At 44.1% G+C, this 230,686-nt stretch carries 227 protein-coding genes, 4 tRNA genes, 12 pseudogenes and 4 riboswitches (2 of these 247 cut by a window edge); of the genes and pseudogenes, 78 read left to right on the forward strand and 165 right to left on the reverse strand.

Annotated elements, in window-relative coordinates; translation table 11 throughout:
- On the forward strand, positions 1–528 hold the 3' portion of the coding sequence (locus QF06_RS17780) for an MFS transporter (RefSeq protein WP_041850363.1). The gene continues 675 nt to the left of window position 1, outside the view; 528 of the gene's 1,203 nt are visible here — the last part of the coding sequence; its start codon lies off the left edge, out of view; its stop codon occupies positions 526–528.
- Here the strand turns inward: QF06_RS17780 and QF06_RS17785 are convergent.
- The 6 genes from QF06_RS17785 to sigY are packed head-to-tail and all read right to left on the reverse strand — an operon-like array spanning position 525 to position 3,429.
- On the reverse strand, positions 525–1,301 hold the full coding sequence (locus QF06_RS17785; protein WP_041850362.1) for an ABC transporter permease: 777 nt from the start codon (positions 1,299–1,301) through the stop codon (positions 525–527). The two genes, QF06_RS17780 and QF06_RS17785, sit on opposite strands and share 4 nt — an antisense overlap.
- Complete coding sequence (locus QF06_RS17790) at positions 1,298–2,185, reverse strand: ABC transporter ATP-binding protein (RefSeq protein WP_041850361.1); 888 nt, start codon at positions 2,183–2,185, stop codon at positions 1,298–1,300. Before QF06_RS17790 ends, QF06_RS17785 begins: the two co-directional genes overlap by 4 nt.
- 6 nt (positions 2,186–2,191) lie before the next feature.
- Positions 2,192–2,380: a sigma Y negative regulator YxlE gene (gene yxlE / locus QF06_RS17795; RefSeq protein ID WP_014481310.1), complete on the reverse strand. Its 189-nt coding sequence runs from the start codon at positions 2,378–2,380 to the stop codon at positions 2,192–2,194.
- Positions 2,377–2,583 carry a sigma Y negative regulator YxlD gene (gene yxlD, locus QF06_RS17800; protein ID WP_014481311.1) on the reverse strand — a complete coding sequence of 69 codons (207 nt, stop codon included), beginning with the start codon at positions 2,581–2,583 and terminating at the stop codon, positions 2,377–2,379. The genes yxlE and yxlD overlap by 4 nt, the downstream gene beginning before the upstream one ends.
- The gene (locus tag QF06_RS17805) at positions 2,580–2,900 is read right to left on the reverse strand and encodes a YxlC family protein (RefSeq protein WP_021480964.1); all 321 of its coding nucleotides are present in this window, start codon (positions 2,898–2,900) and stop codon (positions 2,580–2,582) included. Before QF06_RS17805 ends, yxlD begins: the two co-directional genes overlap by 4 nt.
- Entirely contained in the window at positions 2,893–3,429 is a 537-nt protein-coding gene (gene sigY, locus QF06_RS17810; protein WP_014481313.1) for an RNA polymerase sigma factor SigY, read from the reverse strand. Before sigY ends, QF06_RS17805 begins: the two co-directional genes overlap by 8 nt.
- A gap of 211 nt (positions 3,430–3,640) precedes the next feature.
- On the opposite strand from sigY, the gene QF06_RS17815 reads away from it, so the two are divergent.
- Positions 3,641–5,014 carry a cytosine permease gene (locus tag QF06_RS17815; RefSeq protein WP_032725108.1) on the forward strand — a complete coding sequence of 458 codons (1,374 nt, stop codon included), beginning with the start codon at positions 3,641–3,643 and terminating at the stop codon, positions 5,012–5,014.
- Between the two features lie 14 nt (positions 5,015–5,028).
- On the opposite strand, the gene QF06_RS17820 is transcribed toward QF06_RS17815, so the two are convergent.
- The 5 genes from QF06_RS17820 to cydA all read right to left on the reverse strand — a co-directional run bounded on the left by QF06_RS17820 (position 5,029) and on the right by cydA (position 11,781).
- A complete protein-coding gene (locus tag QF06_RS17820) occupies positions 5,029–5,859 on the reverse strand; it encodes an NAD(P)H-hydrate dehydratase (protein WP_003227282.1) in 831 nt (276 codons plus the stop codon).
- 85 nt (positions 5,860–5,944) lie between these two features.
- Positions 5,945–7,675 (reverse strand): thiol reductant ABC exporter subunit CydC, encoded by a 1,731-nt coding sequence (cydC, locus tag QF06_RS17825; RefSeq protein ID WP_043940233.1) that lies wholly within the window; start codon positions 7,673–7,675, stop codon positions 5,945–5,947.
- Positions 7,672–9,375 (reverse strand): thiol reductant ABC exporter subunit CydD, encoded by a 1,704-nt coding sequence (gene cydD / locus QF06_RS17830; protein ID WP_041850359.1) that lies wholly within the window; start codon positions 9,373–9,375, stop codon positions 7,672–7,674. The genes cydC and cydD overlap by 4 nt, the downstream gene beginning before the upstream one ends.
- The gene (gene cydB, locus QF06_RS17835; RefSeq protein WP_041850358.1) at positions 9,375–10,391 is read right to left on the reverse strand and encodes a cytochrome d ubiquinol oxidase subunit II; all 1,017 of its coding nucleotides are present in this window, start codon (positions 10,389–10,391) and stop codon (positions 9,375–9,377) included. The genes cydD and cydB overlap by 1 nt, the downstream gene beginning before the upstream one ends.
- On the reverse strand, positions 10,375–11,781 hold the full coding sequence (gene cydA, locus QF06_RS17840) for a cytochrome ubiquinol oxidase subunit I (protein WP_003243795.1): 1,407 nt from the start codon (positions 11,779–11,781) through the stop codon (positions 10,375–10,377). Before cydA ends, cydB begins: the two co-directional genes overlap by 17 nt.
- A gap of 553 nt (positions 11,782–12,334) precedes the next feature.
- On the opposite strand from cydA, the gene cimH reads away from it, so the two are divergent.
- From cimH to QF06_RS17855, 3 genes are all read left to right on the forward strand, one after another.
- Positions 12,335–13,687 (forward strand): citrate/malate transporter CimH, encoded by a 1,353-nt coding sequence (gene cimH, locus QF06_RS17845; RefSeq protein ID WP_041850357.1) that lies wholly within the window; start codon positions 12,335–12,337, stop codon positions 13,685–13,687.
- Positions 13,688–13,808: 121 nt separating this feature from the next.
- Positions 13,809–15,497, forward strand: a complete 1,689-nt coding sequence (locus QF06_RS17850) for a M56 family metallopeptidase (RefSeq protein WP_080332552.1) — start codon at positions 13,809–13,811, stop codon at positions 15,495–15,497.
- 57 nt (positions 15,498–15,554) lie between these two features.
- Complete coding sequence (locus tag QF06_RS17855; RefSeq protein ID WP_041850355.1) at positions 15,555–15,752, forward strand: hypothetical protein; 198 nt, start codon at positions 15,555–15,557, stop codon at positions 15,750–15,752.
- Between the two features lie 13 nt (positions 15,753–15,765).
- On the opposite strand, the gene QF06_RS17860 is transcribed toward QF06_RS17855, so the two are convergent.
- Positions 15,766–16,605, reverse strand: a complete 840-nt coding sequence (locus tag QF06_RS17860) for a polysaccharide deacetylase family protein (RefSeq protein WP_041850354.1) — start codon at positions 16,603–16,605, stop codon at positions 15,766–15,768.
- Positions 16,606–16,785: 180 nt separating this feature from the next.
- On the opposite strand from QF06_RS17860, the gene QF06_RS17865 reads away from it, so the two are divergent.
- On the forward strand, positions 16,786–17,151 hold the full coding sequence (locus tag QF06_RS17865) for an Ig-like domain-containing protein (RefSeq protein ID WP_038829091.1): 366 nt from the start codon (positions 16,786–16,788) through the stop codon (positions 17,149–17,151).
- Between the two features lie 44 nt (positions 17,152–17,195).
- Here the strand turns inward: QF06_RS17865 and QF06_RS21575 are convergent.
- The 3 genes and pseudogenes from QF06_RS21575 to QF06_RS17880 form a co-directional block, all read right to left on the reverse strand.
- A pseudogene (locus QF06_RS21575) lies at positions 17,196–17,479 on the reverse strand (hypothetical protein); the annotation flags it as partial.
- A gap of 52 nt (positions 17,480–17,531) precedes the next feature.
- On the reverse strand, positions 17,532–18,629 hold the full coding sequence (gene msmX / locus QF06_RS17875; protein WP_003242648.1) for a maltodextrin ABC transporter ATP-binding protein MsmX: 1,098 nt from the start codon (positions 18,627–18,629) through the stop codon (positions 17,532–17,534).
- A 120-nt stretch (positions 18,630–18,749) separates the two neighbouring features.
- Positions 18,750–19,643: a PucR family transcriptional regulator gene (locus tag QF06_RS17880; RefSeq protein WP_041850352.1), complete on the reverse strand. Its 894-nt coding sequence runs from the start codon at positions 19,641–19,643 to the stop codon at positions 18,750–18,752.
- 183 nt (positions 19,644–19,826) lie between these two features.
- On the opposite strand from QF06_RS17880, the gene QF06_RS17885 reads away from it, so the two are divergent.
- Positions 19,827–21,284, forward strand: coding sequence for an aldehyde dehydrogenase family protein (locus QF06_RS17885; RefSeq protein WP_041850351.1), 1,458 nt, complete (start codon positions 19,827–19,829; stop codon positions 21,282–21,284).
- Positions 21,285–21,325: 41 nt separating this feature from the next.
- Here the strand turns inward: QF06_RS17885 and QF06_RS17890 are convergent, their stop codons facing one another.
- Positions 21,326–22,162: a YitT family protein gene (locus tag QF06_RS17890; RefSeq protein ID WP_003242615.1), complete on the reverse strand. Its 837-nt coding sequence runs from the start codon at positions 22,160–22,162 to the stop codon at positions 21,326–21,328.
- 76 nt (positions 22,163–22,238) lie between these two features.
- Positions 22,239–22,341: riboswitch (guanidine-I (ykkC/yxkD leader) on the reverse strand.
- 388 nt (positions 22,342–22,729) lie between these two features.
- Here QF06_RS17890 and QF06_RS17895 point away from each other — a divergent pair.
- Complete coding sequence (locus tag QF06_RS17895) at positions 22,730–23,272, forward strand: DUF4352 domain-containing protein (protein WP_119123080.1); 543 nt, start codon at positions 22,730–22,732, stop codon at positions 23,270–23,272.
- A gap of 74 nt (positions 23,273–23,346) precedes the next feature.
- On the opposite strand, the gene galE is transcribed toward QF06_RS17895, so the two are convergent.
- Entirely contained in the window at positions 23,347–24,366 is a 1,020-nt protein-coding gene (galE, locus tag QF06_RS17900) for a UDP-glucose 4-epimerase GalE (RefSeq protein WP_041850350.1), read from the reverse strand.
- A 114-nt stretch (positions 24,367–24,480) separates the two neighbouring features.
- Positions 24,481–24,987, reverse strand: a complete 507-nt coding sequence (locus QF06_RS17905) for a YbhB/YbcL family Raf kinase inhibitor-like protein (protein WP_009968379.1) — start codon at positions 24,985–24,987, stop codon at positions 24,481–24,483.
- 129 nt (positions 24,988–25,116) lie between these two features.
- On the opposite strand from QF06_RS17905, the gene QF06_RS17910 reads away from it, so the two are divergent.
- From QF06_RS17910 to QF06_RS17945, 10 genes are all read left to right on the forward strand, one after another.
- A complete protein-coding gene (locus QF06_RS17910) occupies positions 25,117–25,992 on the forward strand; it encodes a LysR family transcriptional regulator (protein WP_041850349.1) in 876 nt (291 codons plus the stop codon).
- Positions 25,993–26,069: 77 nt separating this feature from the next.
- Positions 26,070–26,543 (forward strand): CcdC protein domain-containing protein, encoded by a 474-nt coding sequence (locus QF06_RS17915; protein ID WP_003243313.1) that lies wholly within the window; start codon positions 26,070–26,072, stop codon positions 26,541–26,543.
- A 17-nt stretch (positions 26,544–26,560) separates the two neighbouring features.
- Positions 26,561–27,781, forward strand: coding sequence for a two-component system sensor histidine kinase YxjM (gene yxjM / locus QF06_RS17920; RefSeq protein ID WP_041850348.1), 1,221 nt, complete (start codon positions 26,561–26,563; stop codon positions 27,779–27,781).
- Positions 27,768–28,424, forward strand: coding sequence for a two-component system response regulator YxJL (yxjL, locus tag QF06_RS17925; protein ID WP_041850347.1), 657 nt, complete (start codon positions 27,768–27,770; stop codon positions 28,422–28,424). The genes yxjM and yxjL overlap by 14 nt, the downstream gene beginning before the upstream one ends.
- A gap of 49 nt (positions 28,425–28,473) precedes the next feature.
- Entirely contained in the window at positions 28,474–29,706 is a 1,233-nt protein-coding gene (gene pepT / locus QF06_RS17930) for a peptidase T (RefSeq protein ID WP_038429865.1), read from the forward strand.
- A gap of 104 nt (positions 29,707–29,810) precedes the next feature.
- A complete protein-coding gene (locus tag QF06_RS22265; RefSeq protein WP_003227241.1) occupies positions 29,811–29,939 on the forward strand; it encodes a hypothetical protein in 129 nt (42 codons plus the stop codon).
- A gap of 289 nt (positions 29,940–30,228) precedes the next feature.
- Entirely contained in the window at positions 30,229–30,492 is a 264-nt protein-coding gene (locus QF06_RS21580; RefSeq protein ID WP_072173222.1) for a hypothetical protein, read from the forward strand.
- A 128-nt stretch (positions 30,493–30,620) separates the two neighbouring features.
- Positions 30,621–31,109, forward strand: a complete 489-nt coding sequence (locus QF06_RS17935; protein WP_041850346.1) for an LURP-one-related/scramblase family protein — start codon at positions 30,621–30,623, stop codon at positions 31,107–31,109.
- Between the two features lie 65 nt (positions 31,110–31,174).
- Positions 31,175–31,281, forward strand: a riboswitch (SAM riboswitch).
- Positions 31,282–31,363: 82 nt separating this feature from the next.
- Positions 31,364–32,497, forward strand: coding sequence for a 5-methyltetrahydropteroyltriglutamate--homocysteine S-methyltransferase (locus tag QF06_RS17940; RefSeq protein WP_043940234.1), 1,134 nt, complete (start codon positions 31,364–31,366; stop codon positions 32,495–32,497).
- A gap of 68 nt (positions 32,498–32,565) precedes the next feature.
- Positions 32,566–32,672, forward strand: a riboswitch (SAM riboswitch).
- 77 nt (positions 32,673–32,749) lie between these two features.
- Positions 32,750–33,886: a 5-methyltetrahydropteroyltriglutamate--homocysteine S-methyltransferase gene (locus tag QF06_RS17945; RefSeq protein ID WP_041850344.1), complete on the forward strand. Its 1,137-nt coding sequence runs from the start codon at positions 32,750–32,752 to the stop codon at positions 33,884–33,886.
- A gap of 51 nt (positions 33,887–33,937) precedes the next feature.
- On the opposite strand, the gene QF06_RS17950 is transcribed toward QF06_RS17945, so the two are convergent.
- The 5 genes from QF06_RS17950 to QF06_RS17970 all read right to left on the reverse strand — a co-directional run bounded on the left by QF06_RS17950 (position 33,938) and on the right by QF06_RS17970 (position 38,535).
- Entirely contained in the window at positions 33,938–34,711 is a 774-nt protein-coding gene (locus QF06_RS17950; protein ID WP_014481333.1) for a 3-hydroxybutyrate dehydrogenase, read from the reverse strand.
- Positions 34,712–34,727: 16 nt separating this feature from the next.
- Entirely contained in the window at positions 34,728–35,378 is a 651-nt protein-coding gene (locus tag QF06_RS17955; RefSeq protein WP_003243049.1) for a CoA transferase subunit B, read from the reverse strand.
- Positions 35,375–36,091: a CoA transferase subunit A gene (locus tag QF06_RS17960; RefSeq protein WP_041850343.1), complete on the reverse strand. Its 717-nt coding sequence runs from the start codon at positions 36,089–36,091 to the stop codon at positions 35,375–35,377. The genes QF06_RS17955 and QF06_RS17960 overlap by 4 nt, the downstream gene beginning before the upstream one ends.
- 23 nt (positions 36,092–36,114) lie before the next feature.
- Positions 36,115–37,533 carry a GntP family permease gene (locus QF06_RS17965; RefSeq protein ID WP_003243205.1) on the reverse strand — a complete coding sequence of 473 codons (1,419 nt, stop codon included), beginning with the start codon at positions 37,531–37,533 and terminating at the stop codon, positions 36,115–36,117.
- A gap of 153 nt (positions 37,534–37,686) precedes the next feature.
- A complete protein-coding gene (locus tag QF06_RS17970) occupies positions 37,687–38,535 on the reverse strand; it encodes a methyltransferase domain-containing protein (protein WP_041850342.1) in 849 nt (282 codons plus the stop codon).
- A gap of 385 nt (positions 38,536–38,920) precedes the next feature.
- Positions 38,921–39,022, forward strand: a riboswitch (purine riboswitch).
- A 127-nt stretch (positions 39,023–39,149) separates the two neighbouring features.
- Between QF06_RS17970 and QF06_RS17975 the strand changes: the two genes are divergently transcribed.
- Positions 39,150–40,343, forward strand: a complete 1,194-nt coding sequence (locus QF06_RS17975; RefSeq protein WP_003227216.1) for a NupC/NupG family nucleoside CNT transporter — start codon at positions 39,150–39,152, stop codon at positions 40,341–40,343.
- Positions 40,344–40,384: 41 nt separating this feature from the next.
- Here the strand turns inward: QF06_RS17975 and QF06_RS17980 are convergent, their stop codons facing one another.
- From QF06_RS17980 to QF06_RS17990, 3 genes and pseudogenes are all read right to left on the reverse strand, one after another.
- A complete protein-coding gene (locus tag QF06_RS17980) occupies positions 40,385–41,056 on the reverse strand; it encodes a DUF3298 and DUF4163 domain-containing protein (RefSeq protein WP_041850341.1) in 672 nt (223 codons plus the stop codon).
- 144 nt (positions 41,057–41,200) lie between these two features.
- Positions 41,201–41,492, reverse strand: a pseudogene (locus tag QF06_RS17985) (hypothetical protein).
- 49 nt (positions 41,493–41,541) lie between these two features.
- Positions 41,542–43,602 (reverse strand): catalase, encoded by a 2,061-nt coding sequence (locus QF06_RS17990; protein WP_041850340.1) that lies wholly within the window; start codon positions 43,600–43,602, stop codon positions 41,542–41,544.
- A gap of 200 nt (positions 43,603–43,802) precedes the next feature.
- Here QF06_RS17990 and citH point away from each other — a divergent pair, with 200 nt between their 5' ends.
- Positions 43,803–45,083 carry a citrate transporter CitH gene (gene citH / locus QF06_RS17995; protein ID WP_041850339.1) on the forward strand — a complete coding sequence of 427 codons (1,281 nt, stop codon included), beginning with the start codon at positions 43,803–43,805 and terminating at the stop codon, positions 45,081–45,083.
- A gap of 144 nt (positions 45,084–45,227) precedes the next feature.
- Here citH and bglS read toward each other — a convergent pair whose 3' ends face one another.
- The 3 genes from bglS to QF06_RS18010 form a co-directional block, all read right to left on the reverse strand.
- Positions 45,228–45,956: a beta-glucanase gene (bglS, locus tag QF06_RS18000; protein WP_021480986.1), complete on the reverse strand. Its 729-nt coding sequence runs from the start codon at positions 45,954–45,956 to the stop codon at positions 45,228–45,230.
- Between the two features lie 295 nt (positions 45,957–46,251).
- Complete coding sequence (gene licT / locus QF06_RS18005) at positions 46,252–47,085, reverse strand: transcriptional antiterminator LicT (protein ID WP_003242598.1); 834 nt, start codon at positions 47,083–47,085, stop codon at positions 46,252–46,254.
- A gap of 95 nt (positions 47,086–47,180) precedes the next feature.
- The gene (locus tag QF06_RS18010; RefSeq protein ID WP_010886641.1) at positions 47,181–47,861 is read right to left on the reverse strand and encodes a hypothetical protein; all 681 of its coding nucleotides are present in this window, start codon (positions 47,859–47,861) and stop codon (positions 47,181–47,183) included.
- A 206-nt stretch (positions 47,862–48,067) separates the two neighbouring features.
- On the opposite strand from QF06_RS18010, the gene QF06_RS18015 reads away from it, so the two are divergent.
- A complete protein-coding gene (locus QF06_RS18015; RefSeq protein ID WP_072175330.1) occupies positions 48,068–49,354 on the forward strand; it encodes an MFS transporter in 1,287 nt (428 codons plus the stop codon).
- An 18-nt stretch (positions 49,355–49,372) separates the two neighbouring features.
- Here QF06_RS18015 and dbpA read toward each other — a convergent pair whose 3' ends face one another.
- The 25 genes and pseudogenes from dbpA to QF06_RS22200 form a co-directional block, all read right to left on the reverse strand.
- Positions 49,373–50,812, reverse strand: a complete 1,440-nt coding sequence (dbpA, locus tag QF06_RS18020; protein ID WP_041850337.1) for an ATP-dependent RNA helicase DbpA — start codon at positions 50,810–50,812, stop codon at positions 49,373–49,375.
- A gap of 82 nt (positions 50,813–50,894) precedes the next feature.
- Entirely contained in the window at positions 50,895–52,043 is a 1,149-nt protein-coding gene (locus QF06_RS18025) for a rhamnogalacturonan acetylesterase (RefSeq protein ID WP_041850336.1), read from the reverse strand.
- A gap of 351 nt (positions 52,044–52,394) precedes the next feature.
- A pseudogene (locus QF06_RS22195) lies at positions 52,395–52,523 on the reverse strand (hypothetical protein); the annotation flags it as partial.
- Positions 52,524–52,542: 19 nt separating this feature from the next.
- The gene (locus QF06_RS18035; protein ID WP_014481350.1) at positions 52,543–52,995 is read right to left on the reverse strand and encodes a hypothetical protein; all 453 of its coding nucleotides are present in this window, start codon (positions 52,993–52,995) and stop codon (positions 52,543–52,545) included.
- Between the two features lie 15 nt (positions 52,996–53,010).
- Positions 53,011–53,307 carry a YxiJ family protein gene (locus QF06_RS18040; RefSeq protein ID WP_017697289.1) on the reverse strand — a complete coding sequence of 99 codons (297 nt, stop codon included), beginning with the start codon at positions 53,305–53,307 and terminating at the stop codon, positions 53,011–53,013.
- 26 nt (positions 53,308–53,333) lie between these two features.
- On the reverse strand, positions 53,334–53,822 hold the full coding sequence (locus QF06_RS18045; RefSeq protein ID WP_072175328.1) for a DUF2716 domain-containing protein: 489 nt from the start codon (positions 53,820–53,822) through the stop codon (positions 53,334–53,336).
- A 17-nt stretch (positions 53,823–53,839) separates the two neighbouring features.
- Positions 53,840–54,292 (reverse strand): hypothetical protein, encoded by a 453-nt coding sequence (locus QF06_RS21585; protein WP_072175368.1) that lies wholly within the window; start codon positions 54,290–54,292, stop codon positions 53,840–53,842.
- 72 nt (positions 54,293–54,364) lie between these two features.
- Positions 54,365–54,691, reverse strand: a pseudogene (locus QF06_RS21590) (DNA-binding protein); the annotation flags it as partial.
- Between the two features lie 75 nt (positions 54,692–54,766).
- Positions 54,767–55,153: a YxiG family protein gene (locus tag QF06_RS18055; protein WP_014481357.1), complete on the reverse strand. Its 387-nt coding sequence runs from the start codon at positions 55,151–55,153 to the stop codon at positions 54,767–54,769.
- Positions 55,154–55,633 (reverse strand): YxiG family protein, encoded by a 480-nt coding sequence (locus tag QF06_RS18060; protein ID WP_043940235.1) that lies wholly within the window; start codon positions 55,631–55,633, stop codon positions 55,154–55,156.
- A 182-nt stretch (positions 55,634–55,815) separates the two neighbouring features.
- A complete protein-coding gene (gene wapA, locus QF06_RS18065; RefSeq protein WP_041850335.1) occupies positions 55,816–62,847 on the reverse strand; it encodes a tRNA nuclease WapA in 7,032 nt (2,343 codons plus the stop codon).
- 164 nt (positions 62,848–63,011) lie between these two features.
- Positions 63,012–63,947: a DMT family transporter gene (locus tag QF06_RS18070; RefSeq protein ID WP_041850334.1), complete on the reverse strand. Its 936-nt coding sequence runs from the start codon at positions 63,945–63,947 to the stop codon at positions 63,012–63,014.
- Positions 63,948–64,098: 151 nt separating this feature from the next.
- The gene (locus QF06_RS18075; protein WP_003227162.1) at positions 64,099–64,545 is read right to left on the reverse strand and encodes a universal stress protein; all 447 of its coding nucleotides are present in this window, start codon (positions 64,543–64,545) and stop codon (positions 64,099–64,101) included.
- Positions 64,546–64,647: 102 nt separating this feature from the next.
- Entirely contained in the window at positions 64,648–66,057 is a 1,410-nt protein-coding gene (bglH, locus tag QF06_RS21945; protein ID WP_041850333.1) for an aryl-phospho-beta-d-glucosidase, read from the reverse strand.
- 21 nt (positions 66,058–66,078) lie between these two features.
- Positions 66,079–67,908: a PTS beta-glucoside transporter subunit IIABC gene (gene bglP / locus QF06_RS21950; RefSeq protein ID WP_041850332.1), complete on the reverse strand. Its 1,830-nt coding sequence runs from the start codon at positions 67,906–67,908 to the stop codon at positions 66,079–66,081.
- Positions 67,909–68,327: 419 nt separating this feature from the next.
- Positions 68,328–68,666, reverse strand: coding sequence for a hypothetical protein (locus QF06_RS18090; RefSeq protein ID WP_015250873.1), 339 nt, complete (start codon positions 68,664–68,666; stop codon positions 68,328–68,330).
- Between the two features lie 16 nt (positions 68,667–68,682).
- Positions 68,683–69,873: pseudogene (locus QF06_RS18095) on the reverse strand (polymorphic toxin type 50 domain-containing protein); the annotation flags it as partial.
- Positions 69,874–69,904: 31 nt separating this feature from the next.
- A complete protein-coding gene (locus QF06_RS18100; RefSeq protein ID WP_041850331.1) occupies positions 69,905–70,111 on the reverse strand; it encodes a hypothetical protein in 207 nt (68 codons plus the stop codon).
- Positions 70,112–70,390, reverse strand: a complete 279-nt coding sequence (locus tag QF06_RS18105) for a DUF4176 domain-containing protein (protein ID WP_041850330.1) — start codon at positions 70,388–70,390, stop codon at positions 70,112–70,114.
- Between the two features lie 12 nt (positions 70,391–70,402).
- A complete protein-coding gene (locus QF06_RS18110; RefSeq protein WP_041850329.1) occupies positions 70,403–70,651 on the reverse strand; it encodes a hypothetical protein in 249 nt (82 codons plus the stop codon).
- Positions 70,652–71,485: 834 nt separating this feature from the next.
- A pseudogene (locus tag QF06_RS18115) lies at positions 71,486–72,218 on the reverse strand (ribonuclease YeeF family protein); the annotation flags it as partial.
- A 19-nt stretch (positions 72,219–72,237) separates the two neighbouring features.
- Positions 72,238–72,507, reverse strand: coding sequence for a YwqI/YxiC family protein (locus tag QF06_RS18120; protein WP_003218942.1), 270 nt, complete (start codon positions 72,505–72,507; stop codon positions 72,238–72,240).
- 11 nt (positions 72,508–72,518) lie between these two features.
- A complete protein-coding gene (locus QF06_RS18125; RefSeq protein WP_003218945.1) occupies positions 72,519–72,884 on the reverse strand; it encodes a YwqH-like family protein in 366 nt (121 codons plus the stop codon).
- Between the two features lie 305 nt (positions 72,885–73,189).
- Positions 73,190–74,599 carry an arabinan endo-1,5-alpha-L-arabinosidase AbnB gene (abnB, locus tag QF06_RS18130; RefSeq protein WP_041850328.1) on the reverse strand — a complete coding sequence of 470 codons (1,410 nt, stop codon included), beginning with the start codon at positions 74,597–74,599 and terminating at the stop codon, positions 73,190–73,192.
- A 222-nt stretch (positions 74,600–74,821) separates the two neighbouring features.
- Positions 74,822–74,983, reverse strand: a complete 162-nt coding sequence (locus QF06_RS22200) for a hypothetical protein (RefSeq protein WP_021481008.1) — start codon at positions 74,981–74,983, stop codon at positions 74,822–74,824.
- A gap of 143 nt (positions 74,984–75,126) precedes the next feature.
- Here QF06_RS22200 and hutP point away from each other — a divergent pair, with 143 nt between their 5' ends.
- The 6 genes from hutP (at position 75,127) to QF06_RS18160 (ending at position 82,600) form a co-directional block, all read left to right on the forward strand.
- Entirely contained in the window at positions 75,127–75,573 is a 447-nt protein-coding gene (hutP, locus tag QF06_RS18135) for a histidine utilization transcription antiterminator HutP (RefSeq protein WP_003243875.1), read from the forward strand.
- Between the two features lie 112 nt (positions 75,574–75,685).
- Positions 75,686–77,212, forward strand: a complete 1,527-nt coding sequence (gene hutH / locus QF06_RS18140; protein WP_041850327.1) for a histidine ammonia-lyase — start codon at positions 75,686–75,688, stop codon at positions 77,210–77,212.
- Positions 77,209–78,867, forward strand: a complete 1,659-nt coding sequence (hutU, locus tag QF06_RS18145; protein WP_041850326.1) for a urocanate hydratase — start codon at positions 77,209–77,211, stop codon at positions 78,865–78,867. The genes hutH and hutU overlap by 4 nt, the downstream gene beginning before the upstream one ends.
- Before the next feature lie 12 nt (positions 78,868–78,879).
- Positions 78,880–80,145 carry an imidazolonepropionase gene (gene hutI / locus QF06_RS18150; RefSeq protein ID WP_041850325.1) on the forward strand — a complete coding sequence of 422 codons (1,266 nt, stop codon included), beginning with the start codon at positions 78,880–78,882 and terminating at the stop codon, positions 80,143–80,145.
- Complete coding sequence (gene hutG / locus QF06_RS18155) at positions 80,138–81,097, forward strand: formimidoylglutamase (RefSeq protein ID WP_043940237.1); 960 nt, start codon at positions 80,138–80,140, stop codon at positions 81,095–81,097. Before hutI ends, hutG begins: the two co-directional genes overlap by 8 nt.
- 75 nt (positions 81,098–81,172) lie before the next feature.
- Positions 81,173–82,600: an amino acid permease gene (locus QF06_RS18160; protein ID WP_032725050.1), complete on the forward strand. Its 1,428-nt coding sequence runs from the start codon at positions 81,173–81,175 to the stop codon at positions 82,598–82,600.
- Between the two features lie 42 nt (positions 82,601–82,642).
- On the opposite strand, the gene QF06_RS18165 is transcribed toward QF06_RS18160, so the two are convergent.
- From QF06_RS18165 to QF06_RS18245, 17 genes are all read right to left on the reverse strand, one after another.
- Entirely contained in the window at positions 82,643–83,944 is a 1,302-nt protein-coding gene (locus QF06_RS18165; protein ID WP_003227132.1) for a pyrimidine-nucleoside phosphorylase, read from the reverse strand.
- A 29-nt stretch (positions 83,945–83,973) separates the two neighbouring features.
- A complete protein-coding gene (gene nupC, locus QF06_RS18170; RefSeq protein ID WP_003227130.1) occupies positions 83,974–85,155 on the reverse strand; it encodes a nucleoside permease NupC in 1,182 nt (393 codons plus the stop codon).
- A gap of 80 nt (positions 85,156–85,235) precedes the next feature.
- The gene (gene deoC, locus QF06_RS18175) at positions 85,236–85,907 is read right to left on the reverse strand and encodes a deoxyribose-phosphate aldolase (RefSeq protein WP_003227127.1); all 672 of its coding nucleotides are present in this window, start codon (positions 85,905–85,907) and stop codon (positions 85,236–85,238) included.
- 105 nt (positions 85,908–86,012) lie between these two features.
- Entirely contained in the window at positions 86,013–86,954 is a 942-nt protein-coding gene (deoR, locus tag QF06_RS18180; RefSeq protein WP_003227124.1) for a DNA-binding transcriptional repressor DeoR, read from the reverse strand.
- Between the two features lie 132 nt (positions 86,955–87,086).
- Entirely contained in the window at positions 87,087–87,914 is an 828-nt protein-coding gene (locus QF06_RS18185) for a DUF1206 domain-containing protein (RefSeq protein WP_041850322.1), read from the reverse strand.
- A 72-nt stretch (positions 87,915–87,986) separates the two neighbouring features.
- Entirely contained in the window at positions 87,987–89,099 is a 1,113-nt protein-coding gene (eutH, locus tag QF06_RS18190) for an ethanolamine utilization protein EutH (protein ID WP_029318596.1), read from the reverse strand.
- A 69-nt stretch (positions 89,100–89,168) separates the two neighbouring features.
- On the reverse strand, positions 89,169–90,506 hold the full coding sequence (locus tag QF06_RS18195) for an MmgE/PrpD family protein (protein ID WP_029318595.1): 1,338 nt from the start codon (positions 90,504–90,506) through the stop codon (positions 89,169–89,171).
- Complete coding sequence (gene sndB / locus QF06_RS18200; RefSeq protein WP_041850321.1) at positions 90,503–91,645, reverse strand: N-acetyl-sulfur-metabolite deacetylase SndB; 1,143 nt, start codon at positions 91,643–91,645, stop codon at positions 90,503–90,505. The genes QF06_RS18195 and sndB overlap by 4 nt, the downstream gene beginning before the upstream one ends.
- A gap of 16 nt (positions 91,646–91,661) precedes the next feature.
- Complete coding sequence (locus QF06_RS18205; protein ID WP_003243284.1) at positions 91,662–92,411, reverse strand: amino acid ABC transporter ATP-binding protein; 750 nt, start codon at positions 92,409–92,411, stop codon at positions 91,662–91,664.
- A 12-nt stretch (positions 92,412–92,423) separates the two neighbouring features.
- Positions 92,424–93,098 carry an amino acid ABC transporter permease gene (locus tag QF06_RS18210; protein WP_003227111.1) on the reverse strand — a complete coding sequence of 225 codons (675 nt, stop codon included), beginning with the start codon at positions 93,096–93,098 and terminating at the stop codon, positions 92,424–92,426.
- A gap of 22 nt (positions 93,099–93,120) precedes the next feature.
- A complete protein-coding gene (locus tag QF06_RS18215; protein WP_041850320.1) occupies positions 93,121–93,915 on the reverse strand; it encodes an amino acid ABC transporter substrate-binding protein in 795 nt (264 codons plus the stop codon).
- Between the two features lie 24 nt (positions 93,916–93,939).
- Complete coding sequence (gene snaB / locus QF06_RS18220; RefSeq protein ID WP_003242734.1) at positions 93,940–94,437, reverse strand: sulfur-containing aminoacid acetyltransferase SnaB; 498 nt, start codon at positions 94,435–94,437, stop codon at positions 93,940–93,942.
- Positions 94,438–94,450: 13 nt separating this feature from the next.
- Entirely contained in the window at positions 94,451–95,776 is a 1,326-nt protein-coding gene (locus QF06_RS18225; protein ID WP_015715007.1) for an LLM class flavin-dependent oxidoreductase, read from the reverse strand.
- Positions 95,777–96,206: 430 nt separating this feature from the next.
- A complete protein-coding gene (yxeI, locus tag QF06_RS18230; RefSeq protein WP_041850319.1) occupies positions 96,207–97,193 on the reverse strand; it encodes a penicillin V amidase in 987 nt (328 codons plus the stop codon).
- Between the two features lie 154 nt (positions 97,194–97,347).
- Positions 97,348–98,160 (reverse strand): sugar-phosphatase, encoded by an 813-nt coding sequence (gene yidA / locus QF06_RS18235; protein ID WP_041850318.1) that lies wholly within the window; start codon positions 98,158–98,160, stop codon positions 97,348–97,350.
- A gap of 39 nt (positions 98,161–98,199) precedes the next feature.
- Complete coding sequence (locus tag QF06_RS18240; RefSeq protein ID WP_003242636.1) at positions 98,200–98,757, reverse strand: hypothetical protein; 558 nt, start codon at positions 98,755–98,757, stop codon at positions 98,200–98,202.
- Positions 98,738–99,172: a lipocalin family protein gene (locus tag QF06_RS18245; RefSeq protein ID WP_041850317.1), complete on the reverse strand. Its 435-nt coding sequence runs from the start codon at positions 99,170–99,172 to the stop codon at positions 98,738–98,740. The genes QF06_RS18240 and QF06_RS18245 overlap by 20 nt, the downstream gene beginning before the upstream one ends.
- A 90-nt stretch (positions 99,173–99,262) precedes the next feature.
- Between QF06_RS18245 and cotNE the strand changes: the two genes are divergently transcribed.
- Together cotNE and QF06_RS18255 are read left to right on the forward strand one after the other, a co-directional pair.
- Complete coding sequence (cotNE, locus tag QF06_RS18250; protein WP_003227093.1) at positions 99,263–99,628, forward strand: inner spore coat protein CotNE; 366 nt, start codon at positions 99,263–99,265, stop codon at positions 99,626–99,628.
- A gap of 246 nt (positions 99,629–99,874) precedes the next feature.
- Positions 99,875–100,228: a hypothetical protein gene (locus tag QF06_RS18255; protein ID WP_003236356.1), complete on the forward strand. Its 354-nt coding sequence runs from the start codon at positions 99,875–99,877 to the stop codon at positions 100,226–100,228.
- A 43-nt stretch (positions 100,229–100,271) separates the two neighbouring features.
- Here the strand turns inward: QF06_RS18255 and QF06_RS18260 are convergent, their stop codons facing one another.
- Entirely contained in the window at positions 100,272–100,670 is a 399-nt protein-coding gene (locus tag QF06_RS18260) for a hypothetical protein (RefSeq protein WP_003227087.1), read from the reverse strand.
- Between the two features lie 177 nt (positions 100,671–100,847).
- Here QF06_RS18260 and QF06_RS18265 point away from each other — a divergent pair, with 177 nt between their 5' ends.
- On the forward strand, positions 100,848–101,813 hold the full coding sequence (locus tag QF06_RS18265) for an iron-hydroxamate ABC transporter substrate-binding protein (protein WP_021481022.1): 966 nt from the start codon (positions 100,848–100,850) through the stop codon (positions 101,811–101,813).
- Positions 101,814–101,853: 40 nt separating this feature from the next.
- Here the strand turns inward: QF06_RS18265 and QF06_RS18270 are convergent, their stop codons facing one another.
- From QF06_RS18270 to iolA, 15 genes are all read right to left on the reverse strand, one after another.
- Complete coding sequence (locus QF06_RS18270) at positions 101,854–102,201, reverse strand: YxeA family protein (protein ID WP_021481023.1); 348 nt, start codon at positions 102,199–102,201, stop codon at positions 101,854–101,856.
- 13 nt (positions 102,202–102,214) lie between these two features.
- Entirely contained in the window at positions 102,215–104,083 is a 1,869-nt protein-coding gene (gene yxdM / locus QF06_RS18275; RefSeq protein ID WP_017696088.1) for an ABC transporter permease YxdM, read from the reverse strand.
- The gene (gene yxdL / locus QF06_RS18280) at positions 104,058–104,831 is read right to left on the reverse strand and encodes an ABC transporter ATP-binding protein YxdL (RefSeq protein WP_041850316.1); all 774 of its coding nucleotides are present in this window, start codon (positions 104,829–104,831) and stop codon (positions 104,058–104,060) included. The genes yxdM and yxdL overlap by 26 nt, the downstream gene beginning before the upstream one ends.
- A gap of 143 nt (positions 104,832–104,974) precedes the next feature.
- A complete protein-coding gene (gene yxdK / locus QF06_RS18285) occupies positions 104,975–105,952 on the reverse strand; it encodes a two-component system sensor histidine kinase YxdK (RefSeq protein WP_043940238.1) in 978 nt (325 codons plus the stop codon).
- Entirely contained in the window at positions 105,949–106,638 is a 690-nt protein-coding gene (yxdJ, locus tag QF06_RS18290; RefSeq protein ID WP_003243527.1) for a two-component system response regulator YxdJ, read from the reverse strand. The genes yxdK and yxdJ overlap by 4 nt, the downstream gene beginning before the upstream one ends.
- Before the next feature lie 107 nt (positions 106,639–106,745).
- On the reverse strand, positions 106,746–107,618 hold the full coding sequence (gene iolJ, locus QF06_RS18295) for a 6-phospho-5-dehydro-2-deoxy-D-gluconate aldolase (RefSeq protein ID WP_014478478.1): 873 nt from the start codon (positions 107,616–107,618) through the stop codon (positions 106,746–106,748).
- A gap of 20 nt (positions 107,619–107,638) precedes the next feature.
- Positions 107,639–108,475: a 2-keto-myo-inositol isomerase gene (gene iolI, locus QF06_RS18300; protein ID WP_015483926.1), complete on the reverse strand. Its 837-nt coding sequence runs from the start codon at positions 108,473–108,475 to the stop codon at positions 107,639–107,641.
- A gap of 85 nt (positions 108,476–108,560) precedes the next feature.
- Positions 108,561–109,430: a sugar phosphate isomerase/epimerase family protein gene (locus tag QF06_RS18305; RefSeq protein WP_015250852.1), complete on the reverse strand. Its 870-nt coding sequence runs from the start codon at positions 109,428–109,430 to the stop codon at positions 108,561–108,563.
- A gap of 19 nt (positions 109,431–109,449) precedes the next feature.
- A complete protein-coding gene (gene iolG, locus QF06_RS18310; RefSeq protein WP_003244482.1) occupies positions 109,450–110,484 on the reverse strand; it encodes a bifunctional inositol 2-dehydrogenase/D-chiro-inositol 1-dehydrogenase in 1,035 nt (344 codons plus the stop codon).
- A gap of 22 nt (positions 110,485–110,506) precedes the next feature.
- Entirely contained in the window at positions 110,507–111,823 is a 1,317-nt protein-coding gene (gene iolF, locus QF06_RS18315) for a myo-inositol transporter IolF (protein ID WP_029318585.1), read from the reverse strand.
- 14 nt (positions 111,824–111,837) lie between these two features.
- Positions 111,838–112,731, reverse strand: coding sequence for a myo-inosose-2 dehydratase (gene iolE / locus QF06_RS18320; protein WP_041850315.1), 894 nt, complete (start codon positions 112,729–112,731; stop codon positions 111,838–111,840).
- 15 nt (positions 112,732–112,746) lie between these two features.
- Positions 112,747–114,660 carry a 3D-(3,5/4)-trihydroxycyclohexane-1,2-dione acylhydrolase (decyclizing) gene (gene iolD, locus QF06_RS18325; RefSeq protein ID WP_003242642.1) on the reverse strand — a complete coding sequence of 638 codons (1,914 nt, stop codon included), beginning with the start codon at positions 114,658–114,660 and terminating at the stop codon, positions 112,747–112,749.
- 32 nt (positions 114,661–114,692) lie between these two features.
- On the reverse strand, positions 114,693–115,670 hold the full coding sequence (gene iolC, locus QF06_RS18330; protein WP_029726145.1) for a 5-dehydro-2-deoxygluconokinase: 978 nt from the start codon (positions 115,668–115,670) through the stop codon (positions 114,693–114,695).
- A gap of 23 nt (positions 115,671–115,693) precedes the next feature.
- Entirely contained in the window at positions 115,694–116,509 is an 816-nt protein-coding gene (iolB, locus tag QF06_RS18335; RefSeq protein WP_041850314.1) for a 5-deoxy-glucuronate isomerase, read from the reverse strand.
- Positions 116,510–116,583: 74 nt separating this feature from the next.
- Positions 116,584–118,047, reverse strand: a complete 1,464-nt coding sequence (gene iolA / locus QF06_RS18340) for a methylmalonate-semialdehyde dehydrogenase (protein ID WP_041850313.1) — start codon at positions 118,045–118,047, stop codon at positions 116,584–116,586.
- A 416-nt stretch (positions 118,048–118,463) separates the two neighbouring features.
- On the opposite strand from iolA, the gene iolR reads away from it, so the two are divergent.
- From iolR to QF06_RS18365, 5 genes are all read left to right on the forward strand, one after another.
- Positions 118,464–119,219 carry a myo-inositol utilization transcriptional regulator IolR gene (iolR, locus tag QF06_RS18345; protein WP_043940239.1) on the forward strand — a complete coding sequence of 252 codons (756 nt, stop codon included), beginning with the start codon at positions 118,464–118,466 and terminating at the stop codon, positions 119,217–119,219.
- Positions 119,220–119,272: 53 nt separating this feature from the next.
- On the forward strand, positions 119,273–120,205 hold the full coding sequence (locus QF06_RS18350; RefSeq protein WP_003227049.1) for an aldo/keto reductase: 933 nt from the start codon (positions 119,273–119,275) through the stop codon (positions 120,203–120,205).
- A gap of 261 nt (positions 120,206–120,466) precedes the next feature.
- Positions 120,467–121,117 (forward strand): hypothetical protein, encoded by a 651-nt coding sequence (locus QF06_RS18355; RefSeq protein WP_019712600.1) that lies wholly within the window; start codon positions 120,467–120,469, stop codon positions 121,115–121,117.
- Between the two features lie 3 nt (positions 121,118–121,120).
- On the forward strand, positions 121,121–121,429 hold the full coding sequence (locus QF06_RS18360; RefSeq protein WP_003227046.1) for a YxcD family protein: 309 nt from the start codon (positions 121,121–121,123) through the stop codon (positions 121,427–121,429).
- Positions 121,430–121,666: 237 nt separating this feature from the next.
- Positions 121,667–123,052 (forward strand): sugar porter family MFS transporter, encoded by a 1,386-nt coding sequence (locus QF06_RS18365; protein ID WP_033882801.1) that lies wholly within the window; start codon positions 121,667–121,669, stop codon positions 123,050–123,052.
- A 41-nt stretch (positions 123,053–123,093) separates the two neighbouring features.
- On the opposite strand, the gene htpG is transcribed toward QF06_RS18365, so the two are convergent.
- Both htpG and QF06_RS18375 read right to left on the reverse strand, forming a co-directional pair.
- Positions 123,094–124,974, reverse strand: coding sequence for a molecular chaperone HtpG (gene htpG / locus QF06_RS18370; protein ID WP_003243561.1), 1,881 nt, complete (start codon positions 124,972–124,974; stop codon positions 123,094–123,096).
- 167 nt (positions 124,975–125,141) lie between these two features.
- Positions 125,142–125,393: a hypothetical protein gene (locus QF06_RS18375; protein ID WP_003244458.1), complete on the reverse strand. Its 252-nt coding sequence runs from the start codon at positions 125,391–125,393 to the stop codon at positions 125,142–125,144.
- A gap of 116 nt (positions 125,394–125,509) precedes the next feature.
- On the opposite strand from QF06_RS18375, the gene QF06_RS18380 reads away from it, so the two are divergent.
- From QF06_RS18380 to QF06_RS18400, 5 genes are all read left to right on the forward strand, one after another.
- On the forward strand, positions 125,510–126,319 hold the full coding sequence (locus QF06_RS18380) for an SDR family oxidoreductase (protein WP_041850312.1): 810 nt from the start codon (positions 125,510–125,512) through the stop codon (positions 126,317–126,319).
- A 301-nt stretch (positions 126,320–126,620) separates the two neighbouring features.
- Complete coding sequence (locus QF06_RS18385; RefSeq protein WP_040081241.1) at positions 126,621–126,818, forward strand: Blp family class II bacteriocin; 198 nt, start codon at positions 126,621–126,623, stop codon at positions 126,816–126,818.
- Between the two features lie 23 nt (positions 126,819–126,841).
- Positions 126,842–127,087, forward strand: a complete 246-nt coding sequence (locus tag QF06_RS18390; protein ID WP_040081239.1) for a Blp family class II bacteriocin — start codon at positions 126,842–126,844, stop codon at positions 127,085–127,087.
- A gap of 81 nt (positions 127,088–127,168) precedes the next feature.
- The gene (locus tag QF06_RS18395) at positions 127,169–129,352 is read left to right on the forward strand and encodes a peptidase domain-containing ABC transporter (protein ID WP_041850311.1); all 2,184 of its coding nucleotides are present in this window, start codon (positions 127,169–127,171) and stop codon (positions 129,350–129,352) included.
- Positions 129,353–130,822 carry a beta-barrel domain-containing protein gene (locus tag QF06_RS18400; RefSeq protein ID WP_041850310.1) on the forward strand — a complete coding sequence of 490 codons (1,470 nt, stop codon included), beginning with the start codon at positions 129,353–129,355 and terminating at the stop codon, positions 130,820–130,822. It begins immediately after the preceding gene.
- 517 nt (positions 130,823–131,339) lie between these two features.
- Here the strand turns inward: QF06_RS18400 and QF06_RS18405 are convergent.
- Positions 131,340–132,482 (reverse strand): TetR/AcrR family transcriptional regulator, encoded by a 1,143-nt coding sequence (locus QF06_RS18405; RefSeq protein ID WP_041850309.1) that lies wholly within the window; start codon positions 132,480–132,482, stop codon positions 131,340–131,342.
- Positions 132,483–132,624: 142 nt separating this feature from the next.
- On the opposite strand from QF06_RS18405, the gene QF06_RS18410 reads away from it, so the two are divergent.
- Both QF06_RS18410 and QF06_RS18415 read left to right on the forward strand, forming a co-directional pair.
- The gene (locus tag QF06_RS18410; RefSeq protein WP_041850308.1) at positions 132,625–133,962 is read left to right on the forward strand and encodes an aldehyde dehydrogenase family protein; all 1,338 of its coding nucleotides are present in this window, start codon (positions 132,625–132,627) and stop codon (positions 133,960–133,962) included.
- A gap of 164 nt (positions 133,963–134,126) precedes the next feature.
- Entirely contained in the window at positions 134,127–134,594 is a 468-nt protein-coding gene (locus tag QF06_RS18415) for an RDD family protein (RefSeq protein WP_015715027.1), read from the forward strand.
- Between the two features lie 42 nt (positions 134,595–134,636).
- Here the strand turns inward: QF06_RS18415 and QF06_RS18420 are convergent, their stop codons facing one another.
- Together QF06_RS18420 and QF06_RS18425 are read right to left on the reverse strand one after the other, a co-directional pair.
- Positions 134,637–135,869: an outer membrane protein assembly factor BamB family protein gene (locus QF06_RS18420; RefSeq protein ID WP_043940240.1), complete on the reverse strand. Its 1,233-nt coding sequence runs from the start codon at positions 135,867–135,869 to the stop codon at positions 134,637–134,639.
- A 100-nt stretch (positions 135,870–135,969) separates the two neighbouring features.
- Entirely contained in the window at positions 135,970–136,395 is a 426-nt protein-coding gene (locus QF06_RS18425) for a DUF5391 family protein (protein WP_043940241.1), read from the reverse strand.
- A gap of 254 nt (positions 136,396–136,649) precedes the next feature.
- Between QF06_RS18425 and QF06_RS18430 the strand changes: the two genes are divergently transcribed.
- Positions 136,650–137,105, forward strand: coding sequence for an RDD family protein (locus QF06_RS18430; RefSeq protein ID WP_015250840.1), 456 nt, complete (start codon positions 136,650–136,652; stop codon positions 137,103–137,105).
- A 29-nt stretch (positions 137,106–137,134) separates the two neighbouring features.
- Here the strand turns inward: QF06_RS18430 and QF06_RS18435 are convergent, their stop codons facing one another.
- The 3 genes from QF06_RS18435 to yxaF form a co-directional block, all read right to left on the reverse strand.
- Positions 137,135–138,343 carry a DUF418 domain-containing protein gene (locus QF06_RS18435; protein ID WP_032725023.1) on the reverse strand — a complete coding sequence of 403 codons (1,209 nt, stop codon included), beginning with the start codon at positions 138,341–138,343 and terminating at the stop codon, positions 137,135–137,137.
- A 107-nt stretch (positions 138,344–138,450) separates the two neighbouring features.
- Positions 138,451–139,464 (reverse strand): quercetin 2,3-dioxygenase, encoded by a 1,014-nt coding sequence (gene qdoI / locus QF06_RS18440; RefSeq protein ID WP_043940242.1) that lies wholly within the window; start codon positions 139,462–139,464, stop codon positions 138,451–138,453.
- Positions 139,465–139,557: 93 nt separating this feature from the next.
- Positions 139,558–140,133 (reverse strand): transcriptional regulator YxaF, encoded by a 576-nt coding sequence (gene yxaF, locus QF06_RS18445; protein ID WP_041850302.1) that lies wholly within the window; start codon positions 140,131–140,133, stop codon positions 139,558–139,560.
- 130 nt (positions 140,134–140,263) lie between these two features.
- Between yxaF and QF06_RS18450 the strand changes: the two genes are divergently transcribed.
- Positions 140,264–141,334 carry an SDR family oxidoreductase gene (locus QF06_RS18450; protein ID WP_015715032.1) on the forward strand — a complete coding sequence of 357 codons (1,071 nt, stop codon included), beginning with the start codon at positions 140,264–140,266 and terminating at the stop codon, positions 141,332–141,334.
- A 56-nt stretch (positions 141,335–141,390) separates the two neighbouring features.
- Here the strand turns inward: QF06_RS18450 and QF06_RS18455 are convergent, their stop codons facing one another.
- A complete protein-coding gene (locus QF06_RS18455) occupies positions 141,391–141,822 on the reverse strand; it encodes a MarR family winged helix-turn-helix transcriptional regulator (RefSeq protein ID WP_003243994.1) in 432 nt (143 codons plus the stop codon).
- A gap of 226 nt (positions 141,823–142,048) precedes the next feature.
- On the opposite strand from QF06_RS18455, the gene QF06_RS18460 reads away from it, so the two are divergent.
- The gene (locus QF06_RS18460) at positions 142,049–142,453 is read left to right on the forward strand and encodes a CidA/LrgA family holin-like protein (protein WP_009968420.1); all 405 of its coding nucleotides are present in this window, start codon (positions 142,049–142,051) and stop codon (positions 142,451–142,453) included.
- Entirely contained in the window at positions 142,423–143,115 is a 693-nt protein-coding gene (locus QF06_RS18465; RefSeq protein ID WP_003227015.1) for an LrgB family protein, read from the forward strand. The genes QF06_RS18460 and QF06_RS18465 overlap by 31 nt, the downstream gene beginning before the upstream one ends.
- A gap of 39 nt (positions 143,116–143,154) precedes the next feature.
- Here the strand turns inward: QF06_RS18465 and QF06_RS18470 are convergent, their stop codons facing one another.
- Positions 143,155–144,186 carry a polysaccharide pyruvyl transferase family protein gene (locus QF06_RS18470; RefSeq protein WP_021481049.1) on the reverse strand — a complete coding sequence of 344 codons (1,032 nt, stop codon included), beginning with the start codon at positions 144,184–144,186 and terminating at the stop codon, positions 143,155–143,157.
- Between the two features lie 92 nt (positions 144,187–144,278).
- Positions 144,279–145,427: a glycerate kinase gene (locus QF06_RS18475; RefSeq protein ID WP_041850301.1), complete on the reverse strand. Its 1,149-nt coding sequence runs from the start codon at positions 145,425–145,427 to the stop codon at positions 144,279–144,281.
- A gap of 195 nt (positions 145,428–145,622) precedes the next feature.
- Between QF06_RS18475 and gntR the strand changes: the two genes are divergently transcribed.
- The 6 genes from gntR to ahpF all read left to right on the forward strand — a co-directional run bounded on the left by gntR (position 145,623) and on the right by ahpF (position 153,262).
- Positions 145,623–146,354, forward strand: a complete 732-nt coding sequence (gntR, locus tag QF06_RS18480) for a gluconate operon transcriptional repressor GntR (protein ID WP_003243132.1) — start codon at positions 145,623–145,625, stop codon at positions 146,352–146,354.
- Complete coding sequence (gntK, locus tag QF06_RS18485; RefSeq protein WP_015483939.1) at positions 146,347–147,888, forward strand: gluconokinase; 1,542 nt, start codon at positions 146,347–146,349, stop codon at positions 147,886–147,888. The genes gntR and gntK overlap by 8 nt, the downstream gene beginning before the upstream one ends.
- Before the next feature lie 28 nt (positions 147,889–147,916).
- Positions 147,917–149,263 (forward strand): gluconate permease GntP, encoded by a 1,347-nt coding sequence (gene gntP, locus QF06_RS18490; RefSeq protein ID WP_003243139.1) that lies wholly within the window; start codon positions 147,917–147,919, stop codon positions 149,261–149,263.
- Between the two features lie 22 nt (positions 149,264–149,285).
- Positions 149,286–150,692 (forward strand): decarboxylating NADP(+)-dependent phosphogluconate dehydrogenase, encoded by a 1,407-nt coding sequence (gnd, locus tag QF06_RS18495; protein WP_003243876.1) that lies wholly within the window; start codon positions 149,286–149,288, stop codon positions 150,690–150,692.
- Positions 150,693–151,155: 463 nt separating this feature from the next.
- Positions 151,156–151,719 carry an alkyl hydroperoxide reductase subunit C gene (gene ahpC / locus QF06_RS18500; RefSeq protein ID WP_003243686.1) on the forward strand — a complete coding sequence of 188 codons (564 nt, stop codon included), beginning with the start codon at positions 151,156–151,158 and terminating at the stop codon, positions 151,717–151,719.
- Between the two features lie 13 nt (positions 151,720–151,732).
- Positions 151,733–153,262: an alkyl hydroperoxide reductase subunit F gene (gene ahpF / locus QF06_RS18505; RefSeq protein ID WP_003243077.1), complete on the forward strand. Its 1,530-nt coding sequence runs from the start codon at positions 151,733–151,735 to the stop codon at positions 153,260–153,262.
- A 111-nt stretch (positions 153,263–153,373) separates the two neighbouring features.
- On the opposite strand, the gene QF06_RS18510 is transcribed toward ahpF, so the two are convergent.
- The 4 genes and pseudogenes from QF06_RS18510 to QF06_RS22210 all read right to left on the reverse strand — a co-directional run bounded on the left by QF06_RS18510 (position 153,374) and on the right by QF06_RS22210 (position 156,890).
- Entirely contained in the window at positions 153,374–154,726 is a 1,353-nt protein-coding gene (locus QF06_RS18510) for a polysaccharide pyruvyl transferase family protein (protein WP_015385145.1), read from the reverse strand.
- A 287-nt stretch (positions 154,727–155,013) separates the two neighbouring features.
- Positions 155,014–156,453 (reverse strand): annotated as a pseudogene (gene bglA / locus QF06_RS18515) (6-phospho-beta-glucosidase BglA).
- Positions 156,454–156,466: 13 nt separating this feature from the next.
- Positions 156,467–156,643 (reverse strand): PTS glucose transporter subunit IIA, encoded by a 177-nt coding sequence (locus QF06_RS22205; RefSeq protein ID WP_406627171.1) that lies wholly within the window; start codon positions 156,641–156,643, stop codon positions 156,467–156,469.
- A gap of 112 nt (positions 156,644–156,755) precedes the next feature.
- On the reverse strand, positions 156,756–156,890 hold the full coding sequence (locus tag QF06_RS22210; protein WP_082044611.1) for a PTS transporter subunit EIIB: 135 nt from the start codon (positions 156,888–156,890) through the stop codon (positions 156,756–156,758).
- A 157-nt stretch (positions 156,891–157,047) separates the two neighbouring features.
- Here QF06_RS22210 and QF06_RS18525 point away from each other — a divergent pair, with 157 nt between their 5' ends.
- Positions 157,048–157,758 (forward strand): GntR family transcriptional regulator, encoded by a 711-nt coding sequence (locus QF06_RS18525; protein ID WP_043940243.1) that lies wholly within the window; start codon positions 157,048–157,050, stop codon positions 157,756–157,758.
- 28 nt (positions 157,759–157,786) lie between these two features.
- Positions 157,787–157,945 (forward strand): hypothetical protein, encoded by a 159-nt coding sequence (locus QF06_RS21610; protein WP_009968424.1) that lies wholly within the window; start codon positions 157,787–157,789, stop codon positions 157,943–157,945.
- A 130-nt stretch (positions 157,946–158,075) separates the two neighbouring features.
- Here the strand turns inward: QF06_RS21610 and QF06_RS18535 are convergent, their stop codons facing one another.
- The 5 genes from QF06_RS18535 to QF06_RS18555 all read right to left on the reverse strand — a co-directional run bounded on the left by QF06_RS18535 (position 158,076) and on the right by QF06_RS18555 (position 161,503).
- A complete protein-coding gene (locus QF06_RS18535; RefSeq protein WP_014478516.1) occupies positions 158,076–158,798 on the reverse strand; it encodes a peptide ABC transporter permease in 723 nt (240 codons plus the stop codon).
- A 20-nt stretch (positions 158,799–158,818) separates the two neighbouring features.
- Positions 158,819–159,448 carry an ATP-binding cassette domain-containing protein gene (locus QF06_RS18540; protein WP_032722784.1) on the reverse strand — a complete coding sequence of 210 codons (630 nt, stop codon included), beginning with the start codon at positions 159,446–159,448 and terminating at the stop codon, positions 158,819–158,821.
- Between the two features lie 149 nt (positions 159,449–159,597).
- Positions 159,598–160,356: a zinc metalloprotease LiaK gene (gene liaK / locus QF06_RS18545; RefSeq protein ID WP_043940244.1), complete on the reverse strand. Its 759-nt coding sequence runs from the start codon at positions 160,354–160,356 to the stop codon at positions 159,598–159,600.
- Positions 160,337–161,296: a YydG family radical SAM peptide epimerase gene (locus tag QF06_RS18550; protein WP_043940245.1), complete on the reverse strand. Its 960-nt coding sequence runs from the start codon at positions 161,294–161,296 to the stop codon at positions 160,337–160,339. Before QF06_RS18550 ends, liaK begins: the two co-directional genes overlap by 20 nt.
- A 57-nt stretch (positions 161,297–161,353) precedes the next feature.
- A complete protein-coding gene (locus QF06_RS18555; RefSeq protein ID WP_003226979.1) occupies positions 161,354–161,503 on the reverse strand; it encodes an epipeptide YydF family RiPP in 150 nt (49 codons plus the stop codon).
- Between the two features lie 471 nt (positions 161,504–161,974).
- Here QF06_RS18555 and fbp point away from each other — a divergent pair, with 471 nt between their 5' ends.
- On the forward strand, positions 161,975–163,900 hold the full coding sequence (gene fbp / locus QF06_RS18560) for a fructose-1,6-bisphosphatase (protein WP_043940246.1): 1,926 nt from the start codon (positions 161,975–161,977) through the stop codon (positions 163,898–163,900).
- Positions 163,901–164,165: 265 nt separating this feature from the next.
- Here fbp and QF06_RS18565 read toward each other — a convergent pair whose 3' ends face one another.
- From QF06_RS18565 to QF06_RS21615, 3 genes are all read right to left on the reverse strand, one after another.
- Complete coding sequence (locus QF06_RS18565; RefSeq protein ID WP_032676938.1) at positions 164,166–166,031, reverse strand: hypothetical protein; 1,866 nt, start codon at positions 166,029–166,031, stop codon at positions 164,166–164,168.
- Between the two features lie 710 nt (positions 166,032–166,741).
- On the reverse strand, positions 166,742–167,221 hold the full coding sequence (rlmH, locus tag QF06_RS18570) for a 23S rRNA (pseudouridine(1915)-N(3))-methyltransferase RlmH (protein ID WP_003226975.1): 480 nt from the start codon (positions 167,219–167,221) through the stop codon (positions 166,742–166,744).
- Between the two features lie 80 nt (positions 167,222–167,301).
- Positions 167,302–167,472, reverse strand: a complete 171-nt coding sequence (locus QF06_RS21615; protein WP_003236479.1) for a CxxH/CxxC protein — start codon at positions 167,470–167,472, stop codon at positions 167,302–167,304.
- Positions 167,473–167,656: 184 nt separating this feature from the next.
- On the opposite strand from QF06_RS21615, the gene QF06_RS18575 reads away from it, so the two are divergent.
- Positions 167,657–168,070 carry a hypothetical protein gene (locus tag QF06_RS18575; RefSeq protein ID WP_043940247.1) on the forward strand — a complete coding sequence of 138 codons (414 nt, stop codon included), beginning with the start codon at positions 167,657–167,659 and terminating at the stop codon, positions 168,068–168,070.
- A gap of 33 nt (positions 168,071–168,103) precedes the next feature.
- Here the strand turns inward: QF06_RS18575 and fdhA are convergent, their stop codons facing one another.
- The 6 genes from fdhA to QF06_RS18605 all read right to left on the reverse strand — a co-directional run bounded on the left by fdhA (position 168,104) and on the right by QF06_RS18605 (position 172,454).
- Positions 168,104–169,330 carry a formaldehyde dehydrogenase, glutathione-independent gene (gene fdhA / locus QF06_RS18580; protein WP_082044612.1) on the reverse strand — a complete coding sequence of 409 codons (1,227 nt, stop codon included), beginning with the start codon at positions 169,328–169,330 and terminating at the stop codon, positions 168,104–168,106.
- 62 nt (positions 169,331–169,392) lie between these two features.
- A complete protein-coding gene (locus QF06_RS21620) occupies positions 169,393–169,563 on the reverse strand; it encodes a hypothetical protein (RefSeq protein ID WP_043940249.1) in 171 nt (56 codons plus the stop codon).
- A gap of 103 nt (positions 169,564–169,666) precedes the next feature.
- A complete protein-coding gene (locus tag QF06_RS18590) occupies positions 169,667–169,915 on the reverse strand; it encodes a DUF2651 family protein (RefSeq protein ID WP_043940250.1) in 249 nt (82 codons plus the stop codon).
- A 15-nt stretch (positions 169,916–169,930) separates the two neighbouring features.
- Positions 169,931–171,094 carry a hypothetical protein gene (locus QF06_RS18595; RefSeq protein ID WP_043940251.1) on the reverse strand — a complete coding sequence of 388 codons (1,164 nt, stop codon included), beginning with the start codon at positions 171,092–171,094 and terminating at the stop codon, positions 169,931–169,933.
- Between the two features lie 10 nt (positions 171,095–171,104).
- Positions 171,105–171,842 carry a hypothetical protein gene (locus QF06_RS18600; RefSeq protein ID WP_043940252.1) on the reverse strand — a complete coding sequence of 246 codons (738 nt, stop codon included), beginning with the start codon at positions 171,840–171,842 and terminating at the stop codon, positions 171,105–171,107.
- Between the two features lie 141 nt (positions 171,843–171,983).
- Positions 171,984–172,454, reverse strand: coding sequence for a GNAT family N-acetyltransferase (locus tag QF06_RS18605; protein ID WP_038828994.1), 471 nt, complete (start codon positions 172,452–172,454; stop codon positions 171,984–171,986).
- Positions 172,455–172,564: 110 nt separating this feature from the next.
- Between QF06_RS18605 and rapG the strand changes: the two genes are divergently transcribed.
- Both rapG and QF06_RS18615 read left to right on the forward strand, forming a co-directional pair.
- Positions 172,565–173,662 (forward strand): response regulator aspartate phosphatase RapG, encoded by a 1,098-nt coding sequence (gene rapG, locus QF06_RS18610; protein ID WP_017695778.1) that lies wholly within the window; start codon positions 172,565–172,567, stop codon positions 173,660–173,662.
- A complete protein-coding gene (locus tag QF06_RS18615) occupies positions 173,663–173,779 on the forward strand; it encodes a Phr family secreted Rap phosphatase inhibitor (RefSeq protein WP_003226961.1) in 117 nt (38 codons plus the stop codon). It begins immediately after the preceding gene.
- Between the two features lie 34 nt (positions 173,780–173,813).
- On the opposite strand, the gene rocF is transcribed toward QF06_RS18615, so the two are convergent.
- The 3 genes from rocF to rocD all read right to left on the reverse strand — a co-directional run bounded on the left by rocF (position 173,814) and on the right by rocD (position 177,608).
- On the reverse strand, positions 173,814–174,704 hold the full coding sequence (gene rocF / locus QF06_RS18620) for an arginase (protein WP_003226959.1): 891 nt from the start codon (positions 174,702–174,704) through the stop codon (positions 173,814–173,816).
- A 72-nt stretch (positions 174,705–174,776) separates the two neighbouring features.
- Positions 174,777–176,180, reverse strand: a complete 1,404-nt coding sequence (locus QF06_RS18625; protein WP_003242721.1) for an amino acid permease — start codon at positions 176,178–176,180, stop codon at positions 174,777–174,779.
- Positions 176,181–176,402: 222 nt separating this feature from the next.
- A complete protein-coding gene (gene rocD / locus QF06_RS18630) occupies positions 176,403–177,608 on the reverse strand; it encodes an ornithine aminotransferase (protein ID WP_041850283.1) in 1,206 nt (401 codons plus the stop codon).
- Between the two features lie 240 nt (positions 177,609–177,848).
- On the opposite strand from rocD, the gene rocR reads away from it, so the two are divergent.
- Positions 177,849–179,234 carry an arginine utilization regulatory protein RocR gene (gene rocR / locus QF06_RS18635; RefSeq protein ID WP_041850282.1) on the forward strand — a complete coding sequence of 462 codons (1,386 nt, stop codon included), beginning with the start codon at positions 177,849–177,851 and terminating at the stop codon, positions 179,232–179,234.
- Here the strand turns inward: rocR and QF06_RS21625 are convergent.
- From QF06_RS21625 to dnaB, 15 genes and pseudogenes are all read right to left on the reverse strand, one after another.
- Positions 179,216–179,368 (reverse strand): annotated as a pseudogene (locus QF06_RS21625) (ATP-binding protein); the annotation flags it as partial. The gene rocR and the pseudogene QF06_RS21625 sit on opposite strands and share 19 nt — an antisense overlap.
- 27 nt (positions 179,369–179,395) lie before the next feature.
- A pseudogene (locus QF06_RS21960) lies at positions 179,396–179,525 on the reverse strand (hypothetical protein).
- Between the two features lie 19 nt (positions 179,526–179,544).
- Entirely contained in the window at positions 179,545–180,747 is a 1,203-nt protein-coding gene (gene htrC / locus QF06_RS18640; protein ID WP_041850281.1) for a serine protease HtrC, read from the reverse strand.
- Positions 180,748–180,828: 81 nt separating this feature from the next.
- The gene (locus tag QF06_RS18645; RefSeq protein WP_003226939.1) at positions 180,829–181,623 is read right to left on the reverse strand and encodes an MBL fold metallo-hydrolase; all 795 of its coding nucleotides are present in this window, start codon (positions 181,621–181,623) and stop codon (positions 180,829–180,831) included.
- 21 nt (positions 181,624–181,644) lie between these two features.
- Complete coding sequence (walI, locus tag QF06_RS18650; protein ID WP_003244037.1) at positions 181,645–182,487, reverse strand: WalRK two-component regulatory system regulator WalI; 843 nt, start codon at positions 182,485–182,487, stop codon at positions 181,645–181,647.
- On the reverse strand, positions 182,474–183,841 hold the full coding sequence (walH, locus tag QF06_RS18655; protein WP_041850604.1) for a WalRK two-component regulatory system regulator WalH: 1,368 nt from the start codon (positions 183,839–183,841) through the stop codon (positions 182,474–182,476). The genes walI and walH overlap by 14 nt, the downstream gene beginning before the upstream one ends.
- Entirely contained in the window at positions 183,831–185,666 is a 1,836-nt protein-coding gene (gene walK, locus QF06_RS18660) for a cell wall metabolism sensor histidine kinase WalK (protein WP_009968432.1), read from the reverse strand. Before walK ends, walH begins: the two co-directional genes overlap by 11 nt.
- A 7-nt stretch (positions 185,667–185,673) precedes the next feature.
- Positions 185,674–186,381: a cell wall metabolism DNA-binding response regulator WalR gene (walR, locus tag QF06_RS18665; RefSeq protein WP_003244363.1), complete on the reverse strand. Its 708-nt coding sequence runs from the start codon at positions 186,379–186,381 to the stop codon at positions 185,674–185,676.
- Between the two features lie 383 nt (positions 186,382–186,764).
- Positions 186,765–186,837, reverse strand: a tRNA-Phe gene (locus tag QF06_RS18670).
- 35 nt (positions 186,838–186,872) lie between these two features.
- Positions 186,873–186,949: transfer RNA gene (locus QF06_RS18675), tRNA-Asp, on the reverse strand.
- Between the two features lie 81 nt (positions 186,950–187,030).
- A tRNA-Glu gene (locus tag QF06_RS18680) sits at positions 187,031–187,102 on the reverse strand.
- Between the two features lie 9 nt (positions 187,103–187,111).
- Positions 187,112–187,187 (reverse strand) — tRNA-Lys (locus tag QF06_RS18685).
- A 224-nt stretch (positions 187,188–187,411) separates the two neighbouring features.
- Positions 187,412–188,704, reverse strand: a complete 1,293-nt coding sequence (purA, locus tag QF06_RS18690; RefSeq protein ID WP_003226929.1) for an adenylosuccinate synthase — start codon at positions 188,702–188,704, stop codon at positions 187,412–187,414.
- A gap of 205 nt (positions 188,705–188,909) precedes the next feature.
- Positions 188,910–189,329: a VOC family protein gene (locus tag QF06_RS18695; protein WP_021481080.1), complete on the reverse strand. Its 420-nt coding sequence runs from the start codon at positions 189,327–189,329 to the stop codon at positions 188,910–188,912.
- Between the two features lie 120 nt (positions 189,330–189,449).
- Complete coding sequence (gene dnaB, locus QF06_RS18700; RefSeq protein WP_003226923.1) at positions 189,450–190,814, reverse strand: replicative DNA helicase; 1,365 nt, start codon at positions 190,812–190,814, stop codon at positions 189,450–189,452.
- Between the two features lie 169 nt (positions 190,815–190,983).
- On the opposite strand from dnaB, the gene QF06_RS18705 reads away from it, so the two are divergent.
- Complete coding sequence (locus tag QF06_RS18705; protein WP_003226922.1) at positions 190,984–191,184, forward strand: DUF2188 domain-containing protein; 201 nt, start codon at positions 190,984–190,986, stop codon at positions 191,182–191,184.
- 47 nt (positions 191,185–191,231) lie between these two features.
- Here the strand turns inward: QF06_RS18705 and QF06_RS18710 are convergent, their stop codons facing one another.
- On the reverse strand, positions 191,232–191,435 hold the full coding sequence (locus QF06_RS18710; protein WP_003244312.1) for a hypothetical protein: 204 nt from the start codon (positions 191,433–191,435) through the stop codon (positions 191,232–191,234).
- 120 nt (positions 191,436–191,555) lie between these two features.
- On the opposite strand from QF06_RS18710, the gene QF06_RS21630 reads away from it, so the two are divergent.
- The 3 genes from QF06_RS21630 (at position 191,556) to QF06_RS18720 (ending at position 195,134) form a co-directional block, all read left to right on the forward strand.
- Positions 191,556–191,696 (forward strand): YycC family protein, encoded by a 141-nt coding sequence (locus QF06_RS21630; RefSeq protein WP_003242786.1) that lies wholly within the window; start codon positions 191,556–191,558, stop codon positions 191,694–191,696.
- A 72-nt stretch (positions 191,697–191,768) separates the two neighbouring features.
- A complete protein-coding gene (locus QF06_RS18715; protein ID WP_003226917.1) occupies positions 191,769–192,977 on the forward strand; it encodes a CynX/NimT family MFS transporter in 1,209 nt (402 codons plus the stop codon).
- A 105-nt stretch (positions 192,978–193,082) separates the two neighbouring features.
- Positions 193,083–195,134: an ArnT family glycosyltransferase gene (locus QF06_RS18720; RefSeq protein WP_041850280.1), complete on the forward strand. Its 2,052-nt coding sequence runs from the start codon at positions 193,083–193,085 to the stop codon at positions 195,132–195,134.
- A 36-nt stretch (positions 195,135–195,170) separates the two neighbouring features.
- On the opposite strand, the gene rplI is transcribed toward QF06_RS18720, so the two are convergent.
- The 4 genes from rplI to QF06_RS21635 all read right to left on the reverse strand — a co-directional run bounded on the left by rplI (position 195,171) and on the right by QF06_RS21635 (position 198,938).
- Complete coding sequence (gene rplI, locus QF06_RS18725) at positions 195,171–195,620, reverse strand: 50S ribosomal protein L9 (protein ID WP_003226915.1); 450 nt, start codon at positions 195,618–195,620, stop codon at positions 195,171–195,173.
- Complete coding sequence (gene gdpP, locus QF06_RS18730; protein ID WP_003242517.1) at positions 195,617–197,596, reverse strand: cyclic-di-AMP phosphodiesterase GdpP; 1,980 nt, start codon at positions 197,594–197,596, stop codon at positions 195,617–195,619. The genes rplI and gdpP overlap by 4 nt, the downstream gene beginning before the upstream one ends.
- Before the next feature lie 36 nt (positions 197,597–197,632).
- The gene (locus tag QF06_RS18735) at positions 197,633–198,562 is read right to left on the reverse strand and encodes a YybS family protein (RefSeq protein WP_003243969.1); all 930 of its coding nucleotides are present in this window, start codon (positions 198,560–198,562) and stop codon (positions 197,633–197,635) included.
- 226 nt (positions 198,563–198,788) lie between these two features.
- Positions 198,789–198,938, reverse strand: coding sequence for a hypothetical protein (locus tag QF06_RS21635; protein ID WP_003226909.1), 150 nt, complete (start codon positions 198,936–198,938; stop codon positions 198,789–198,791).
- Positions 198,939–199,083: 145 nt separating this feature from the next.
- Here QF06_RS21635 and cotF point away from each other — a divergent pair, with 145 nt between their 5' ends.
- The gene (gene cotF, locus QF06_RS18745) at positions 199,084–199,566 is read left to right on the forward strand and encodes a spore coat protein CotF (RefSeq protein ID WP_003243364.1); all 483 of its coding nucleotides are present in this window, start codon (positions 199,084–199,086) and stop codon (positions 199,564–199,566) included.
- A gap of 29 nt (positions 199,567–199,595) precedes the next feature.
- On the opposite strand, the gene hypR is transcribed toward cotF, so the two are convergent.
- Positions 199,596–199,973 (reverse strand): transcriptional regulator HypR, encoded by a 378-nt coding sequence (gene hypR, locus QF06_RS18750; RefSeq protein WP_003242487.1) that lies wholly within the window; start codon positions 199,971–199,973, stop codon positions 199,596–199,598.
- A gap of 204 nt (positions 199,974–200,177) precedes the next feature.
- Here hypR and QF06_RS18755 point away from each other — a divergent pair, with 204 nt between their 5' ends.
- Positions 200,178–201,107 carry a manganese-dependent inorganic pyrophosphatase gene (locus tag QF06_RS18755; protein ID WP_003226902.1) on the forward strand — a complete coding sequence of 310 codons (930 nt, stop codon included), beginning with the start codon at positions 200,178–200,180 and terminating at the stop codon, positions 201,105–201,107.
- 31 nt (positions 201,108–201,138) lie between these two features.
- On the opposite strand, the gene QF06_RS18760 is transcribed toward QF06_RS18755, so the two are convergent.
- A complete protein-coding gene (locus QF06_RS18760) occupies positions 201,139–201,585 on the reverse strand; it encodes a DUF6376 family protein (RefSeq protein WP_043940253.1) in 447 nt (148 codons plus the stop codon).
- A gap of 11 nt (positions 201,586–201,596) precedes the next feature.
- Positions 201,597–201,917, reverse strand: coding sequence for a hypothetical protein (locus QF06_RS18765; protein ID WP_003226899.1), 321 nt, complete (start codon positions 201,915–201,917; stop codon positions 201,597–201,599).
- A gap of 100 nt (positions 201,918–202,017) precedes the next feature.
- On the opposite strand from QF06_RS18765, the gene QF06_RS18770 reads away from it, so the two are divergent.
- Positions 202,018–203,328, forward strand: a complete 1,311-nt coding sequence (locus QF06_RS18770; protein WP_014478548.1) for an MFS transporter — start codon at positions 202,018–202,020, stop codon at positions 203,326–203,328.
- A 159-nt stretch (positions 203,329–203,487) separates the two neighbouring features.
- Entirely contained in the window at positions 203,488–204,225 is a 738-nt protein-coding gene (locus QF06_RS18775; protein ID WP_043940254.1) for a MerR family transcriptional regulator, read from the forward strand.
- 37 nt (positions 204,226–204,262) lie between these two features.
- Here QF06_RS18775 and QF06_RS18780 read toward each other — a convergent pair whose 3' ends face one another.
- From QF06_RS18780 to QF06_RS18795, 5 genes and pseudogenes are all read right to left on the reverse strand, one after another.
- Positions 204,263–205,051, reverse strand: coding sequence for a hypothetical protein (locus QF06_RS18780; protein ID WP_043940255.1), 789 nt, complete (start codon positions 205,049–205,051; stop codon positions 204,263–204,265).
- Between the two features lie 67 nt (positions 205,052–205,118).
- A pseudogene (locus tag QF06_RS18785) lies at positions 205,119–205,506 on the reverse strand (YybH family protein).
- Between the two features lie 89 nt (positions 205,507–205,595).
- Positions 205,596–205,726: pseudogene (locus tag QF06_RS22215) on the reverse strand (LysR family transcriptional regulator); the annotation flags it as partial.
- Positions 205,727–205,733: 7 nt separating this feature from the next.
- Positions 205,734–206,396 carry an MBL fold metallo-hydrolase gene (locus QF06_RS18790; RefSeq protein WP_032724976.1) on the reverse strand — a complete coding sequence of 221 codons (663 nt, stop codon included), beginning with the start codon at positions 206,394–206,396 and terminating at the stop codon, positions 205,734–205,736.
- A 129-nt stretch (positions 206,397–206,525) separates the two neighbouring features.
- Positions 206,526–206,978 (reverse strand): MarR family transcriptional regulator, encoded by a 453-nt coding sequence (locus tag QF06_RS18795; RefSeq protein WP_003226875.1) that lies wholly within the window; start codon positions 206,976–206,978, stop codon positions 206,526–206,528.
- Between the two features lie 119 nt (positions 206,979–207,097).
- Between QF06_RS18795 and QF06_RS18800 the strand changes: the two genes are divergently transcribed.
- Complete coding sequence (locus tag QF06_RS18800; RefSeq protein WP_041850273.1) at positions 207,098–207,538, forward strand: GNAT family N-acetyltransferase; 441 nt, start codon at positions 207,098–207,100, stop codon at positions 207,536–207,538.
- 1 nt (position 207,539) lies between these two features.
- Positions 207,540–208,142, forward strand: a complete 603-nt coding sequence (locus QF06_RS18805) for a YczE/YyaS/YitT family protein (RefSeq protein ID WP_043940256.1) — start codon at positions 207,540–207,542, stop codon at positions 208,140–208,142.
- A 66-nt stretch (positions 208,143–208,208) separates the two neighbouring features.
- Here the strand turns inward: QF06_RS18805 and satA are convergent, their stop codons facing one another.
- Positions 208,209–208,730, reverse strand: coding sequence for a streptothricin N-acetyltransferase SatA (gene satA / locus QF06_RS18810; protein WP_043940257.1), 522 nt, complete (start codon positions 208,728–208,730; stop codon positions 208,209–208,211).
- Positions 208,731–209,109: 379 nt separating this feature from the next.
- Here satA and QF06_RS18815 point away from each other — a divergent pair, with 379 nt between their 5' ends.
- From QF06_RS18815 to QF06_RS21640, 3 genes and pseudogenes are all read left to right on the forward strand, one after another.
- Positions 209,110–209,466, forward strand: coding sequence for an MmcQ/YjbR family DNA-binding protein (locus tag QF06_RS18815; protein ID WP_043940258.1), 357 nt, complete (start codon positions 209,110–209,112; stop codon positions 209,464–209,466).
- 159 nt (positions 209,467–209,625) lie between these two features.
- A complete protein-coding gene (locus QF06_RS18820; RefSeq protein WP_021481097.1) occupies positions 209,626–210,192 on the forward strand; it encodes a dihydrofolate reductase family protein in 567 nt (188 codons plus the stop codon).
- Positions 210,193–210,433: 241 nt separating this feature from the next.
- Positions 210,434–210,614 (forward strand): annotated as a pseudogene (locus QF06_RS21640) (DUF255 domain-containing protein); the annotation flags it as partial.
- Positions 210,615–210,727: 113 nt separating this feature from the next.
- On the opposite strand, the gene QF06_RS18825 reads toward QF06_RS21640, so the two are convergent.
- Positions 210,728–210,928, reverse strand: coding sequence for a hypothetical protein (locus QF06_RS18825; RefSeq protein ID WP_021481098.1), 201 nt, complete (start codon positions 210,926–210,928; stop codon positions 210,728–210,730).
- Positions 210,929–211,267: 339 nt separating this feature from the next.
- Between QF06_RS18825 and QF06_RS18830 the strand changes: the two genes are divergently transcribed.
- The 3 genes from QF06_RS18830 to QF06_RS18840 all read left to right on the forward strand — a co-directional run bounded on the left by QF06_RS18830 (position 211,268) and on the right by QF06_RS18840 (position 214,739).
- The gene (locus tag QF06_RS18830; protein ID WP_041850269.1) at positions 211,268–211,684 is read left to right on the forward strand and encodes a MerR family transcriptional regulator; all 417 of its coding nucleotides are present in this window, start codon (positions 211,268–211,270) and stop codon (positions 211,682–211,684) included.
- Positions 211,681–212,598, forward strand: coding sequence for a DMT family transporter (locus tag QF06_RS18835; protein WP_041850268.1), 918 nt, complete (start codon positions 211,681–211,683; stop codon positions 212,596–212,598). The genes QF06_RS18830 and QF06_RS18835 overlap by 4 nt, the downstream gene beginning before the upstream one ends.
- A gap of 71 nt (positions 212,599–212,669) precedes the next feature.
- On the forward strand, positions 212,670–214,739 hold the full coding sequence (locus QF06_RS18840; protein ID WP_041850267.1) for a thioredoxin domain-containing protein: 2,070 nt from the start codon (positions 212,670–212,672) through the stop codon (positions 214,737–214,739).
- Here QF06_RS18840 and QF06_RS18845 read toward each other — a convergent pair.
- Positions 214,736–215,635 (reverse strand): CPBP family intramembrane glutamic endopeptidase, encoded by a 900-nt coding sequence (locus QF06_RS18845; protein ID WP_032724963.1) that lies wholly within the window; start codon positions 215,633–215,635, stop codon positions 214,736–214,738. The two genes, QF06_RS18840 and QF06_RS18845, sit on opposite strands and share 4 nt — an antisense overlap.
- 226 nt (positions 215,636–215,861) lie before the next feature.
- Between QF06_RS18845 and QF06_RS18850 the strand changes: the two genes are divergently transcribed.
- On the forward strand, positions 215,862–217,217 hold the full coding sequence (locus QF06_RS18850; RefSeq protein ID WP_041850266.1) for an MFS transporter: 1,356 nt from the start codon (positions 215,862–215,864) through the stop codon (positions 217,215–217,217).
- Positions 217,218–217,250: 33 nt separating this feature from the next.
- On the opposite strand, the gene QF06_RS18855 is transcribed toward QF06_RS18850, so the two are convergent.
- The 11 genes from QF06_RS18855 to QF06_RS18905 all read right to left on the reverse strand — a co-directional run bounded on the left by QF06_RS18855 (position 217,251) and on the right by QF06_RS18905 (position 225,912).
- Positions 217,251–217,805, reverse strand: coding sequence for a sugar O-acetyltransferase (locus tag QF06_RS18855; protein WP_015250785.1), 555 nt, complete (start codon positions 217,803–217,805; stop codon positions 217,251–217,253).
- A gap of 15 nt (positions 217,806–217,820) precedes the next feature.
- Positions 217,821–218,201, reverse strand: a complete 381-nt coding sequence (locus QF06_RS18860; protein WP_015715075.1) for a VOC family protein — start codon at positions 218,199–218,201, stop codon at positions 217,821–217,823.
- A 55-nt stretch (positions 218,202–218,256) separates the two neighbouring features.
- Positions 218,257–219,192, reverse strand: a complete 936-nt coding sequence (gene ccpB / locus QF06_RS18865) for a transcriptional regulator CcpB (protein WP_015715076.1) — start codon at positions 219,190–219,192, stop codon at positions 218,257–218,259.
- A gap of 59 nt (positions 219,193–219,251) precedes the next feature.
- Positions 219,252–220,010 (reverse strand): exodeoxyribonuclease III, encoded by a 759-nt coding sequence (gene xth / locus QF06_RS18870; RefSeq protein ID WP_015250782.1) that lies wholly within the window; start codon positions 220,008–220,010, stop codon positions 219,252–219,254.
- 64 nt (positions 220,011–220,074) lie between these two features.
- Complete coding sequence (gene rpsR / locus QF06_RS18875) at positions 220,075–220,314, reverse strand: 30S ribosomal protein S18 (protein ID WP_003219224.1); 240 nt, start codon at positions 220,312–220,314, stop codon at positions 220,075–220,077.
- Between the two features lie 43 nt (positions 220,315–220,357).
- The gene (ssbA, locus tag QF06_RS18880; RefSeq protein ID WP_003219228.1) at positions 220,358–220,876 is read right to left on the reverse strand and encodes a single-stranded DNA-binding protein SsbA; all 519 of its coding nucleotides are present in this window, start codon (positions 220,874–220,876) and stop codon (positions 220,358–220,360) included.
- Between the two features lie 40 nt (positions 220,877–220,916).
- Positions 220,917–221,204: a 30S ribosomal protein S6 gene (gene rpsF / locus QF06_RS18885; protein WP_003244064.1), complete on the reverse strand. Its 288-nt coding sequence runs from the start codon at positions 221,202–221,204 to the stop codon at positions 220,917–220,919.
- A gap of 110 nt (positions 221,205–221,314) precedes the next feature.
- Positions 221,315–222,415, reverse strand: coding sequence for a redox-regulated ATPase YchF (ychF, locus tag QF06_RS18890; RefSeq protein WP_003242727.1), 1,101 nt, complete (start codon positions 222,413–222,415; stop codon positions 221,315–221,317).
- Between the two features lie 126 nt (positions 222,416–222,541).
- Entirely contained in the window at positions 222,542–224,545 is a 2,004-nt protein-coding gene (locus QF06_RS18895) for a molybdopterin-dependent oxidoreductase (RefSeq protein WP_015715077.1), read from the reverse strand.
- Positions 224,546–224,595: 50 nt separating this feature from the next.
- Positions 224,596–224,802 carry a DUF951 domain-containing protein gene (locus QF06_RS18900; protein WP_003226838.1) on the reverse strand — a complete coding sequence of 69 codons (207 nt, stop codon included), beginning with the start codon at positions 224,800–224,802 and terminating at the stop codon, positions 224,596–224,598.
- A 93-nt stretch (positions 224,803–224,895) separates the two neighbouring features.
- Positions 224,896–225,912, reverse strand: a complete 1,017-nt coding sequence (locus tag QF06_RS18905) for a YkvI family membrane protein (protein WP_077670815.1) — start codon at positions 225,910–225,912, stop codon at positions 224,896–224,898.
- Between the two features lie 440 nt (positions 225,913–226,352).
- On the opposite strand from QF06_RS18905, the gene yyaC reads away from it, so the two are divergent.
- Positions 226,353–226,970: a spore protease YyaC gene (gene yyaC / locus QF06_RS18910; protein WP_003243890.1), complete on the forward strand. Its 618-nt coding sequence runs from the start codon at positions 226,353–226,355 to the stop codon at positions 226,968–226,970.
- 38 nt (positions 226,971–227,008) lie between these two features.
- Here yyaC and spo0J read toward each other — a convergent pair whose 3' ends face one another.
- Together spo0J and soj are read right to left on the reverse strand one after the other, a co-directional pair.
- Positions 227,009–227,857: a stage 0 sporulation protein Spo0J gene (gene spo0J / locus QF06_RS18915; protein ID WP_003226832.1), complete on the reverse strand. Its 849-nt coding sequence runs from the start codon at positions 227,855–227,857 to the stop codon at positions 227,009–227,011.
- Positions 227,850–228,611, reverse strand: a complete 762-nt coding sequence (gene soj / locus QF06_RS18920) for a sporulation initiation inhibitor protein Soj (RefSeq protein WP_003219244.1) — start codon at positions 228,609–228,611, stop codon at positions 227,850–227,852. Before soj ends, spo0J begins: the two co-directional genes overlap by 8 nt.
- 247 nt (positions 228,612–228,858) lie before the next feature.
- Here soj and QF06_RS18925 point away from each other — a divergent pair, with 247 nt between their 5' ends.
- Positions 228,859–229,299, forward strand: coding sequence for a PH domain-containing protein (locus tag QF06_RS18925; RefSeq protein WP_003244005.1), 441 nt, complete (start codon positions 228,859–228,861; stop codon positions 229,297–229,299).
- A gap of 50 nt (positions 229,300–229,349) precedes the next feature.
- Here the strand turns inward: QF06_RS18925 and noc are convergent, their stop codons facing one another.
- Together noc and rsmG are read right to left on the reverse strand one after the other, a co-directional pair.
- The gene (gene noc, locus QF06_RS18930; protein ID WP_003226829.1) at positions 229,350–230,201 is read right to left on the reverse strand and encodes a nucleoid occlusion protein; all 852 of its coding nucleotides are present in this window, start codon (positions 230,199–230,201) and stop codon (positions 229,350–229,352) included.
- 121 nt (positions 230,202–230,322) lie between these two features.
- A protein-coding gene (rsmG, locus tag QF06_RS18935) for a 16S rRNA (guanine(527)-N(7))-methyltransferase RsmG (protein WP_015250777.1) crosses the window boundary here: on the reverse strand, positions 230,323–230,686 show its 3' portion. 356 nt of this gene lie beyond the right edge of the window; only the last 364 of its 720 coding nucleotides appear in the window; its start codon lies off the right edge, out of view; it ends in the stop codon at positions 230,323–230,325.

Consider the following 230,686-nt stretch of genomic DNA (forward strand, 5'->3'; position numbering starts at 1 on the left):
CTGTCTATGACGGCCCATGCCGTATTATTTATCACAGTGTTTGGTTTTACGCCGCTTTACATGAATCAGCTCGGAATGGGCGACGCGGAGCTGCTTTGGGTGATGAGCGCCTTTTTCCTCCCACACGCAGCCGCCACATTAAGCTTTGTGTTTCTGCGATTTACAAGCCGTATCGCTTACTCCGTGATGCTCATTAGTTTCGCAGTCACCGGGGTCTGTCTGCTATACGTTCCTTTTTCAGCTGCATTGTTCACGGTTTGCATCACACACGCCTGTATCGGACTGGCGCTCGGCTTCGTTTTTCCTCTGCTGCTAAGCCATGTCATCGAAATCAGTTCTGCCCGATTAAAAATGTCCGTGATGGGGTTTTATCAATCATTTTATGCGCTAGGCATCTTCCTCGGGCCCCTTCTTGCCGGAAAAATCGCACAGCTTATCGGGCTTGCGGGAGTTTTTTATGGAGCCGGGTCTCTGGCATTTGCCGCCTTTTTTGTGATGCTCGCGCAAAAACGTAACATGATCAATTAATAGCTTTCATACCGCCGGAAGCGCCACACAGAAAACACGGCCAGAAGCATGATGCACAGAATGGAGAAAGTGAGTGACCATCCGAAAAAATCTGCCTGCTCTCCATGAAGAAGGATATGCTCCGCCTGCTTGCAAATCTCAGCTGGAAGCCACTTCGCACCATCTGGAAATAGTGAAACAGCAAAGGAAACGGCTGCTGTGAGCCCGATCCCGCAAGCCGCAGCTGCTCCGACAGACCGGAATATCGTACTTCCGGCAAGGCCGGCGGTCACAATAAATATCACCCAAAGCGCGTAAAGGCCAAGGCTTGCAGCAAAGCGGCTGAATGATGCGTCCTCAAACAGCAGCCGAACGTAATAATAAGCAAGCCCGTATCCAGCTGCAAACGACATAATGCCGATCACGCTTTGGATGAGCCATTTACTCACGATATAATGGGCTGCCGTCACAGGCCGCGACATAATCAGCGCTGTTACCCCTTGATTTCTTTCATTGGCTACACTGCCCATCACGCTAAAGATGACCAGAGCCATGCCAAGCGTGTTGAATTGAGAAAGCGTGCTGACCATCACTTCAGACCCGGAGGGCGTCGTAAAACTAATTTTCATGCCGTCAGGAAGGTTCCCTCCATGTGCGATGATTTCCGGCATATAATAAATGGTCAGCGGCTGTGTCAGCCCGACGATCATCATCGCAATCGGCAGCCAAATCAGCTTGCCGCTTTTCCATCCTTCCAGCCACTCCTTCTGCAATAGCGCCATCATCACCTTCATGCGTGCACCACCTTTAGATAGACGTCTTCTAGAGACTCCGTTTTCTGTTCAAATCGGGTGACGGTCAATCCCTTTCGGATACAGTCACTTAATAATGACCGGCCAGCGTGTATATCAGGCAGCTCGAAAACAGCTTGGGACGGATTTTTATAGACAATAGCTGAGACGTAAGGCTTCTCTTCAAGCCAGCCTTCCAGCTTCTCTTTCACTGAAAGGGTAAAAACGTTCGTTTGCTGCTGTTGTTTCAGCTCCTGTAACTCGCCTTTCCATGAAATTTCACCGTTTTTCATAATCACCACTTGATCACACACCTGCTCTGCATCGTGCAAAACATGTGTAGAAAACAGAACGGCCATATGCTTTTTCAGCTCCCGCATCATGTCCAGCACCTCGAACCGCCCTGTCGGATCAAGTGCAGACACCGGTTCATCCAATATCAAAAACTTCGGTTTATGGAGCAGTGCCTGTGCCAGACCGAGTCTTTGTTTCATGCCTCCTGAATAGCCCCCGATCCTTTTGTGCGCCGCTTCGTGCAAACCGACAAATTCCAGCATCTCACCGATTTCCTCTTGGCATTTTCTCTTCGAAAGGCCGGACAGTCTCCCCGCAAATGTCAAAAATTCATTTGCGGTCATCCACGAATAAAAAGCAGGATACTGCGGGAGGTACCCAATCAAACGCCGATCCAGCTTTTTCTCTCCTAACAGCTTTATGGTTCCAGAGGTTGGTGAAAGCAGTCCTGCCAGCATTTGCAGAGTCGTGGTTTTGCCGGCTCCATTAGGTCCTAATAGTGCGACACACTCATTTTTATTCACGTGAAAACTGACATTCTTTACAGCTTCATGGTGCCTGTACGATTTGCATAATGATTCAATAGACAGCATATCGGCTTACCTTTGCTTTCTGCCGACGGTAAAAAACAAAATCGGCCCGATAATATTGATACATACAATGATCGCAGCCCACATCCACTTTGGCCCGTTTGTCCGCTCTTCTTTTATACAGCTGATAAGGGCAAACACCGCCAAAGCCAGCTGTAATACAACCAGCGGCAAAATCATTTCCCAAGAAATATTCATTGCTTGATCCCCCTTTTCTTCCGATCTGGCCTAATGACAAAAAAGTAATAACAAATCAGAGGCATCGGTGCTGTAATCAGTCCGACAATTCCCCAAATCCATGCCATGCGATTTCGTTTTTTCGCATCAATAAATAAAAAGATTCCCTGCGCCAATACGATGAGATAAGCCGCAACCGTTATGACAATTTCTGTTTGTGTCATCTGCGTTTCACCTCGCATTCGCCGAGATGCCTTTTTTTCTCAGCCGCAATCAAAATCGGCAGCACCGCAAGCACACAAACCTGAAGCACAATAAACACAGCAGGAGCTTGAGTGAAAGCAAAGATTGCAGCACTCACAACCATCAGCGCACAAAATACAAATAAAATGATCTCTTGAAGAAGTTTTTTTCTGTATTCAGCTTTCATTTGTGACAGCTGGTGAAGCAGTTCTTTTTGAGTCGGTATAGAGGGATTGGCTGTTTGATCAATTTTTTTCCATTCTGACTTTAAATGATCAGGAAGCTTTTCTTTATTCATCGTCCCACTCCTTTCTGATTTGCTGGAGCCCTTTATGAACTCTGGACTTTACAGTGCCTTCTTTGATTTGAAGCATCATCCCGATTTCGGCGTAGGTATAGCCGTAGTAATGCCTTAATAAAACTGGTGTGCGCAGTTTAGGGTCCAGCTTTGAAAACAGATCGAGCGTTTCGCTCCACTCTGCCCCTTTCGCCGACACGTCCCACTTGATCTTGCGGATTGTTTCCTCCGTAACTGTCTGATTCCGTTTCCATTCTCTCTTTCTCTTTTTCTGGTGATCGAGATAGAGCCGCGATGCAATGGAGATCAGCCACGTGGAGAATTTTGAACGGCCCTGAAAGCTTCTTAAATGGATGTACCCTTTCAGAAAGGTTTCCTGAACAAGTTCCTCGCTGAGATCGGGGTGAAGGGAAAGCTTTAACAAGTATTTATATAAGAAAGAATAGTGATAGTGGAAAAGGGCTGTAAACGCCTCGTCGTTTCCCTCTTTCGCCTGCTGTATCAGCCGCTGTTCTTCTTGTGTATCCAATGACCATGATCCCCCCTTTTTTGTTTTTCTGCCTTATGAGACGACACCGGATTCAAAAGCGTTCATCTTTTTTACAATTCTTTTCAGCCATTGACAGATCAAGCTTCCCGGCCGTTTGGCTGCATATCCTTATTTGTAAACCCCCTCATAGTCTGTTAAGCTATGACTTTATGTCGATTTCAAAAAAACATCCAATATGGAGGACGATGCATTGAAAGTAGAAAGGCGAACGATTGAATATATTCCGAATGAAGAAAGACATGGTAAAGCGAAAGATTTATTTCCCGTATGGTTCGGGGCTAATATGCATATCACCACGTTAGTGACCGGCACGATTCCCGTTGCAATGGGACTTAATCTGTTTTGGAGTGTTGCCGCTATTATTTGCGGAACCTTAATCGGTGCCATATTTATGGCGTCTCATTCCGCGCAAGGCCCTCAGCTAGGCATCCCGCAAATGATTCAAAGCCGTGCCCAATTCGGCGTAATCGGAGCGATTCTTCCCCTCTTCTTAGTCATGTTTATCTACCTTGGTTTCTTCGCAAGCAGCACGATTCTGGCGGCCGGAACCTTAAGCAGCTTTGTTCCCATCCCGGGAACATGGAGCATTATAGGCTTAAGCGCCGTATGTTTTTTACTCACCATTTTCGGCCATGATTTGATTCACAAAATGCAAAAAATCCTTTCTTGGACCTCTTTTGCTGTATTTTTTGCTGCAACGATTCTCATTTTTCAATTGCCGATTCCGGCAGGCAGCTGGATTCCCGGAGCGATTGATCTGCCAATTTTCTTGGTGGCAGTCAGCGCTGTTGCGACGTGGCAGCTTGCCTACGCGCCGTATGTTGCCGATTATTCAAGATATCTGCCAGTTAAAACACCGGCTTCAAAAACATTTTGGTACAGCTATGCAGGTACATCTGTCAGCTCCATCTGGATGATGCTACTCGGCGCATTGCTGACAACCTCACTTCCTGACTTTACGGCAAACTCAGGCAGCCAGATTGTCCAATTGTTCGGTCCCTTCTCGTTTATTATGCTGATCATTGTGCTATTTGGGCAAATGGCAATCAATGTTTTTAACCTGTATGGGGCTTTCATGTCCACGACAACAACGCTGGAGCCGTTTCTGAAATTAAAAGTCACGCCCAAAGTCAGAATCATCATGATCCTGGGTGTCACGCTTGTCGGCACAGTCTTAAGCCTACTGGGACAGAGCAATTTTATGGAACTGTTTTTGAATTTTATCTTTTTCATCAGTTATTTCTTAATTCCGTGGACGGCAATCAATTTAGTCGATTACTACTTCGTCCGCCACGGAAAGTATCAAGTCAAAGCCATGTTCGACGTAAACGGGCCTTATGGAAAGGTCAATTGGATCACCACAATTGCGTTCGTTCTGTCTATCTTGCTGGAAATTCCGTTTATCAACACAAGCTTTTACATCGGACCGCTTGCCAAAATGTTTGGCGGCGGAGACATCGCATGGATTATCGGCTTGGCCGTGCCTTCTGTGCTTTACTATGCATTAATGAAACCGCGTCTGAAAAAACGGGCGGGGTATCAAGAAAAGCTGTCTTCTCTCTGAAGACAGCTTTTTTATCATTCAAATCGTTTCCACACGCGGGGCAGGATGTCAGATAGCTCATGAGCGAGCAACGTATGAGCGGAGTGCTCGTCCGTCCAGAGCTCGGCGCACGCACCATGCAAATAGACCGCGTTTAATATGGCGTGCTTTGGATCTTCATGGCAGCAGAGCATCCCCAATATCATGCCCGTCAGTGTGTCACCGGTTCCGCCCTTGGCGAGCGCCCCGTTTCCGGTTGGATTGAGCCAGCAGTCTCCATCAGGAAACGCGATGACGGTTTGGTTTCCTTTTAACACAATGACAGTCTGCAGCTGAGCCGCCCACTCCTTTGCATATTCCGCTCTTTTTTTCTGCAATTCGTTCACGGGCACCCCTGTCATTCGGGAAAACTCGCCCGGGTGCGGCGTGAGGATGACGGGGGCCTCCCGTTTCGGATATGTGCGCTTCGCCAGCGCTCCGGCATCCAAAATAACAGGACAATCAGCCGTAAGCACATGATCGACTGCCTGCTGTACGCTTTCCGTTTGCGGAAGGCCCGATCCGATGGCAATGGCTCGGTACGTCTCTTCAAGCTGAGCATCCGCCGCCTTTTTCCAGCCGTCACGCCAATAGGTCGCCTCGGGCAAAACAGGAACAATTAGCGGGATTACGCTTTCTGATGTACCGATGACAAGCTTGCCGAGACCGCTCCGCATGGCCCCAAGCCCTGCAAGCAGCGCTGCCCCCGGCATGTCGTCACTTCCAGCCAGCAGCAAAGCCGTACCGTACGTGCCTTTATGGCTCTCCGCATCTCTTTCAGGAAGCGTGGCCCTTACATGCTCTTCCGTCCAATATGGAACATTCATCTCTATCCCTCCTCTGCTTTCTTTTCCTATTTTTCCTGTCCCTTTTCTTTTTCAAACAAAAAAGACAGCCTTTTAGGGCTGTCTTCTATTTTACAGGAACATCAAGGTGATATAGACGGCGATATCGTTCGTTTGCCGCCAGCAGCTCCTCATGGGTTCCTTCCATTTCTGTTTTGCCGTTTTCGAGAAATACGATTTTATCAGCCGCTTCCACTCCCGCGAGATGGTGGGTAATCCATAAAATCGTTTTTCCTTTCAGCACCTCAAACACCGTTTCCATCAATTCACGTTCGGTAATAGGATCGAGGCCGACTGTTGGCTCATCGAGGATGATGATCGGTGTATCCTGCAGTAAAATCCTCGCAAGCGCGATCCGCTGGCGCTCTCCACCGGAAAAACGGATGCCCGTTTCCTGTACAGAGGTATGATATCCGTCAGGCAATGACTCAATGTAGTCATGCAGCTTGACCTGCTTTGCGGCGCGGCGCACATCCTCGTCGCTTGCTTCTCCGTTTCCGAGCCTGATGTTGTTCAAAATACTTGTATCAAACAGGTGCGGTTTTTGATTTAACACGGCCACCGCATCCGCAATCTGATCCTTTAACAGCGCTGTCTCCACTCCGTTTAACGTAACAGAACCGGAGTCCGGTTTCAAGGCGCCCTCGATTAATGCAAGCGATGTTGATTTCCCAGAGCCGCTTCGGCCGAGCAGCGCCATTTTTTCTCCTTGGCGCAGCGTAAAGGAAAAGTTGTCAAGCACTTGGCTGCTGTTATCATAAGAAAACGTCACATCACGAAAGGCCAAGGTGACATCTTGAAGATCGAGCATTTGAGCCCCTGATTCTGTTTGTGACGCCTCCGGCTGAGGAGCCACCTTGTTCATGCGTCTGATAGAATCCTGATAGCCCGGCACTTCGCCTAAGGCATCCGAAAGCGGCAAAAAGGCTTCCGTCAACGGAAACACCACTAGCACAAAAGCGGCAATCATTGTTTTAGCAAGCTCGCCGTCTGCTTGCTGTCCTGCCGTCCAAAACAGCATCAGCAAAATAAGGCCGGCGACAAGGCATTGCGCGGCAAAGTCCCGCCATCTCGTATAGCGTTGCTTTTTCCGTTCAAGCTCAAACCAATCATGTTCTTCTTTTTCATAGGCATCAATAAACGCATGCCGGCGTCCGCTGAACATCCAGTCGCTGACACCCATCACTGCATCTGTCAGACGGCTGTACAGCACATTCCGCCCGCTTTTCAGCTTCGCATTCTTCGCTCTCGTCACGAGCAAAGACACAACCGGAAACAATACAACAAGAACAAACAAATAAAGCGCAACAAGCAATATGGCAAACGGCCAAGAGAAGAAGCCAAGCGCTATCACTGACACAGCATACAGGAACAAGGCTGAGATCGCAGGAAAAATCGTTTTTAAGAAAGCATCCTGCAAATGCTCAATATCCTCAGACAAAATGCCGAGCATATCCCCCGTGCGAAAACGGGAACGCAGCATCAAAGCACCCGGCTCAAGCATATTGTAAAGGCGGACGCGCATGTCGGATACGATTTTCAAAATGATGTGATGCCCGACGAGCCGTTCCACATATCGCGACACAGAGCGCGCAATCCCAAAGGTGCGCACAGCGACAATAGGCACATAAATGAGCAGAATATTTTCCGGCCTTGTCGCCGCTTTAGAAATCAAAAACCCTGAGGTGAACATGAGAAAAGCAGCAGAAAAAATCGTCACCGCGCCCAAAAAGATAACCAGAACAAACAGGCGGGCATTTTGCTTGATATACGGCAAAATCCATTCTTCTTTCTTCATGCTCTTTCCCCCAGTTGTGCCTTCACGAGTTTGGTATACACACCGTTTTTCTCCAGCAGTTCATTGTGAGTCCCGATTTCCGCAACCCTGCCCCCGTCCAGCACGATAATTTCGTCCATATCGAGCATCCAGTGAAGGCGGTGAGTCGCGAGAAAGACAAGCTTATCCTCAAATAAATCCAGCATCGTTTCTTTTATTTCATATTCTGTTTCGATATCAAGATGGGCGGTCGGCTCATCCAGCAGCAGGATCGGACGGTTTCCCAAAAAGGCGCGGGCCAGCGCGACACGCTGTGCCTGGCCGCCGCTGAGCGCCCGGCCGCCTTCCCCGATCCGCCCCTCTAATCCTTCAGGAAGGCTATCCACCAGCTCCGCCAGTCCCGCCGCCGCAGCAGCACGGGCTGTATCCTCTGCCGAAGCGCTTGGGTGGTAGAAGCGAATGTTGTTCCCAAGCGTATCATCAAAAATGTACGGATGCTGGGGGATGTACAGAAGGTTCTTCTGCCAGCTGCCGTCCTGCAAATGGGACCGGCTTGTACCATTAACCTCAATCATCCCGCCATCCGGCTCCAAAAATCCGCCGAGAATATCAATTAATGTTGATTTTCCGGCGCCGCTTGCACCGATAATGCCGATTTTTTTCTTGCCCTTAAATGAGAGATGAATATCAGACACCGAACGGCCGACTGACACGCCTGACAGCTTCAGCTCATCCTGATCGGACCAATCCTCGAGCTGAAGCGGCGTCTCTTCTTTAAAACCTGGCTGCGACAAAATCTCTTGAATGGTTTTTCCTGCTTCCTGGCCGTTCAGCGTTGCATGATAATCATTCCCCACTTCCCGCACCGGCAAAAAATACTCAGGCGCCAGAATAAGCGCCGTTAAAGCGGGGCCAAGCAAAATATCGCCGTCAATAAGGCGCAGGCCCAGAAATACTGCGACTGTCGCCACCGACAGCATCGTGAAAAAATCGAGGGCGAATGATGACAAAAACGCCACCCGGAGTGTGCTCATCGTTGCCTTGCGATACCGCTCACTCACATAGAAAATATTTTTGCTGTGTGACTTGCTCAAACCTAGGAAACGCAATGTCTCCAGCCCGCGAAGAGAATCAACAAAATGATTGGAAAGTCTCTGATAGGATTTCCACTGACGATCCGCTTTTCTCTGCGCGACAAGGCCGAGGAGAATCATAAAGATGATCAGAATCGGCATAGCCGCCACTAAAATGATGGCTGATGTGCGATCCTGAAAAAACACATAAATGACAACCGCCGCAGGCACAATCGCCATGCTGACCATTTTCGGCAGAAACAGCTCCAGGTAGCGGCGGAACTGGCTGATGCCTTCCATCGCCAGCGTCACCATTTGCCCCGTCCCCTCTTTCTTTGCAAAGCGGGGGCCTAATCGGAACAGCTGATCAAGAAAACTTCTCCTCAAATCTGCTCCTGTCCGAGCGGCGTATTGATAGACGATTTTCTGTCGCGCCACCGTCACCCCGTGCCGGGCGATAAAAGCGATGAGGAAAAAGCTGATCACCGGAAAAAGAGAGGTAATGCCCTTCCCGTTGAACAGTCCGGTTACGGCCTCACTCAGCCACTCTGCCTGCATAATAATGGCAGCTGTCTGAATCAGCGTTAAACAAGTAATCACGGTGAGAATCCGCTTCATTCCTTTATATCGAAACAGGTCTTTTCCCATTAATAAGTCATAGGCTCCTTATGGCTGACGCGCTTCCGGAAGACATAATAGCTCCAGATCTGGCTGCCGATGACGAACGGCAGTAGCGTTAATGCTGCAATTGACATGACTTTAAGCGAATAATCTCCGGAAGAAGCGTTAGCTACTGTTAAATCGTATGTGCTATGAAGCGAGCTGACCATTACGCGGGGGAATAGGGAAATAAAGATCATTCCCACGGTCAGCGCCAGACCAGCGCCTGTCATCCCAAATGTCCAGCCGTCTTTTTTCTTGCGAATAAATACAGCCGCGAGCATAAAGCAGATGACAATCAAAACAGCGAGCGGAATGGTAATCTCGCCGCGGCGTGTAAACATGTCTGTCTGATACGCAGAAAGGGCCGCGAAGGCAAGAACCGCTACAAAAACAACACCCATTATCTTTTGCGCCATTTTCCGGGCGCGGTTTTGCAAATCACCAATCGTACGCAGCGTGATAAACATTAATCCATGCTGGAAGCAAAGAAGTGTTACCGTCACACCGCCAAGTATAGAATATACATTGATATAATCAGATACATGTGCGTGAATGTTCATGTCGGCATCAATCGGCATCCCGCGGAATAATGTCGTGAACAGCACACCAAGCACAAACGGAGGAATCAGACTGCCGAAGAAAACGACCCAGTCCCAAACCTTTACCCATTTTAAATGATCCACCTTGCCGCGGAACTCAAACGCGACCCCGCGGCCCATTAACGCAAGCAGCACTATGACAAACGGAATGTAATAACCGCTCAGCATCGTTGCATACCAGTTTGGGAATGCCGCGAAAATGGCGCCTGCGCCAGTCAAAAGCCAGACTTCATTCGCGTCCCAGAACGGCCCGATCGTGTTGATCAGCACTCTGCGTTCTAATTCATTATGGCCAAGAAAACGGGTCGCCATGCCGACCCCGAAATCAAAGCCTTCCAAAAAGAAGAATCCTACAAACAATACAGCAACGAGTATAAACCAAAGATCATGAAGAGATGCCATGGTATACCTCCTGACTAAATGGATCTGTTGATACAGGCACATCATGATGATTATCATGCTCCGCACCTTTTTTAATCTCACGGATAAACAAGAAGACAAGCAGCGCGCCCAGAATCATGTACATCACACCGAATGCGATGATTGAGAATAACAAGGAACCCGCTGTTACGTTAGGCGACACGGATTGAGCCGTTGTCATTAAACCCATAACCGTCCAAGGCTGACGTCCGATTTCTGTCATAATCCAGCCCGCGGAGTTCGCAAGAAACGGGAAGGAAATCAAAGCAATCATGATGCGCAAATACCATTTGCTGTTTTCTAGCTTTTTGCGGCGGTTTAACCAGAGGCCGCCTAATGCAGCAAGGATCATGACAACGCCTGCGCCAACCATGATACGGAAGCTCCAGAATGTCGTTTTCACTGGCGGAATGTAGTCGCCTTTTCCGTATATTTTTTCGTACTCAGCCTGAAGGGTTTTCATCCCTTTGACACTTCCGCTGAATTTCTGATAAGCCAAGTAGCTCAAGGCATAAGGAACTTTGATTTCATTTGAGCTTTTTTCATTTTTTGTATCGATCGTCGCAAAAGCGGTCCAAGCAGCAGGGTCACCGCTGTCTTCCCATAGGCCTTCACTGGCAGCCATTTTCATCGGCTGTGATTCCATCAAGTGCTCAGCCTGCATGTGTCCGCTAAGGCCGACGCCAAGACCGGCACAAAGGCCGACGATCATTGCGAGTTTAAAAGATTGCTTAAAGAACGGCACTTCTTTTTTCTTCAGCAGTTTAAAAGCACTCACTCCGGCAATAAAGAAAGCTCCAGTGGCAAGCGCACCGAAAATGACGTGCGGGAATTCAACCCAAAGCTGAGGGTTTGTAATCAACGCGCCAAAATCATTCATTTCCGCACGGCCGTTTTTGATCGTAAAGCCGACTGGCTCCTGCATAAAGGAGTTTGCTGTTAAAATCCAGAAAGATGACATGATCGTTCCGAATGATACGAGCCATATGCAGAGAGCGTGAATTTTCTTCGGCAGGCGGTCCCAGCCAAAAATCCATAATCCGATAAAAATAGACTCCATGAAAAACGCCAATAATGCTTCAATCGCAAGCGGCGCGCCAAATACATCTCCGACAAAACGGGAGTAATCAGACCAGTTCAGTCCAAACTGGAATTCTTGCAAAATCCCTGTTACAACACCGACTGCGAAATTTATTAAGAATAAGTGTCCCCAAAACTTTGCCATTTTGAGATACAGCTCATTTTTCTTTACAAGATAAAGAGTCTCCATCAACGCAACCATAAACACAAGCCCGATAGACATCGGCACAAACAAGAAGTGAAACAACGTTGTTGATGCAAATTGTATGCGGGCTAATACCAATTCACTCATGCTTTCTCCTCCATTTCCGGTTAAAACTGTAATTTGCTCACTACTTCACAAATAGAACCGAGACTTTGATCAGTAATTCACAAAATAGACGAAAAAAATATTGCTCAATATTTCACAAATGTGTCAAAAAGTCATCCAATATGATGCAAGATTGCCAGACTGACCAAATGACACAATCTCTGACTGGTTCATATTAAGTACTTTACAACGATTCATTTCAAAAATAAAGCCTAAAATACCTAAAAAGTCCCGCCCAATGTGACGGATTTTTGTCTATTTTGTTGCTTATTTATGTCGGCTGCTAGGATAAATGACCCTTTATTATCGTACATCAACACATCGTTCCTTGCGAACAAAATGCTTGCCCTGCACCAGCACTCGTTTCTCAGCACTCCGTCATAAACAGATTTTAGGCAGGATGCCTCTTTTCATTTGAACCGGCAAGTGGAGAAAAGTTGAATAGTAAATTTTTAATATATTAATAATTTCAATTTTTTAGTATACTTAACATAGTGAACAATTTCACTGCATCAAGAATAGGGGAGGTTTTTCAATGGGAGAGCTTCAAACACAAATGCAATTGCAAACGGATACAATTCACGAAGGGGTTCGAAAAGAGAATTGGTTTGCGAAAGCCATGAATATAAAAGTAGGCATCATACCGCTTCCTGTGTATGCCTTGCTGTTTATATTAATCACTGTTTTTGTTATGCATCACGATGTAAAAAGTGACATTTTGACATCCATTGCCGTCATGGCGTTTTTCGGGTTTACCTTTGCCCAAGTCGGCAAATCGATACCGATTGTGCGTTCTATTGGCGGCCCGGCCATCCTAGCTACTTTTATTCCGTCCGCTGTCGTGTACTATCACCTGCTGCCTAATGATATCGTCAAATCCACCACAGAATTTACAGAAAACTCAAACTTTCTATATTTGTTTATCGCCGGTATTGTCGTCGGAAGCATTCTCGGCATGAAAAGAGAAACACTCGTAAAAGCATTCATGAAAATTTTTATTCCGCTTATTGTCGGTTCTGTCACAGCCGCTATTGTCGGACTGGCTGTCGGGACATTGCTCGGACTCGGATTTCAGCATACCCTGCTGTACATTGTCATTCCGATTATGGCTGGAGGAGTCGGAGAAGGCGCTATCCCGCTGTCCATCGGATATTCTGACATCATGCCCATTTCTCAAGGGGAAGCGTTTGCACTTGTTCTGCCATCGATTATGCTGGGCAGCTTGTGCGCGATTATTCTAGCGGGATTGCTGAACCGCATCGGAAAGAAAAAACCGGAATGGACAGGCAACGGCAAAGTGGACCGTTCCGAAGAAGAGTCCCCTGCGCTGGAGGAATCTCAAAGCGGACAGCAAATGTTCAACCTTTCTTTATTTGCGTCAGGCGGTATCCTTGCTGTTTCTTTATACTTAGTCGGCATGCTCGCTCACGATTTTTTCGGTTTTCCGGCACCCGTTGCCATGCTGTTACTGGCTGTTCTAATAAAGCTGTTCAGATTGGTGCCTGCCTCAATTGAAAATGGCGCGTTTGGAGTGTCCCGCTTCTTTTCAACAGCTGTGACCTACCCGCTTCTCTTTGCGATTGGGGTATCCATGACTCCGTGGGACAAGCTTGTCGCCGCTTTTAACCTCAGCAATATTATCACGATTCTGTCTGTCGTTGTGACCATGATGGCCGTTGGCTTCTTCACTGGAAAATGGCTGAACATGTATCCGATTGAAACCGCCATAATCAATGCGTGTCATTCTGGGCAAGGCGGCACGGGTGACGTTGCCATTTTAAGCGCCGCTGAAAGGCTTGAGCTAATGCCTTTCGCCCAAGTGTCTACCCGCATCGGGGGCGCGATTACAGTATCCTTAACCTTATTGCTGCTGCACCAGTTTTATTGATCCCCGCAAGCAAGTTCTTCGTCAAACGAAAGAGCTTGCTTTTTTGCATGTCCATATTTTTGCAAGTTCCCGCCTCATGCTATAGTAATAGTTGGAAATACTAGATAGAAAGGAATATGGCATGCCTATGGGAACTCATCTATTTCTCTTTATGCTTCTCGGGCTGGGATTTTATTTGATATCAGCCCTGGCAGCAAAATTCATTCCGGCCGTAGACTTCTGGATTGATATTGTTCTTTGGGTCGGCGCTGCGGTTTACATCTTCTCTCATCTCTCATTCATGGACGGCATAGTCTCGATGGCGACAATGTTCTTCTGCTATTGGACCGCAATGGATCTCATTGTTTCAGAGCGTGCGGAAAAACCTTCGGGAGACTGGCAGGAAATCGAGCTGGCCAGAAACAAAACACGTCTCCTGTCAGACATTACGCTGACCGCCATTGTGTTTGCAGGGGCTGTTATTTTTTTCATCTATGGACCTGACACAAGCCCTCTCAAATATGTGATCCTTCTCGGCATGATCTCCGGCGGAGGGGCACTGGTGAAGCGTATACTGAATGTTTTCAGCGTAAAGGTTTTTTATTCAGCAGCCTTAGAAAAATTGCATATCAGCTCACACTATGAAACCCGTACATACCCGCTTTCCGATTTGAAGGACATTCAGCTTGAATCAACGGCTGATCTCTTAAAGCTCCATCCGCTTCTGACGATGTATTCATCACGTCTAGATTTAACAACAAGCTTTCAGCAAGTCATTAAACTGTCTCTTCCCGGCGAAACACTGTTTTTGACGGTGAAGGAACCGCAAAAATGGAAAACAATTCTCCAGGAGTACACAGATGCAGAAAACGATGTGGACAATGTAATTTCTGTTTTGCCGTTTTATCATAGAAAAAATGTGAAGCGGCTGCTCGGTAAGCTTTATTTTGCCGCCAGCGTAAGAGGGGTATCCGCTTACGCCTTATTGGTGCTCGCGTTATACGCATTACACGCCTCTCCATGGGTCATGGCTGTTGCCGTAATCCTGTATTGGGTATTCAACATGTATATGTCAGACCGTGTGTTGCGGGCGGCGATGGACGCCAAGCCTTGTCATCATCCGCATGTACAGGCAGCGGCCGATAAGATTTTCCGATCGGCCGGCATTTCCCATGTCCGCATATACGAAACGGAGAGTGATGATTACAACGGAATGGCAGCAGGCATGAATGTCGGGAGGTCAATGGTCATCCTGACAAGCGCCACACTAACACTTCCACAGCGTGTCATTGAAGGCATTCTGGCCCATGAGGCGATTCATATCAAAAAACGTGACGTTCTGTCATCACAGCTTTTGCGTTTTCTATATCTTGGAGCTGTCGTTGGGATTTTCCTCTTGTTTGAGCAGCATATCACCCATCCCGAGGCCCACAAAATTGCGCTTTGGGCTTTCATTATGGCAATCATTATCCTGTTCCAGCTCTATCAATCCTTTTGTTCACAATGGATGGAGGTGCGTGCTGACAATCTTGGCGCATCATTGCTGGAGGGCGGTTACAAACAAATGGCTGAAGCCTTGAAAATCTTGGCGGTTCGGCAGGATGAGGACATACAGAAACAAAGTGCCTACAGCTCTGAAGCAGGTGAAGACGAGCTTCAAATTGACTCTCTCACCCGTGATAAAAGCTGGTTTTTCAGATTGATTGATTTTCAGTTCGCTCCTCATCCCCCTATGTATTGGCGTGTCGGCACTTTATTGTCAAACAAAGGACGTGGGGTGCTAAAGCGCTGGCTCAGAGACCGCCTGAAAGAATCAATCACTTTGAAATGAAACCGGTCAGCGTTTCATCCGTATAACAGATATGGTGAAAAAAGGGAGTGACCAGAAGTGATAGTGATCTTATTGATAATAGCTATTATTGTTTTTCTTTCAGTCATTCAGCCGCAGTCATCGGATAATAAAAGCCGCCAGCAGGCGGACAGCGGGTATTTCGGTTATTCAGATCATAGCTCACACCATGATGGATGCAGCAGTGACGGAGGTTTCAGCGATTCCGGCTGTGGCGGCGGAGGGGGCGGCGATTAAACGCCGCCTTTTTTTATTTCATTGATTCGATGTACGCACCAAAAGCCGAGCCTGACATGCCTGGGGACACGCGCACACGATGGAGGGCATACATTCCCTGGTCTCTCGAAGCCGCGCCCGGTTCTGTCGTCACGCCCATTTGATAGCCTGTTTTTTCAGCGGCCTTCAGCGTCTCCTCATTGTAGCGCCCTACCGGATAGCTGATGATGGTGGTTTGCTGATGAAACATGTTGTCAAACAGCTTTTTCGAATCAGCCATCTCACTTTGCTGCTGTTGAGGCGTTAATCCGTTCAGTTCAAGGTGGTCAATCGTATGGCTTTCAATCGATATGCCGTGCTGTGCCATTTCCTTCATTTGTTCCTCTGTCAGATGGTGCTTATGTCCGATCGATTTGCCGATCATAAAAATCGTTGCCTTCATCCCGTACTTTTTCAGCACCGGATACGCATCTTGATAATTGTCGGTGTACCCGTCATCAAATGTGATCAGCACGCACTTCTCACTCGGTTTTTTATCCTGCGTCAGCATGAGATACGCCTCTTTCGGCGTTAATGTCTGATAGCCGTTATCATGAAGCCACTTCATATGCGCCTCGAATTCTTTCTTTGGCACACGGAGGCTGTTTCCTGAAGAAATGCTGTGGTACATCAAAATCGGCAGCTTTGCCGGTTTCTCTGTTTTGATCCATGCGGATGTATCGTCTTCTTTTTTCTGAACTTGTACTGCCTTTTCTTCCGGTTTCTTTTGTTCCGCTTTTGGCATCGGCTGCTCTGCATTCGCCTCTTGATCAGCGCAAGCCGCAAGCGCCAAACAGCTGCCCAAAAGAAAGATGCTTAAAAACAATCGTTTCATCGTTCTCCTGCTTTCTGTCTATTTCTTCCTCCTTTTTCATCGGTTTTTTGTTGGAATTTTCAAGTTAAAAAAGGTGATTTCGAAATGTTCACAAATATTTTACAAATATTTACAAGGTTAATCAATTATGTAAATCGAATAGTTTACTTGCAATAAAAAATATTATTAGGAGGAATTGAAATGAAAATGAAGAAAACGATTGTTTCCTTACTCTCCGTTTCAGCTGTCGCTTTATCAATCGGAGGTCAAGCTTCTGCTAAAGAAGTAACTCAGAATTCTGCAATGGTTCCAGAAAGTCAAAGTGTTCCTGTATCACTCTCTCCTATTGAAGCAAAATTAGCTGACTTTAACATACAGGTGGGTCATGCAAAACCACTACCAAGCCATTTATTGGGATCAGGATTTTCATATCATAGTGACAACAAAGCTGTTTTTACTGTAGATGCTTATGGGATCGTAACAGGCCAAAGTGTAGGTCAGGGAAAACTTACTGTTTTTAAAAATGGTTCACTTTATGGACAATTAAGTGTTTCAGTTTATCGATAATGCGAACAAAAAGAGAGTGGATAAGCCACTCTCTTTTAATACATTTAATAAAAACAACTCAAGAAAACTGATTTCAAACCAGCGAGGTTAACCTGGCCGAGTGCGGCGATTAAACCCGTGATCGGACTGCTGTCTTTGTACGCCTCAGGCATCATCGTTGTAGCAATCATCGCAATGATGCCCCGCCCGCAAATGCTGCAATCGCTGGTATCACTTCTTCAGAAGCGCCGTTGAGAAAGAAAAATCCTGACCATGAGGCAAGAATTGAAATCACGAGCACCGCGGCCCAAAGCAGCATTTTCATTCTTAAGTACCCGCCATTTTTAACCTTAAAGAGAACAAAAAAACCGGACATGTCCCCATGTCCGGTTTTTTTGTTCTTATCGAATTCTCACTTCTGTCTCACTGTCAAAGAAATGGCCTTTATTCATATCAAATGCAACCGTCAGTTCATCGCCCGATTGAATATCGAGGCGGGCGTCGATCCGCGCAATAAAGTCTTGGTTGTCGATCTGCGAATAAATCATGATTTCAGAACCGAGCAGCTCTGCAACATTGATTTTCGCCTTAATCGAAGAGTTCTTATATGATTCGACGACAATCAATTCATCATGGATATCCTCAGGACGGATGCCAAAGATGACCTCTTTACCGATGTAGCCTTTTTCACGCAGCACTTTCATTTTTCCTTCCGGGACGGTTAATGCCGCAGAACCGATTTTGATTAAGCCATCCGTGAGCTTCCCTTTGAAAAAGTTCATCGCTGGTGATCCGATAAACCCGCCGACAAAGACGTTTTCAGGGAACTCGTATACATCCTTCGGCGTCCCGATCTGCTGAATTTTCCCATCTTTCATGACTACGATCCGTGTCGCCATCGTCAGCGCTTCTGTCTGGTCATGTGTCACATAAATCGTTGTAGTCTGCAGTCTCTGGTGGAGCTTAATGATTTCCGCCCGCATTTGCACCCTCAGCTTCGCGTCCAGGTTTGACAAAGGCTCATCCATCAGGAACACCTTTGCATCCCGCACGATTGCCCGGCCCAGCGCGACCCGCTGTCTCTGTCCACCTGACAGCGCTTTCGGTTTACGGTGCAAATATTCCTCCAGCCCGAGAATTTTAGCCGCTTCCTCTACTCTTTTTTTGATTTCAGGCTTCGGCATTTTCCGAAGCTTGAGCCCGAACGCGATATTATCGTAGACCGTCATATGCGGATAGAGCGCGTAGTTTTGAAATACCATCGCGATATCCCTGTCCTTTGGCGCTACATCATTGACCCGTTTTCCTTCAATATAAAAATCGCCTTTCGAAATTTCTTCAAGTCCTGCGACCATTCGCAGCGTCGTTGATTTCCCGCAGCCGGACGGACCGACGAATACGATAAATTCCTTATCGGCAATATGAAGGTTAAAGTCATCAACCGCCGGTTCCTTTTGATCATAAAATTTATAAATGTGCTCCATCCGCAATTCAGCCATCTAACATCCCCCTTTATTATTGTAAACGCTTTCTTATATTGAGTGTAACAGCAATTCCCTCTCGCTAAAATGGGCAGCGTTCATAAAATCACCCAGCCATTTTTCGTGCATATTTCCAATTTATTCTGAACTTTCATTTTGCAGGCAGATAAAATAGGCAAGAAGCGCGCCTTTGTACGATTTGATATCTATCCCTGACCGCTCAATAAATTTATCAATCCGATATTGCAGGCTGTTGCGATGCAGATGCAGCTTTTTCGCTGTTAATGTGACGTTTGAGTTGTTTTCAATAAACAGCTTAATGGTCTTCCTTAGCTCAGCTTCACTTCCAAATAAAAGCTCAGCTTCTTCAGAGAGCAGCGTTTCCAGTTTTTCTTTTTCTGTTTCTAATAATAGAAAAGGAAAGATCATCTCAAAGGTCACACTCTGCACCTGAGGCAGCCGTTTTTCAGCAAACAGGAAATACGCCTGTTCACGAGCGAAATGTTTTCGCAGACACTCATCCGGCTCGTAAAATCTTCCGGCGTAAAAACGGACACTGAAGTAGAAATCACTTTCAAGAACCTTAGCGAGCGATTCCAGTTCGTCCTTCTCCGCCGTCGCTTCACTTTCCTGCTCGACAATCACGCCTCTGTCCTCATGGATCCACACAATCACAAAAGACACCGGCCAAAAATGGCGAACCGCTTCCGTAAAGGACGTCCTTTCTATTTTGCCGAATAAATGAAAGTGAACAAATCTCGTCCGTTTCTTTATATACGCCGGCAATTCCCCTCTGGAAAAAAGGAATGAAAACCACTTGTTTTCCTCAGGTGATTTCATAGACAGTTGATTGCCCTCATCCGCAGGCGTCAAAAATGACTGCAGCACCAATACTTCTTTTTCACTGATCTCTGTTTTCGGAATGGAGATATATCTCTGATTGCTCTCATCAAAAAAACATAGACAGCCTTCCCTTATGCAAAGCTCCTCAGACACAATCGAACCGGGATAAATAGCCAGCAGCGATTTCATAGAGTCTCCTCTCTTATGTAAGGATCTGTATATTCAGTATAAGGCGAAACACACATGTTCTCCACTAAAAAAGAGTATATCCGGTATAGATAGACGAGAAACTGAAAGGGAAACCTCATTCGTTTACATATTGGCTTCAGCGGAAATAGAAGAGGACATGCAGGACCAAAGGAGGGTCATCTTATGAGTTTCGAAACGTTAAACAAAAGTTTTATCAACGGAAAATGGACTGAGGGAGAAAGCGGACGTACGGAGGACATTTTGAATCCGTATGACCAGTCTGTGATCACAACAGCATCTTTGGCAACGGGCAAACAGCTGGAGGATGCGTTTGACATTGCACAGAAAGCCCAAAAAGAGTGGGCCAAGAGCACAACGGAAGACCGAAAAGCCGTCCTGCAAAAAGCGCGCGGCTATTTACAGGAAAACCGTGATGACATCATCATGATGATCGCCCGCGAAACTGGCGGAACGATTATTAAATCAACGATCGAGCTGGAACAAACGATTGCGATTTTAGATGAAGCCATGACGTATACTGGTGAATTAGGCGGCGTCAAAGAGGTGCCATCCGACATTGAAGGGAAAACCAATAAGATTTACCGCCTTCCGCTAGGTGTCATTTCATCGATTTCTCCATTTAATTTTCCAATGAATTTATCTATGAGATCCATTGCGCCCGCAATTGCGCTGGGTAACAGTGTTGTTCACAAGCCTGATATCCAAACTGCTATTTCCGGCGGGACCATCATTGCGAAAGCGTTTGAACACGCCGGTCTTCCTGCCGGTGTCCTTAACGTCATGCTGACGGATGTAAAGAAAATCGGGGACGGCATGCTCACCAATCCAATCCCGAGATTAATCAGCTTTACGGGATCAACCGCAGTCGGGCGCCACATCGGTGAAATCGCCGGTCGCGCCTTCAAACGAATGGCCCTTGAACTCGGCGGCAACAATCCATTTGCCGTTCTTTCAGATGCGGATGTCGATCGTGCTGTGGATGCCGCGATTTTCGGAAAATTTATTCACCAGGGACAAATCTGTATGATTATCAACAGGATCATCGTTCATCAAGATGTGTACGATGAGTTTGTAGAAAAGTTCACCGCCCGTGTCAAACAGCTTCCGTACGGCGATCAAACCGATCCGAAAACCGTTGTCGGCCCGCTGATCAACGAGCGCCAAATCGAGAAAGCGCTAGAGATCATTGAGCAGGCAAAGGCAGACGGCATTGAGCTTGCGGTTGAAGGAAAACGCGTCGGAAACGTGCTGACGCCGTACGTCTTTGTCGGTGCGGACAACAACAGCAAAATTGCCCAAACGGAGCTGTTTGCCCCAATCGCAACCATTATTAAAGCTGGCAGCGACCAGGAAGCGATTGACATGGCAAATGATACTGAATACGGCCTCAGCTCTGCGGTTTTCACTTCTGATTTAGAAAAAGGCGAAAAGTTCGCCCTGCAAATTGACAGCGGCATGACCCATGTCAACGACCAGTCCGTCAATGATTCGCCGAATATTGCCTTTGGCGGCAACAAAGCAAGCGGTGTCGGCCGTTTCGGCAATCCGTGGGTCGTCGAGGAATTTACCGTGACGAAATGGATTTCGATACAGAAGCAATACCGCAAATATCCGTTCTAAATGAAAAAATCCCTCTGTTTCAAGTACAGAGGGATTTTTCTTTATTTAGATATATCCACAAACCCTTCGCCAAACACATCGCGTACGTCATGTACGATCACAAACGCTTTTTTGTCGCAGCTTCTAATGATTTTTTTCAGCATAGACAGCTCCTGTTTGTTAATGACGATATACAAAATCTCTTTTGACTGGCCCGTATAATTTCCCTTCCCTGATAAAATCGTCACGCCCCGATCCATCAAGGTATTTACCTGCTCTGCAATCTCACTCTTATTTTCTGAAATGACCGTAATGGCTTTTTTCGTATTCAAACCTTCAATAATGAAGTCCATCACTTTGGTACCGATATACAGCATCACGATCGTAAACATCATTTTTTCTGCACCAATAATAAAATAAGAGCTGAATACTACGATTAAATCAAAAAACAAGAGTGCATAGCTGATATTCCAGTCTAAATATTTATTAGCAATTCTGGCCAGAATCGCGGAACCAGCCGTCGTCCCGCCGACCCGGATAATCATGCCGATCCCGACTCCGGCAAATACACCTGCGAAAATCGTATTAATGATCAATTCATCAGACGGAATGCTCCACCCATGTGTCAGATGAAGAAAAAGCGAATTTGCCGCAACCGCAATGATCGTATAAACCGTTGTTTTTCCATCAAGAAACTTGTAGCCGATTAAAAGCAAAAACGCATTTAAGATAAAGTTCGTGACACCAGGAGACCATTGAAACAGATAATACAAAATCAGCGTAATCCCAGTGACTCCGCCTTCCCCAAGATCATTGGGAATCGCAAATAAATTAACCGCAAGCGCGAAGAAAAAAGCGCCAATCACAAGCATAAGTACATCCAGCATTCTCTTTTTCATCACGAAAACACTCCTTTTCATTGTTCTGTTCTAGCAAATAAAAAAACCCAGGAGAACGCTCTCGAAAAAGAGCAGAAACTCCTGGGCTTTTATCCCACCGTGTCATAACAGCCAAGCTGCTATGTGTTTTCTCTCGGTCACAGTCCAATTTGCATTGCGGAACCCTAGAAAACCACTGTTTTTATCATATCCTTTTCACTTTCCAATATTAGCATTATAAGGGACGGTTCGAATTGGTTCAAGGGGTATTTGCGGAGTTTTCATCAGATAAGCTGGAAGAAAATACGATTTATCTATTAAAAAAGAACAGATATAACCGATAAGAAAAAAAGCATATATTTTACAAGCGAATGTAACTATAAATGATAATAATTATAAGAAATTCATAATTTTATATTGACTAAGAGAAATAATATAGGCATTATAGTACATATGTTTCGTACATTTTATTACATAGGAGGAAATATAATGGCAGGAAAACTAGTACCCTGTAAAGCTTGCGGTCAAGAAATTGCAAAGGGTGTAAAAAAATGTCCTAACTGCGGTAAGGATCAACGTAACTTTTTTATGCGACATAAAATCATTACGTTTATTCTCGCAGTTGTTGTCATCATTATTATCGGTAATATGATTGGCGGCGGAGGCGGCTCAGAAGCCACTTCCAAAACATCAAGCAGCAGCAAAGCAGAAACTGAAAAAACATACAATATCGGTGATACCGTAAAAACTGAAAAAACTGAAGTGACGGTTACGAAGGTAGAGGACAGGGATACTGTCGGTACTCAATATGTTGAAAAGAAAGCATCTGAGGGAGGTACAATTGTAGCTGTTCAATATACAATTAAAAACGTATCTAAAAAGCCGATTAGCTCTTTTTCAATTCCAACTGTTAAATTAGTTGATGCTGATGGTACTTCTTATGATTCTGATATTGATGCTTCTGTAAACTATGCAACTGAGACAAAAGTTGATAACTCTAAAATTTTGAGTGATCTAAATCCTAATATTAAAGTAACAGGTGTAAAAGCATTTGAAGTTGACAAGGAAGCTTATGCAAAAGGCACTTGGAAACTAAAATTCAGTAATGATGTTATTGTGAAAATCAAATAACAGCTAACAAGGGTGCCTGTTTAGGCACCCTTGTTCTTTAAAAAAGGCCTTCTCTATTGAGAAGGCCTCCATTCTTATTTCGCACTCTTATACCCATTCACATTAGAAGACTGCCATCTCCAGGAATCAGCACACATTTCCTCAAGGCCGCGTTTCGCTTCCCAGCCCAGTTCCCGCTTGGCTTTCGCAGGATCTGCAAAGCATGTGGCGATGTCTCCCGGACGGCGGTCCGCAAAACGGTACGGAACCTCTTTCCCTGACACTTTTTCAAAGGCTTTGACCATTTCCAGCACGCTGTAGCCTGTGCCTGTTCCAAGGTTGTATGCATCGGCTCCTGTAGAGTTCAATACTTTTTCCAGCGCCTTGACGTGGCCTTCTGCGAGATCAACGACGTGAATATAATCGCGTACGCCTGTCCCGTCTTTTGTCGGATAGTCATTTCCGAATACGCTTAATTGCTCGAGCTTCCCGACTGCTACCTGTGCCACATACGGCATAAGGTTATTTGGGATTCCGTTCGGGTCTTCACCGATCCGTCCGCTTGGATGCGCGCCGAACGGGTTAAAGTAACGAAGCAGCGCAACGCTCCACTCATTGTCGGCTGTATGCAAATCACGCAATATTTGTTCAAGCATGAGCTTCGTCTGCCCATAAGGATTTGTCGCGCCTAATGGAAAGTCTTCCGTAATCGGCGATGTTTCCGGAACGCCGTATACTGTCGCAGATGAACTGAATACGATTTTCTTGACGCCGTATTTCTCCATGGCCTCGCATAAAATAAACGTTCCTGTCAAATTGTTATGATAATATTTGAGGGGAATCGCCACAGATTCGCCGACTGCTTTTAACCCTGCAAAATGAATCACAGCTTCGATTTCATTTTCAGCAAAAACGGAATCTACCGCTTCCCGGTCCAATAAATCCGCTTCGTAGAACGTTAAATCTTTTCCTGTAATCTCCTTGACACGGTTCAGCGCTTCAGCTGAACTGTTGGACAGATTATCAAGAACAACAATCTCGTAGCCGCTGTTCAATAGTTCAACACATGTGTGGCTGCCAATGTAACCGGCACCGCCAGTAACAAGTATTGCCATGATGTAAACCCTCCTAAAAAATGACCTGTTTTCATTATATAGTGTTTAGAACCGGTCCACATCCATTTTTAAGAAGTTTAATCGTTTATTAATAGTTTTTTCATATTTTTTAGCTTAAACCCTTGCCAGCAATTCGATAGAGGTTTCAGCAAGAATGTGCTCTTTCATTTCTTGATAGAGCTCATTCAAGTAAAAGCCCGGCTGAAGATTCAGCTCAGCATCTAAAGCATAGACCGTCAATGTATACGCATGATCCTTGTCAGGCGGTGTCGGCCCGCAATACTGGTGAATCACCTTTGGATCGTTGCTTCCCGCAAGCGGTGAAGCAAAGCTGTTTTGCCCTTGTATCATCAAGTCCTGTCTTTCCTCACTCGCATGTTCAGGAAGCTCTCCGATGTAAGCCGGAATATTAGCCGCTGTCCAGTGAATCCAGCTGAATCCGCATACGGGAATGGCGTCATGATCGATGAAAGTAAGTGCGAGCGTCTTTGCTCCGGACGGGATGTCATCAAAATGAATTGGAAAGGATACAAATGGGTTTCCTTCTCTCTTATATTTTTCATCCGCGTATTTTGAATACTTGTCATGTAAATATGGATTTGCTTCTACGTATATGTTCATATGAATCCCTCTCTCTATTTTCTCGTTCTATAGGTATACTAAACGAATCGATGTATAATCAGTGATAAACAAATACGCATGTAAACGTAACAATTTGTTATGGATAACTTGCAGTGAAGGAGATATTTCATGGATTTAAAATGGCTGCAAACCTTTATTGCCGCAGCGGAATCAGAGAGCTTCAGGGAGGCGGCTGAGCATCTGTATCTCACACAGCCTGCCGTTTCTCAGCATATGAGGAAATTGGAAGATGAACTGGGCATGAGGTTGTTTTTGCATAGCGGAAGACGAGTCGTACTGACTGACGAAGGCAGGCTCTTTTTGCCTTATGCCAAAGAAATGATCCATGTTTACCAAGCTGGAAAGCAGAAAGTCAGTCAATGGAAACAGGGGTACAGCCGATCACTCACGCTGGCCGTACACCCCTACATTGCGTCCTATATCTTGCCTCGCTTTCTGCCAGCCTATATCCAAAAACATCCGCATGTCGAGCTTTCAACTCATGTGGCTGGATCTGACGCTATTAAACAAGCGGTGGAACACAATGAAGCTGATATTGGTTTGTCGCGGAAAGACCCGAACACCAACACTCTTTATTATCAGCATATATGCGAAGGTACGCTTTGTCTGGCGGCTCCTTTCCAAGAAAGCAGACCGGATGCTGCATCCGTCTTAACCCGCTATCGGCTGCTAACGCATGATCATCCGTCATATGGGGATGCCTTTTTAGATAACATCCGATCACATTACCCGTATCTTCAAATGATGGCTGTCGGGCAGACGGATACGGCTGTCCACATGATGAAAGCGGGAATGGGGGCATCTTTCCTCCCTACCTACATTATCAAACAGGAAGAAGCCGAAAAAAAGCTGATGGCTGTCAGCACGCCTGCACATCTAGAATTGCCTGCGTCCCAAACGTTTATGATGTGGAAAAGAAACAGCGAAGACATTCAGCATTTTCACGCCATGTTACATGACTTTATGCAGCGCGAACAAGTATAGAGCTGAAAAATCAATCTGCCGGTTGACGTTTTTCTTTCCTATTTTCGCTATGCTTAATGCAGAAAGGATTTGATGACATGGCGATGAGCCCTTATATTTTTATTGTATTGATTCTTATTATTTTATCGATGTATCGAGAAAGAACGGTAAAGCCCGGGAAGTTGCTGATCATTCCACTGTTGCTCTTATGGGGCGTATCTGCATCGTTTCAGCCGGCGTATTTTCATTCCGTATTACATGTGGCGATCAGCGGCATTTTATTACTGATCGGGCTGGCCTGCGGGTTTGGCATTGGGAAGATGGTAAATGTACGGATTCACCCGGAAACCGGAAAGGTCACTTCACGCGGCTCACTTGGGAGTGTTATCCTCATTCTAGTGATACTTTCTTTGCGCATGGCCGCGAGAACATGGCTGCCTGAGAGCAACGAGATGTTTATTGCCATTATTCATTCTATGTTCTTCGTTCCCCTCGGCACCATCACAGCCCGCAACATCATGCTTTACAAAGCATACAGACGACTGACCGCTGGCAAAGTATCCATTCAATAACCGAAAGAAGGACCAGCATGAACGGACAAACTCCGGCTCGGCACTACTACAAGAAGCTTGTGCCGAGCCTTATTCTCATTTTGAATTGCATACAATTTTTATCTCATCCAACTAAGGCTGATCCCATTTTGTTAGCATTTGTATTTGCGGTATACTTAGCATTCATTTGGATCATTCCCTATGTGGCATCCACTGCTGTTAGTTTGAGCATATTCATCGGACTCTGGCTCCTGACCGATTTCTTTTGGGCTGTTTCCGGCCAAGAGCAGGGTGCCGCCTATTTTTTGATTGTATTTTTAATGATATATGCCGCCTTTAGACTCCCTTCACGGCTATCCTTAATCTTCACAGCATGTTTAATTGGAGGCAACATATTACTCCTATCCTCACATGGAGGAAGCTTGAATACTATCATCAGCAACATCTCGATCATGATCGGACTCTACGTCTTCTTCTCCTCCATGCGCTTCAGGCGAGAAGCGAGAAAAGAGGCTGAGCGGAATCATGCTGAATTGGCAAAAATGCATGTGCAGCTGGAGCATGCTCATAAAGAACTCCAGAAAGCGCATGCAGAGCTGCAGGAGGCTTCTGTTCTTTCATTAAGGTACGCGGTCCTTGAGGAACGTACAAGAATCGCCCGCGACATTCATGACAGCATCGGTCACGAGCTGACTTCTGTGATTGTTCAGCTTCAATCTCTTCCCTATATACTCAAAAGCAGCAAGGAAGATTCAGAAAAAGTCATTCAAAATGTACTGAGTGTCGCCAGGGAATGTCTTCAAGAGGTACGGTCTGTCGTTCACCAAATGGGCCGTAGTGAATCGATGGTGGGGCTTACCGCTTTGCGGGGGCTCATTCATCAAGTGGAGGAACGGAGCGGCTTGCACGTTTCTTTAGATACTGCCGGACTGTCAGAAGAGTCTTGGCCTCCAAACGTGAGCGAAACGATCTACCGCATCTTGCAGGAAGCGCTGACCAATATCATTCGTCACGCTGACGCTTCTCATGCGGCGGCCGTCATTTCTAACGACAAGTCCCATCTCTATGTCACAATCACCGACGACGGACAATTCACCGGCAGCCTTACTTATGGATTTGGCCTGACAGGAATGAAAGAGCGCGCAGAAAAAGCAGGCGGTTCCCTTACTTTCAGTGCCGTACAGCCGAGCGGCCTGAAAATTGAGCTGTCATTGCCGCTCATGACAACGAATAAGGAGCAAAAAGATGAACAAAGATAACATACGCGTCGCGCTTGCCGATGATCAGCCGCTTGTGCGTGAAGGTTTCCGCTACGTCATCAACGCACAGACGGATATGACGGTTTCTGGTGAGGCCGGCGACGGTCACGATATTATAGCACTCGCAAAACAAACAAAACCCGATGTCATCCTCATGGATGTCCAGATGCCGCATTGCTCAGGCATCGAAGCGGCGAAAGACATCATGTCCGCACTTCCAGATACAAAGATTGTCATTTTAACGACCTTTGACACGGAGGAATACGTATTTGAAGGCATCCGTGCGGGCGCAGTCGGCTATCTGCTGAAGGATACACTTCCTGAAGAGTTGATAGATGCGATTCGCGCTGCGGCGAGAGGCGAGGCGATTTTCCGTACAGTCACAGCTGCTAAAATTATCAGTGAGACATTTCGGGCGAAGCAACAGCCCCATCCAGAAGAACTGGCAGAGCCGTTCACCAAAAGAGAGCTTGAGGTTCTTCAGCAAATGGCCTACGGACTGAGAAATGAGGATATTGCTGAAAAGCTTTTCGTCAGTGAAAGCACAGTGAAAACCCACGTGCACCGCATCCTGCAAAAATGCAATGCCCAAGACCGGACACAGGCAGTCGTTTTTGCCATTCGAAACGGTATTGTGCAATAGAAATCTCTCATCCCGCCATGCTAAAATAAGACAAAGGAGATGATTGGAAATGAAAGAAGAAATCATTGAACGGTTTACTACATATGTAAAAGTCGACACACAGTCCGATGAATCCGTTGACACTTGTCCTTCCACACCCGGCCAATTGACATTAGGAAACATGCTCGTTGATGAATTGAAGTCCATCGGCATGCAGGATGCAGCCATTGATGAAAACGGCTATGTCATGGCAACTCTTCCCTCCAACACTGAAAAAGACGTGCCGACAATCGGTTTTCTCGCTCACGTCGACACCGCTACAGACTTTACCGGCAAAAACGTGAATCCGCAAATCATCGAAAGCTATGATGGAAAAGACATCGTTCTTAACGAAAAGCTGCAGGTCACCCTGTCACCTGATCAATTTCCTGAGCTGTCCGGCTATAAGGGCCATACACTCATCACCACAGACGGCACCACCCTTCTCGGCGCAGACAATAAGGCCGGTATCGCTGAAATCATGACAGCCATGGATTACCTCATCAAACACCCTGAAATCAAGCACGGCACAATCAGAGTCGCCTTTACGCCTGATGAAGAAATCGGAAGAGGGCCGCACAAATTTGATGTGAAACGGTTCAATGCATCCTTTGCCTACACGGTTGACGGCGGGCCGCTCGGCGAGCTTGAATATGAAAGCTTCAATGCCGCTGCCGCAAAAATTACGATTAAAGGCAACAACGTACATCCCGGAACAGCTAAAGGAAAAATGATCAACTCTGCGAAAATTGCGATGAAGCTGAACAGCCTGCTGCCGGCAGACGAAGCGCCTGAATATACGGAAGGCTATGAAGGCTTCTACCACCTGCTGTCGATTCAAGGAGACGTAGAGGAAACAAAGCTCCACTACATTATCAGAGACTTTGACAAAGAGAATTTCCAAAACAGAAAAGAAACAATGAAGCGTGCCGTTGAAGAACTTCAAAACGAATACGGGCAAGACCGGATTCTGCTGGATATGAACGACCAATACTACAACATGAGAGAGAAAATTGAACCTGTCATCGAAATCGTCAACATTGCCAAGCAAGCGATGGAAAACCTCGGCATCGAACCGAAGATTTCCCCCATCCGCGGCGGCACCGACGGATCACAGCTGTCCTACATGGGGCTTCCGACGCCAAACATCTTTACAGGCGGGGAAAACTTCCACGGCAAATTTGAATACATCTCAGTTGACAACATGGTCAAAGCCGTAAATGTCATCGTTGAGATTGCAAAGCAGTTTGAAGCGCAAGCATAATGCCAAAAGCCAGTCCAAAAAAGGACTGGCTTTTTTGTGTGAAAATGAAACATTTTAAACGCGTCCTCCGTAAAACAAGTATCAACAAATGAGGAGGAAAAACAATGACAAAACATGCAATCGCTGCAAAGAGTCTCTTGAAAAAATGGATCATTTCCAGGCCGCTTAACATGCAAAAGAAATCCAGCCCATTTCAAAAAATTAGAAAAATGTTCAAACGCTTCTTCAAATAAAACATTCAAATCCCCTAAATACAATCCGTATTCACCCGTACCGCCCAAATGCTCCGTAATTTGGGTTTTTTGTGTTCAATTCCGCAAAATAGGGTATAAACCAAACAAGCAAGAATACAGCACCCAAAAACAGGCAATTCGAATTACTCAAACTTAGGTTAAAAGTTATATAAAGGAATTTATTTTATCGTCGATAGTAACTATAGAACCAATCATCAACAAGAGCAAACAGCGTGATTCAAGACTATTTTCAGGTCATCAGGTTATACTGTTTTAGAGGGACAGTTTCTTGTTATTTATTGATTTAGAATTTTTTGAATACTTTTTGACTTTTTATCCGTACAATAGAGAGTACCAAAACTTTTTTTGGGAGGTATGTAATATGATCCTATTTATTATCATCGCATTATGCGGCTATCTTCTTTTTTCTTTCAGCAAGGACAATCGCCGCAAACCGCAAAAGACAAGCCCTCTGCCAGCAGCCGCACCTCATCACAACAACCTAATCGACCTTGACGCCATCCGCCAAAAACGCCGGATGCATCTTTCCTAATTCTATATTTCAAACGAAAAGGCTGCTGAATCACGCAGCCTTTTAAAATTGTTTTGATTTAGAGCCTGAAACCTTTTCGCCACCTATCCGTAATTTCATACAAGGCAAACCCAAAGGAGACTTCAGCAATGATCGAGTTATTTATGAAACAAAAAATGTTCTCATTTAAAGATGCATTTCACATTTATGACCGGGATGAACAAGAGACATTCAAGGTGGAGGGGCGTTTTTTCTCGTTAGGAGACTCATTACAAATGACAGACTCATCTGGGAAAACGCTCGTTTCCATAGAACAAAAACTAATGTCTTTATTGCCGCGCTATGAGATTTCAATTGGCGGGAAAACAGTTTGTGAGGTAACGAAGAAAGTAACGTTTTTCAAACCGAAATTTGTGATTTCCGGGCTTAACTGGGAAATCGATGGTGATTTATGGAGGGATGAATTCCAGCTGACGGACGGGGAAAATGTCCGGATGTCAGTGAGCAAAAAGTGGCTCAGCTGGGGTGATTCCTATCACTTGCAGATTGCAAACGAGGAAGATGTTCTGATTTGCACTGCCATCGCTATCGTGCTTGATATGGTTTTATATAACGATGAAAATGAAAGTATTCTCTAAAAAACATTGACAATTGATCCAAAAGTAATAATATTAAGATAATTGAAATCTGAATATGAAGTTGTACCTTATCAAGAGAGGTGGAGGGACTGGCCCTATGATACCCAGCAACCGCTGTTTCAAACAGAATGGTGCTAAATCCTTAAGAACATTGCGTTCTTGCAGATGAGGCGGAGATTTGATCGTTCAAGCTCTTCCTTACACAAAGGAAGAGCTTTTTACATGCTCAATATTTCAGAAAAGAGGCGAATAACATGGCTCAACAAACGAATTTTGCAGGGCAAAAAACAGAAAAACAACGCAAAGCACCTTTCCGCGCCGATCATGTCGGCAGTTTGCTTCGTTCCGTTCCGGTAAAGCAAGCCCGGCAAAAAAAAGCGGCTGGTGAGATGACAGCAGAACAGCTTCGTGATATCGAAAATCAAGAGATCATCCGCATCGTGGAAAAACAAAAAGAAATCGGTCTCGATGTGGTAACAGACGGGGAATTCCGGCGTTCTTGGTGGCATTATGACTTCCTGGAAGGGCTTGACGGTGTGGAACCGTTCATCCCTGCTGAGGGGATTCAGTTCCATAACACAAAAACGAAAGCGCGCAGCATCAAAGTGACGGGAAAACTCGATTTTACGAGCCACCCAGCGCTTGCTGATTATCAATTTTTACATGAGATTGCCGGTAACGCGACGCCAAAATTGACCATTCCCAGCCCAAATATGCTGTTTTTTGGCGAAAAGGCGGATAAAGGGATTTATGACGATCAAGAGGAATACTTTCATGATCTGGCCCAAGCGTACAAAAAAGCAATCAAAGCCTTCTATGATGCTGGCTGCCGTTATCTCCAGCTCGATGATACGTCATGGTCTCTCTTCTTTGAGGAAAAAGGAAGAGAGGTTGTCCGGGCGCTCGGCGGTGATCCAGAAACATTGCCAGCCATATTTGCCAAAACAATTAACGATGCCGTGGCAGACCGGCCTGGCGATTTAACGATCACAATGCACATTTGCCGCGGCAACTTCCGCTCAACCTGGGCGGCATCAGGAGGGTACGACGCTGTAGCGGAAACGATTTTGGACGGCTTAAACCTTGACGGCCTTTTCTTGGAATACGATGATGACCGCTCCGGAAACTTTGATCCGCTCCGTTTTGTGAAGCGCAAGGATCTGCAAATTGTGCTCGGCTTGATCACATCGAAATACGGCGAGCTTGAAAATCCTGAGGATGTGAAACGCCGTATCAATGAAGCCGCGCGTTTTGTCAGCTTGGACCAGCTATGCCTGAGCCCGCAGTGCGGTTTCGCCTCTACAGAAGAAGGCAACCTTCTGACAGAGGAGCAGCAATGGGCAAAGCTTCGCCATGTCATCGACATTGCCAACGATGTGTGGAGATAATCTATCATTGACAGAAATAGAAAATGTGTGAATAATAGATACTATCAGAAAATTTCATAAAAAGGTTTTCCTTATCAAGAGAGGTGGAGGGACTGGCCCTGCGATACCCGGCAACCGCTGTTTAACAGAATGGTGCTAAATCCTTTAGAGCAATGATTGCTCTTGAAGATAAGGTTGAGATTGTCACGCAAGCTCTTCCTTATCCAAAGGAAGAGCTTTTTTATATTTGAATGGAAAGAAGGAATGGACAACATGTCACAACAAACAACACCCGCAGAACAAAAATCACTTCAAAGAAAAAAACCGCCGTTTCGCGCGGATCAAGTCGGAAGCCTGTTGAGATCTGAGCCCGTTAAAAAAGCGCGGCTGCAAAAAGCGGCCGGCGATATTACGGCTGAGCAGCTTCGCCAAATTGAAAACGATGAAATCATCCGCATTGTGGAAAAACAGAAGGAAACCGGCCTGAACGTCGTGACAGACGGTGAATTCCGCAGAGCGTGGTGGCACTTTGATTTCCTGGAAAACTTAGATGGCGTTGAGCCGTTTACTCCTGAGCAAGGCATTCAATTCCATAACGTACAGACAAAAGCACGCGGCATTAAAGTCACAGGCGATATCGACTTTTCAACTCACCCAATGCTTGAAGATTATTCATTTCTCCATAGCATTGCCGGTGACGCAACGCCAAAGATGACGATTCCAAGCCCGAATATGCTGTTTTTCCGCGGAAAACTGGAAAAGGATGCGTATAAAAAAGATTATCACCTTTTCCAGCATGATGTATCCAAAGCATATAAAAAAGCGATTCAAGCGTTTTATGACAGAGGCTGCCGCTACCTCCAGCTTGATGATACAGCGTGGGCCGTTTTCTTATCAGAAAAAGGCTTAAAACAAATCGAAGCGTTCGGAACAACGCCTGATGAGCTTCGCCAGCTGTTTGCGAAATCCATTAACGACGCGATTGCAGACCGCCCGGATGACTTGACGGTAACCATGCATATTTGCCGCGGCAACTTCCAGTCCACTTGGACAGCGGAAGGCGGCTATGACGCAGCAGCCGAAACCATTTTTGACGGCTTGAATCTTGACGGACTTTTCTTAGAGTATGATGATTCACGCTCAGGCGGATTTGAGCCGCTCCGTTACGTAAAACGGTCTGATCTTCAGCTTGTTCTTGGCTTAGTGACATCTAAATTCGGTGAGCTTGAAAATCCGGATGACGTGAAACGCCGTATCGAAGAAGCATCCCGTTATGTAAGCTTAGACCAGCTTTGCCTCAGCCCTCAATGCGGATTCGCTTCAACTGAGGAAGGCAATAAGCTGACTGAAGAACAGCAATGGGCGAAGCTCCGCCATGTGGTTGAGATCGCTAATGATGTTTGGAAATAAGCAAAGAAAAAACACACTTGATTCCCTAGCGGAGCAAGTGTGTTTTTTATGTCATTGTGCGGTGTAGCCCCCATCAAGGACGACAGCCTGCCCAGTGACGCCCTTCGCCTTCTCGCTTGCCAAAAACACGGCATAATCCGCAATTTCCTTGACGGAAAGCAGTCGCTTTTGCGGCACAAGCGGAAAAATGACTTGTTCAAGTACAGAGTCGTAAGGGACATTTCTAGTTTTCGATAGATCGCTAAGCTGATTGCGTACAAGCTGGGTATCGACATAACCCGGACAGAGCGCATTGACTGTTATGCCGTGGGGCGCGCCTTCCAGCGCCCCTACTTTTGTGAGTCCAATGACGCCGTGCTTGGCGCTATTATAAGCGGATTTCCCTGCAAAGCCGACTAATCCATTAACAGACGCGATATTAATGATTCTGCCAAACTGCTGTTTTTTCATGATCGGAAAAACATGCTTCATTGCAATAAAGGGGGCCGTCAGCATGACCTTGATCAGCTGTTCAAAGGTGTCTGTCGGAAACTCTTCAATCGGAGCGACGTGCTGAATACCGGCATTGTTCACCAGAATATCCAAGCGGCCGTATTGTTTTTGGATGACGTTCACCGTATCAGCAACTTGCGCTTCCTTTGTCACATCATACGGAATGGCCGCCGCGTCAAAGCCTTCTTCTGCAAGTTTGGAGGCTGCTTTTTCACATGCTTCCGGACGGAGGTCTGAAACGATGACGCTGGCACCTTCCCGGGCGAATTCTCTTGCCATTTCGAATCCGATTCCGCCGGCAGCCCCTGTCACCAAGGCGACTTGTTTTCTCATGTCAAACACCTTCCCATTAAGAATTGAGTACAGACTGGCTTACAGCGAAATCAGCTTCTGTTTTTTCATAAACCTCTTCAATTGTGACACCATCCTGAAGCTCCGTCAGTGTCATGCGGCCGTTCACAAAATCAAATACAGCCAAATCCGTAATCAGCCTGTGCACGACTTTCTGGCCTGTCAGCGGAAGGGAGCATGTTTTTTTCACCTTTGATTCACCATGCTTATTGACGTGCTCCATGATGACAACGATCCGTTTCGCCCCGTTGACGAGATCCATAGCGCCGCCCATCCCTTTTACCATTTTGCCCGGGATCATCCAATTGGCCAAATCACCCTGCTCCGAAACCTCCATTCCACCAAGAATAGCCAAATCGATATGCCCGCCTCTTATCATCGCGAATGACTCAGCGCTGTCAAAATAAGAGGCGCCCGTCACTTCAGTGATCGTTTCCTTTCCCGCATTGATCAAATCCGCGTCTTCCGTTCCTTCCAGAGGATAGGGGCCAATTCCGAGCAAGCCGTTTTCCGACTGAAGCATGACGTGAACGCCGTCGGGTATCTCATTTGCGACAAGCGTCGGCATTCCAATCCCGAGATTCACATTCATGCCGTCCTTGATTTCTTGTACAGCCCGTTTGACCATTCGTTTTCTCGCTTCCTTCACTTGGCCTCACCCTTTCCCGATGCTTGCTGAACTGTTCGTTTTTCAATCCGTTTTTCTTGGCTCGCGCCAAGCACGACATGCTGTACGTAAATTCCCGGCGTATGGATGTGATCTGGATCGAGCTCTCCTGCTTCCACGATTTCTTCCGCCTCGGCAATCGTGATCTTGCCTGCCATGGCGGCAATGGGATTGAAATTTCTCGCCGTTTTCCTAAAAACCAAATTGCCCATGGTGTCCGCTTTCCACGCTTTGACGATCGCCACATCGCCGGTAATGCCTCGCTCCAGCACATAAGTCCGGCCGCCGAATGTTTTATGTTCTTTTCCCTCGGCTATGGAGGTGCCGACGCCTGTCGCCGTATAAAATCCCGGTATGCCTGCACCGCCTGCACGAATTCTCTCAGCGAGCGTTCCTTGGGGAACAAGCTCGACCTCAAGCTCTCCGCTTAAAAACTGCCGCTCAAAAATTTTATTTTCACCGACATAGGAAGCAATCATTTTCTTGATTTGCTTGTTAGCCAGAAGCAAACCAAGCCCCCAGTCATCGACTCCGCAGTTATTGCTGACAACGGTTAAATCCTTTACTCCCTGATCTCTTATAGACAAAATGAGCTGTTCAGGGATGCCGCACAGCCCAAACCCTCCCGCGATCAGCATATCCCCATCATGAATCAGTTTCGCAGCTTCCTTGCTTGATGACAGCACTTTTCCCATATTGATGCTCCTTTCGTTTTCTTCTACACTAGACCAGTCAGGCTGTAAATCGCGATTACAGCAAATACGGCAGCCGTTTTAATGAGCGTGATCGCAAAAATATCGCGATAGGATTGCCGGTGTGTCAAACCCGTCACGGCCAGAAGCGTGATAACAGCGCCATTATGCGGCAGTGTGTCCATCCCGCCTGATGCCATTGAAATGACCCGATGCATCACCTCTGGCGGAATATTGTAAGCCTGAATCGCCTGTAAGTATTGTTCTGACATCGCGCTTAACGCAATGCCCATTCCTCCTGAAGCCGAGCCGGTGATTCCCGCCAGCGCAGTTGTCGTAACGGCGCCATTTACAAGCGGATCGGTAAAAGTATGTGAAATTCCGCTGCTCAGCTTATGAAACCCCGGCAGCGCGGCGATAATGCCGCCGAACCCGTACTCGGCACCCGTATTCATAGATGCCAGCAAGGCGCCGCCAATTCCTTCATTCAGCCCTTCCTTCAATTGGGCAAACACACTTCTCCAATCAAATAAAATCGTTGTGATGATGCCAATCACTAAAGCAATCTCCACCGACCAAATAGCAGCCGCTGAAGAAATATCAAGCCTGCCGAACTCCTTTAATCCTATGGAAGAAAAATCAAATCCATTCGGATACCACTTTGGCAGGTAAATGGTGAAATATTTATTCACTGCACCGACGAGAATAAGCGGGACAAAGGCAAGCGCGTGCCGAATCGGGCTTTTGTCCGGTTCAGCCGCGGACTCAATCGATTCAGGAGCAGGAGCATTCTGCGAATCAAAACCGCCATAGCCTTCGCCAGATGCCTGCGCTTTTTTCCGCCTTGATTCCAAATAGAGCATCCCAGCTGCCAGCACAATCACTGCGCCCATCAAGCCCAGCCAAGGGGCGGCATAAATGTCTGTTTTGAAAAACGACGTCGGAATGACATTTTGGATTTGCGGCGTTCCCGGAAGTGCGTCCATCGTAAACGTAAAAGCCCCTAAAGCAATCGTTCCCGGGATGAGGCGTTTTGGTATGTTTGCTTCTTGGAACATGTTTTTCGCAAAAGGATATACGGCAAATACGACAACAAACAGGCTGACACCGCTGTACGTCAAGACAGCACCCATCAGCACAATGGCAAGTATCGCTCTTTTTGCCCCGACAAGCCGGACAATTGTTTTCGCGATTGATGCCGCAAGCCCTGCCATTTCAACGACCTTTCCAAAAATGGCACCGAGCAAAAACACTGGGAAATACAGCTTAATAAAACCCGCCATCTTCTCCATAAAAATTGATGAAAAAAAAGGAAGCACATGGCTTGGATCTGTCAGCAGCACCGCGAATAACGCGCAAATCGGCGCAAACAATATGACAGAAAATCCCCGATACGCCGTAAACATCAGCAAACCTAACGCCAATAGAATGATGATCAGTTCCACACACACATCCCCCGTTTCCGCGAACTAGAAAGCGTTTACATAAACCTGTCCGCATCGGCTGTTTCCGTCCCCTTTCCATATGTACGAGAAGCGTGGGCCAACTATTCCGATTAAAAAAGGAAAGCTCCTTTTTTCGGAGCTTTCCTCTGCTATTCATTTCATTCCTATTAGGATATCAACATCAACCGTAATATCGGCTGATTTCATCTCTTTCAGGAGGCTGACTCGATCTTTCGGCGCCGACCAGGCAAGCGGCGTCATCTTGAGAAGCCAGTGGATCGCCTGCCTGTCAAGCGTTTTAACATAGCGCAGCCTGACAGGACGGCTGTGTGCTGCATTTGCTGCAAAACGCTCAACAGCTGCCGCATTGGAATACGTGCGCCTTGGTGAATCAGCATATAAAAATTGCCTTAATTCTATTAAATAATCGCTTCGCGGCACTACTTTTACGAGCATGCCATCATTCTTCAGCAGTCTATGAAACTCTGCATAATTGGACGGCGAAAAAATAGACAGAACAACATCAAATTGGCGATCATGAAAAGGAGCACGCGCCACATCGGCAACCGCCCACATCTGATCTTTGAATGCCTTAGAAGCTTTTAAGATCCCATCCTTCGAAAGATCTATGCCGGTTCCTATCGCTGCTTTCCCTGCATAATCAAACCCGCAAAGCGCATTCAAATGAGAACCCTCACCGCAACCGCTGTCCAGGATGGTGAATGCCTCATGACCAGATGTGGGATGACTGATGAGTTCTGCAATCGCATCATGGAGCGGGTCAAAAAAACCACATTCTCCAATCAGCCTGCTCCTCGCTTCAAAAAGCTCAGCACCGTAACTGGTTTTGACCGGCTTCGTCAGAAAGTTCACGTAGCCGTGCCGAGATAGATCAAATGTATGTCCTCGTTCTGTACAAATCAAGCTTTTCCCTGATGCCGCATCCATAGAAGAAACGCAGAGCGGGCATCGAAACATGCTGAAATCAACTGTTCGCTTCATGATAAAAACACCTCATTCATTCATTTTTAGATAAATGAAAAAGGCATAGACAAATAAACCTAGGCCTATCTCAAAAATTGGCCAGGTCTGGCAGTTTGTCTACACCTGTCATTATCTATAACGAATGAATTGGATAATCATGAAAAAAACTCCCTTTCTGCTGTATGGGTTTCCCGGTTTCCATCATACAACAAATCTCCAGGAGCTGGAACCTTATAGTGAAGAAAAATCAGTACTGACATGCTGGTATCCCGCCAACATCATATCAGCATAGCAATCCAGCATGTTTTTCCTTTATTTTCTCATTTTAGAATATAAATTTTATTATTGTGAAAATAGTTAAAAAGGTTGATTTTCAAAAAGTGAAAGGATAAAATACTGCTATCATCTTAGAAAAAGACATTCTTGTATATGATCAGTAATATGGTCTGATTGTTTCTACCTAGTAACCGTAAAAAACTAGACTACAAGAAAGTTTGAATAAATTTGAACGAGTTGAAAAGGACAAGTTCTTTTCTGTTTGCTCTTATTTTTCACACTTTCTGCACTTCCAGAATTTGTGAAGAATAAGAGCTTTTTTTGTTTCCATAATAACCCTCATAGGAGTTGCTATCATGTACTTTTTACTAAACCTTGTCGGTCTCATTGTGATTATGGCAGTTGTATTCCTATGTTCTCCGCAGAAAAAGAAAATCAAGTGGCGCCCGATCATTACGTTAATTGTTCTGGAATTGCTGATTACTTGGTTTATGCTGGGAACAAAAGTCGGAAGCTGGGCCATCGGTAAAATCGGTGATTTCTTCACTTGGCTGATTGCTTGCGCCAGTGACGGTATCGCGTTTGCCTTTCCGTCAGTGATGGCGAATGAAACAGTAGACTTTTTCTTTAGTGCGCTTCTTCCAATTATCTTTATCGTCACATTCTTTGATATTTTAACGTATTTCGGCATTTTGCCTTGGCTGATTGATAAAATCGGATGGGTGATTTCAAAGGCTTCCCGCTTGCCGAAATTAGAAAGCTTTTTCTCTATTCAAATGATGTTTCTTGGAAATACCGAAGCACTTGCGGTTATCCGCCAGCAGCTAACGGTTTTAAGCAACAACCGCCTGCTCACATTCGGCTTAATGAGCATGAGCAGCATCAGCGGCTCCATTATCGGATCTTATCTTTCAATGGTGCCTGCGACATACGTGTTTACCGCCATTCCTTTGAACTGCTTAAACGCGCTGATTATCGCAAACCTGCTGAATCCTGTTCACGTGCCGGAGGATGAAGATATCATCTATACACCGCCTAAAGAAGAGAAGAAAGACTTTTTCTCTACGATTTCTAACAGTATGCTTGTCGGCATGAACATGGTTATCGTTATTTTGGCAATGGTGATCGGATATGTCGCATTAACGTCAGCAGTTAATGGCATTCTTGGCGTTTTCGTACACGGCCTGACCATCCAGACGATTTTTGCTTATCTGTTCAGTCCGTTCGCATTCCTGCTTGGACTGCCAGTGCACGATGCGATGTATGTTGCTCAGCTGATGGGCATGAAATTAGCAACAAACGAGTTTGTTGCGATGCTTGACTTGAAAAACAATCTCAAATCCCTTCCGCCTCACACCGTTGCGGTGGCGACGACATTCCTGACGTCCTTTGCAAACTTCAGTACTGTCGGCATGATTTACGGCACGTACAATTCGATCCTTGACGGAGAAAAGTCAACGGTCATCGGGAGAAACGTGTGGAAACTGCTCGTCAGCGGAATTGCGGTATCTTTATTAAGTGCTGCGATTGTCGGCCTGTTTGTGTGGTAGAAACATTGAGCCATATCCCTTTTCGGATATGGCTCTTTTCATTATTGATAAATAGAGGCTGGCACCTGCACATCCCGGATTCCCGCTGCATAAGGCCCCAAGTCATACTGGCCGAAGACGATGGCGATCCCGTTTGCCGTAAAGTAAAACATTGTGTCTTTGTTTAGGGTTATATCCTCTTTCTTTACATCAGGGAAAAACAGCTCATCGTGTTTTTTGATATAGCTATATAGGTAATCTCTCGTTTTGCTGACTTTTGTTTTGGTGTTCAGAATCTGATCCAGCGTCACCCGCTTTTGTGCTTTCAAGTCATAGTTGAAGGACTGGACAGACGTTAAACCGTGGGCGCCGCCTGAATAGATATAATTGAGTGTTTGAATGCTGAGCTTGCCTGCCGCATTGTATTTGACGCTGAAGGATGTTTGATATTCCGTTTTAAAGCCCTGCTGTTCGCCTGCTTTTTTGTTTTTCAGGTATTCCTGATACGATTGTTCAATGTAGGCTTCCAGCTCTTGATTGATTTTCTTTTCAAACACGGCATTCCCGATGTGATGCACTTGTGGATACGTTAACTCCTTGATCTTTTTGTACGTATGAGTGCTGACAGTCGATGTTTTCGTTTGAACTGCTTTTAGAGATGGGGCCGCATATGCAACTACGGAAAAAAGCAAGACTGCAATCCCCGCGGCTTTCAGCATGTTATTCCATTTCATACGATCTCCTCCTTTGATGTCGTTGTTTAACATTCCCTTATTTAAGCAATACACACTTTTATAGACTGATTAAATTGAAAGAAGTTTCTAGGTCTAACAGCATGATTTTTCCAATAAAAAAAGAGACACAGGATGTCTCTTTTTTTACTGTTTGCGCCCAGAAATCGCTTCATGAACGGCCTGTGCCAAATCTGTATTTCCAAACATCTCTAATACCGCAATGACAGTCTGGTCCGGAATGTGCTCTGCTTCGTGTTTTGGCACGACCAGATCGTCCATGGTTTTTTTTCAAGCTTTCATTCAGCTTTTGCTGCGGATACGCTTTGGCGTACAGCTCCATCGGATCAAGATCATGGTTCACGCACCATTGGGCAAACACCAAAATCATCATATTTTCATCGCGTTCGTAAGCTTCAGCGAGCTGTTTTTCGTTCATTTGCCATGCTCCTTATGAAAAGTATCTTCCTTAAAGATACAGGAGCCGGTCAAATTCGTCTATCCCAATGGCGATGAGCAGCAATCGCATCGATAAATGCCTTGCTGAAAGCAGCGTAGTCAGGTTCTTCTTCAGCCGTTACGATGCCTGGTCCCTCTGTTGTCCCGACAGAGGATTGAAGAAGGTCAATTCCTTCATTTGCCGCACCGATCGCCTTGTAGTGATTGTAAGCTTCTCTGATAAACGCCATCGCTTGTTTGTTGTCTTTTAACTCCAGCCCTCCTGCGGCATAGACGGCATCATACAGAACAGAATCAACCGTCAGGAACGTGCCGCTGGCCTCAAGCTGCTGTCCGCTGCCGCTTGTCATATACCCCAGATTTTGGCTGATGATATCCACTGTGATTCCTTCTTGCTTTAAGGCTTCCAGCACTGTTTGCAGCTCTTTTTCATGAAATCCGTTTCCGGCGAGTACAGCGACTTTTCTTGTTGACGCGATTTTCACTGTACGGGCTTGGCTTAACGCAGGCGAAGTAAGAATTTCTTTAGATGCTTTACGCTTCGCGGGCGCCGCCACGCCTACTCCTTTGGCGATTTCTTCTGCTAAATCTGCATCGACATTGCTGAAAACATCAACGACCTGCCGCTGTACGTCCTTGCTTTTGACCTTCCCGACCTCGAAGCAGAAAGCAGAAATGATGTGCTGTTTCTCCACAGGAGACATGCTGTTCCAGAAAAGCTTCGCCTGTGAGTAATAATCGTTGAAGCTGTCGCTTCGCTGGCGGATTTTTTTGCCCTCGACTTTTTCCTGATAGTGGACGTAGCCGCCTTCTTCAGCTGTCGCAGGCGACGGATCATTGTTTTGCAGTGAGTTTTTATGATAAGCAACAGGCCCCTTATTGATCGTCATCCGATGATAACCGTCATATTGATTGTTATGGAATGGACATACCGGCCGGTTAATCGGAAGCTCATGGAAGTTCGGACCGCCAAGACGAATCAGCTGTGTATCCGTATAAGAGAAAAGCCGCCCCTGCAATAGCGGGTCATTTGTAAAATCGATGCCCGGCACGACATTTCCCGGGTGGAATGCGACCTGTTCTGTTTCCGCAAACACATTATCCTGGTTGCGGTTCAGCGTCATTTTCCCAATGATCTTCACCGGCACAAGCTCTTCCGGCCACAGCTTAGTCGGATCAAGAATATCAAAATCAAACTTGAATTCATCTTCCTCATCAATCATCTGCACGCCGAGCTCGTATTCAACCTTGCCGCCGTTTTCAATTGTTTCCCACAGGTCACGGCGATGGAAATCCGGATCTTTCCCGGCAATTTTCTGCGCTTCATCCCATACGAGAGAATGCACGCCGAGCACCGGCTTCCAATGAAATTTCACGAAACGTGCCTTTCCTTGTTCATTGACAAAACGGAACGTGTGAACGCCGAAGCCTTCCATCATTCTGTAGCTGCGCGGGATGCCTCTGTCTGACATCGTCCACATCACCATGTGAGCCGACTCAGGGTTATTGGCGACAAAATCCCAAAACGTATCGTGAGCAGTCGCGGCCTGAGGCATTTCATTGTGTGGCTCAGGCTTAAACGCGTGAACCAAATCCGGGAATTTGATCGCATCCTGAATGAAAAACACCGGAATGTTATTTCCCACAAGGTCATAGTTTCCTTCTTCAGTATAAAATTTTGTCGCAAAGCCTCTGGCATCCCGCACCGTGTCTGCGGAGCCTTTAGAACCCGCGACCGTAGAAAAACGGACAAATACCGGTGTCTTCACCGAAGGGTCCTGAAGAAATTTGGCCCGTGTATATTCCGTCATTGGTTCGTAAACCTGAAAAAAGCCATGCACGCCATACCCGCGCGCATGCACAACGCGCTCCGGAATCCTCTCATGGTCAAAGTGCGTCATTTTCTCCCGAAAGTGAAAATCCTCCATCAGCGTCGGACCGCGAACCCCGGCTTTTAACGAATGCTCATCCTCTGACACTCGCAAGCCTTGGTTTGTCGTCATTTTCTTCCCGCTGTTATCGGTCCTGTACTGCTCAAGCTGCTCGTCCTTTGAGTGTTCATTTACACGTTTGTTTTGGTCATCACTCATGTCTGCTCCCCCTTTTTAAAACGAAACATTCTACAGCACATTTACCCGTGGCGTTCTTCATATAAACTGCTAATCCGCTCATTAGGATTTTTGGTCTACATATAAATATGCGGTCATACACATTTGAAATAAGCCTTCTTCACAGAAAGAAAGGATGGAAGCGCTTACTAAAAAAGCTGTTGAATAGGGGAGGTCATATCATGCTTGCCATACTCGGTTTTGTGATGATGATTGTCTTTATGTACCTTATTATGTCTAACCGGCTTTCCGCTCTTATTGCTTTGATTGTCGTTCCTATTGTGTTCGCCCTGATCAGCGGATTTGGCAAAGATCTCGGCGAGATGATGATTCAGGGCGTTACAGACCTCGCCCCTACCGGTATCATGCTGTTATTCGCCATCCTGTATTTCGGCGTTATGATTGACTCAGGCCTGTTTGATCCTCTCATTGCCAAAATCTTATCGTTTGTCAAAGGAGATCCGTTAAAAATCGCCGTAGGCACAGCGGTTCTGACCATGACCATTTCGCTGGACGGAGATGGGACAACAACCTATATGATTACCATTGCAGCGATGCTGCCTCTCTACAAACGGCTCGGCATGAACCGTTTGGTGTTAGCGGGAATAGCGATGCTCGGTTCGGGGGTTATGAATATTATCCCGTGGGGCGGGCCGACTGCGAGGGTTTTGGCTTCCTTAAAATTGGACACGTCAGAGGTCTTCACGCCGCTGATTCCCGCTATGATCGCCGGCATTCTCTGGGTGATCGCCGTTGCTTATATCCTCGGAAAGAAAGAGCGGAAGCGGCTCGGCGTCATTTCGATTGATCACGCACCGTCTTCCGATCCGGAGGCCGCACCGCTCAAGCGTCCCGCTCTTCAATGGTTTAACCTGCTGCTGACTGTCGCTCTGATGGCCGCACTGATCACCAGCCTGCTGCCGCTCCCTGTTCTTTTTATGACTGCGTTCGCCGTCGCCTTGATGGTCAACTATCCAAATGTCAAAGAGCAGCAGAAACGAATCTCGGCGCATGCGGGTAATGCGTTAAACGTTGTCTCAATGGTGTTTGCTGCGGGCATATTCACAGGCATTCTCTCCGGCACAAAAATGGTGGATGCCATGGCGCATTCTCTCGTTTCACTCATCCCTGATGCCATGGGCCCGCACCTGCCGTTGATCACTGCGATCGTCAGCATGCCATTCACCTTTTTCATGTCGAATGACGCCTTTTACTTCGGTGTCCTTCCCATCATCGCCGAAGCCGCTTCCGCTTACGGAATAGACGCCGCTGAAATCGGAAGGGCCTCCTTGCTGGGGCAGCCTGTGCATCTGCTCAGCCCGCTTGTGCCTTCCACCTATTTATTGGTTGGAATGGCAGGCGTCAGCTTTGGCGACCATCAAAAATTCACTATTAAATGGGCCGTGGGAACAACGATTGTGATGACGATTGCCGCACTTTTGATTGGGATTATTTCTTTCTAAATGTATGAGCTTGATCGTAGCATTGAGTACAGAGGGGAGAAGATCAAATAGGATATTATGAGTGAATAGAAGATTCATGCCAACAACTCCTCATTACAATCATAAGAGCCTGCTATATTGCAGCAGGCTCTTTCACATTTGGCATTATTTTTTTGTATAGCGCACCCAGTCATAATGAGCGTATAGCGGATTTACACCATTGTAGGAGCCAAGCCATTCATCGACACCCGTGCCATTCCACAAGTTCATCATGATCTTTCCAGGTGTTGTCGGAATTTGGTTTGTTGCAGTATGTTTTAATTGCCCATCGACATACCATTTAATAGAGTTTGGCTGCCAATCGAATGCATACGTATGATAGGCATTGGCTGCATCAAACCCGAGATCAACAATCTTCTCATGGTTTCCTGCACCATTTGTATAATAGTTAAATTGAACCTTTGTTGTATCTTTTCCTAAAAATTCGATATCAATCTCATCCCAAGGAGTTCCATCTGTTGGACCTGTGTAAGTGAAGAACGATGAAACGATCCCTGTGTTTTTAGCTGGTTTCATTCTGACTTCATAAAGTCCATAGCCATATGTTTGAACAGAACGGTTTTCCCCGCAGTCAAACTTGTTATAAGATGGGCTTGTTAGCGCTAAACGCATTTCACCCAATGACGTCACTGATACGTTATTAGCCCGCCACGTGCAGTTGAACATATTTCCATTCGAATAACCATCTGCTTTTTGCCAAAAACCGGAGTTATAGCCGTTAAAAGGGTCAAAAAACGATCCACCTGTTTGAGCTGAGGCAGTAGAAGTGACTGCAAACAAACTCATAAACAATCCAGTGACAAGAAGCAGCAACACTCGTTTCAGATAAGGCATATTGGCATTCCCCTTTCAATGAAAGCGTTTTCTATGTTGATCTTACATGATTCTTTTAAAAGGGAACATCGGTCAAAATAATGATAATACCGAATCTTACTGACTTGAATCCTGTAACTATCATCATCTTCCCTCTGAAAAAAATAAAAACCTAAATTACCATCAGCACAGACAGAGATGATCCGCACTCATTGCAATTTAGGTTTTGCCTGCTTTATCAGTAACAATCCTACCATTTTCATATGTGAATGTAAGAAAAAGTGAACACAAGGAAACACAAATGTCAGCGCTCTCATTATGCTTGTTTAACTACCCTTTCTATGTGAATGGTTAAATACAGCAGCTCGTCACTTGTGAGCTTGTGCTCATACTCCCGCTCAATGTAGGTTTGGATTTTCTTCGTGCACTCATACGCGCGATGATACTTTTCTTTCACTGTATCCAGCAAAAAATCGTCCTGGCTTTCCATGTGAGTGCCGTTAAATAGACGCTGCGCGAAAAACTTTAAGTGGGTGACGAACCGATAATAGTGAAGCGATTCTTCGTTGAATTCAATCTTAAAATGGTATTTTACAATACTCAAAATCTCTTGCATGACTTTTGTAATGTTGATAATATTGGGCATCTCTTCATTCAGCTCGGCATTTACAATATGCAGAGCAATAAAGCCTGCTTCATCCTCTGGCAGAGACACACCAGTCTTGTTTTTTACCATAACCAACGCTTCTTTGCCGATCGCAAATTCGTCTTTGTAGAGCCGTTTTGTTTCCCACAGCAAGGCGTTTTTGATATCAAGCCCTTTCTGGTTGCGCTGGATGGCAAAGTTAATATGGTCGGTCAGCGACACATAGATGCTGTCGTTGAGCTTTTTGCCGAGCTGTAATTTTGCGTAGCTGATAATCTCTTCGGATACTTCCATACACTCGATCGGTATATCATACAAAAGGGTTTTGAACTTTTCTGATACATCCTTGTTATCGAGCGTGAACACTTTCTCAATGCGGGCTTCATCGACATCATCGCCGGACTTTTTCTGAAACGCGAGCCCCCTGCCCATGACGACCAATTCTTTCCCCTGTTCATTGACCACGCTGATCACATTATTGTTGATCACCTTCGCAATTTTCATGGCATGTCCCTCCAAATCTACTAAGAACAGACTATATCTTGATTGTACATTCTTTTTGTACTAGGTCAATATCATCAGGGAAAGACGGAAGCTGGTCAGTACAATTCACTCCGTACCTGCTGCCCGGGCTGTTTTTGAAGCAGCGCCTCCAGATGGCGTTCAAATGATGCCTTGTCAGCTTTCTGCTTTTTGACAATGCTGTTCATGATTTTAATGCTTTCAGCGCTGTATTGTGTATATTGTTTTTTCAGCTGATCCAGCTGCTGTCTTGTCTTCTTCGCGTTTTTCGGTGTGACTTGGTTGATGAGTTTGATCATACTGTCTGCGGTCTCAAAAAAACCGGCTCTATTTTCTGTCAGCTGCTGAATTTCGATGCGGCTCATATCTTGATTACGCGTTTTTTGAAGCAAGGCAACCGCCTCGCTGTTTTGTTTTTTGAGCGATTTGTTCTCAAGCTTAATCGATTCGAGATTCTCCTTCGCAATGTCTGCTTCTTCTTCAGTCATGCTGATTCGCACGAAGTATTCTGGATTGCCGATTCCATAATCAAATGCTTCGCTCACTTGTATCATGGAACTGAACACAATGGCCAGCTGCCTGTCGCTTGCGAGGGCTTGGAAATCCTGCTTTTTCTTACTGCTCATCGGTTTGGCTGCGGTTTGTTTTACTGTCTTTTGATCACAGTCTGCGAACATCTGAGCCTCACCTTCACTTTCGCATGCGCTCATCACAAGAACTGTGACCAGCAGGCTTATACACAAGCCTATTCGCCTCATGCTCTGTCTCCTCTCTGCTGAATCCCTTCTGGAAAATACCATAAAATATAGTTAAATGGTACCAGATGCACCTAACCCAAGCAATAAATCAAAAGTATGATTTGAAGCGAAAAAACATAAATATTTTGTAAAAATTGACGTTCATTCCATTCTTTTCAGGCCCATTTCTCGTACAATAGAAGTATCGTTACCGGAGAGGGGCTCTGATGATGAAACGTTTTACGAAACAAGAAAACAGCTGGGTATTATATGACTGGGCAAATTCTGCTTACTCAATTGTCGTGACCACCGCGGTATTTCCGTTATTTTATAAATCAGCAGCTGCGGAAAGCGGTGTCAGCGCCGCTCAATCGACTGCCTATCTGGGCTATACCATTGCGATTTCAACGTTTATTCTTGCGATGCTCGGGCCTATTTTAGGCACAATCGCCGACTATGAAGGGTGCAAGAAAAAGTTCTTCGGTTTCTTTGTGTCAGCCGGTGTCGCCAGCACCGCAATGCTGGCCTTTATCCCAAGTGAGCATTGGCTGCTATTGCTGCTGTTTTATACGATATCGGCTATCGGTTTTTCCGGAGCCAATGTGTTTTATGATGCCTTTCTCGTTGACGTCACGACTGAGAAGCGGATGAATCTCGTCTCGGCACGGGGTTTTGGCTTAGGATACATCGGAAGCACGATTCCATTTATCATCAGTATTGCTGTCATCCTGCTCGCGCAAGCAGAGACTATTCCAGTGTCTGTATCGGCCGCAAGCCAGCTGTCCTTTTTCATAACGGCTGCCTGGTGGGGGCTGTTCACCATCCCAATGATTAAACATGTCCATCAACGCTATTACATCAAAAGAGAACCTCATATTGTCATCAACAGCTTTAAGCGGCTCGGCCAGACGATGAAACGGATCAGGCAATACCGGGCACTTTTCCTCTTTTTGCTCGCTTATTTCTTTTATATCGACGGAGTCGGCACGATTATTACGATGTCGACATCCTATGGATCAGACTTAGGGATCGGTTCCTCAAGCCTCCTGATCATCCTATTTGTCACCCAGGTGGTCGCTGCGCCGTTTTCGATTATATACGGAAAACTGGCAGAACGCTTCACGGGGAAGACCATGCTGTACGTCGGGATCGTCATTTATATGATCGTTTGCGTGTATGCCTATTTTATGGAGACAACGCTTGATTTCTGGATACTGGCTATGCTTGTCGCCACCTCGCAGGGCGGTATTCAAGCCCTCAGCCGTTCCTATTTCGCCAAGCTTGTGCCAAAGCGCCACGCCAATGAATTCTTTGGCTTCTACAACATTTTTGGAAAATTCGCCTCAATTATGGGGCCGCTGCTCATTGCCGTTACCGCCCAGCTGACCGGTAAATCCTCGACTGCGGTGTTCAGCCTGATCATTTTGTTTGTGATTGGTATTGTGATTCTTGCCTTTGTTCCCGAGGAAACCAGCACAGATGTCAGCCAGCAGCAAAATGACCTGCCCCTTTAACTGGGAGCAGGTCATTCATCATTTATTCGCTTTATTCACCTTCAGCTGTTTCCCTTTGACGGTTGTGTTCTTCATCACTTTGAGAACATGAGGGCCTTTACCATTTAAAATCTCAACGTATGAGGCGTTATCCATGATCGTGATGATGCCGATGTCGTCAGCTGACACACCGTCAATTTTGGCAATCGTTCCTACAAAATCAACGGCTCTGATTTTCTTTTTCTTTCCGCCGTTAAAATACAGCTTCATAATGTCTTTATTCAACTCTTCGCTTTTGTCCTTTTTGCTTTCCGGACGGTCATTCAGTTTAGCTAGAAATTCTGGTTTCTTCCTTGCCACTTCCTCTTGAGAAGGGGCTTCTATTTTTTGGATTTCAAATCCGATATATTCTTCAATGTCGGCTAAAAACCGTTTTTCGAAGGCCGTGACAAACGAAATGGCCTTTCCTTTGTTCCCTGCGCGTCCCGTTCGGCCCGTGCGGTGGACATAGCTTTCTTTTTCAAGCGGCAGATCATAGTTGATGACAAGGGAGATATTTTCAATATCAATCCCGCGCGCGGCGACATCCGTTGCCACTAAGTAACGGTACTCGCCACGTTTAAATTCATTCATGACGTCGAATCGGTCTTCCTGAATCATTCCGCCGTGAATTTTATCGCATGGATATCCTAAGTCATCCAATTCATCGGTCAGCTGATTGACGTGCTCCTTCGTTCGGCAGAAAATGATGCAGCTGTCGGGATTCTCCGTCATCAGCACATCTTTCAGCAATGAAAACTTATTCTCTTCTCTTACTTGAATCACCGCATGTTCAATATTTCTTGTGGTTAGGCCGGCCGCTTTGACCTCGATATGCTCGGGGTTTTGCATATATTGACGGCTCAGCTTCTCGATATCCTGCGGAAGCGTCGCTGAAAACAGCATCGTCGTGCGCTCAGTCGGCAGATGCTTGATAATCGCCTCCACCTGCTCAATGAAGCCCATATTCAGCATCTCATCCGCTTCATCAATGACCAAATAAGAGAGACGATCCAACGGAAGCGTGCCTTTTTCGATATGATCCAGAACACGTCCCGGCGTGCCGACAACAATGTGGCTTTTTTGCTTAAGCTCAGCTTTTTGTTTATCAAAGGAGGATTTTCCAAATACGGCTGTCGCTTTGATTCGTTTAAATCGTCCGATGTTCGTGATATCTTCCTTTACTTGCACCGCAAGCTCACGGGTTGGAGTTAAAATAAGCGCCTGCGGCTTGTTTTCATCCCAATCCGCCAGCTCACAGAGAGGAATTCCGAACGAAGCCGTTTTCCCGCTTCCCGTCTGTGATTTGACGACAAGATCCTTTCGTTCAAGGGCAGCGGGGATCACGCTCTGCTGCACCTTGGTCGGTTCTCTATATCCTAGTCCTTCCAGTGCTCGTAAAATGTCATGACTGATTTGATAGTTTTTAAAATGACTCATGTATAAACTCCTGTCTCTTGCAGATGTTCTCATTATACTCTAATTGACGAAGGCGTATGTGTTTTGTCGAAAAAATGACGTGTTAAAAGCCATCGATTCCCTGGCGTTTTAGCTCTTGAACAGCCAATCGCGCCAGTGCGTCGGCCCCCGTGCGGTTCGGGTGCAGCGTATCTCCATCCATATAAAGCCCGAGTGTTCTTTCCGGACCGATCGATGTAAAGTATGCCGAGCTGAGGACATTTAAGTCAATGAGGTGTGTTTTTTCCTCTTCGGCCAAAGCTAAAATAGAAGCCCTGTACCATCTATTTACAGACGAATGGATGCCCTCAGAAGTAAAATCGGTCGCCCGGCCCTGGGGTGTTGATAGGATGACGTCCGCTCCTTTCGCTTTCACCTGACGAATCATATCACGCATCATCTCTTTAAATTCCGCTTCAGATTCATTATGCTTCGGATTTGTGTCATTAATGCCAAGCTGCAAGATAAAATAATCCCCCGGCTTGATGTACTTCAGGATCGCCTCAAGCTGTCCATCATTTCTGAACCCTCTCGCGATCTGCCCGCCAGACGCCATGTTTCTCACTTGAAAGGTATGTTTATCGATATAGTGAGGCAGCATCTGCCCCCAGCCCGCCTGCTTGCTGCTGTTGAGCGGATAATAATTGCACACCGTCGAGTCGCCGCCGACATAAATGGTTCGGTTCGTCACCGGCTGATCAGACAATTTCTTTATTTTCAAAGCGCTAAGCGTAAAAGCGGTGCCAGCTTTCCCCTCTGTCACCAGCAGATTCAGCTGCCCGTCGGTGACAGGAATTTGGAACGTATCCTCCGCGCCATCCCCTGTCATATTAATAACCTGAAACACGCCCTCCGCCGCCACACTGGCCCTTGCCGTATTGCCAAGCGTCGCCTTCACCTCATAAAGGCCATTCGGGAGATCCACATTAAACGTGTTATTGCTTTTCGTCCCATACGCTAAAAACTGAACCGCATCCCTCTTCACACCAGTCCCGGATGCCGCCACATCCCTCATATTCTCCGGTGTTTGAAAACCGTAGCCCTTTGACCGGTCATACCGATCAGACGCCCTGACACCAATATAACCAGGCTCCACCGAACCGCTTCCAAAGTCAAATTGATACACCTTTGGCTCCACTGCCTTCACACTCTCAATCCCGCCAAAACACAACATCAACATCATTACAAAAGCCGCTGCCATCCATTTTTTCATCAAGACTCCCCCTCTATGAAAACGCATACATTAATGCATACTCGGTGATTGTTTCTTTATGATGACTGAAGGGAGAAAAAAATGGCGTTGAGGAATAAAAATGAGGGGAGAGTCTCAAGAAGGGGAAAATTAGTGTGACTTCTTGTCACACTTGATCACATCCCAACCTCCGCAATAGAAGCTTATTTGGTTTTCTTCGTCATACACATAATAACGGAGTCTTTCCCATTGATCGTCAGTCGGTACAATCTCCAATGCAACAGAATCGATGGATTCAAGATCATCCAGCTTTGATGCACTAACGTCTTCAAACCGTAAATGAATGTCACAGGTTTGAGCTGATAGTTTTAATTCAAACACAGGAATATGTATATAACGATCATCTTCTTTCATATAGAACGAAAACTCGTTTAATGTAAATGGACCTGTATCCGCATCAGAAAGATGCTTTTTCAATTTCTCGTATTGTGTGATATTCAAACATGGATTCCTCCTCTTTTTAGTTACCGCCAACCATATAAATGTCAACAGCATCATATTCAAACCACATGATCCGTTCGCCTGAGTCTGTTAGGCATTGGAGCTTCCCATCGGAAAAATAGCTTTTATCCGGTTGAGGATCAGTGATCAGAAAAACATCGTCATTGATAGAAGCTAACAGAAAGAGAAAGCCTGCAATGTCCCGGTCTGCTTTCTGTAATACAGATTGAAAATGAAATTCTCGTTTCGCCAGCTTCGTCACCTTGTAAGCATAACCTTCAAAGTACTTGGATAGGTCTTCTATAAATGAACCAGTCGTTATCACCTGTATCATAATTCGCTCATAGGCAAGCCCTTGCCATACACGATAAAACGACTCTGCATCTTCAAGTTCACACGACATAACAATTTGGTCAGGCTTTAGATCGACCATATCTAAATTTCCGATACTGCTTATAGAGGTTATTTCCATAAAATCTTCCCCTTATCAGTTGGATAGCGCAACGCAAATCTCTTGTCTGACTTGTTCATACAAGAGAATGTGCTGATACAGATCTTTATCGTTTTTGATCATACCCGGAAGTATGTCAGGATAAAGCTCAAAAAAGCTTTTCTCCAACGTACGCCGCTGATGCCGGGGCATCCTTTTATTCGCCAGCACATAATCCAAACTGCCATCAACAAGCATAAAAAACTCATAGATTTCCGCTTCAAATTCGTACAGTTCATCAGGGTATGCCTTTTCTTCAAGCTCTTGCTGTCTTTTTCTCAGTTTTTCAAACATGCTGATCCCCTCCCTTCGCAACAATCTCATTTATCTTGAAACAAGATAGGCGGATCATGATCAATCGCCTCCAACAGCTCCTCACCAAACACTGTGATTGTACATTTCCACGGGTCTCCCAAAAGTCCCCAGGAGAAGTCCTGATGAAAAAAGAAATAATAGTCTCCATTTGGAAATACGGGAACAGGCCATTCGCCAAATTCATCCTGAGGCATTGTCTGATGAGGGCTAAAGATATATCCGACATGCTGCCAGTCTAATGCGTACATCACATCGTGTTTTCCAGTACATGATTGAAATGCTTTTAAAATCGAAGTCTCTAAATCATTCAGCACTCTGACCACATCATCATTACTGGCTTTACCGCTCATCCCGCTAGAAATATCAAACACTTGATATGGATCAGACGGGATGATGTGATGACATCTGCTTCCGGGTTTCCATTTTATGATCTTGTTCACTTCTGACCAGATGCGGTCTTGTTTTGTCTGACTTAAAGCGCGCCAATTCATCATAATCTCATCCCTACACCTTATTGGACATCCTGCTTATAAACACCAGATGAGGCCACTGCGTAAACAGCGTTACTTGTCAGTTTCAGCTGTTGAACGTCTAGGGCTTCACCGTTCGAGTCACAGCATGTTATCTCTTCCATCTCTTGACTCACATCGGCAGAAATCAAATAAAGAGACGACTCAAGCTCTTCACTGTAACAATTGAACGTCCCAACCAAAAAACCTTCTTCAGATATCGCAAGCTGATAAAATGCTTCTGAGTTCGGCTCTTTATCCGACAGAATCCATACCCGTCTCACGACCGTGTCGTCAAACGCGGCAATGACTGCATCTCCGTAATACAGCATATAAATCAAGCCGTTTTTTTCTGCAAGTCCATAACAATCATCTACAGCCGGCGCATCCATTTCTTCGAGCTTTCTATCAATGTGTATTTCCTTCTGCTGACCATCTAACGTAAAACACCACACACTATGGCCGTTGGGATTTTCATCATCATAAATGCCTTCATCATTTAAACCGACCCAAAGGTTTTGTTTCTCATCCAAAAGACAGCAGGAAACCCCTGAAGGCAAGTGAAAAGCACTTTTCACCCTTCCCTCTTCTGAAAAAACCTTTACCTTCGGCTCGTACGATTCGTAATAAACGAAGACATAGCCATCTGCACATTGTTGAAAGAGCAGGATATCACTGTATGAAATCTGCTCTTTCACTTTAAAAACCCGAATATCACCGGAAGGATCATAGATTGAGATGGTCACATCACCTTTCACACCTTTTCCAATGTAGACACGCCCCAGTGGATCAGCATGGAAAAAACAATCTTGGGTGTCCATGTTGATAATTTTATTCATTTTTAATTTTTTCATTTGTTATGCTCCTAGGTTTGAAATGGTGAGATAAGTCCTCTTACTCGTTTATTTACTTCATTATTACGATCACCTCTATGTTGAGGCATATATTTCAGTTGAATCAAAGAAAACCCTTTCAGTTTCAACTGCATAGACAGCTTGATTAATTCCAATCAAAACGTTTGCATTCGATTCATAATCTTCAATTAAAGGGTGATATAATGTTCCAATACCCTTCGGATAGTAAGAGAATGAATTCAAAATCCATTTTTCCCCATAAGCAACATCTTTTAAAGACGATTCCTTGCCGGCATAAAAAAATAATGATGATACATTCTTGAATAAAATACGATGCTGCTGCTTCTTTCCCTTCGTATCCATTTCTAAATAAAGAATAAATTCTTTTTTAAAGAACTGAAAATCTGTTTTTAATATGGTGAATTCCGAATCAATCAGATGCTTTTGTATTGGATTATTCACTTAAATCCTGCCTCCTTGAAAAAATTTCTTGATCCCAGCCACTATATTATTTTTTTGTTTTTTTTCAGTTTTTTCATAATCATTAAACGCTTGATATTCTTTAGAATCAAAGGATACACATTTAGATTCTATAGCAAGTAAAGTCCCGTTAATTTCTATAAGAAAATTAGCATTTAAGACTTGATTACCTAATATACCATTTTGTAGTTTTCCAATTCCTTCTTTGAAATAACTGATTTCTTCAAGGTACCAATTAGTATCAATGGGTATAGTTTTATCAAACTTGTTATGAACACTAAAATCGCAATAAATTCCACTTATATCCTTAAATGAAATTTCTTTTAAAGTGGCTTTTTCTTCTTCTTCATATAACTTAAGATAAAGAGTTAATCTATTCTCTAGGTATTCAAAATTAATATCGTACATAAAGCAATTAACATCGTGATTTATATAATCTATCCATTGCTCAATACTGTTCATGTTATAACATTCTCCTCACTTTAATTAAGTAAAATGTTTGTAAATGCAGATGGAAACTTAGACAAGATTCTTAAATAGAATCCACCTGAATAACCATCTGCATCTCTAACTATGTTAATTGCTATTATTAATCCCTAAATGATCTTTACATTTGATTTATAGATTTAATTATATTAATACTATTATCTTCTGTGTGACTTATTGCGCAAGCGTTTATTTATATTTCTATATGATGACCATCTTAACTTTATATGAGTCTCAGCAGGATTATTTGAGAAATGCCCTTTTGCATTTAAAGGACCTTTATTTCTAACTGACATTCTATAGTATGGTTTCTTTCGTTGACCAGAATTTTTCCCCATTAACCTTACTGTATGTTTTTTAGTAGTAACTACCCAACCTTTATTAGTTTTAGCCCTTTTAATCACACCTTTGTTTGCCTTTGCGACTTTTCTAGCATTCCAATACGTTTTAGATAATTTTCCAGCTTTAAATAGAGTACGCCCTACTCTTAGATAGTTTCCTCCGATTGCTCCGCCAGCAGCACCTAAGGCTACAGATCCAACTAATCTCCAACCTCTTGCTCCCTTTGCCTTGGCAGCTTTGTAAGAAGAGACTCCTCCAATTAAAGCACCTGCTACCATCCAAACCCAATGCCCATCCGGATCAACATTCATCACCGGGTTATTATTTCCATAAGCATACCCATTCTGATCCAATGAGTCGCCGTCGCTGCCCGGGTCTGGGTCGAGCGATAGGAACACGCCGTTTCTTGGCTCGTAGTAGCGGGCCATGAGGTAGTACAGGCCGGTTTCTTCGTCGTATTGGTAGCCTGCGTAGCGGTAACGGTTATCTTTCACTTCATCGCTTGCTTCGGTTTTTGTTGGATTTCCCCACGCATCGTATTGATATTTTGCAACCGTTTTTCCGGTGCTGTCTGAGATCGCGATGATGTCGCCGTGAGCGTTGTAGTGATAGAAATATTTCTTACCATTTTCTGTGTAGGATAACAGCTGGCCGCTGTCTCCGTACGTGTATGATTTTGTGACGTTGTTGTCCGCGTCTGTTTCATACAAGACGTTCAAGCTGTCTCCGTCGTAGAAGTAGTTCGTGACTTTTCCGTTGACGGTTTTTTGGATTCTGTTTCCTTTTTCGTCATACTTATATGTTGCGAATGGCTTGTCTTCGCCTTTTTTGGTAACGGCGGTCAGGTTATCTTCTGCATCCCACGTATATGTGAATTTGCCGTCGGATGTGCGGTTGCCGTTTTTATCGTAAGAGATGCTTTCATCATTGACTTTTGTCAGCTGGTTCATGATGTTGAAGGAAGCGTTCACCGTTTTGCTTGAGCCGTCTTTTATAGTTGTAACGGTTTTCCGGTTTCCGAATCCATCATATGTGTATTCAATAACAGTACCGTCTTCATGGGTTTCTTTGACAAGCTGATTCAGCTTCCCATACTCATATTGCACCTTGCCGCTTGCTGAGCTGTTTATCGTTGTGCGGTTGCCGTTGGCGTCGTATTCATAGCTTTCTGTCAGAATGCTTCCGCCATTTTTGTCGCCGATATGCAGCGAGCTTACAAGGTTTCTTTCGTCATATGAAAAACTTGTTCCGCCGCCGTTGCCCGTAATAAAGGTTTGGACGTTTCCATTTTCATCATAATCAAATGAATATGAAGATGTACTGTCTTTCATCTCAATCATTTGGTCCAGCTTGTTATACGTAAATTGATTCGTTCCTTTTTGGTCCCCATGAGTCCACGAGAAGGTTTTCAGCTTATCGGAGTCACTAGGGTATGTCCAAGTTTGGCTGCCGCCGCGGTCAGTCAATTCGGTTAAACGGTTTTTGTTGTCAAATGTCCGTTTCTTTGTGGTGTTCTGCTCTTTATTAACGACCGACGTTTCATTTCCATTTTTGTCATACGTGAAATTGTACTTTTCTGTACCGTTATACGACTTTGATTTCACCCGGTCTGTTCCATCATAAGAAAGAGATACTTCGTTGCCATTCGGTGAAATGGTTTTGGTCAGGTTGCTGTTGGCATCATATTCGCTTGCTAACACATTGCCCAGAGGATCAGTTGTTTTGACAAGCTTGCCCATCACATCATATTCGTATTTATAGGTTTGATCTGCTCCCGCCCGGATGGTTTTGCTTACCTCATTGCCTTCCTTATCATAGCTGTGAAGGATAGACGTGCCGTTAGAGAGCGTCATGTTTGTCAATTGGTCTGCCTGATCATACGTATAGGTTGTTTTTTCACCTTTTGCATCTGTTTCAGACGTTTTCTTACCAGTTTCATCGTAATCAGTTGAAGTAGAGTATCCTAGTTCATCTTCTTCCTTAGTCACATAGTTGCCATTACTGTCATACGTGCTTTTAGTCAGAAGGCTTCCTTCAATCAAACGGATATCATCAAACCAGACTGTGCCTGTCGCACTCTTTTGGAACAGAATACTAATATCTACTTTATTGATCGGCTTTGTTTTAGGGATGACGACAGCTGCCCGGTTCCATTCCTGTGTTCCAGAAGGGAATTTCGCATTGTAGACGCCTGTGCTGCCGTCAGCGTAAGTGACATTCGCCTGCAGAGAATAGTCTTTTTCATCTGTAAATTTGGCGCTGCTTGCTTTCGACATTCCTGACAGTGTGAGATAAACCGGTTTGTCATTTCCGCTTTGCCCTAAGACAACGGTTTGTTTTGTTACTGATCCGGCTTGGGACGCACTGGTCCGGGCAGCTTTTAATGATACATCATCATTAAAGCCTTCTTCAGAATCAACGGATGCCCCGCTTACATTCCAGCTTTCCGTTGCTGAGGTGAAACTGCTGTTTTGAACTGGGTTATAGCTTGACGATACTTCGCCTTTTTCCAGCTGGACTTCATCAAACCATGCTTTTCCTTTGCCATCTTTATCTTTATGATCGACTTCCATATACACAACAGCTTTTCCTGCATTCGCTGGAGTCGTAAAAGTGATTTGCCGTTTTGTCCAGTCATTTTTTCCGGCTAATGCACTGTATTCATTGTGAATCCATTGAATTCGTTTTTGATCTTTGTCTCGCAGATCAATGTTAAAGTAGGCTCTTGATTTCGCTAGATCCGTTTTGATTTTCCCGCTTAATGTATAGGTTGTATTCGGCTCCAGTTCAACTGTTTGAGTCGCTGAGGAATACCCGTGATCGGTTCCTGCAGACGTTGATTGGCTCAAGACTTCCAATGCCTTTGATCCAGAAAGAACTCCGCTTTTATCGGCGATGACTGAAATTTTGCCGCTGTCTTTAGAGGCAGTCAGATTCCAGCCGGATTTTTGCGCTTCAAAGCTTCCATCTTTCAAAATATTAGTTGAAGCTGATAAATCTTTGCTGGATTGAATCTGATTTCCGTATTTATCATAAACGGCTGCTGACGATGATTTTCCGCTCTGATCGGTTTCGGATACAGCATCCAGTCCGTCATAAGCAATATCCGTGACATTGCCCTCGGTATCCTTCATTTTTGTGACATCGTTGTTTTTGTTATATTCGTATGTCTCAGTTCCATATGCGTCTTTAACCGACGTAACGTTGCCATCTTTGTCATATTGATAGCTTTCCGTTGCTTTTCCGGTGCCCACGTCGTTTGGATCGACATCTTCTACGACATTGTTGCCTTCATATTTTGTATTCGTTGTAATTTTTAGCCCTTCAGCATCATCAATGACCTGAATCGGATTTCCCGCTTCATTATAGCCATACTGTACCTTCCGGCCATTTGGCTGTGTCATGAGAAGTGTCTTTTTATCAGCATCATAGCTGTAGACATATGTTTCTTTTTTAGCGTTGATCGCTTTTTCGAGACGGTGTCCGCTATACTGATATTCGGTAAAGACAGGCTTTGCTTCGGTACTGTTGGCTGAATACTGTTTGACAAGGCGTCCTTCGCCATCATAGTCATAGCTTGTAACAGTCCCGTCTGTATCTGTAACCTTCTTCAGCAAATCATTCTCATATGAGTAGGTGACTTTCTTATTCTTAGGTCCTGTGATGGAAGTCACATGGCCGTTTTCATCATAGGTAAATGTAAGCTTGCGGCCTGATGCATCTGTAATGGCGGTCAGTTGATTTTTGTCATTGTAAGTATAGACAGTTGCATTGTTGTGGCCATCCACTACTTTTTGGAGTTTGCCGCCTTTTTTATTGAAATAAGCATTGGTTTGATCCTTTGTTTTTAATATGAACTGATCAGCTGTTTCTGTTAATTCAAGATATACACCGGTCGGCGGCTGATACGTGCCATCGGCTTTTTTCGTGAATCGATGTGTCGTAGCGTCTTCATCGATATACATTGCCCCGCCATCCGTTGAGATGACAGATGTTTCTGCATCAGCATACCAGCCTTGTCCAAATAAGTGATCAGAGCTGTCAAGACTGTTGTAGGTTCTCGATAAGCCAAGTCCCGGACCGCGTCCGTCAATTGACAAATCTTCTTCATTCACAATGACATTGCCTGTCGCACCATTTAACTGGCCGCTTGGGATATCAATGATAGACCAGTATTCTTCTGTCCCAAGGAATTCTGCGCCTTCATGGAACGTTGGGTTAAAGGGCGCCGTTGGAATCGTTTCACCATTCGCATCATAGGCGACAAGCGTGAAAGAATAATTCTTCTTCCCTTTGTAATTCCCATTTGCATTGTTATAGACAGGTGATGGATCGAGGGCTAATTCCCCGCCTTTTCCATCTGTATGAAGCTTATAGCTTCCGGCTTTGATTTCCTCAGAAGTCGGCCAAATGTTTTTATTTTGGGTTGTCCAATGATCCGCGTCACCCACATCAAAGGACTGATATTCCTTACCGTTGTAAATGTTAACTTTATAGCCTTTCGCATTTTGAACCTTTTCCCATATCAAATTCACATAACCCGTTTGACTCGATTTTGTATTTGTATACAAATAGCCAGTTAAATTCTTTGGCCTAGCGATATCAGGAAGTGCCGGGTTAGCAGCCGGGGATGCAATGGCTTCGCCATCTTTGTTGTATGCGATAATTTTAAACGAGTAATTTTTTTTGGCTCCATCTCCCCCGGCGTTTTTATAGGTTGGTCCGGGATTGATCGGCAGCTCTGCTCCGCTTCCGTCCTTTAGGTGAAGAGCATATTTTCCCGCCTTGATTTCTGCACTTGTCGGCCAGATCTTTTTCCCTTTTGTGGTCCAAGACGTCTGATTTCCGAGATCAAGTGTCTCAAAGCCTTTCCCATTGAACACCTGAACCTTATAGCCGGTTGCACCAGATACAGCTTTCCAAGAAAGGTCGAAGTATCCTGTGGCATTCCCATTATTGTAGCCCTTTGCAGACGGTGCTTGTGCTTTTCCTACATTAGGGATAACGGGCTTTGCCGGTGCGGACATCGCTCCTTCACCTTGGTCAAATATCGCACTGACGCCAATCCAATAGTTTTTGCTTGTAGCATAGCTTCCGCCGGAATTCTTATAGACCGGGGATGGATCTAATGCCAATTCAGCTCCATCCTTGCCGTCCAGATGCAGTTTATATCTCTTGGAGGCAATTTCTGCGCTCGTAGGCCAGATTTTTTTACCTTTTGTGCTCCACGACGTGACGTTGCCTGCAGAAATCGCTTGATATTCCTTACCATTGTAAATCCATACTTTATATCCTTTTGCGCCTTCAACCTTTTTCCAGCTGATATCGAAATAACCAGTGGAATCGCCGTTGTGATAGGCTTTGATTGTAGGTGTGTTTCCCTTTGGAATGGTATACGTCACTTCAATATATGGTTTATTGGCGGAGTTCGCTGAAGAAATTAGTTTTTTCCAATATTCCTTGCCGTTTCCGTTTGTATGAAGCTTAAATCCATAGTTGGCCCCGCCGGAGTTCCATGACTTTACAGCAGCGGTCACATCATAACTCGCCCACTGTCCTTTATGGACGTCGGCTTTTCCGATATTTTTAGATGCCGGTTTGGTGTTCCATGTCACTTTTGCATTATCATAATTGCTGTTGACCGTATCCAGCCAAAGACCGGTTGCCTTTGTTCCATAATAGGAATGGGCTACGTATGTTTTTAATGTAGCTTTAGTGACAGTCATATTTTGAATTGGCTTTAGGTTGTTAAATTTCATGAACGCATAGTTTGTGCCTGTTGTTTTGTCATAATAGCCCGTTTTCAGTACATAGGCCTTTAAATTAGCATCCCATTTTTGTGAGGAGGCCGAATAGTTCGTCGTCGGGTAGGCACTCATGACAAACGTATCCGATGAAACAGATAAAGAAGTTGACGGGTCGATAGATACTGGATATACGCGTTCTGGGTCTTTCAGCCAGTTCTCGTCTGCCGTAAGATGAAGCAAATACCCTTCTTCATTCTTTTCCAGCTTATAGCTGACTTTGTCTGACCGTTCAACCTCGCCGGAAAGCTCATCTAGTTTTGAATCCGTCATAAAAGGCTTAGGCACAGAAAAAACAACTTTTCCTTTTTCATCAGAAAAATCAATGGATCCATCCTCTTGTTCTTTAGCCTGCAAATCGGTTTTTAACTGAAATGTAAATGTGTTGTATCCATTATACTGATGAAGGACTAAATCTTCTTTTATGTTTTCATTGAATGTGAAAGTCTGGAGATCAATATTCGGAAACACATCCGGATACACAATCTCATTACTGTCAGTCTTATAATCTGCTGAGGTATCTTTCGGAGTAAGTGAAGTTTTATTCGGGCCTTTCGCTTCTACAAGTGAATATGTAACCTTATGGTCATTATGCTCAAAAGTCGCGTAAAGCCCGTTCTTCATTTGCTTTTGAAAATCTGAATTCAAAATGGCGTTCTCTGTCTCGACTTGTTTGCTTGTCGACTCTTTTAACTCAGGAGAAATGTCTTCCCAGTCGGCATCAGGTGTTTCCTTTGTATGAATAGGATCAAGATATACTTGCTGTTTATAGACACCGTCACCTTCATAATAGAGTTTTGTATTTTCTGTTCTTTCAGAGGTGATCTCACCCTCTTTGTTTATATCTTTTGGATCAAAAGGTACAGCTTCCTCAGTTTGTTCTTTCTGAAGAGTTTCTTCTGGATCATCGGCAGCAATACGATTTCCATTCTCTTCTTCTGTGGTTTTTGCCAGTACATCTGCTGGCACTAATGAAATGATTAAAGCCAACACTAAAAATGCTGCTATGAACCTTTTAAAGTTTCGCCTCTTTCTTTTTTTCATTTTCTCTCTCCTTTTGTAATAAAAGTAATATTCACTCAATAATCTTAACTAGACTGAAATATTATTACAATATTTTTCTAGAAAATTTATCTTATTTTAAGGATTAACGAGAGTCTATTGACCTAAAATAAAAAAAGGCCGCATAGGCCTTTTTACTTTTTCCATTATTGCATTTGTTCAATATCCGTACCCTCAGCTGCCACATTCGCCTTCCCCTGCCTCCTGACAAGCGTCAAGGCCATGCCCGCAAAGATCATTACGATGCCAAGCGTTTGATAGAGGTCAGGGCGGAAGCCTGTGAAGACGGTATCGAGCACGATCGCGACAGCGGGGTCGAGAAATACAATGATTGAAATAAATTTCGTTGATAAAAATCGCAAACTGTCAAAAAACAACAAATATACAATACCCGTATGGATGATGCCGGTAGATACCACCATAATCCAGTTTCCCTGAGATAGGTCAGCAAAAGCACCAAAGTGAATAAACGGAATCAGGATGATAACCCCTAAACCCGTCTGCAAGAAGGTGGTCGTGTAAGGACTGAGATTGTGAATGCCTTTTCCCAATAAAGTGGTGAACGCATAAAACAGTGCGGCGAGAACTGCCCATATGATCCCTGATCCCATCAGCTGTGTCAATGAAGTGCTGCCGTTAATCCCGGAAATCAGCGCAGTTCCCAGAAAGCAGATGATAATGGAGCTGACGGAGATCACATTTAATTTCTCTCTGTAGAGGAAGCTCCCCAGAAGAAGAACAAGCACCGGCGCTAGATGATAAACGGAGATGGCAATTGTAACGGACGTTTCTTCAAAAGACTTAAATAAGAACACCCAGTTGAATACAAGAAAGAAACCGCACGCCCATGTTTGCAGCACGTCTCTCTTGCTCCATTTTTCAGTTTTATACTGGCCGGACGCCAGCCAGCAAAGACCTAAAAACAGCGTCGCGCAAAGGCAGCGGACAAAGACCAATTCAAATGACGGCAGATTGGTATGCTCTGAGAAAAAGCCGATGGAGCCGAAAATCACCATAGAGATGACCATTTTGATTACGGCTGTTGATTTTTGTTTTGACGATATGGAAAGATCCTGTTGCATCAAACGTATTCTACCTCCAGTACTGCATAGCATAAACTGTTTTTTATGAATTCAGAAATCTACACATAAAATTCCTCTTTTTTACATGTAGATATTATAACACTTCTATTCTAAATAAAAAAAAGCGCCCTTGGGCGCTTTTTTTACAAATCTATCGAACAATCAAAACCGGGCATGTTGATAATTGAGACACTTTATGGCTGACGCTTCCAAGCATCATTTCTTTCAGGCCGCTGATCCCCCGGCTGCCAACTACAATCAGGCTGACGCCTTTCTCTTTTGCGTGATTTAGTATCTCATGCGCCGGCTCGCCATTCGCGTAAATGGTTTCAGCTTGAACGCCTTTTTCGGCTGCTTTTTCTTTTGCATTCTCAAGGATTTTCAGGCCCTCTTTTTTAACCTCGTTCCTGATTTCATCAATAAAGTGTTCAGGCACATAGACAATTCCCGTCAGAGAAGAAGTCGTGACGACGGCTTCTCTCCCCACATGAAGAATGCTTAGTTCCGCTTGCTGCTCTTTTGCCAAATGCACTGCGGCATCAAGCGCTTTTGCACTCATGTCTGATCCGTCAATCGCAACTAACATTTTGTTAAACATGCTCTTCCCGCCTTTCGGACTGTGGGTGGTTCATCTTTCTCTTTTATTGTCCGCCTGCATTTCGTTATTGTCAATTGAAGCGCATGAGTTTTCAAAAATTTGTCAGAGACTCTCTCCGTTTGTGGCGATAACCTGCTGATACCAGTTGAAGCTTTTTTTCTTGATGCGGTTAAATGTTCCATTTCCTTCATTGTCCCTGTCCACATAAATGAAACCGTAGCGTTTTTTCATTTCCGCAGTAGATGCGCTGACAAGGTCAATTGGCCCCCATGATGTGTATCCGATTAATTCAACACCGTCCGCAATGGCTTCGCGCGTTTCAATTAAATGATCACGCAGATAGTTGATTCTGTAATCGTCCTGAATCGTGCCGTCCTCTTCAACCTTGTCTACAGCGCCAAGGCCGTTTTCAACGATGAACAGCGGCTTCTGATAACGGTCGTATAAGGTGTTGAGCGTGATGCGCAAGCCTTTCGGATCAATTTGCCAGCCCCATTCTGATGATTTGAGGTAAGGGTTTTTGACTCCGCCCAGCAGGTTGCCCCCTGATTTTGCAAGCTCTTCCGGATCTGTGCTCGCCGCCATCGACATGTAGTAGCTGAATCCAATATAATCCACAGTATGTTCTTTCATGAGCTCTTCATCGCCTTCAGCCATTTCAATTTCAATATTGTTTTCTGCCAGATAGCGTTTCATATATCCCGGGTATGCGCCTCTTGCCTGAACATCTGAGAAGAAAAGTGTTTTGCGCTCATTCTCCATTGCCGCGAAGACATCCTCCGGCTTAGAAGTCATCGGATAGGTTGTCGTTGCCGCTATCATACAGCCGATTTTCGAATCAGGAATGATGTCGTGACCCGCTTTGACAGCAAGAGCACTGGCCACAAATTGGTGGTGTGCCGCCTGGTACATCGCGTTTAATTTGTTTTCTCCTTCTTCAAAGACAAGACCGCCTCCGGTAAACGGCGCATGGAGCACCACGTTAATTTCATTGAACGTCATCCAATACTTCACTTTGTGTTGATAGCGTTTAAAAACCGTTTTGGCATAGCGTTCATAAAACTCTATGACTTTGCGATTCTTCCAGCCGCCATAATTTTTCACTAAACCGAGCGGCATTTCATAATGAGAGATGGTTACGACAGGCTCAATATGATGCTTTAACAGCTCATCAAACAGATCATCATAAAATCTGAGACCGTCTTCATTGGGCTCCTCTTCATCGCCATTCGGAAAAATTCTCGTCCACGCAATCGATGTGCGGAACGCCTTAAATCCCATTTCTGCAAATAAGGCGATATCCTCTTTATAACGATGATAAAAGTCAATCCCGTTGTGATACAGATTCAAGGAAGTCATTGATTCATCAAATGGAGACATGATCCCGTTCGGCGATACGTCAGCTGTCGAAAGCCCCTTACCACCCTCGTTATAAGCACCCTCCACTTGGTTGGCAGCAACTGCGCCGCCCCATAAAAATCCTTCTGGAAATCGTTTTGCATTTGAACTCATATTGATCACCCCATCAGTTTTTTAAGATAAAGCAAGCAGCGCTTCTTTTGGCTGCACTTTACCGATCTCTTTCACCGGCGAAAACGAATATTGGTCTGTGTTGGTCACAATCACCGGGGTAATGACGTCATATCCCGCGGCTTTGATTTGCTCCAGATCAAAGGACACGAGCGGATCTCCCGGTGCGACCTTGTCGCCTTCTTTGACGTGAGCCGTGAACCATTGTCCCTCCAGCTTTACCGTGTCCAATCCAATGTGTATGAGTATTTCAGCTCCCTGATCACTCGTAATGCCAATTGCGTGTTTTGTTTTAAAAACGGTGGTAACGCTTCCACGAACAGGCGACACAACTTCTCCTTCTTCAGGCTCAATGGCAAATCCTTTTCCCATGATCCCGGCAGAAAACACTCCATCTTTGACTTCACTTAAGGCTTTCACTTCTCCCTTAATCGGGCTGTGAATGATCTCTCTGCTGCCCTCATGCACTGCCGGCTGCTGGCTGCCGTCAGAAGGCACATCCTCGAATCCAAGCAAATACGCAGCTGCTGTTCCCGCCGCAAACGCAATCACAAGGCCGATCATCGCGTAAATAAACGTTGGGCCGATAAAGACAGGGATGCTCGGGAGACCTGCATTCCCCCCGACGATATAGGAAGCAACACCCGTCATGCCGTAAAACGCGCCACCGGCTGCACCGCCAATCAAAGCGGCCGCAAACGGCTTTTTCAATCGCATATTCACGCCGTACATCGCAGGTTCTGTAATCCCCATCAGCGCCGTGATGCTTGTGGTAAGCGCAAGTGATTTAAATTTTTTGTTTCTGGAGCGAAGGAAGACGGCAAATGATGCTCCCGCCTGCCCCATATTCGCCAAAAACATAGCCGGCAGTAAATAATCGTGGCCGTTTTGAGCGATATTGTTGATCATGATCGGCACAAAGGCATAGTGCATGCCCGTCATAATGATTAAAGAGAATGTACCCGCCAGCAAAATCATTGCCACAAGCCCTGCATGATCAAACAAATAATTGACCCCAGAAGACAAGTATTCTCCTAAAATAGCGCCAAGCGGACCGACTGTAATCAATGTCAGCGGCACGACAATCAATAGCGTGAATGTCGGAACCACAATCAATTTGAGAGACGCGTGTGTAAAACGGTCAATCCATTTTTCTACGTACGAAGCAATCCAAATCGCCAGCAAAATCGGGATGACCGTTGACGAATAAGTGGCAGCGGTTACAGGAAGCCCGATAAAGGAAATCGGTTTCCCCGCACCGAGCAGGGCTGTCAAATCCGGATGCAGAATCGCCGCCGCAATGGCTGCCGCTACGTACGGATTGCTTCCGAATTTTCTCGCCGCACTCATCGCTAGCAGGAGCGGCAGGAAGTAGAACGCGCCGTCACCGACAGCCGTTAAAATGACATGAACCTGGCTCTTCTCCGCCATCCAGCCAAACGTAACTGCCAGCGCAACAAGCCCTTTGATCATCCCCGCTCCCGCAATCGCAGGCAAAATCGGGGTAAACACACCAGAAATCACATCAAAGACCGCACTCAGCACATTCTTTTTCTGAGAGGATGAACCAGCGCTCTTTTCATCACTGAGATTGCTGTGCCGCACAATCGCCTGATACACCTTCGGCACATCGTTTCCGATAATGATTTGAAACTGCTCGCCGCTGATATTGGTGCCCATCACTCCAGGCAGCTGCTCCAGCTGACTGCGATCCGCCTTCGCGTTGTCATGAAGATTAAAACGCAGCCTCGTCATGCAGTGGATCACGCGCTGAACGTTTTCTTCACCGCCTACGAGTTGTAATATGTCCTTCGATAATTTATCATAATCCATGTGTATACCTCCTTTTTATGGGGGGACTGCTGGATGAAAGGTGGCCGCCTTTCACCAGCTTTTTTTGTATCAAATGCCGCATCACCTCCTAAAAGAGAATAAAAAAAACCTAAATGACACAGATTGCGAGAGTCTCCTCCTGCACCTGCACCATTTAGGTTTTGCCTGCTTTCACAGTAACAATCCTGACGGGTCGTTTTATTTGTTTGTAGGTATACTTTAGCACTAGATTTGCGGGATGTCAACGCTTTCATTTTTGGTGTTGACTAAGGTGATTGCTCAATAAGGACTATTTTTTATAACGGTAAGCCATTTTGTATATTTTGTTTTATTTTTCCGAAAATACTATCAAATATATCAGCTGACTTAATATAAAAGTAAAAAACCTTGAAAGGCATTAGCCCATCAAGGTATATGTTTTATTTTTGACTATCCCTTTTCCATATACTTTCTCCGTCAGTTAAAAAAACTGCACTTGGCGGATCATCATAAAGTGAAATTTCAACTAATGAACCTTTCTTTTGTATTAACCAATTATATAAACTACTTTCTTCACTAGTAGGATGAGCTAAAATATCATTTACTTGAAATGTAACTGCATAATATTCGATAAAATTCACATCATCGTCATCCAACCCATTGTCTGTTTCAAAGAGTGTGTCTGGTTCACCAATAATCTTTAATCCACTATCCCACTCTATTATCAAGTCACTATCTTTATACTCTTTTAACGCTTTTATTAAAGGATCATATTCCATGTATATCCTCCTCTTATTACTTCTTTAATGGTTCTGAAGGCACTATATGCGCTCCGTCTTTTCCGTAATGAATCATTCCTCTAGTAGTTTCAATGTATTCACCAGTATCACGATCATAGTATTTTCCAATTGGTTTACCAAAGTCTACTCTTTCTTTTTTACCGTTTGGTAGTAGTTGACCTTTTCCTGCAAACTTATCAAGCAATTCCTGTGCTGTTTTATTATCACCATAGAAAATACTCTTGTTTTTACCATTTGCTATTTCTTGTTTGTAATTTGGCGCATTAGGAATATGTTTCTCTTGAGCACCTGGCTTTACTTTAACTGGGAATCCATGTACTTCTCTGTAAGGTCCTTTAGGTACTGACTTCTTTCCATAAGAAGGTACACCATTACCCGTATCCTTAGCAACGTTTTTAACTTCCGCAGCCTTCTTAGCCTTTTTCCCATCATTAATAAGTTTATTAATATCTATTAACTTTTCTAACTTAGCTATTTTGGCAAATGGTACTGAGTTTATGGAGGCAACAACACGGTCTTTCCCAGTGACTTTTTCGCCTGATACCGGATCTCTGCCCGTGGCTGCTTTAAATAGATCATACACGCCGGTAAGTTCTACAGCTGTCTCTAAAATTTTCACATATCCATTCTCATCCACTTTAATGTCCGAAAGCGAGACGACAGGTTCAAGCTTCATGTCATTACCAGATATGTATACATTGTAAAGTGTATCATTATAAACGACTTGCTTAACCTCTGCATTTGAGAAATCAGTTTTTATATGTTCTCTATGTTCACTCGTATTATACACTTTACCATTGATAACGATGATATTTTTACTTACCTTTTTAGAATCACCCGTTTTGACAACTGAATCCACTTTAGACTTTTCATTCTCGGCTAATTTCTTCAACATCATCTCCATCGGAGAATCATCCGCCTGCTGCTTCATTTGCGGATTAATCGCGCCGAAGGTTTGGTTGATGTTTTCTTCTTCCTGTGATTTCAGGATAGAGCCGCTTTTGTAGCCTGTGATTTCAATTTTCGGACCGGTATACATGGTTTCGAGCTGGTCTATATATTTTTTCATCGTTTGAAAATCTGATTTTGCGGTTTCTAGTGCTTGAGTTTGCTGGCCGTCAAATTGAAAGAGCTTATTCAGGGTGTCTGAAATCAGTCGCTCAGCCTGTTCTGTTTTATAAAAAAACTCCAAAGACACTTCTTTGGAGGGGAAAAATTTATTTTCTATTGAGCATTTTATTTGTTACTATATAACCTAACACTAAACAAAAAATTATCATAATTAATCCAATTGCATACATTATTAATTTCTCTTTAATTGAAAATCCCTCTATTAATAAAATAGCAAGAGTCCATGTAAAAAGTAAAAATAGGGAGAAAAAAAACATGATTTTTTTTCTGAATTTCTTCCAGAATTCCTCCATCTATTTTTCCTCCTCTATAATTTCATTTAACTTATCTCTTAACAATTGGTCTTCATTATCAGTATATCCCTCATAAATTACCTTTTCTATCATTTCTTCATCAAAGAACACATTGAAGTTTTCACTAATGTTCCCTTCTGGATATGGGACTGCGACATAATCAAATTCCTTTCCACTGGAAGACTGTATCTGATGTCTACCGAAAACCATTACAAGTTTTTTCATATTTTTTAACTTTACTATAGTTCCTATTGGAAACCAATTTCTAATCCGACTCATTTCTATATACTCCTAAGGATTATTTTTTTTTAACTTTTTAAGCAGTATTTTTTTTCTAAAGATATAAATTCCTAATGGAAACAAAAAGAAAAATACACCATATGTAAAACCGGCAATAACATATAACTCTATATCGTTAACTTGATTTGTATTTGCTAACCAAATTGTCATTATGGTAAGAAATATACCAGCTATAGGGAAAACAATCTGCATTATCAATAATGCTTCATTTATTTTTCTTAATAAAAAGTCTTCATTCATCTTCCTTATCCTCATCCTCTATACCTGCCTTAAATGAAATTCCAACTCCATCAGCTATATAAACTTCAAAACCCTCGTTAGCCGAAGCGCCTAATCCTAAACTTCCTATAGAAAACCCTACACCGATGTACGGATTTTTATTTTCTATTCCAAACCATTCTTCTAAAGGCTCATAACCAAACCAATTTAGAGGGGACGCAGTTACTCCTACTTCAGATACGCTAGCCGATCCTCCTAGACCTCCTCCGGTATTCGAAACATTCGCCTCTACCCCTGCATGAAGTAATTTAAATTCAAGAGCAAGTGGCGATTTTTCATGGTTAATCACTGCATTAATACCATTAAGTTCAGCAGAACCGCCAATCATATCACCAGATAATAAAGTATTAAAAACATTAGAAAATCTCGGAATCGAAAATTCTGCACTTCCTCCCAAAGCAGTAAAATAAGTTTCTGATTTCTTAATTTTTTTAACTTTTTCTTTTTTGTTTTTATCCTTTATAGCCTTATTCGTATCAAAAAGGCTCATATCAATTTTTGTATTAACTAATTGTTCATCACTAATTTCAAAAAGTCCTGAAACATTTCCTGTTCCATAGAAACCAAGGATTCCGTTTCTTTCTTCTTTAATTTTAACACGATAGTCCATAAATTTTTTATATAAATCAAGGATATTTTCATCCCTGTTCCCAGCTATACCTTGGATTTCAGGACTGTTTATCGTTTCGTTATAATCACCTATGTCTCTTTTTGCAGTAAAAATTGTTGTTTGAATGTTGTTTGTGTTGCCTTTGTCTTTTTTTATATGACTAGCTTTGTTGCTAATTTTATCTTTTAGCTTCTCAATCATCATCTCCATCGGTGAATCATCCGACTGCTTCATTTGCGGGTTAATGGCGCCGAAGGTTTGGTTGATGTTTTCTTCCTCCTGCGATTTCAAGATGGAGCCGCTTTTGTAGCCTGTGATTTCAATTTTCGGACCGGTGTACATGGTTTCAAGCTGGTCTATATATTTTTTCATCGTTTGAAAATCTGATTTTGCGGTTTCTAGTGCTTGGGTTTGCTGGCCGTCAAATTGAAAGAGCTTATTCAGGGTGTCCGAAATCAGTCGCTCAGCCTGTTCTGTTTCCATCCGAAAAAAGGAATCATTGACTGTCGGCAGGCTGACGATGTGATCCATGGCTGATGTCTGGCGATTCACTGCGTCTGTGAGCTGTTCTGTCACTTCTCGTGCATGCTTGACCCCGTGTCTTGCATCGTGTGAGAGAAAAGCCTCTGCAATCATGCCATGGGAGTCAGATTCTACAGAGGAAATCGCATGCTGTGTTTGTTTCAGCACTTTTTTGTATTCGTCGATAAACATGCCAAAGAAAAGGAGAAAAGGCTTGTGGCACTCCTCGTAAAAGGTCCGGATGGCATCTCCGCCTTTTCCTTTCAGCGCATCCTTCATGCCTGCCAGATGCTCAACGCTTTTTTCCAGCTTCTCCAGCTGTTGCTTTTGCTTGTCCAGTTTCTCAATCGTATGCTGAATGCCCTCGTGAAGAGCGTGGACATCTAATGTTTTCAATCCCTTGTCCTCCCGCGCTTTATTTCATGGAAGATGATATGTTTTCGTCCGTTTCCTTCATGGCGTTTACCGCGCTTTCCGTTTGTGCGATATGCTTGGCCAAAACAGACGCATATGCTTCAGTGAGCTCTTTGATGTCCTTATTTAATTGCTCGATGGACTTCACAACATTCAAATGGTTTCTGCCTGAGAGATGGCCGGGCAAGGAGGACTTGAGTTCAGCTGAATTCTTGAGCTGAGAAAGCCCTTGCTTCACTGTGCCATACACCATTTTAATTTCCTGTGCCATTTGTGCTCACCTCACTTTTTATGTTTTTCCTTCTCTATTTCATGCTCTATCCTCGTAATTTGGCGTCTTATGGAATAGACATCGCCCTCTAATGAGTGGATTTTTCCTTCTATGCTTTCGATGATTCCGCTGACTTGATCGCTTTTGATTTGCTGATATGCTTTGTTCATTCCTTCACGAATATCTTCAAACCGCTGAGCATGTGTTCCTCTCCATGCCTCCCGGTTAAGATGAGGTCGGTGAATGAGATGCTGGGCCTCGGAGAATTCGTGTTTGATTTGCCTGATTTCGTGCAGCACTCGTTTTAATTGATGGATCTGTTCCTGCTTTTCATGTAAGTCGGCTTTTACCGAATGTAACAACATTTCACTATGCATGCCGCAACACCTCGTGTTTCTATCAAACTGTGTAAATTCTTTACAATACAGACTATTTTCATATTACATGATGGGTCATATTGGATAAATAGGTAAAAAGGATTGTCTTGAGGAACTTTATCCCGGTTCTAAATAGCTAAAAATTCAATTTCATAACTTTGTATGAGGGAGAATCATCATGATGGGGACTTTTCGTTTAGGTCTTGAACCCCGCTATCACTTCTGTTTTTTCTCTCGCTCAACCATTTCTTATAGTCAATAAAGCTCATAAAAAAGCGCCTTCTCTAGAAGGCGCCTTCTCCATCTTATTTAGATCCCCATACAGCCTCACCGCTGCCATTCAACACACTAAACGTCATGACGTTCTTCTCTCTCATCGAATCCCACTGGCGTAAAAATACCCCGTTATACTTCTTGCCTGCTAACGTGATATCGGCGGTATTTTTTCCGGTTTTCTTCCATGTTCCGGTCATTTCCCCGGAAATGGTGTGGTTTTTGTTGAGCTGGATGTTGATGGTTTGTTTGATGTCGGCTGAGATGTCTTTTCCGTGCTGGATAAGTTTGTATGTTCCTGTGATGTCTTTTTGTTTTACTTCTTTCAATGTTTCGCCCGCATAACGATATGGCGCTGCTACCGGCCAGCCGTCTTTGTTCATGAACAATTGGTGGACTCTGACTTCGTGTTCTTCACCCCTGCCCGGGAAGCGGGTGTGGAAGATTAAATAGGAACGCCCGGTTTTTTCGTCATAATATGCGGAGTTGTGGCCTGGTGAGACGTACCCGGTGCCTTTTTCATTTTCTGTTTCAAAAGTGTAACTGCCCATGAGTTTGACGCCGTATGGTTCGATGGAACGGTCGTCGAAGAATGTGCCTTCTTTGCCGCGGACATCAAGCATTGGATTGCCGTCTGCATCATAATAAGGGCCGTCTGGTTTCTTGGAGCGGGCCACACGGATGTTATAGCCGCCTGTTGCATCAAGACCGCCATATGATAGGTATAAGTAGTAGTATTGGGTGTCTGGATTGTAGAGAACATACGGGCCTTCGATTCTGCTATGGTTGCCGCCAAGCAGTTTTTTCCCGTATCCCTGTCCAGGAAGCGGGAAGCCCGTTTTCGGATTCATTTCAAGTATGAAAATGCCGCCTGAGTATGATCCATACACCATCCACAGCTTGCCGTCTTTATCAAAGAAGGTATGCGGGTCGACGACATTCGGATGTTTTGTTGCGTCATACGGTGTTCCATCGTTGCTTGTGCCTTCCATTCCTGATTTCAAAAAGATGCCTTTGTTTTTGTATGGCCCTTCGATGTTGTCAGCGACGGCAACCCCCATGGCGGACCTAGGCGAGTCGCCGCGGCAGGCGTTGTAGTACATGTAGTATTTGCCGTCCGCCAGCTGCGTGACGTCAGCCGCCCAAAGAGTATCGGATTGCGCCCATTCGAAGGTTTCTTTTAATTCTTTATAGACATTCGGGATAAGTGGGTTGTCGTTGCTTACGCTGTTGGTCAGCTGCTGCCATTGCATGAGGTCATTTGTTTTTGCTGAAGCGAGATGAGATCCAAAAACATAAAAGGTGCCATTTGTTTCAATGATGGAAGGATCATGAACGCTGACTTCTTTAAATACGGGTTTTTGAGCATTGGCGGAGTTTGGCAGGGTGAAGGCCATGATAAGAGCTGCAAGAAAACATACATGAAACAATCGGTTGAACATCTAAACAATTCGCCTCTCTTTTTTATTAAATTTTTAAGCGCTTACATTTCTCTATGAAGAAACACCGGCCTATTAAAACAGCCGAATGTTTTCATATTCAAACAGATAGGTGATTTCTCACTGTTCTCTTACATTGTCAGACTGATGTCTGTTTGGCACAGAACTGCTGCTTGCATACTCTCTATTCATAGTTCAACCCTTTTGCCGTTTCTCCTTCTTCAATTACTTCTGTTTCTTCATTTGCGTACGTAATGAACGCTTTGTCCGGTCTTGTAAAGTCGTCGACTTTTCTCCGGCAACTTCGCCTCTTTTTGGCATTTTACCTCTCATTGTCAGCAATATAACAGCGGCCGCTTGCACTTCTGTCTGGGTATTCGTGTGCAATGTGCTGCTTTCTGCGTCGCGCTATTACAATAGCAATCTAACTTGTTAAAGACTGTAAAAAACCTTTTGACTTCTGCTGCTGAACCAATTAATATAATACTCAGTTAATAGTTATCAGAATTTTTAGGAATTGAGTGATTCATATGACACTGCATAAAGAGCGTCGGATCGGCCGGCTGTCTGTTCTCCTGCTGCTGAATGAGGCGGAAGAGAGTACGCAGGTTGAGGAGCTGGAGCGAGACGGATGGAAGGTCTGTCTTGGCAAGGTAGGATCAATGGACGCGCATAAAGTAGTAGCCGCAATTGAAACCGCTTCCAAAAAGAGCGGTGTCATTCAATCTGAGGGTTATCGGGAGTCACATGCGCTTTATCATGCGACGATGGAGGCTTTGCATGGCGTGACCAGAGGTGAAATGCTGCTAGGATCGCTGCTTCGGACGGTGGGCTTGAGGTTTGCCGTTTTGAGGGGAAATCCTTATGAAAGTGAAGCAGAAGGCGATTGGATTGCTGTCTCACTTTACGGAACAATCGGGGCGCCGATTAAAGGTCTTGAGCACGAGACATTCGGTGTTGGAATTAATCACATATGAAACAGCCCATAGATCTTAGACGATAGGGGGCTATGCGTGAAAATAGATGTTCACAGCATAGCTCCTTTTTGTATGGGCGCTTTACCAAAGTAAAGAAAAAGGAGTTGGGCTTATGGTGACTTTAGACGGTTCTTCATTGACAACAGCCGACGTCGCTCGTGTGCTGTTTGATTTTGAGGAGGCAGCGGCTTCCGAGGAAAGTATGGAGCGCGTGAAAAAAAGCAGAGCAGCAGTGGAACGGATTGTACGCGACGAAAAGACAATCTACGGCATCAACACCGGATTTGGCAAATTCAGCGATGTCCTGATTCAAAAAGAAGACTCGGCGGCGCTGCAGCTGAATTTAATCCTTTCTCATGCCTGCGGAGTCGGCGACCCTTTTCCTGAGTGTGTTTCCAGGGCCATGCTGCTTTTGCGCGCCAATGCGCTGTTAAAAGGCTTTTCCGGTGTCCGCGCTGAGCTGATCGAACAGTTGCTTGCTTTTTTAAATAAACGCGTCCATCCTGTCATCCCTCAGCAGGGATCACTTGGCGCAAGCGGAGATCTGGCGCCGCTTTCCCACCTGGCGCTTGCGCTGATCGGGCAAGGAGAAGTCTTTTTTGAGGGGGAAAGAATGCCGGCAATGACAGGCTTGAAAAAAGCAGGTATTCAACCGGTAACGCTGACATCCAAGGAAGGGCTTGCCTTGATTAACGGGACTCAGGCCATGACTGCAATGGGGGTGGTCGCCTACATCGAAGCTGAGAAACTAGCCTATCAAACAGAGCGAATTGCCAGCTTAACGATTGAAGGCTTGCGGGGAATTATCGATGCATTTGACGAGGATATTCACTTAGCCCGCGGCTATCAGGAGCAGATTGATGTCGCAGAACGAATTCGCTTCTATCTTTCTGACAGCGGCCTGACAACCTCCCAGGGAGAACTGCGGGTCCAAGATGCCTATTCATTGCGCTGTATTCCGCAAGTACACGGTGCGACTTGGCAGACACTAGGCTATGTCAAAGAAAAATTAGAGATTGAAATGAACGCAGCTACAGACAATCCTCTCATTTTCAATGACGGTGACAAAGTGATTTCCGGCGGAAACTTTCACGGACAGCCGATCGCCTTTGCCATGGATTTTCTGAAAATCGCAATATCAGAGCTTGCGAATGTCGCAGAGCGCCGGATCGAACGACTTGTGAATCCGCAGCTGAATGACCTGCCGCCGTTCCTGAGCCCTCATCCCGGTCTGCAATCCGGTGCAATGATCATGCAGTACGCCGCGGCCTCACTCGTTTCTGAAAATAAAACACTGGCCCATCCGGCAAGTGTGGATTCCATTCCGTCATCCGCCAACCAAGAGGACCATGTCAGCATGGGAACCATCGCCGCTCGGCATGCTTATCAGGTGATCGCAAATACAAGGAGAGTCATTGCGATCGAAGCCATTTGCGCATTGCAGGCTGTTGAATACAGAGGCATAGAACATGCTGCGTCCTATACGAAACAGCTTTTTCAAGAAATGAGAAAAGTCGTGCCGTCCATTCAGCAGGATCGTGTTTTTTCCTATGACATTGAACGCTTGACTGACTGGCTGAAGAAGGAATCTTTAATACCTGACCATCAGAATAAAGAACTAAGGGGGATGAACATATGACTGATGTAAAAAAATCAATCCGTGCCAACAGAGGAACAGAGCTTGAATGCTTAGGGTGGGAGCAAGAGGCAGTGCTTCGGATGCTTCGAAACAACCTTGATCCAGAAGTCGCCGAGAAGCCGGAAGACCTCATCGTATATGGCGGGATCGGCAAAGCCGCACGGGATTGGGACGCTTTTCACGCCATTGAGCATTCCTTGAAAACATTAAAAAATGATGAAACATTGCTCGTGCAATCCGGAAAGCCCGTTGGCATGTTCCGTACACACCCGCAGGCCCCTCGCGTGCTCCTAGCAAATTCTGTTCTTGTTCCGAAGTGGGCAGACTGGGAGCATTTCCACGAACTTGAGAAAAAAGGGTTAATGATGTACGGACAGATGACGGCTGGCAGCTGGATTTACATTGGCTCACAAGGCATATTGCAAGGAACCTATGAAACCTTCGCTGAGCTGGCGCGACAGCACTTCGGGGGCAGCTTAAAAGGAACGTTGACGCTGACAGCGGGTCTCGGCGGAATGGGAGGCGCCCAGCCGCTGTCAGTCACGATGAATGAAGGCGTCGTGATTGCCGTCGAGGTTGACGAGAAACGCATCGACAAGCGGATCGAAACAAAATACTGCGATCGAAAAACAGCATCGATTGAGGAAGCCTTAGTTTGGGCTGATGAGGCAAAGCTGGCAGGAAAACCTTTGTCCATTGCACTTCTCGGAAACGCAGCTGAGGTGCATCACACACTTTTGAACCGAGGCGTCAAAATTGATATTGTGACAGATCAGACATCTGCCCATGACCCTTTAATCGGTTATGTTCCCGAGGGCTATTCCCTTGATGAAGCTGACCGTTTGCGTCAAGACACTCCAGAGCTTTACGTGCGCCTTGCGAAGCAAAGCATGAAAAAACATGTCGAAGCCATGCTGGCCTTTCAGCAAAAGGGCTCTATTGTATTTGACTACGGCAACAATATCCGGCAAGTCGCAAAGGATGAAGGGCTGGAGAATGCCTTCGATTTTCCGGGGTTTGTCCCTGCCTACATCCGCCCCTTATTCTGTGAAGGAAAAGGGCCGTTCCGCTGGGCGGCGCTTTCCGGAGATCCGGCAGATATTTACCGTACGGATGCGTTATTAAAAGAGCTGTTCCCGACAAATAAAGCCCTTCACCGCTGGATTGATATGGCACAGGAAAAAGTCACCTTCCAAGGCTTGCCGTCCCGTATCTGCTGGCTTGGATATGGAGAACGAAAAAAGATGGGCCTCGCCATTAACGAGCTGGTTAGAACCGGGGAGCTAAAAGCGCCTGTCGTTATTGGGAGAGATCATTTGGACTGCGGGTCTGTCGCCTCTCCAAACCGGGAAACAGAAGCGATGAAGGATGGAAGTGACGCTGTCGGTGATTGGGCTGTGCTAAATGCGCTTGTCAACACGGCGGCGGGTGCAAGCTGGGTTTCCTTCCACCATGGCGGCGGCGTCGGAATGGGCTATTCCCTTCATGCCGGCATGGTTGCAGTGGCCGATGGAAGTGAGCTGGCTGACGAGCGGCTCGCGCGGGTCTTAACGAGCGACCCAGGAATGGGCATTATCCGTCATGCGGATGCGGGTTATGAACGTGCCGTTGAAGTAGCGAAGGAACAGGACATTATCGTGCCGATGCAAAAATAAAGGAGTGATGACATGCCAAAGCAAATTGATACGATTCTCATCAACATCGGTCAGCTTTTGACGATGGAAAGCAGCGGTCCGCGGGCAGGCAAAAGCATGCAGGATCTTCATGTGATCGAAGACGCTGTTGTCGGCATCCATGAACAGAAAATTGTGTTCGCCGGACAAAAAGGGGCTGAAGCCGGTTACGAGGCAGACGAAATCATTGACTGTTCGGGACGCCTTGTAACGCCTGGCCTCGTTGATCCGCACACCCATCTTGTATTTGGCGGATCTCGTGAAAAGGAGATGAACCTTAAGCTTCAGGGCATTTCATATTTGGATATTCTGGCGCAGGGCGGCGGGATTCTGTCTACAGTCAAGGATACCAGGGCGGCTTCAGAAGAAGAGCTGCTGCAAAAAGCCCATTTTCATCTGCAAAGAATGCTGTCCTACGGCACAACCACAGCAGAAGTGAAAAGCGGCTACGGCTTGGAAAAAGAGACAGAGCTCAAACAGTTGCGTGTCGCAAAGAAACTGCATGAAAGCCAGCCTGTTGACCTTGTTTCCACATTTATGGGAGCCCATGCGATTCCTCCTGAATATCAAAACGATCCAGATGAATTTCTGGATCAAATGCTTTCCCTTTTGCCGGAAATCAAAGAGCAGGAGCTCGCCAGCTTTGCTGATATTTTTACAGAAACAGGCGTTTTTACAGTCAGCCAATCCCGCCGTTATTTACAAAAAACAGCTGAGGCAGGCTTCGGATTAAAAATACACGCAGATGAAATCGATCCGCTTGGAGGTGCTGAATTAGCAGGTGAGCTAAAGGCCGTCTCAGCCGACCATTTGGTAGGTGCATCGGACGAAGGCATAAAGAAATTGGCTGAGGCAGGAACGCTCGCCGTCCTCTTGCCGGGCACGACATTTTATCTTGGCAAAAGCACATACGCCAGGGCAAGAGCTATGATTGATGAAGGTGTATGTGTCAGCTTGGCAACGGATTTTAATCCTGGCAGCTCGCCGACTGAAAATATCCAGCTGATCATGTCGATTGCCGCGCTTCATCTGAAAATGACTGCAGAAGAAATATGGCATGCGGTCACAGTCAATGCCGCATATGCCATAGGGAAAGGTGAAGAAGCCGGTCAGCTCAAAGCTGGCCGCTCAGCTGATCTAGTCATTTGGCAAGCCTCGAACTATATGTATATTCCGTATCACTACGGGGTCAATCATGTACATCAAGTCATGAAAAATGGAACAATTGTTGTCAACAGGGAGGGAGCCATTCTTGGATAAGTACCCTTTTCTCAGAGAGGCCGGATCTTCGTTTAAAGACCGGGATGTCACAAAAATGAGCGACCTGATCGCAACATGGGACGGTCAGGACATTAAGGGACCGGCGTTGATAGGTGTCCCCCTATCAAAATCCTCCATCAGTCATTCAGGCGCTTCCTTTGCACCCGGAACAATACGCCAGGCTCTGAAACATTCATCAGCCTATTCTGCTGAGCTTGGAGAGCACGTCGTATCAGAGCTTCTATATGATCTGGGGGATATCGATATTCATGTCACTGATATCGTAAAGTCACATCATCACATTTTCCAAACCATGCACGCTCTGCTTTCGGATCATCCGGATTGGGTGCCGCTCATACTTGGGGGAGATAACTCGATCAGCTACTCCACAATAAAAGCGATAGCACAAACAAAAGGAACGACAGCGGTGATTCAATTTGATGCCCATCACGATGTTCGCAATACGGAGGACGGGGGGCCGACAAACGGCACCCCCTTCCGCCGCCTTTTGGATGAAGAGATTATTAAAGGTCAACATTTGATCCAGCTGGGTATCAGAGAATTCAGCAACAGCCAGGCCTATGAAGCATATGCAAAAAAACATAGCGTGAACATTCACACGATGGACATGATCCGGGAAAAAGGACTAATCCCAATGATAAAAGAGATTTTGCCTGTTGTTCAAGATAGTACAGATTTCATTTTTATATCTGTTGACATGGATGTCTTAGACCAGTCCCATGCACCCGGCTGTCCAGCGATTGGCCCGGGCGGCCTCTATACAGACGAATTGCTTGAAGCAGTCAAGTACATCGCACAACAGCCCAATATTGCCGGGATTGAAATTGTTGAAGTCGATCCTACCCTCGATTTTCGAGATATGACAAGCAGAGCTGCAGCTCATGTTCTGTTACACGCATTAAAAGGAATGAAACTCTCCCCATTCAAGTGATCTTCTGGCAGGTTGTATTTTGGGTATAGGAAACTCATCTGCCTAATGAATGGCAGTTAAAAGGAGGGCGAGACAGTGAATCTTCAGGAGAACAGCAGCCAACAGCTAAAACGCACAATGAAAAGCAGGCACCTATTTATGATCTCATTGGGAGGCGTCATAGGCACAGGACTTTTCCTCAGTACGGGCTATACGCTACATCAAGCCGGACCCGGCGGTACGATACTCGCTTATGTAATCGGCGGGTTGATGATGTACCTCGTCATGCAATGTCTCGGCGAATTGTCGGTTGCCATGCCGGTGACCGGCTCTTTTCAAAAATATGCTACAACATTTATCGGTCCATCTACCGGTTTTATGGTCGGCATCATGTACTGGATCAATTGGGTGGTGACGGTAGGCTCTGAGTTTACCGCATCCGGTATTCTCATGCAACGCTGGTTCCCTGACAGCAGTGTATGGATGTGGAGTGCGATTTTTGCAGCCCTTCTTTTTATATGCAACGCATTTTCAGTTAAGTTATTTGCAGAGACTGAATTTTGGTTTTCCAGCGTAAAGATTGTCACCATTATTTTATTTATCATTTTAGGAGGAGCCGCCATGTTTGGCCTGATCTCTTTAAACGGAACGGCGGATGCTCCTATGTTGTCAAACTTCACGGACCATGGCGGGCTGTTTCCGAATGGCTTTCTTGCCGTTTTTATCGCGATGATATCTGTGAGCTTCGCCTTTTCCGGTACAGAGTTAATCGGCGTTACAGCAGGAGAATCAGCAAATCCTCAAAAGGATATACCGCGATCCATCCGTAATGTCGCATGGAGAACCGTGATTTTTTTCATTGGCGCTGTCTTCATATTATCCGGATTAATTTCGTGGAAGGACGCAGGCGTGATTGAAAGCCCGTTTGTCGCCGTATTTGCGGAGATCGGAATCCCTTACGCTGCTGATATTATGAATTTCGTGATATTAACAGCCTTGCTGTCTGTCGCCAACTCAGGCTTATATGCTTCGACCCGTATGATGTGGTCGTTAGCAAATGAAAACATGATCAGCTCCCGTTTTAAGAAAGTGACCTCTAAAGGCATTCCTTTAAATGCCTTAATGATCAGTATGGCTGTATCTTGTTTATCTCTCGTTTCCAGTATCGTGGCCCCTGGAACTGTCTATGTGGTGATGGTCGCAATTGCTGGATTTGCAGGAGTCGTGGTCTGGATGAGCATTGCCTTGTCCCAACTCTTGTTTCGAAAGAGATTTTTGAAAAAAGGGGGGAATGTAAAAGATCTGACATTTCGCACGCCGCTTTATCCTCTTATGCCTATAGCCGCTCTCTTATTATGTTCTGCTTCTTGTATCGGTCTTGCTTTTGATCCCAATCAAAGAATCGCACTTTTCTGCGGAGTTCCTTGTATCATCCTTTGCTATCTCATCTACCATTTCAAAAGAAATGTTACAAAAGCGAAAAAAATCAGCCAAGAGGAATATCCAGCCGATCACATCCTATAATTAAAAAAGCACACCCCGCTCAGGATGGGATGTGCTTTATTTTTATTCAGTAATCAACGTATGAATCAGCTTCGGCGCCTTCGCTTCCGCGGCGATGCGGATGTTGTCATAGACTTTTGCGATGACTTCATCGACGTTTTCTCGGTTAGCGTAAAGCGTTACGAGCGGTTCCCCTTTTTCTACTTTGTCGCCGACCTTTTTGCGGAGCATGATGCCGACGGCTAAATCGATTTCGTCTTCTTTTGTGGCGCGGCCGGCACCTAACAGCATCGCCGCGACGCCGATTTCGTCCGCAACGATTTCAGAGACGACACCCGCTTCTTTGGCAGGCACATCAATTTGATATGCGGCTTGCGGAAGCTTAGACGGATCGTCAACAATTGAGCTGTCGCCGCCTTGGTTTTTCAGGAAATCCTTGAATTTCTCAAGCGCTTTTCCGTTTTTCATGACTTCTTCCAGCTTCGCTCTTGCTTCGTCCAATGTATCGGCTTTTTTCGCAAGCACAACCATCTGGCTGCCGAGCGTTAAGACAAGCTCATGAAGATCCTCAGGTCCCTCGCCTTTGAGTGTGTCGATCGCTTCTTTGACTTCAAGCGCATTTCCGATCGCAAAGCCGAGCGGCTGGGACATGTCTGAAATGACAGCCATTGTTTGACGGCCGACGTTATTTCCGATCCGTACCATCGCTTTGGCAAGTTCAGCTGCGTCTTCTTCTGTTTTCATGAAGGCGCCCGCACCCGTTTTTACGTCAAGCACGATGGCGTCCGCCCCGGCAGCGATTTTTTTGCTCATAATCGAGCTTGCAATGAGCGGAATGGAATTGACCGTTCCCGTTACATCACGAAGCGCGTACAGTTTTTTATCAGCCGGCGTTAAATTGCCGCTTTGGCCGATGACCGCAACCTTGTCGCGGTTCACAAGTTTAATAAATTCATCCTTCGTCAGTTCCACGTGGAAGCCATCGATTGCCTCTAACTTATCAATCGTGCCGCCCGTATGGCCGAGGCCGCGGCCGGACATCTTAGCAACTGGCACATCAAGAGCCGCAACAAGCGGAGCGAGAACGAGCGTTGTCGTGTCGCCGACGCCGCCGGTGGAGTGTTTATCCACTTTAATTCCTTCAATGGCAGAAAGATCAATCGTTTCACCGGAGTTCACCATAGCCATCGTCAAGTCCGCGCGTTCACGGTCACTCATATCCTGGAAGAAAATCGCCATAGCAAGCGCGCTTGCCTGATAATCAGGAATGCTTCCGTCTGTATAGCCGTTCACGAAAAATTGAATTTCTTCAGTGGTGAGTTCTTTTCCGTTTTGTTTTTTGATGATGATATCTACCATTCTCATGTTTGGTCACCGATCCTTTTCGATTAAGTTCAGTAAATCAAGCCCACAATTGCTGCTGATAAAAAGCTGACAAGCGTAGCACCGTATAATAATTTCAAGCCGAAACGAGCGACAACATTTCCTTGCTTTTCATTCAGTCCTTTTACGGCACCGGCAATGATTCCGATTGAGGAGAAGTTCGCAAATGACACAAGGAATACCGATACGATCGCTGTTGTACGGCCGCTGAAATGGAAACCGTTTTGCGTAAGCGACGTCATGGCGACAAATTCATTCGATACCATTTTTGTTGCCATAATGCTTCCCGCATTAACAGCTTCATTCCATGGGATACCCACAAGAAAAGCGAATGGAGCAAACACATATCCAAGAATGCCTTGGAACGAAATACCGAATACTGCATTAAAAATGCCATTGATCAAGGCGATAATCGCGACAAATCCAATCAGCATCGCAGCGACGACAACCGCCACTTTGAAACCGTCAAGGATGTATTCTCCGAGCACTTCGAAGAAGGATTGTTTTTCCTCTTCCTCAACACGAAGCATATCCTCTTCTTTTGCAACCTCGTACGGATTAATAATAGAAGCAATTATGAAACCGCCAAATAAGTTCAAGACCAGTGCTGTTACAACATATTCCGGTTTCAGCATTGTCATATACGCGCCGACAATCGACATTGACACAGTTGACATCGCAGATGCGCAAAGCGTGTACAAGCGCTGCTGATTTAAAAGACCGAGTTCTTTCTTCAAGGAGATAAATACTTCTGACTGCCCTAAAATCGCAGAAGCCACTGCGTTATACGATTCCAATCTTCCCATACCGTTTACCTTGCTGAGGGCAAGGCCAATATATCTAATAATAAACGGGAGGACTTTCCACTTTTGCAGAATCCCGATCAGAGCGGATATAAACACGATTGGCAAGAGAACATTCATAAAGAATGTCGTTTGGTCCGCATTCACCAAGCCGCCAAACACAAAGTTAATTCCCTCTGCCGCGTATTCAAGCAGGTAACCGAATCCTTTTGCAAATCCTCCCACGAGGAAATTCCCTATTCCGGTATTGAGGAGAATGTAGCCAAGAATAAATTGCAAAATGAGCATAACAACAATTGGGCGGATCTTAATTCTTTTTTTGCCGCTGCTCGCGATCCACGCGAGGCCTAAAAACACGAGTAAACCGATAATCCCAATCAAATACTTCATATGTGTTTCTCCTTTATTTGTATTCGCTTACAATTACTGTTTCCTCAGAAAACGGAAAGCAGTCTGCCTTCCGTCAGCTCTTAATAGTTGTCTCCGCCTGATGCATTTTCTCCTTTTACGATAGAAACGCCTGCGCTGGCGCCAATTCGGCTTGCTCCGGCCTCTACCATTGTGTCTACATCTTCTTTCGTTCTGACGCCGCCAGATGCTTTCACGCCGATATCAGGTCCTACTGTTTTGCGCATTAAGGCGATATCTTCCTTCGTTGCGCCGCCTGTAGAAAAGCCTGTTGATGTTTTTACGAAATCCGCTCCCGCAGACACCGCTAAACGGCATGCACGTTCTTTTTCTTCATCAGTCAGAAGGCACGTTTCGATAATGACTTTGACAAGCGCTTTTCCGGCTGCAGCTTCCACTACACCGCGGATATCAGCTTCCACCACATCGTCTTCCTTGTCTTTTAAAGCGGCAATATTAATGACCATATCCACTTCAGTGGCGCCTTTTGAAATGGCGTCTTTTGTCTCGAACGCTTTTGTTTCAGTTGTATTGGCACCGAGCGGGAAGCCGATGACCGTACAAACGTCGACTCCAGTTCCCTTAAGCTCTTTTGCAGCAAGCTCCACCCATGTCGGATTGACACATACTGAAGCAAATTTGTATGTTTTCGCTTCTTCAATTAGTTTTAGAATGTCCGCTTTTTGTGTATGCGGTTTCAAAGCTGTATGATCAATTATGTTGGCTAATGACATCCTTCGCACACTTCCTTTTTTGTTAAGATATTTTTTAGCATAACCGACTTTTGAACATATGTAAATTGGTAATTGAAATTTTGTTCAATGAAAGGTTTGAACGTGTCACAAATCATTAACAAGCGCCCTCGCGGTATGCTGGTCAATGATTAAAACGTTGGCATATTTTCCGGTTAATGCTCCGTGAATGGAAGATACTTTTCTGCTTCCGCCGGCAACTAAAATGGAGCGTTCCTTCAGTCTAAGGTCTTGAAGCTCAACACCGATGGTCCGGTCATTGATGGCGCTGCTGCAAATATTCCCTTTCGCATCAAAAAAGCGTGAACAAATATCCCCCACGGCCTGTTTTTTCAGCAGGGCTTTCTCTTCTTCGTTAAAATATCCGAGTCGGAACAACAGCGCTTCATCACGGACAGTCCCCACCGTGAAGAGAGCGATATTCGCCTGCTTTCCCATCTCGATGATCCGCTCAATATGACGGTCTTTCTCCACCATTCGCTTCACATCCGCATTATCAAACACGACGGGAAGCGGGAGATAGCGCGGCATCGTTTGAAAAGCCTCTGCAAACAGCTGAATCGTTTCAGCCGAATACGTGTTTACCCGGGAATGGCTGATGCCGCCTTTTAGCTGGACGACCTCGACGCCTTTTACCTGCTTCGGCTGCATGTTTTGCGCGATTTGATACATGGTGGTTCCCCAGCTGACGCCGACAATGTCGCCGTCTTTTACCGTTTCATGCATATATTCTGCACCATAGCGGCTTAGGTCATGTGTAATTCCTGCATAATCGGGTGTCGGGGAAAACACAACATGCGCCTCAAGGAGCCCGTATTTCTCTTCAAGTATGGAACCGAGCGCATCCAAATCCTCAAATGGGTCCATGACGCGAATCTGGACATACCCTTTTTCTTTCGCATATTGCAGCAGCCGGGAAACGGTTGGCCTTGAAATGTTGAGCTGCTCAGCAATTTGCTGCTGACTGTAGTCAGACTGATAGTAAAGCCTTGCCGCTTCTATGCTTAATTGTTGTTTTTCCCGATCCATTCTGCACCTCCCTGTGGATCAGTCCTGATAAAACTGCTTTTGATTTGCTTTTATTATACAGGCTGGCGCCGGCTTTCATCCACCTGATTTCTAAGAAACTGAAAAACGCTCTGGGCGCAACCTGCCCAGAGCTTATTTCTCCCAGGTCATATGCTGATAAATGCCTTTCATAATGGCGTACATTCCATATAGGATCAGGCCTAATGCCAATATAGACAGAATCAATTTGCCATGCGGCTGCTGCGCGAGTTCGGCGAGCGCACCGTCAAAGCCTCTTGTGTCGTCGGGATCAGCGGTCATGGCTGTCTTGATGAGAAAATAGCCGATGGCTGAGAAAATAATGGAGCGGGCGATATTGCCTGCGCGCCCGGTGTTTTTCGTGATGCATATCATCTGTTTGTTCATTTTTGATGTATCGAATTCTTTCATAAAAGCAGCCCGAACGCCTTTCATAAATTGAACAATCGCAAATACGATAAAACCCGCACCCGTAAGCCCTGTGAGCCATTGGCCGAATGGCTGCGCCAATACATAAGCGGACCACGTCTGTTCTGAAGTGCCGCCGTCCCCTTGGCCAAACACAAATCGCAAGGCATTCCAAGCGATGGATGTGTAAACGGCGGCACTGAAAAAGTTTCCTATTCTCCGTGACAGGCCTCGCCTGCTGTTTCCGTGCCCCTCTGTGTCCTTGATCGCGCTTAACACCATCCAGATCACATAGCCGATAAGGCCGATGCCTATTAAAAAAAGCAATAGTGACCCATACGGCATGCGTGATAGCGTTTGGAGCGCTCCGCTCGAATCTTTGGCGCGGCCTGCCCCGGCAGCCGTCATAAAAGCCAAAACCCCAAGCAGAATAAAAACGCCGCCGAATGCAAAATAACCAAGCCTCCCGAATCGTTTGATCCAAGGCTTGGTTTCCTGTTTTATTTTTGACATGTACCGGTCTTTCACCGCCATGTGTCCAACCCTCTTTCACAGAAATCTTTACTGTAACATTCCCGATTGGACAAAGTTGAAACAGCTTCTGCCTCAGCTATGGCTGGCTGAGATACGTTTTTGCTGTTTAGCTGATTGTGCAGGTGTCATCCAAGCAGCCGCTGCGGCAGCTGTGACTCCGCCTGCTAATTTCCCAATGATCATGGCCGCCGCCATTTCTTTTTTCATTCCAGCTACAAAACCGAGATGGCTGCCGAGTACAAAGGCGCCGCTGACCGCAAACGCGACATTGATGACCTTTCCTCTCGGCGTCATATTCTTTAATGAAGCCAGCATCGGGATATGATGCGCCAAAGAGGTCACTAATCCTGCTGTTGCTGTCTCATCTAAATGAAGGTGTTTCCCCAGGGCCTGAAGCGGTTTTTTAAAGGTTTTTGTAATAAAAGCCGTCATTGGAAACGCCCCTGCCAAGGCAATGGCGATGGTCCCTGTCGTTTGTATCCCTGTCTCGACATTCTCCATTCCCGGAATCAGCACAATGCCGGTCATCGTTTCAACTGAAACAGCTGCAAGCCCGATAATCGCAACCACACTGACCGCTTTCCCGAAGAGATGAAACAACTGAATCATTCTGTCGGTGTATCGCCATAACCCAAAAGCGATCACAGCAGATAACAGACTCGGGATCAGAAGATTTTTACCTATCATGCCGATGTCAAAGCCTGCGCATAATCCGCCGATTAAGCAACCGATCGGCACTGTGCACAGCCCGATTAATATGCCTTTCGCAAAATACGGATGATCCTCTTTTTCGATGATGCCAAGAGCGACGGGAATCGTGAAGACGATTGCCGGTCCCATCATTGTTCCTAAAAACACCCATGAAAACAGCCCGGCCTGCGGATCTTTCGCCATTTCTCCAGCCAGCGCATATCCTCCCATATCAATCGCCAAAATGGTGTTCGCAAAGGAAGAAGGGTCCGCGCCAATCGCCGTGTAAAACGGAGCAACAATGGGAATCAGGATTGCTGCCAGCACGGGCGCCAGCGACACAATTCCGATCATGGACAGCGCCAGCGGCCCCATAGCCTTAAAGCCGTCCGCAAACCGCTCGCCTAGCCCCCATCTGTTTCCCAAACAATAATCCGCCGCTCCCCATAGTAAAAAGGCAGCCAAAATGAATACAACCGCGTCATTCACCGTCATGGTTTTCTCCTTTTTCAAACGTATGATTGGTTTTATCATATCATCTGAAATCACCGAATAGAGTTGATCTTATTCAATATGAGCTAAAAATTCTTTTATATCGGCTTTTTCAACGGCTGTTATGATTCTCCGCGCTTTTTCTTGCGGGACCGTTAATGTCAATTTTTCTTTTATGTCTTCTTCAGACAGCTCATTTCCTGGCGCCCCTTTTGGGCAGTCCACACGCGCTTCGCAAATCCGGCCGTCTGATAAATAGGCCCGGACAATCGTGAAACGGCCTTTTGGAACGGCATGAGGAGCCGGCTGAATAGCATTGTCATATACGCGCTGAATTCGCCCCATTGTCGTTTGAACCCCGCTTGGGATCGGCTGGCTGCTGAAATGTTCAACGGTCAGGCCGTGTCCATGCAAAGCAAGAGCAATCACATATTCAACGCTGAAACGGCCTTCCTCTCCAGTTTTTGGAGATCTTTCCGTCAATGCAGCATCTCCGCCTGGCGGAAATATCACTTCAATACGTTCGGTATTGGCAGCAGAAATGGTTTCTTCGGAGATAAGCTGTCGTACCGCATCTGCTGCATGGTGTGCCGCGGAACAAAATGGATAGATTTTAAACCATAGACCCGGCTGCACAATTCTCCACGGTGCCCCCCAATCGTTTAGCAAAGTGTGTTGTGCTTTCTCAACGTCACCGTACAGACTGAAGAAACCAGTTTCTCCATCAAATGCCGTGCGGGACCCGCCAAATTCTGATTGGGCCAGCTTAACGGCCAGCAAGCCAGCCTGAGCCGCCAAACCGGCGTGCAGCGGTTTCATTTCTGTTCCAAATTGCACCCTCATCCCAGCAGATTGCGTAGCCGCAAAACCAATTGCTTTTTCCAGCTCTTCCTGAGTCAGCTCCTCAGCATAACCTACGGCGCAGGCAGCAGCGATGGCACCAAGCGTTCCTGTATTATGCCAGCCCTTTTCATAGTGGCGGCTGCCAATTGATTCTCCCAGCCGTGCCATCACTTCAACACCAACAATATAAGCGCCAAGAAGCCGCTCGTCATGTCCGCGAGCGGCAGATGCAATAAGGACCGGTACGATGACTGCACTGGGGTGTCCTCTTACATCGGAGTGGACATCATCAAAATCCAATGCATGGGCGATAAATCCATTCAGCATCGCGGATTGTAATGGCGCGGCCTTTTTGCCCTGTCCGATAATAGGAACAAGGGGCCGGCCTCCTTCATCCTCTATCAGACGGAGGAGCTTTTGAATTCCTTTATCTTCTCTTCCTGCGAATGAAGCGGCAGTAAAATCAAGTAATCCTTTTTTTGCTTCGCGAATCGCGTCAACTGAATGCTCAGGTTGTGATGTTCTCACAGCCGCTGCAAGACCTGCTGTCAGCCCTTGTTTGCTCATTTGATGGTCTCCAATACAATAACCGCCAGCTCCGCAAAGTATTGTGAGGCAACCGTAAGGGCATCTTCATCCAGTGTAAAGGCCGGATGATGCCACTCCTCCGTCCCGTTCGTTCCCATCCAGACAAAAAATCCCGGAATCTTCTCTTGATACAGAGCGAAGTCTTCTCCGCCCGGAGACTGCTCAGCGTGAACGGTTTGATAGCCAAGCCGTGCCGCAGCTTCGGATGCCGCATTCAAAAATGTGCCGTCATTCTGAACGGAAGGCAAATAAGGAAACCACTTGAATTCTGCTTGTGCCCCATAGCCCGCTGCAATTCCTTCAGCCACTCGTCTCATATGCTCTGGAACAGCCTGCCGCGCTTCTTTTTGAAAGGTTCGAACCGTCCCCTCCATTTCAGCTTGGTCTGGAATTACGTTCCACGAGGTGCCCGCCTGTACTCTTGTGATACTGACGACTGCGTTTTGCAGTGAGCTGATATTGCGGCTGACCACAGATTGCAGCCCGCTGATGATTTGTCCGGCTGTAGCGATTGGATCAATACTGTTATTCGGGATGCCGGCGTGTCCGCCTTTCCCTTTGATGACGATCTCAAACCGGTCAACACTTGCCATAAGCGGACCTTCCTTTACACCAATGGTTCCGACAGGCAGATCCGGCTTATTGTGCATGCCGAAAATCGCGGAAACGTCATCAAGTACACCAGCTTCTATGACCTTTCTTGCTCCTGCGGCAATTTCTTCGGCCGGCTGAAAGATAAAGCGGACTGTACCTTTCAGCTCGGCCTTTCTTTGATTCAGCAACATCGCTGTGCCAATAATAGAAGCAGTATGAAAATCGTGTCCACATGCATGCATTGTGCCATCAACCTTAGATGCAAATGGGAGATTCGTCTGTTCTTGGATCGGGAGCGCATCAATGTCCGCTCGTATTGCTATCACGGGGCCGTCTTCCCGTCCTTTGATTTCTGCAATCACACCAGTCTCCAATTGAGGAACATCAAGTATTTCGATTTGCTCCTCCTCAAGCCAGCGGCGGATTTTTTTCGTCGTTTCAATCTCTTGAAATGACAGTTCAGGATGTTCATGAAGATCACGCCGCATATTGATTAAACGGGTATGAAACGCTTTGTCGGCCATTGTTCTTCTCTCCTTCTTATATAAGCTCTGCAGGCTCTCCCACCTGCTTGATAAATCGTTTCGTCCGTTCGTTTTTCGGATGGTCAAACAATTCCTCTGGCGTTCCCTGCTCGATAATATGGCCGTCTGCCATAAAAATCACTTGATCAGCAACCTCTTTTGCAAACGCCATTTCGTGTGTAACAATGATCATCGTTGTTTGTTTTTCCGCAATGGACTTGATGACCTGAAGCACCCCTGTGACGAGCTCAGGGTCAAGCGCTGACGTTGGTTCATCCAGCAAAATCGCATGCGGATTGACCGCAAGCGCCCGCGCAATGCCGATTCGCTGCTGCTGGCCGCCGGACATTGTGATCGGATAGCTGTCAGCCTTATGCTCCAGACCGACTTGTTTCAGAATCTCCATTCCAATACGTTTCGCTTCGTCGCGTGGTTTATGTTGAGCCACGATTAAAGCTTCTGTAATGTTTTGCAGAGCCGTTTTATTTTTAAACAGATTGTAGTTTTGAAAGACCATGGCCGTTTGCTGGCGAAGCCGATGTGCTTCCTTGCGTGTAAACTTTTCCGCGTTCAGTTTGGCTTCTCCGATTTCAATAAGGCCTTGATCCGGACGCTCTAATAGATTTAAGCACCGGAGAAGCGTTGATTTTCCGGAACCGGACGGACCGATGATTGCCACCACTTCTCCGCGTTTCACTTCTAGATCGATTCCGTCGAGCACGACGAGATCTTTAAACGCTTTGCGAATATTTTTTACTGTTATCAACTGATTTCACCTCTAAGTCCGGTATGGCTTGCTCATGGCACGTTCAAACAAGTCCTGCAACATGCTGTAGATCATGGTAAGAACCCAATAGACGATCGCAACCGCCAAGTACGTCTCAAAATATTTGAGGTTTCCTGAAGCGTACATCTTCCCTTGGGCGAACATCTCCATGACCCCTAATGTAAAGGCCAGTGACGTTTCTTTCAGGAGCCCGATAAATGTATTGCCCGTTGCCGGGATCGCATTTCGGATCGCTTGCGGCAAAATAATCCGTCTGTATGCCTGAAATTTTGTCATACCGACAGACAGGCACGCCTCCAGCTGCCCGTCATCAACAGAATTGAGGGCAGCCCTGAAGATTTCTGCCAAATATGCTGCATTTTTTAAGCTTAACCCGATGATAGCGGCTGTGAGAGCTGTCATTTTGCTCATCTCTGGAAATAGCTGCGGCAGCCCGTAATAGATTAAGAACAGCTGCACCAGTGTCGGCACGCCTCGGAAAAAGGATATATACAGCTTTGACAGCTGATGAAGCACTGGAATTTTGTTCTTTGTAATGAGTGCGAGAATAAGTCCTCCGATAATGGCAAAAATCATAGCCGCTATGGCCATAAACAACGTGATCGGAAGGGCCTGAATTAAAGTCGGGAACGCTGATATCATGAATTCCCAATCAATCGTGTTCATTCTGGTGATTCACCGCCGTTTCTTAATGCTTCTGTTCTACTGTGATATCTTCATTAAAGTATTTTTCAGAGAGTTTTTTCAGTGTTCCGTCTTTACGCAATTCATCTAGCGCCTTATTGACTTTTTTGCGGAGCTTGTCGTGCGCATCGTCCTTGGCAAATGGGAATGCAACCTGTTCGTAAACAATCGGATCTCCTGCAAGCTTTAATGGCAAACCGGTCTTCTTGATTTGCGCGATCAATACAGTTCGGCTGTTGACATAAGCGTCTACACGTCCGTACGCAACATCCTTCAGCGTACCCTCTTGTGTTTCGTACGTTTTGATATTGATTTTTTTATCAGGATCTTTGCTTTCAAGGTTTTTCGCGTGGTTTGAACCGAGAACGGCTGCGACTGTCTTGCCTTTTAAATCGTCTACTGATTTGATGTCTGTATTGTCTTTTTTGACGACAATCTGTGTTCCCGCATAAGCGTATGGTTTCGTAAAGTTATACGTTTCCTTACGTTCGTCTGTCACAGCTACCTGGTTGGAAATGGTGTCAAGCTTGCCTGTTTGAAGCTCTCCCATCAGCCCGCTGAATTCAAGCAGCTTCCAGTCCAGTTTCATGTCAATTTTCTTAGCGACTGCTTCCATCACTTCCACGTCAAAACCTGTCAGCTTTCCGTTTTCTTTATAAGCAAATGGGTAACTTTGTCCTGTCGCACCGACATGAAGCACATTGTCAGCCTCTTTACTGCTGCTGTTTCCATTGCCGCAAGCTGAGAGCACCGCTAATAATGCAGCAACGACCAGCACTGTCCATTTTTTCATCTTCATTTGATTTTCCCGCCTTTTCTATTTTTATAGATCATGTCGCAATTGTTTTTTCATATAGACTGTGATATGCCCTTTTCCAAGGTCTTGTTCACCTGAGCGGACATATCCTTTTCGTTCGTACATCTCAATCAGCCACGGATGCTTATCCGCTGTTCCGAGTGAGACAAACGGAACCTTTAACGTATCGCGAAGGATTGTTTCCTCCAGCCATTGAAGCAGCTTTGTTCCGATTCCTTTTTTTCCGGTGTCGGGGTCCACAGCAAACCACCAGATATGCGGAACGCCATACGGTCCCGGCTGTTTTCCCCAAGGCATTCTCAAGGTGATGGTCGCGATGATCCGCCCGTCTTCTTCCATGACGTAGCAAGCATTTTCCCGAATATTTTTCAGCACCAAATCCAAATCCGCATGAGCGGCAGCAAAACGAATGCCGAGCTTTCGAATCGGTTCATAAGCCCGCAATGTCAGCTCGAGAAGCTGTTCGGCATCACGTTCAACTGCAAGGCGGTATCGTGGCTTCATCTAGCGTTCCTCCTTACTTTGCATAGCGGTTTACCGGCTTTTCCAAACCGAAATGCTCTCGTAATGTTGTGCCTTCATATTCTTTTCTGAACACGCCGCGCTCCTGTAAAATCGGAACCACTTGATCAACAAACACTTCAATTCCTTCTGGAAGAAGCGGAGGCATGATGTTAAACCCGTCACACGCTTTCGTATCCACCCATTCCTGCATCTTGTCGGCGAGCTGCTCCGGCGTGCCGACGAAGATATGGTGGCCTCTGGAGCCTGCAACGTATTTGTAAAGCTCTCGTATCGTCATATTGTCACGTTCAGCCATCTCCTGAACAAGCTTGAAGCGGCTCTTCACCGCATTGGAAGCTTCTGCGTCAAGCTTCGGCAGCGGCCCATCAAGCGGATATGCCGACAAATCAATTCCGCCTAAGTAATTTTGGAGAATTTGCAGACCGACAGATGGGATAATCAGATCTTGAAGCTCCTTGTATTTGGCTTGCGCTGCTTCTTCTGTATCGGCAATGATTGGGAAAATACCCGGCATGATGGCAATTTTTTCTGGATCACGTCCGAATTCCGCAGCCTGTTCTTTAATGGATTGATAAAATTCCTGAGCTGATTCCAGGTGGTTTTGTGCTGTGAAGATCACTTCTGCTGTTCTGGCAGCGAGCGCTTTTCCGTCTCCTGATGATCCTGCCTGGATAATGACAGGCTGGCCCTGCGGCGTTCTTGAAACGTTTAGAGGTCCGCGAACCGAGAAATATTCTCCTTTGTGGTTCAGCTCGTGCATTTTTTCTTTGTCAAAGAATTCACCCGTTTCTTTATTACGGATAAAAGCGTCCTCTTCCCATGAATCCCAAAGCCCCTTTACAACCTCGACAAATTCCTCTGCCCGCTGATAGCGCAAATGGTGTTCAAGGTGCTTTTCACCGCTGAAATTCAGCGCTGTTGATTCAATAGATGAAGTGACGACGTTCCATCCGGCACGGCCATTGGAGAGATGATCCAATGACGCAAACTGTCTGGCAATATGGAATGGCTCGCTGTATGTAGTGGAGGCTGTTGCTGTCAGTCCGATTTTTGATGTGACCTGCGCCAAAGCAGAGAGCAGGGTGAATGGCTCAAACCTTGTTAATACATTTGGATGTGATTTGCTGTCAATAGAAAGGCTGTCCGCTAAAAACAGCATATCCAGCTTGCCCCGCTCCGCTGTTTTCGCAAGCTCTTTAAAATAATCCAAATTCATGCTCGCATCTGACGGCGCGTCAGGGTGCCGCCAAGACGCAACATGATGGCCTGTACCTGCTAAAAATACCCCTAATTTGATTTGTTTCTTTTTGCTTGTCATGACGATACTCCTTTTATCATGTTTTTAGGCTGAATAATCCGAAAAATAAACTCCTATATTCCTAGTCGTTTAATATGAATAAATCAAAATGTACCTTTGTCTTGGACGTTTGTCAATGAGTTAAGATTAAATTTTTCTTTTTAAGCTGAAAAGAATTTCGCAGTATCATGGGACGGCATTTGTGCAACCTGTATACTGGCAAAACCAGTCTGATGCTGAACCTCGTTTTGATCCAAGTTTTATATAAATGTAGCTTGTACCTTATCTCTACTTCCGACCATACGCATTTTGCCGTCGCTTTTGCTCTTTGCTAATAAACGCGCGTGTCGCCGTCGTAGAACGGTCCATTTTCCAACTCATTCAGAAGCTGAGACATCACATAAAAAAATAAGCTGATCCCGGATTCATACCGAAATCAGCTAATTGAATCTTAATTAAGTTCTAGAATACTTTCTTCTGCTTTAGCAGAAAACACTTTAGGCTCAAGGCGGTCTAGGTCTTCATGAAATAAACTCACTTTTTGGATTTGCCGATTGTCATAGTGGTGGAAATAGTAGTTTCCAGTTTCGTTGCACATCACGGAAGTATATTGCGTATAATGAATTTCGTCTTCTTCCGTTATCACTGCGCCCTTTGGTATCGTCATATTTGCCAAAATGTGAAAAGCGGCTGTTACACCTTTCGTTTCATCGGCCGCCGGCTCTAGATGTTCTTTCAAATAAACAGCTCTGACAAACCGGGAAGGCGGTGTATAATCCCCCGGCAGACCAACAGTTCCTAAGCCTTGGCCAAAAGCAGAAAGGGCTAATCCGCCCAATTCTTTGCTCTCTAATTGCTTCGGTCTGATTCCTGTATATTGCTGCAGATTGGTTACATGCCATATAAAGTCGGGGCTGTTCGTCATGACACCAGGTTGATTATCATAGACTTTGAGGCCGTCTGCTCTCGGTTCTATCGTCAGGCTTCGGCCCGTCCGGTCTGACAATATCCAGTGAAGCGGTAAAACTGTATCCAATAGATCTAATTTTTTCTCTACAATCGTTAAAGATCGAATCTTTTCTTTTACGTCTTCCAAAGACTTACAGACTGACAGCACCCATGTCACAAACTCATGCGGGGCAATGTGAACGGTATCTTCCCGTATCGTTTTTTCGTACTCCGCATAGCCAGGAAAATAAAGTGCAGCACACGATAAACCGCTTTCATTAACACCGTCGGCAAATAATATATTTCCAAGTTTTCTCCCCATACCGATAAACGCGTACTGTGTCTGATGGGCCTTTCCGTCAGCTTCACTCTTCCAGCTGTAACGGCGCGGATAGAGAATGACCTCCGTCCCCAGCTGAAATGCAAAATCCATTGTTCTCGCTAATACATGTTTACGGTCAGCAGTTTCCAATGTAAGACTTGTGCACATTTGATCAGTCCCCTTTTCAATTCAGATTAATATCATACATATTGTGAACGAATTGGTTTTATCAGCATAACGAAAGTCAAATCGGTTCGTCAAAGAATTGACATTACATCAAATAAAACGAAAAAATCCAGCCTTTAGAAGGCTGGATTTTTTATTATTTAGCCAAAACAAGCTCGTGAATCGCATGCGCAACACCATGTTCATTATTGGAGCGTGTTTGAAAGTTTGCGGCTTCCAATACTTCTGGGATGGCGTTTGCCATGGCAACCCCGCAGCCCGCCCATTCGATCATTGTCAGGTCGTTCCCGTTGTCGCCTATGCACATGACTTCCGCCTGTTCAATTCCAAGCAGCTGAGCCAGCTGGCGTACAGCATTTCCTTTGCTGGCTTCCGGGTGCAGAATCTCATAAAAGAAAGGCGCGCTTTTGACCATTGAATATTTTTCTCTCACGTCTTTTGGAATCGATGTAATGACGCGGTTTAAGTTCTCCGGTTTATCAATAAACATCACTTTCGGGATGAGGATATCTTTTGGCACCTCGTCAATCTTGCGGAAATGAAGCGGCACCTGTGTCACATAGGATTCGTATACGGTAAATTCGCTAATATCCCGGTTAGGCGTATACAAATTAGATGAGTCAAAGAAATGCATCGGCGTCTTCAGCTCTAAGCTCAGGTCATATAATGAAGTCAAATCATCATAGCCGAGAGACAGCTCCGAGACCACTTCATTTGTATGCGTATTTTGAACAAGCGCTCCATTATACGCAATGACATAGTCGCCTTCTTCAATTAAATTCAGTTCATCTAAATATCTCTGCACGCCCCCGATAGGCCGGCCGGTGCAAAGCACAATTTTGACACCTTCCGCTTTTGCCGCGTGAAGGGCGTCGCGGACCTCCTCTGTTACTTCATGATGATCATTTAAAAGTGTTCCATCCATATCAATTGCAATTAGTTTGTACATCCTGCATCTCCTTCATGTCGTTTTCAGGCTATAGTCCCATCATATCGTTTTTTCTTTTTGATATTCAACCGGAAGAGATGGTTTTCTCCGGATTCTGTTTAGACGCCGCCCTTGTCTTCGGATACGCAAGCGCGGTTTCCGCTTTCTTTCTGCCTTGACGCCGTTTTCTGCTTTTTTCTGTTTCATCAGCAGAAAGCCGGCAGCTAGAAAAGGAATGCCGGTTATATTCAAGATGGCAAGCTTCACACCCGCCGCGATGAAAAAGAACCCCCATGAAGATGATGGATTCCGTCTGATCATGACGTAAGCCGCCATTTCCAGAACGATCAGGATGGCATGAAGCACTATGCCATAAATCAGCAATACAAGGGCAAAAAACAACACATAATTCACGATTGCCCCTGAGTACATCATAGCGCGCATCATTTGTATAAACGATAAGGACTGCATGGAGCCGCTGATGACATTAGGGTTATAGATCGTATAGTCACTAAATAAATGTTTGACTTTGAGAAAAGCCCATAATATAAATATCCATTGAATGATATGTAAAACAAGCCCCGCTGCCACCAGTCTTTCAGCTTTTTGATTTCTCATCTTTCTCCTCCCTGCCGTTCTTTGATTCGATTCTTGTCATCGTTTTTTTCTGGCCATTTTGCTCCCATATCAATGTCCCGTTTTCTCCTCTTTTCAGCGTGCTTTTGAGCGGATAATAGGGGCCGAGGTACTGAATCTCGATAGACCCGTCAGTGCTTTGGGAAATCACCTTGTATGCCATAAAAGGCAGCTGTACCTCTCCTCTTCCTTCCATCACTTCCGTTTCCACAACCTCGTCTTCGGTAAATGTGACTGTTGCTGATTTCACGCCGTCCGTTGGCCCGGGGGCAAGCCCCTCATCCCACGTTCCGTAATAAAACGGCGTCTCTTCTTTTTGCTGCTGGCAGCCCGATACCATGATGCATACAGCAATTAAAAACAAAATGCCATATTTGTTTCTCAAGGGGATCACCATCCATTCCTCCTCTTTTTGGGCGAATGCCGTGCCACTGTGCCAATGACTACATAAGTTATAAGGAATTCACCCACAAGGAGATTGATCATAATGAACCCTTATCAATATTACAGCCCTCAGCTGCCTCAGCAGGAACCTTACTATAGCCACTATGAGTACAATCCTTATCCGCAGCAGGATGTATACGATCCATACCAAATGGACAGACAGCCGGCATTGGAAAGAAGAATCGCAGCACTTGAACGGCAAAATGAACAGCAGTCAAGAGAATTAACCCGTCTGACAAACGAAGACCGCCGTCAAAATCGGGAAATTGCACGGATTGCCGAACAGGTCAATCAGCTAAGCCAGGCTGTTGAACGCCATACACGCCGCTTAAACCGGCTCAATCAGCGCCTCCGTACAGTAGAAAACCGGCTGAATATCCCATTTACTGCAGGGGAAGGCGGTTTCTGAGCGAAACAAAGAAAAAAGCGGAATACGATTCTCCCATCTCAGGGTTTCGTTTTCCGCCATTCTTATATGTTAAAACGGAACATTTACATAAAAAGGGTTTGTACCCAGTATACAATCTTTACCGTTTTCATTCAAAGACAGAGGGGCTGAGGAAAATAATTGTAGTTCCTCATTTGCAGAATTTCTTTTCAATCAGGTTGCATGATAATACCGACTCACGTCAATCGATACATGGAGGGATCATTCATGCATAATACACAACACGGCTTGCAGCAGCTGAATCAATGCCGCCAGACTGCTCAGCAGCTCATTCAGCAAACACAGCAAAGCAGCCAGCAATATCGCCAAATGCTTCATCAGGAACAGCAAAACATCCAAATGCTGCAGCAGATTCTAAACCACGAACAACAAGCTGCACATACCATTCAGCAAGCACTGCACGGGCATGACATGGCGATTCAAAAGTGCCAGCAGGTTGTCAACATGTGCAACCAAATGCAACAGGAACTTACTGGACAATCCAGCGTCATGAATACGAATGTGTCTACACTTCCATTCGGCCAAAACACGCCATTTCAGCAGCAATCCTATCAGCAGTAACATATAAAAAGCTCAACACAATGCGAGTGTTGAGCTTTTTTTCTTACTGTTCTTTGCGAATATGTATATCCTGAATAGACTGTTTCGGTGCATGAAATCTGCTCTCGGCTTCACTTCTTGCCTCGGCAAAAGCCCGCGCCTCCACATGATCTTTGTAGACATCCAGCTGAATCAAATACAGCGGGCGCACTTTAAATCCATGAATAATGGTCACCGCCCATAACGGGACCACAATAAAAACACCGGGCAGATCGGGCAATACAAAACCAAACGCAAAAATGAAAAAATAAATGATGCCGTACATGATCCACTTTCTATTTCTAACCTTGATGCCAATAAATAAAAAGGCAAAAAAACTGGTAATGGCAAAAGGCATGAAAATAAACAGCATCCACCAGCTATGCAGCCATTCCCAAGCGGAACCTCTTTTTGTAATTCCCATATTTTTCTCCTCCTATTTACCTATAATAATCGATTAGGCATACCGCGTCACCCATAAACGGGAAAAACTTTCTCCCTTAAAAATAGTGATAGACGGGGAACAGGTTTCTTGCTATATTATTAATTGATAATGATAATCATTACTAATCTATTGAGATACATAGTGGGAGGGTTCTTGATGAAAAAGAACATATTGCTCGTGGGCATGCTTGTGCTGCTTCTCATGTTTGTCAGCGCTTGCAGCGGCACGGCTTCTAAAGGGAGCTCAAGCGATTCTGCTTCCGAAAAAACAGAAATGAGAACATACAAATCACCAAAAGGGAACGTCAACATTCCTGCACATCCGAAACGCATCGTCACTGATTTTTATGCCGGTGAATTGCTGTCTGTCGGGGCCAATGTGGTCGGCTCAGGCTCATGGTCATTTGATAATCCGTTTTTAAAATCAAAGCTGAAAAATGTGAAGGATGTTGGTGATCCAATCAGCGTTGAAAAAGTGATGGAGCTTCAGCCTGACTTAATTGTTGTCATGAATGAAGAGAATGTTGATAAATTAAAGAAAATCGCTCCGACTGTTGTCATACCTTATAACACAGCGAAAAACGTAGAAGACACAGTCAGCATGTTCGGAGAAATCGCCGGAGCGAAAGACAAAGCAAAATCCTTTATGGCTGACTTTAACAAAAAAGCGGAAGCAGCTAAGAAGAAAATTGCCGGCGTCATCGACAAAGATGCGACCTTCGGCATTTATGAAAACACAGACAAGGGCGAATTCTGGGTGTTCAATGACAATGGCGGACGCGGCGGCCAAGCTGTATACAATGCACTTGGGTTAAAAGCGCCTGAAAAAATTGAGCAAGATGTCATCAAAAAAGGAGAGATGAAACAGCTCTCTCAAGAGGTTATTCCTGAGTATGCCGCAGACTATATGTTCATTACGGATTACAACCCGAAAGGCGAAAGCAAAACACTCGACAAGCTGGAGCATTCCTCTATTTGGAAAAATCTTGACGCTGTTAAACATAATCGCGTGTTTATCAATGACTTTGACACGTTCTACCCGTACGACCCGATTTCTGTCAGCAAACAGGTGGATATCATCACCGACATGCTGATCAAACGGGCCGAAGAAAATAAAAAATAAAAAAACGGCACAGTCATGACGCTGTGCCGTTTTTTATGATTCACTTTAATTTTGATTGTACGGAGTCCGGCATATTTTCAAACTTGACTTCTTCCCAAGTCTCGACATACTTTCCTTTCGCCTTCACCTTCAAATACGCGTTCTTCCGAAGCTCTTTGCCGGCGAAAAAGGTCACTTCTTCTTTTTTCCCGGATGCATTATATCCGTCTAATGTATATTCAGTACCGCCCGGACTAAGATGTCTGCCATCTCGATCAATCTGAACATAGACATCTTGCTGGTGAATAAACGGATTAAATCTGTCTGTAACATCGTTATGAAAAAAGAGAAGCCCGCATATTACGGCAGCAGCCGCCAAGACGGCCAGGATTGCCATTGCTTTTTTCATCTTTGCACTCCCCTTACTTGTTCATTTTTTTCAAATAGCTTGACCGCACCGCGAGGAAGAATAGAAGCTGAAAAATGAAAAACCCTCCGATGGTGAGACTGAGCGGCCCCGCGACATCAGAATAGCCTTCCACAGCCAATGTTCTCAAAGCAAACAGTGTATGCATGACGGCAATGACAAATGGAAAGAAGAAAAGAATCGCCAATTGTATTGTCACGCTTTGTGCCATTTCACGCTCACTCAGGCCGATTTTGGCCAGTGAACGGTAGCGCTCCCGGTCTTCATCTAAATCAGTGAACAGCCTGAAATATAAGAAACTTGCTGCCGCGACAAAGAATACAATTGCGATAAACAGGCCGATAAATAAACTCAGGCTCGGCAGCTGCACCGTATCATAGTAAGTCCCGGCTTTTGAAGCAAAATCAGAATGCACGTCGATATAATTGCCGTAAATCTCATTTTGCAAGGATTGGCTGATCTCAAGACTGTCTTTCCAATGATCATAGCTGTAACCGTATAATGACGCTTTATCACCGAGTGATTTCAGCTGATCAAAGGTTTGATCATTCACCGCGATGATGGCATTCAATGAGATCAACGGTTTTTTGACTTCTTTTACCGACAGTTTTTGATCAGACAGCTCCCCTTTTTGGTTCAGCAGCTTCAGCTGATCCGGCGCTTCGTTTTTGAAATTGCGGTCATACGTTCCCGGGAAATAGACAGCCTCGTCTTCTTTCAGGCCGTTCACTTTGACATGGAAGTATTTTGCCGCATCCGATTCACTGATCATGTAAACAGGGGGAACAGTTTCTCCTTCCTGATAGCGAACATAGGAAACATCTATTTTGTCTTTCTTATACGTAAAGCCGTGTGTTTTCAGTTCATGGTCAATATCTTTCAAATGAGTCTGTTCTTTTGGATTATTGCTGTAAGATAAATACTCCATTTCATAAGCGGACTCTTCCGCTCCGACGGTCGATTTGTACATTGCGAGCACGCCTGTCGCAGTAAACGCAACCGCGGAAATAATGCTGACAATAAAGAACAGGCGGGCGTTGTCTTTTAGACGATAGACAAGGTCAGAAACCCAAATGATGTTTTTCCCGCGCAGATAAAAGGTTTTCCACTTCTTCAGCGCGCGCAGAATCCATATGCTGCTTTGGCTGAAAAAGAAATATGTTCCGATGACGGTGAGCAGTAAAATGATAAACGGTTCGGCCCCGTGGACATTGCCTTTCAGAACCATGCCGTACCCGCCGCACAGACAGGCGATGCCAAATAAGGACAGAAGCACGGACGGCTTAGGCTCCGGCTTAACCTTGCCAGTGCCCTTTATTAATTTGATAACCGTATTTGATCTGACAAAAAGGATCGTAAACTGCGATAAAAAGAAAAATAAGAGCAGAAATCCGCAGGCCGTAATACCGAGCGCTTTCCAAGGCATATACAAAGGCAGCGCGTCCATTTCTAAAATATAAGCGCCGACCGTAAAGAACGTCTTTGAAAAAATGAATCCTCCGATAATACCGGCTGCAATTGACATGACGCCGATGATCATATTTTCCGCCGTAATGAGCTTTCTCAGCTGCCCCGGCGTGATGCCCTGCATGAGCAGAATGCCGAATTCTTTATTTCTCGATTTCAAAAATGCGTTAACCGAATACAGAACAAATAAGAAAGAAAAAACAAAGATCATCCATTCCGCAGCGGTTAAGCCTTTTTTGGCGATGTTATTCAGGTAGCCTTCCTTTAATGCCGGATGAAATAGGAACATCGCAAAGGTAAAGAAAATCAAAACGGAAAAGGCGCTGCTTAAAAAGAATGCAAGATAGGCCCTTTTGTTTCTCGTGACGTTTTTATAAGCGAACTGAAGAAAGGTCATTTGCGTTTCCCCCCAGCATAGACAGCACATCGAGAATTTGTTCATAAAATACTTGGCGGTTTTCCCCGCGGTAAATCTCATTAAACAGTTCGCCGTCTTTTATAAAGATGACGCGGCGGCAGTAGCTTGCCGCAACAGGATCGTGGGTCACCATCAAAGCCGTGACATGATCATCCTGATTCAGGCTCTGCATCGTTTCCATGACGTCTTTTGACGCTTTGGAATCAAGGTTGCCCGTCGGTTCATCGGCCAGGATGAGTGACGGCTTATGAATGACCGCTCTTGCGATGGCGGCACGCTGGCGCTGTCCTCCGGATACTTCAAACGTCCGTTTGTTGAGCAGGTTTTCGATTCCGAGCTTTGCCGCGATGCCTTGCAGTTTTTCTTCCATGGCAGACGGCGCTTCTTTTTCAAGCGTTAACGGCAGCATGATATTTTCACCGATCGTCAGCGTGTCCAGAAGGTTGAAATCCTGAAACACAAATCCGAGCTTCTTGCGGCGGAAATGAGCGAGCTTTGTCCGCTTCAGGCGATGCGGGTTTTCTCCGTGAATCAGGATATCGCCTGAATCTGGACGGTCAATCGTTGAAATGATATTCAAAAGCGTTGTTTTTCCGGACCCGGACGGCCCCATCACCGCCGTGAACTCGCCTTCTTCTATTGAAAATGAAATTTGCTTTAAGGCTTGATAGGATACTTGTCCTTTATAGGTTTTATTTATATGTTTGACTTCAAGCATATTCGCCATGAAAATCCTCCTTATGGTTTTATTCTTGTTGATCTGGGCTGCTTTCATGTAGTGCCGGGACGTTCAACATAAAAATCCCCTTGACATAAATCCATGTTATCAAGGGGAAACAAAGCGGGCTATGTTGTTTTCTTAACGCAGCCTTACATTTTTGTAAGAAATGAAAATCGAACTGACGTCCCTTCACCGGGAGACGAGCTGATGTCCACCGTATGATTGAGCTTACCTGTAATTTCTTTGACGAGATGGAGGCCGATTCCCGTAGATTCTTGGAAACGCCGCCCGTTTTCCCCGGTGTAATAAGGGTCAAACACCCGCTTGATGTCTTGCGAGGGAATCCCGACACCGTAATCTTTGACTTCAAGCACCGTCCTGTCTTCATCGCGGAAGACATTCAGCTCAAGTCTGTCACTCTTGCCCGCTGAATACTTGACCGCATTTGTGACCACTTGGCCGATCGCAAATTTGAGCCATTTGGCATCGGTGTAAATCTGATGATCATCGCAAACGTTCATTTTCGGATAAACGCGATATTGAATAAAAAATCGTTTATAGCTTTGAATAACTGATTGGAGAAGCTCGGACAGGGAAACCGCTTCAATTTTAAAATCCCTTTCAAACAGGTCGAGCCTTGAAGAATAAAGAAGCGTCTCCAGCCCGAATTCAATCTGCCGGACTTCTTTTTTGATTTGTTCAAAAACGGGCTCATCCTCTTCTTGAATGATTAAATTAATGACCGACAGCGGCGTCTTTACTTGGTGCACCCATTGATTCATATACGTCACCCGCGCGTCCAGCTTGGCTTCGGTCTCATGGAGCTTCTGGTGCTGCAGCCGGATCAGCTCCATCTGCTTTTCATACAGCTCTGAACAGAACACTGAAGAACCGAGATACGGGATATCCGTCCCTTCCTGCCCCGAGCTGAGCCAATAATACACGCCGCGATCTTTGTACCAGCGATAGGCAAGATAACCCGCCAAAATAAGAAGCTGCACGCCCAATATGTAAAACAAGTGAGAAAAAGAATGAAGACCCGCAAACCAGTAATAAAAGAAGACAAACAGCCCTTGAAGGAGAAAAAGCAGAATCAGCACTGCATGAGACCGGAGAAACAGCTTCATGACTGCGCCCTCAGCTGGTAGCCTTCGCCCCGCACCGCTTCAATAGAAACAGGCGCATTCAGCTCCCGCAGTTTTTTTCTGAGCCGCGTGATATACACGTTAAGTGTATTATCATCGATGAATATGTCGGTGTCCCACGTCTTTTCCATGAGACGGTCCCGACTCGTCACCTTTTCTCCCCGCTCAAGCAGCACTTCCAAAAGCTTGCTTTCTTTTTTAGAAAGCTCGCTTTTTTCATCCTGAAAACGCAGTTCAAACCGTTCCACAAAGAGCTGAACGCCAGCATATTCAACCACTTTCTCTCCCTGCTTTGCGGCGTACTCCCCGTACGCCCTCCGGATCTGGCTTTTGATTTTCGCAAGCACAATATCATAAGAAAACGGTTTTTCGATATAATCGTCTCCCCCATTTTCAATCGCCATCACCTGATCCATTTCCCCGCTTCTGGCAGAAATAAAGATGATCGGGCTTGTGGAGTGCTGGCGGATCTGCCGGCACCAATAATATCCGTCATATGCCGGCAAATTGATATCAAGCAGCACCACATCGGGCTTTTCCCGCAAAAAGACATCAAGAACAGCTGTAAAATCCGCGGCGACCACTGTTTGATATCCGTATTTTTCAAGGTAATTCTGCAATAGTCCGCGAATGTCTTCACTGTCTTCCACAATCATGATTTTATTCAAACTGAACCACTCCCGTTTCTTACACTGCTGCCATCATCATAATCGTTTTGGGCATATGGACGCAACACCGCACAAAAAAACCGCCATCTCGGCGGTTTCTGGTCTCTTTAGCCGACCTGCTGCTTAGCTGCTTTACCGGCTGATCCGAACTCTCTCATTTTGCTTCGCACTGTCTCTTCCACGGCTTCAATGCCGGGTGTCAAATAGCCGCGCGGTTCGTACAGATCGCTGTTTTCCTGGAACATGCGGCGTGTTTCGTCTGTCCACGCTACCATACATTCCGTATTGATATTGATCTTCGCGTGGCCGAGCGTGATGGCTTTTTTGATCTGATCCTGCGGAATCCCGGATGCCCCGTGAAGAACGAGGGGAATATCAGTCATGCGGGAGATAGCCTCCATTTCCTTAAATCCGAGATTCGGCTCACCCTGATATTTGCCGTGTACAGAGCCGAGGGCGGCGGCCAGCGCGTCGATATTGGTTTCTTTGACGATCCGCTCACATTCCGTGATATCGGCATAGCAGACCCCGCCGACAAGTCCGTCTTCCATTCCGCCGACCGTGCCGACTTCGGCTTCTACTGATACGCCGTGTTTTGCGGCATAATCGGTGACTTCTTTTGTCATTGCGATATTCTCGTCAATCGGCTGATGGGAGCCGTCAATCATCACTGAGCTGAATCCGGCATCAATGGCCTGTCTGCAGCGTTCCGCACTACTGCCGTGATCGAGATGAAGCACGACCGGAACGGTAATTGCCATGTCCTCTATTAACGCCCCTACCATGGCGGCAATCGTTTTAAATCCGCCTAAATAGTCGACCAGGCGATCGGAAGCCGCGGCGATGACCGGTGATTGCTCCTTTTGCGCCGCCTGCAAAATCGCCTTCGTCCATTGCAGGCCGTTGATATTAAACTGGCCAATTGCATATTGCTCCCGCTTTGCATCTTCAAGAAGCTCTTTCATCGATACAAAAGCCATGTCCACCCCTCCTTTATCCATTACATGCTGAAGTATTTTGATACGACGTCCACTGTTGTTTTTTTCGCTGTTTGAATGGCTTCCTCAGCAGTCAGCTTATAGTATTCAGGCCGGAAGAGCTCAACCGATACAACATCAGAGAAGCCAATTTCCTTCAGTGCTGATAAGTGGGCATCTAAGTCAATTGCCCCTTGTCCCGGCCATACACGATCCTCATCTGTTAAAAAGCCGATTGGGAAATCTTCTGTATCATCAATATGATAGATGAAGATTTTCTTTCCGTCCGCCTGCTTTAAGCTCTCAATATTTGAACCCATTGCATGGAAGTGAAAACTGTCAAGGACAAGCCCGACATTGTCACGGTTAACTGTGTTTACGATCTCATACGCCTGTTCAAACGTATTGACCGTACATTGCGGATGGCCGACAAATTCAAGCGCGATTTTTACGCCGTACGGCTCCGCGATATCTGACAGCTCAGTCAGCACGTCTACACTGCTCTTTTTGATCTCTTCTTTTACAATCTTCTGCTCTGTCACAAGCGGAACGGCCACCACATATTTCACACCGAGGGTTTTGCATGTTTCCATCATGCCTTTAAATTCAGTGATGATCTCGTTGTGGCCCTTTTCATCACGGTTGTTGAAGAAAACAAGCGCGTTTAAGGCAAGCGGTTTGATGTGGTGGGTTTGAAAATATTCCGCAAGATCTGCCAATGAATGATCTTTTAAGTACTCCGGCAGCTTATCCATTGTGCGGATTTCAATATAATCATAGCCGTGCTTTTCGCATAGTTCTAAATCCTGTTTAAGGTTTGAGTTTTCCAATGTTGTCGCTTCATTAAAACAAAGTTTCATACCAGACTCCCCCATCTGCGTTTTAGATATGAAGGGAGTTCGGCAGGAAGGCTGTCGCCATATCCCGCCGAACTCCATGCTCAGCTTATGCCAGACCTAATTCTTCTTTCATTTTCTTAAGCATAAATCGGCTTGATTCATCCGCTCTTTCATCGACCCAAGCAAATACGGCATTCGTCGCAATTCCGTCGAACTTCATCTCTCTCAGTTTTCTGAAAATCGTATCAAAATCAACCTCGCCTTGACCAATGTCCAAATGCTGGTGAACCGTTACTTTCGCGTCAGGCGGATTGACGATATAGCGAAGACCATGAGCCGCTTTATGATTATAGGTATCTGCAAATAAAACATGTGTGAGGCGGTCGCCGGCTTCGTCAAACATGGTCTCGATGTCGCCTTTGCCGTCATCATAGAAGAACGTATGCGCAGTCGAGTAGACAAGATTGATCCAATCCTTGTCAAGCGCGCGGATCATATCCATCGCACCTTTGTGCGTTTCGATAAAATCGTATGGGTGGGCTTGAAGATTAAGTTTAATACCTTCTTTTTCAAAGACTGGCAGAAGCTCATCCATGGATTTGATAAATTTTTCTTCACTTGTTAAAGGATCATATTTTGAACCGCTGAATTCGCTGTTCATCAAATCCACTTCAAGTTCAACCGCAATTTCGATTGCCCGTTTCCAATTGCGCACCGCTGCCTGCCGGCGGTCTTCATCAGGACCCGCCCAGTGGTAAAGCGGAAGAAGCGATGAAAGCTTAACACCTGTATCTCTTAAAAGGCGCTTTAATTGTTTGATCTTTGCTGAATCGACTTTCGGATATTTATAAAACGGGCAAAAATCCTCACGCGGTGACAATTCGATATATTCATAGCCAAGCTCCGCCGTTTTATAGACCGTTTCCTCTAAAGTTAAATCATCACGATACATGGATGGATCCAATGCTAACTTCATATTTTCACTCCTCTGTTTTTTAGTTTTGAACTGTTGTAAAAGATTGATAGAATTCCGGTTTTTCCTTCAATTCAACCTTTTCTTTTTGTCCAGATTCCTGGGCTTTTACACACGCGTCAGTCGTGACAGCAGCAATATAGCCGTCCCATGCCGTCGGTCCGCTGACCTCGCCTTTCTTTTGAATCGAATCAATAAAGTCTTGGATTTCCACATCGTACGCAGCAACAAAGCGTCTCTGCCAATCCATCAGAATATCTGTGCTGAATCTGCCTTCTTTTCTCAAGCTGATGCTTGATGGTTCTGGAAGCTTGATGATGCCGTCTTCTCCGACGATTTCACATTGAATGTCATAGCCGTATTTACAGTTCACATAGATTTCAGCATTGATGACGATACCGCCTTTTGTTTCAATCACAACGATTTGCGGATCTTTTAAATGCGGCAGCGCGTTTTTCGATTTTTTCGGGTAGATGACTTGAACGGACTCGTAGTCATCGTTGACGAGCCAGTGCAGTACATCAATTTCATGAACGAGAGTGTCGACTACGGCCATATCGGTTGTGTAGTTATCTCCTACAGTCGGGTTGCGGTGCGCGCAGTGAATCATAAGCGGTTCGCCAATCACATGGTTATCGAGTGCTTCCTTCAGCTGTACGTAACCGCTGTCATAACGGCGCATGAAGCCGACTTGAACAAGGCGTTTGCCCACTTTGATTTCTTCTTCGACGATGCGCATGCATCCTTCAGCCGTTGTCGCGAGCGGTTTTTCACAGAACACATATTTCTGGGCTTTAATCGCTTTCAGCACGCTTGACTCATGCGCAGGCCCCCAGCTTGTCACTAAAACAGCGTCTACATTTTCGTCTGCAAGCAAGCTGTCATCATTCGGATAAACCGTCGCGTTTAATTGGTATTGCTCAACGACCTTTTGTGCAGCTTCTTGATTAACATCCGTTACAGCTACAATTTCTGCGCCGGACAGCTTGTTCGTGATGCGGTTAATATGTTCTTTTCCGATTGCTCCAGTTCCAATTACGCCAATACGTAAACTCATTGACAGCCACTCCTTCTGTTGGTTACATGATTTTGCTTTCTGTTCCTTGCTTTACTTGGCTCTGAGGAGACCCGTAGAGTTCCTCTTGAATTTGTTCAAGCGACTTGCCAGACGTATTCGGCGCAAAGAGCAGCCCGATGATCATACTGGCCGTCACACATCCGAGAAGAATTGCAGCCATCGTTCCAATGCCGAAATTGGTGATAATCATTGGGACAAACAGACTCCAAATCCCTATTGAAATACGGACAAGGAAAAACATCAGTCCTTGTGCGGAAGCACGATATTGCGTAGGAAAGATTTCACTAGCCCATAACTGATAGTTCGCTTGCTGCCCTGCTCCGTTATTGATGCCGATCACGACAATAAACAGGAGCAGAATCGGCAGGCCTTCAACTGGCAGCAGAAACAGTGTCCACCCGATCACCGCCATGAAAGCGGCGATTCCAAATACGGTTTTTCTATATTTGTCGGCAAAGGGCATGAAGATCAAGGCGACCCCCAATCCTGTGAAGATAAACAGCCCCATTTGCAAAAGGTTGGCCATGTTGGCAGATACACCGCCGACCTGCTGATAAATGTATGGCATAAAGAAGCCCATGACCCCGGCGGCTAGGTTCCAAACCAAGTACACACCCATCAAAAACAGTATGCTTTTTAGATACATAGGCTTGAGCAAATCAAAATACGATGTCTTATTCAATACAGCCGGCTTCTCTGCCTGAGCTTCCTCCGGCTGATTTTTTGTCTGCCAGGCGTCTGATTCCGGAAGCCTGATTCTCAGGATGTACGTAATCAGCGCAATCACAAGCAGATGGGCAAATACGATTTTATTCCCCAAGAGTCCCAAGTCACCGGCCAGTACGGAGAGGAGCAGTACAACGACAGCGCCCGCGGCCCAAGCGACTTGTGCTACGCCGCAATGCCTGGCCCGATTCTTCTTTGGCGCATTTTCCGCAATAATGGTCCATGACGCGGTTATGTCAGCTCCTACTGATAAACCGATAATGATGTAACCGCTTAACAACATGGGGAAATTAACCCCGAACAAAACCAAACAAATCCCTAGTGCATAAACCAGCATACTATTGGTATAAACAGCCTTCCGTCCGACTTTATCAGCCAGAAACCCGCCAAGCAGCGCGCCGACAGCGGCAGAAATCGCATTTGCGCTCAGCGCGCCAAGCAGCCCGATTTGCGTATCGGATAGCTTAAGGTAACTGACCCATAATGATAAACCGGCGGAGCCTGCCACAATTGAACCGGCATCAATATAGTTGGCCAATGCTGCCGCGATTGTCCGTTTATTGAAGGCTGAATCTCCATTGGTATTGCCCATATGTTCATTCCCCATTAAGCCAGATCCAACAACTGCTGATCAATATAGTTTCTCGCAATCAATGCATACTCCAGCGGGTTTGCAACATCGGGGTCCTGTTCAGCTTCAATGACAATCCATCCGGAATAACTGTGCTTCAACAGCAGCTGATATACTTCTCTAAAGTCAATGCAGCCGTCACCGGGAACCGTAAACATGCCTTTTAAAAATGATTGCCGGAACGATTGTCCTTCGAGCCTGCATTGTTCCATGACATTCAGGCGGGCATCCTTAAAGTGCACATGCTTAATGCGGCCGATATGCTTCTCAAGCATCCCCATGTAATCGCCGGCAGAAATATACGCATGGCCTGTATCATAGAGGAGGTGTACATGCGCAGGGTCTGTTCCTGCCATCAGGCGGTCCACTTCTTCCGCTGTTTGGACACCAGTGCCGAGATGATGATGATAGACAAGCTTCAAGCCATGCTGAGCGGCAATTTCGCCAAGGTGATTCAGCCCTTCGCAAAGCCGCTCCCATTCATCATCCGTAAAGTGCGGCTTCTCTGTGAACACATTTTTCTCCAAGCTTTGCACGCTGTACGTTTGTTCAGAGACAACTGCGACATCCGCGTTTACTTGCTGCAAATACTCACAATGCAGGGTAAATGTCTTTGCCGCTTCACCAAGTCCGTCACGCAAAATAAAACTGCTGAACCACTTTCCTGCAATGCGTAAATTCCGAAGCTTCAGCTCTTTGTTCAGGATGGCAGGTTCGGGGAAAAAGCCCCCGACCTCCGTGCCTTGAAAACGTGCGACAACGATATCACTTAACAAATGCTGAAGTGTATTTCCCGCTCCAATTTCAGGCATGTCATCATTCCGCCACCCAATGGGAGCGATTCCCCACAGGATTTCATTTTTGCCCATCTTGGTGCCTCCCCTCTAATACTGCTTCGCAGATTCCAGCTTTTTCTCTTTTGCTTCGTATGCCTTCTGAACGCTTTCTTGTTCAGATACCTCTGCCACCCCGACATGCCACCAGCTGTCATAGCCGTCCGTCATTGTTTTAGGCAGCACCTTCATTTCAATTAATGTTGATACATCCTGTTTCTTCGCATCCTCTAACGCCGCTTTTAATTCTTCTACTGTGTTTGCACGGTAGGTTTTCGCGCCGTATCCCTCAGCGACTTTCGCGTAATCGACATTCAGGATTTGGTTGTCATCTGTGCGGAACTCGCAATAGTAGCTGCCGCTGCCGTGATCCATTTGCAGGTTGTTGATGCATCCGAATCCTGAGTTGTCAAAGAGCAGCACATTGATTTTCTTGTTGTACTGAATCGCCGTGATCAGTTCAGAATGAAGCATCAGGAAGCTGCCGTCTCCGACAATGGAATACACTTCTCTGTCAGGGTGGGCCAGTTTAAGACCGAGTGTCCCGGACACTTCATAGCCCATGCAAGAATATCCATACTCCAGGTGATACGTATTCGGAACATTAGAATGCCACAGACGCTGCAAATCTCCTGGGAGTGAGCCTGCTGAACAGATGATGACGCTGTCTTCAGGAATCGTCTCGTTGATTGTCAGCAATGCTGTTGTTTGCGGAAGCTCCGTATTCAACGCGTCAGCATATTCATTCAGGACCTCTTGAGAAAAGTGATTTTTGATTTCCGGATCAAATGCTTCCCGCTTAAACGTCACTTTGCTGAGACGCTCGCGTTCAGCTAGCCATTCGTCCTTCAGCTCCCGGATCGTTGTGCCGAACTCGCTCTCATAGCCTTCAAGCAAGCCGTGCAGTTTGCCAAGCGTCACTTTCGCATCCGCCACCACTTGGAATGCATCAAGTTTATACGCCTGCATTCGGCTGACGTTAATGTTCAAAAACTTCGCTTTATCAAAATCAAAAGCGGTCTTAGAGGATGTCGCAAAATCTGTATACCTTGTGCCAATGCCGATAATCAAATCAGCTTGGCGGGCCGCTTTGTTTGCCGCAAGTGTACCTGTGATGCCCATTCCGCCAAGGTTGTTCGCAAAATCTGCCTCAACAGTGGACTTTCCTGCCTGCGTTTCAACTAACGGAATGTTATAGGCTTCAGAAATGGCAACCAATTCATCGCGCGCACCGGAATATTTTGCGCCTCCGCCGACGAGAATCACAGGTTTTTTGCTGGATTTAATCAGCTCCGCCGCACCTTGAAGCTCGCGCTCGCTCGGCTGCATGCGATCAATATAGTGAACCCGTTTGACGAAGAAACTTTCATCAAAATCGTATGCTTCCCCTTCAACATCCTGAGAAATACAAATCGTTGCCGGACCTGCTTTTGCCGGATCAGTCATGACTTCAAACGCGCGCAGCAAACTGCTCATCAGCTGCTCAGGGCGCGTAATGCGGTCCCAGTATCTCGATACAGGTTTCAATGCATCGTTTGTCGTAATCGCCGCACTGTATTCTTGCTCCATTTGCTGCAGTACAGGGTCTGGCTGTCTTGTCGCAAATGTGTCTGCCGGAATCAAGAGAACTGGGATATTGTTTGCCAATGCAGTGCCGGCTGCCGCCACCAAGTTAGCCGCTCCCGGTCCGACGGATGTAGACACCGCATATATTTTTCTTCTCAGCATTTGCTTGCTGTACGCCATGGCCGCATGCGCCATTCCTTGTTCATTTTTCCCTTGATAGACTTTCAAATGGCCTGCATCCTGCTCAAGCGCTTGCCCGATCCCTAATACGTTTCCATGGCCGAAAATTGTGAAAATCCCTTCGACAAAAGGCTCTTCCTTTCCATCAACATGGATGTACTGCTGGTTTAAGAATTTAATCAGCGCCTGTGCTGTTGTTAAGCGAATTTTCTTGCCCACAAACGATCCCACCTTTACTCGATCTTTTTCAATTATGACTGTGCTTCAATAAGCTGTACGATTTCTTCCGCAGTCGGCATCGCTTCTGACGAACTATGCTTGCTCACCACAATGGAAGCTGAAGCACTGCCGTATTTCAATGCCGTTTCAATGTCTTTTCCGCTGACAAGGCCATAGATAAAGGCTGACGCATAGGAGTCACCAGCTCCAAAAGTTTTCAGCACTTTTGTCTTGTACGCTTGGGCGCGGAATACCTCGCCGGATTTGCTGTATGCGTAAGAGCCTTCGACGCCGTGTTTGATGACAACGAGGTCGGCTGAATGGCCAAATAAATGATTGACGGATTCTTCATTGCTTCCGCCTGTGCGGTTTTCCATCACATCAAATTCATCGCGTGTGCCGATGACGATATCAGACTGCTCGGCAACCAAAGAATAATAAACGGCTGTTTCATCTGATGACTGCCACGTATACGGGCGGTAATCCAGTTCGAACACCACTTTAACCTGATGCTTCTTCGCGTATTGAACAGCTTTTAATACCGCTTCCCGTGACGGGCTTTTGGCGAGCGCTGTCCCGGAAACAAGCAGCATTTTCGCATTTGCGATATAGTCCTCGCTTACCTCTGAAGGCTCAAGATAAAGATCCGCCACATCATCGCGATACATTAAAATGCTGCATTCTTCAGGGCTGAGGATTTCTGTAAATGCAAGGCCTGCTTTGTGTCCATCTTGATCAACAACCATCTGTGTTGTATCAACGCCGGTCTTTCTCATATAGGACTCTATGAATCTTCCATGCTGGTCATCCGGAATTTTGCCGATGAAGCCCGCTTTTAAGCCAAGCTTCGCGCTGCCGATCGCGATATTCGCAGGTGAACCGCCGACATATTTCGAAAATGTCATCGTTTCTTCCATTGGGCGGTTGTATTCGACTGCGTTCAGATCAATACATGCCCGGCCGATGGCAACAATATCAAAAGCCTTCTCTTCATTGAATGTATACTTCATCGTAAACAGCCACTCCTCACTTGTTAGCGTTCTAAAATCCACTCATGCGCCGGGTCGTTATGAAACTTCCATTTTCGCGTCGGCCCTGCCATGACATTTAAATAGTAGGATGTGTATCCGTCCGGAACGCCTACCGGGTGGTATCCCGCAGGAACGATGACAACGTTTTCATTTTCCACAGTCATTGTCTCGTCAATAGAACGGTCATCTGTGTATACGCGCTGAAACACAAAGCCCTGTCCCGGGTCTAACTCATGGTAGTACGTTTCTTCTAAGAAAGATTCTTCCGGCAAGTTGTCTTGGTCATGTTTGTGAGGCGGGTAGCTGGACCAGTTGCCGCTGTCTGTATAGACTTCAACTACTAATAGACTGTTAGCTGAAGGGTCTGAATCCGGAAGAATGTTATGAACAGTACGTTTGTTTGAAAATTGCCCGCGATGCTCAATTCCGTTGTCTTCCGCTTTGATCAGCTTTGTCGGAAGCTGCTTTTCCGATGGAGAATAGCAAAGCGCCACTCTTGCGTCGCTGACCGCTGTGATCTCAAATGCACGGTCATTTGAAATATAGACGCTGTCTGTCGGTTTTCGTTCAAATACGCTTTCGCGCGTGCCGATATTCTCAAAAGTCGACTCATGATCTGTCACTGTAATTTTCCCCGTTACCGCCACAATACAGATTTCTTGTTTTTTCAATTCTTCTGTATAGCTTGAACCTGATGCAAGATCTAACACTTTAAACTCTACATAAGTGAGATCAGAGTTGGATGTCGTTACTTCGTGCACGAGTTTGACCCCATTAGACACTTCATGCGACTGCGGCTTACGCAACAAATAACTCATAGAGAAGCCCTCCTCTTTCTATTGGCAGAATGAGTCCGAACAGCGCACATGGACGCCGTTCGGCTGTTCGTCGTTTAGTTGAAATCAGGTGCCGGATATCTTGCCGTTACCACTTTTTTACGTGTATAGAAGTCGACGCTGTCTTTTCCGTTCGCATGCAGCGTTCCAAAGAATGAAGATTTCCAGCCTGAGAATGGGAAGAACGCCATTGGAGCCGGCACACCAAGGTTGATGCCTAGCATTCCCGCATCAATGTTTTCACGGAAGTAGCGGATTGCGTTTGAATTGGATGTGAACAAGCAGGCACCGTTCGCAAACTCAGACTTATTGGCGATTTCAATCGCTTCTTTCAGGTTTTTCACACGGATGACAGATAAGACCGGAGCGAAAATTTCATCTTTCCAGATCGTCATCTCTGTTGTGACATTGTCAAAGATCGTCGGGCCGACAAAGTAGCCGTCGTCAGACACATTTTCACGTCCGTCACATACGAGTCTGGCACCTTCTTCAAGGCCTTTTTCGATATAGCTGAGCGTGCGCTTCTTGTTGTCTTCGCGAATCACCGGTCCTAAGAACACGCCGTCATCAAGGCCGTTACCGATTTTAATGTCCGCCACTTTTTCCTGCAGCTTCGCCATAAATTCATCGGCGATTCCTTCTTCAACTGTCACAACCGCACAAGCCATGCAGCGTTCACCGGCAGAACCGAAGGCAGCTCCAACGATGTTTGTGACCGTGTCTTCAAGATTCGCATCGTTCAAGACAATCGTATGGTTTTTCGCGCCAGTCAGAGATTGAACGCGTTTTAAGTTTTCGCTTCCTTTTTTGTAGACGTATTCGCCGACTGGCTTGGAGCCTACAAATGAAATCGCTTTAATTTCGGGATGCTCAAGGATGCCGTTCACAACGTCATGCGCACCGTATACGACGTTGAATACCCCTTTCGGAAGGCCCGCTTTTTCAAAAAGCTCAACCAATTTCTCTGTTAACAGCGGAGTTCGCTCAGATGGTTTTAAAATAAATGTGTTGCCGAGCGCGATCGCCATCGGGAACATCCAGCAAGGAACCATCATCGGGAAGTTGAATGGCGCGATTCCGCCGACAACTCCGATTGGGTAACGGTAGTTCGCCGCTTCAACGTCCGTCGCGATGGAAGCAAGCGAGTCACCCATCATCAGGGAAGGTGCTCCAGCGGCGAACTCTACGTTTTCAATCCCGCGTCCCACTTCACCTAAAGCTTCTTTTGTGTTTTTTCCGTTTTCAATGGTAATCAGATGAGCCAGTTCTTCTTTATGCTGGGACAGCAGCTGCTGGAAGTTAAATAGAATTCTGGCTCGGCGTGGAACCGCCACCTTTGACCATGTTTCAAACGCTTCAGCCGCCGTTTGCGCTGCGTAATCAATATCCTCTTTTGTAGAAATCGGCACTTGGCATAGCACTTCTTTCGTCGCCGGATTGACGACATCTTCATATTGATCTGTTTTGCTTTCAACCCATTCACCGTTGATATAGTTTTTTAATTTTCTGATTTCTGCCATTCTTATTGCCTCCTTCATTAGTAAACACATACACTTGTATGGATGGTTCAGGATAGATTCATATCAATATCCACTTTTCAGCAAGCCAAGAATTAAACGCTTTCAAAAACACCAAAAAAATAAAAGGCGGATGCATATTTACATACAAGCAACCATTTCATACACAACAGGTTACTTTTTGGTCATTTCTTGGTTATATTCTAATCGCATAATACCCATAAGTCAATCATAAACACTACATTTTTTCATTATTTTTATTATATTAATCTTTTAATCAAGTAAGAGAGGTAAGAGAAGGCCGTCCAATCTTGCAAAAGATATACACCGATGTTATCATTTTTTAAGCAACTATTGATTAACTTTTGGTTTTTATTATATATTTATGTTACGTAAAGATTCAAGAAGGAGTTTTTAATATGAAACTGATGCGGATTCAGGAAATGGAGGAGTACATTTTATCGCATGGCACTGTTTCCTTAGATGAGCTGTGCCAGGTGTTCAATGTCTCCAAAAACACAGTCAGACGTGATATCAACAAGCTAACAGAAAAGGGTGCGATTGAAAAAGTATACGGCGGCGTAACATCTATTGAAAAAACCGCATTAGTTCCTTTTGAAAATCGCACCATTCAGCACCAGGATGAAAAAACAAAAATCGCTCATTATGCTTCCCGATTTATTGAAGATCACGATTTGGTCTTCATTGATTCAGGAACGACGACAAAGTCTATTCTTGATACGCTTGATCCAGCCAAAAATGTCACCATCTTAACCAACAGTTTAGACATTATCAATGCGGCGTCAGCTTTGAAGAATATCAACTTAATCATTATCGGAAACAACTATAAGAGAAAAACCCGCTCCTTTGTCGGCATAGACGACCCGGCTATGCTTGATAAGTACAATATCAACAAAGCCTTTATGTCCGCTACCGGAACGACGCTGACACACGGATTGACCAACTCGGATCTGCTGGAGTATGAAATTAAAAAGAGGATTTCGGAAAAAGCAAAAGAAGTGTATCTATTGGCTGACCATTCTAAATTCGGAAAATCAACGCTTCTGACGTATGCACCGTTTGACAGGCTGCATTGCATTGTGACCTCTCAGCCATTAGACGACGAGTACACGCAGTACTGCAATGAGCATCAAATCGGCATTCATCTGGCCTAACGTTTACAATAGTGTTGAGAGTCTATCATCCATTTTATTCTAGGAGGCAGATCATGAAAAAAGCGAAGCTCGGAAAATCAGACTTGCAGGTATTCCCTATCGGATTAGGAACAAATGCTGTCGGAGGACATAACCTCTATCCGAACCTAAATGAAGAAACCGGAAAAGAATTGGTGCGCGAGGCGATCCGTAATGGCGTGACAATGTTAGACACCGCTTATATTTACGGGATCGGCCGTTCCGAAGAATTAATTGGTGAAGTGCTGCGTGAATTCAACCGTGAAGATGTTGTCATCGCGACAAAAGCCGCTCACAGAAAACAAGGCAATGACTTTGTCTTTGATAATTCACCAGAATTTCTTAAAAAATCAGTTGATGAAAGCCTGAAGCGCTTGAATACCGATTATATCGATTTGTTCTACATTCACTTCCCTGACGAACATACGCCTAAGGATGAAGCCGTTAACGCGCTGAATGAGATGAAGAAAGCCGGAAAAATCCGTTCCATCGGTGTATCCAACTTCTCTTTAGAGCAATTGAAAGAAGCAAACAAAGACGGTTTGGTAGATGTATTGCAAGGCGAATACAACCTGTTAAACCGTGAAGCAGAAAAAACATTCTTCCCGTATACGAAGGAGCATAATATTTCATTTATCCCTTACTTCCCTCTCGTATCAGGTTTATTGGCAGGAAAGTATACAGAAGATACAACGTTCCCAGAAGGCGACCTGCGAAACGAACAGGAACACTTCAAGGGCGAGCGTTTCAAAGAAAATATCAGAAAGGTCAACAAGCTTGCGCCGATTGCCGAAAAACACAACGTGGATATCCCTCACATCGTATTGGCCTGGTATTTGGCAAGACCGGAAATTGATATTTTAATCCCGGGAGCAAAACGTGCCGATCAGCTGATTGATAACATCAAAACAGCCGACGTGACGCTTTCTCAAGAGGATATTTCATTTATTGATAAGCTGTTCGCATAAGAAGAAAACAGCCTTCTCCAATGGAGAAGGCTGTTTTTTTGTGCGATAAATTCCTAAATAACTGATTTTGAAGCAAAACCTTACAAAATGAGCCATAAATCCGATAAAATAAAGGTAGTTTATCTCAGAAAGAAAGTGATTGAGAAAGCAAAAGTATGAAACGTTCATATCATCTAGCTCATATGAAATAAAGCTAACCCAGCTTCTTTTATTTGCTGGTCAGAATAGCGGACCGTTTCGATGGTCTATGGAGGAAACAGAATGAAACTTAAATATGTAAAAGCCTTAGTTGCAGTAACCGTTGCTTTAGGTGTACTGCTGCCATCAACGATTTCTCATGCAAAGAGCTTCAGCGGCCGCTCATCATCTAGTTACAGCAGCCGAAGTTCAAGCTCGTCATACAGCGGAAGCTATAAATCAAGCCCGAAATCAAGCTACAGCTCAGGATCAAGCTCTTCTAGCAAAAAATCCAAGACGCCTGACGATTCATCATCATCGATTTCGCTTAAAAAGAAGCCTTCGGAAAAGGCAAGCTCATCAAGCTCTAAAAAATCGTCAGGCACCTTTTCCGGCGCTACATCAAAAGTAACCGGAAAGACATACAGCGGAAAAACGTCTAAAGCTTATGTTGGCGGACGATATGTTTCAGTCAATCATTACTATCACGCAGGTTTCGCACCATCAGGATGGTTTGGATATTATAGCGGATTTACAATGGGTATGTTCATGATCAGCATGATGCACCCATGGGGTTACACCTATCATCCAGTCGGAGGCCCAGGCTATGTTTCGTATGGCGCTTCACCCATTGCCTGGATCGTTGATATCATCGCTTTGATCATTATTTTAATCATTGTCATCGCACTGATTCGCGCATTTAAAGCACCAAAGACGTACAGAAGGAGATTTTAGGCAATGAGATTAATATTAAATGAGCAAGAAATTGTAGATGGAATTTGCGTGTATATTTCCAATGAAGAAGATATCTACCCTGAAGACGTTGAAGTAAAGGAGCTATCTTATAACAAGCGTACAGGGTTCTTCGCTGAAGCTACATTTGGCCTGCACCACAAGCAGCTTATGTCAGATGACATTTCAGAAGGCATTATTCAGTTCTTAGAGGAATACCATAACTTCAATCCGGACGTTACCGTCGTTGAATTGCAATTTGATAAGAAAAAAGGCTTCTCCGCCTTGGTTTTCGTCAACGAAGCAGAAGAATAAAAATGTCTTAATCAAAACCTTACTCCGCGCGAGTAAGGTTTTTTTAATGGTTTCTCTGAGCATAAAGTTATTTCGTTTTTCCTAAACTCAGCGGATCTGTGATCATCTCTTTTGGCTTTAACGTTTCCGTTTGTTCAAAACAAATGTTTCAAATGAGATAGGAAATGGGTACTAATCTATTAACTTTGTTATACATTTTAGATACTCATTGGCTCAACAACTGAGGAGGAGACATTTGTGAAGAAAGACACAAGGAAATATATGATCTACTTTTTCGGCGCTTTAGGGGGACTGCTATATGGTTACGATACAGGTGTTATCTCCGGAGCACTCCTGTTTATCAATAACGATATTCCTTTAACGACATTGACAGAAGGATTGGTTGTCAGCATGCTGCTCCTTGGCGCGATTTTCGGTTCTGCCTTGAGCGGCACATGCTCAGACCGCTGGGGCAGGAGAAAGGTTGTATTTGTCCTTTCCATCATTTTTATTATCGGCGCGCTCGCTTGCGCATTTTCTCAAACAATCGGCATGCTGATTGCATCTAGGGTGATACTCGGGTTGGCCGTCGGCGGTTCAACGGCACTTGTGCCCGTGTATCTTTCCGAAATGGCACCGACGAAAATTCGCGGGACACTCGGCACAATGAACAACTTAATGATTGTCACCGGGATTTTGCTCGCCTATATCGTTAACTACCTGTTCACACCGTTTGAAGCGTGGCGCTGGATGGTCGGTCTGGCTGCAGTGCCTGCCGTGCTTCTATTAATCGGCATCGCGTTCATGCCGGAATCGCCAAGATGGCTCGTGAAGCGCGGCCGCGAAGAAGAAGCGAGACGCATCATGAACATCACTCATGATCCCCAAGACATCGAAATGGAATTGGCAGAGATGAAGCAAGGGGAAGCGGAGAAAAAAGAAACGACACTCAGCGTGTTGAAAGCCAAATGGATTCGCCCCATGCTTCTGATTGGCGTCGGCCTTGCCATTTTCCAGCAGGCGGTCGGCATTAACACGGTCATCTACTACGCGCCAACCATTTTTACGAAGGCCGGTCTTGGCACATCAGCTTCGGCGCTCGGCACAATGGGGATCGGCATCCTCAACGTCATCATGTGTATCACTGCCATGATCTTAATTGACCGTGTCGGCCGCAAAAAACTTCTGATCTGGGGAAGTGTCGGCATCACACTGAGCCTTGCTGCTTTATCAGGCGTGCTCCTGACACTGGGGCTTTCCGCATCTACAGCGTGGATGACAGTAGTCTTTCTAGGTGTCTATATCGTCTTTTACCAGGCGACATGGGGTCCGGTAGTGTGGGTGCTCATGCCTGAGCTCTTCCCGTCCAAAGCACGCGGAGCCGCGACAGGGTTCACGACTTTGGTGTTATCGGCGGCTAACCTGATCGTATCGCTTGTCTTCCCGCTGATGCTAAGCGCGATGGGCATCGCATGGGTCTTTATGGTTTTCTCAGTCATTTGTCTTCTCTCATTTTTCTTCGCGTTCTACATGGTACCGGAAACCAAAGGGAAAAGCTTGGAGGAAATTGAAGCAAGCCTGAAAAAACGGTTTAAAAAGAAGAAAAGCACCCAAAACCAAGTGCTGAATGAGCGTACATTATAAAAAAAGGAATCGTCTCCTTATGAGACGATTCCTTTTTCTGTTTACACCATGACCTTGCAAATATTGTTCGTAAATTCCACAGGGTCCTGAATCGGCAGGCCTTCGATGAGGAGCGCCTGATTGTACAGAAGGTTTGTGTACAGGCTCAGCTTCTCTTTATCTTGTTCAAACGCGTCCTGCAGTGTTTGGAATACCTCGTGATTTGGGTTGATTTCCAGCACTTTTTCCGCCTTCACATTTTGGCTGTCAGGCATCGCATTTAAGATTTTTTCCATCTCAATTGTCACTTCGCCGTCAGCAGCAAGGCAGACTGGATGTGATTTAAGCCGTTTTGAGATTCTGACGTTTTTCACTTTGTCTGACAGAATGTTTTTCATTTCCTCAAACAGATCCTTATACTTGCTTTCCTCTTCCTCGGACTGCTTTTGATCCTCATCCGTGTCTATGCCAAGGTCTCCGCTTGATACGGACTTGAATTCTTTTTCCTGATAAGAAGCCAGCATTTTAATTGCAAACTCATCGATGTCCTCAGTAAAGTAGAGGATTTCATAGCCTTTGTCCGCCACCATTTCCGTTTGCGGCAGTTTCTCAATGCGGTCGTAAGAATCACCGGTCGCGTAATAAATGAATTTCTGCTCCTCTGGCATTCTGGAAACATACTCGTCTAAGCTGACCAGTTTTTTCTCTTTTGAAGAGTAGAATAAGAGGAGATCCTTCAATTGATCCTTATTCGCGCCAAAATCATTGTACACGCCGAATTTCAGCTGTCTGCCGAACGACTTGTAGAACGTCTCGTATTTCTCGCGGTCTTTTTTCAACAGGCTTTGCAGCTCGCTTTTGATTTTCTTGCTGATGTTTTTCGCGATCAGCTTCAGCTGGCGGTCATGCTGCAGCATTTCTCTGGAAATATTCAGCGACAGATCCTCAGAATCGACCATGCCCTTCACAAAGCTGAAGTGGTCCGGTAGCAGGTCTGCGCACTTATTCATGATCAGCACGCCATTGGAATACAGCTCCAAGCCTTTCTCATATTCCTTGGAATAGTAGTCAAACGGCATGTTTTCAGGGACGAATAGAATCGCGTTGTAGCGAACCGCTCCATCCACGCTGATATGAACGTGTGTCAGCGGTTTATCAAACCCGTAATGCTTTTCAGCATAGAATTTTTCATAATCCTCATCTGTCAGCTCGCTTTTGTTTTTTCTCCAGATCGGCACCATGCTGTTGACCGTCTGCTCTTCCTGCACCTCTTCAAATTCATTTTCGCTGCCTTCCTTCGGCTTATTAATGGTGGTATCCATTTTGATCGGATAGCGAATGAAGTCGGAGTACTTCTTAATGATCGCTTTTAAACGATATTCCTCTAAAAACTCGTCATAGCTGTCATCTTCTGTGTTCTCTTTGATTTTCAGGATAATGTCTGTACCGACAGAATCCTTTTCACACGGCTCAATCGTATAGCCGTCTGCACCCGCAGACTCCCATTTATAAGCCTCTTCGCTGCCAAGCGCTTTACTGATGACTGTCACGACATCGGCAACCATAAATGCCGCGTAAAAACCAACACCGAACTGCCCGATAATGTCATGTCCGTCTTTCAGCTCGTTTTCCTTTTTAAACGCGAGGGAACCGCTTTTTGCAATTGTTCCAAGATGCTGTTCAAGCTCATCCTTTGTCATTCCGATCCCCGTATCAGAGATGGTTAATGTTCTCGCATCTTTGTCAGCTGCGACCTTTATGTAGTAACTATCTTTATCAAACGTAAGCGCATCGTCCGTAAGCGCTTTGTAATAGATTTTGTCAATCGCATCACTCGAATTGGAGATTAACTCGCGCAGGAAAATTTCTTTTTGGGTATAAATGGAGTTAATCATCATATCCAGCAAGCGTTTAGACTCTGCTTTAAACTCTTTTTTCGCCACTCTTGATCGCTCCTTTACCATTATGTAAACCCTTTTCAGCATCTATTTATCACATAAGATGACAATTGTCAATTAGATTGATAGATGCATATATATGTAAATTTAACATTAGTTGGATTTGTTTTCACTCTTTTTCTCACTCATTCTCATAAAAAAGAGAGGCTTCATCATCCTCTCTTTTTTTCTGTGTCATTCCAGCGGCCAAACTCCCGCTTCATCCAAATATGCACCGGGTAGAAAAACAAACCGAACGGTATCAAAAACAAAAGATTATGCCATGAAGCATTCAGAAATGCGCTTGCAGTCACCGGAAACGTAATCTCTTGCAATAAAAAAGAGATGACAGTCAGCACAACAAATGCAGATGGAATGGTCACGATGCAATAAAACTTGAGCTCCTTCTTATGCTGTACCTTCAAACATACAAACCTCCCAACAATTTCTAATTCATCTTAACATATGCTGGCCTTTCTTTTCTCGCATGTTTATCACTGCACATAGCGGGAAGACAAATAGAAAAAGGAGGTCTCGTATCATGGGAAGACTTGAAAACAAAACAGCAGTGATCACAGGCGCCGCGACAGGCATTGGGCAAGCGACGGCAGAGGTTTTTGCCAATGAAGGCGCGCGTGTGATCATCGGAGATATCAATAAAGATCAAATGGAAGAAACAGTTGACGCAATCAGAAAAAACGGAGGACAGGCCGAATCCTTTCACCTCGATGTGTCAGATGAAAACAGTGTGAAAGCATTTGCTGATCAAATCAAGGATGCATGCGGAACGATTGATATTCTGTTTAATAATGCCGGCGTTGATCAGGAAGGCGGAAAGGTGCACGAATATCCGGTTGACCTGTTTGACCGCATTATCGCTGTCGACCTGCGCGGCACATTCCTTTGCAGCAAATATCTGATTCCGCTCATGCTCGAAAATGGAGGCTCCATCATCAACACCTCCTCCATGTCAGGCCGTGCCGCGGACCTTGACCGCTCGGGCTACAACGCAGCAAAAGGCGGCATCACCAACCTGACAAAAGCGATGGCGATCGACTACGCACGGAACGGCATCCGCGTCAATTCCATTTCACCGGGTACGATCGAAACCCCGCTGATTGACAAATTAGCAGGCACCAAAGAACAGGAAATGGGTGAAAAATTCCGCGAAGCCAACAAATGGGTCACGCCGCTCGGCCGCCTCGGCCAGCCGAAGGAAATGGCGACAGTGGCCCTGTTCCTCGCGTCAGACGACAGCTCATACGTCACAGGAGAGGACATCACCGCAGACGGCGGCATCATGGCATATACATGGCCTGGGAAGATGCTGATTGATGAGAAGTGGAAATAAAATTCAGATGATTCATTAAGAGAGGGTGGATAGAAATCTGCCCTCTTTTATTGAATTTAGGATTAGCATTTCAAAAATCTTATACAGTAGATTATTAGAACATTATAGTAATAATCCAATTTATCCTCTTGAATATACATTTAAAGTCAAGTCGTTTGTCCAAAAGAAATTAAATAAACTCCAACATCTTCATCATCTAAAAGTAAGTTAATTACCAAAGAAAAATATAGTAAATGATATTGATTTTACCAATAATTTATACTAGAATAACTAGGAAACCAGTACAAAAGGAGGGTTATTTATGAAAGAATTATCTAATTTAGAATTAGAAAAAGTGGAAGGCGGAAACTGGCAAAATGTTACGAAGAATACTCTATTTGCTGCTGCTGATGGAGCTGCAATCGGAGGAATGTTTGGTGGTCCAGCGGGCGCTTTTGTTGGGGCTCATTATGGAGCTGCTGCATACGCTATTGGTTACGCTTTGGATCACAGAAAATAATACAATGTTAGGGGAATATACATATGAATAATTTAGAAAATAAAAGTTTTGAAGTCTTATCTGATAATCAGCTTGAGTTAGTAGAAGGGGGTTCAGGCTATGGTGATGGTGTAGCTGGAGGACTCACAGGAGGAGCTATACTAGGCGGTGTAGTAAAAGGGGCCCAAAATGGCGCGAAATATGGAAGACTAGGTGGAGCATGGGGAGTTGCCGCTGGTGTTGTAGTTGGAGGAGCCATCGGTGGTTACTTAGGATATAAAGGGGCTTAAAAATCCCTTAACTTAAGACGATCTGTTTGATTAACAGATTGTCTTTCTTTTTTAAAATAATTAGAATCATGGAGTATTTAGATGTTCTTTAAAAAGTACCAATATGTAAAACAAATTGATGAAAAAGACTGTGGAGCAGCTTGTCTAGCCACTATATTGAAGCATTACGGCTCCAAATTATCAATAAATAAAATTCGAGATATTGCGGGAACAGATAAACAAGGCACAAGCGCACTTGGACTAGTCAGAGCAGCTGAACAATTAGGCTTTTCAGCAAAAGGAGTAAAAGCTGACAAAACAGCTTTAGAAGAACCCTTTACACTGCCGGCTATTGCACATATCATTCTTAATGGACAATTATTACATTATGTTGTTATTCATAAAATTACAAAAGACCAGATTATCATTGCAGATCCTGGCCGCGGAATCATTAAGTACACAAAAAAAGAATTTTTAGAGGTTTGGACAGGAATCTTAATTTTACTGACTCCTTCTGAAACATATAAGATCCATGTAGAGACCAGTACTATACGAAGTGATATATTCAAATTAATACTTCATCAAAAATCATTGATCATCCACACAATTTTAGCATCCTTTATCATTACAGTTTTCGGTATTATGGGGACTTTTTATTTTCAAACGGTCATTGATGAGATTTTACCAAATAGATTGAATAGCACGTTACATATACTTTCATTCGGCCTCATCATTATGTACTTATTTAAAGTCCTTTTAACAGCCTTTAGGCAATATTTAATGATATTATTGGGCCAAAAATTAAGTATTTCAATAATGTTTGGTTATTTCAAACATGTACTTAGCTTACCGATGAAGTTTTTTAGCACTAGAAAGATCGGGGAGATTATATCTAGATTTAATGATGCTAGCAAAGTAATTGATGCTATTATTAGCGCCTCTCTATCAGTAGTACTTGATACAGTAATGCTTGTAATGGTAGGCATCTTTTTATATCTACAAAATACAACTTTATTTTTAATTACATTGGCTTTTATCCCATTTTATGTTCTTACAGTTTGGTTTTTTATGAAGCCATATGAATCCATCAACAATACTGAAATGGAAAACAATGCTCAGCTGACTTCAAAAATAGTTGAGACACTTAACGGTATTGAAACAATTAAAGCATATAATGCTGAATATATGATGTCATATGAGACAGAAAAGAGATTTGTGAAATATTTGCGCTCTGCTTTTAAGCATGGAGTTATCGATAATCTTCAAAATTCTATTAAAATGTTTTTGGATTTAGCAAGTGGAGCATTCATATTGTGGATTGGTTCAACTCAAGTGATGAAAGGAACTCTTTCAATAGGTCAGCTCATTACATACAATGCATTGTTAACATATTTTTTGAATCCTTTACAGAACATAATAGGCCTTCAATCGAAACTCCAGTCAGCTTCTGTTGCTTCTAAACGACTGGGAGAAATACTAGAAGTAGAACACGAAATAAAAGATAAGGATGCTCAAATAACAACGCCAGGGTCTATTAATGGCCCAATTGAATTTATTAAAATTAACTTTCGATATGGTACTCGGCGACTAATCCTAAAAGATATTACACTACGTATAGATAAAGGGGAGAAAGTCGCTTTTATTGGAGAGAGCGGTTCCGGAAAATCTACTCTAACTAAGCTCTTAATGAAATTTTATACAGCTGAGTCTGGTGATATTTTAATTAATGGTTATCATATCAATGATATTCATGCTCATTCATTAAGAGAAAGTATAAGTTATATCCCTCAAGAATCTCACTTTATACAGGGTTCCATTTTTGAAAACCTTCTGCTCGGTAACTCAGGCAGTTTTACCTTTGAAGAGATTATAGAAGTATGCAAACAAACAAATGTACACGATTTTGTCAATGATTTACCAATGAGATACGATACTCTCGTAGAGGAAAACGGGTCTAATTTATCTGGAGGCCAGAAGCAAAGACTCGCAATTGCCAGAGCATTATTAAGAAAACCTAACATTCTCATAATGGATGAATCAACAAGCAATCTCGATACGACTACCGAACAGGGAATATCAAAAATGATATACGATCAGACTGTTGGTATAACTACGATTATAATCGCTCACCGTTTGAGTACAATTATGAATTGTGACAAAATATTTGTCATGGAAAATGGAGAAATCATAGAGTATGGGAACCACAATGATTTATTGAAGAAAAAAGGCAAGTACTATGAGTTGTGGGAGAACCAAATGCCATCCAGAGGGATGGTGACTATTTAGATGAAACGTAACTTTTTCAATTTACATGATTTGAAGGATAGCAGAGAATTCTATGAATCAAAACCCAAACCAATTGGTGTTTTCTTTACATATATACTGATAGCTTTACTTATTGCATGTATTGTTTTTAGTTTCTATGGAAAGAAAGAAGTGATTCTAAAAACGACAGCTGACATCCAATATACAAAGCCTAACAGCAACGTAACAAACGAAGTAGCCGGCAAAGTAAAAACAGTTGACATTAAACAGGTTGATAAGGTGAAAAAGGGAGATACTCTATTAACTCTAGACAATACGGAAATCCAAGCGCAGAAAAGAGCTGTTAAAGCAGATATCAAAGATTTAAAAGAACAAGCTGCGTTAAACAAAACTCTAAAAAAAAGTATTGAAAATGACAAAAATTTATTCAGTGAGGACGATCATTGGGGTTATCAAGATCAATATCTCTCGTACGAAAAACAAAGTATTTTGTTAGAGTCATCAAAAGAAAATGCAAAAACTCAGCAGAAAAAACTTAAGAAGCAGAAAGAAAGCATAAAAGATAGTCTGGATAAGACAAAAAACAAAGTCAAACTAAAGCTTCAAAGAATTTCTGATCTGCAAGACTCCATTAAAAACAATAAATCCTTTGCCAAACAGGATGATAAGTACAGTTCTTACTATAATAGTTATCAAACTAACAAACAAAATGTAGAGCAGCAGCTTGATGATCTACGGAAGATGAAAGATGAGCTCGATAAAAACCGTTTTTCACAGCAGAAAGAGAACTTGAACGGACAGCTTGAAAGTTTAAAACAAGATATGTTAGTAAAACTAAGTGAAGAAAAAGACGAATTAAATCAATCTCTTGATGAGATTAACAGTTCAATTAAAAGTGACGATTCTGACAGTGATTCCGATAACTCAGAGGAAACAAATTATAAGCTTTCTATTGAACAGCTCAAAACAAACTTGCTAAATCAGACATCTCAAAAGCAAACAGATCTTCAGACCACTCTTAAATCAAAAGAGGATGATCTAAAGATGATAGATTTACAATTAGAAAAATATAAAATAAAAGCAGCAAGTGACGGCTATGTTAATGTACTAACAAATATATCTCCAGGTGACAATTTACAAGCAGGCACTGCTATTTTGACTATTATCCCTGATAAAGAGAAGCTTAAAGCTAATATTTATATTCCGAGTCATGAGATCACAAATATTAATGAAAAAGATGAAGTAAGATTCCATATTGAAAATACAAATCAAACCATCAAAGGTGTCATTACAAAAATAAGTCCAGACAGTATTAGTGATCAAAACGGACAAAAATTTTATATTGCTGAAAGCACAATAGAGAAAAATAAAGTTATGAACGATAACGGATCAACTTTACACTTAAAAAATGGAATGCAGACCGATGTATCAATTATAGTGGATTCTAAAAGGTACATTGATTATCTACTAGAAATACTACATTTACAATAATATAATAAATATAAATCCAACAGAGGCAATCTGTTTATGGGTTACTCACCGGTCTGAAATAATGTACTTAGAATAAGTGAACCACTCAAAATAAACTATTATGCAATTTCATTTTTGTGGATTTATTTCTTGTTTTATGTAATTATGCTATAATTACAACTAAATTTTCAACAGAAAGGTCAAGCAATTTATGTCGCAAAACAAACTATTATTTTTACTCTTTTCATTTTCTTCTATTATTCACTTGCTCTTCAATACGATTTTAGATCCTACTTCAAGCTGGAAATCTTGGTCGGTGAACATTGCGCTAATTCTTTTAGCCCTTCTATTTTTAAATTTCACTTTGAAAGAAAAGAAAGAAACTCACAAGACCAAGTGACATAACGACACAAAGCCCGGACTGACTATCCGGGCAAATTTATATCCTGTAAACGTTACCTCTCTTAGGTTTTCTTTTCATAACATACTGAAGTTACTCTCCGGCCTTCCATTTCAGCCACTGGCTGGTTTCTCTCGTTTATAGCAATACAACCTTATACTTCTTCACATCCAAAAACTGCAAAAACTTCCTCGCCAGCACTTCCGGCGCATGCGCCTTCCCTTCATCGAGTCGATACAATATCAGCCCGATAATCATCGCCGATACATAATAGGCATAAAGCTTTTTCTCCGCAGGAATATTAGTTTGCTGATGCAGATAAAATGATTCCAACGCTTTGAGCAACTCGGGTATCACATGAGGAACAACCCAGTCCCGATTGAGCAAATGGACAATAGGCATGCGGTCTAAAGCAGAAAGCAGGCCGGCGAGCACCTCCTCCGCTTCTTCGAAGGAAAGCTCATTCGGACTTGAGGCAATCGTCAGGTGATCAATGATCTCCGCACATGATCGCTGTATCATGGTTTGGAGCAATTCCTCTTTATTGGCATAGTGATCATAAAAAGTTGCGCGGCGGATATTGCTTTTACGCGTAATATCCGAAATCGTGATGCCCGCGTAGTCTTGTTTCTCCGCCAATACGTCCAGAAATGCCTGCTGGAGCGCCTCTCTCGTTCGAACCACCCGCCTGTCGATTGGCTTGCCCTTCTCTCGCTCTCCTGGCACAGCTTGTCCAAACAGCCAATAAAATCTCTTTTGAGAAACAAGCTCCCATACCTTTTGGCTGATAGCTTCCGGAGCCGCGGCCGCATCCTCATTCAGCCAATACAGGATAATTGCGTATGTGTACAAGGCCCGGTAATGTCCGTAAATTTCTCGTTCGATCGGCGTCAAATTCACATGGACCGGAGTCAGCAGCACATCCTGCTGAAACACATCCCTAAAAAAACGATGGAAATGCCCTCTGTTCATCATCACAGAAAAAAAGGATCGATGCTCATGAACAAAGGACAGCGTCGGATGCACCGTTTGCCGTTTTTTGTTCAAATGAAGGGTATCCATATGACTGAAGGCGTCAAAAAGCGCTTTGCCCAGTCCTTCCTTCATGTCTTCGATCACATCCTCAATGATTGAAAACTTATCCTCATAATAAAGGTAGAGCGTCCCACGGCTCACTTTGGCCCTTTCAGCGATTTCTTTCATTGTGATATGTTGCATATCTCTTTCTTCCAATAAAGCCAGCAGCGCCTGTTTCACTTGAGCTTCGGCAGATTCCGGCACAAAAGACACCTCCAATCATTAGACAGTTGTTCAATATATGTACGGTAACGTATAGATGGTTCACCGTTGTCTTTCTTATAAAAAAGGTACCACCTTATAATAGGTCCGAGAAAAGAAGAAAGCAAATGAGGGGGATCTTACAATGGAACAGAAAGTAAAGGACGACATCCAGCGTGTCTTTCAGCTTCAGAAAAAACAGCAAAAAGCCTTGCGTGCTTCAACAGCGGAACAGCGCAAAGAGAAGCTTCAGCGCTTTTTAGATTCCGTCATCGCCCATGAGGAAGAAATCATTGAAGCGATCCGCAAAGACGTCCGCAAACCATATCACGAGGTCAAAAAAGCGGAAATCGAAGGAACGAAAAAAGCGATCAGAGATAATATGAACAACCTGGAACAATGGATGGCGCCTAAGGAAGTCGGTTCATCGTTAAGCCCTGAGGCAAACGGGATTCTTATGTACGAGCCTAAAGGCGTCACACTCATCCTCGGCCCGTGGAACTATCCGTTTATGCTGACGATGGCGCCGCTTGCCGCTTCTCTCGCAGCCGGAAACAGCGCGATTGTGAAGCTGTCCGATTTCACGATGAACACAAGCAACATTGCCGCTAAAGTGATAAGAGACGCGTTTGATGAAAAAGAAGTCGCGATTTTTGAAGGAGAGGTTGAGGTGGCAACCGAGCTTCTTGATCAGCCGTTTGACCATATTTTCTTCACTGGAAGCACAAATGTCGGGAAAATCGTCATGACAGCGGCGGCCAAACACTTGGCATCTGTCACACTTGAGCTTGGCGGCAAAAGCCCAACGATTATCGACAGCGAATACGATCTCATGGACGCAGCGAAAAAAATCGCCGTCGGCAAATTCGTAAACGCCGGCCAAACCTGCATCGCACCTGATTACCTGTTCATTAAAAAAGACGTTCAGGACAGGTTCGCGGGCATTTTACAAACAATTGTCAACGCAGGATTTATGGAGGATGATCACACCCCAGACCGCAGCAAATTTACGCAAATCGTCAATGACCGCAACTTCAACCGCGTCAAAGACCTGTTCGACGATGCCATCGAAAAAGGGGCGGAAGTGGTGTTCGGCGGCGTATTTGATGCCAGTGACCGCACGATCTCGCCAACCGTTTTGAAAAACGTCACGCCTGATATGAAAATCATGCAGGAGGAAATCTTCGCACCGATCCTGCCAATGATGAATTATGAAGACATCGACGAGGTCATCGATTACGTAAATGATCGCGATAAACCGCTTGCGCTTTATGTGTTCAGCAAAAACCAAGACCTGATTGACAACGTCCTTCAGCACACGACATCAGGAAATGCCGCCATCAATGATGTCGTCGTCCATTTCAGTGACGTCAACCTGCCATTCGGCGGCGTAAACACAAGCGGAATCGGCTCCTATCATGGGGTATACGGATTCAAAGAGTTTTCTCATGAGAAGGGTGTATTTATTCAAGCCTCCAAATAATCGTAACGAAGAGAATCTGCATCATCTTGCAGGTTCTTTTTTTATCTTTATATCACCTAAATAAAGAGATTAAAAGTGATAAAATACCATTTTTACTACGAGACCAAACCCTGCAGCCTCTAACGTATAATATCCCAGAAAACTTCAAAGGAGTAAAATGATACATGGAAAAACCAGCAGGATTTTGGATTCGGGCAGCCGCCTCTATTATTGATGTATTTATTATAGCTATATTCTCTTTCATTATGATTTTCATTAACACCTTCATTGTGTTGCCACTCATTGATGCGGCAGGTACACACATGTCAGAAGCCCAATATGAGTTTTTCATGTTGATCATTGGAACAATCCCTGTTTTGGCCATCATATTTATTTTCGCTATTCTTTACTATAGCTTGCTGACTTCTTCAAACATGCAAGCAGCATTTGGAAAAAAACTCATGGGCATCATCGTTGTCAATCAGCATGGTGAGCGTATTTCTTTTTGGCACAGCTTCGGCCGTTTCTTCGCTTACACATTATCTAAGATCTTATATATCGGTTTTATCATGGCGGCCTTTCCCTCTAAACTGGCATTACATGATTATATTTGCGGGACAAAGGTTGTCTATAAAAATAAATATCTTGATTGATCAAAAAACAGGCTGCCGAGTTAACCTCGCCAGCCTGTTTTACTATTTCCCAAAAGCCATCAGCTTCGTATAACTTCCAATATAAAGCGTTCCGTCCTCAGCGAGCTGAGGAGAAGACACGACGTTGCTGTCGGTTTGATAGCTCCATAATTCATTGCCGTTTGCGTCTGCCGCATAAACCTTCATATCATCTGACCCGAAATACACCGTTCCCTTTGCGTCAATCAGCGGCGCCGTTCTGACAGGGCCGTCTGTGTAGAATGACCAGTTCATATCCCCGTTTTTGCTGATGGAAAACAGCTCGCCGCTTCCTGAGCCGATGTAGATATTGCCATTATGATCAATCGCAGGAGATGAGCTGGAGAACCCGTTTAACGGGAATGTCCATTTCAAACTGCCTGTTGATGTATAGGCATACAGCTGTCCGTCTTGGTTACCGGCATAAACGTTGCCATCCTTATCAATCACCGGATATCCTTTAAACGCATTTGACGTCGTTCTGGACCATTTCACCTGTCCGGTTCCGGAGTTGATCGCATAAAACACGTAATTATATGTGCCGACATACACGGTGCCGTTTTTGGCAAGCACCGGCACAGAGCTGACGACACCATTTGTTTTCAACTTCCAGCGCTCTGTCCAGGTTGATTTTGACGTCGGTTTGATCGCGTGAACATAATTATCAAGTGTTGAGAAATACAACGTCCCGTCTGAACCGATCACCGTTTCAGAGCTTGGCCCGCCGCTTAACGGAACCGTTGTTAAAATTTCTCCCGTTTCTTTGTCAATAAAATAAATCTTTTTGTCATAGGATGCCAAATAGATAACGCCGTTGGTCCCAAGTACAGGAGATTGCGTATATGTTTTTCCAAGATTGCCAGTCACCCATTTGACTGAGCCGTCTGGATTAAAGGCTTTCATTTCCCCGTCTCTGGAATGAAGATATACTGTGCCGTCTCCGTCAATCACAGCCCCCGCTCCATTTTGCGGAGTCGTTCTGATGTCGTTTTGCCATTTCAGCGTCCCGTCTGTATTTCCGGCGAACCGGCTTTCGCGTGACCAGTTAAACATGGCAGGCGCCATCGCTTGTACATCATATCTTCCTGGCAAAAAGCCAGATGCTCCATTATTTTGAGAAAACACCGTTTCCGCCGCATAAGCAGCTGTCGGCTGAAGCACTTTGGCAGCGGGCACATCAGAAACAGCGCCGGCCAAAACAGCCGCCGCCACCGCAGCTCCCGCAATCAAAGCTTTCATACGAAATGACTTGACCATCATTGAGACCCCCATTATATGTAACTTCTAATTTGTGACCATCATAACATATTCATCCATTTTATAAATCTATTTCACAAAAACATAACAAACTAGAAAACTATGTAAGAGTATTCACGGACGTTTTTTCAGCACCCGGCCGAAATGCAGCCACAAACCAAATGACGTTGACAGCAGCCGCAGCGAGACTAATTCCGAAAACAAAGATCACCTCAGAAAGCAGATGGTCACTAAAGAAACTAAACATCAAGATAAAACCGGCCGAAGACAAATGAATCAAAAGCCCAAAGCCGCAAAGCACCGCCATGACATACCTCATTGCATCGACTCCGAGCATATAAACGAGAAATGGAATGAAATACAATACAAGGATCATACCGACAGCTGACCACATGCCAACTGAATTAAACTGATTGGCCGCCGCTCCCGTTCCGGCCAGCGGCGAAAGTGAAGCCGCCACGATCACAGCGCAAAAAAGAAACGCAGAAATGGCTGTCAGGATCGCCACGCTGTTTTTTCTAGACATCAAACTCCTCCTTAGATAGAAATATTAACCTTTTCATTATAAGAGAGCTGAGTAGAAAATTCATTATTTATTAAAAAATTCCAGAATGCATACACAAATGCTATACTTCTTTCTAGTATATTTATATAGTAAAAAACAAAGGATAAAAGACTCATTTTTCTGTAATATCAGGATTTTATCACCATACCATATTGCATGTACTTGTTTTTCAAAGTATACTATTCCAGATTAATTCAGAGGAGAGAGAAAAATACATGGAAAAACCAGCAGGATTTTGGATTCGTTTTTTAGCTTATTTTATTGATGGCATTATTGTATCTGTTCCTAGTTATATTATTCTATTTGTGATCAATTCTGTTTTTGTAGCTGGGGCTGTGGCAACAAACCCTTACATGACGGAAGAAGAGTATTTAGTGAAATACATGACGCTTGCATTTTTGCCTACTATGCTGATCATGATCGTCATCAGTGTGTTATATTACGGGCTGCTCACAGCTTCTAAAATGCAAGGCACACTTGGCAAAAAAATTCTTGGCCTGAAAGTGGTCAATGAACAAGGCGAACGGGTTTCTGTCGGACAGGGAATTGGCCGTTACTTTGCCTATATCTTATCTGGAATCATCTTTTATATCGGGTTTATCATGATCGCCTTTGGAGAGAAAAAAGGCCTGCATGACATCATTTGCAAAACACGTGTCGTGTATAAATAATAGAAAAAAGTCTAGACGCCAATAGGCATCTAGACTTTTGTTTTCTTTACAATAGGCTGCCACGACAGATACGTAGCGCTTCTCCACAGCCACTCAAACGGCCCCATCCGAAAGACACGAAGCCAAAGGTGGCTGAAGACCATTTGAACGGCACAAACAGCAATTGTAATGAGCACGCCCGCAGCAGGGTACACTTTTCCATACAGGCCCAAGCCGTAATGATAAAAAATCCAAGTACACACAATAGACTGCATCAAATAATTGGTAAATGCCATCCTCCCAACAGCGGAGAATGATTGCAACACTGTTCTCACTTTTGTTTTATGATAAAGATAGACAACCGTTGTAACATAGAAAAACATGAGGAAAGGCGCGCCAATCAGCAGAAATAGTTCCTTTTCCGTTACACTGTACAGCACATGGGCGCCGATGCCGATGACAAGCCCAGCCATCCATAATCGTTTTAATCCTTTGCGATGCTTTTCCGGTTCATGCAAATACCGTGATTTTGCTGCCGCAGCTCCCAGCAAAAACATGCTGAAATATGGAATGGATGCAAAGAAAAAGTTGAGCGGATTATACGTAAGCATGCCATTCGAAGACATGTAAACAAGACGATCATGGATCCGTTGTTCTGCAATGTCCCTCAGGCTGCCGCTTCCATAAACATGAATCGCTTGTTTTGCCTGCTGTGTTACCGCTTGTACCCATTCCTGTCCGTTTGATTGATCAAAACTTGTCAACATGAACGGAATGGAAAACAGAAGATACAAAGAGACCGCCCATATCAGCAGTGTTTTCGGCTTTGCTTTTCGAAACAAGAGCAGGACAAAACCGAGCAGGGCGTATTCTGTTAAAATATCCCCGTCCCATATCAAAAAGGCATGAATCGTTCCAAACAAGAGAAGCGCCATTAACCTTCTCACATATAACGGAACAAACCGTTTCCCTTTGTTTTCTGCTCTCTCCATCATGACAACCATGCCAAATCCAAATAAAAAGGAAAACAATAAAATACATTTTGTTTGAATGAAGAATTTCAGTATGTCTGCGGCGGCAAAATCAGCTTCAGACCACTTATCCATGAAAAAATTCTCTTTTCCAAGCATAGACAAATACATATCCGGATAACTAAAATGTGCCAGATTGACAAATAAGATGCCGAAAATCGCCATTCCTCTCAGCACATCAAGCACACCGATCCGCTCATTTGTTAAAGTCGGCTGTAATGAAGACATAGCCATCACGCTCCTTTTTTCTGTACCTTAAGGGTATGAAAAAATGAAGCGCGGAAACATCGATTTAGGTGTCAGGCCGGCATGAAAACCTTACAATCTTGTCATCTTTATGGTTTCATCACCTTTAAATCTAATGCTTCGATATTCTGCAAAACGCGATCAAAGCGCAAAGCCTGAGGCTCACATGGGAAGATGTGGCCTTCATACGGGTCGCCTAACGTCCGGAAAAACGGTTCAAATAAACCAGGAACCAATACGCCCACCATCTTTGTATAGTAAGAATCAAGGCGATAGGAGTGAACGGTATTTGCAGGGACATGCAGGAAATCTCCCGGATTCAGCTGAATTTCCTGGCCATCTGCCCACATCGTCATCTGACCTTCAAGGCAATAAAATGTTTCTGTATGATGTTCATGGTAGTGATCAACGATTCGGTCACCTTTAGGGCCTTCAGAGGATACGACGATAAACTGGCCATCTGTATTTTTTTGTGCAGCCACAATGCGGTGAAGCTGATCTCCAGTCAACAGGCGATCTCCTTCTCCAGATTCAAGAACGTATGGAACCGCTCCATCTGGCAGCTCTGTAAGTTCCGCTAATTTGGCCGAACATGCAGGCTTTCCTTCATCTAGAAATACAATGTCCGCTACAGCGGCTGCTTCTGCAAATCGCTCGTTTGAGACTTCTTCGCTTGCGTACGGCGGATGTTCAGCGTGATCATACGGATTCCCAATAACGGAATACAAGTGCGCTACGTTTCCTTTCATCGTGTAAGATACCAGTCTTGTTCTGTGGCTCTGCATCCGGTAGCTGTGCGGTGTTCCCGCCGGAATGTTGGCATAATCACCTGATATTAATAAATAGCGTTCACCATCAAGTGTCAGTTCCAGTTTCCCGTCCAAAACGAGAATTCCTTCATGTGTGTCCTTGTGGACGTGAAGCGGAAAGGCATCTCCTTTTCCCCCGGAAAGAAGCACGATCTCAAACAAATCACCTGTGCTCCTCCCATTCGCCATCACCGTGGCAACCTGTCTGCCGAACAGATAGCGCTCGCCTTCTCCGCTCCGGAGCAAATAAGGCATTTTTTCTTTAGGCAATGAATGTTTACATAATGTTTTCATATTATCGCTTCCTCCAATTTAGACCAGTCTATATATTATCATTTATTTGTCTAGACCGTTCTATATAATTGTAGGAGAAAGGATAACAAAATGCTACCCTTTTTTTCTCACCAGCACTGGTATTTGTTCGGCAATGAGAAGAAGAGGCGTTTTGTCTTTATTCGTTAACGAAAGCATGATGCCGCCCTCAATCATCGAATTAATCAGCGTTCCAAGCTGATTTGCTTCTTCTTCTGCAAATCCGTTTTCCATTAATTTTCTGGCAAAAACCGCTTCCCAGCTTTTAAACACCTTCATGCAAACCGTCCGCAGCGGTTCACTGATTAACGCTGTCTCACTCGCCAGCAAACCGACTGGAATACCTTTAATGCTTTCTGTGTTATCAAATTGGCTGGCTGTTTTTTTGATAAAAAGCTGAATCGCTTCAACAGGATCAGAGGTTTCATCCATGCTTTTCTGTATCAGATGTTCAACGATCTTACCTGTATATGTAACCGCTTCAATTGCTAGTTCTTCTTTGCCCTTCGGAAAAAAGTGATAAAGCGATCCCTTAGGAGCACCGCTTTCTTTTACAATCTGGTTCAAACCTGTCGCGTGATATCCTTGCAGCTGGAACAGACGTGACGCCGTGTGAAGGATTTTTTCACGTGAATCTCCTCTGCTAGTCATTAAAACATTCCCTCCTAGGTATGGTAGAGCGACTTATATAATATAAAAAAGAACCCTGTGATTGTCAAAAGGGGTAAGACCCTCCCGGATGGGGTAATGTACAAAAACAGCGTCTAGGAGGGATCTCTCAATGACAATCGATCATTCAGTCACGAATACAGAGCAGCTTGAACGACAAAACCCCGCCATAAAAACAAAGCTCAAACTGAAAAAGCTTAAGGATCAGGTGATCGTCATTACTGGCGCTTCAAGCGGAATCGGACTTGTCACGGCGAGAATGGCAGCTGAAAAAGGCGCAAAGGTCGTGGCAGCAGCACGAAATGAAGACGCGCTGAAGGAGCTCACTGATGAACTTAAGGAAAAAGGGCACGACGCCATATGGGTAAAGGCGGATGTCGGAAAAGAAGAGGACGTCAACCGCATCGCAGAAACCGCGATCAGCACATTCGGCCGCTTTGACACATGGGTCAACAATGCGGCCGTCTCGACTTTCGGACATGCCATGGACGTCACCGTCGAAGACATGAAGCGCATGTTCGACACAAATTTCTGGGGACCTGTTTACGGAACAAGAGCGGCTGTCAAACACTACACCGGCAGAGGTGTGCCGGGCGCACTCATTAATGTAGGAAGCCTGTTCGGAGACAGGGGAACGGTCATTCAATCCACATATGCATCTGCCAAATTTGCGCTTCACGGCTGGACGGAAAGCATCCGAATGGAGCTCGAAAAGGAACAGGCGCCCGTCTCGGTAACGCTCATTCACCCGGGCAGAATTGACACACCTTATAATGAGCATGCGCACAGCTACCTCGACAAACAGCCGGCTCATTACCGCTCCATGATCTATCCACCGGAAGCAGTCGCCGAAGCGATCCTGTTTGCCGCCGAACACCCTAAGCGCGACATGTACATCGGCTCACAGGCCAAAGCCATCGCCATGCTGGGGGCGCTTTTCCCTCGTCTGACCGACAGACTGATGGAAAAAATCATGTATCACAGCCAGCATGCCGAAAAACCGTCCAAACCGCGAGAAGAAAGCGCTCTTTATGATGCGGGCTGCGGTATGCATGACAGAGGCACAAATAAAGGATGGATGAGGTCAAGAAGCTACTACACAAAAGCGACGAAGCGCCCCATTGTATCGGCGGCTGTTGTTGCCGGACTAGTGGCTTGGGCTGCCGCCAAACGATGCAGGTAATCTCTGACCATAAGAAAAACCCATGCTGTTCCAGCGAACCATGGGTTTTTCAGCAGTTAATCGATAAAAGCCTTGTTCATACGCTGCAGCAGCTCGCCAAACATCTCTTTTTCCTGTGTTGACCATTCTTTCAGCATCTGTTCATAACGTTCAAGGCGCTTTTGCTGATCGGCTTTTAATAGTTGTTTGCCGAGTTTTGTAATGGTAAACAGGCTGACTCTCCCATCAGACGGGTCTGAGAAACGATAGATGAGCTCCTTTGCCTCTAATGCAGCTGCTTGTCTTGAAAGAGTAGAAATATCAAGCTTAAACGATTCTGCCAATTCCTTAACACGAGCAGGGCCAAACTCATCCAATTGTCTCAGTAATAAGTACGAAGATCTCTCCAAATTCCCTGTTCTTTTCTCTGATTGATCCAGATAAACAGCTCTCCTGATAAAAGTCGTCAGCTCATATTCAATTAATTCAACTGGATTTTGATTTTGCAATCGCTCTCGCTCCCTATTCCAATCTCCGGCATTGACAACATCATATATACTTGTATAATACAAATGTACATTAACTGAATAAATACAAGTCGTTATATGAATAAATCAATCATTATACTTGTATAGTACAATCATATAAAAAGAAAGTAAAGCGATTCCTCAGAACCATCCTAGAAGCAAGCACCAGAAAGGAGGAAGCTGTTCTGATTGGAGAGCAGCACTTGATGTGAAAGTCATACGAATTATCTTGCAAGTGTTGATATTATATGTATTTTTTATGATCGGGGAAGCCATTCAGCATCTGTTTCATTTACCCGTGTCAGGAAGCATCGTTGGATTGGTATTGCTTCTGATCTGCTTGGGCCTCCGTATTGTTCCCGTCTCCATCATTGAAGACGGAGCAGGGTTTTTATTATCCTTCCTTCCATTGTTGTTCATCCCGGCAATGACAGGAGTGATAAACTATCCGTCTCTCATTTCATTCAATGGCCTGATGCTGCTGATTACAGTCGTTCTGAGCACCATCGTCACGATCATTGCGGCTGGATTCGCCAGCCAGCTATTAGAGAAAAAAGCTAAAAAACGGGAGGAGAAAGAGAAATGCAGCAAGCATGTATCGCGATCATTATAATTCTTTTAACAGTTGCCGCTTATTTAGCGATGGTCAAACTCTATAAGCGATTCCCGCTTCCATTTCTGATCCCTGTTCTGACAACGACAATTTTGATTGTAGCGGCTTTGATGATGTTTCATGTTTCCTATGAAGGCTATATGATCGGGGGGAAATGGATCAATTCTTTGCTTGGGCCGGCTGTCGTGGCACTGGCCTATCCGCTTTATAAACAATGGCATATCATTGTCAAACATTGTGTTCCCATTCTAGGCGGCGTCCTGGTCGGATTATGCATGGGAATGATCAGCGGGCTGATCTTCGCAGAAGCATTCGGGATTGATCATGATCTCTTATTATCCATTCTGCCAAAGTCGATCACAACCCCTGTCGCTATTCAGATCGCCGCCGGTCTTGGCGGCGTCCCTTCCATGACAGTCGTATTTGTCATGATTGCGGGCTTTTCAGGCGTCATCCTCGGGCCTCTTTTCCTAAAATGGCTTCGCATACGCAGTTCCCTTGGACAAGGCATTGCATTAGGCAGCGCCTCCCATGCACTGGGTACCTCCAAAGCGTTGGAATATGGGGAATTGGCCGTATCCATGAGTTCCGTCTCCATGACGCTTTGTGCGGTGCTCGGCTCATTCTTCGGCCCGCTCGTCGTCTGGCTGTTTCATATTTAACAAAGAAAGACTGCCCCGGGGGAGGGCAGTCTTTTTCGTTTAAGAAGCAAAAAAATCAATCAGCGGCTGAAAGTCCTTAGATAAATCAACGTCATTCGGCTCTGCTTGAAGCAGGCGGTCAATCATGCGCTCCAGCTCCTCAACATCATTCTTATCTGTATATTCAATGAAGTTTAAGCTTTCAAGCCAATCCCGGTATGAATGTTTGGCTTTGCCATAGCTGTTTCCAAAGACAAGGCAAGGTGTTTTGGTGATAATCGAGAAAATCATCGCGTGAAGGCGGTCGGTAATCACCAATTTACTGGAGCCGATGCGGTCCAGCATCTCCATAAAATGCTTTTCACGATCAGCGTAATCGATGGTGTCTACCGTATCCAGCACCGTATCGGTACGCTCTGTGTAAGTTGTTTTTTCTGCCCATTGCTTCATCTGTGAAATAAAATCTTCGTCAGTCACTTTCTCCTTATCCGCTCTTAAAATAAAGAGAACGCCGTCCCGCTCGAGCTCTCGCGGCACAATATCCAAGGAAAGCACCATGTCCGGTGTAAAGATCACATTGGAGTTGAAGGTCTCTTTCACAACATCCAGTGTTTGCGTCTCACGCGCAGCAATCGTTAAGTTTGTATTTTGATGGTACGCATCCTGTGTTTTTTTCTTTTCCTTCTGTCCTTCCTCTGTATCCTCAAAATAAACGGATTGTGGCAGAGAAATTGATTTGTAGTCTTTAAACGCCGAAAAGACCTTTCTTCTGTCTTCCTCAATATCGAGATAAAGGTTTCCTAAGTTCCCTCCGCCTGTAAAGCAGACAATATCGTCTTCACGAATGATCTCCTTCACCAGTTCAATGCCCTCATCCGTCGCATAATCCATAATCTCAATGTATTCATAATACGGAAAATGATTTTTGACAAATTTCTCTTCCGCATACGCAATCGCTTGGTCGCCAATATTTGTGTAACTAGGGGAACCAAACAAAAATACTTTTCGTTTATCATTTAACAGAGCTTCCGGCTCCACATTTGGCGCAATGCCTTTTACTAGTTTTTTGCCTTTGATTTCTTGTACAGTCATATCTGCGTCCTCCTTCTGGGATGAATTCCTCATTGTGTGTTAACTGTCTCTACCCAAAAAGAAGGATGGCTATGCATTGGCATGTGCATCGGCTATATCAGAAACATCGTTTTCGCCAATTTGATAGACGCTGCAATGTCCCGCGCCGTTCTTTCCATATATTCCGCGGCATGTTCAAACGCATCTTCTAGCGGCACGGCTCCGGGGACGATGCTGAAAAGCGCATCGATTCCGTGTTGATAGACGGCATCACTGTCACGTGATACTGATCCCGCAATACCGATGACAGGCACATCGTATGATTTAGCCGCCTTGGCTACGCCGATCGGCGTTTTTCCATGAACCGTTTGGCTGTCGATCCGTCCCTCGCCGGTAATCACAAGATCTGCATCCTGAACGATACTTTCAAAATCAACCGCTTCAAGGACAATATCAATGCCTCTTTTCAGGTCAGCCTGAAGATAAGTCAGCAGGCTCCATCCAAGACCGCCCGCTGCACCGGCGCCCTCTGTATCTCGGAAGGTTGATCCGAGCTCTTTTTCTGCCATATCAGCGAAATGGCTTACGTTCTGGTCTAGTACATCCAGCATGTCGGCCGTCGCGCCTTTTTGCGGCCCGAAAACAGCCGTAGCACCCTTTGGTCCTGTTAACGGATTGTCCACGTCACAGGCAACTTCCAGTTTGACATTCCGCAATCTGGAATCAAGCCCGCTAACATCTATTGATGCAAGCTGAGATAACGCGCCGCCCCCTGGGCCAATCTCGCGGCCTGAGTTATCAAGAAGCCTTACGCCCAATGCCTGAATCATCCCGGCTCCCCCGTCGTTCGTGGCGCTTCCGCCGATTCCGATGATCAATCGCTCCGCTCCCGCATCAAGAGCTGCTCTGATTAATTCTCCCGTTCCCCTTGTTGTAGTGATGAGCGGATTTCGCTTATAAACAGGCACCAGATGCAGCCCTGAAGCAGCAGCCATTTCAATCACAGCTGTTCTCCCATCTCCCATCATGCCAAAGAAAGCTTTCACCGGTTCCCCCAGCGGCCCTGTGACAACTTGCTCTATGATCCTTCCGTTGGTCGCATCGACTAGAGATTGAACGGTTCCCTCGCCGCCGTCCGCCACCGGCAATTTTCTGTAATCAGCACCCGGAAAGACCGATTTGAAACCTCTTTCTATCGCTTCGGCTGCCTCCAGAGCTGATAAGCTTTCCTTAAAAGAATCAGGTGCAATGATGATTTTCATCCAAATCGCCTCTTTCAAAACATGATTCACTTATGCTAGTTATCTCCAATGTACCATATTCCATTTAGAAATAAATACCATAATGATTGGGAAAAATTTTATTAAAAATTAGAAATGAAAGTGTTTGCATAAAAGAAATATTCACGTTATCATACTTGTATACAAGTATACTCCTTGAGTGAGGAAGGTGAGTGTATGCTAGACTCCAAAGACCTGTTGTATCCCGCAAAATGGCTCTCAAAAGCGTCAACCGGGGTTCGTGTCGCATACGAGCTGAGAATGCGGATCGTTTCAGGCCTGATTGAAAGCGGTACCATTTTATCAGAAAATACAATCGCCGCCGAGTTTTCAGTAAGCCGTTCGCCGGTTCGCGAAGCGCTAAAAATACTCGCATCCGAAAAAATCATCCGCTTAGAACGAATGGGAGCGGTCGTAATTGGTTTAACTGAGAAGAAAATCGCGGAAATTTATGATGTGCGGTTACTATTAGAAACATTTGTCTTTGAACGGCTTGTCAAAATAGACATTGAGCCTTTAGTTAAGGATCTCAGCAAAATTCTTGAGATGATGAAAGTCTCAATCAAATATGAGGACGCTGACGAATTTTCATTTCAAGATGTGCTGTTCCATGAAACGATTATCCGAGCGATTGATCATTCATACATTCAGATGATCTGGAACAATCTAAAACCCGTCATGGAAAGCTTTATTCTTTTATCGATGCGGGTACGGTTAAAGGAAAAGTATGAAGACTTCACAAGGATTTTAGATAACCACGAGCTTTATATTCAAGCCATCAAAACAAAGGATAGGGCGCTGATGATTCAGTCTCTTCACCAAAACTTTGATGATGTGCAGGATAAGGTAGAAGACCTATGGCTCTCACAACAAATGCTGGCAAAAGGAGCTGAATACAACAATGACTAGTTATATGTTAGGAATCGATATCGGCACGACAAGCACAAAAGCTGTGCTGTTCAGTGAAAACGGAGATGTGGTACAGAAAGAAAGCATCGGCTACCCGCTCTATACACCGGACATCTCAACAGCTGAACAAAATCCGGAAGAGATTTTTCAGGCAGTCATCCATACAACAGCGAGAATTACAAAACAGCATCCCGAAAAACAGATCTCTTTCATTTCATTCAGCAGCGCCATGCACAGCGTCATTGCAATCGACGAAAATGACAAGCCGCTGACGCCATGCATTACATGGGCCGACAACAGAAGTGAAGGCTGGGCGCATAAGATCAAAGAGGAATTGAACGGACATGAGGTGTACAAACGGACGGGAACACCGATTCATCCGATGGCACCGTTAAGTAAAATTGCCTGGATCACGAATGAAAGAAAAGAAATCGCTTCCAAGGCAAAAAAATATATCGGCATCAAAGAATACATTTTTAAACAGCTGTTCAATGAGTATGTCATCGATTACTCCTTGGCATCAGCGACAGGCATGATGAACCTGAAAGGCTTGGATTGGGACGAAGAGGCACTGCGCATCGCAGGCATCACGCCGGATCACTTATCCAAACTCGTGCCGACAACCCAGATCTTTCAGCACTGCAGCCCGGAAATAGCGATCCAAATGGGAATCGATCCGGAAACGCCTTTTGTCATCGGTGCCAGCGACGGCGTGCTGTCCAACCTCGGCGTCAACGCCATTAAAAAGGGCGAAATCGCAGTCACCATCGGAACAAGTGGTGCCATCCGGACGATTATAGACAAACCGCAAACCGATGAAAAAGGGAGAATTTTCTGCTATGCCTTGACGGACAAGCATTGGGTTATTGGGGGACCTGTGAACAATGGGGGCATCGTCCTTCGCTGGATCAGAGACGAGTTTGCCTCCTCCGAAATCGAAACAGCGACACGGCTGGGCATTGATCCATATGACGTGCTGACGAAAATTGCCCAACGCGTCAGACCCGGTTCTGACGGTCTGCTGTTCCACCCATATCTCGCCGGAGAACGCGCTCCGTTGTGGAATCCGGATGTACGCGGCTCATTTTTTGGCCTGACCATGTCGCATAAGAAAGAGCATATGATACGCGCGGCATTGGAAGGCGTCATTTACAACCTGTACACGGTGTTCTTGGCGTTAACTGAATGCATGGATGGCCCGGTAACCCGCATCCAAGCGACAGGGGGTTTTGCAAGGTCGGAGGTTTGGCGCCAAATGATGTCGGATATCTTCGAATCAGAGGTTGTCGTTCCGGAAAGCTACGAAAGCTCATGTCTCGGCGCCTGCATTTTAGGCCTGTATGCAACAGGAAAAATTGACTCTTTCGACGCCGTGTCCGACATGATCGGCAGCACATACAGACATACGCCGATCGAAGACTCAGCCAAGGAATACAGAACATTAATGCCGATTTTCATCAATCTATCAAGATTATTAGAAAATCAATATACACAAATTGCAGATTATCAGAGGGGCTTAATCACACACAAATAGTACATGACATGAAGGGGAGGGCATTACCATGCCGTTAATCATCGTTGCACTTGGGATCTTAGCATTACTATTTCTGATTATGGGCTTAAAATTAAACACATTTATTTCCCTGCTGGTCGTATCGTTCGGCGTGGCACTGGCACTCGGGATGCCGTTCGATAAAGTTGTCAGCTCCATCGAAGCAGGAATAGGGGGGACTCTTGGCCACATCGCGCTCATCTTCGGACTCGGTGCGATGCTGGGCAAGCTGATCGCGGATTCAGGAGGCGCACAGCGCATTGCGATGACGCTCGTCAACAAATTCGGTGAGAAAAATATTCAATGGGCCGTTGTCATTGCCTCATTTATTATTGGGATTGCGTTATTTTTTGAAGTAGGACTGGTTCTATTAATTCCGATTGTCTTTGCGATTTCAAGAGAATTGAAGATTTCTATTTTATTTCTCGGAATCCCGATGGTCGCGGCACTATCCGTTACACACGGTTTCCTGCCGCCGCACCCGGGACCTACGGCGATCGCCGGTGAGTATGGCGCTAATATTGGAGAAGTGCTGCTGTACGGCTTTATTGTTGCTGTTCCGACAGTGCTCATCGCAGGGCCGTTATTTACAAAGTTCGCGAAAAAAATCGTTCCTGCATCATTTGCGAAAAACGGCAATATTGCATCACTCGGCACACAAAAAACGTTTAACCTTGAAGAAACACCCGGCTTTGGAATCAGTGTCTTTACTGCAATGCTCCCGATTATCATCATGTCGGTCGCGACCATTATCGACCTGCTTCAAGAAACAATCGGGTTTGCAGATAACGGAGTTTTAGCTTTTATCAGATTGATTGGAAACGCATCGACTGCTATGATTATTTCGTTATTGGTCGCAGTCTATACAATGGGCATCAAGCGCAACATTCCAGTCAAAACCGTGATGGATTCTTGTTCAACTGCCATTTCACAAATCGGCATGATGCTTTTGATCATCGGAGGAGGCGGCGCCTTCAAACAAGTGCTGATCAACGGCGGTGTCGGCGATTACGTAGCAGACTTATTCAAAGGAACGGCATTATCGCCAATCATTCTGGCATGGCTCATCGCAGCGATCCTGCGCATTTCTCTAGGATCGGCGACTGTTGCCGCACTAAGCACAACAGGTCTGGTCATTCCGTTATTGGGCCATTCTGATGTTAACCTGGCGTTAGTCGTACTCGCAACAGGAGCCGGAAGTGTCATCGCTTCACACGTCAATGACGCCGGCTTCTGGATGTTCAAGGAATACTTCGGATTAAGCATGAAAGAAACATTCGCCACATGGACATTGCTGGAAACCATTATTTCCGTTGCTGGACTGGGATTCATTTTATTGTTAAGTTTAGTTGTATGAAATTAAGAAGGAGCTGTAACACATGTTCAATTCGATTGGTGTCATAGGCTTAGGCGTAATGGGAAGCAACATCGCCTTAAACATGGCAAATAAAGGCGAAAACGTCGCTGTCTATAATTACACCAGAGATTTAACGGACCAGCTTATCCAAAAGCTGGATGGACAATCTCTCAGCCCGTATTACGAGCTTGAGGACTTTGTTCAATCGTTAGAAAAACCAAGAAAAATCTTTTTGATGGTCACAGCGGGAAAACCCGTAGATTCCGTCATCCAATCATTAAAGCCTTTGCTTGAAGAAGGCGACGTCATCATGGACGGAGGAAACTCCCACTATGAAGACACAGAAAGAAGATATGACGAGCTGAAGGAAAAAGGGATCGGCTACCTGGGAGTCGGCATTTCCGGCGGTGAAGTCGGTGCGTTAACAGGGCCTTCCATCATGCCGGGCGGAGATCGCGACGTCTATGAGAAAGCCGCTCCTATCCTGACGAAAATCGCAGCCCAAGTCGGAGATGACCCTTGCTGTGTCTATATCGGACCAAAAGGGGCAGGGCACTTTACAAAAATGGTGCACAACGGCATTGAATATGCCGACATGCAGCTGATTGCAGAAGCTTATACGTTTCTAAGAGAAACGCTTCGTCTGCCGCTAGATGAAATTGCATCTATTTTTGAAACATGGAATCAAGGTGAGCTGAAAAGCTATTTAATAGAGATTACAGCTGAGATTTTACGCAAAAAAGACGAAAAAACAGGACAGCCTCTGATCGATGTCATCCTTGATAAAACCGGCCAAAAAGGCACCGGAAAATGGACGAGCATGCAGGCGATTGATAACGGCATCCCGTCCACGATCATCACAGAGTCCTTGTTCGCCCGCTACTTGTCATCTTTAAAAGAAGAACGGATGGCAGCTCAAGATGTATTAGCAGGCCCGGAAGCCGAAGAAAAACACTTGGATAAAGACACTTGGATTGAATACGTCAGACAGGCTCTTTACATGGGGAAAGTATGCGCCTATGCACAAGGCTTTGCCCAATATAAGATGTCATCTGAGCTTTACGGCTGGAATCTGCCGCTCAAAGACATCGCCTTGATTTTCCGAGGCGGCTGCATCATCCGCGCTGATTTCCTAAACGTGATCAGCGAAGCATTCAGTGAGCAGCCAAATCTGGCTAACCTGCTGATCGCGCCTTATTTCACAGATAAGCTCCATGCCTATCAAACAGGCCTGCGAAAAGTCGTTTGCGAGGGTATCAGCACCGGAATCTCTTTCCCATGCTTAACTACCGCGCTCTCTTATTACGACGGCTACCGCACAGGGCGTTCCAATGCGAACCTCTTGCAGGCACAGCGCGATTACTTTGGCGCTCACACGTACGAACGGACTGATATGGACGGCGTCTTCCATACGAATTGGTCTGAATAACCTGTATTAAAAACACGGTCAGTTTCAACTGAACCGTGTTTTTTTCTTCTATCCCAAACAACAGAAGACATAAGTTATGTTTTAAATATCATAAACAGTGATACAATAATAGCTAGAAACAATCCCCAAGATCATCATGTGACAGCAGATTGCTGTTCCGTTCTATTCTGCTTTTGGCCATTGTCCTTTGCCCTTGACCATGGTGTCATAAAATGTTCAAATGCCAAAACGGCCTGGCATTCTGATTTACAAAAGTCCCTGAAAACCTTATCTAATTGAGAATCAGCCTCTCATTTATTATAAAAGAAATGCCTAAATCCTACCTGTCACACCTTTATTAAGATGAAAAAAAGTAGGTTATGGCTTGACAAAAAATATATATTAATTAATAATTCATATATAATTAGAATTATTATTGAAAGCGATTATGCTTTCTAATACATTTTTAGGAGGAATATACATTATGTCTTTAATCGGTAAAGAAGTACTTCCATTCGAAGCAAAAGCATTCAAAAACGGTGAATTCATCGATGTAACAAACGAAGATTTGAAAGGCCAATGGAGCGTATTCTGCTTCTACCCAGCAGATTTCTCTTTCGTATGCCCAACTGAGCTTGAAGATCTTCAAGAACAATATGCTGCACTTAAAGAATTAGGTGTTGAAGTATACTCTGTTTCTACAGATACTCACTTCGTACACAAAGGCTGGCATGACAGCTCTGAAAAAATCAGCAAAATCACTTACGCAATGATCGGTGACCCATCTCAAACGATCTCTCGCAACTTCGATGTTCTTGACGAAGAAACTGGCCTTGCTGACCGCGGAACATTCATCATCGATCCAGACGGCGTTATCCAAACTGTTGAAATCAATGCAGGCGGTATCGGCCGTGACGCAAGCAACCTTGTAAACAAAGTAAAAGCAGCTCAATACGTTCGTCAAAACCCAGGTGAAGTTTGCCCGGCTAAATGGGAAGAAGGCGGCGAAACTCTTACACCTAGCCTTGATCTAGTAGGTAAAATCTAAGGAGTGCATTCAATTGGTACTTGATGCAAATATCAAAGCACAATTAAATCAATATATGCAGCTAATTGAGAATGACATTGTTCTCAAAGTTAGCGCAGGCGAAGATGACACTTCTAAGGACATGCTGGCTCTCGTTGATGAGCTGGCTTCCATGTCATCGAAAATTTCAGTTGAAAAAGCTGAATTAAACAGAACGCCGAGCTTCAGTGTCAATCGTGTCGGAGAAGACACTGGCGTGACTTTCGCCGGTATCCCTCTGGGCCACGAATTCACATCATTAGTGTTGGCGTTGCTCCAAGTGAGCGGCAGACCGCCTAAGGTAGACCAAAAAGTCATTGATCAGGTGAAGAAGATCAGTGGTGAATACCACTTCGAATCTTATATCAGCCTGACATGCCACAACTGTCCTGATGTTGTACAAGCTTTAAACATGATGAGCGTGCTGAACCCGAACATTACGCACACGATGATTGACGGTGCAGCATACAAGGCAGAAGTTGAAAGCAAAAACATCATGGCAGTGCCGACCGTTTACCTGAATGGCGAATCCTTCGGAAGCGGCCGTATGACGCTTGAAGAAATTCTTGCGAAAATGGGCAGCGGCACAGATGCATCTGAGTTTGCTGACAAAGAGCCGTTTGACGTTCTTGTTGTCGGAGGCGGACCTGCTGGTGCAAGTGCAGCGATCTACACTGCACGTAAAGGCATCCGCACTGGTGTTGTCGCTGAACGCTTCGGCGGACAGGTACTCGACACCATGAGCATCGAAAACTTCATCAGCGTCAAAGCGACGGAAGGGCCGAAGCTTGCGGCAAGTCTTGAAGAGCATGTGAAGGAATATGATATTGATGTCATGAACCTTCAGCGTGCGAAACGCCTTGAGAAGAAAGATCTGTTCGAACTTGAACTCGAAAACGGCGCTGTCCTGAAAAGTAAAACAGTGATCCTTTCAACAGGTGCACGCTGGCGAAATGTCAACGTACCTGGTGAACAAGAGTTCAAAAACAAAGGTGTCGCATACTGCCCGCACTGTGATGGGCCATTGTTTGAAGGCAAAGACGTTGCGGTAATCGGCGGCGGAAACTCTGGTATCGAAGCAGCGATTGATCTAGCAGGTATTGTGAATCATGTTACTGTGCTAGAGTTCGCGCCGGAACTGAAAGCAGACGAAGTCCTGCAAAAACGTCTCTACAGCCTGCCTAACGTTACTGTCGTGAAAAACGCACAAACAAAAGAAATCACAGGTGATCAGAGCGTTAACGGCATCACATATGTAGACCGCGAAACAGGCGAAGAAAAACACGTTGAACTTCAAGGTGTATTCGTCCAAATCGGTCTCGTGCCAAACACAGAATGGTTAGAAGGAACGGTTGAACGCAACCGCATGGGCGAAATTATTGTCGACAAACACGGCGCAACAAGCGTACCAGGCTTATTTGCTGCCGGCGACTGCACAGACAGTGCGTACAACCAAATTATTATTTCTATGGGATCAGGTGCAACTGCCGCCCTCGGCGCGTTTGATTACCTAATCCGTAACTAATATAAGAAAGCCGCAATATTGCCAGATTGGCAGCATTGCGGCTTTCTTTTTTATTCCAAAAATATTGCAAGTTTTATACAACTGTAATATAGTTGTAATGTTAGTGAATGGTCACTTCACACTCAGCATATTTGCTGTTTTTAAAGCGATACGCACTGATTTTCTATTTAACGTGCCCTGATACTTTTTGACCTTTTTTTTCAGATCTTTAATGGTTTTTTCCTTTTTGGCATTTTCTAATGCCATCAGCGCTTCCCAGCGTTTCGCTGTTTCTGTGGAACTGCAGCCGCTAACTGTAGTCACAGGCGGAAGAAGCTTCGTGTTAGATAGTTTTTCGTCAAAAGGAACGGTATCAGGAATCGCTTTCTCTTTATAAATATGGTCTAATTCATTTTGATTCAAGAAGCTGATGAAATGGTCAAAGTTTTGCGCTTGCCGTTTCTCAGGCTGATGAAAATCAAGTGTTTCAATTAATTCTGACAGTTTTGTCTGATCGGTTATCTCATTTGCCATGACATGCGTTAATTGATGGTACTCAGCTAATTCACGCATTCTGGCATCTTTCGGAAGCAACAGGCTCGGTGTACCGGCAATCGTCGCTGCGATATTTCCATGCAGCCTTGCGCCAAAGCTCAAATCGGCTTTTCTCAGGAAATCCAGCCAAGTCGGCACATTTAAAAAGAATCGGACTCTATCATTCTGATAAGCCGGGTCTTCCATGCTGACCGGATAATTATCAGCAGGCTTCGCTAGCGCAGGCGCACCCGCATACGTCAGAATCATTTCTTTTCGCCATTGCGGGATAAAGTAATGATTCGGGAACTCTTTCATGCTTCTCGTAATGAAGTCCAGCACATGCTTTGGAGACAGCCTTGATGAGTTAACCGTCACCATTGATTCTGTTGTGATATTAGTTTCTCTTATCTTCAGTTCTCTGCCAAACGCATACATAGAAGGACACCCAATCACCGTATGGTCAATGCCTTCACGGAAGCCTAATCTGGAAAGGTATTTCGCTGTAATTTCACCGCGGACACCGATCATATTTGATCTCTCCAGCACAGCACTTACAAACGCTTTTACATCCTCATCAAAAGGAAAACCTTCATTTAATTTTGGTTCAAACGGAGCCCGCAAACCAACACCAATCACAACAACCGGAATGGTTAGTTTCTTAATTAATTGGGTATATTTCCGTAAAGAAGGCACGAAATCCTCGCGGAATGCATCTGCCAGCGGAATAATATACATATCATAATTTTTATTAATTTGTTCAGCATCCGCTGGATTAATCCGATAATAATCAGGAGTAATCGTCGTTCCTTCTGTCATCAGCGTGCGAAACACACTGTAGGCATATACTAGGTTTCCTACGTTGCCGCCAATGGAGTTGCGAACAATCATTTCAGCTGCATTAAATGTATCAAATGGTGATATGCCAGCTCTTATTAAAATGTTTTTCAATGTGATGTTGCCCCTTCCTCGCCAAATTTTTTTCAGGAGATTTGCTTAGGGAACTCTATCATGATCTTAAAACTTCAGCCGGACACCCGCTTTCATCCCTTTTTACTCACAAACTCTCTCCCTTTCTTCCATTCTAATATTAAATTATACAAAAAAGGATCTTACAGGTGAAATCATAACATAGCAATCAGCGCTAGTAATCTATTCCCATTATTGGATATCGGATCGGATCATGCCAAAAACCCGAATCAGGCACTCGGTAAAAGTGCTCGATTCGGGCCAGCTTCTTATAGTTCCTCGCCGTTCGTTTGAATGACGTTTTTGTACCACTCAAAGGAATCTTTCTTATACCGCTTCATGGATCCGTTTCCTTCATTGTCACGATCAACATAGATCATGCCGTAGCGTTTTTTCATTTCGCCAGTTGTGAAGGAGACAATATCAATAATGCCCCACGGCGTGTAGCCAATTAAATCAACGCCATCGTACGTGACCGCTTTTTTCAATGCTTCAGTATGCGATTTTAAATATTGAATGCGTTCCGGATCATGAACCTTGCCGTCCTCCTCCAGCGTATCCACTGCGCCAAAGCCATTTTCAACGATGAATAACGGGATTTGGTATCGGTCATAAAAACGATTTAACGTATATCTCAGCCCGGTTGGATCAATCGCCCATCCCCAGTCACTCGAAGTGATGTACGGATTTTCGACACCATTCGGCAAGCCGCCATTTACAATATCGCCAGTGTTATCATTTTTCACATCGCTTTTCACAGTTGTTGACATGTAATAGCTGAAGCCTAAGTAATCGACGGTTCCGTTTCTTAAAATCTCATCATCGCCGTCTTCGAATGTGATATTGTAGCCTTCTCGCTCAAATTCCTTCAACGCGTAGCTTGGATAATAACCGCGAACCTGCACATCAGGGAAGAAATAGCGCTGCCTCATTTCTTCTTCAGCCAGCATCACATCTTTAGGATTGGAGGAGAAAGGATAAATCGGCACGTGTGATACCATGGCCCCGATCTGGAACTCTGGATTGATGTCTTTTCCTTTTGCCACTGCTAATGCGCTCGCCACTAATTCGTGGTGCGCCGTTTGATACATGACTTCCTTGGCGTTTTCGTTTTCGCCAACCACAACACCTGAATTCGTCCATAGGAACAGCGGATTGTTCACATCCATTTGGTTGTTGATCTCGTTAAATGTCATCCAGTACTTCACTTTATCTTTGTAACGGGTAAAGCAAGCCTCTGCAAAGTTGACGAAGAAGTCCACGACTTTCCGGTTTCTGAAGCCGCCATATTCTCTTGCCAGGTGCAGCGGCATTTCAAAGTGAGACAGCGTAATGACCGGCTCGATCCCATGCTTCAGCAATTCATCAAACACATCATCATAAAACTGCAAACCCGCTTCGTTCGGTTCAGCCTCATCGCCTTTCGGAAAAATGCGGCTCCAGCCGATGGACGTCCGCAGGCATTTTAATCCCATTTCTGCAAACAAAGCGATATCTTCCTTGTATCTGTGATAGAAATCAATGGCTTCATGGTTCGGATAAAACTCGTTCTCTTCAATCGTATCCGTGATTTTTCTCGGCACGCCATGCGCACCCGCTGTCATCACATCGACGACACTCGGCCCTTTACCGCCTTGATTCCATCCGCCTTCAAATTAGTGGGCAGCTAAAGCACCGCCCCATAAAAAATCCTTCGGCATGTTTCCCATGTTTAATTCCTCCTCAGCTTACGACTGTAAATTTTTTTTGATGCAATGCACTTTCCTCAATCTCTTCAATGAAAGCTTTATCAAACTCAACAAGCACTTCGCCTTTTTTTACGGTATCGCCTTCTTTTACCTTCAAGGAAAAAGGCGTGCCGTCTAATGTCACCGTATCCAGCCCGATGTGCGCAAGCAATTCGACGCCAGACGCTCAACGCAGGCCAATCGCATGCTTTGTAGGCGCAACCATGACAACCGTAATAACGCCGGGATGGTGGCATCGATTTTACGATATCCTTCCCTTCGCTTTAGGGGTAAGACCGCTTCAGCACCAATCGAAGTCTGGTAGCGCAGCGAGAAGTCCCAATCACATTCTCTTCCCCGCCTACGGCCTCTAAAATGTCTTTTGCTAGTCTCGTATAATCTCTCACTTTCCCCGACATTTTCACCCACCCCTTTGTTTTGGTTGCGCTTTCATTATAATTGTACCGGTATAATTTATCAATACCGAAACAAAATATTTACGGACTAACTATAATTGTAAGCGGTTTATGCTATAATTTTGACAAGTGAAATTAAACGAATAAATGAGGAATGCGTATGTTAAAATACCAGCAAATCGCAGCGGAAATTGAAACATATATAGAAGAACACCAGCTTCAGCAGGGAGACAAACTGCCAGTCCTGGAAACCCTCATGGCCCAGTTTGAAGTCAGCAAAAGCACAATCACAAAGTCCCTCGAGCTATTAGAGCAAAAAGGCGCGATCTTTCAAGTCAGAGGAAGCGGCATTTTCGTCAGAAAACATAAACGAAAAGGCTATATCAGCCTTCTGTCGAATCAGGGGTTTAAAAAAGATCTCGAGGATTTCAACGTCACCTCAAAAGTCATCGAACTGGACGTGAGAAAGCCGACACCTGAAGCGGCGGAAAACCTGAACATCGAAATGGACGAGGACACCTACTATGTCAAAAGGGTCCGCTATATCAACGGCCAGACCCTTTGCTACGAAGAATCCTATTACAACAAATCGATCGTGACGTATTTAAACAACGAAATCGTCTCCCACTCCATCTTCCAATACATCCGGGAAGGACTGGGGTTGAAGATTGGTTTTTCTGATTTGTTTCTGCACGTGGACCAGCTTAATGAGGAGGAAGCGGAATATTTGGGATTAGAGGCTGGACTGCCGAAGCTGTATATAGAAAGTATTTTTCACCTGACAAATGGGCAGCCGTTTGATTACTCGAAGATTTCGTATAATTATAAGCAGTCGCAGTTTGTCGTACAGGCTAATAGTTTTTTATTATAGGGCTGCTTCACTATGGAAGGTGGTCGACATGTACAAAATCATCATTCCTGCAATACTAGCCATCTTTGCGCTCTGGATACTCTTACAGATTTCACTAGAGATGAGTATCGTTAAGAATCCGATGAACTACTTTATCGTATTCATTATCTTTTTCCTCTTTGTAAAGATGGTGAAAGAAAAACAATAATAGTTTGGGCGATGCAAACAGAAAAACATCCTTCCCTTAACAAACTCAGCCAGTCACATGCATTAATCTTGATGTTAATGATATATAGGTGCACATAAAAAGCTACTTCACTGTGAAGTAGCTTCCTTTATTAAATGCCCATTTTGATCCATCTAGTTTTAGAAAAGCGAAGGATAATCGCATTTATGATAATAATTGAAACTAAATACAAAATAATAAATAAAACATCATTACTCCCAAGTGTCATGTTATCAGATTGCAGCACTCTTTCTATTCGGGGATACATAGTGTTACCTGCCTCAAAAGGAGCAATGAAACCAAACGTTTTATTGCTTATAGCTACTAAGATAACAGAAGTCATCCAATAAACGATACTGACACCTATACTAATTAATATATTAGGACATAACATGCTTATAGTTCCGATAATTAGAATATACTGCAGTATAACTGCAGAAAATAAAAAAAGTAATAATGCAAAATGCGAAAAATCATGGTACATCAACGATATGATTAGCAGGCCTAGCGTTATAAATGCAAAACATTCTAAAAATAAAACAGCTATCTTTTTATAAAAGAAAGTATAGATGTTCTCTCCAATTAATTTGTAAAAGAGAATATTTTTGTTTGAATACTCTCTATTAATAAAGAAAGCTATAACAAATGAAAATAACATCAAACCAAACTGGGTCGCAACAGTATAGGAGCTAAAGAAAAACATTTCAGGTGTAACATTGCTGACTTTATCAATTCCAACAAGTAAAAAATAACCCAGCAAAAATAAAAATACAAACATTGCTCCTAAAATAATGATAACTTTGTTGCTAATACTCTTTTTAAACTCTAATTTCATCTCAAGCCCCCACTGTTTTATTACTCGTTTATATACACTTCAATTAATTTATCCACTGAATGATATTGTTGAATTTCTTGGTGATTAAATATATAATAATCCCCTTCTATCGCCTTTAAATCAGACAAATCATGTGTAATGTTGATGATAATCTTCTCGGGGTTCTCCTGAATATACTTGTTTAAGAAGCCATGAATCTCTATAACCGTTTTTTTGTCTAATGAATTCGTTATTTCATCTAAAACAATAATATTTTTATCCTCTAATAAGAAACTGAGCAATTTTAATTTTTGCTTTTGTCCATCACTCAAATTTTTGATCAGAACTTTTCCATCAATATTATCCAGATTAAGTAAATGTGCGATTTTATCTATCATTTCTGCATCAAATTTTTTACTCAAAAAGTGTAATAAAAAGTCCTTAGAAACATCATTAGGTATATTCGAAGAGCTGGATATTAAAGAAACATTTTGACGAATATCTCTGCCGATTCTTTTGCTATTATTCAACAAAAAGTCTTTAGCAAGCTGTGATTTACCGACTCCATTTTTTCCGACAACGTGATTAATTTTCCCGCTCGAAAAATGCAAGTTGGTGTCCTGAAGTAACGTTTTACCTTTCACTTTTAAAGTGTAATTCGCTATATTCATATACATACTCCTAGGAAATATTTGCATAATAATAAAATGTTCTGCCTTGTGATTTGTTACTAATGTCTAAGCTTTTGAGGTACCTCTTTCGTTTCCGATCTGGAAGCGCAAGAAATGTTTTTAGATGGCTAATTTGGAGATCTTTTACTCTAGTTTACAATATATAATATCCAATGTACAACTGAATTCACTGCAAGGCCAATCCCTATAATTTGAATCGTAAGAACTAACCAATGATTTGTCTTAAAACGGCTATATTCATCTAAGCTCAGAAAAGCTAAAAGAATTTTGTAACCATCAGAATTCAGTATTGGAATTAAGTTCCACAATAAAGTAGACGAGAAAAGCATAAATGCCATAGTTAATGTTTCACTGGAAAATGTAAATTGATTTATTAATTCTAATGTGTTTATTAAAAAATAATTGATAAACAAGCCAAATAAATGAACGATTATCTTTTCATTTCTTGATAGCATATAGGTTTCATTCAATTGGACATAAAAAGCAGGAAATACATAAAAATTCAGTTTGAATCCCACTTTATCAAAGTTTTTCCCGAAAAATTTTAAGGAATAAATATGTCCCAGTTCATGAAGCACTATATTCATTATAAAGTAAATAACTATAATTATCCACATTTTCCAGCCGTAAAATACTGAGGACAATCCATTTTGCAATTTTATTAAATGAATATAATTTAATATGAACATGAGAGCCGTAAAGGATAAGAACAGATAAAAAAACTTTGGTGATACTTTCTCTTTATACATTTTAAAACGTAATAATTGTTCATCTGACAGAGAATTTAAACTATTTTTATAGTATTCTCCGCTTTTTTTGTCTTTTATAAATACGTTGTTTTGCACAAGCACTTCATATTTTTCATCTTCATACTTTAAAATTTTCATTATAGTATTTTTCCATATAAGGATAGAAGTAGTTTATTTTTTCTGCAGAGTTGAATAAGGAACCACAAACTCCACAAATAGAGGAAAATTCATAAGGAATGTCAAATTCCTCTATCTTGTTATTCTCTTTTAAAATATTCAAAAACCATTTGAATCCTTCTTTTCTAAGAATAAATAATAGCAAATTGGAATTTAACTTTTCCACGGTTCTTTCGAAACTTTGGTTATATTCTTCCCTTAGGGTTATTTTCGTTTCAAAAATAGCAGGGGAACAACATGGATAAATTTCTCCATCATGATGATATACAATGTCATATCCGGGACAATGTAAGGAATCTTCATCTTCAAGACTGTAAAATTTATGTATGTTTTCTTGCTTAATTCTGGTTTTAGCAGCGCCAACTGATATCATTGGAAATTTTGTTATCTTTACACCTAAGATTGAATCCCCCAATTCCTCTAAAATATGGTTGGACATTTTGTCTTTGGTAACTGCCATATTAAGAGAAATATCGATATCAGGGTATTTCCTGCTATGTTCTAATATGTTTTTAATACTGGAAGACTTGACAAATGGAGCATGGTACTCATCATAACTTATAGTCAGTGCTATCACATTTAAAGAATTCATATCATGAAAGTACTCCTGGACCTTTTTCTTGCTCAAACCCCAAAATCCATTAGAAATCAACGTTATTTGTTTTTCATATGGTTTAATGATTTCCATTAGTTCTTTTAAAAATTTATAATCTAAAAAAACTTCCCCACCTGTAAAAGAAATCACTTGAATGGTTTTGTTTTTTGCAAATTCAGTTACTAACTCTCTTATGTATTCTTTTTCCATCATGGTTGTTGAACTTGGTGAACTAGAAAAACAACAATGGTCACAGGATGCATTACACCTTGAATCTAAATTGATTGATACTGTTTTATTATACATGAAATATCCCCCAACAAATGGTAAAGGAGAGTTAGACTCTCCTTTGTACCCCTCTAATTAATGACCACTTCCAAGAATCCAGCGATTTTCTTTTGATTTTACAAAATACCAAAGATCATTCACTTTTGCTAACTTTTGTGATTCATCTAATAGACCCTTAAATTCTAAGTTTTTCACAGTCTCATTGTTAGTGATTTCCTTTTTCATATTATCCCTCCTCCTTTTCTAATATAAACCAATTATTCTATATGATTCAATACATGTCAATATATTGTACCTAAAAAATCTGAAAAATGTTACTATTCTTGGTATATAAAGCCTATAGTCCTCTAGCCCCTCTAAGCTATACCGAATGAAAGGCCATAGTTTGATTTAAAGCTTCGTAATGAAAAGTAAAACATCAATATTGACTACACTAGTTAAGGGATATAAAGATTTTAAGTGGAAGAAATGAGGCAAACAATCTTACCCTAAACCAACCTGTACTGAAAAGCTGTTTTAAGCTCTTGCTTACCCCATTTGGCACCTCTTTCACTCGTTTCAATTGTCTATAAAAGCAGTTATGCGGTACTATCATATAAAGGTCCAATGTTTAAAAATAATGTCATACTTTTAAATTCACCTTATCATGCACATGCTCATAAATAGGGGTTTATTCTAAAAAGGGGATGGACGGTTTTGGAAAGCAAGTACCTAGATCTACTCGCGCAAAAATACGATTGTGAAGAAAAAGTGGTAACAGAAATCATTAATTTGAAAGCGATTTTGAACCTGCCAAAGGGCACTGAGCATTTTGTCAGTGATTTGCACGGGGAGTACCAGGCATTCCAGCACGTGCTGCGCAATGGTTCAGGACGAGTCAAAGAGAAGATACGCGACATCTTCAGCGGTGTCATTTACGATAGAGAAATCGATGAATTAGCGGCATTGGTCTATTATCCGGAAGACAAGCTGAAATTAATCAAACATGACTTTGATGCAAAACCAGCATTAAATGAATGGTATAAAGAAACGATAAATCGAATGATTAAGCTCGTTTCTTATTGCTCCTCCAAGTATACCCGCTCCAAACTGCGCAAAGCACTGCCTGCCCAGTTTGCTTATATTACGGAGGAGCTGTTATACAAAACAGAACAAGCTGGCAACAAGGAGCAATATTACTCCGAAATCATTGATCAGATCATTGAACTTGGCCAAGCCGATAAGCTGATCACCGGCCTTGCTTACAGCGTTCAGCGGCTGGTAGTCGACCATCTGCATGTTGTCGGCGATATTTACGACCGCGGACCCCAGCCGGATAGGATTATGGAAGAACTGATCAACTATCATTCTGTCGATATTCAGTGGGGAAATCACGATGTCCTTTGGATCGGTGCCTATGCCGGTTCCAAAGTGTGCCTGGCCAATATTATCCGCATCTGTGCCCGCTACGACAACTTGGATATTATTGAGGACGTGTACGGCATCAACCTGAGACCGCTGCTGAACCTGGCCGAAAAATATTATGACGATAATCCAGCGTTCCGTCCAAAAGCAGACGAAAACAGGCCAGAGGATGAGATTAAGCAAATCACAAAAATCCATCAAGCGATTGCGATGATCCAATTCAAGCTTGAGAGTCCGATTATCAAGAGACGGCCGAACTTTAATATGGAAGAGCGGCTGTTATTAGAGAAAATAGATTATGACAAAAATGAAATCACGCTGAACGGAAAAACATATCAACTGGAAAACACCTGCTTTGCGACGATTAATCCGGAGCAGCCAGATCAGCTATTAGAAGAAGAAGAAGAAGTCATAGACAAGCTGCTATTCTCTGTCCAGCATTCCGAAAAGCTGGGCCGCCATATGAATTTTATGATGAAAAAAGGCAGCCTTTATTTAAAATATAACGGTAACCTGTTAATTCACGGCTGTATTCCTGTCGATGAAAACGGCAATATGGAAACGATGATGATTGAGGATAAACCGTATGCGGGCCGTGAGCTGCTCGATGTATTTGAACGATTCTTACGAGAAGCCTTTGCCCATCCGGAAGAAACCAATGACCTAGCGACAGATATGGCTTGGTATTTATGGACAGGCGAGTACTCCTCCCTCTTCGGAAAACGCGCCATGACGACATTTGAGCGGTATTTCATTAAAGAAAAGGAAACACATAAAGAAAAGAAAAACCCGTATTATTATTTACGCGAAGACGAGGCAACCTGCCGAAACATCTTGGCAGAATTCGGCCTCAATCCAGATCATGGCCATATCATCAATGGCCATACACCAGTAAAAGAAATCGAAGGAGAAGACCCAATCAAAGCAAACGGAAAAATGATCGTCATCGACGGCGGCTTCTCCAAAGCCTACCAATCCACAACAGGCATCGCCGGCTACACGCTGCTGTACAACTCCTACGGCATGCAGCTCGTCGCCCATAAACACTTCAACTCCAAGTCAGAAGTCCTAAGCACCGGAACCGATGTCTTAACAGTGAAGCGGTTAGTGGACAAAGAGCTTGAGCGGAAGAAAGTGAAGGAAACGAATGTTGGTGAGGAATTGTTGCAGGAAGTTGCGATTTTGGAGAGTTTGCGGGAGTATCGGTATATGAAGTGAGGGATGTGGGGTTCAGGGATGACTTTCTCTGGGCTCTTTTTTTGCGGTTTTTCACTTAATACAGCAAATCGCTAACGAGTCTTAATGTTCTAACATATAGAATTAAACAGGTATGGTTGAACATTTTTTCACCAATAATACTATATGTATAATCTGCTTGGACAGAGTATACTCTAATTGAAAACAAAAATAAAAAAGCATGCTAAACATGCTTTGAAAATACTTATGTCTTATAGTATGTACATTAATTCCGCAATCCAATATTTTATCTCAATCTATACAGTATTCCCTTTTCTTTAGTAATTTCCAACTGCTTTTCTCTTGCTTCTTTATTTAAGGTAGATATATTTATGTCCTTCATCAAAGCAAAAAGCTCCCTTATAGCTGAATCTTTTATTTGCATTATAGGTACATCAACTTTATGCCTTTTCATTTCAATAGCACTTTTAACTCTCTTTATATCCTCAAACTGCTCTTCAAATAACCATATGTCAGAATAGGGGAAAATATGTGTTCTTAAAAGGGTTTCTTTTATTATATGAATATTGTACTTTAGATTATAGTATTCCCATTCGAGCAACTTAGCTAAAATGAGTTTTAAGTAGTATTTTACTTTTTCTAATTCAACTATGTCGTTAGTACTCCTTAACAAATCAGTTAATTTGCCTGCAACAATAAGACACGCAAAGTAAATAGACTTGTTGTTAAAATCATTTAAGAAATATAATAACCTTCCTTTATTTTCTTCCTTTATCAATTCTATTAGTAGTGCACTTAAAGGAATTCCTGCCAGTGATAATTCACCATCATACTGGTTCCTGATATCCTTCGCTATTTTATTCAATTTAGAATTTATAAAATAATGGCGGGGAAAGGAAAATTCGATTGACATTGTCCTTATATCTTCAAAGTACTCAATTATAATATTGGAGTAGTAATGCTTACTAGAAGACAAATCGCCTTTATTACTCAGAATCTTATAATAATCTACAAAGAATCTCCCATAAATTCCCCAAACACTCAATAAACCACTTTTTAATTTTCCAAGTCGTGTATAAGATAGATCGTTATTTAATAAAAGAAAACAATACTCCATACTTAATTTCATAGCTCTCTTTATTTCTTTGTATTGCGTTGAAGTTATTTCGTTTTTAGAAATTGTTACGAGGTCCATAATTTCTTTAAAATGATTCCCGATTTCATATGAAGAAATTACTATCTCATTTTTAATGAAAATCCTTAACATTCGGTTGTACTGATCTAGGGCGTCAGATATTTTTGTTTTCTTTACTAATTCACTAATACAATTAGACCATAAAGAGATTATATCAGGTTTATTCAACATCTCCGTATGATTTTCCTGTATTTCTTTTCCATATTTCTTTAATGAAAGATCTGTTATCTTTTCGAAAACCATTAAATTCATTTTATATTCTATATCATCACGCCAAATTCTTTCCACTGTATCGTTAACTAATTCAAATAGATTACTAGACAGCTCATAAGTTGGGTCATATGATTTTTTTGCATGCTTTTTTATAATTTTTCTATTTTCCAAGTAATATAGTGTGATAATCTTGTTTCTTGTTAACTGTTTAAAATTAGTATAAGTAATAACTCTTAGAATTAAAATTGTTATTGCTATCATTGAAGACAGAAATAAGAAGACAATACTCCCTGAATCAGATTTAGTCATCATCAAGTATAAATTTATAAATAAAAGAACAAATATGAACGGTGTTAGTAATAGAATATTGCTTATTACCGAATTTGAAAAAGCTACGCTATAAATTGAAGTTCCTAAAATCTTTTCTTTTTTTATATTTGAGATAAGAGAGAATAAGGAAAGAATTAAAAAAGTTATACTTATTTGGGCTATTACAAGTCTGGTATTGATTTCAGAATTAGTTACAGGTATGTAAGACAGTATTTTTTGTAGAAAATCAAAGTTTATAACTCTTGTTAATTGAAGGATCAACCCAATATATGTTAATAGGGTAATAATTTCAAGGGACTTGAACATAACCATCACAGACTTAAATAAAGGAAATTTCATCTTTAAATCTAAATAATTTTTTCCTCTTATTAAAGAGTGCTTAAATCCTTTAATTCTATGTTTGAATTTCTTCAATTCCAATCTTCCTTTACATATTCTTGAAAAATTTAGAGCTATGCTTAAAAATGTCTTTCTCTTACAATGACTACCCATTTGTATTGAAATGTTTATCACATATTTATTATAGAAGCTCAAGATATGATTGGAGTAAATTTATACGAATAAAAGATAAGGTTGGTCCTTATGAAAATTGTTCTTGTGGTTTGGTTTTTTTAAGTTCTGTTATTATCCAAAGGCATACTGACAAACCGATTCTAAAACATTTGCCGGTGGGCTCTCCGTCACTTCCAGTAAATGTTAATCACACATTACAGTCAATGGCTAGCGGCTCCGCTGTGGCTGTAGCTCTGTCTCTATTATTTGAAGAGATTTGTACTATTAGTGGCTCTCTATTTTCGTAATCGGTGGCTCTAAACTACGCATAGTGGCTCATTTCATTCGTAATAAGCATAAAACTCCATTCATAATTTGGAAAGTAACTTTTGATAAATTTCCTTGCTACCTCACCGGTTCTAACTTTTTAAAATCCCCCATAAATAATCAAACTCTTCTATGCTTCAATAAGAAACACAATTAAGCTATTTGCAGAATAGCCATCCAATACGGACAACTTAAAATTCATCCTTTAAAGATTGAGTTGTATCGTGAAATGGATAATGAAAACACACTTTTAATACCCACTCTAACAATGGATTAATACCTTACTCTTAAAACAATATTTGCCTCTACTTATGATAAGGCTCCCCACGATTAATCCGAAAAGCCCGATAAATCTGCTCCACCAGTATGAGCCGCATCAATTGATGAGGAAACGTCATTTTCGAGAACGACAGCTTCTCATCCGCTCGCTTCATTACCGCGTCACTCAATCCGAGTGATCCGCCGATGACGAAGGTGACTTTGCTTTTTCCATATGTAGCCAGCTTATCTATTGTATCGGCTAGTTCTTCGGATGTTTTCATTTTTCCTTCGATGGCGAGGGCAATGACGTGGGCGTCGGGGCTGATTTTTGATAGGATGCGGTCGCCTTCTTTGTCTTTTATGATTTTCATGTCCTGGTCGCTTAGGTTTTCCGGCGCTTTTTCGTCCGGGAGTTCGATGATGTCGATTTTTGCGTAGGCCGAAAGTCGTTTGGTGTATTCTTCAATGCCTTGCTTGAGGTATTTTTCTTTTAGTTTTCCGATTGTCACAATATTGATATTCACAGGTCATCCCCACTTTAAAAACAAGTTATTCATATATGTTGTCCACAATTGTGGATATCTTTTCTGTATTTTGTGTAAGATCATTCGTTCCCCACTATATATACTGCGGGGTCTCCACATAATTCACAGGCTGTGGATAAGCTGTTAGTATGTTCGATTTTTCTGATTTCGGGCGGCAGCTCGTGGTCGTCTATATACATATCTAGCACGGTTTCGATGTGTTCTTCACAGGAATAATACGTTTGTTTCATGTTCAAATCCTCCGATGTTTTCTTCCATTTTTACAATTGTTCTCTTCTCAATATAACCTATTTATTCACATGTTAGTAGTGCTTCGGGCTGAGTTTTATCCACAATTCGACAAACAAGCTGTTGATGACTCTATTTCGCCCGTATGTTAGTTTGGATGTAACCGATGTGTGGGGAGGTCTACATTTGCAGCTCAAATGGGTTTGGCTTTTTGTGATCATGTTGCTGCTTGCTGGGTGTCAGCCGTCTTATTGGGTGTTGGAGAAGGATCGAATCAGTGAGGGCAGTCCAGACTTAGAAATATACGCTAATTACCTTCAAATGCATGATGATGTAAAAGGATATCAAGTCTTCACCATTTTAGAAGGAAGAAAAATGGTTATTGTGTCTCTCGGAAGCAGCGAGAAAGATAAGAAGCTTGAAGTGTCAGACGTCAAATTCTCACCTAAAGAAACGATTGTAACTGTGAAACGAAAACCTGCTCCTACGGCAAATGAGAAAAACCCTTATATTTTGATTGGACTGGACAAAATCGAAGGGGAATTCATCGTACAGGATGAAACGGGAAATCGATTTGAAGAAACGGATTATCAGCAATAAAGCCGGCGTTCTGAGAACGTCCGGCTTTTTCTTTTACTTCAATGTTCCATGCGGGTCGATCACGAATTTTTTGGCTGCGCCTTTGTCGAAGTCGCTGTAGCCTTTTGGCGCGTCGTCCAGAGAAATGACAGTAGCGTTGACGGCCTTTGCGATTTGCGCTCTGCCGCTCAGAATCGCTTTCATCAAATTGCGGTTGTATGTCATAGCAGGGGTTTGTCCGGTAACAAAGGTGTGGGCTTTGGCCCAGCCGAGTCCGAAGCGGATTTTTAATGAGCCTGTTTTGGCGTCCGCATCCTTTGCGCCGGGATCTTCGGTCACGTATAAGCCTGGAATGCCAAGGCTGCCTCCGACCTGAGTGACGTCCATGATCGAGTTCAGCACGGCGGCTGGCGCTTCTCCTTGATTGCCGTGGCCGGATGCTTCAAAGCCGACACAGTCCACTGCCGCATCAACGGTTGGTTCACCTAGTATTTGTTCAATTTGCTCGCCGAGGCGGTCGTGTTTTTGCACGTTGACCGTTTCACAGCCGAAGCTTCTCGCCTGTGCCAGTCTGTCTTCGTTCAGATCGCCGACAATCACGGTTGAGGCGCCTAGGAGCTGAGCGGAGTGTGCAGCTGCCAAGCCAACAGGCCCCGCTCCCGCGATGTAAACGGTTGAACCTGTTTGCACGCCCGCTGTGTAAGCTCCGTGGAAGCCGGTCGGGAAAATGTCGGACAGCATGGTCAAATCGAGAATCTTTTCTAGCGCCTGTTCTTTATCAGGGAATACCAAAAGCTGAAAGTCAGCGTATGGCATCATGACGTATTCAGACTGGCCGCCGACCCAGCCGCCCATATCGACGTAGCCGTAAGCCGATCCCGGACGGTCCGGATTGACATTCAGGCACACATGCGTTTTCTGCGTTCTGCACATCACACAGCGTCCGCAGGCAATATTGAAAGGAACGGATACGATATCACCCTTTTTGATAAATTCGACATCACGCCCCGTTTCAATAACTTCTCCGGTGATTTCATGTCCGAGCACCAAGCCTTCAGGCGCCGTTGTGCGGCCTCTGACCATATGCTGGTCGCTCCCGCAAATGTTGGTTGTAATGACTTTGAGAATAACCCCATGCTCACATTTTCGATTCACATTCGCCTTCGGGACGCCGGGCCCGTCCCTCAAGATTAACTCCGGATAACCGATATCCTCCACCGCTACAGTCCCTTTGCCTTTGTACACAACCGCTTTGTTTCCTGTCAACGCCATTCCTCCCATTCATGTGTTTGGACTCTCCGTCCTTGAACATGACTTCGGTTCGGCATGACTCTTTCCCTTTTTCACGACTGTTTTTTCTGTATTCTTACAACAACAAATATGCCAAGAAAGCATCCAATAATGGTTCCGCCGATGTCTAAGAAGTCGACTTTACATCCATTTAACAAGAACACAGTAATGGCCGAAACCAGGCAGATCATAACTGCCAGAAGAATAACCCGTTTGGTTTTCATGTAATTCCTCCTTTAGATTCGTTTCTAAAACATACCCAAAATCTCTGCAAACTTCGGTTCAACAAAAAAAGAGACTTCATACCAGTCTCTTCATAATTTGAGATCACTCAAAAAATTTCCTGAGAAATAATGTGACAATACTGGTTACTAATGCAATCCCCGTATACATAACAACCCAAAACATGAATGAGCTATTGCCCGAAGCTAACGTAACTAACAATATCAAGCTCGCGATAAGAACGATGAGCGGTGCCACCCAAAATCTTTTAAATAAAAAATGACCCGCTATACCAAATACACCTGCGATGATCGGAAAACCAAAAACGATAAATAAAACGGCGATGGCTCCCATACTACCCTCCTTGCCTTAAAACCTCTTCATCACCTCAACATCATACAGCTTCAAATGACTCTTCGGCGTCACGACATCCTTTACCTTCCCAATCTCTTTTTCTTTCATTTTCTTTCCGGTTTTCAGATTGTACTGTTCAATGTAGGCAGGCTTGTGATACGTGTATGTGAAGAAATAGAGGCTGCTGCCTTTTTGGGTGATTTCTTTGAAATCGGCTTTCATTTTGTCTCGGGAAAGGGTGAAGGCGATGCTTGTTTTTCCTGTCTTAGCATCGATTTTGTACACCTTTCCGAAGCCGTCAATGAAGTACAGGTTCCCGTCATAAGGGAAAAAGCTGTTTTTAAAGCTGAAGGGCATGGAGCTGTATATCGTTTGTTCGTCGTTTTTGTATTCGGCGATGTCGTGCAGCTCGACTTCGCCGCTTTTTTTGTTGATCTTGACCATTTGATAGAGATTGCGGGCTTTTTGACCGCGAACCATAACATAAACCGCTTGGTCGTCCACGGCAAGTTGGGATTCGACTGAGGCTCCTTCCCTGTACTGCCATTCCGTTATGTTGTGGTAGGTGAGCTTCTTCTGATCCGCTTGAATCTGAAGGAGCTGATAGCCTTTTTCGTCAGCTGTCGGGACAAGTGCGAAAATCGCACCCTCATGAAAACCGGAGGCCCGGATGTAGTAGGAGATGACGTCTTTTTTCCACTCACCGTCCATCTGCCGGTACAGCTCTGAGCGGTATCCGTCTTTCTTTTTGTCGTAGCCGGAGTTGTATAAGGTGTAAAAGCCGTCCGTGTTTTGCAGAAAGCCCGCGCTGTCGCCTGTGTGCTGATAGGTTCTTTTATGGGAGCGCAGACCGTTTTTGATCGTATAAATCTTGTTTTTGTCCTCCAGCATCACACTGTCGCCGTGAACCTTGGCTGAGCCCAGCTCAAGGCCCTTCATCTTAAAGGAAGACAGCGTCCCGTCCTGGCTGATAAACAGGGCGTAGCTTTTCCCGCCGCCAAATGCATCTTGATCTGCAGAGGATGAAAAATACAGCAGGACTTCTTTGCCATCCAGGAAATCGGGGTTTCTGAGATCCTGCTGACTCACGGTTTTATGGTTTTTGAGAGGAGAAATGAAGACAAATAGTGCGATTCCTGCGAAAATCAGCATGGCGATGGTAATCATCCACTTTTTCATATCCTTCTCCTTAGTAAATGGTCATAATGGTTGTCGTATAAGAAGAACTAGTGATGTCGCGCGGATACACGCCTAAGCCTCCGTTGCTGTCTATATCAATGCCTGCTTTCAGCAAAAAGGCAGACCATAGGAGCTTTGAACAGTTTTTGGCGCCGTCATGGCCGGTATTTCTGTTATTGACGAAGTTAAATGAGTATGGGTCGCCGACTTTTGATACCGCCCAGTCGGCAACAGCTGTTTTTTGAGATGAGGATACGCTGACGGTTTGCACAATGGAGTTGTCTTCCACGTCTCTGGCATTATACGCGATCTGCCTGACTCCGTCGCTCGGGACAGATTCAACAATTTTGTCAGCAGCGGAGTACATGCCGACGTGGCCGTGATTGTAGTAGGCTGTGTAGGAGTTCGTGTAATAGATATTGCCTTTCGTGCTTGTCGGGAGTTTTTTCGTGCCGGACGACCCGCCCATGATAGACATGCCGCTTTCCTTGGCGAGCCGCTCTCCCTCTGCTTTATCAGCCGTGATTTCCTTATAGAACTGTTTTAGGATAACGTCCTGCTTTACGTGCTGCTGTTTGGCAATCTGGCTGGCAGATTTCATGATTTCTTCCGGTGTCGTGCCCGGCTGCAGTGCGGCGATTTCTTCAGCATAATTTGTGGTCTTTACGGCTTTGGCGGGAGAAACAAACAGGCCGCCGCACATTGTAAGCGCTACCAAAAACATCGACACTCGTTTCTTCAACTTCATTACATCTCCTCTTTTCTTGTGAGTGTAGGAAAGGTAATTTCCTCACCCACATTATATTAGGAAAATAAGGAAAGTAACTAGGTTATTTACAGAATTTTTAGAAATCGTTTACAGAAAAAGGCCTTTAACAGGCCCTTTTCGTTAAAGCTTCTTGCTCATCACTACGTCTGTTTCTTGAAATCCGGTTTGCTCATATAGCTTTCGCGCCGTCTGATTATGAGCAAAGACATGAAGGGACAGCTTGCGGATTCCCATACTGCGTGCCGTTTGATCTAATGCCGCCAATGCTTGCTTTGCGTAGCCCTTTCCCCGATACGGATCATATAACCCGAAATCATAAATAAACGCTTCCTGCTGCGGATGTTCCGGCTCAGCATGTATCCAGAGCCAGCCAACGATATCCTTTTCATTCAGCTTGAGGCTCCACAAATGGTGATGGGGTGTTTCCAGCCCTCTCGGAAGCAGATTAGAAAACGCCTGCTTAGACAAAAGCTGTGCATCTTCAGGCAGCCATGTTCCCGCTTTTACCTTTTCTTTCGCGTAATGCTTTGTTGTGTACGTGAGATAAGACCGAAATTCTTCTGTCTGCATAGGGCTCAGCATAATTGTCATATCATCTCTCCTTCATATATTGACTAGAGGATTTTACATAAAATAGAAAGAGGTGTTACTATCAGAATAAGCAACTGAGATTGATAAGTCACTAGAGAAAGGAGTTTCACATGAATAAGATCGCACCCGCAGAAATCGCTAGCATGCTCAACGATTGGTACCTTGCTATCAAGAAACATGAAGTGGAAGAGTCCTCCCGTTTATTTGAAGAAGTGAAGCCTTTATTGGATGACATGGAAGAGGATCAGGAGGTGCTGGCCTACTTCTCCTTATTGGAACTGCGCCACAAGGTTTTGCTTCACGAGGCGAGAGGACAGGGCTTTCAGCATGAGGAGCCTTCTCATATGAATGCTACGTCTGACATGCTGAAATATTACTTTTTTCTGTTTGAAGGCATGTATGAGGCCTATAAAAATAATTATGACATTGCCATTGGGCTGTATAAAGATGCAGAGCAGTATCTCGACAACATTCCCGATCCGATTGAAAAAGCCGAATTTCACCTGAAGGTCGGAAAGCTCTATTATAAGCTGGGACAAAATATTGTATCCCTCAATCATACACGGCAAGCGGTCAAAACGTTCAGGGAAGAGACTGATTATAAAAAGAAGCTGGCTTCAGCGCTGATTACCATGTCAGGCAATTTTACAGAGATGAGCCAGTTTGAAGAAGCTGAGGCTTACTTGGACGAAGCAATTCGGATCACGAGTGAATTAGAGGATCATTTTTTTGAAGCCCAGCTTTTGCATAACTTCGGCCTTCTTCATGCGCAAAGCGGCAAATCAGAAGAAGCGGTTTCGAAATTAGAGGAGGCTCTACGGAACGATGAGTATGCCCGCTCCGCCTATTATTATCATTCTGCCTACTTGCTGATACGAGAACTGTTTAAGATCAAAAAGAAAGAACAGGCCTTATCTTATTACCAAGACGTGAAGGAAAAATTGACTGCTGAGCCGAATAGAATATGTGAGGCAAAAATAGACATTTTATATGCCATTTATGCAGAAGGGGGTCATGCGGAAACGTTTCACTTATGCAAACAACATATGGATGACTTGTTGTCCGAGAAAGAGTATGACAGTGTAAGAGAACTTTCCATTTTGGCTGGCGAACGGTATAGGGAACTTGAGCTTTACAAAGAAGCTGCCCACTTTTTTTATGAAGCATTACAGATTGAAGAACTGATTAAACGAACGGAGGTTATATAAATGAAAAGATTTCTGATTGGCGCAGGCGTCGCAGCGGTGATTTTATCAGGTTGGTTTATTGCAGACCATCAAACCCACTCACAGGAAATGAAAGTCGCTGAAAAAATGATTGGATAAATGAAAAACCCCCGCGGGTGCGGGGGTTTTCTTATTACAGCAGCTTCTTCCCTAACAGGGATTCTACCAGCTCTACTGCTGTTTTGCCCGTTTTGTTTTTGTGATCAAGGATCGGGTTAACCTCAACGAATTCGGCTGAGGTAATGATGCCTGCGTCATACAGCATTTCCATAGCCAGATGGCTCTCCCGGTAACTGATGCCGCCGACGACAGGGGTTCCGACACCCGGTGCGTCGTTCGGATCAAGCCCGTCCAGGTCAAGGCTCAGATGGACGCCATCACATGCTGATAAATAATCAAGGGTTTCTTCAATGACCTTTGTCATGCCAAGACGGTCGATTTCGTGCATTGTGTACACCTTCATGCCGCTTTCCTTAATGTACTTGCGCTCCCCTTCATCAAGTGACCGGGCGCCAATGATGACGACGTTTTCCGGTTTGATTTTAGGCGCGTAGCCTTCAAGGTTAACCAGTGACTCGTGGCCAATGCCGAGGCTGACCGCGAGCGGCATGCCGTGAATATTGCCCGATGGTGAAGTTTCAAGTGTATTCAAATCGCCGTGCGCGTCATACCAGATGACGCCGAGATTATCGTAATGCTTCGCTGTGCCTGCAAGCGTGCCAATCGCAATACTGTGGTCACCGCCCAGGACAAGCGGGAATTTTTTCTCTTCAATGACTTTGTTGACCTTTTGCGCGAGTTTTTCATTTCCCGCCAAAACGGAATTCAGGTTTTTCAGTTCCTCGTCATTTTTGATTTTTTCGCGATTGATCGGAATGTCACCGAGATCTTCAACCGTATACCCCATGTCTGACAGCCTCTCGATCAGATGAGCGTACCGGATGGCACTCGGGCCCATATCCACTCCGCGTCGTGCTTGTCCTAAATCCATTGGCATTCCAATAACCGAAATCGTTTTATCCATCTGTGATTCCACCTCAACATTTAAGATAATGTCCTATGCGGGTTATAACAAAGATGACTTGCGGACAACGTTTTAAAGCTCTAGCTGACGATTCGCCTGCTGGCGTTTTTTAATGACGACATGATAAATGATGTAGCAAATGATCATAAACGGTACGCCGCAATACAGCGCGATACGCTGCTCCGGATCAAATGCAAGACTGATGAGCACGACCGTATTTAACGTTAGGCCGATCAGCGGAAGCACCGGGTACAGCGGTGTTTTAAATTTCAAATCTTCTATCTTCCCGCCCTCACGGATATATTTGCGTCTGAACATGATTTGGGAAAGCGAAATTGTAATCCAGCCGACCTGCGCGCTCATGCCCGCCAAAGATAACAGTACCATATATACAGTTTCAGCCTGCGCAAACTTTGTCAGAAGGGATAGGCAGGCCACAGCCATCGTTACGATTAACGAGTACATCGGCACACCGCGCTGATTTGTTTTGCCGAGCGCTTTGAAGGCTTGTCCTTCATTCGCCATCGCATACAGAATACGTGTCGATGCGTATAAACCTGAATTCGCAACAGATAACAGCGCGATTAAAATAACAAAGTTCATGATATCAGCTGCATATGGGATTCCGATTTGCTCAAATACGGCAACAAATGGACTTTCCACGACACCCGCCTGTTTCCACGGAATCATGCCGGCAATGACAATGATGGAAAGCACAAAGAAGACAAGCGTTCTCCATACTGTCTGTTTGATTGACCGTGGAATCGTTTTTTCAGGGTCTTCACTTTCTCCGGCTGCAACCCCGATCAGCTCAGTCCCCTGAAACGCAAAGTTCACGGTAATCATCGTAATCAGCATTGCCTTTATGCCGTTCGGAAATAACCCGTCTTCATAAAAATGTGTCAAAAACGGCGCCTGCTCTCCACCCTTCAGATCAATCAGGCCAAACATGGCAGCTCCGCCGAGAATAATAAATAAAAGGATAATCAAAATTTTAATACCTGAGAACCAGAATTCAGATTCCGCAAAGGCTTTTGTGGTGATCGCATTTAAAATAAACATCAGTGCCGCAAAGACCAGACACCAGATCCACACGTCTATATGCGGAAACCAGCGTTGCATCAGCTGCCCCGCTGATAAAAATTCAATGGCGCATGTAACCGCCCAGCCGAGCCAGTACAGCCAGCCGAACGCAAACCCGAAGGCCGGGCTGATAAATTTCGTGGCATAGGTCTGGAAGGACCCCGACACAGGAAAGGCGACTGCCAGCTCTCCTAAGCAGAGCATGGTCAAAAACATGATAAAGCCGCCCACTAAATAGGACAGAACCGCGCCGAGCGGTCCCGCTTGGTTAATGGTAAACCCGGTTCCAAGGAAGAAACCGGTTCCGATCACTCCGCCCAATGAAATCATGAACAAATGGCGTGATTTCATTGTCCGCTGGAGCTGATTTCCGTTATCTTGGTTTGTATTCACATTCTGCACCCCTTCAGCAACTTGTATTGGATCTAAGCTGGAACATCTGCATGGTGCTATCCCAGTTTGCTGTCCAAAGAGTCTCTATCTATTTAATATAAAATTCACTTCTTCTCATAAAGATACATTATACTAAAATACTGTAGCTGAGCAAATAGGGAGTGCTGATTTTTCTGTTGTAAATTTATACAAACGAAGTGAATATCCCGCCATGGTGCGGATTTATGCGTTTTGCAGCACGTGCTTAATTTTCTCTATCGCCCAATCCAAATCCTCTTTCGAAATGATTAATGGCGGTGCAAAACGAATGACTGTATCATGCGTTTCCTTGCATAAAAGTCCCTCTTCCTTCAAACGCTCACAATACGGACGTGCCGCTTCCGTCAATTCCACACCGATAAACAGCCCTCTGCCGCGGACTTCTTTAATAACCGGGTTGTCAATGCTCTCAAGCTCGCTTTTAAAGTATTCGCCAAGCTCAAGAGAACGATCCGCCAGCTTTTCATCCTCCAGCACTTCTAATGAAGCGATAGACACTGCACATGCAAGCGGGTTTCCGCCAAATGTTGAGCCGTGTGAGCCAGGGTTAAACACGCCTAGGATCTCGCGGTCCGCCGCAATGCATGAGATCGGGAACACACCGCCGCCAAGCGCTTTGCCCAAAATATACATATCAGGGACAATGCCGTCCCAGTCACAGGCAAACGTCTTGCCTGTACGTCCGAGACCCGTTTGAATTTCATCCGCAATAAACAAGACATTCTCTTCCTTACAAATCGCCGCCGCTTCCTGTAAAAATCCTTCAGGCGGAATCACAATGCCCGCTTCGCCTTGAATCGGTTCAAACAAGAATGCCGCTGTATTCGGCGTAATGGCCTGTCGAAGCGCTTCCACATCGCCGTAAGGAATGAGTTTGATTCCCGGAAGCATCGGGCCGAATCCTCGTTTATATTCCTCTTCAGAAGAGAGAGATACCGCCAGCATCGTGCGGCCGTGGAAGTTCCCGACACATGCGATAATTTCCGCTTGATTGTCAGCTACGCCCTTCACTTCATACGCCCAGCGTCTCGCCGCTTTCACCGCGGATTCAACCGCTTCGGCTCCTGTATTCATCGGCAGAATCATCTCTTTGCCTGTCAGTTTAGCTGTTTTTTCGTAAAACGGCCCAAGCTGATCGTTATGAAACGCGCGTGACGTGAGGGTGATTTTATCAGCCTGATCCTTTAATGCCTGAATGATTTTCGGGTGTCTGTGCCCCTGGTTTACCGCAGAGTAAGCACTCAGCATATCCATATATTCATTGCCTTCCGGGTCCTTTACCCAAGCACCCAGCGCTTCAGAAATAACAATCGGGAGCGGATGATAATTCTTGGCTCCATAATGAGACGTCTGATCAATAATTTCTTTGGATTTAGATAAAGCTGACATATTTGAATTCCCCCTTGTTTTCTGTTTCAACATGTTATCCTGCTTTCCCTTTATATAAATGCAAGTTCTGTGCCAAATCAAGAATTCGTGTGTTTTCTACAATTTTCGAGGACAAGGTGCAAAAACATTCTGATATTTCGAGCGAAAATTCCAGCAAGTGCAAAATTCTTTTGCATATCCTCTCCATTTTTTTATAAAATAGAAGCAATATTAAGAAAATAATTGGGGGAGGTTCATACAGTGGTCAAAGACAGCGAATTCCTCACATTGGTTTTTCAGAGCATTTTAGATGAAATCGATGTTGGCCTGCACGTGGTAGACGAGCATGGAAACACAATCGTTTATAACAATAAAATGATGCAGATTGAAGATATGGAGAAGCATGACGTCCTGAATAAAAACCTGATGGATGTGTTTATGTTTTCAAAGCAGCAGGACAGCACACTGGTACAGGCTCTTCAGGAAGGCAAGACGATTAAAAACGTCAAACAGAGCTATTTCAATAATAAAGGCCAGGAAATTACGACGATCAATCATACATATCCCATTGTCCAAGACGGCAAAATCAGGGGCGCCGTTGAAATTGCCAAGGATGTGACAAAGCTGGAACGGCTGATCAGGGAGAATATGAACAAAAAAGGCAGCACAACCTATACGTTTGACAGTATTCTCGGCACCAGTCCGGCCATTCAAGACGTCATCGAAAACGCCAAGCGGGCAACCCGTACGTCATCATCTGTCCTTCTCGCAGGCGAAACCGGCACAGGAAAAGAACTGTTCGCGCAAAGTATCCATAATGGAAGCGATCGTTCTGGCGGCCCGTTTATTTCGCAAAACTGTGCGGCACTGCCAGACAGCCTTGTGGAAAGCATTTTGTTTGGGACGAAAAAAGGCGCGTTTACCGGCGCTGTCGACCAGCCCGGCCTGTTTGAACAAGCCCACGGCGGGACGCTGCTGTTAGATGAAATCAACTCGCTGAATCTCAGCCTTCAGGCAAAGCTGCTACGCGCCCTTCAAGAACGGAAAATCAGGCGCATCGGGTCAACAAAGGATACACCGATTGACGTACGTATTATTGCCACGATGAATGAAGATCCAATTGACGCGATTGCCGGCGAACGAATGCGGAAGGACTTGTATTACAGGCTGAGTGTCGTGACGCTGATCATCCCACCGCTTCGGGAACGAAAAGAAGACATTTTGCTTCTCGCATCGGAATTCATCCAGAAAAACAACCATCTGTTCCAAATGAATGTTGAACACATTAGCGAAGACGTGAAGCAATTTTTCCTTTCTTATGACTGGCCGGGAAATATTCGCGAGCTTGAGCATATGATTGAAGGCGCCATGAATTTCATGACGGACGAGAAAACGATTACGGCTTCCCATCTGCCCTATCAATATCGCATGAAAATCAAGCCGGCTGACATCCCAGAGCCTGAAACACCAAGACACCAGCCGGCCGCGGACTTAAAAGAAAAAATGGAAAGCTTCGAAAAATATGTGATAGAGAACGTGTTAAGAAAACACGGCCATAACATCTCGAAAGCTGCTCAGGAGCTTGGCATCAGCAGACAAAGCCTCCAATATCGGCTGAAGAAATTTTCTCACTCGTCTAACGAATAATCCGGAGCAGGAAGCCTGATCAGAAAAACAGTGCCTCTGCCGATTTCACTTTTCACTTCAATCGTCCCATTGTGATTGTCGATAATCGATTTCGTTATGGCAAGGCCTAATCCCGACCCTCCATATTTTCGGGAGAATGCTGAAAATGAAGGTATTTGCAGCTAACAGCCATTTGCTGCTGTTTCACGTGTAACATCCATCTTGTATTTTTCTTCATATTCGATATATCCTTTTCAACTGAACGGGCGTGACCCCCGTTCAGTTTTTTTGCATATCAAAACAGCCTGGCAACGATGCCAGACTGCTTTTATTAACTGCCTAATTGGTCTGCGGAGGACAGCTTGATGTCTACAGATTTTTCTTTTCCGCCGCGGTAAAACTTCACCTTCACCCGGTCACCGACTTTTTTCTGATAAAGCCGTTTTCGCAGGTCAACAATATCATTTACTTTGTATCCGTCAAATTCCGTGATGACATCCAGTTCCTTCAGCCCCGCTTTTCCGGCAGGTGAAAAGGCGTCTACACCCATCACAACCGCTCCATTGGTAACATTCTTAGGAAGCTTTAATGTTTCATCCCAATGATAGCTTGCGATGTCGCTTAGCGATTTCATCTCAATCCCAAGGAACGGGCGTTTGACCTTTCCGTATCTCTCTAAATCCTCTATCACAGGGATCACGAGCTTAGATGGAATCGACAGGCCAATCCCTTCAACCGCCGACTCGGCAATTTTCATTGAATTGATGCCAATGACCTTCCCATCCATATTTAACAAAGCACCGCCGCTGTTCCCAGGGTTAATGGCCGCATCTGTTTGCAGGACTTCTGCGTTCCAGTCAGGCTGTCCATCACCGTTTGAATCCACTGGGATCGCCCTCTCCGTACCTGAGATGACGCCTTGTGTGACAGAACCTGCAAACTCAAGGCCTAACGGATTCCCGATCGCAATAACCGGCTCGCCAGACTTCACTTTATCTGAATTTCCGAAATCGGCGACTGCTTTAATTTTATTGCTTTTCACCCGTAAAACGGCAAGGTCCATCAGCTGGTCGCTGCCGACAAGTTCAGCTGATATGCGTGAGCCGTCTTTCAAGCTGATTTCAATTTGGGAAGCGCCTTCGATGACATGATGGTTGGTCACGACATAAGCGGAGTTGTCATTTTTCTTATAGATGACGCCTGAGCCGCTTCCAGCCTCGCCGCTCTCTCCCCAAATATCTGATTTTTGGATGTTCACAACACCGACAACGGCGGGCGACACATTGCTGACAATCTTGGTGACGGCATTGTTGACACTGACATTTACCGTCCTGATTGATTCCCGGCCATTGTTGTTTTGCTGCTGATCTAAGGCGCCTGTATCCAGCCCTTCATTTGAAAGGTACGGCATGATAAACGCCATTAATACGGCACCGACAATCACGCCAATCAGACTCGAAAGAAAATATCCTTTTTTGCTTCTCTTTGGCTGTTCAGGAGTAGTATGTTCTTCCTCACGTTCGTAATCCACCATATTCCATCCTTTCCAAGAACGTTAATATGGTTATATTGTGGGTTAGAAGCTCCTAGAATAGTCATGATTTACATAGAAAAATTATACAGCGCAAAGCGGAGTGGCCTTCTTCGGATCGGTGTCGTATAAGTCAAATGTCTCACCCGTCACAAATCCTTTAGAAGCCAATGTCTGCTGCACAGACATTCTTGCCAGCTCCTTCATGTTGTTGTCCTGGCTCAAATGCGCCAGGTAAATACGAGACGTCTCATCGCCAATGACATCCGTCATCGCCAAGGCAGCATCTTCATTTGACACGTGCCCGACGTCACTTAAAATCCGCCGCTTAATGCTCCATGGGTATCTCCCCATTTGCAGCATACCGACATCGTGATTGCTTTCAAACACAAATACATTCGCTGAACGGATAATGCCTTTCATCCGGTCGCTGACATATCCCGTATCTGTCATTAACGCGAGCTTTCGGCCGTTATAATGGAACACATAAAACATCGGTTCCGCCGCATCGTGGGAGACGCCAAACGATTCAACATCAAGTCCGCCAAACGACTTCACCGTCTCCATTGGAAATACAAACTTTTGATCGGTGTCAATTTTGCCGATTTGATTCTCCATCGCTTTCCAAGTCTTCTCATTCGCATAGATCGGCAGCTTGTACTTTCTGGCGACGACACCAAGGCCCTTAATATGGTCACTATGCTCATGCGTCACAAAAATGCCGTCTACATCATCCAGCTTACGCCCGATCTGCGCCATCAGCCCATCCATGGCTTTTCCGCTCAAACCGGCGTCCACTAAAAATGCGTGATCCTCTGTTTCGAGGTAAAACGCATTTCCCGTACTCCCGCTCGCAAGTACGCTAAATTGCAAGCTCATGTTTGTCTCACTCCATTATTTTCATTGATCTGTATCTAAAATCGTACTCTCCAAAGCATTCACAGTAAAATACTCTTGTACTGTCTTTTTCTCACCGTTCACTTTTTTCTCGTACTCGACCGTAATTCTCCATACCGGCGCCAGCACCTGCGTACTTGTCAGCGGATATTGTGCTACATAGCCGAATTTACAGCTCTTCACAGTGCTGTATTCTTTTAATTGATTTTGATAGTACAATAGCTCAACCGCATCCATTTCAGTAATTAAGCTTTCTTTCTGGATTTGCTTGAAGGTCTCAAGCGTAGTCTGGTCGTATGACACAACCTCGTTTTTACCGTTTAAGTGCAGCACCACTTGCCCGATCATATTAGAGGGATTGTCGGTCTTTTGGTAAATATAATGGCCTTCGTACGTTTGGAAGAAAATAATTTCTTTCTTCGATTTATCAACCTTCCAAAGCTTATATTTTTCGCCATCTTGAATTTTCGAAGAAACAAGTGCCTGAGCATCGTCCTCGATATCCTTCTTTGATAGTGCGATTGGATTTGCAAACTTCATTTTCAGGCTCGTTACTTTATGATCATCACTAGGCATGTCCATCAAAGGCTTTTGATCCTTCAGCGCCTCAATTTCCTCCTTGGAGAAAGACTTTTGATTTGCCGTGATCCGATAGCCTTCTGTCGCTTCCTTATTCAAACCTTCATACGTGATATGATCGGCCTTCATGTCATGCTCGACATCATTTTTAATGACTTCATATTCTTTGCCGGTAGCCTGCCATTTTTGAAAAAACTGATAGCCTAAGAAAATATCTAAAATGAGGAAGGCAACGATGAAGATTGATTTTGTCTTATTCCACTCCACTGTTAGCCCCCTCCTTCCTCAATAAATCCTTTGTAATCGGCACAATTTTTCCATTTACTTTCATCGCCCAAACCGGTTCCAGTTCAACGAGAGGATCGTCGTTGGTTGATGTTGATACCAATTGATAAGCAAGGAAGATCTGATCAATTTTGTCCGTATCATAAGCGGTTTGTTTCGAAAGCAGCATCCTCACTTCGCTGCCGCTCATGAGCTCTGTTTCACTTGTTTTAATCGGATTCGTTCCGAGACTGTAATTCGGCCGCTTATAGCTGAGAATATCATCATTCGCCCATTGCACCGAAATCGCCGATGTCGCCCCGAAAGGTTTGGCGGTGCTGTTAATGACCGGGATCTGATCCATAAAGATATAGAAGCTCAACTGCTGGCTGTCATTGATATTGAAAAATTGATAGTGATCCGTCCAGCTTCCGGTATCCTCAAGGTATTTTTGGCTCTTTTTGATTAATTCACCTGTTTGATAGGATGTGCTCTGCACCAAATTGCGCTGCTGAAATTGCACCTGTCGCTGGCTTAGATTCACATCTAACCGGCTGATCCCATCTGTCAGCACATTTCTGTTGTTGTAATTCGAATCTTCTCTTACAATGCTCGGATCACTAAACAAAGCCTGCTTAAAGGTATTTGTTTTAATCGATTCTGTGACAAATTCTTTTTTGTCCATCGTAAGCGGTTTGTTCGGCAGCAAGAACTCTTTCTTTGAGCCAATGGAGAACAAACTGAACGCCGGCATATTTGATTGCCTGTTTTTCAAGTCGTTCATAATGTTCCTGTAGTTTGCTGATTCAACCGTCACTTCAAGAATGAGCTGTTTGCTGTAAGACACCAAATAGATTTTCTTGTTTGCTTTTGTTTCATTGAACGGGATCAGAATATGGTCAAACGAACTGTATTCAAACGACTGATTAGACCATTTAAACAGCGTTTGGAAAATATCAATCGGAATCGTATCGCTGAATTGCAAGTCAAGCTTGGCTTCAGAACCGCCTATTCCATAAAACCAGCTCTTGAATCCAGACTTGTCATACTGATCCGAAATATCTTTAATTCCTTTTACATCCCAATGTGGCAAATCAGACCAGATTTCTTCATAGAGGGCATTGTCATCCACTTTGTAATGAGCGCCGTCATCATGGATAAACATGTCCCTTGGCCTTACCGTTTCAGACAGCTTTTGGGTGGTTTTTTCGATTTTATGTTTCACACGAACAGTAGACTCTGTTGAGGATGAGCCTTCAGAAAAGTTTGGCTGGAACGTCCATATCCCCCATGTAAAAACAAGACTGATGACGACGAGTACCGTAAGTAATATCGTTTTTATATTTTCACGCTTCATCCCAATCATCCTCTTGTTCCTCTTTATATGGAAGAGTAAATGTAATCGTCGTGCCTTTTCCTTCTATGCTGTCCGCCCAAATATCTCCACCGTGCGCCTGTACCATTTCCTTGGCAATCGCCAATCCCAGACCGGTGCCGCCAAGCTTTCTCGTTCTCGCTTTATCCACCCTGTAGAAGCGGTCAAAGACTTTTTCGACATCTTTTTTCGGAATGCCGATCCCTTCATCCTTCACGCTGATATAGAGAAGTTCTTCCTCTTCATTGACATCAATCGAGAACGTGACATGTCCGCCTTCCGGTGAATATTTTAAAGCGTTAGAAATAATATTATCGAGCACCTGCGTTATTTTATCCTGGTCAATCTCGACATACAGATCTCTGTCCGGCAGATTGCGGATAAACTCCACATGCTGCTCTTTTGTCATTTCAAAACGGTCAATAATAAGTGACATAAACCGGACAATCTGAATCCATTCCCGGTTAAATTGATAATCTTTACTGTCAAATTTCGACAGCTGAAGCAGATCATTGACAAGCCGGATCATACGCTCTGTTTCATTTTGCGTCACCATTAAGAAGCGCGGAGCAATGTCTTTATTTTCCCACGCGCCTTCAGCTAACGCTTCTAAATAGCTGCGCATTGTCGTAAGCGGCGTCCGCAGCTCATGTGATACATTCGCAACGAATTCTCTGCGTTCCTGATCCATTTTCTCTTGTTCGGTTACATCGTAAATGACAGCGATTAAACCATCAATTTTGCCGTGTTCCCTTTGAATCACAGAGAAATTCACGCGAAGCACCGTTAATTCATCATCGCGCTCAATTTCAAGCAGCATAGAATCCTGCTGTTCCACTAAATCTTCAAAAGTATAATTCTCTTGAAGCCCCAGCAAACTCGTAATCGGCATTTCTAAGGCTGTTTCACGTGAAACGTTCAACAGTTCCAGCGCCGGGCTGTTTAAGAGAATAATCGCTCCGTTTCGGTTTGTGGCGATAACGCCGTCTGTCATATAAGCAATGACAGAGGCTAGCTTTCTGCGTTCTCCTTCAGTCATCGCCTGGGCATCTTCAAGCTCTCTCGTTAAGTGGTTAAACGTTGTGGCCAGCTGCCCAATTTCATCATGCCCGTACTTTTTAACCTTCCTCGAGAAATTCCCTTTCGCAAGCTCCATCGCCTGCTTTCGCATATCTGAAAGCGGGTGGGTAATGGTTCTTGCCAGAAAAATACCGAGAAGAGCCGTCAAAACAAGTGCCAAACCTGTGCCGGACGCCAATATCGTGTTGATCGTCTTCATTTGATTAAAGACATCTTCCATACTCGCGACAACATAGATCGCACCGACAACCTCTTGGTTTTCAGTCATGACAGGCTTCGCGGAAATAAGAACTCTGATTTTGCTTTTCGGGTCATAATATTTTCTTAAATACGACTGTTTGGTAGAAAAAATTCTTTTGAAAATCAGATCGGTCGTTTGTTTCCCAGCCACTTCCTCACCGTACGGCTTTGAAGAACCGACCACTTCATAGCTTTTATCTACAAAGCTAATTTCCCGAACCTCATCACTTTTCGTGAAGTCATTCAAAATACGGCTGACGTCATCCTTTATGACGGTACTGTCGTTATCGCTCTTATATTCTTGTTCGATATAATAAGAAAGGTTGTCGATTCGCTGATTCAGCGATTGTTCATAAGAGCTGATCAGCGACTTCTCTACCTGATTGACAAAATACACACCAATGATTTGCATGGCAATGATAATCAAAAGCACATAAATCAAGGTAATCTTAAATTGGATCGACCGAAAAAAACCAACCTTATTCATATGGGCATTAGTCCTGTTCTGGGTTTCTCAAGTAATAACCTACACCACGGCGTGTGACGATCCAATTTGGATGGCTCGGGTTGTCCTCGATTTTTTCACGAAGCCGGCGGACTGTTACGTCAACCGTTCTGACATCGCCGAAGTAATCATAGCCCCAAACGGTTTGAAGCAAATGTTCACGGGTCATCACTTGTCCGATATGTTTTGCTAAATAATGAAGCAATTCGAACTCACGATGAGTCAATTCGATTGTTTCGTCTCGTTTTGATACAACGTACGCGTCAGGGAAGATGACGAGAGAGCCGATATGAATCTCGTTAGAGGAAGGCTCTTCCTCCGCAGGCGCTGTTGTCAGCTGGCGGCGCAGGTTCGCTTTTACACGTGCCAAGAGCTCGCGTGTGCTGAATGGTTTTGTGACATAGTCATCAGCACCGATTTCAAGCCCGATAACCTTGTCAATTTCTGAATCCTTAGCCGTCAGCATAATGATTGGCATATCGTATTTCTTTCTGACTTCACGGCATACTTCAACGCCGTCTTTATTCGGAAGCATAATATCTAAAAGAATTAAATCAGGCTGAAGCTCTTCTACCATTTCAACGGCTTCGTTTCCGTCGTGGGCACAGTGCACTTCATAGCCTTCTTTTCTTAAGTTAAATTCCAATATATCTGCAATCGGTTTTTCATCATCTACTACAAGGATCTTTTTATCCATCATTTTGATTTTCCTCCTGCCGAATGACTTCATTTCATCTATATAACATTCGTTTCATCACTTATGGCCCATGTAAAGAATGGGTCCTTGTCTATTATAACGGTTTAAGGTCAAAAGATAAAAAAAATAAAGGTTTAGAAAAAAAACACATGTTTCACCTTTATCGCCAGTTGTTTATCTATTGTCATGCTGGTCAACTTTTTTTAAAAAAGATAACTTTATTGAAACCTCCCCTCACCGGAGTGCGTCTTTATCAATGACGTCTTCTTCTTTGAACCGGCCGCAGGGCCGGTTCTCCCTTTTTCTTCTATTATAACACTCCTCATGTTTGCCTTTTTCCTAAAAGAAAAAACGCACCTACGATTGCAGATGCGTTTGGTAAGTGGCTCGGGACGGAATCGAACCGCCGACACACGGATTTTCAGTCCGTTGCTCTACCAACTGAGCTACCGAGCCAAATGTTTTATTTTTCTCTACTAAGTAAAGTAAAATGGCGGTCCGGACGGGACTCGAACCCGCGACCTCCTGCGTGACAGGCAGGCATTCTAACCAACTGAACTACCGGACCTTACAGTAATTGCCCGGAGAGCTGTCGTGTCAGCTCTCACAGACAAATAAGGAATTTAGCAATAACGCTAAAGTAAATCAATGACCCGTACGGGATTCGAACCCGTGTTACCGCCGTGAAAGGGCGGTGTCTTAACCGCTTGACCAACGGGCCTTCACGAAATGGTGAGCCATGAAGGACTCGAACCTTCGACCCTCTGATTAAAAGTCAGATGCTCTACCAACTGAGCTAATGGCTCTTAAAGATGTCGGAATTTCTATAGAGCAAACGACTTAAATCTAGTTCTCATCTTGTACTCTATTGAAGCAGTTTCCGTAACAACGAGATTTATAATATCACGAACAAATAGAAGTGGCAATAACTTTTTTGGTTTTTTTTCATATTTTTTTCTCAGACCAACTTATATGCGGCTTTCAAACAAAAAACAAGCCCCTTAAATAGGGGCTTGCAGACATATTCTATTTAGTTCGCACGGTACACACTGCGAAGGACATTTGTTTGTGAGCGGTCTGGACCGACAGAGAAAATAGAAAGCGGAATGCCTGTCAGCTGAGACACACGCTCAAGATAATGGCGCGCATTTTCCGGAAGCTCGCTCAAGCTCTTCGCACCTGTAATATCCTCAGTCCAGCCCGGCATTTCTTCATATACCGGCTCACATTCAGCAAGTGCCTTAAGACTTGCTGGGAATTCTTCAATGATTTCGCCTTTGTAGCGGTACGCCACACAGATTTTCAACGTTTCAATTCCTGTTAGGACGTCAATTGAGTTCAGAGAAAGATCTGTAATTCCGCTCACACGGCGGGCGTGGCGGACAACAACGCTGTCAAACCAGCCGACACGGCGCGGGCGGCCTGTTGTTGTTCCATATTCGCGTCCGACTTCACGGATTTGATCGCCGATTTCATCTTTCAGCTCAGTCGGGAAAGGACCGTCGCCGACACGAGTCGTATATGCTTTTGATACACCGACAACGTGCTTGATTTTGGTCGGGCCGACACCAGAACCGATCGTGACACCGCCGGCAACCGGGTTAGATGACGTAACAAACGGGTATGTTCCTTGGTCGATATCGAGCATAACCCCTTGTGCGCCTTCAAATAATACACGGCGCCCTTCATCAAGAGCATCGTTTAAGACAACAGATGTATCGCAAACATACTTTTTAATCTGCTGTCCGTACTCATAATATTCGTCTAAGATATCCTCAAGTTTAAACCCTTCTGTCTCGTACATTTTCTCGAGAAGACGGTTTTTTTCTTCAAGATTGCGCTCAAGCTTTTCCGCAAACGCGTCACGGTCTAACAGATCCGCGATACGAATTCCGATGCGGGCTGCTTTATCCATGTAAGCAGGGCCGATTCCTTTTTTCGTTGTGCCGATCTTGTTAGCCCCTTTACGCTCTTCTTCCACTTCATCCAATTTCAAATGATACGGCAGAATGACGTGAGCTCTGTTGCTGATTCTCAGGTTATCTGTACTCACGTTGCGCTCATGAAGATACGCAAGCTCTGTGACTAATGCTTTCGGATCTACAACCATTCCGTTTCCGATTACACACGTTTTATCCTTATAGAAAATTCCAGACGGGATTAAGTGAAGCTTATATGTAATTCCGTCAAACTTGATTGTATGCCCTGCGTTATTTCCGCCTTGATAACGGGCGATCACTTCTGCATTTTCTGATAGGAAATCTGTAATTTTACCTTTTCCTTCATCGCCCCATTGCGTACCTACTACAACTACTGAAGACATGTCCGTGCACCTCCGTTAACCTTTCAAAACGATTCTATTCAAACAAATCAAGTTTATCAGTGAAGAAACAGAAAGTCAATTGTAAATCCGAACATTAAATTATTGTAAATCTATATTCGTTCGCTTCCATTCGTTTTATAAGCGTTTTCTCACTGCTTTGTCATAAAAAGCTTGTGAAACTTTCATCCTTTAGCACAAGAAAGAATCATTTGTCTGATATCCCTTTTGAATTCATAAAAACGACCCGCCAGCCGTCCGGGTCCTCTATCGTCACGCCGCCATTGCTCCAGTACGGGTTCTCTGATTCGACCTCTTGATAGCCCATGTGTTTTAGCTTTGAAGTGATCGCTGCCAGTTCATCTGCATTCGGCACATAAAAAACAAGAAGGCTGTCGGGATGGGGAACGGGGGCAGCGCTTCCCCCTTCATACTGGGTGAATTCTAAATGATAATCGGCATGAGGAAGGCCGAACATGACACCGTCATACCCGTTATGCTTTGAAAATTCTCCTATTCGTTTCAAACACAGTCCCTCTTCGTAAAAACGAATAATCTCATCAAGCTGGCCCGTAGGACGCGCAATTCGGATTTGTGCTGCTTGAAAAGACGAAAAACGTTTTCCCATATTGTTACCATCTCCTTTTTGCACCATTTTATTAAAACGCTTTCAATTTTTCATCCGCTGAGCGAACGGTATTTCTTCCATCTTTCGAATGAAAAAAACCCCAAGAGCAGCTCTTGGGGCTTATGCGCCGGGCGGAACGCCTGCGTCGTCAAAACGCCGTTCCAGGTTGACGAATTTGTTGTATTCTTTTACGAACGCAAGAGACACGGTTCCTACCGGGCCGTTACGCTGTTTGGCGATAATAATTTCGATAATATTTTTATTCTCGGTTTCTTTGTCATAGTAGTCATCACGATAAAGGAACGCGACAATATCCGCGTCCTGCTCGATACTTCCTGATTCCCGGATATCAGACATCATCGGACGTTTATCCTGACGCTGCTCAACACCCCTGGAAAGCTGAGAAAGCGCGATAACAGGGACTTGCAGCTCCCTGGCAATCGACTTCAGTTCACGGGAAATTTCAGATACTTCCTGCTGACGGTTGTCCTTTGAACGACCGCTTCCCTGAATCAATTGCAGGTAATCGATCAAAATCATGCCCAGCCCGCTTTCCTGCTTCAAGCGGCGGCACTTGGCACGGATTTCACTCACTCGAATACCCGGTGTATCATCGATGTAAATCCCGCTGTTCGATAGGCTTCCCATTGCCATCGTCAGCTTGCCCCAATCCTCTTCGGTCAGGTTACCTGTACGGAGATTCTGGGCATTGATATTTCCCTCGGCACAGAGCATACGCATAACGAGCTGCTCGGCACCCATCTCAAGACTGAAAATCGCTACGCTCTCATCGGTCTTCGTCGCCACGTTTTGTGCGATGTTCAGGGCAAAGGCTGTTTTCCCTACTGAAGGACGGGCAGCCACAATGATCAAGTCGTTGCGCTGGAAACCCGCAGTCATCCGGTCAAGCTCCGTAAACCCTGTTGGAATTCCCGTGATATCACCTTTTCGATTGTGAAGCTGTTCGATATTATCATAGGTCTGGACAAGGACGTCCTTAATATTTTGGAAGGCACTCGTGTTTTTGCGCTGTGCCACTTCCATAATCGTTTTTTCCGCTTCACTGAGTAAATCCTCGACCTCATCCTCACGGGTATACCCGTCTTGAGCAATCGTTGTCGCAGTTCTGATTAATCGGCGAAGAATCGATTTTTCCTCAACGATTTTCGCGTAATATTCTATGTTAGCCGCTGTCGGCACCGAGTTTGCGATATCTGTCAAATATGAAATGCCGCCTACTTCTTCCAGCAGGTCTGTGTTCGCAAGCTCTGATGTGACTGTCACCAGATCAACCGGTTCACCTCGGTCACCGAGCACCAGCATCGCATTATAGATTTTTTGGTGGGACATTCTATAGAAATCATCTGGAATCAATACTTCTGAAGCCAGTGTTAAAGCAGACGGCTGTAAAAAAATAGCGCCTAACACGGCTTGTTCGGCTTCTATATTTTGCGGAGGAAGCCGGTCATTCAGAAGGTCTGTCATGCTAAGCACCGTCCTCTCATTAAAAAATCTCCAACCTCCATTCTACCATTTCTACAGAAAAAAAATAGAAAAATTGTCTGTTTCCTGTTTTTTTCAGTTAGCAGATTGGATCGTTTCGGACAGTAACAAGGCGGGAAAAATGCAATAAAACATGAGGGAGGAATGAAAGATGATAAAGAAATATGCGATTACGCCTAATGTTGATGCGGACGGCTGGTTTATTGAGGTGGAGAATGTAGCGCCGACAGCTTTGTATACGTCTAAAGACGCCGCTATTGAAAAGGCCAAACAGGTGGCTAAGGAAAACAGTCCGTCTAAGCTTGTAATTTATGACCAGTTTAAAAATGTGGAAGAAGAACACTCATTTTAATGAATGAAAGCCTTCGCTGCAGCGAGGGTTTTTTAGCGGTTATCGGTTTATTTCATCCATTGGATGCCTATGTGCATCATCAAATCTGCCGCTTTTTGATACAGATCCCACTCCCCGATCGAAGCAAATTTCCCCATCAGCTCCTGAAGCTTTAACCTCATTGCTATATATTCTTCGAAAGTGACAGCTTTTTCAGTGTCTATTTGGTGTTCCTTCAGCATTTGTTTTAATAAGGATAACGGTGCGTGCATAAGAACCCTCCTTACCTCTTTTATAACGGTCATTTTCCGATTGCTCTATTCCTTTGTGACATCTTCTTACATTTCACATCTGATTCTTGTACAATGGACAGAAGAGAGGAGGGATCTTTTGTGAGACCTTTGCAAATTTCTGCTGAAACTGCACAAAAGCTTGCAGAGTCCTTGAATCTGCCGCTTGAACAGATCATGCATATGCCTCAGCATATTCTGCTTGCCAAAATGGCTGAACTGCAAAAAGAGGACAAATCATAGCCTTCATTCACATACTTGCTTACCTGTTTCGGGATAATATCATGTATATGTTAGAAAAGAGGAGTAACTGCTTTGCCACATCCACATAATAAAAAAATCCAATCATTTTGGCTGATCACCGGCATTATCTTTATCGCCTTTAATTTACGGCCCGCGATCACTTCAGTCGGTCCGGTCATCAGCTCTATCCGGGCAGAGCTGCACATGTCCAATGGGGCAGCCGGTTTTTTGACCGCACTGCCGCTGCTTTCGTTTGCAGTTCTTTCTCCGCTTGCACCTAAGCTTGGACAGCGCCTCGGAAATGAGCGAACTTTATGGCTAGGTCTCGTGATACTGCTTATCGGTGTTTTGACTCGTTCTACCGGCTATACTGCCGCTTTGTTTTTCGGAACGGCACTTATCGGCGTCGGGATTGCGATTGGTAACGTACTTTTGCCAAGCTTAATCAAACATAAATACCCTGAAAAGCCAGGGATCATGATCAGCCTGTATACGACATCAATGAATATATTCGCAGCTTTAGCATCGGGTGTCAGCGTTCCTTTAGCGACCCAGATGAATGGCGGGTGGAAACAAGCCTTTCTCTTATGGGGCGGGCTGGCTTTGCTTGCATTGCTGATCTGGATACCTCAGCTGCGCCATCGAGATACGGCAAACCAGACAATGAAGCTGCAATCCAGTTCCATTTGGGCTTCCAAAATGGCATGGTATGTCACCATCTTTATGGGCCTGCAATCGTTTTTATTTTACAGCAGCATCGCTTGGTTTCCTGAAATTCTCCGTTCACACGGGATTGATACGGCAACAGCCGGATGGATGGTATCACTCATGCAATTTGCGAGTCTGCCTTCCACTTTTCTGACACCAGTTTTAGCTGACCGTGTGAAACAGCAGCGCGGTATCGTTGCGGCGCTGGCCTCAGTTTATCTGATCGGCCTTTGCGGATTATTAGCGGGCGGAAGCCATACATTGCTTGCCATCTGGATGATCATTATCGGTATCGGACAAGGCTCCAGCATTAGTCTGGCCCTTACTTTGATTGGTCTCCGCAGTGAAAATGCCCAACAGGCCGCTGCGCTGTCAGGCATGTCTCAGTCATTCGGCTACCTGCTGGCAGCAGTCGGGCCAATCTTTGTCGGCTATCTCTTTGACCAGACGCATTCTTGGACGATGCCGATTGTGCTTCTCATTGCTGCCCTGATCGTAATGGGAGCAGCCGGACAGGGAGCCGGACGAGATCGATACATTTTTCAGTCAGAAAAACAAAGAAATTCAGCATAAAAGCGGGGAAAATATCTCCGCTTTTTTCTTTGAATATTTATGGTTTATTCATAAGTTTTTCATATTTATTTTTTACAATTAGACACCATAAAGAGGTGAAAAACGATGAAAACCAAACGATTCGACGCAGCCCTTATTCTTATTTTGCTGGGAGCAGCTTTTTTGAATACGTATCACGTTTGGCAGGAGGACACAGCGAACCAGTACTATTTGGCGGCTGTAAAAAGCATGACGCAAAGCTTCCATAATTTCTTTTATGCGTCATTTGACCCTTCTGGATTTGTGACAGTAGATAAGCCTCCTGTCGTGTTATGGATTCAAACGATTTTCGCACTGATTTTCGGTGTTCACACGTGGAGTGTCATCATTCCCCAGGCTCTTGCCGGAGTTGGGTCTGTATTCCTTCTCTACAGAATGATTAAGCCGACTTTTGGAATTGGAGCGGCCCGCATTGCCGCACTTGTCATGGCACTGACCCCTATCGCAGTAGCTGTCAGCCGGACAAACAATATCGACAGCATGCTTGTTTTTACCTTATTGCTCGGTTCAGCTTGTCTGCTTAGGGCAGTAAAACAAGGTAAGCTGGTTTGGCTGCTGACAGCATTTGCCCTGATTGGGCTCGCCTTTAATATGAAGATGATGCAAGCGTTTATGGTATTGCCTGCATTTGTGTTATTCTACCTGATTGCATCTCGGGTTTCTCTGAAGAAAAAAATCGGGTCCCTGCTTCTGTCTCTTGTCCTTCTGACAGGCCTTTCACTCTCATGGGCGATTGCAGTGGATTCAGCCTCTTCCTCAAGCCGGCCTTATGTAGGAAGCAGCCAGACTAACTCAGTGCTAGAACTGGCCTTTGGCTACAACGGCACAGAGCGTCTGCTTGGGCAAACTACGGGCCTTGCAAAGGGTGATATGAATGCTGCTGGCGGAGGGAACATGCAGAATCAAGACAACATGCAAGCGCCAAATGGCAACGGTTCATCTTTTTCTCAGAACGGAAATCAATCATTCGGAAACCATTCACAGGCGCCTCAGCCGCCTAACGGACAAACCGGCGCTCTCAATGGAGGCGGAGGCACACCTCCCACAGGTGGCAACGGGCCTGGAAATGGAGGGCCTGGCGGCGGAAAAAGCATGAATATGTTCGGCACCGGTGATCCTGGCCCGCTTCGTCTTTTCCAATCAGCACTTTCCGGCCAAATCAGCTGGATGCTTCCATTCTCATTGATCGGATTACTGGGCGCAATCGTCAGCTGGTACCGTGATCGCCGCGGACATGCTGCTAAAATGAAAGAAACGCTATTCTGGGCGGCTTGGCTTGTTCCCGTGGCTGGTTTCTTCAGCATCGCAGGATTCTTCCACCAGTATTATTTGATTATGCTGGCACCGCCGATTGCCGCCCTTTCTGGTATCGGATGGTATACGATGCACCGCTTATACAAAAATAATAAAGACTGGTCCAGCTATCTTCTGCCGGCAGCCGTCTTGATCACAGCCGTGTTTCAGATGTATATTCTGAGCGCTTATACAAGCCAAATCGGCAGTGTATGGATGTATGTCCTGGGGCTCTTAGGGCTGGGCATCACCCTTGCACTTCTGATGCTTAAACGCAGCCATCCGTTCAGTAAGCTGCTGACCATCATCAGCTTGTGCGTTCTGCTTCTCACACCTGTTTACTGGTCAGCAACGCCGCTTCTATACGGTGGCAACAGCGTCCTTCCTGAATCCGGCCCGCAGCTCAAAGGCTCAGCAAACGGCGGGAACATGTTCTCTTCAGAGGTCGACAGCGGGCTCCTGTCCTATCTGAGAAAACACAATACCGGCGAAGAATATTTATTTGCTACTTTGACAACCGTAACAGCTGCGCCATACATCATTTACGAAAATGAATCTGTTATGGCAATGGGCGGGTTTAACGGCACGGATCCCATTCTGACTGTGTCGGAACTGAAAAAACTGATCAAAGAAGGCAAAGTGAAATACTTCCTTCTGTCAGAAAACAACTCAGGCAACAGCGAACTTGTTTCCTGGATTAAGAAAAACGGAAAAGAAATAACATCTGACGAGTACAGCGGTTCCTCCAGCAGCACAAACAGCGTGCAGGGAATGCGAAGAGGACCTGGCGGAGAAAGCCAGCAAACTCTTTATCTCGTGGAATAAAAAAAGAGGCTTGGATGAATCCAAGCCTCTTTTCTATTAAGCTTCTTCTTTTACATGTACCTTTAACACAGCCTGCACTTCAGGATGCAGCTTCACAGGCACGTTTGTATATCCTAATGCACGAATGCCGTCCGGCAGTTCAAGCTTCCGCTTATCTACTTTAATGTTATGGTCTTTTTGGAGCTGTTCAGTGATTTGCTTGCTTGTCACTGAACCAAATAAACGGCCGCCCTCACCTGATTTTGCGCTAAGCTCAACAGTCAGTTTTTCTAATGTCTCTTTCAAGCTCTTAGCCTGCTCAAGCTCAGCAATGGCTTCTTTTTTCTCTTTCTGCTTTTGTCCGTTTAGCGCGCTGATGTTTGACGCGTTCGCTTCAACCGCGAGGCCTTTTTTAATTAGAAAGTTATGCGCATAACCGTCTGCTACGTTTTTGACTTCGCCTTTTTTTCCTTTTCCTTTTACATCTTGTAAGAAAATAACCTTCATCTCTGTACGCCTCCCTCAAAATACTCATCTATGGCGTGCTTCAGCCGTTCCAGCGCTTCAGAAACTGAAATGCCGGACAACTGAGTCGCCGCATTTGTTAAATGCCCTCCGCCTTCCAGGGCCTCCATGATGATCTGAACATTTACCTCGCCAAGCGACCGCGCACTGATACAAACCGTTTGTTCATCCCGTCTCGCCACCGCAAATGAAGCCTCAACCTCACTCATCGACAGCAGCGAATCGGCAGCCTGCGCAATCAGCACTTGATCGAAGTATTCCTCTTCATTTTCAGGAAGAGAAGCAATCGCAATGTTATCTTTATAGAGGACCGTATGCTGGATCAGCTTCGCCCGTTTAATATAGGAATCAACGGTTTCTTTCAGGAACTTCTGCACCAGCACCGTGTCGGCGCCTTTTGCCCTTAAATAAGAAGCCGCATCAAAAGTCCGCGAGCCCGTGCGGAGAGAAAAGCTCTTTGTATCCACTATTATACCAGCTAATAGGGCTGTTGCTTCAATCATATTGATTTTTAAGCGCTTCGGCTGATATTCAAGCAGCTCTGTCACCAATTCCGCTGTGGAAGAAGCGTATGGTTCCATATAAACGAGCAGCGGATCTCTGATAAACTCCTCACCTCTGCGGTGATGGTCGATGACCACGATATGTTCAATTTTATTGACCAGCCGTTCCTCCATGACGAGTGACGGCTTATGTGTATCAACGATCACAAGCAGTGTGTCATCATTGGAAATTTCCATTGCTTCTTCAGGCGTAATAAATCTTGACCACAGTTCTTCATATTTTTTGATTTCCCCAATCAAACGCTGCACACTTGATCCGATTTGGTTTGGGTCAATCACGATAAAACCATCTTTGTTATTTGCCTGAGCCACCTTTAAAATCCCGATCGCTGCGCCGATAGAATCCATGTCGGGGAATTTATGCCCCATGATAATCACATTGCTGCTTTCGGTGACGATTTCCTTTAAGGCGTGAGAAATCACGCGGGCCCGCACCCTTGTTCGTTTCTCCATTGGGTTTGTTTTACCGCCGTAAAACTTCACCTTGCCGTTTGGCAGCTTAATGGCTACCTGGTCTCCGCCGCGTCCCAGTGCTAAGTCCAAGCTGGATTGCGCCAAATCGCCAAGTTCTTTCAGGGAAGAGACTGAAGCCCCGACACCGACGCTTAACGTCAGCGCTACACCGTCAAATGAGGTTTTTTCCCGCACTTCATCAAGAATCGAAAACTTCGAATTTTCGAGTTCAGTTAAGATGTGTTCATTAAGTACAGCGATAAAGCGTTCTGAAGACGTCCTTTTCAAGAAGATCCCGTACTCCTGCGCCCAAGCGTTCAGCAAAGATGTCACCTGGCTGTTCATCGTGCTTCTCGTCTGGTCATCCAATCCTTGTGTCACATCATCATAGTTATCAAGGAAAATATATGCCAAGACGGTTCTTTCGTTTTCATATAGCTTTTCAATCTGAATTTGTTCTGTTACATCAAAGAAATATAACAGACGCTCATCCCGTTTGATGACAACCCTAAACTTGCGGTCATTCAATGTAACCGTTTCCGATTCCACCTCTTGTTTGATAAGCGGCACTACCGATTCACAAGTATCGTAAAGTGATCTCCCCACTAAAGTGCTTTCATTAAAACAAGAGGAAAGAAACGGATTTGCCCATTCTATATAATATTGGTCATTAAAAAGCATGATTCCAATCGGCATTTCCATCAATGCCTCTTCACCGACTTTTTTCAACCTGTAGGACAACGTAGAAATATAAGCATCAATCTCTTGTCGAATAAGAGAATCAGCACGCTTAATAAAAAACAAAATAACTGCCAGCAGCAGCACTTCGACGGTTCCTAATATCCAGTTAAAATAAAAGCTGATGAGGATTGTAATAATTGACAGAGCAATCAATGCATAGATGGGATACCGAAACAGCGGTTTTTCATAAAAGCTTGGCATTTCTATCACTCCCCACCATGTGAGTAAAACTCATGTTCACTTCACCTTATTCCTTATATGAAAGCCCATATCTAAAACGCCTAAAATGCGAATGGCTGCCATGAAGACCGGATGCACAAATCCAAGTATGACAGCAATCACAGCCGCAGCCTTTGGATATTGTTTCTTATGGCAATAGAAAAAGATAAATGATAACCCTTGGATGAAAATCAGAAACCCGAGTATAAACTCCCCATTTAAAGCGATAGAGTACAGCATTTGGCCTTTTTCTAAAGGCAAAAATGAAAGCATGACAATAATCAAATACAGTACTACAACACTTTGCGGAAACTTCAACTCTCTAAAAGGCTTTAGATTAGGAATATCGGGGGAGAATCGCCTTAAGAGCGGCTTAGCGATAAGGTAACTGAGGAAAGAAAAAATAACTCCTACCATCACAATAGCTGTTGGAAAAAGATATTGAACGATACCCAATTGTTCTTCCATCAGTTTTAATTGCTTCTCAAACTGCCCAGCATTGCCCGACTGCTTCGCTACAGTTTCTACAATATCAAGAGATTGCCGGTATTGTGTCATTGCCTCATCAATGATATTGATACCCAAAAACTGAATGCTTATCACAAAATAGAAGACAATACTAAGCATATAAATAAGAGCGCCCGAAATAATGGCGTGCCCGGGCTCTTTCCTTTTGAAAAAATGTCCCATGGCAATGCCGGCGCAAGCTGACATAAAAGCTACAATAAGCCCGTTAAAGGACCCGACAATAAAAACAACCGGAAGACTGACAGCGCCCATCCATATCCCTAGCTTCAATCCATGTCTGATCGTATACAAGATCATTGGCAGCGGCAGTGCAAATAACAGAATTGTTCCAATCACAGGAACATAAACGACCAGAAGCGTAATGATCGCAAACAGACTGATTAAAATAGCACCTTCCATTAAAGCTCTCGTTTGTTTCACTTAGTCACCTCGTATCATCCTGAACATACGAATAGAAAAGAGCAGCATAAACGACTGCTCTTTTTTTCATCGCTGCAACATGCTTTGCACCGAATGTTTTTATATCAACTCTAAATTTTACTTTTATATTTTAACATAAGTCCAAATCGCAAGTAAAATGACGCTAATGTTTCATGTGAAACATGAAAAAGGAAAAGACATTCTTTGAAAAGAATGCCCATCACAATTAATGTTTATCATCCATAAAGCCAGAAGATTCCTTGTTTTTCTTTTTCGTTTTTCTGACATACATAAAAATTAAGATCACCAGTAAAAGGGTTGTTGCTTGCAGAACGCCGCTGCTAAACAAGAAAAAGTTCTTTATCATGTCCCACATTGTGTTTCACCTCTTTGTGCATGTTCTCAACCCGTATCCTATATAAGGTGAATTTCCCTTTTTAAAAACTTCAAAACATCATGAACAACATTGAGCGTTGGGCATATGCTGATATGGAATCTGATCGATAAAGGAGAATTTTCACATGGATGAACGCAGAACATTGGCTTGGCATGAAACATTAGAAATGCACGAGCTGGTTGCTTTTCAATCAAACGGACTCATTAAACTGAAGAAAATGATAAGAGAAGTAAAAGACCCTCAGCTCAGACAGCTTTATAACGTGTCTATTCAGGGTGTTGAGCAAAATTTGAGAGAGCTTCTTCCGTTCTTTCCACAGGCTCCGCACAGAGAGGATGAGGAAGAAGAACGCGCAGATAACCCATTTTACAGCGGTGACCTGCTCGGTTTTGCCAAAACATCTGTCCGCAGCTATGCCATCGCAATTACAGAAACAGCAACACCTCAATTAAGAAACGTACTGGTCAAACAGCTGAATGCTGCCATCCAGCTGCACGCCCAAGTTTATCGATACATGTATCAGCATGGATATTATCCGTCTTACAACCTTTCTGAACTGTTGAAAAACGATGTCAGAAACGCCAACAGAGCCATTTCAATGAAATAAAACAAGCAGCAAAGGAGTTCCCTTTGCTGCTATTTCTGCTGATCCTTCACTAAGCCGTTCGAACGATAAGATTCCAGCACGTCTCTGTTGGATTCTCCCCATTCTTTCATTTGCAAAACAATCGGTTCAAGCGTGCGCCCAAATTCCGTCAGAGAGTACTCTACCTTGGGCGGCACCTGGTGATAAACCTCACGGTGCACGATGCCGTCCGCTTCCAGCTCCCTCAGCTGGAGAGTAAGCATTCTTTGAGTAATACTCGGGCAGATTCGCCGAAACTCATTAAATCGTTTCTTGCCATCTATCATGTGATAAAAAAGAATTCCTTTCCACTTTCCGCCAATGACATCTAGAGTGAATTCAACTGGACAGCCTTCTTTGTTCGGGTATATATTCTTTTTTTCACTCATTCTTGACCCTCCAATAGTACCTTTTTTGATACTACATTACATTTTGCAACTAAGCTACCCAGTATTTTACACACCTTTTCTCCTTAGCTCAAAGAAAATGCTTCTTATTCACATCAATTTTTAAGGGTTTGCATGATTACACCTGCAGCAAGACGTGTTAAACTATATAAAGATTACACTACTTAAAAAAGGATAGGAGCTATCATGGAAAAGATACTTATTTTCGGACACCAAAACCCAGATACAGATACGATTTGTTCTGCGATTGCTTATGCTGATTTGAAAAACAAACTCGGCTTCAATGCTGAGCCTGTCCGCCTCGGACAAGTCAACGGCGAAACACAATACGCGCTTGACTATTTCAAACAAGAAAGCCCGCGTCTTGTTGAAACAGCTGCAAACGAAGTAAACGGCGTTATCCTGGTTGACCATAACGAACGCCAGCAAAGCATCAAAGACATTGAAGAGGTTCAGGTTTTAGAGGTTATCGACCATCACCGCATCGCTAACTTTGAAACAGCTGAGCCGCTTTACTATCGTGCTGAGCCTGTAGGCTGTACGGCTACCATCTTAAACAAAATGTATAAAGAGAATAACGTGAAAATCGAGAAAGAAATTGCCGGCCTTATGCTGTCTGCGATCATTTCTGATTCCCTGTTATTTAAATCTCCAACTTGCACGGACCAAGACGTAGCAGCAGCAAAAGAGCTTGCGGAGATCGCTGGAGTAGATGCTGAAGAATACGGCTTGAACATGTTGAAAGCAGGCGCTGATCTAAGCAAAAAAACAGTGGAAGAGCTCATTTCTCTTGATGCGAAAGAATTTACACTCGGCAGCAAGAAAGTCGAAATCGCACAAGTAAACACAGTGGACATTGAAGATGTAAAAAAACGCCAAGCTGAATTAGAAGCTGTGATCTCAAAAGTTGTGGCTGAGAAGAATCTTGATCTGTTCCTTCTCGTTATCACTGATATCTTAGAAAATGATTCACTTGCTCTTGCAATCGGTAACGAAGCAGCGAAAGTGGAAAAAGCGTTCAACGTTACATTAGAAAACAACACAGCCCTCTTAAAAGGCGTTGTTTCCCGTAAAAAACAAGTCGTTCCTGTCTTAACAGACGCAATGGCTGAATAAGAAAAAGCATCCCGCGTCGGGATGCTTTTTCTTATTCACCCAGCTTCTCAATTTGTCCCATCACATCAGTAATTTGCTTTGCGTTTTGGACCAGGTCTGACTGCTCCAATTCTTTAAGCGATACCTTGCCTTCCTCGGCTTGTTTCAACACATCTTCAGCGCTTTTCTGCAAGGTTTTGTTATGTTCCTGAATGGTTTGATGAATCTCCGCTGCGGCATCAGGCGGCGTTAATTCATTAAAATCAGCGGCAGCCTTCTGAATCGACTCAAGCTGCGTTTCAAGTTTTTCTTTCGCCTCGGTGTCATTTACAGCTTTCTCAGCCAATTCAGGCGCTTCCTCTGCAAATGTCTTCACCTTCTCCACATACCCCGCTGCTTCACTCGTATAGTTCAATCCGTCGTTCACCTGATCAAGCATGCCGCATCCGCCTGCACTCAAAAGTCCCACTCCGGCAAGTACTGTCAAAATGATCTTCATCTTCAGCCCCCTCATCGTTTCTTTTTCATTTTTTCTTTTAAGATCGGAATCAATTTCTCTTTCGCTAACGGCAGCCCTTTCCTCACCAATTCACGCTTCAGCCACTTTTTCAGCTTAGACATTCTGATGCTCCTCTCCCTTTTTGATAAAAATGAAAAAACTCCACCAATTTGGTGAAGTTCCTGAAACAAAAAGACCTTCACCAAATCAGATTTGGCAAAGGTCTCGCTAACAATGAGATTGCCAGCAAAGCCGAGGACACCTTGTCCCGTAATGACGACTTTACTGTGAAAGCTACTCCCCTTTGGAGTGTTCATTTTTATTACTTTCATTCTAAAGCACCGATCTGTTCCAGTCAAATTCCTGCCGTTTATATAAAAGCGCGCTGTGGTATTTAAAATTTGAATGGTTTTTCTATCAGGAGATCATGCTATGACAGAGGAGGTTTTCATCATGAGTCAAGAGCGCGTGAAACGGCCTGGGCATACCAGATGGTACATATCTTCGTTACTTAGCGGCATTATTATTCTTAATTATTTTGACCGAGTGGCCATCTCGGTAGCGGCCCCTGCGATACAAGATTCGTTTCATCTTACTGCAACTGAACTCGGCATCGTGTTTTCCATTTACACCTATTCCTATACACTGATGCAGCTGCCTGTCGGAAGTTTGCTGGACCGTTTTGGGGTCGCATGGGTCACGAGGGTTGGAATGACAATATGGAGCTTTTTAACGATCCTTCTTGCTTTTTTGCAAGGAAAATTGCTGTTGTATCTGTTCCGGTTTCTCATTGGGCTGACGAGCGCCTCTGCGTTCCCCGCTGCCTCTAAAGCAACCGCTCTCTGGTTTCCTCCAAGTGAGCGGGGATTGGCAAACTCACTGTTCGATTCGGCCGCCAAGTTTTCAAATGTAATCGGCGCGCCATTGGTCGCCTTTCTTGTCACAACATTTGACTGGCGTGTCGCTTTTTTGACGATTGGATGCATCAATGTGCTGTTTACGATCTTTTTCTGGCAGTATTATGAACAGCCTGAACGGCACAAACGCATTTCTAAAAGTGAACTAAACTATATTCAAAAACACAATGCCATTACAACAGAGCAAATCCCTTACAAAACGGGCCCGCTTTTAAAAAAGCTTTTCACCAATCGGAAAGTATGGGGCTTAATGATCGGATTTACAGGGTACGGGTATACATTCAACCTGCTGCTCACCTGGCTTCCGACTTTCTTTAAACATACATACGGTATGGATCTCATGTCGTCCGGTTTATTTACAGCAGTGCCGTGGCTGATCTCAACCATTTCCGGAATTGCCGTCGGCGGCTGGCTCGTCGATTATTTTATTAAGAAAGGCTATCCTAACACCAAGGTGTACCGAACCGTAATCATAGTCGGAATGAGCTTTGGCTTTTTCTTTTTAGGATCCATTCTGACGAACAATATTACCGTAGCCATTATTTGCATTTCCATCGGACTCGCCGGAATTTCCGCAACCGCTCCGGTCGGCTGGTCCATCTCCGCAGAACTCGCGCCGATCGGTTCCGTATCCATGCTGAGCTCCATGGTGAATCTCGCAAACAACCTGTTCGGAGGCATTATTGCTGCGTCACTGACAGGGTATTTGTTTGATGTGACAGGCTCCTTTACCCTCAGCTTTCTGGTAGCTGGTTTTGTGCTGTTGCTGGGATTGGTTTTTTATGTGTTTGTATTAGGGGATGTAAAACGAATTAAACTGGAATAAAGAGTGCTTGCTGAAAAGCACTCTTTTCTTTGAATCCGCCAGGTGTTATTTTCTTTCTCCCACATTCACTAGGCTGTCTTCGGACGAAAACACCACCATTTTATCCTTGACTCCAACCAAAAGTAAGGCCTCATAGTGAAAGAAGAAAGGAGGAGTCGGATGGTGAAATTAACAGTAAAAGAACTATCCAATATTGCGAATGTCACAATCAAAACGCTTTATCATTACCACAAAATCGGCTTGCTAGCCCCAAAGGAAATAAGCGAAGCCGGATATCGGTACTATGGTGCTGACGAACTAAAAAGACTGCAGGAAATCCTTTTTTACAAAGAATTAGATATTCCTTTGTCAGAAATCAAAACATTACTAAAAGAGGATGCTGAAAGAACAAGTACATTAGAAAAACAAAAAAAGCTGTTTGAAAAGAAAATTGAAAAGTATCAGCGTCTCATTCAAACAGTCAACACATCTTTAGAATACACGAGAAAAGGCGAAAACATGGATCATAAGGTAATGTTTAAAGGATTTGAAAGCGCTGAAGAATGGAAACAATCTTTAGCAGAACAAAATGGGTATTTAAAAGAGCGTTACGATTTTGAATTGGATACACATACAATCAATGTCGATGAAATGAACAAAATGGCAATAGAGGCTAAACATTTTCTTGATAGGATGGCTGATTTTTTAAGAAATGGTGTAACGTATCATGACCCTTCCGTGCAAGAGCATGTCATGAATCATCTTAAGTTCCTAAATCAGAACGGGCATCCGACAAGTAAAGAAGATTACGTAAAACAAACACGTTTTTTTATGCAAGATGATTTCCATAGAGGAATGTTAGAAGAGCAGCAAGCCGGTTTATCTTATTATTTGGTTGTCGTTGCAGAACACCTGTAGTGTTTTGTCACCCTTTATAGGGTGACAGCCATCAGGATTACAAGACAGCACCGCCAACAATCGAAACATTCTGCCGGTCAACGACAAAACGCCGTCCGTTCCATTTTAATACGGTTTGAACATATCCCAATGAGTCGGCGTTATACCTTCCCGCTATCCGCTGGTACGCCAAAAATTCGTATACGCCGTCTCTGTCAAAATCAACCGGATACAAGCCCGATAAAGGATTCACCCATCCTTCTATCGGCATTTTTAACACACCTTGGCTGTTATAAATCTCATTCAAATATTCCCTGCCTTTGTAAGTAAGGTCGAGGATATACATTTCGTTTTGCTGATGACTGATGACGCTCGCTTTATATTGATTTTGATACCTCACACTGTACTTTAATTCATCATTCAATACATCTGAATTGAAAATTCGCCGAAACTGCCTGTTTAGATAGGCAAACACGTATGCATAAATAGCACCGCCGCTTCCCCCTGTATCTATTACCACTGCCACATCCTCAATCTTGTCGCCTGTCATATCCCCCAGAAAAAGTGACGGATTGTATCCCATATTGTTTTGAAGCTGAATCTGCTGCTCCTGATGGGTTCTGCCATCACGGATCACCAATGTGATATTTCTCCATAACGGGCTGCCGGGCATTTGATTTCCAGTTAGAAAGACCTCGTCAATAATGCCGTCTCCCGTTACATCGCCGCGAGTAGATGCAATGATTGCACGTGAGGAGACAGGCTGCCGAAATACGTATGGATGTTGAACAAGTCCTCTGCTTTCATAAAACCAATAAGGAGCCATTCTGATGTCATACACATTCAATTGTGTCACCTTCCCTAATCAGCTGAATGAATCATTATATGCAGGAATGGCACATCAAAGACATATCTTACACACCAATTAAATCCGTACCATATGAGTTATCGATTACACAAAGCCACTCGCCTTGCGCATTCTTCTTAAATACATAGGTCGCCCTTCTTTCCATCGCATACTTGGAGTCCTTTTTATCCGAATCAAGCAGTGTCTGAGAAAGGACGAGTACCGTGTCACCTGCTTCCAACAGGATCATTTCCCCTTGTTTCGGGACAATATGATGATTGAAATAGTTCGCAATCGTAATAAACGCTTTTTTGATTTCTTCTTTGCCTCGCGCGATCATGCCCGGCTTCACGACTAAAACGGCATCTTCCGAATAATAATTCATCAGTGTATCAAAATCTTCATTTTGGATTGCCAGATCACACGCAGAGATGGTCTTTCAATTGCTGTTCCAAATGAATTCCCCCAATCATCATGATTGGATATATTATACATCGCTAGACCACTGAAACCTTGAAAACAAAATGAAAAGTATCCTTTTTTCCTAACGAATCGAATGTATAACAAGCTCCGCAAAAGCCTCTGCAGCAGGCAGCTGCCATTTTTTCTTTTTGGGTGTGAGTAAATCGGATCGAGGGCTTCAACATGCTGGAGATTTTTCAGCTTATGTTTTTCACTTCCATTAATCCCTATACCTTACCACATAGTTTTTATACAATTCTTCGTTATAAAGAATTTCTTCGCCATGTGAAGAGCAAATGAGCGTTGGTTTGATTTGATCTATGATTGAGCCGCTATCGATGTTCTCATTTATATCAACACTGAATCTTCTTATAGGTGGGTGTAAATCCTCCTTACTTGTGATAAAAAGGTCGCCCGTTAATAGCGTACGATCGATTTTATGATAATACACGACATGCCCCGGCGAATGGCCAGGTGTTAAATAGTATTTCAGAGGCAGGTGAGCAAGCGTTTGCTCCGTCAGCGGCTGGACAATATGGGCTACCCCTGTGTTCTCCACTTCATTTTTGTTCGGATATGGCTCTTCCCCATTGATGTACTTTAGTTCTTTCTGGTGCGCAAAAATCGGAATATCAAATCTCTCTAACCATTTTGATGCACCTCCGATATGATCACTGTGGCCATGGGTAAGCAAAATGGCTTTTGGATTGCCGATCGCTAACGCTGCCCTAATTTGAGCATCAGCAAAACGTTCTATTCCCGTATCAACAATATAAACATCATCACCATCTTTGATAAACCAGGTATGAACCGGAATACGAAGAGGCACATCAAGCTCAAATTCACATTGATAGACATGTTCTGATAGTTGTCTCAAGTTCACGCAAACCACTCCCTTTGGAGATTTTTGATAGTTCAAAAGAAAACAGAAGTGAACGGCCAGCGGACTGGAATTCTTGAGGAGGAGACGCCGATTTTCGCCAGCATCAGCTCGACTTGTTAACATTGTCCATTAATAATCCCTTTTGTTCCCCTTCTTCACATATTCCCAATCACGTTCTATATTCTTCCTCACTCTATGAAGGAGTGCAGAAATGGTTTCCTTTTCCTCTGAAGTAAAACCGGACAAGGCCACTTCCGTGGAATGTTCTCCTTCTCTTCTTAACAATGGATATACCTTTTTCCCTTTCTCAGTCGGGAACAGTTTTTTTATTTTTTTATTTTGCTCATCCGGCAGTTTTTGAATAAATCCCTGCATTTCCAGCTTCTTAATGGCCCGCGCGGCCGTTGTCCGATCCACTTTTATCATTTCCGCCAATTTTTCTTGAATAATTCCCGGATTTTCGTATATACGTACGAGATAGAGATACTGCCCTCTTGTTAAGTCCAAATCTTTAAATTCGATGTTGCTTATGGAATCCAACGCTCTTGCTATCATGCCGATCTCACGCAAAATATCATTCATTCCTAAAACCCCTCACGTATTTTTGTTGCAATTACAACAAAAATGTTTTAACCTTACTATTATAAGACCACATGCATGCTGTACAGTCCAGACTAATATCAGAAAAGGATTGATTCATAATGAATATAAAAAGAATAACAACTGAAGCTGATTTACATGAAGCTTTGAATATTAGAAAGACGGTTTTCATTGAGGAGCAACATGTATCGGAATCTGAAGAGTTCGATGAATTTGATACGCTCCAGGAACAATGCCAGCATGTCTTGGTATATCATGAGAATCAGCCTGTCGGCACGGGCCGTGTGCGCATCGTTGACCATACAGCAAAGCTGGAAAGAATCTGCATCCTAAAACCTTACCGTAAGTATGGATTGGGGAAAGTCATCGTAAGCGGGTTAGAAGAAATTATAAAAGAAAAAGGACTGACTGCATGTAAGCTGCATGGTCAAACACAAGCAGCAGGCTTTTATCAAAAACTGGGCTACCAGATTTCTTCACAGGAATTTATGGAAGACGGCATCCCTCACGTCCTGATGACAAAAGAAATATCGCGGATTTAACATGAAATATATTTTTTACGGATTAGGCATACTCATATTAAGTTTGGGCATTTCCTTAACCATACAATCAGGACTGGGCACATCACCCTTCGATGCCCTTTTGGTTGGTCTGTCAAAAGAAATCGGTCTTACCGTAGGAAGCTGGGAGGTCCTTATTTCTGTGCTCCTCTTAATCTGCAACGCTATATTAACGAGAAAAAAACCTATTTTGCTGGGCTTGATTACAGCATTCATTACTGGAATAGGCATTGACCTATGGTTGTTTGTTGTAAAAAACACCCTCTATCTAAACGCGTTGTTAAGCAAACTGATTTGTTTCGGAATTGGTTTGGTGCTCATCGGTCTTGGAACAGCCATCTATCTTCAGACAAAATTCGCATCAACACCCATCGATCATTTAACACTTATTATCCGAGATCTCTCCAAAAGAACAATCTTGTTTTCAAGAACATTGGTATACGCTCTTTTCTTAGTATTAGCCATTATCTTTAAAGGCCCTATCGGCATCGGAACCCTTTTAACCGTCTGTTTAGGAGGAATGCTCCTTCACGTTTTTATGCCTATTGTGGAAAAACAATTCTTATCAAAGAATAGAAGGGGTTAAAAAACCTCTTCTTTGAAAAAACGAAACGCAAAACAAGCTACGTTTCGTTCAATAATTTTATATAAATTAAAATTTATAGTACCAAAAAATCGCAATTTCATTTGCTGTTGGAAGATTGGAATAAAGCATCGTATCAACTGCACCTATTATAAATTGATGTTTGGCATAAAAATGACAAGCTGAAACATTAATATCTTGTGTTTCAAGCATAAGGCCACAAAATTTATTCTCCTTTGCCCACTCAATCGCTTTATGTAATAATGCTGTTCCAACGCCTTTTTTTCTATAGTCTTTTGCAACGGCAATGTCCTCTATTAGTGCATACCCATTCCAGTTAGAACGAATCTTAATCCGGCCGATGCAGTTGTTTTCAACATAATATAAAAAAACCGCTTTTCCCTCTTCTTCAACATAACTAACATCCATTTCATCATCTTCATATTGTTTAAAATAAGGTTTAGAAAATCGTTCCTCAGTATATGTCCAAACACCGTTTTCAAAAGCAGGTATCATTCTCCCAAAAACAACGAAAGGTTCATTTGGTTTATTGAAATCTTTCAAATTCATTTGAGTCATTTTCTTGATCATATCAATCTCCGCCAATCGAAATAATATTTAGTAAACTCGTTTCGATACTATTCAATAACAGCTTCCAAAAGTGCACTTTTTAGGAGAACAACACCAGGTAAGACATCCATTACCTTATATATATTTCACTATCTTAATGAGGTATTTCAACAGAGGCTTGTGGTACAGTAAAAATGCCCACTAACAATAAACTCAATGAGAAATATCATACTTCCTTCAACTCGCCCACAACCCTGTTGACTAGTATCCGTGGAGAGAGGAAGCTTTGACACAGCTTCTGCCATTGGTGACATCTCTATTGAAGTATCCAAAGGACAACCAAGGATCGCGCTTTGACTTTTTCAAGAAGAAAGTAGAGCGAATAAAGGAGTGATTGAGTATGTTAACAAGAGAAGATATCTTTAAACACGTCAAAGAAAAATACGGTACATCGCCTGATTACCCGTGGGAGAAATACCCAAACTATGCTTCTTTGAGACATACATCAAACAAAAAATGGTACGGTCTTATCATGAATGTTCTCCCAGAAAAATTAAGCTTGGATGGTCATGGCGAAATAGATATTCTAAATCTAAAATGTCCCCCTGAAATAAGTGATAGCTTAAGAAACGGGGAAAATATCTTACCCGGATATCATATGGATAAGGAACATTGGATTTCAATTGTTTTAGAACGGACAGATCCAGGAGGCGAAATCTATAACTTAATCGAGCAGAGCTTTCATTTAACCAAGTGAAGATAAAGAGTGTTCCGGCTAATCAAGCTGCGAAGAGTAGTGGGCACTTTCATTTTAGGATACTGTTCTTCACTCTGTCCACAAACGCAACTTAGTTCATCTGGTGCGAGAGTGGGAGAAGAATTTCAACCAACTTCTTATGGAAAAGGATGAATAGTTATGACAAATAACTTAAAACAGAGAAGAATCATTTTAGATTTAGCAGTTACTTTAGATGGTTTTATTGAAGGAAAAAATGGAGAAGTTGATTGGTGTATTATGGACCCTGATATGGGGTTTACTGATTTTTTAAATCAAATTGATACTATTTTATATGGCAGAAAAAGCTACGATTTATGGGGACAATATATTCCAAAAAATGAAGACCCTGATACAGAAAAGGAACTTTGGAAATTGGTTCATAGTAAAAAGAAATATGTTTTTTCCAGAACACAAAATGAGATTGATAATCAAGCCATATTTATAAATGATAATATTCTTGAAGAAGTAAATAAATTGAAGAAAAATCCTGGTAAAGACATCTGGCTATATGGTGGAGCGAGTCTCATTACAACTTTTATAAATTTGGGGCTTGTTGATGAATTTAGATTATCTATTCACCCTGTTGTTTTGGGAGAAGGAAAACCGTTGTTTATTGATGTAAAACAGAGGATAAATTTAAAAATGGTGAATACAAGAACATTTTCCTCTGGCGTTGTGCAAATCGTTTATCATTGGAATGGCTAACATTGTAAAGTAACACTCGACAGTAATCCTTCTTATTGAACTAAAGGGGAATCCATAAATAATGGGTTCCCCTTAATATACTATGGAATTATCAATATCAAATTTTCTGTAATAAAAGAGGATTGAAAAGGACGATGTCTCCTCAATTAACATCATTAAGCATTATAGTATATTTTCTTCTCCCTCTTTTAAGTAATCGGCTAAGTTTTGTATTTATAAAAAAACGAAAGAAGGTGATCCAATGCCTACTAACAATAAACCCAATAGATTAATCGCTGAGAAATCTACTTATTTTACTTCAACATGCTCATAACCCTGTGGACTGGTTCCCTTGGGGAGAAGAAGCATATGAAAAAGCGAAACGCGAAAACAAGCCGGTTCTGGTCAGCATCGGTAGTTCGACATGTCATTGGTGCCATGTCTATTAGAATAACCATAATAGATCTTTTATGACTCTATATTATCTATAGTTTTATAAACAATTTGATCTTTCCTAAGTATTATTTTCAAACCGAATTTTTATTATCTATCTCTCCTACTTATTTTTAATATCCTGATACACTTTCTCAAAAGTCTCGATTGGTAGCGAAAACTTAGTTGTTTTCTCGTTACGATAATTGATCACTATATCAATTTGATTACCTTTTTGCTCAAACTCAATAAATGCATTCTCCCATTTATCTCTGATTGATATTATACGATTGCCATTTTTCTTTTCCTTATAGATGTAATCCATTTTAACTCTCCTTCCAGAATCAATAACAAAACCTTATGTTATTAAAAGTCTACATTATCGACCGACAAAAGGTTTCGAAATAAGCAATCCTCAAAAAAGGAAGTAAATCATGACTTGCGTTTGGTGGCCCGGATAATCAAATCGTGTGGAACTCCATTAAAAGATAACAAAAGCCATTTTAAACGATAATACTATTTGTTCAAACAATACAGTTTACCTTTTATGTCATTCATTTTCTAAAAACTGCAATCCGTAACCATGCGGTAGCAGTTTTTTTTATTTGCTTGACTTAGAGTTAACTCTAAATTGTAAACTAACTTTAATTAAATGAGAGGGATGATGTTGTTGTATTGCATTAGTAAAGCTGCTGAGAAGACTAGTATTAGTTCGTATACATTAAGATATTACGAAAAGATTGGGTTACTTCCACCACCAAAACGAAAAAACAGTGGAAGGCGTTTTTATACAGAGACTGATATTCAGTTCATGTTATTCCTGAAAAGTTTAAAGGAAACAGGTATGTCTTTAGAGGATATTAATGAGTTTGTCAAAGACGGATGCATTTTGGAAAAAATCAATTCGGATGTTAAATCGGCACAACTCTCCCCATCTATAAATAAACGTATTGAGATTTTAACCAAGCACTTAGAGAAAATGGAAATTAAAAAAAGGGAGCTGGAAGAAGTGATTTCTACGACAAAAGGAAAACTGGATACATATTATTCAATTTTGAAAGAGGAAGTGGAAAACAAATGAAACATTTAAATATATACCTGATGTTACTTGGCTTCTCTATTTTTACAGGAGCTACTTTTAATCTTGCAAAATATACGGTTGGATATTTTTCTCCATCGTCTTCTGCGGCATGGCGTTTCGGTTTAGCTGCTGCGGTGATGCTCATCATTTTGATTTTTACTGAAGGTATAAAGAAGAGTCAATTACGGAAAAACGCCGTTTCATACATTGTTCTTGGAATTATAGGAATCTTTGGATTTAATGCCTTGTTTTTCGTTGGTTTAAAATATACATCTCCCGTTAACGGAGCATTAATAATGGGGCTGAATCCTTTATTAACAGCAATTCTCGCTCGAATTATCTTAAAGGACAAAATGACAAAAAAACAAGTACTCGGCATACTCTTTGCTTTCATTGGTGTATTGCTAGTCATTACAGAAGGTTCTATCGAAACCATTAAAACCTTATCAATTTCAGGAGGAGACTTAATAATCTTTACAGGTAACGTTTGTTGGGCACTTTATGGTGTACTTGGACGTCGGTTTGTAAAGGATGGAACTCCGCTATCTACAACCACTTATACGATGGCTATCGGTGCTGTTAGTTTAATAGTAGTTTCCTTATTTACATCCAAACCTGTTTCTTTATCGAACATCCCGATTGGAGTTTGGGGGGCAATTGCTTTTATGGCTTTCTTTACAAGTGTTTTGGGTTACCTATGGTGGAATCAGGGGATTAAAGAGATTGGGGCTAGTAAAACGTCTTTATTTTTCAACCTTGTTCCCGTTGTAACGATGATTATTTCATTTGCCGTTGGAACACCAATAAAGGTATTTCAAGTTATTGGGGCTGTGTTAGTTATATTAGGCGTTTTAACTGCTTCGGGGGTAATACGTTTTCATAAGTACAATACTAAAGAACAGTCAGCTATATAAAGAAATAGGGATTATTTTTGAGAAAATGTGTTAAGTTAAATATACACTAATTATAGGAAGAAGGTGATCCCATGCCAAACAAAAGTAAACCCAATAGATTAATTAATGAGAAATCACCATATTTACTCCAACACGCCCACAACCCTGTGGACTGGTTCCCGTGGGGGGAAGAAGCATTTGAAAAAGCAACACGTGAAAACAAGCCGGTTCTGGTCAGCATCGGTTATTCGACTTGTCATTGGTGCCACGTGATGGCTCACGAAAGCTTTGAAGACGAAGAAATCGCGCGTCTTCTCAATGAACGGTTTGTGGCGATTAAAGTCGACCGGGAAGAGCGGCCTGATGTGGATTCTGTTTATATGAGAATCTGCCAGCTGATGACCGGGCAGGGCGGCTGGCCGCTGAATGTGTTTATTACGCCTGATCAAAAGCCGTTTTACGCGGGTACATATTTTCCAAAGACGAGCAAATTCAATCGTCCTGGTTTTGTTGATGTGCTTGAGCATCTGTCTGAGACGTTTGCGAACGACCGCGAGCATGTCGAGGATATTGCGGAGAACGCCGCTAAACATTTACAGACCAAAACAGCCGCCAAATCAGGCGAAGGCCTTAGCGAGTCAGCGATTCACCGGACATTCCAGCAGCTTGCCAGCGGGTTTGATACGATCTACGGCGGTTTCGGGCAGGCACCGAAATTTCCGATGCCCCATATGCTGATGTATTTGCTTCGTTATCATCACAATACGGGGCAGGAGAACGCTTTATACAACGTGACGAAAACGCTGGACAGCATGGCGAATGGCGGCATTTACGATCATATCGGCTATGGGTTTGCACGCTATTCGACCGATGACGAGTGGCTCGTTCCCCACTTTGAAAAAATGCTGTACGACAATGCGCTGCTGCTGACCGCTTATACCGAAGCCTACCAGGTCACGCAAAACAGCCGCTATAAAGAGATTTGTGAGCAGATCATTACGTTCATTCAGCGGGAAATGGCCCATGAAGACGGAAGCTTTTTCTCTGCTTTAGACGCGGATACAGAAGGAGAAGAAGGAAAGTACTACGTGTGGTCAAAGGAAGAGATTCTGAAAACGCTCGGGGACGATCTCGGAACGCTGTATTGCCAAGTGTATGACATCACTGAAGAAGGAAACTTTGAAGGCAAAAATATTCCTAACCTCATTCACACAAAGCGAGAACAAATCAAAGAGGATGCCGGGTTAACCGAAAAAGAGCTCAGCCTCAAACTCGAAGACGCAAGACAGCAGCTCTTGAAGACACGCGAGGAAAGAACCTATCCGCATGTCGATGATAAAGTGCTGACCTCATGGAACGCGCTGATGATCGCGGGTCTTGCGAAAGCGGCAAAGGTATACCAGGAGCCGAAATATCTCAGCCTAGCGAAAGACGCCATCACATTTATTGAAAACAAATTAATCATCGACGGCCGTGTGATGGTCCGATATCGTGATGGCGAAGTGAAAAACAAAGGCTTTATCGACGATTACGCTTTTCTCCTATGGGCTTATCTGGATCTCTATGAAGCTTCGTTTGATCTTTCTTATTTACAAAAAGCGAAGAAACTGACAGACGATATGATCAGCTTATTTTGGGATGAGGAGCATGGCGGATTCTACTTCACCGGACACGATGCAGAAGCCTTAATCGTACGGGAAAAAGAAGTGTACGACGGCGCCGTGCCTTCAGGAAACAGTGTGGCAGCTGTTCAGCTGCTACGTCTCGGGCAAGTCACCGGCGACTTATCACTGATCGAAAAAGCGGAAACGATGTTTTCCGTGTTCAAGCCAGACATCGACGCGTATCCGAGCGGCCATGCTTTCTTTATGCAAAGTGTGTTAAGGCATCTGATGCCTAAGAAAGAAATCGTGATTTTTGGCAGCGCAGACGATCCAGCCAGAAAACAAATCATAGCGGAGCTTCAAAAAGCCTTTAAGCCCAACGACTCCATTCTGGTAGCAGAGCATCCTGATCAATGCAAAGACATTGCGCCATTCGCAGCAGACTACCGCATCATAGACGGCAAAACAACCGTTTATATTTGTGAAAACTTCGCCTGCCAGCAGCCGACAACGAATATCGAAGAAGCGATCCACACGTTAATAAGCAGCAGGGATTAAGACCCTTGCTGCTTACTTTTTGATTTCTTATGGTACCATAAAGCGATCCCCGCAAACACAAGGTTGACCGCTATCGTAAAGAAAGCCTCCCACATCGGGTTCCCCCGCGTAACGGTAAACAGAGAAGGAATTCCTCCATACACACTGTTTTTTTCTGTAATAAACATACACAAAAACATATTATTCGCGGCATGGGCGCCAAGTGATATTTCGATGCTTCCAGTTTTAATCGTGTAATAGGTCCACACAAAACCAAATGTTAAATACTCAATTCCTGCCCAGACAGCGCCGTTGTTCATTTCTGGATTCGCAAAATGCAATACGCCAAACAATCCTCCGACAATCAGTGTCAAAAATAGAGGATTTTTCGTCAATCTCCCGAAAGCTTGAAGCAAAAATCCCCTGAAAAATAGTTCCTCAGCTGATGTCTGAATCGGAACCAAAATGAGGGCAGCCGCTAGCAGCCAGATAAATCGTGATGCATTAAACTCTTGCATTGAATAGCTATCAGGATGAATCACAAAATCAATCAATTGTACGGCGATCATTAGCAAGAAATAAGCAATAAAACCAAAGGAAATTCTCCGCCAATTCATCTTTGAATTTGGTGTTATCACCGTTCGGAAAGGCCGCTTCAAAATAAAGCGCACAGCCAGCCAAACTCCCGGAATGGCGAATAAATAAATCACATGGGACAAATAAAGATCTACGAGAGGATCACTCAACACAGCTTCATCCAAATCAAACGTGATATTGGGATTCACAATAACCGTGAACAGTATAGCGAAAAGGTAAGCTATATTCCCGAATACATATAACCCTACCATCACCAAAAAAGCGAAAAAATATCTCCACAATGTATTGTTTCCTTCTATAGGACGGATAAATGAATTCATTCCTTCTATGTCTCTTCCTTTCAATGAGAATATTACTATATATTTGCATAAATTGGTCTATGAATCTACTGTTTTGGAAATCTTTTAAGCAAAATTAAAATATAAAGTGTGAATTTAGTTCTTCCATCTAGTGATTTGAACTCTGTTGCCAATGAACCAAGATACTTATAATAGTCCCAAGAGGAGAATTTTCAGTCTTTTCTTACTACTTAAAAGGGGGTTTTTTATGAATACGATCTTCAAACAAAAGAATACACATCCTTTCTCAAACGTAGCGAATCGTTTAGACCGCCTTCCGATTTCACGCGTTCATTTCCAAGTGTTAACCGCTCTCGGCATTGTTTATTTCTTTGATCTCGCAGATTTATTTACCCTCAGCAATGTAGCGCCGGCACTGATTGAACATTGGGGCATCCCACTTTCAACTATTGCTAACGTAACGGCTGCTTCGTTTTTAGGCATGTTTTTAGGCGCTTCACTGGGCGGACGGCTGTCCGATCGAATCGGCCGCAAAAAAGCCTTAAATCTATTTGTCTTTGTTTTCTCAATCGCATCGCTATGCAATGCTGCGGCATGGGACATTCCATCTTTAATGACATTCCGTTTCCTCACCGGATTTGGCGTTGCAGCCGCCATGGTCATTACGAATAGCTATTTGGCGGAATTTTTCCCTTCAAGTGTACGTGGAAAATATATTTCTTTTTGTGCCATGATTGGATTGATTGGGGTTCCGATCACCAACATTGTGTCTGCCTTTGTCATTCCTCTTGGTTCATGGGGATGGAGGCTTGTGTTTGTATGGGGTGCCGTCGGCCTTATTTATTTTTTCTTCATCCGCCGTCTGGAAGAGTCACCTCGCTGGCACGAAAATCGCGGGGAATATACGAAAGCCGATGCGATCCTCACCCGAATTGAAGAACAGGTTGAAAAGGAGAAAGGCCCGCTTCCGGCAGCATCCCAGCCTAAAGTAAGCGAAACTGTTAAGCAGAATGCAGGTTACGCAGGCTTATTGAAAGGCAGAAACCTCAAAATCACCATCGTATTATCTGCTGTATGGATTTTTGAAACGTTTGGGTTTTACGGATTTGCTTCATGGGTTCCAAGCCTGCTAAAAAGTAATGGCGTAACCATGGAAAATACATTATGGTATAACGTATTGCATTCCGTCGGCGCTCCGCTTGGCGCACTGCTCGGCTCCATGATTTCCGAAAGATTTCAAAGAAAATGGATTTTAGCTGCGAGTGCGTTTCTGACGGCCATCGCCGGGCTCTTATATGGTATGACTTTTATTCCCATCATGATCATTGTATTTGGTTTTATCGTGAATATCACAGAACGGGTCTTTACCTCGAACTTATACGCCTATACATCTGAACCTTATCCGACTGAATACCGCTCGTCTGGCAGCGGTTTAGCCTATGGTCTTGGCCGTTTTTCAAACATTTTTGGCTCATTGCTTGTCGGATTTATTGCCGTTCAGCTCGGCTATATCAGCGTCTTCTTATTTATTGGGGGCTGTTGGCTCGCATGCTCCTTGCTGTTAATCTTCTTCGGTCCTAATACGAATGCAAAACAGATTTAAAAAAGTCAGTGCGGATCTGCCGCACTGATCTCATTACAATTGCTTCAAAATCCTTGCGGGGTTTCCGCCTACAACAGTATTAGCGGGTACATCCTTAGTGACAACAGATCCAGAAGCAATCACTGCGTTATCACCGATTGTCACTCCCGGGTTAATCACCGCCCGGCCTCCAATCCAAACTTGATCTCCAATTGTCACAGGCTTACCGAACTCCTTCCCGGATTTCCTTTCGATCGGATCAAGAGGATGACCGGCCGTGTAGATATGTACACCTGGCGCAATCAAACAATGACGGCCGATACGCACCTCACACACATCTAAAATGACACAGTCAAAATTAACAAATGTATGATCTCCGATATGAATATGATAGCCATAATCACAGCGGAATGTCGGCAAAATCGTGACTTGATCCCCAACCGAACCGAGCAGCTCCTTCAAAAGCTCTGTCCGCACTATATCATCTTCCGGTGTTTCGTTATATTGTCTAATCAGCTGTCTCGCATGCTTGCGTTCTAGTAATAGTTGTTGATCTTCCGAATTGTATAATTCTCCGGCTGCCATTTTTTCTTTTTCTGTCCTCAGCATTTAAGTCACTCCATGTCAGATTGTAATCTCGATCAAATTTCCTTCATCATCCTCAATCACACTTTCATAGTAGCCGTCTCCTGTTGTCCTCGGGCCGTTTACTACTGCGAAACCATCCGCCTTCAATCGGTCAGTCAGTTCGTCAACTTTCTCCCGGCTCCCAACGGAAAAGGCAATATGTGCCCAGCCTGTCATTGTTTGTGAGGGCGGATCGGTCACATTCCCTTTTTTCATAATTTCCAGCCTTGCTCCGGAACCAAACGTAATAAAATAAGACTTAAAATCTTTTTTCTCATTATGATACAAATCATTCGCTTCGCCATTAAAATACGTTTCATAAAAAGACTTCATTCGCTCTAAGTCATTGACCCAGACCGCTATATGTTCAATCTGCATTTCTTCCTCCCCCTTCACCTTCAATGAAGTTATAAGGTATGAAATGCATTTCAGTTCAAGCTTTTTTCTTAAATTTATGCTGAATTTTGATATCAGCGGGTTCATCCTGCAAAAATAGAGAAAATGCTGCGATGCCGAGCTGCTCAAGATTCAAATCAAGCGACGGAAAACCAAGAACACGGCTGATAGAAGTATTCCCCTCGCCTATGATTTCAACGTCCCAATTATTCTTTTTGGCAAATAGATGAATTCCAGCTGCCACTTCATCACTATTTGCATAAATAGCAGTCGGAACCCGCCCGCTCATATAAAAATGTTCAGCTGCCAGCTCACCATCATTCATATCGTTGCATCCGGACAGCATATGGTGGTCTTCCAACCTTCCGCAGATAGCTTTATAGGCCGCAGCTTTATCAGCCGTGCTCGGGCTCCTATCAGCTTCTCTGACACACGTAAAAGCAATATTCTCATGCCCGCGGCTCTTTAAATAGCGAAAGCTCTCTGCATAAGCAGTTTTTCTGTCATTAAAAGCACAAGGGACATCAATGTCTCCGGTTTCCTCACAAGCGATGACCGGCCCATATTCCTGATAAGCTAAAATGCTGTCCCAATGATTGGCGCGGGAAGTAATGATGAGACCGTCTATTTTCTTCGTTCTTAACAGCTCTAAATATTTGATTTCAATATCGGGGTTATAATTGGTGGGGAGAAGGGTCGTTGCATACTCATGCTGAAAAGCCGCCTTGGTGATTCCGTTAACGATTTTATCAAAGCAGGGATGATCGCTATAAGGCAGAATCACACCGACCGTATGGGTTTTCCCGCGAATGAGATCGATTGCGGTTCGATTTGGTGTATAATCCAAATCCTTCATGACTTGATGAACAAGCTTTCTCTTTTCTTCAGATACATACGGATGATGATTCAATACACGCGAGACAGTCGAAACAGATACATTTGCCAGTCTTGCGATCTCTTTTATATTTGCCATCTCTTTCTCCTTTTCATATAAAAAAAAGCAGTAAGTGTAAAATCCTTACTGCTATCTCATCATATATTGATGATAAGTTCAACAGGACAATGGTCGGAACCCATGACGTCCGCTGATATGCTGGCATCTTCAATCTGTTCCTTAAGGCTTTCAGAAACAACAAAATAATCAATCCGCCATCCAATATTTCTGTCCCGGGCGCCGGCACGATACGACCACCAGGAATAAGCGCCTTCAAGATCAGGATAAACATGACGAAAAGAATCAACAAAGCCAGCTTCTAAGAAACGAGTGAATGCCTCTCTTTCTTGATCTGAAAATCCAGCATTATTCCGGTTCGCCTTTGGATTTTTCAAATCAATCTCCTGATGGGCTACATTCAAATCACCGCATAAAATCACTGGTTTTTTCTGATCCAATTCAAGAATATAAGACAATAAGGCCTCTTCCCATTGCATGCGGTAATCAATCCGCTCTAATCCCCTTCTGGAATTGGGCGTGTAAACAGTCATTACAAACACGTTTTCAAATTCCAGCGTAATCACTCTGCCTTCTTGGTCATGCTCTTCTACTCCGATACCGTAGATGACCTGCAACGGTTCTTGCTTAGAAAAAACAGCTGTGCCGGAATATCCTTTTTTCACTGCATAATTCCAGTACACATGATAGCCTTCAGGCTGGAGATCAACCTGGCCGTCCTGTATCTTCGTTTCCTGAAGACATATAATATCTGCATCCTCTTCTTTCAAATAAGAGAGGAAATCCATTTTTCTCATCACAGCCCGCAGGCCGTTTACATTCCATGAAATCAACTTCATGTTTCATCCTCCCCCCTATAAAAAAGAGCAAGAACCCGAAGGTCCTTGCTCTTTACGTATCAGCTTACTCACCGCTTACGTATGGAAGTAAAGCCATTTGACGTGCGCGTTTGATCGCTGCAGTCAATTTACGTTGGTATTTAGCGTTTGTTCCAGTTACACGACGTGGTAAAATTTTACCGCGCTCAGAAACAAACTTTTTAAGAAGATCTACATCTTTGTAGTCGATGTGCGTGATACCGTTAGAAGTGAAATAACACACTTTACGGCGTTTCGCACGACCGCCTCTGCGTCCTCCTGCCATTGTCATTTCCCTCCTTTCTTTTTCATTTTAGGCGATAATCACATTAGAATGGAAGATCATCATCCGAGATGTCAATCGGTTTGCCGTCGTTGGCAAATGGGTCATCATTAAAGCTGTTCCCCTGATTGCGTCTCTGGTTGTTTTGATTTCCCCCAAATGGATTATCATTTTGGCCTCCGCCAAAGTACTGGCCTCCGCCGCTGTTTCCTTCGTTGTATCCACCTGAACCAGAACCGCCGCCGTTTTTCGGCTCAAGAAATTGAACACTTTCAGCTTGGACCTCTGTCACGAAGACACGCTGTCCTTGCTGGTTTTCATAGTTTCTTGTTTGTAAACGGCCATCTACGCCTGCAAGGCTTCCTTTTTTCAAGAAGTTTGCAACGTTTTCGGCTTGTCTTCTCCAAGTGACACAATTAATGAAATCGGCCTCACGTTCTCCGGACTGGTTCGTAAATGTACGATTCACAGCAAGAGTAAACGTAGCAACAGCCGCACCGTTTGGCGTATAACGAAGCTCTGGGTCTTTTGTCAGTCTTCCGACTAATACAACTCGGTTAAGCATAAGAAAGACCACCTTTTACCATTATATATTTCAAAATTGCTTATTCTTCTTCTTTAACAACAATGTGGCGAATGATATCGTCACTGATCTTAGCTAGACGGTCAAATTCTTGAACTGCCGCAGCGTCAGATTGAACGTTTACGATTTGGTAGAAACCGTCGCGGAAATCGTTGATTTCGTAAGCAAGACGACGTTTACCCCAATCCTTTGTTCCAGTGATCTCCGCACCGTTAGAAGTCAGAACGTTGTTGAAACGCTCGATAACTGCTTTTTTAGACTCTTCGTCAATGTTTGGGCGGATAATGTACATAACTTCGTACTTTCTCATCTGTTTGCACCTCCTTTTGGACTAAGCGGCCCATAATGGGCAAGGAGCAATAATTCTATTACTCACAATTTTATATTATACCAAAGCTCTTGTCCCTTTACAACTGCATCCTATACATTAAATCGGAAATGAATAACATCTCCGTCTTGGACCACATATTCTTTCCCTTCAAGGCGGACTTTTCCTGCCTCTTTAGCTCCTGCCATACCGCCGCCCGCAAGAAGATCCTCATAAGCAACTGTCTCAGCACGAATGAAGCCCCGCTCAAAGTCACTATGAATAATTCCTGCACACTCAGGGGCTTTCATGCCTTTTTTGAATGTCCAAGCTCTGACTTCCTGTTCTCCGGCTGTGAAATATGTTGCGAGGCCGAGAAGAGAGTAAGACGCTTTGATCAGCTGATCAAGACCTGATTCTTGAATGCCCAGCTCTTCCAAGAACATTTGCTTTTCTTCGCCTTCAAGCTCAGCGATTTCGGATTCGATTTTTGCACACACAACGATAACTTCTGCGTTTTCGCCGGCAGCGTACTCGCGAATCTTCGCTACATTTTCATTGCCAGATGGATCAGCAACTTCATCTTCACTTACGTTGGCCACGTACAAAATAGGCTTCGAAGTCAGTAAATGGAGCTGCTTCACAAGCTTTTGCTGCTCTTCAGTGAATTCTACAGATCGAGCAGGCTTTTCACTCTCAAACGCTTCTTTCAGTTTAGATAAAATCTCAAACTCAAATACAGCGTCTTTATCTTTTTGCTTCGCAAGCTTGCTGACGCGTGTAATCCGCTTTTCAACCGTTTCCATATCAGCGAGGATCAGCTCAAGGTTGATCGTTTCAATGTCATCAATCGGATCAACCTTTCCGGAAACGTGTGTAATGTTGTCATCGGAAAAAGCACGGACAACGTGGCAAATCGCGTCAACTTGGCGAATATGAGATAGGAACTTGTTGCCGAGTCCTTCTCCTTTAGATGCGCCCTTTACAATCCCTGCAATATCAGTGAATTCAAAAGCAGTCGGCACAGTCTTCTTCGGGTTGACCAGCTCAGTCAGCTTTTGCAGACGATCATCCGGCACCTCTACAATTCCCACGTTCGGATCAATTGTACAGAACGGGTAGTTGGCTGATTCGGCACCGGCCTGTGTAATTGCGTTAAATAGTGTTGATTTTCCGACGTTCGGCAAACCAACAATTCCAGCTGTTAAAGCCATTCTTTCATCTCCTCTATATAAAACCGTCATTGTATGAGCGTATTTTGAACCTAGAGCAATTATAAGGAGGTTCACTGGAAAAGACAAGCTGACAAAAAAGCATTTTCAGCCTGCCAATCCCTTTGATTATGCTTTTTTCAAGCCTACTAAACAGTCAAAAAGCGTACTTCCCATTCCATTATCAGAATTTGTATCATTTGTCAGTGCATTGACTGACCCTCCAAAAGCCGCCCACATGCCTTCATCTATATTAATCGTCTTCGCATGAGCCTGCTTCATCACTTTCACCTTGCCCTTCAAGCGTCCGCGGTCATTAAAGATGACAACCTCGTCTCCATCCTGAAGATTCTGCTCAGCCGCTATATCTGGAGAAATATCAACCTGAACGTGCTGAAGCTTTTCAATAAACGGCACATGCTGTGAATGGTTGGAACGCTGCGGATGAATGGATAACAGCGTATAAGGGTACTTTTCAGCTAACTCCTCATTATGGAAAACAGATTCTTCGGGCACATTTAATTGAAGCGAGCCGCTAAATCCCTTTTGCTCAGCTAGCGACGAAGTAAATTCAAATTTTCCACTCGGCGTCAAAAACTGATAATCATCCCACGGCACCTGTTTTACTGGAAGAGGGAGGTGGCCTTTTTCTTTTAAACGCTCGAGTGTCACACCCTCTGCTTCCAATGAAGAAAGCCCCATCTCTAAAAATTCTTGAGTGCTGTATTCAAACAGCTCGCCAAATCCAAGGCGTTTTGCAAGCTCTGACCAGATCCAGCTGTCCGACTTCGCTTCACCCTGCGGCTCCACAAGCTTCTTCCCGTACTGAACATAATGATGATACATACTGGAATAGTAGATATCTTCTTCTTCAAAAACAGTGGCAGTCGGCAAAACATAATCACACAGCTTTGCGGTATCTGTCATAATGGAATCAATCGCAACCGTCATGGGAATCTTTTCAAAAGCTTGTCTCACCTTATTTGTATTCGGCACCTGAGTCAGCGGATTTCCGCACGTCACAATAATCATCTCAATCGCAGGATCAGCAGCGGTCAACACTTCTTCAGCCTGCGTCATCATTGAAAAAGAACGTGATGTTGTTTTTAATTCCGGCAGCGTCAGCTTTGTTTTTGCAAAGCTCTCGCCAATCTGGACATTTCCGAAATTCGCGCCGCCGCCCTTAATTCCGACATTTCCGCTTGCCGCAACGAGTGCATCAATCCAACGAATCGTTCCGCCGCCGTTTTTATATCGCTGCATGCCAAGCCCCATAAAAGTAGACACCGGACCATCAGCATACAAACCGGCCAGATACTCCAGATCCTCCATAGAAGTTTCTGTTTTCACAATAAACTCTTCCAGAGAAACAGTTTTCAAAAGCTCTTTCACATCATCAAAACCGACAGAATGCTCAGAAATAAACGTTTCATCCGTTCTTCCCGTCTCAATCAGAACCTTCAAAACGGCTGCCGCAAGCCAGCCGTCCATTCCAGGCTTTACAGAGATATAGCGGTCAGCAAGCTTAGCAGTCGGGTTGAAGATCGGATCAATCACCGTAATCGTGGCGCCCTTCTTTTTCACCTGCTGCAAGTGATGGTATAAGTGCATATTTGTTCTGGATACATTTCTTCCCCACACAACAACATGCTTGCTGTTGTAAATATCAAGCGGGCCGTGACCGTACGAACGGCCAAAATCCCAGCTTTGCGCCTCGATGCCGGAGCCCCAGCATATGCTTCCGACGATTTCAGTCACGCCTCCATATCCATTAAAAAAACGCTGATCAAGCGCTTTTAACAGACCGTTATTCGCATAATCATGGCTGTGCAAAACAGCAGTCGTCTCCGACGTTTCCTTGATTTCCCGAAGTTTATCGGCAATTTCATCAAGTGCCTGCTCCCAAGAAATCCGCACAAACTCGCCATTTTGTTTTTTCATTGGATAGCGAAGCCGATCAGGAGAATTTGTTTTTGTCTCAAGCATTCTGCCGCGGCCGCAGATTTTACCTTCCGTAATCGGATGGTTTGGATCTCCGTCCACTTTTGTTACCTTTCCATCATCAACAGTCACCAAAAAGCCGCAGCTGTCCCAACAATTTAGCGGACATGCCGACTGATGCACTTTGCTCATCGCCGTCTTCTCCTTACCTTCTATATGAAAAAGCATGAGTGTCGGCCTATTTATGAAGTAGGCTCCTCATGCTTGACTAGTACTTTTTTTAGTTTTCTTTCAAATTCTCTTCTCGGAATCATAACACTGTGAGAGCATCCCTCACACTTAATTCGAATATCCATTCCCATGCGTATAATTTTCCAACTGTTCGCTCCGCATGGATGCGGTTTTTTCATTTCTACGATATCATTCAGGCCAAAGTCTTTATCCGCCAAGACCCTTCACCTCTTTTCCTAAACTGCTGTATCTATTGTACAAAAAAACTGATCATAAGAGCAATCAAGATACCCGAAAAGAAATACATCCTCTTATTTCCATTTACTCAAAATAGGATATAAGAGCAGACAAACTAACAAATACAAATTGAGCATCCCATATATCGGATACAAGAACGCGATCAAATCAGAAAATCCGAAAGAAGTAAAAGGTACCATTAACATTAACAAAATCAACACAATCATCCATCTAGGCATATGAATAAACGCCATCAGCCGGCTGGACAGCCCCAGCAAACCTGCTACCGTCGTCGTGTAAATCGCCAGGCACAGCACCGCCGTCATACATAAAAAAAGGAAATAAGGCGCACCCTCCAGAACGGCAAACAGCGGTATTTCAAACTGAGAAAGGGAGCCCGCCAGCTCCACCAACGTTTCATTATAAACAAATGAGATCACGCCAAAAATAAGACCGCTTGCCACACTTGCTATTTTTGCTTCTCCGAGCCCTTTCATCTCTTTCCCAACAGAGGATAAAATCGCAACAACTGAAAGGATGTTTAAAGAGGTAAACGTAATGCTCGCAGGCCAGTTATACTGCTGGGACAAATCAATCGTCCACGTATGGTGATGTGTGCTCTGAAAGGAGATCAGCGCATATAAAAGCCCCGCTACTAACACAGGAATCAAAATACTATTTATAGATAATATTCCTTTCACATCCCACAAAAACAAACACACTGTCACGATGCAAATCAGCGTGATTCCCCACCAGAAAGGAAGCTTGTACATTTGCAGGGTCACACCGCCTCCGGCAATCATCACCATAGTCGTCGAAAACAAATAAAAAATGATGAGGACATCATAAATTTTCGCCAGCCATGGCCCCATTAAATGCTCCAGAACCGGCAGAAAATGAGTGGATTGAACTTTAAAACTGATTTTCATCACAATATAAGACGAGAAAATGAACATAATTGTAAACAGCACAATAGCAAGTCCGCTTTCCGCCCCAAAAAACTGCCATATCTCCTGACCGCTCGCATATCCGGCCCCGATCAGGCTCCCTAATATGAGCAGCATCCACTTCATTCCGGCTCTCCACAACACTATCACCTCATAGACAAAGTTCAGCTTGTTCCCGTTATTGTTACTATATAAATAAAGGAAAGCAAAAATGCCATATTTTCATAGACATTTGAACAAAAGCTGAAATTATCATACGAAATACACATAAAAAAAGACTGCTAATGGAGGCAGTCTAAAAATATATCATTTTGCAGTGGAATGAAGGAATGAACCTCATTAACCATTCCTATCTATAAAGTGTTTTGTAAGCAGACCGTAGCTTGATCATGATCGAGGCAATGGGGGAAAATATTTATAATTCACCCACTAACCATTCATAATAACCTCTACTTTTTTAAAATCTCCGGTGTCATACACAAAGCATAAAAAACCGTACTGCTGGATATACTGTAAACAACCTTACATAACGAAACACACACCATAGCAATTCTGTTACCTACTATAACAAGGAAGTGAAACCCATGAATCGAAAAGGCGGGCTTTTTTCCTCTCAGGAACGAGTAAAGCAATATGTTTCACATACAGATGCTGCAGCGGCAAAACAAATCCAAACCATCCTTTCTTCATCCTTACGTAAAGCTGCCGGCAAACCAATTGTTGTGGTTTGTATCGGAACAGACCGTTCAACCGGTGATTCATTGGGCCCGCTCGTAGGAATGAAACTCAAACAGATGCAGCTCACCAGATTCCATGTCTACGGAACCTTATCTGACCCCGTCCATGCTGTGAACATGAAGGATAAAATCAATGACATTCATAAATTACATAAAAACCCATTTGTTATAGCAGTCGATGCATGCTTAGGCCGCGTTAAGAGTGTGGGTTCATTTCAAATCGGGGACGGGCCATTAAAGCCCGGAGCCGGTGTACAAAAAGACCTTCCTGAAGTGGGGGATCTTCATATTAACGGAATCGTGAATGTTAGCGGTTTCATGGAATATTTTGTATTGCAAAATACAAGACTCAACTTGGTCATGAATATGGCAAATGTTCTAGCAGAAGGTTTGAGTTTAACAGATCGGACAGAGTGGAGGCAAGAACGCCTTAACCCGTTGCAAAGGCTCACTGGGCGCATATAAAACAAAAACCATCTTCGTTTGAAAGATGGTTTTTTCATTTATGATTCTCGTTCAGACAAAAGCTCTAAAATCCGGTCAAGGTCTTCATTAGAGAAAAATTCAATTTCGATTTTGCCTTTTTTCTTCTGTCTTTTAATATTAACTGTTGTTCCAAAATAATTTTGGAGATAGGATTCCCGTTCTTTTAGAACCGCATCTTTCACAGGTTCTTTTTTCTTTGTTTCACGTGGAACATTCTGATTCAACTGCTGAATCAGCTGCTCAAGCTGGCGAACATTGAGCTGCTCCGCAATCACTTTTTGTACCAGCGGTTCAAGCTTATTTTTGTTTTTCAAGCCAAGGAGCGTGCGTCCATGTCCCATAGAAAGCGTACCTTCGGCAATAAGCTGCTGAATATTTTCTGGCAGTGTCAGCAGTCTTAAATGATTCGCAATATGCGGTCTGCTTTTCCCAAGACGTTTGGCGAGCTGCTCTTGTGTGAGATCTAAGTGTTTCAACAAGGAGTCATATGCCTGAGCCTCTTCAAGCGGAGATAAATCTTCACGCTGAAGGTTTTCTAATAAAGCAATTTCCCTCATTAACGCCTCTGATAATTCACGGACAATGGCCGGAACTGTATCTAAACCTGCCAGCTTTGCCGCTCGAAAACGCCGTTCACCCGCAACAATATCATAGCCTTTTAAAGATTTTCTGACGATAAGCGGCTGAAGAATGCCATGCTGCAGCACAGATTCTTTTAGTTCAGCTAATGCCTCGTCATCAAAGTGTTTTCTTGGCTGATAAGGATTAGGGCGTAAATCGGCAATTTTAATTTCTTCAACTGTCTCTTCAGACAAATCTACCTGATTAAATAACGCATTAATCCCTTTTCCAAGGCCTTTAGCCATTCGCAGCCACTTCCTTTGCTAAATCTAAATATACTTCCGCACCTCTTGACCGCGGATCGTATAAAATGATGGGTTTTCCGTGACTCGGTGCCTCACTCAGACGGACATTACGCGGAATAACTGTCTTATATACTTTATCCCTAAAATACTTTTTAACCTCTTCAATCACTTGAATGCCAAGGTTTGTCCGGGCATCAAGCATTGTCAGCAATACACCTTCAATCATTAAATCAGTATTCAAATGCTTTTGCACAAGACGTACTGTATTTAATAACTGGCTGAGACCCTCCAAGGCATAATATTCGCACTGTACAGGAATCACAACGGAATCCGAGGCTGTAAGGGCGTTAATCGTCAGCAAGCCCAATGACGGCGGACAATCAATGATAATATAATCATAATTTTGCTTTACTGCTTCAAGCGCTCTCTTCAATCTCACTTCTCTTGATATTGTAGGAACCAGCTCGATCTCAGCCCCTGCAAGCTGAATCGTCGCAGGAATCACATCCAAGTTCTCTACTGTCGTTGCTTTAATAATATCTATTACATCTGCATCATCTACTAAAATATCGTACACACACTGCTCTACATCGGCTTTTTCAATCCCTAATCCGCTTGTCGCATTTCCCTGCGGATCAATATCTACCAGCAGAACCCTTTTCCCTATGTAAGCCAAACATGCCCCAAGGTTGACAGACGTCGTTGTTTTGCCGACCCCGCCTTTTTGGTTCGTAATTGCTATGATTTTTCCCACGATGTCACCTACTTTCACATGAACATGTACTATCTTGCTTCTATTCTATCAAAAAAAGATTAAAGCGTTTCATTTTTTTCATCATTTTGTTCCGAATCAGAAGGGAAATAATTGAAAATTCAAGCACGCTTTATGCTTTCTCTTATAAATTCTGCAATTTCTATGTTTTTTTGACTTAAAAAAGGAATTTCTTAAAGAAAAAAAGAAGAAGTCACAGTACAGAACGTGGAAACAGGATGGTGAGAAAATGGTTTATCAAACGAAGAGAGACGTACCCGTTACGCTGATGATTGTGTTTCTCATATTACTGATACAAGCAGATGCCATTGTTCCTTTTGTGCTGGGAAATATGAGAGTTTCCGGCTGGATCATTTTTATTCTGCTGACTCTTTTAAATGGACTCATCATTTGGAGCTTTATTGACCTAAAATATGTATTGAAGGAACACCATCTGATCATTAAAGCCGGATTGATCAAACATCAAATTCCTTATGAAAACATCGATAAAGTCGTTCAAAAAAAGAAACTGTGGTCCGGTTTTCGTCTGATCGGCTCTCGCCATGCCATCACAATATATTATCAGGGGGGATGGGGACATGCAGTGATTTCACCGCAAAAATCTGAAGAATTTATCCACAAGCTTAAAGAAAAGAATTCTAATATAATAATATTCACTAAAAGTAAGTGATTACCTTTTATTAAAAATATAAAAAGCTCTCCTGCTTTTCAGGAGAGCTTCTATTTTGGTATGCGAATCGTTAATTGAATATATTCTTCAAATTCTTCTTCTTCCGTATTCAATTTTACACCGCTGTCTTCCACCATTGATAGTGACTGGCGAATCGTGTTCATCGCAATTCTTGTATCTCTGCTGAATGCTTTGCGTCTCGGCTTTGGCTTTCTCTGGCCTTGCTCCAGCATTTTCACCACGCGGTCTTCCGTCTGCTTTACATTTAAACTTTTCTCAATAATCTCTGTGAGCAGTGTGACTTGGAGCTCAGGCTGTTTCAGTGGAATCAGTGCTCTGGCATGGCGCTCGGTGATTTTCTTCTCCATAATTGCCTCTTGGACCGGCTGAGGCAGCTTTAATAACCGAAGCTTATTCGCGATTGTAGACTGCCCTTTTCCTAAGCGCTGTGCGAGTGCCTCCTGTGTTAAATCATGCAGCTCAAGCAGCCTAGCATAAGCATGCGCTTCCTCAATAGAAGACAGTTCTTCCCGCTGCAAGTTTTCGATTAACGCCACAGAAGCGGTTTCCGTGTCGGAAAAATCCTTAATAATTGCCGGAATCTTTTCCCACTCAAGCGATTGCACCGCTCTCCAGCGTCTTTCACCTGCAATGAGTTCGTATTGGCCTTCTTCTTCTGTATGCCTAACAACAATCGGCTGAATAATGCCGTGTGTATGAATGGTCATTGCTAACTCTTTGATTTTTTCATCTGAGAAAATGGTGCGTGGCTGAAAACGGTTGGGAACGATAGCATTTACCGGTATTTCCAGAATCTCTTCTTTGTTTGTATCATGTTCAGCAATCTCCGGCTCCTGTTCCTTCTCACCAAGCCCGAAGAAACGAGAGAATGAATGCTTCATGTACCTACACCACCTTTAAAAACTGCCATTTTTATAATTCTATTTTCTCATGGTTTTTCCTGCTGTACATCCATCAATTTTGATGAAAATATGATGGTATTGTCATATCAGGCTGTCTAAATTACCCTTCAATTGGCGATTTATTAGGAGTTCCCGGTTTTCTTGGATACTTCTTAGGTGTATTTTTTATTTTGCGTATCACCATAATATTACGATCGCTTTCTTCAATAGGCAGCTTAAAAGAATGGATATTCTCAAGTTCTCCTCCAAGCGTCGTGATTGCTTTTTTGCCTGCATTCAGTTCTTCTTCAGCTGATGCGGCTTTTAAAGCAACAAATAAACCGTTTTTCTTCACCAGAGGCAAGCAAAGCTCACTCAAAACAGATAATCTCGCAACTGCTCGCGCTGTCACAATATCATAGCTTTCACGCACGTCTTTCCGTTGCCCGAACGTTTCAGCTCTGTCATGGCAGAATGTTGTATTC

Origin of the sequence: Bacillus sp. YP1, from assembly GCF_000877815.1 — a bacterium.
Taxonomy (GTDB): domain Bacteria; phylum Bacillota; class Bacilli; order Bacillales; family Bacillaceae; genus Bacillus; species Bacillus subtilis.

Coding starts and splice junctions, on each gene's coding strand:
- QF06_RS18410 (WP_041850308.1), top strand. CDS start 132,625: ATGGAACAGAAAGTAAAGGACGACATCCAGCGTGTCTTTCAGCTTCAG.
- QF06_RS18185 (WP_041850322.1), bottom strand. CDS start 87,914: ATGGCGGTGAAAGACCGGTACATGTCAAAAATAAAACAGGAAACCAAG.
- cydD (WP_041850359.1), bottom strand. CDS start 9,375: ATGGGAAAAGACCTGTTTCGATATAAAGGAATGAAGCGGATTCTCACC.
- QF06_RS18225 (WP_015715007.1), bottom strand. CDS start 95,776: ATGACAAGCAAAAAGAAACAAATCAAATTAGGGGTATTTTTAGCAGGT.
- QF06_RS18385 (WP_040081241.1), top strand. CDS start 126,621: ATGAAAGAATTATCTAATTTAGAATTAGAAAAAGTGGAAGGCGGAAAC.
- QF06_RS18840 (WP_041850267.1), top strand. CDS start 212,670: ATGCCAAACAAAAGTAAACCCAATAGATTAATTAATGAGAAATCACCA.
- QF06_RS18430 (WP_015250840.1), top strand. CDS start 136,650: ATGGAAAAACCAGCAGGATTTTGGATTCGTTTTTTAGCTTATTTTATT.
- QF06_RS18425 (WP_043940241.1), bottom strand. CDS start 136,395: ATGTCTAGAAAAAACAGCGTGGCGATCCTGACAGCCATTTCTGCGTTT.
- QF06_RS18045 (WP_072175328.1), bottom strand. CDS start 53,822: ATGATGAATTGGCGCGCTTTAAGTCAGACAAAACAAGACCGCATCTGG.
- dbpA (WP_041850337.1), bottom strand. CDS start 50,812: ATGAGTCATTTTAAAAACTATCAAATCAGTCATGACATTTTACGAGCA.
- QF06_RS18775 (WP_043940254.1), top strand. CDS start 203,488: ATGGTGAAATTAACAGTAAAAGAACTATCCAATATTGCGAATGTCACA.
- gnd (WP_003243876.1), top strand. CDS start 149,286: ATGTTCAATTCGATTGGTGTCATAGGCTTAGGCGTAATGGGAAGCAAC.
- QF06_RS22265 (WP_003227241.1), top strand. CDS start 29,811: ATGACAAAACATGCAATCGCTGCAAAGAGTCTCTTGAAAAAATGGATC.
- QF06_RS17960 (WP_041850343.1), bottom strand. CDS start 36,091: ATGGGAAAAGTGCTGTCATCAAGCAAGGAAGCTGCGAAACTGATTCAT.
- QF06_RS17790 (WP_041850361.1), bottom strand. CDS start 2,185: ATGCTGTCTATTGAATCATTATGCAAATCGTACAGGCACCATGAAGCT.
- QF06_RS17945 (WP_041850344.1), top strand. CDS start 32,750: ATGTCACAACAAACAACACCCGCAGAACAAAAATCACTTCAAAGAAAA.
- walR (WP_003244363.1), bottom strand. CDS start 186,381: ATGGATAAAAAGATCCTTGTAGTAGATGATGAAAAACCGATTGCAGAT.
- QF06_RS17785 (WP_041850362.1), bottom strand. CDS start 1,301: ATGAAGGTGATGATGGCGCTATTGCAGAAGGAGTGGCTGGAAGGATGG.
- QF06_RS17805 (WP_021480964.1), bottom strand. CDS start 2,900: ATGAATAAAGAAAAGCTTCCTGATCATTTAAAGTCAGAATGGAAAAAA.
- yxaF (WP_041850302.1), bottom strand. CDS start 140,133: ATGACTAGCAGAGGAGATTCACGTGAAAAAATCCTTCACACGGCGTCA.
- iolI (WP_015483926.1), bottom strand. CDS start 108,475: ATGAAACTTTGTTTTAATGAAGCGACAACATTGGAAAACTCAAACCTT.
- QF06_RS18465 (WP_003227015.1), top strand. CDS start 142,423: ATGCAGCAAGCATGTATCGCGATCATTATAATTCTTTTAACAGTTGCC.
- QF06_RS18120 (WP_003218942.1), bottom strand. CDS start 72,507: ATGGCACAGGAAATTAAAATGGTGTATGGCACAGTGAAGCAAGGGCTT.
- ahpC (WP_003243686.1), top strand. CDS start 151,156: ATGTCTTTAATCGGTAAAGAAGTACTTCCATTCGAAGCAAAAGCATTC.
- cydA (WP_003243795.1), bottom strand. CDS start 11,781: ATGAGTGAATTGGTATTAGCCCGCATACAATTTGCATCAACAACGTTG.
- QF06_RS18615 (WP_003226961.1), top strand. CDS start 173,663: ATGAAAAGATTTCTGATTGGCGCAGGCGTCGCAGCGGTGATTTTATCA.
- QF06_RS17895 (WP_119123080.1), top strand. CDS start 22,730: ATGCGACATAAAATCATTACGTTTATTCTCGCAGTTGTTGTCATCATT.
- QF06_RS18305 (WP_015250852.1), bottom strand. CDS start 109,430: ATGAAGTTAGCATTGGATCCATCCATGTATCGTGATGATTTAACTTTA.
- cotF (WP_003243364.1), top strand. CDS start 199,084: ATGGATGAACGCAGAACATTGGCTTGGCATGAAACATTAGAAATGCAC.
- QF06_RS18040 (WP_017697289.1), bottom strand. CDS start 53,307: ATGTTTGAAAAACTGAGAAAAAGACAGCAAGAGCTTGAAGAAAAGGCA.
- QF06_RS18090 (WP_015250873.1), bottom strand. CDS start 68,666: ATGGAATATGATCCTTTAATAAAAGCGTTAAAAGAGTATAAAGATAGT.
- rocD (WP_041850283.1), bottom strand. CDS start 177,608: ATGTCAGCTTTATCTAAATCCAAAGAAATTATTGATCAGACGTCTCAT.
- yxeI (WP_041850319.1), bottom strand. CDS start 97,193: ATGTGCACAAGTCTTACATTGGAAACTGCTGACCGTAAACATGTATTA.
- QF06_RS18805 (WP_043940256.1), top strand. CDS start 207,540: ATGAAATATATTTTTTACGGATTAGGCATACTCATATTAAGTTTGGGC.
- gdpP (WP_003242517.1), bottom strand. CDS start 197,596: ATGCCAAGCTTTTATGAAAAACCGCTGTTTCGGTATCCCATCTATGCA.
- QF06_RS17940 (WP_043940234.1), top strand. CDS start 31,364: ATGGCTCAACAAACGAATTTTGCAGGGCAAAAAACAGAAAAACAACGC.
- walK (WP_009968432.1), bottom strand. CDS start 185,666: ATGAATAAGGTTGGTTTTTTTCGGTCGATCCAATTTAAGATTACCTTG.
- gntR (WP_003243132.1), top strand. CDS start 145,623: ATGCTAGACTCCAAAGACCTGTTGTATCCCGCAAAATGGCTCTCAAAA.
- QF06_RS18240 (WP_003242636.1), bottom strand. CDS start 98,757: ATGAGAAATCAAAAAGCTGAAAGACTGGTGGCAGCGGGGCTTGTTTTA.
- QF06_RS17915 (WP_003243313.1), top strand. CDS start 26,070: ATGGCGATGAGCCCTTATATTTTTATTGTATTGATTCTTATTATTTTA.
- QF06_RS18540 (WP_032722784.1), bottom strand. CDS start 159,448: ATGAATATAGCGAATTACACTTTAAAAGTGAAAGGTAAAACGTTACTT.
- QF06_RS18555 (WP_003226979.1), bottom strand. CDS start 161,503: ATGAAAAAGGAAATCACTAACAATGAGACTGTGAAAAACTTAGAATTT.
- QF06_RS18125 (WP_003218945.1), bottom strand. CDS start 72,884: ATGCATAGTGAAATGTTGTTACATTCGGTAAAAGCCGACTTACATGAA.
- QF06_RS18815 (WP_043940258.1), top strand. CDS start 209,110: ATGTTAACAAGAGAAGATATCTTTAAACACGTCAAAGAAAAATACGGT.
- yxdM (WP_017696088.1), bottom strand. CDS start 104,083: ATGACCTTTCTTCAGTTCGCTTATAAAAACGTCACGAGAAACAAAAGG.
- QF06_RS18075 (WP_003227162.1), bottom strand. CDS start 64,545: ATGTTTAACAAAATGTTAGTTGCGATTGACGGATCAGACATGAGTGCA.
- rpsR (WP_003219224.1), bottom strand. CDS start 220,314: ATGGCAGGAGGACGCAGAGGCGGTCGTGCGAAACGCCGTAAAGTGTGT.
- QF06_RS18760 (WP_043940253.1), bottom strand. CDS start 201,585: ATGAAGATCATTTTGACAGTACTTGCCGGAGTGGGACTTTTGAGTGCA.
- yxlD (WP_014481311.1), bottom strand. CDS start 2,583: ATGACACAAACAGAAATTGTCATAACGGTTGCGGCTTATCTCATCGTA.
- QF06_RS18895 (WP_015715077.1), bottom strand. CDS start 224,545: ATGAGCAAAGTGCATCAGTCGGCATGTCCGCTAAATTGTTGGGACAGC.
- QF06_RS18015 (WP_072175330.1), top strand. CDS start 48,068: ATGATGAAACGTTTTACGAAACAAGAAAACAGCTGGGTATTATATGAC.
- QF06_RS17980 (WP_041850341.1), bottom strand. CDS start 41,056: ATGAAATGGAATAACATGCTGAAAGCCGCGGGGATTGCAGTCTTGCTT.
- QF06_RS17950 (WP_014481333.1), bottom strand. CDS start 34,711: ATGAGAAAACAAGTCGCCTTGGTGACAGGGGCTGCCGGCGGAATCGGA.
- QF06_RS18350 (WP_003227049.1), top strand. CDS start 119,273: ATGAAAAAAGCGAAGCTCGGAAAATCAGACTTGCAGGTATTCCCTATC.
- hypR (WP_003242487.1), bottom strand. CDS start 199,973: ATGAGTGAAAAAAAGAATATATACCCGAACAAAGAAGGCTGTCCAGTT.
- QF06_RS18450 (WP_015715032.1), top strand. CDS start 140,264: ATGACAATCGATCATTCAGTCACGAATACAGAGCAGCTTGAACGACAA.
- iolE (WP_041850315.1), bottom strand. CDS start 112,731: ATGGGCAAAAATGAAATCCTGTGGGGAATCGCTCCCATTGGGTGGCGG.
- QF06_RS18705 (WP_003226922.1), top strand. CDS start 190,984: ATGATAAAGAAATATGCGATTACGCCTAATGTTGATGCGGACGGCTGG.
- QF06_RS17885 (WP_041850351.1), top strand. CDS start 19,827: ATGAGTTTCGAAACGTTAAACAAAAGTTTTATCAACGGAAAATGGACT.
- snaB (WP_003242734.1), bottom strand. CDS start 94,437: ATGAAGCCACGATACCGCCTTGCAGTTGAACGTGATGCCGAACAGCTT.
- QF06_RS18070 (WP_041850334.1), bottom strand. CDS start 63,947: ATGCAACAGGATCTTTCCATATCGTCAAAACAAAAATCAACAGCCGTA.
- QF06_RS18845 (WP_032724963.1), bottom strand. CDS start 215,635: ATGAATTCATTTATCCGTCCTATAGAAGGAAACAATACATTGTGGAGA.
- ychF (WP_003242727.1), bottom strand. CDS start 222,415: ATGGCTTTAACAGCTGGAATTGTTGGTTTGCCGAACGTCGGAAAATCA.
- yxjL (WP_041850347.1), top strand. CDS start 27,768: ATGAACAAAGATAACATACGCGTCGCGCTTGCCGATGATCAGCCGCTT.
- QF06_RS18110 (WP_041850329.1), bottom strand. CDS start 70,651: ATGAATGAAGACTTTTTATTAAGAAAAATAAATGAAGCATTATTGATA.
- iolC (WP_029726145.1), bottom strand. CDS start 115,670: ATGAAGTATACATTCAATGAAGAGAAGGCTTTTGATATTGTTGCCATC.
- eutH (WP_029318596.1), bottom strand. CDS start 89,099: ATGACGGTGAATGACGCGGTTGTATTCATTTTGGCTGCCTTTTTACTA.
- nupC (WP_003227130.1), bottom strand. CDS start 85,155: ATGAAGTATTTGATTGGGATTATCGGTTTACTCGTGTTTTTAGGCCTC.
- QF06_RS18355 (WP_019712600.1), top strand. CDS start 120,467: ATGAAACTTAAATATGTAAAAGCCTTAGTTGCAGTAACCGTTGCTTTA.
- iolR (WP_043940239.1), top strand. CDS start 118,464: ATGAAACTGATGCGGATTCAGGAAATGGAGGAGTACATTTTATCGCAT.
- satA (WP_043940257.1), bottom strand. CDS start 208,730: ATGATCAAGAAAATGACTCAAATGAATTTGAAAGATTTCAATAAACCA.
- QF06_RS18855 (WP_015250785.1), bottom strand. CDS start 217,805: ATGCTGAGGACAGAAAAAGAAAAAATGGCAGCCGGAGAATTATACAAT.
- QF06_RS18860 (WP_015715075.1), bottom strand. CDS start 218,201: ATGCAGATTGAACATATAGCGGTCTGGGTCAATGACTTAGAGCGAATG.
- QF06_RS18525 (WP_043940243.1), top strand. CDS start 157,048: ATGTTAAAATACCAGCAAATCGCAGCGGAAATTGAAACATATATAGAA.
- QF06_RS18710 (WP_003244312.1), bottom strand. CDS start 191,435: ATGCACGCACCGTTATCCTTATTAAAACAAATGCTGAAGGAACACCAA.
- QF06_RS18435 (WP_032725023.1), bottom strand. CDS start 138,343: ATGTCTTCATTACAGCCGACTTTAACAAATGAGCGGATCGGTGTGCTT.
- QF06_RS17935 (WP_041850346.1), top strand. CDS start 30,621: ATGATCGAGTTATTTATGAAACAAAAAATGTTCTCATTTAAAGATGCA.
- QF06_RS18260 (WP_003227087.1), bottom strand. CDS start 100,670: ATGGGAATTACAAAAAGAGGTTCCGCTTGGGAATGGCTGCATAGCTGG.
- pepT (WP_038429865.1), top strand. CDS start 28,474: ATGAAAGAAGAAATCATTGAACGGTTTACTACATATGTAAAAGTCGAC.
- QF06_RS18850 (WP_041850266.1), top strand. CDS start 215,862: ATGAATACGATCTTCAAACAAAAGAATACACATCCTTTCTCAAACGTA.
- sndB (WP_041850321.1), bottom strand. CDS start 91,645: ATGGCCGACAAAGCGTTTCATACCCGTTTAATCAATATGCGGCGTGAT.
- rocF (WP_003226959.1), bottom strand. CDS start 174,704: ATGGATAAAACGATTTCGGTTATTGGAATGCCAATGGATTTAGGACAA.
- wapA (WP_041850335.1), bottom strand. CDS start 62,847: ATGAAAAAAAGAAAGAGGCGAAACTTTAAAAGGTTCATAGCAGCATTT.
- QF06_RS18195 (WP_029318595.1), bottom strand. CDS start 90,506: ATGAGCAAACAAGGGCTGACAGCAGGTCTTGCAGCGGCTGTGAGAACA.
- fdhA (WP_082044612.1), bottom strand. CDS start 169,330: ATGGGAGGAATGGCGTTGACAGGAAACAAAGCGGTTGTGTACAAAGGC.
- cotNE (WP_003227093.1), top strand. CDS start 99,263: ATGAACCCTTATCAATATTACAGCCCTCAGCTGCCTCAGCAGGAACCT.
- QF06_RS17890 (WP_003242615.1), bottom strand. CDS start 22,162: ATGAAAAAGAGAATGCTGGATGTACTTATGCTTGTGATTGGCGCTTTT.
- licT (WP_003242598.1), bottom strand. CDS start 47,085: ATGAAAATTGCGAAGGTGATCAACAATAATGTGATCAGCGTGGTCAAT.
- QF06_RS18255 (WP_003236356.1), top strand. CDS start 99,875: ATGCATAATACACAACACGGCTTGCAGCAGCTGAATCAATGCCGCCAG.
- QF06_RS17850 (WP_080332552.1), top strand. CDS start 13,809: ATGCCTATGGGAACTCATCTATTTCTCTTTATGCTTCTCGGGCTGGGA.
- QF06_RS18010 (WP_010886641.1), bottom strand. CDS start 47,861: ATGAGGCGAATAGGCTTGTGTATAAGCCTGCTGGTCACAGTTCTTGTG.
- QF06_RS18100 (WP_041850331.1), bottom strand. CDS start 70,111: ATGGAGGAATTCTGGAAGAAATTCAGAAAAAAAATCATGTTTTTTTTC.
- purA (WP_003226929.1), bottom strand. CDS start 188,704: ATGTCTTCAGTAGTTGTAGTAGGTACGCAATGGGGCGATGAAGGAAAA.
- QF06_RS18215 (WP_041850320.1), bottom strand. CDS start 93,915: ATGAAGATGAAAAAATGGACAGTGCTGGTCGTTGCTGCATTATTAGCG.
- QF06_RS18830 (WP_041850269.1), top strand. CDS start 211,268: ATGTTGTTGTATTGCATTAGTAAAGCTGCTGAGAAGACTAGTATTAGT.
- hutI (WP_041850325.1), top strand. CDS start 78,880: ATGCCAAAGCAAATTGATACGATTCTCATCAACATCGGTCAGCTTTTG.
- QF06_RS17990 (WP_041850340.1), bottom strand. CDS start 43,602: ATGAGTGATGACCAAAACAAACGTGTAAATGAACACTCAAAGGACGAG.
- yidA (WP_041850318.1), bottom strand. CDS start 98,160: ATGTACAAACTAATTGCAATTGATATGGATGGAACACTTTTAAATGAT.
- QF06_RS18925 (WP_003244005.1), top strand. CDS start 228,859: ATGGTTTATCAAACGAAGAGAGACGTACCCGTTACGCTGATGATTGTG.
- QF06_RS18025 (WP_041850336.1), bottom strand. CDS start 52,043: ATGAAAAAATGGATGGCAGCGGCTTTTGTAATGATGTTGATGTTGTGT.
- ssbA (WP_003219228.1), bottom strand. CDS start 220,876: ATGCTTAACCGAGTTGTATTAGTCGGAAGACTGACAAAAGACCCAGAG.
- citH (WP_041850339.1), top strand. CDS start 43,803: ATGCTTGCCATACTCGGTTTTGTGATGATGATTGTCTTTATGTACCTT.
- QF06_RS18800 (WP_041850273.1), top strand. CDS start 207,098: ATGAATATAAAAAGAATAACAACTGAAGCTGATTTACATGAAGCTTTG.
- QF06_RS18770 (WP_014478548.1), top strand. CDS start 202,018: ATGACAGAGGAGGTTTTCATCATGAGTCAAGAGCGCGTGAAACGGCCT.
- QF06_RS21620 (WP_043940249.1), bottom strand. CDS start 169,563: ATGAAAACCAAACGGGTTATTCTTCTGGCAGTTATGATCTGCCTGGTT.
- QF06_RS18590 (WP_043940250.1), bottom strand. CDS start 169,915: ATGGGAGCCATCGCCGTTTTATTTATCGTTTTTGGTTTTCCGATCATC.
- QF06_RS18755 (WP_003226902.1), top strand. CDS start 200,178: ATGGAAAAGATACTTATTTTCGGACACCAAAACCCAGATACAGATACG.
- QF06_RS18420 (WP_043940240.1), bottom strand. CDS start 135,869: ATGGTCAAGTCATTTCGTATGAAAGCTTTGATTGCGGGAGCTGCGGTG.
- QF06_RS17880 (WP_041850352.1), bottom strand. CDS start 19,643: ATGAAATCGCTGCTGGCTATTTATCCCGGTTCGATTGTGTCTGAGGAG.
- QF06_RS21610 (WP_009968424.1), top strand. CDS start 157,787: ATGTACAAAATCATCATTCCTGCAATACTAGCCATCTTTGCGCTCTGG.
- yxlE (WP_014481310.1), bottom strand. CDS start 2,380: ATGAATATTTCTTGGGAAATGATTTTGCCGCTGGTTGTATTACAGCTG.
- QF06_RS18390 (WP_040081239.1), top strand. CDS start 126,842: ATGAATAATTTAGAAAATAAAAGTTTTGAAGTCTTATCTGATAATCAG.
- QF06_RS17970 (WP_041850342.1), bottom strand. CDS start 38,535: ATGAAGCGAACAGTTGATTTCAGCATGTTTCGATGCCCGCTCTGCGTT.
- rplI (WP_003226915.1), bottom strand. CDS start 195,620: ATGAAGGTTATTTTCTTACAAGATGTAAAAGGAAAAGGAAAAAAAGGC.
- liaK (WP_043940244.1), bottom strand. CDS start 160,356: ATGAAAATTTTAAAGTATGAAGATGAAAAATATGAAGTGCTTGTGCAA.
- dnaB (WP_003226923.1), bottom strand. CDS start 190,814: ATGACAGACCTTCTGAATGACCGGCTTCCTCCGCAAAATATAGAAGCC.
- QF06_RS18765 (WP_003226899.1), bottom strand. CDS start 201,917: ATGAAAGTAATAAAAATGAACACTCCAAAGGGGAGTAGCTTTCACAGT.
- bglP (WP_041850332.1), bottom strand. CDS start 67,908: ATGGATTATGATAAATTATCGAAGGACATATTACAACTCGTAGGCGGT.
- QF06_RS18825 (WP_021481098.1), bottom strand. CDS start 210,928: ATGGATTACATCTATAAGGAAAAGAAAAATGGCAATCGTATAATATCA.
- ccpB (WP_015715076.1), bottom strand. CDS start 219,192: ATGGCAAATATAAAAGAGATCGCAAGACTGGCAAATGTATCTGTTTCG.
- gntP (WP_003243139.1), top strand. CDS start 147,917: ATGCCGTTAATCATCGTTGCACTTGGGATCTTAGCATTACTATTTCTG.
- cimH (WP_041850357.1), top strand. CDS start 12,335: ATGGGAGAGCTTCAAACACAAATGCAATTGCAAACGGATACAATTCAC.
- bglS (WP_021480986.1), bottom strand. CDS start 45,956: ATGCCTTATCTGAAACGAGTGTTGCTGCTTCTTGTCACTGGATTGTTT.
- bglH (WP_041850333.1), bottom strand. CDS start 66,057: ATGAGTTCAAATGCAAAACGATTTCCAGAAGGATTTTTATGGGGCGGC.
- QF06_RS18535 (WP_014478516.1), bottom strand. CDS start 158,798: ATGAAATTAGAGTTTAAAAAGAGTATTAGCAACAAAGTTATCATTATT.
- QF06_RS18835 (WP_041850268.1), top strand. CDS start 211,681: ATGAAACATTTAAATATATACCTGATGTTACTTGGCTTCTCTATTTTT.
- abnB (WP_041850328.1), bottom strand. CDS start 74,599: ATGTTCAACCGATTGTTTCATGTATGTTTTCTTGCAGCTCTTATCATG.
- QF06_RS18470 (WP_021481049.1), bottom strand. CDS start 144,186: ATGACTGTACAAGAAATCAAAGGCAAAAAACTAGTAAAAGGCATTGCG.
- deoR (WP_003227124.1), bottom strand. CDS start 86,954: ATGGATCGGGAAAAACAACAATTAAGCATAGAAGCGGCAAGGCTTTAC.
- QF06_RS17820 (WP_003227282.1), bottom strand. CDS start 5,859: ATGAATGTTCCATATTGGACGGAAGAGCATGTAAGGGCCACGCTTCCT.
- QF06_RS18270 (WP_021481023.1), bottom strand. CDS start 102,201: ATGAAAAAAGCAATGGCAATCCTGGCCGTCTTGGCGGCTGCTGCCGTA.
- iolJ (WP_014478478.1), bottom strand. CDS start 107,618: ATGGCTTTTGTATCGATGAAAGAGCTTCTTGAAGATGCAAAGCGGGAG.
- galE (WP_041850350.1), bottom strand. CDS start 24,366: ATGGCAATACTTGTTACTGGCGGTGCCGGTTACATTGGCAGCCACACA.
- qdoI (WP_043940242.1), bottom strand. CDS start 139,464: ATGAAAACATTATGTAAACATTCATTGCCTAAAGAAAAAATGCCTTAT.
- msmX (WP_003242648.1), bottom strand. CDS start 18,629: ATGGCTGAATTGCGGATGGAGCACATTTATAAATTTTATGATCAAAAG.
- spo0J (WP_003226832.1), bottom strand. CDS start 227,857: ATGGCTAAAGGCCTTGGAAAAGGGATTAATGCGTTATTTAATCAGGTA.
- QF06_RS18105 (WP_041850330.1), bottom strand. CDS start 70,390: ATGAGTCGGATTAGAAATTGGTTTCCAATAGGAACTATAGTAAAGTTA.
- yxjM (WP_041850348.1), top strand. CDS start 26,561: ATGAACGGACAAACTCCGGCTCGGCACTACTACAAGAAGCTTGTGCCG.
- QF06_RS18820 (WP_021481097.1), top strand. CDS start 209,626: ATGACAAATAACTTAAAACAGAGAAGAATCATTTTAGATTTAGCAGTT.
- QF06_RS18360 (WP_003227046.1), top strand. CDS start 121,121: ATGAGATTAATATTAAATGAGCAAGAAATTGTAGATGGAATTTGCGTG.
- QF06_RS21615 (WP_003236479.1), bottom strand. CDS start 167,472: ATGAAACAAACGTATTATTCCTGTGAAGAACACATCGAAACCGTGCTA.
- QF06_RS18695 (WP_021481080.1), bottom strand. CDS start 189,329: ATGGGAAAACGTTTTTCGTCTTTTCAAGCAGCACAAATCCGAATTGCG.
- QF06_RS21635 (WP_003226909.1), bottom strand. CDS start 198,938: ATGTGGGACATGATAAAGAACTTTTTCTTGTTTAGCAGCGGCGTTCTG.
- QF06_RS18245 (WP_041850317.1), bottom strand. CDS start 99,172: ATGGTGATCCCCTTGAGAAACAAATATGGCATTTTGTTTTTAATTGCT.
- QF06_RS18415 (WP_015715027.1), top strand. CDS start 134,127: ATGGAAAAACCAGCAGGATTTTGGATTCGGGCAGCCGCCTCTATTATT.
- QF06_RS18605 (WP_038828994.1), bottom strand. CDS start 172,454: ATGACAATTATGCTGAGCCCTATGCAGACAGAAGAATTTCGGTCTTAT.
- QF06_RS22210 (WP_082044611.1), bottom strand. CDS start 156,890: ATGTCGGGGAAAGTGAGAGATTATACGAGACTAGCAAAAGACATTTTA.
- QF06_RS17910 (WP_041850349.1), top strand. CDS start 25,117: ATGGATTTAAAATGGCTGCAAACCTTTATTGCCGCAGCGGAATCAGAG.
- rapG (WP_017695778.1), top strand. CDS start 172,565: ATGAATAAGATCGCACCCGCAGAAATCGCTAGCATGCTCAACGATTGG.
- QF06_RS18210 (WP_003227111.1), bottom strand. CDS start 93,098: ATGAACACGATTGATTGGGAATTCATGATATCAGCGTTCCCGACTTTA.
- QF06_RS17860 (WP_041850354.1), bottom strand. CDS start 16,605: ATGAAACGATTGTTTTTAAGCATCTTTCTTTTGGGCAGCTGTTTGGCG.
- QF06_RS17905 (WP_009968379.1), bottom strand. CDS start 24,987: ATGAACATATACGTAGAAGCAAATCCATATTTACATGACAAGTATTCA.
- cydC (WP_043940233.1), bottom strand. CDS start 7,675: ATGAAGAAAGAAGAATGGATTTTGCCGTATATCAAGCAAAATGCCCGC.
- cydB (WP_041850358.1), bottom strand. CDS start 10,391: ATGGCATCTCTTCATGATCTTTGGTTTATACTCGTTGCTGTATTGTTT.
- QF06_RS18795 (WP_003226875.1), bottom strand. CDS start 206,978: ATGAATGATATTTTGCGTGAGATCGGCATGATAGCAAGAGCGTTGGAT.
- QF06_RS18475 (WP_041850301.1), bottom strand. CDS start 145,427: ATGAAAATCATCATTGCACCTGATTCTTTTAAGGAAAGCTTATCAGCT.
- QF06_RS18165 (WP_003227132.1), bottom strand. CDS start 83,944: ATGAGAATGGTAGATATCATCATCAAAAAACAAAACGGAAAAGAACTC.
- QF06_RS18380 (WP_041850312.1), top strand. CDS start 125,510: ATGGGAAGACTTGAAAACAAAACAGCAGTGATCACAGGCGCCGCGACA.
- QF06_RS18060 (WP_043940235.1), bottom strand. CDS start 55,633: ATGAACAGTATTGAGCAATGGATAGATTATATAAATCACGATGTTAAT.
- iolA (WP_041850313.1), bottom strand. CDS start 118,047: ATGGCAGAAATCAGAAAATTAAAAAACTATATCAACGGTGAATGGGTT.
- QF06_RS18720 (WP_041850280.1), top strand. CDS start 193,083: ATGAAAACCAAACGATTCGACGCAGCCCTTATTCTTATTTTGCTGGGA.
- yyaC (WP_003243890.1), top strand. CDS start 226,353: ATGAATCGAAAAGGCGGGCTTTTTTCCTCTCAGGAACGAGTAAAGCAA.
- QF06_RS18035 (WP_014481350.1), bottom strand. CDS start 52,995: ATGGAAATAACCTCTATAAGCAGTATCGGAAATTTAGATATGGTCGAT.
- QF06_RS17865 (WP_038829091.1), top strand. CDS start 16,786: ATGAAAATGAAGAAAACGATTGTTTCCTTACTCTCCGTTTCAGCTGTC.
- rpsF (WP_003244064.1), bottom strand. CDS start 221,204: ATGAGAAAGTACGAAGTTATGTACATTATCCGCCCAAACATTGACGAA.
- iolB (WP_041850314.1), bottom strand. CDS start 116,509: ATGAGTTATTTGTTGCGTAAGCCGCAGTCGCATGAAGTGTCTAATGGG.
- htrC (WP_041850281.1), bottom strand. CDS start 180,747: ATGGTGGATTACGAACGTGAGGAAGAACATACTACTCCTGAACAGCCA.
- QF06_RS18600 (WP_043940252.1), bottom strand. CDS start 171,842: ATGAAGTTGAAGAAACGAGTGTCGATGTTTTTGGTAGCGCTTACAATG.
- yxdK (WP_043940238.1), bottom strand. CDS start 105,952: ATGAAGCTGTTTCTCCGGTCTCATGCAGTGCTGATTCTGCTTTTTCTC.
- QF06_RS17975 (WP_003227216.1), top strand. CDS start 39,150: ATGTACTTTTTACTAAACCTTGTCGGTCTCATTGTGATTATGGCAGTT.
- noc (WP_003226829.1), bottom strand. CDS start 230,201: ATGAAGCATTCATTCTCTCGTTTCTTCGGGCTTGGTGAGAAGGAACAG.
- QF06_RS18550 (WP_043940245.1), bottom strand. CDS start 161,296: ATGTATAATAAAACAGTATCAATCAATTTAGATTCAAGGTGTAATGCA.
- iolF (WP_029318585.1), bottom strand. CDS start 111,823: ATGGGCAATACCAATGGAGATTCAGCCTTCAATAAACGGACAATCGCG.
- QF06_RS18265 (WP_021481022.1), top strand. CDS start 100,848: ATGAAAAAGAACATATTGCTCGTGGGCATGCTTGTGCTGCTTCTCATG.
- QF06_RS18645 (WP_003226939.1), bottom strand. CDS start 181,623: ATGAGCTTGCAATTTAGCGTACTTGCGAGCGGGAGTACGGGAAATGCG.
- walH (WP_041850604.1), bottom strand. CDS start 183,841: ATGAAGCGTGAAAATATAAAAACGATATTACTTACGGTACTCGTCGTC.
- xth (WP_015250782.1), bottom strand. CDS start 220,010: ATGAAGTTGATTTCATGGAATGTAAACGGCCTGCGGGCTGTGATGAGA.
- hutU (WP_041850326.1), top strand. CDS start 77,209: ATGACTGATGTAAAAAAATCAATCCGTGCCAACAGAGGAACAGAGCTT.
- QF06_RS18400 (WP_041850310.1), top strand. CDS start 129,353: ATGAAACGTAACTTTTTCAATTTACATGATTTGAAGGATAGCAGAGAA.
- hutH (WP_041850327.1), top strand. CDS start 75,686: ATGGTGACTTTAGACGGTTCTTCATTGACAACAGCCGACGTCGCTCGT.
- QF06_RS18395 (WP_041850311.1), top strand. CDS start 127,169: ATGTTCTTTAAAAAGTACCAATATGTAAAACAAATTGATGAAAAAGAC.
- deoC (WP_003227127.1), bottom strand. CDS start 85,907: ATGTCATTAGCCAACATAATTGATCATACAGCTTTGAAACCGCATACA.
- hutP (WP_003243875.1), top strand. CDS start 75,127: ATGACACTGCATAAAGAGCGTCGGATCGGCCGGCTGTCTGTTCTCCTG.
- gntK (WP_015483939.1), top strand. CDS start 146,347: ATGACTAGTTATATGTTAGGAATCGATATCGGCACGACAAGCACAAAA.
- QF06_RS18595 (WP_043940251.1), bottom strand. CDS start 171,094: ATGAAAAAGTGGATGATTACCATCGCCATGCTGATTTTCGCAGGAATC.
- iolG (WP_003244482.1), bottom strand. CDS start 110,484: ATGAGTTTACGTATTGGCGTAATTGGAACTGGAGCAATCGGAAAAGAA.
- yxdL (WP_041850316.1), bottom strand. CDS start 104,831: ATGGCGAATATGCTTGAAGTCAAACATATAAATAAAACCTATAAAGGA.